The organism is Lentimonas sp. CC4, from assembly GCF_902728235.1.
GTDB lineage: Bacteria > Verrucomicrobiota > Verrucomicrobiia > Opitutales > Coraliomargaritaceae > Lentimonas.
Genome location: NZ_CACVBO010000002.1, coordinates 403700 through 634385, shown reverse-complemented (window position 1 = coordinate 634385; position 230686 = coordinate 403700). Strand labels below are relative to the sequence as shown.

132 protein-coding genes and 3 pseudogenes (2 of these 135 cut by a window edge) are annotated in these 230686 nt (G+C 50.8%); 35 read left to right on the top strand and 100 right to left on the bottom strand.

Annotation, left to right across the window (positions count from 1 at the left end):
* From GZZ87_RS18910 to GZZ87_RS18895, 4 genes are all read right to left on the bottom strand, one after another.
* Positions 1-1281, bottom strand: the 5' portion of a protein-coding gene (locus tag GZZ87_RS18910) for a sulfatase (RefSeq protein WP_162024480.1). Its footprint begins 606 nt before the window's first position; 1281 of the gene's 1887 nt are visible here — the first part of the coding sequence; its start codon is at positions 1279-1281; its stop codon lies beyond the left edge, outside the window.
* Between the two features lie 318 nt (positions 1282-1599).
* On the bottom strand, positions 1600-4002 hold the full coding sequence (locus tag GZZ87_RS18905; RefSeq protein WP_162024481.1) for a hypothetical protein: 2403 nt from the start codon (positions 4000-4002) through the stop codon (positions 1600-1602).
* 179 nt (positions 4003-4181) lie between these two features.
* Entirely contained in the window at positions 4182-4907 is a 726-nt protein-coding gene (locus tag GZZ87_RS18900) for a hypothetical protein (RefSeq protein ID WP_162024482.1), read from the bottom strand.
* A gap of 9 nt (positions 4908-4916) precedes the next feature.
* Positions 4917-8738: a hypothetical protein gene (locus GZZ87_RS18895; protein WP_162024483.1), complete on the bottom strand. Its 3822-nt coding sequence runs from the start codon at positions 8736-8738 to the stop codon at positions 4917-4919.
* A gap of 555 nt (positions 8739-9293) precedes the next feature.
* On the opposite strand from GZZ87_RS18895, the gene GZZ87_RS18890 reads away from it, so the two are divergent.
* Together GZZ87_RS18890 and GZZ87_RS18885 are read left to right on the top strand one after the other, a co-directional pair.
* Positions 9294-10352, top strand: a complete 1059-nt coding sequence (locus GZZ87_RS18890; RefSeq protein WP_162024484.1) for a putative glycoside hydrolase — start codon at positions 9294-9296, stop codon at positions 10350-10352.
* 21 nt (positions 10353-10373) lie between these two features.
* A complete protein-coding gene (locus GZZ87_RS18885) occupies positions 10374-13514 on the top strand; it encodes a LamG domain-containing protein (protein ID WP_162024485.1) in 3141 nt (1046 codons plus the stop codon).
* Between the two features lie 48 nt (positions 13515-13562).
* Here GZZ87_RS18885 and GZZ87_RS18880 read toward each other — a convergent pair.
* Together GZZ87_RS18880 and GZZ87_RS18875 are read right to left on the bottom strand one after the other, a co-directional pair.
* Positions 13563-13836: pseudogene (locus tag GZZ87_RS18880) on the bottom strand (MFS transporter); the annotation flags it as partial.
* 154 nt (positions 13837-13990) lie between these two features.
* Positions 13991-15361 carry a sulfatase gene (locus tag GZZ87_RS18875; protein WP_162024486.1) on the bottom strand — a complete coding sequence of 457 codons (1371 nt, stop codon included), beginning with the start codon at positions 15359-15361 and terminating at the stop codon, positions 13991-13993.
* A 130-nt stretch (positions 15362-15491) separates the two neighbouring features.
* On the opposite strand from GZZ87_RS18875, the gene GZZ87_RS18870 reads away from it, so the two are divergent.
* Entirely contained in the window at positions 15492-15677 is a 186-nt protein-coding gene (locus GZZ87_RS18870) for a hypothetical protein (RefSeq protein WP_162024487.1), read from the top strand.
* Positions 15678-15845: 168 nt separating this feature from the next.
* Here GZZ87_RS18870 and GZZ87_RS18865 read toward each other — a convergent pair whose 3' ends face one another.
* From GZZ87_RS18865 to GZZ87_RS18850, 4 genes are all read right to left on the bottom strand, one after another.
* Complete coding sequence (locus GZZ87_RS18865; RefSeq protein ID WP_178106543.1) at positions 15846-17348, bottom strand: sulfatase; 1503 nt, start codon at positions 17346-17348, stop codon at positions 15846-15848.
* Between the two features lie 87 nt (positions 17349-17435).
* Positions 17436-17603 (bottom strand): hypothetical protein, encoded by a 168-nt coding sequence (locus GZZ87_RS18860; RefSeq protein WP_162024488.1) that lies wholly within the window; start codon positions 17601-17603, stop codon positions 17436-17438.
* A 153-nt stretch (positions 17604-17756) separates the two neighbouring features.
* Positions 17757-18569, bottom strand: coding sequence for a dienelactone hydrolase family protein (locus GZZ87_RS18855; protein ID WP_162071484.1), 813 nt, complete (start codon positions 18567-18569; stop codon positions 17757-17759).
* A gap of 233 nt (positions 18570-18802) precedes the next feature.
* Positions 18803-21076 (bottom strand): glycoside hydrolase, encoded by a 2274-nt coding sequence (locus tag GZZ87_RS18850; protein WP_162027855.1) that lies wholly within the window; start codon positions 21074-21076, stop codon positions 18803-18805.
* Positions 21077-21521: 445 nt separating this feature from the next.
* On the opposite strand from GZZ87_RS18850, the gene GZZ87_RS18845 reads away from it, so the two are divergent.
* Both GZZ87_RS18845 and GZZ87_RS18840 read left to right on the top strand, forming a co-directional pair.
* The gene (locus tag GZZ87_RS18845; protein WP_162027854.1) at positions 21522-22292 is read left to right on the top strand and encodes a prepilin-type N-terminal cleavage/methylation domain-containing protein; all 771 of its coding nucleotides are present in this window, start codon (positions 21522-21524) and stop codon (positions 22290-22292) included.
* Between the two features lie 56 nt (positions 22293-22348).
* A complete protein-coding gene (locus GZZ87_RS18840; RefSeq protein ID WP_162027853.1) occupies positions 22349-25015 on the top strand; it encodes a glycosyl hydrolase 53 family protein in 2667 nt (888 codons plus the stop codon).
* A gap of 1220 nt (positions 25016-26235) precedes the next feature.
* Here the strand turns inward: GZZ87_RS18840 and GZZ87_RS18835 are convergent.
* Positions 26236-28356: a beta-galactosidase gene (locus GZZ87_RS18835; RefSeq protein WP_162028206.1), complete on the bottom strand. Its 2121-nt coding sequence runs from the start codon at positions 28354-28356 to the stop codon at positions 26236-26238.
* A gap of 235 nt (positions 28357-28591) precedes the next feature.
* On the opposite strand from GZZ87_RS18835, the gene GZZ87_RS18830 reads away from it, so the two are divergent.
* From GZZ87_RS18830 to GZZ87_RS18820, 3 genes are all read left to right on the top strand, one after another.
* On the top strand, positions 28592-31468 hold the full coding sequence (locus GZZ87_RS18830) for a glycoside hydrolase family 30 beta sandwich domain-containing protein (RefSeq protein WP_162028205.1): 2877 nt from the start codon (positions 28592-28594) through the stop codon (positions 31466-31468).
* An 86-nt stretch (positions 31469-31554) separates the two neighbouring features.
* On the top strand, positions 31555-33396 hold the full coding sequence (locus GZZ87_RS18825; protein ID WP_162028204.1) for a glycoside hydrolase family 3 N-terminal domain-containing protein: 1842 nt from the start codon (positions 31555-31557) through the stop codon (positions 33394-33396).
* Between the two features lie 74 nt (positions 33397-33470).
* Positions 33471-35513, top strand: coding sequence for a glycoside hydrolase family 30 beta sandwich domain-containing protein (locus GZZ87_RS18820; RefSeq protein ID WP_162028203.1), 2043 nt, complete (start codon positions 33471-33473; stop codon positions 35511-35513).
* A 519-nt stretch (positions 35514-36032) separates the two neighbouring features.
* On the opposite strand, the gene GZZ87_RS18815 is transcribed toward GZZ87_RS18820, so the two are convergent.
* The 6 genes from GZZ87_RS18815 to GZZ87_RS18790 all read right to left on the bottom strand — a co-directional run bounded on the left by GZZ87_RS18815 (position 36033) and on the right by GZZ87_RS18790 (position 46790).
* The gene (locus GZZ87_RS18815; protein WP_162028202.1) at positions 36033-37040 is read right to left on the bottom strand and encodes a LacI family DNA-binding transcriptional regulator; all 1008 of its coding nucleotides are present in this window, start codon (positions 37038-37040) and stop codon (positions 36033-36035) included.
* A gap of 327 nt (positions 37041-37367) precedes the next feature.
* Positions 37368-39851 carry a glycoside hydrolase family 30 beta sandwich domain-containing protein gene (locus GZZ87_RS18810; protein WP_162028201.1) on the bottom strand — a complete coding sequence of 828 codons (2484 nt, stop codon included), beginning with the start codon at positions 39849-39851 and terminating at the stop codon, positions 37368-37370.
* Positions 39848-41278: a glycoside hydrolase family 30 protein gene (locus GZZ87_RS18805; protein WP_244647996.1), complete on the bottom strand. Its 1431-nt coding sequence runs from the start codon at positions 41276-41278 to the stop codon at positions 39848-39850. Before GZZ87_RS18805 ends, GZZ87_RS18810 begins: the two co-directional genes overlap by 4 nt.
* 52 nt (positions 41279-41330) lie before the next feature.
* Positions 41331-42593 carry a cellulase family glycosylhydrolase gene (locus GZZ87_RS18800; RefSeq protein ID WP_162028199.1) on the bottom strand — a complete coding sequence of 421 codons (1263 nt, stop codon included), beginning with the start codon at positions 42591-42593 and terminating at the stop codon, positions 41331-41333.
* A gap of 45 nt (positions 42594-42638) precedes the next feature.
* Positions 42639-43325, bottom strand: coding sequence for a hypothetical protein (locus GZZ87_RS18795; protein ID WP_162028198.1), 687 nt, complete (start codon positions 43323-43325; stop codon positions 42639-42641).
* A gap of 27 nt (positions 43326-43352) precedes the next feature.
* Positions 43353-46790: a hypothetical protein gene (locus tag GZZ87_RS18790; protein WP_162028197.1), complete on the bottom strand. Its 3438-nt coding sequence runs from the start codon at positions 46788-46790 to the stop codon at positions 43353-43355.
* Positions 46791-47930: 1140 nt separating this feature from the next.
* Between GZZ87_RS18790 and GZZ87_RS18785 the strand changes: the two genes are divergently transcribed.
* The 4 genes from GZZ87_RS18785 (at position 47931) to GZZ87_RS18770 (ending at position 52258) form a co-directional block, all read left to right on the top strand.
* Positions 47931-48629 carry a PEP-CTERM sorting domain-containing protein gene (locus tag GZZ87_RS18785; protein ID WP_162028196.1) on the top strand — a complete coding sequence of 233 codons (699 nt, stop codon included), beginning with the start codon at positions 47931-47933 and terminating at the stop codon, positions 48627-48629.
* Positions 48630-49253: 624 nt separating this feature from the next.
* On the top strand, positions 49254-49946 hold the full coding sequence (locus tag GZZ87_RS18780) for a PEP-CTERM sorting domain-containing protein (RefSeq protein ID WP_162028195.1): 693 nt from the start codon (positions 49254-49256) through the stop codon (positions 49944-49946).
* 66 nt (positions 49947-50012) lie between these two features.
* A complete protein-coding gene (locus GZZ87_RS18775; RefSeq protein ID WP_162028194.1) occupies positions 50013-51605 on the top strand; it encodes a metallophosphoesterase family protein in 1593 nt (530 codons plus the stop codon).
* A gap of 35 nt (positions 51606-51640) precedes the next feature.
* The gene (locus tag GZZ87_RS18770; protein WP_162028193.1) at positions 51641-52258 is read left to right on the top strand and encodes a hypothetical protein; all 618 of its coding nucleotides are present in this window, start codon (positions 51641-51643) and stop codon (positions 52256-52258) included.
* Between the two features lie 17 nt (positions 52259-52275).
* Here GZZ87_RS18770 and GZZ87_RS18765 read toward each other — a convergent pair whose 3' ends face one another.
* The 3 genes from GZZ87_RS18765 to GZZ87_RS18755 are packed head-to-tail and all read right to left on the bottom strand — an operon-like array spanning position 52276 to position 56061.
* On the bottom strand, positions 52276-53775 hold the full coding sequence (locus tag GZZ87_RS18765) for a sulfatase (protein WP_244647995.1): 1500 nt from the start codon (positions 53773-53775) through the stop codon (positions 52276-52278).
* Positions 53776-53833: 58 nt separating this feature from the next.
* Positions 53834-55063 carry a hypothetical protein gene (locus GZZ87_RS18760; protein ID WP_162028192.1) on the bottom strand — a complete coding sequence of 410 codons (1230 nt, stop codon included), beginning with the start codon at positions 55061-55063 and terminating at the stop codon, positions 53834-53836.
* 11 nt (positions 55064-55074) lie between these two features.
* Positions 55075-56061, bottom strand: a complete 987-nt coding sequence (locus tag GZZ87_RS18755; RefSeq protein WP_162028191.1) for a hypothetical protein — start codon at positions 56059-56061, stop codon at positions 55075-55077.
* 270 nt (positions 56062-56331) lie between these two features.
* On the opposite strand from GZZ87_RS18755, the gene GZZ87_RS18750 reads away from it, so the two are divergent.
* Entirely contained in the window at positions 56332-57687 is a 1356-nt protein-coding gene (locus GZZ87_RS18750) for a discoidin domain-containing protein (RefSeq protein WP_162028190.1), read from the top strand.
* 289 nt (positions 57688-57976) lie between these two features.
* A complete protein-coding gene (locus GZZ87_RS18745; RefSeq protein ID WP_162028189.1) occupies positions 57977-62647 on the top strand; it encodes a metallophosphoesterase in 4671 nt (1556 codons plus the stop codon).
* A gap of 384 nt (positions 62648-63031) precedes the next feature.
* Here the strand turns inward: GZZ87_RS18745 and GZZ87_RS18740 are convergent, their stop codons facing one another.
* Genes GZZ87_RS18740 through GZZ87_RS18730 form a run of 3 tightly spaced genes read right to left on the bottom strand, consistent with a single transcriptional unit; the run spans position 63032 to position 68745 of the window.
* A complete protein-coding gene (locus tag GZZ87_RS18740; protein WP_162028188.1) occupies positions 63032-64567 on the bottom strand; it encodes an arylsulfatase in 1536 nt (511 codons plus the stop codon).
* A gap of 2 nt (positions 64568-64569) precedes the next feature.
* Positions 64570-67101 (bottom strand): beta-galactosidase GalB, encoded by a 2532-nt coding sequence (galB, locus tag GZZ87_RS18735; protein WP_244647994.1) that lies wholly within the window; start codon positions 67099-67101, stop codon positions 64570-64572.
* 57 nt (positions 67102-67158) lie between these two features.
* The gene (locus GZZ87_RS18730) at positions 67159-68745 is read right to left on the bottom strand and encodes an arylsulfatase (RefSeq protein ID WP_244654009.1); all 1587 of its coding nucleotides are present in this window, start codon (positions 68743-68745) and stop codon (positions 67159-67161) included.
* 139 nt (positions 68746-68884) lie between these two features.
* Here GZZ87_RS18730 and GZZ87_RS18725 point away from each other — a divergent pair, with 139 nt between their 5' ends.
* A complete protein-coding gene (locus GZZ87_RS18725) occupies positions 68885-69949 on the top strand; it encodes a glycosyl hydrolase 53 family protein (protein WP_162028187.1) in 1065 nt (354 codons plus the stop codon).
* On the opposite strand, the gene GZZ87_RS18720 is transcribed toward GZZ87_RS18725, so the two are convergent.
* Complete coding sequence (locus tag GZZ87_RS18720) at positions 69937-71838, bottom strand: sulfatase (protein ID WP_162028186.1); 1902 nt, start codon at positions 71836-71838, stop codon at positions 69937-69939. The two genes, GZZ87_RS18725 and GZZ87_RS18720, sit on opposite strands and share 13 nt — an antisense overlap.
* A 1-nt stretch (position 71839) precedes the next feature.
* Positions 71840-73435 carry an arylsulfatase gene (locus tag GZZ87_RS18715; RefSeq protein ID WP_162028185.1) on the bottom strand — a complete coding sequence of 532 codons (1596 nt, stop codon included), beginning with the start codon at positions 73433-73435 and terminating at the stop codon, positions 71840-71842.
* A 166-nt stretch (positions 73436-73601) separates the two neighbouring features.
* Here GZZ87_RS18715 and GZZ87_RS18710 point away from each other — a divergent pair, with 166 nt between their 5' ends.
* A complete protein-coding gene (locus GZZ87_RS18710) occupies positions 73602-75074 on the top strand; it encodes an MFS transporter (protein WP_162028184.1) in 1473 nt (490 codons plus the stop codon).
* A gap of 79 nt (positions 75075-75153) precedes the next feature.
* Positions 75154-76524: a hypothetical protein gene (locus GZZ87_RS18705; protein ID WP_162071483.1), complete on the top strand. Its 1371-nt coding sequence runs from the start codon at positions 75154-75156 to the stop codon at positions 76522-76524.
* Positions 76525-76587: 63 nt separating this feature from the next.
* Here GZZ87_RS18705 and GZZ87_RS18700 read toward each other — a convergent pair whose 3' ends face one another.
* The 4 genes and pseudogenes from GZZ87_RS18700 to GZZ87_RS19940 form a co-directional block, all read right to left on the bottom strand.
* The gene (locus GZZ87_RS18700) at positions 76588-77304 is read right to left on the bottom strand and encodes a hypothetical protein (RefSeq protein ID WP_162071482.1); all 717 of its coding nucleotides are present in this window, start codon (positions 77302-77304) and stop codon (positions 76588-76590) included.
* A gap of 17 nt (positions 77305-77321) precedes the next feature.
* Positions 77322-78341 carry a hypothetical protein gene (locus GZZ87_RS18695; protein ID WP_162028262.1) on the bottom strand — a complete coding sequence of 340 codons (1020 nt, stop codon included), beginning with the start codon at positions 78339-78341 and terminating at the stop codon, positions 77322-77324.
* Between the two features lie 459 nt (positions 78342-78800).
* Complete coding sequence (locus tag GZZ87_RS18690) at positions 78801-79409, bottom strand: integrase core domain-containing protein (RefSeq protein WP_162028261.1); 609 nt, start codon at positions 79407-79409, stop codon at positions 78801-78803.
* 54 nt (positions 79410-79463) lie between these two features.
* A pseudogene (locus GZZ87_RS19940) lies at positions 79464-79880 on the bottom strand (helix-turn-helix domain-containing protein); the annotation flags it as partial.
* A 361-nt stretch (positions 79881-80241) separates the two neighbouring features.
* Here GZZ87_RS19940 and GZZ87_RS18680 point away from each other — a divergent pair.
* From GZZ87_RS18680 to GZZ87_RS18670, 3 genes are all read left to right on the top strand, one after another.
* Positions 80242-80985, top strand: a complete 744-nt coding sequence (locus tag GZZ87_RS18680; protein WP_162028260.1) for a hypothetical protein — start codon at positions 80242-80244, stop codon at positions 80983-80985.
* Positions 80986-81128: 143 nt separating this feature from the next.
* Entirely contained in the window at positions 81129-81815 is a 687-nt protein-coding gene (locus GZZ87_RS18675) for a hypothetical protein (protein ID WP_162028259.1), read from the top strand.
* Between the two features lie 166 nt (positions 81816-81981).
* A complete protein-coding gene (locus GZZ87_RS18670) occupies positions 81982-84786 on the top strand; it encodes a family 43 glycosylhydrolase (protein ID WP_162028258.1) in 2805 nt (934 codons plus the stop codon).
* A 532-nt stretch (positions 84787-85318) separates the two neighbouring features.
* Here GZZ87_RS18670 and GZZ87_RS18665 read toward each other — a convergent pair.
* The 4 genes from GZZ87_RS18665 to GZZ87_RS18650 form a co-directional block, all read right to left on the bottom strand.
* Positions 85319-89005 (bottom strand): sulfatase-like hydrolase/transferase, encoded by a 3687-nt coding sequence (locus GZZ87_RS18665; RefSeq protein WP_206753330.1) that lies wholly within the window; start codon positions 89003-89005, stop codon positions 85319-85321.
* A 68-nt stretch (positions 89006-89073) separates the two neighbouring features.
* Positions 89074-90489: a hypothetical protein gene (locus GZZ87_RS18660; protein ID WP_162028256.1), complete on the bottom strand. Its 1416-nt coding sequence runs from the start codon at positions 90487-90489 to the stop codon at positions 89074-89076.
* Positions 90490-90536: 47 nt separating this feature from the next.
* A complete protein-coding gene (locus GZZ87_RS18655; RefSeq protein ID WP_162028255.1) occupies positions 90537-92252 on the bottom strand; it encodes a hypothetical protein in 1716 nt (571 codons plus the stop codon).
* 94 nt (positions 92253-92346) lie between these two features.
* Positions 92347-93855: a putative glycoside hydrolase gene (locus tag GZZ87_RS18650; protein ID WP_162028254.1), complete on the bottom strand. Its 1509-nt coding sequence runs from the start codon at positions 93853-93855 to the stop codon at positions 92347-92349.
* A 521-nt stretch (positions 93856-94376) separates the two neighbouring features.
* Between GZZ87_RS18650 and GZZ87_RS18645 the strand changes: the two genes are divergently transcribed.
* Entirely contained in the window at positions 94377-95924 is a 1548-nt protein-coding gene (locus tag GZZ87_RS18645; RefSeq protein ID WP_244648199.1) for an alkaline phosphatase D family protein, read from the top strand.
* A 1004-nt stretch (positions 95925-96928) separates the two neighbouring features.
* Here the strand turns inward: GZZ87_RS18645 and GZZ87_RS18640 are convergent.
* The 4 genes from GZZ87_RS18640 to GZZ87_RS18625 form a co-directional block, all read right to left on the bottom strand.
* A complete protein-coding gene (locus tag GZZ87_RS18640; RefSeq protein ID WP_162025851.1) occupies positions 96929-99202 on the bottom strand; it encodes an FAD-dependent oxidoreductase in 2274 nt (757 codons plus the stop codon).
* A gap of 18 nt (positions 99203-99220) precedes the next feature.
* Positions 99221-100951, bottom strand: a complete 1731-nt coding sequence (locus GZZ87_RS18635; RefSeq protein ID WP_162025852.1) for a sodium:solute symporter family protein — start codon at positions 100949-100951, stop codon at positions 99221-99223.
* A 3-nt stretch (positions 100952-100954) separates the two neighbouring features.
* Positions 100955-103153: a discoidin domain-containing protein gene (locus tag GZZ87_RS18630; protein WP_162025853.1), complete on the bottom strand. Its 2199-nt coding sequence runs from the start codon at positions 103151-103153 to the stop codon at positions 100955-100957.
* A 197-nt stretch (positions 103154-103350) separates the two neighbouring features.
* Positions 103351-103980, bottom strand: a complete 630-nt coding sequence (locus tag GZZ87_RS18625; RefSeq protein ID WP_162025854.1) for a PEP-CTERM sorting domain-containing protein — start codon at positions 103978-103980, stop codon at positions 103351-103353.
* Positions 103981-104098: 118 nt separating this feature from the next.
* Here GZZ87_RS18625 and GZZ87_RS18620 point away from each other — a divergent pair, with 118 nt between their 5' ends.
* The gene (locus tag GZZ87_RS18620) at positions 104099-105139 is read left to right on the top strand and encodes a LacI family DNA-binding transcriptional regulator (RefSeq protein ID WP_162025855.1); all 1041 of its coding nucleotides are present in this window, start codon (positions 104099-104101) and stop codon (positions 105137-105139) included.
* Positions 105140-105405: 266 nt separating this feature from the next.
* Here the strand turns inward: GZZ87_RS18620 and GZZ87_RS18615 are convergent, their stop codons facing one another.
* The 6 genes from GZZ87_RS18615 to GZZ87_RS18590 all read right to left on the bottom strand — a co-directional run bounded on the left by GZZ87_RS18615 (position 105406) and on the right by GZZ87_RS18590 (position 114132).
* Positions 105406-105678 carry a hypothetical protein gene (locus GZZ87_RS18615; RefSeq protein WP_162025856.1) on the bottom strand — a complete coding sequence of 91 codons (273 nt, stop codon included), beginning with the start codon at positions 105676-105678 and terminating at the stop codon, positions 105406-105408.
* A gap of 15 nt (positions 105679-105693) precedes the next feature.
* The gene (locus GZZ87_RS18610) at positions 105694-108651 is read right to left on the bottom strand and encodes a LamG domain-containing protein (protein ID WP_162025857.1); all 2958 of its coding nucleotides are present in this window, start codon (positions 108649-108651) and stop codon (positions 105694-105696) included.
* Between the two features lie 131 nt (positions 108652-108782).
* Entirely contained in the window at positions 108783-109541 is a 759-nt protein-coding gene (locus tag GZZ87_RS18605) for a DUF1559 domain-containing protein (protein ID WP_162025973.1), read from the bottom strand.
* A gap of 41 nt (positions 109542-109582) precedes the next feature.
* Positions 109583-111469 (bottom strand): sulfatase, encoded by a 1887-nt coding sequence (locus tag GZZ87_RS18600; RefSeq protein WP_162025858.1) that lies wholly within the window; start codon positions 111467-111469, stop codon positions 109583-109585.
* Positions 111470-111679: 210 nt separating this feature from the next.
* Positions 111680-112357, bottom strand: coding sequence for a PEP-CTERM sorting domain-containing protein (locus tag GZZ87_RS18595; protein WP_162025859.1), 678 nt, complete (start codon positions 112355-112357; stop codon positions 111680-111682).
* Between the two features lie 296 nt (positions 112358-112653).
* On the bottom strand, positions 112654-114132 hold the full coding sequence (locus GZZ87_RS18590; RefSeq protein WP_162025860.1) for a hypothetical protein: 1479 nt from the start codon (positions 114130-114132) through the stop codon (positions 112654-112656).
* A gap of 224 nt (positions 114133-114356) precedes the next feature.
* Between GZZ87_RS18590 and GZZ87_RS18585 the strand changes: the two genes are divergently transcribed.
* Positions 114357-116345, top strand: coding sequence for a hypothetical protein (locus GZZ87_RS18585; protein ID WP_162025861.1), 1989 nt, complete (start codon positions 114357-114359; stop codon positions 116343-116345).
* Entirely contained in the window at positions 116342-117004 is a 663-nt protein-coding gene (locus tag GZZ87_RS18580; protein WP_162025862.1) for a response regulator transcription factor, read from the top strand. The genes GZZ87_RS18585 and GZZ87_RS18580 overlap by 4 nt, the downstream gene beginning before the upstream one ends.
* A gap of 1307 nt (positions 117005-118311) precedes the next feature.
* Here the strand turns inward: GZZ87_RS18580 and GZZ87_RS18575 are convergent.
* The 17 genes from GZZ87_RS18575 to GZZ87_RS18495 form a co-directional block, all read right to left on the bottom strand.
* Positions 118312-119832 (bottom strand): arylsulfatase, encoded by a 1521-nt coding sequence (locus tag GZZ87_RS18575; protein ID WP_162025863.1) that lies wholly within the window; start codon positions 119830-119832, stop codon positions 118312-118314.
* Positions 119833-120091: 259 nt separating this feature from the next.
* On the bottom strand, positions 120092-121606 hold the full coding sequence (locus GZZ87_RS18570; protein ID WP_162025864.1) for an arylsulfatase: 1515 nt from the start codon (positions 121604-121606) through the stop codon (positions 120092-120094).
* 161 nt (positions 121607-121767) lie between these two features.
* On the bottom strand, positions 121768-122937 hold the full coding sequence (locus tag GZZ87_RS18565; protein WP_162025865.1) for a glycoside hydrolase family 88 protein: 1170 nt from the start codon (positions 122935-122937) through the stop codon (positions 121768-121770).
* Between the two features lie 45 nt (positions 122938-122982).
* Positions 122983-124044 carry a family 43 glycosylhydrolase gene (locus GZZ87_RS18560; RefSeq protein WP_162025866.1) on the bottom strand — a complete coding sequence of 354 codons (1062 nt, stop codon included), beginning with the start codon at positions 124042-124044 and terminating at the stop codon, positions 122983-122985.
* Between the two features lie 101 nt (positions 124045-124145).
* Positions 124146-125351 carry a glycoside hydrolase family 43 protein gene (locus tag GZZ87_RS18555; protein ID WP_162025867.1) on the bottom strand — a complete coding sequence of 402 codons (1206 nt, stop codon included), beginning with the start codon at positions 125349-125351 and terminating at the stop codon, positions 124146-124148.
* Between the two features lie 75 nt (positions 125352-125426).
* Entirely contained in the window at positions 125427-127760 is a 2334-nt protein-coding gene (locus GZZ87_RS18550; RefSeq protein ID WP_244648082.1) for a glycoside hydrolase family 95 protein, read from the bottom strand.
* Positions 127761-127952: 192 nt separating this feature from the next.
* A complete protein-coding gene (locus tag GZZ87_RS18545; RefSeq protein WP_162025869.1) occupies positions 127953-129557 on the bottom strand; it encodes an arylsulfatase in 1605 nt (534 codons plus the stop codon).
* A gap of 136 nt (positions 129558-129693) precedes the next feature.
* Positions 129694-132546 (bottom strand): discoidin domain-containing protein, encoded by a 2853-nt coding sequence (locus GZZ87_RS18540; RefSeq protein WP_162025870.1) that lies wholly within the window; start codon positions 132544-132546, stop codon positions 129694-129696.
* 101 nt (positions 132547-132647) lie between these two features.
* Positions 132648-134207 carry a LamG-like jellyroll fold domain-containing protein gene (locus GZZ87_RS18535; protein WP_162025871.1) on the bottom strand — a complete coding sequence of 520 codons (1560 nt, stop codon included), beginning with the start codon at positions 134205-134207 and terminating at the stop codon, positions 132648-132650.
* A gap of 2 nt (positions 134208-134209) precedes the next feature.
* Positions 134210-134758: a sigma-70 family RNA polymerase sigma factor gene (locus tag GZZ87_RS18530; protein ID WP_162025872.1), complete on the bottom strand. Its 549-nt coding sequence runs from the start codon at positions 134756-134758 to the stop codon at positions 134210-134212.
* A 140-nt stretch (positions 134759-134898) separates the two neighbouring features.
* Positions 134899-136491 carry an arylsulfatase gene (locus GZZ87_RS18525; protein ID WP_244648081.1) on the bottom strand — a complete coding sequence of 531 codons (1593 nt, stop codon included), beginning with the start codon at positions 136489-136491 and terminating at the stop codon, positions 134899-134901.
* Positions 136492-136776: 285 nt separating this feature from the next.
* Positions 136777-138153 (bottom strand): glycoside hydrolase family 28 protein, encoded by a 1377-nt coding sequence (locus tag GZZ87_RS18520; protein WP_244648080.1) that lies wholly within the window; start codon positions 138151-138153, stop codon positions 136777-136779.
* A 4-nt stretch (positions 138154-138157) separates the two neighbouring features.
* Positions 138158-140638, bottom strand: a complete 2481-nt coding sequence (locus tag GZZ87_RS18515) for a glycoside hydrolase N-terminal domain-containing protein (protein ID WP_162051196.1) — start codon at positions 140636-140638, stop codon at positions 138158-138160.
* Between the two features lie 81 nt (positions 140639-140719).
* On the bottom strand, positions 140720-142240 hold the full coding sequence (locus GZZ87_RS18510) for a hypothetical protein (RefSeq protein WP_178106561.1): 1521 nt from the start codon (positions 142238-142240) through the stop codon (positions 140720-140722).
* Between the two features lie 70 nt (positions 142241-142310).
* On the bottom strand, positions 142311-144512 hold the full coding sequence (locus GZZ87_RS18505) for an NPCBM/NEW2 domain-containing protein (protein ID WP_162025874.1): 2202 nt from the start codon (positions 144510-144512) through the stop codon (positions 142311-142313).
* A 59-nt stretch (positions 144513-144571) separates the two neighbouring features.
* Positions 144572-145900: an alpha-L-fucosidase gene (locus GZZ87_RS18500; protein WP_162025875.1), complete on the bottom strand. Its 1329-nt coding sequence runs from the start codon at positions 145898-145900 to the stop codon at positions 144572-144574.
* Between the two features lie 154 nt (positions 145901-146054).
* Positions 146055-147929 (bottom strand): dienelactone hydrolase family protein, encoded by a 1875-nt coding sequence (locus GZZ87_RS18495; protein ID WP_162025876.1) that lies wholly within the window; start codon positions 147927-147929, stop codon positions 146055-146057.
* 105 nt (positions 147930-148034) lie between these two features.
* On the opposite strand from GZZ87_RS18495, the gene GZZ87_RS18490 reads away from it, so the two are divergent.
* The gene (locus GZZ87_RS18490) at positions 148035-148214 is read left to right on the top strand and encodes a LuxR C-terminal-related transcriptional regulator (RefSeq protein ID WP_162025877.1); all 180 of its coding nucleotides are present in this window, start codon (positions 148035-148037) and stop codon (positions 148212-148214) included.
* A gap of 49 nt (positions 148215-148263) precedes the next feature.
* Here the strand turns inward: GZZ87_RS18490 and GZZ87_RS18485 are convergent, their stop codons facing one another.
* The 11 genes from GZZ87_RS18485 to GZZ87_RS18430 all read right to left on the bottom strand — a co-directional run bounded on the left by GZZ87_RS18485 (position 148264) and on the right by GZZ87_RS18430 (position 170591).
* Entirely contained in the window at positions 148264-149841 is a 1578-nt protein-coding gene (locus GZZ87_RS18485) for an arylsulfatase (protein ID WP_162025878.1), read from the bottom strand.
* Positions 149842-150088: 247 nt separating this feature from the next.
* Entirely contained in the window at positions 150089-151621 is a 1533-nt protein-coding gene (locus tag GZZ87_RS18480; RefSeq protein WP_162025879.1) for an arylsulfatase, read from the bottom strand.
* Entirely contained in the window at positions 151618-151836 is a 219-nt protein-coding gene (locus GZZ87_RS18475; protein ID WP_162025880.1) for a hypothetical protein, read from the bottom strand. Before GZZ87_RS18475 ends, GZZ87_RS18480 begins: the two co-directional genes overlap by 4 nt.
* A gap of 12 nt (positions 151837-151848) precedes the next feature.
* The gene (locus GZZ87_RS18470; protein ID WP_162025881.1) at positions 151849-153282 is read right to left on the bottom strand and encodes a sulfatase-like hydrolase/transferase; all 1434 of its coding nucleotides are present in this window, start codon (positions 153280-153282) and stop codon (positions 151849-151851) included.
* 29 nt (positions 153283-153311) lie between these two features.
* Positions 153312-157049: a glycoside hydrolase family 172 protein gene (locus GZZ87_RS19830; protein ID WP_244648079.1), complete on the bottom strand. Its 3738-nt coding sequence runs from the start codon at positions 157047-157049 to the stop codon at positions 153312-153314.
* A gap of 2 nt (positions 157050-157051) precedes the next feature.
* Positions 157052-158587, bottom strand: coding sequence for a sulfatase-like hydrolase/transferase (locus GZZ87_RS18455; RefSeq protein ID WP_162025882.1), 1536 nt, complete (start codon positions 158585-158587; stop codon positions 157052-157054).
* A 157-nt stretch (positions 158588-158744) separates the two neighbouring features.
* Positions 158745-160397 (bottom strand): glycoside hydrolase family 172 protein, encoded by a 1653-nt coding sequence (locus tag GZZ87_RS18450; protein WP_162025883.1) that lies wholly within the window; start codon positions 160395-160397, stop codon positions 158745-158747.
* A 391-nt stretch (positions 160398-160788) separates the two neighbouring features.
* The gene (locus GZZ87_RS18445; protein ID WP_162025884.1) at positions 160789-165702 is read right to left on the bottom strand and encodes a LamG domain-containing protein; all 4914 of its coding nucleotides are present in this window, start codon (positions 165700-165702) and stop codon (positions 160789-160791) included.
* Positions 165703-165888: 186 nt separating this feature from the next.
* On the bottom strand, positions 165889-168816 hold the full coding sequence (locus GZZ87_RS18440; RefSeq protein ID WP_244648078.1) for a DUF2961 domain-containing protein: 2928 nt from the start codon (positions 168814-168816) through the stop codon (positions 165889-165891).
* Positions 168817-168923: 107 nt separating this feature from the next.
* A complete protein-coding gene (locus GZZ87_RS18435; protein ID WP_162025886.1) occupies positions 168924-169682 on the bottom strand; it encodes a PEP-CTERM sorting domain-containing protein in 759 nt (252 codons plus the stop codon).
* A 228-nt stretch (positions 169683-169910) separates the two neighbouring features.
* Complete coding sequence (locus GZZ87_RS18430; RefSeq protein WP_162025887.1) at positions 169911-170591, bottom strand: PEP-CTERM sorting domain-containing protein; 681 nt, start codon at positions 170589-170591, stop codon at positions 169911-169913.
* Between the two features lie 191 nt (positions 170592-170782).
* Between GZZ87_RS18430 and GZZ87_RS18425 the strand changes: the two genes are divergently transcribed.
* Together GZZ87_RS18425 and GZZ87_RS18420 are read left to right on the top strand one after the other, a co-directional pair.
* Positions 170783-172750: a histidine kinase gene (locus GZZ87_RS18425; protein WP_162025888.1), complete on the top strand. Its 1968-nt coding sequence runs from the start codon at positions 170783-170785 to the stop codon at positions 172748-172750.
* Between the two features lie 33 nt (positions 172751-172783).
* Positions 172784-173443, top strand: coding sequence for a response regulator transcription factor (locus tag GZZ87_RS18420; RefSeq protein WP_162025889.1), 660 nt, complete (start codon positions 172784-172786; stop codon positions 173441-173443).
* A 217-nt stretch (positions 173444-173660) separates the two neighbouring features.
* On the opposite strand, the gene GZZ87_RS18415 is transcribed toward GZZ87_RS18420, so the two are convergent.
* The 12 genes and pseudogenes from GZZ87_RS18415 to GZZ87_RS19935 all read right to left on the bottom strand — a co-directional run.
* A complete protein-coding gene (locus GZZ87_RS18415) occupies positions 173661-175124 on the bottom strand; it encodes a sialate O-acetylesterase (protein ID WP_162025890.1) in 1464 nt (487 codons plus the stop codon).
* A gap of 51 nt (positions 175125-175175) precedes the next feature.
* Positions 175176-175916, bottom strand: coding sequence for a hypothetical protein (locus GZZ87_RS18410; RefSeq protein WP_162051269.1), 741 nt, complete (start codon positions 175914-175916; stop codon positions 175176-175178).
* Between the two features lie 312 nt (positions 175917-176228).
* On the bottom strand, positions 176229-177206 hold the full coding sequence (locus tag GZZ87_RS18405; protein ID WP_162025892.1) for a PEP-CTERM sorting domain-containing protein: 978 nt from the start codon (positions 177204-177206) through the stop codon (positions 176229-176231).
* A gap of 788 nt (positions 177207-177994) precedes the next feature.
* Positions 177995-179959, bottom strand: coding sequence for an alpha-L-fucosidase (locus tag GZZ87_RS18400; RefSeq protein ID WP_162025893.1), 1965 nt, complete (start codon positions 179957-179959; stop codon positions 177995-177997).
* 21 nt (positions 179960-179980) lie between these two features.
* Entirely contained in the window at positions 179981-182218 is a 2238-nt protein-coding gene (locus GZZ87_RS18395) for a sulfatase (RefSeq protein WP_162025894.1), read from the bottom strand.
* Between the two features lie 434 nt (positions 182219-182652).
* A complete protein-coding gene (locus GZZ87_RS18390) occupies positions 182653-183423 on the bottom strand; it encodes a PEP-CTERM sorting domain-containing protein (protein ID WP_162025895.1) in 771 nt (256 codons plus the stop codon).
* Positions 183424-183970: 547 nt separating this feature from the next.
* Positions 183971-184747, bottom strand: a complete 777-nt coding sequence (locus GZZ87_RS18385; RefSeq protein WP_162025896.1) for a PEP-CTERM sorting domain-containing protein — start codon at positions 184745-184747, stop codon at positions 183971-183973.
* Positions 184748-184869: 122 nt separating this feature from the next.
* Entirely contained in the window at positions 184870-187278 is a 2409-nt protein-coding gene (locus tag GZZ87_RS18380) for a LamG-like jellyroll fold domain-containing protein (protein ID WP_162025897.1), read from the bottom strand.
* Positions 187268-189574 carry a hypothetical protein gene (locus GZZ87_RS18375; RefSeq protein WP_162025898.1) on the bottom strand — a complete coding sequence of 769 codons (2307 nt, stop codon included), beginning with the start codon at positions 189572-189574 and terminating at the stop codon, positions 187268-187270. Before GZZ87_RS18375 ends, GZZ87_RS18380 begins: the two co-directional genes overlap by 11 nt.
* A 273-nt stretch (positions 189575-189847) precedes the next feature.
* The gene (locus GZZ87_RS18370) at positions 189848-190165 is read right to left on the bottom strand and encodes a hypothetical protein (RefSeq protein ID WP_162025899.1); all 318 of its coding nucleotides are present in this window, start codon (positions 190163-190165) and stop codon (positions 189848-189850) included.
* 143 nt (positions 190166-190308) lie between these two features.
* Complete coding sequence (locus tag GZZ87_RS18365; protein WP_348534093.1) at positions 190309-190539, bottom strand: glycoside hydrolase family 30 beta sandwich domain-containing protein; 231 nt, start codon at positions 190537-190539, stop codon at positions 190309-190311.
* Positions 190528-190623 (bottom strand): annotated as a pseudogene (locus GZZ87_RS19935) (hypothetical protein); the annotation flags it as partial. The gene GZZ87_RS18365 and the pseudogene GZZ87_RS19935, both read right to left, overlap by 12 nt.
* Before the next feature lie 320 nt (positions 190624-190943).
* Here GZZ87_RS19935 and GZZ87_RS19825 point away from each other — a divergent pair.
* Positions 190944-191834, top strand: a complete 891-nt coding sequence (locus tag GZZ87_RS19825; protein ID WP_244648077.1) for a PA14 domain-containing protein — start codon at positions 190944-190946, stop codon at positions 191832-191834.
* A gap of 70 nt (positions 191835-191904) precedes the next feature.
* Here GZZ87_RS19825 and GZZ87_RS18350 read toward each other — a convergent pair whose 3' ends face one another.
* The 4 genes from GZZ87_RS18350 to GZZ87_RS18335 form a co-directional block, all read right to left on the bottom strand.
* Entirely contained in the window at positions 191905-193734 is a 1830-nt protein-coding gene (locus GZZ87_RS18350; protein ID WP_162025902.1) for a sulfatase, read from the bottom strand.
* Between the two features lie 116 nt (positions 193735-193850).
* On the bottom strand, positions 193851-196547 hold the full coding sequence (locus tag GZZ87_RS18345; RefSeq protein ID WP_162025903.1) for a hypothetical protein: 2697 nt from the start codon (positions 196545-196547) through the stop codon (positions 193851-193853).
* Between the two features lie 75 nt (positions 196548-196622).
* A complete protein-coding gene (locus GZZ87_RS18340; protein ID WP_162025904.1) occupies positions 196623-198071 on the bottom strand; it encodes a glycosyl hydrolase family 28 protein in 1449 nt (482 codons plus the stop codon).
* Positions 198072-198151: 80 nt separating this feature from the next.
* Positions 198152-198460 (bottom strand): hypothetical protein, encoded by a 309-nt coding sequence (locus GZZ87_RS18335; protein ID WP_162071480.1) that lies wholly within the window; start codon positions 198458-198460, stop codon positions 198152-198154.
* 1103 nt (positions 198461-199563) lie between these two features.
* Between GZZ87_RS18335 and GZZ87_RS18330 the strand changes: the two genes are divergently transcribed.
* From GZZ87_RS18330 to GZZ87_RS18310, 5 genes are all read left to right on the top strand, one after another.
* Positions 199564-199911: a DUF6869 domain-containing protein gene (locus tag GZZ87_RS18330; RefSeq protein WP_162025905.1), complete on the top strand. Its 348-nt coding sequence runs from the start codon at positions 199564-199566 to the stop codon at positions 199909-199911.
* 72 nt (positions 199912-199983) lie between these two features.
* Positions 199984-200610, top strand: a complete 627-nt coding sequence (locus GZZ87_RS18325; RefSeq protein WP_162025906.1) for a hypothetical protein — start codon at positions 199984-199986, stop codon at positions 200608-200610.
* Positions 200611-200685: 75 nt separating this feature from the next.
* Complete coding sequence (locus GZZ87_RS18320) at positions 200686-201228, top strand: DUF2059 domain-containing protein (protein ID WP_162025907.1); 543 nt, start codon at positions 200686-200688, stop codon at positions 201226-201228.
* 52 nt (positions 201229-201280) lie between these two features.
* A complete protein-coding gene (locus GZZ87_RS18315) occupies positions 201281-201592 on the top strand; it encodes a hypothetical protein (protein ID WP_162025908.1) in 312 nt (103 codons plus the stop codon).
* 29 nt (positions 201593-201621) lie between these two features.
* A complete protein-coding gene (locus GZZ87_RS18310) occupies positions 201622-202623 on the top strand; it encodes a transposase (RefSeq protein ID WP_162025909.1) in 1002 nt (333 codons plus the stop codon).
* A 485-nt stretch (positions 202624-203108) separates the two neighbouring features.
* On the opposite strand, the gene GZZ87_RS18305 is transcribed toward GZZ87_RS18310, so the two are convergent.
* The 11 genes from GZZ87_RS18305 to GZZ87_RS18255 form a co-directional block, all read right to left on the bottom strand.
* Entirely contained in the window at positions 203109-204488 is a 1380-nt protein-coding gene (locus GZZ87_RS18305) for a sulfatase-like hydrolase/transferase (protein WP_162025979.1), read from the bottom strand.
* 22 nt (positions 204489-204510) lie between these two features.
* Positions 204511-206958 (bottom strand): glycoside hydrolase family 95 protein, encoded by a 2448-nt coding sequence (locus GZZ87_RS18300; protein ID WP_162025910.1) that lies wholly within the window; start codon positions 206956-206958, stop codon positions 204511-204513.
* A 77-nt stretch (positions 206959-207035) separates the two neighbouring features.
* Positions 207036-207290 carry a hypothetical protein gene (locus GZZ87_RS18295; RefSeq protein ID WP_162025911.1) on the bottom strand — a complete coding sequence of 85 codons (255 nt, stop codon included), beginning with the start codon at positions 207288-207290 and terminating at the stop codon, positions 207036-207038.
* 25 nt (positions 207291-207315) lie between these two features.
* Positions 207316-208890 carry an arylsulfatase gene (locus GZZ87_RS18290; RefSeq protein WP_244648076.1) on the bottom strand — a complete coding sequence of 525 codons (1575 nt, stop codon included), beginning with the start codon at positions 208888-208890 and terminating at the stop codon, positions 207316-207318.
* A 240-nt stretch (positions 208891-209130) separates the two neighbouring features.
* Positions 209131-210963, bottom strand: a complete 1833-nt coding sequence (locus tag GZZ87_RS18285; RefSeq protein ID WP_162025912.1) for an alpha-L-fucosidase — start codon at positions 210961-210963, stop codon at positions 209131-209133.
* A 28-nt stretch (positions 210964-210991) separates the two neighbouring features.
* Positions 210992-213805 carry a GH116 family glycosyl-hydrolase gene (locus tag GZZ87_RS18280; protein WP_162025913.1) on the bottom strand — a complete coding sequence of 938 codons (2814 nt, stop codon included), beginning with the start codon at positions 213803-213805 and terminating at the stop codon, positions 210992-210994.
* Between the two features lie 351 nt (positions 213806-214156).
* Positions 214157-216949 carry a chitobiase/beta-hexosaminidase C-terminal domain-containing protein gene (locus GZZ87_RS18275; protein ID WP_162025914.1) on the bottom strand — a complete coding sequence of 931 codons (2793 nt, stop codon included), beginning with the start codon at positions 216947-216949 and terminating at the stop codon, positions 214157-214159.
* A 400-nt stretch (positions 216950-217349) separates the two neighbouring features.
* Positions 217350-218066, bottom strand: a complete 717-nt coding sequence (locus GZZ87_RS18270) for a hypothetical protein (RefSeq protein ID WP_162025915.1) — start codon at positions 218064-218066, stop codon at positions 217350-217352.
* Positions 218067-218105: 39 nt separating this feature from the next.
* Positions 218106-221654 (bottom strand): hypothetical protein, encoded by a 3549-nt coding sequence (locus GZZ87_RS18265; RefSeq protein ID WP_162025916.1) that lies wholly within the window; start codon positions 221652-221654, stop codon positions 218106-218108.
* Between the two features lie 217 nt (positions 221655-221871).
* Complete coding sequence (locus GZZ87_RS18260) at positions 221872-222093, bottom strand: hypothetical protein (protein ID WP_162025917.1); 222 nt, start codon at positions 222091-222093, stop codon at positions 221872-221874.
* Positions 222094-222454: 361 nt separating this feature from the next.
* Positions 222455-225091 (bottom strand): glycosyl hydrolase 115 family protein, encoded by a 2637-nt coding sequence (locus tag GZZ87_RS18255; RefSeq protein ID WP_162025918.1) that lies wholly within the window; start codon positions 225089-225091, stop codon positions 222455-222457.
* A 550-nt stretch (positions 225092-225641) separates the two neighbouring features.
* Between GZZ87_RS18255 and GZZ87_RS18250 the strand changes: the two genes are divergently transcribed.
* Positions 225642-227639 carry a histidine kinase gene (locus GZZ87_RS18250; protein WP_162025919.1) on the top strand — a complete coding sequence of 666 codons (1998 nt, stop codon included), beginning with the start codon at positions 225642-225644 and terminating at the stop codon, positions 227637-227639.
* Positions 227636-228289 (top strand): response regulator transcription factor, encoded by a 654-nt coding sequence (locus GZZ87_RS18245; RefSeq protein ID WP_244648075.1) that lies wholly within the window; start codon positions 227636-227638, stop codon positions 228287-228289. The genes GZZ87_RS18250 and GZZ87_RS18245 overlap by 4 nt, the downstream gene beginning before the upstream one ends.
* Positions 228290-228543: 254 nt before the next feature.
* Here GZZ87_RS18245 and GZZ87_RS18240 read toward each other — a convergent pair whose 3' ends face one another.
* Together GZZ87_RS18240 and GZZ87_RS18235 are read right to left on the bottom strand one after the other, a co-directional pair.
* A complete protein-coding gene (locus GZZ87_RS18240) occupies positions 228544-230568 on the bottom strand; it encodes a sulfatase-like hydrolase/transferase (RefSeq protein WP_244648074.1) in 2025 nt (674 codons plus the stop codon).
* Positions 230569-230596: 28 nt separating this feature from the next.
* On the bottom strand, positions 230597-230686 hold the 3' portion of the coding sequence (locus GZZ87_RS18235) for a sulfatase-like hydrolase/transferase (RefSeq protein WP_162025920.1). 2379 nt of this gene lie beyond the right edge of the window; the window shows 90 of its 2469 coding nt (coding positions 2380-2469); its start codon lies off the right edge, out of view; the stop codon is at positions 230597-230599.

The window sequence follows — 230686 nt, the reverse complement described above, 5'->3', positions numbered from 1 at the left end:
ATTGGGGAAGTGCCACATCATGGTGTCGCGGACAGAACCGTCTGCTTCTTTTACGAGTGACGGGTTGGTTGGATCTGTTAAGAGCAAATTACTGATGTCAATGCCATCAAACTGCTTATCCGCAGGTGTCTTTGATCCTGTCAACGCGAGTATCGTCGGAAAAAAATCAAGGCCATTTACCATGACATCAGACTGAACTCCTGCATCAATCCCAGGACCAGTAATAATGAGCGGCACACGTGTGCCACCTTCCATCGCGGAGATTTTGCCGCGAGCAAGCGGCGCATTATCGGTGATGATCTCACCAGGGTGTTGCTCCATACCACCATTGTCAGAGGTGAAGATCAGATAAGTATTCTCAATCAACATATGCCCTGGCCAGCGCGGGTCTTCCGTTGTGTTTAAGTAGTCCAAGAAACGCCCCACGTAATAATCGAGTTCTTCAACCATCGCACAGTAGAACGGATTGGTTTGTCCCTCACCCTTCCACTCTTTTGGGTTTTCTGGTAATTCAACGCCAAGCTTCTTACAATATTTTTGGAGCAACTCCTCGCTGCGAGTATGAATCGGCGTATGCACCAACCATGTCGCATAATAGAGGAAGAAAGGTTGATCCTTATGCTCACGGACAAACTCCATCGCATCCTCGCTGTTCTGATGATAAGGGAACCCATTCTCATCCAGTTGATACGGATCGCCCGCTTCACGCGTCGCAAAATCTGTCAAACGATTCGGCATGCGTTTAGTCGTGCCCAAATTGTGACGTGTCCAGTCAAAGCCCTGATGTTCGGGTTGAGGATACGCGTTGTGATTAATCGCCATGTGCCACTTACCACAATGGCCAGTCGCATAGCCGCTTTGCTGCAATGCCCGAGCAATGGTCATCTCACCTTCTGGCATGCGTCCGCTATACCACGGTGCCATCATTCGATGTGCTGTCTTATTGTAAGCAGTTGGAGGACCGCCGCCCACCACGTGCGTCTTTTGGGCCCGCGCTGGATGGTTGCCACTCATAATCGCGCAACGCGTCGGTGCACAGGTCGGCGCTGGGGAATAGCCCTGCCAAAACATGACCCCCTGCTTCGCGAGCGCATCGATATTAGGCGTCTCCATCGGCGAAGGTTCATCGATGTCGTAGCATTTCACATCTTGCCAGCCAAGATCATCGGTCAGCAGTAGCACAATATTTGGCTGTGCAGGACGTCCGCTCTCCGTAGCAGCAAGTGTGCTCAAAGACAGTGCACTCAGGAGTAGAGTTACGGGTATCAATTTAATCTTCATTTTCTATATTTCTGACTTCGAGCACTTTTCCATTACTTAATGAGCACTTACACAAACACGTGTTAATAGTAACATCAAGCGATTATTTGACCATCTGATAGAATTTCCATAAAGCATCTAGGAACCATATGCCTCCAGAATGCCAAGAGCGAGACCTGAGCGTATCACGTAATCACATGATCCTAGAAAGAGGATTGAGCCACTCAGACACAATCGCTTGTGAAGTTTTTACTGTTCGCCAATTTGGCGGCCGGACTGTTTTAGCATAAGTTGCAGCAAGCCCCCGAAACAGGGTTTCAAGGCGACGAATCAGCTCCACTATTCAAATACAAAGATGCGCTCTGCGCACCCATCGATCTGACTCGGCGAACGCACGCTCAAATAGCAGTCCCAGAAGCCAGTCAGCGGATTCCAAACCCATTGAGGTTCGGCCTCTTCTGAGAAACGCGCCCCGAGCACCTCTAGATTGCCATCCACACGCTCAAACCACTGACCAGAATTTGGATCGGCAAAGCCACGCACCGCTAAACTCGCGAGACCGCTGCCAGACTTTAACGAAAGGCCAGACTGTGCGACTTGGAAGGTAAACTCCTGCACGCCACTGCCCTCAACTGCGGCGCCGGGAACTAACTCCCAAGTCCGCTCCTTCGCGGCCAATTCCCCCTTAAAGTCAGCATTTGGGCCGTAATAATCCTCGGCCTTCGGCGGCAGGATCACCCACTCAAACAACGCCTCGATATAATCGCCTGCTTCGAAGCTAGACACATCCGGTGCCACTGTAATTTCTGCATTAAAGTTCGGCGCATTGTCTTTGACCGCATACGATGCCAACCACGCGTGGTCGACAGGCTTACCCGCGACGCGTCCCTGAAACTCACGCACAATCAAACCACGCTCACCGTAACTATTCCGACTACTTGCCTCCGGCAAATCGCCAAACAAAGCAAACCATGCATTCGATGCCTTCAACTCTTTGCGCACGACCAGCTTCTGATTAGGCTTCTCCTGCTCCAGGCGCACGACCTTCGTATCAGACGCATCAGATCCATAAGCCAGCGAATGCGCGATACCCGTGCTATAATAATCAGTCCCCACCTGCAGCAATGCGAAGCGCTTAAATGGCAACGGCTTACTTACATCAAAACGCACACGCAGTGACGTGCGCACATAATCATTGCTCCGCGGCAAAATGATATTCGTTTTTAAGGTCGCTGCACCCGTGGCCAGCGTTTCTTCAATCAGCACTTCCGCACGATTTGGGCCACCAGCTAGGTATGTCGATTTAGCATCCACCCAGGCTAGATACTTGCCTTCCGTATCCTTAATCAGCCCCACATCGCCGCCACCGACATTACTCGTCCATGCCAGCTCTTTACCTTTCCCTAAGCCACGCTGCAGGGTTGGTCGAATGTCCGTTAACATTGCCCTGCGCAGCACGCGCCCGGGTTGAAAACAGAATGTCTCTCCCCAACTACCTAGCGCCATCTGCGTCCAGAATCCATTACCGCCCCACCCGACGAGACTAAGCTGCCCCACCGACGCAGCAGGCAAGCCCTGCCACTGCGCATGCACGATGGCATATTCCAAATCCAACGTCGTATTTGCAGGAACAGTCACCCGAGCGCTGGTGCGTATCCATTGCCCGTCATAAGGTAAATCCGTCGTGCCACCTAGCTTCTTGTGCCAATTCTTACTTGTCTGAACAGGGATGCCCGTTTGACGGCCTTGATCATCTAGTAGCATCGGCACAAAGCCCGTCACCGGATGACGAGGATGAATAAAACGTAGACGCACGTCTTGTGCCGCATCCGTTGGATTTGAAAGTTGTAGCGGCAAACGAGTGATACGATCCAGATCCGATGCTGGGTAATCTGAGCCGTTGGCATCAGGCCATGCTAATTCGGCCATTTGAATTTCAATGGCACTCGTCATTGAATCTTGCACCACTGCGCCTCCTTGCTGCGGTAGCGTGACTTGCACGGGCGTCGCCCGTTCAACCGCTGGTGTCGGAATGCCATTATCCAAAGTATATGCCATCGACACCGCCCAATTCGTGGCCGCAGTGTCTGCGACCGTGCTCATCAAGGTCGCAGCTTCAGGGATCTTCCAAGTGATTGTGGCCGATTTAATCTCCAGATCCGCCGGAGCATTAAAGTCCCAACTAAAGGTGCCCCGATCCGCCCAAGCGCGCCACTCCAGACTGCCCTCGATTGGCACCACCTGTGTATCGCTCAAACTCCCATCCGCATTCACGGCGCAGAGCTCCAGCCCATAAACGGCAACGTGATGAAACCAATTCCCGCTTTCATTGATCCGAATAGGAAACTCGTAGTTACGCTTCACCGGTTGCGTCAACCGCGCCTGCCACAGAGCACCGTCAGCCAATCGCACCTGAAACAGCATCTGACTCTGTAACGCACGCTCACCGACCGTGACAGTTTCGATGCCCACACTTACCGGATCAAAGCGCAAGCTCCCGGTTCCTGAGGCCAACACTAAATCCGCCTCATTGGGACGAAACCAATAGAGATAAGAATCATCCGGACGCGACGTATTCAAGACCGGCGGGCCATCGACCCAGCTCAAGGTGCTAATGTTCTCAGCGGAAGGCACAGGCGTATCAGCCTGCAGGGAGAACAAACCAAACGCAAAACATAGCAATACCCCAAGCAGTGTTTCGCTAGTCTTGAGTATGAAGGAAAAGTGAGGATTCAGGTTCATGTAATATGGTCTAGGGCGATGGTCTGGGGGATATTTAAACAATAGCATAAACGGGCAATTATGAAATTGAAAATAACCGAGGCTTTTATCCACTAGTTAGAGCTGAAGACTCAAGAGAGTCGAAGCAGAACTGAGTAGCACATGGAAGTATCGATATAATCCATAGAATCAGATCTATGCTACTCTTCAACTGACTGATTCGGAGGAATGATTTGAGGAATAAATTTCAATTCGACTGATCGATCCCTTCTCTCTGATGGCAGAATGAAAACCATGTCTCGTCCTGTAGGCCGACTCATCAATCGAGTTTCATACACACGATCACCTTGCTCATCAGTCACTAAGAAAGGCATGAAGCCTCCCTTCGCCGGAGCATTTGATTTCACGTTCTTCATCGATCGAATCGGTATTAACGTATTCTTATCTCCATAGCTGACTACTAGAGGCTCACTCGACATATTAACAAACCGGGTCGTTCCGGGCGGAAAAGTATTTAGAGAATCATCAATCCCCAATAAACCTAATGGAAGTCCCGAATCCTTCGGTCGTTCAACAATAAAAAAAAGAAGCCGCCTCACGTCAGGAAGCAGAGCCGACTGACCGACTAGCTTATAGGCGGGCTGCCCTGTTTCATCCAACCCTGGAATATACAGCTCGAAAGCTTCCATGCCCGACAAATCATAGAGAGGAGACCGATTATTCGGAGATAACTTCAGCGGTAAATACTCACCATCTTGCCGATAATATAAAGTTTCGTAAGGCAGCTTATTCCAGATGACACATGAAAATTCAACTGATGCCGAAACTTTTGGATTCTGCGCAGTTGCATCTGAAAAGATACTGAGAAAAGCAATGAAGCCGATTGCAAATGCGAACCACCCATCAGTGTATTTTAAATGATACATAATATTTTTTTAAATTTCATCAGAAGAGAGCCAGCGAAACTGAACGATCTTAAACTTACGACCAAAACGTTCATTAATTGAACTTAACGCACTTACACTAGGAGCCAAAGGATCAGTCGCTTCATCCCAAGGGTTATCCGCATCATCAACGAATTCCGGCAAACGTTGCACGACGACCTCACAAACCGCCTTCGCTTGGATCTCATCTCCGTCTGTTGACCGAACTTCACCATACGCACGCACCTTAAAAGTATCCGCCCTAACAGTCATTCGAGGTGCCAGCGGTGTTAACACGTCCGCCTGCGTGACAGATGTGGCAATGCCAGTCGTCGTGGTTCGGGTGCCAACATCTCCTGCTCCCGCATAAAAATCACCTTGAGTATATACTGGCGTCGTCCCGAACGCCGCACCTTTCGCTCCTGTATTAATTAGACCGGCAGCTTCCTGAATATTAATCGCAGCCTGAATTGCCCCCATGTAACTGGTATCATCATTAAGCGGTCCAACACGACGATTCACAAAATCGGAAAGACTCATAAATGGGCCACGCAGTTTCACTTGATCGACTATCGAACCAGCTAAAGCCTCAATTTGATCCTCCGAGAGACGAGCAAAACCCGCCCATTCCGACTCAGTCCCAGATCGTGGCGCAGAGGGAGCTGAACTTTTCGGAAAAGGTGAACCACTGTCACTATTATCCCCCCCATCTGCATAACTTATTTCTAAATCTCGATTACCTCCAAGAAAAGCCTTCCATGCTGCAACGGAAGTGGAATTCACGTTGAATGCGCCTTGAATCAAAGCATATGCGCCGAACTTTTTATATCCGTCGGCCTGCGCCAACTCATCCTCGACCTGACTAGCATCTACACCATCCGGGATATAAGGGCGTAACACTGGATTAGCCATGGCACTCAAATAGTCGCTTCCATAAAACTGACTCAGTGTATCTTCCAACGAAGCAGAAGCGCTATAACCGCTTCCCGTGATTTCATAGTCAGGCGCAAGTCCTGAGAAATAATAACGGTCAAACAAGGCATCGTTAATCAACCAAGAAAAATCCTGCGCGGTTGTCACCCATGTCGGCGTTTGTAATTGTCCATAAGGCGCATCCGGAGCCATTACGGGACTTGCCCACGAATTACCGACGGCATGCAAGGGGTCAGTCGACATGATTGATAAATTCGCTTGAGAAAATTGAGCTATCGACAACAAGGGAGACTCTGGAATATTTGAAACCGTAACGAAAGATGAGCCTGTTCCTGCACCGGTATATTCATAGCTGTAACCAAAAAATGCATTTCGTTCTTCACTGGAAAATCCTATACCGTTACCGGAAAGCAATGTGCTCGCATTACTGGCAGTCACATGATTGTAGACCATGTTCAAATTACAATTACGCCAATAATCCCGCTTCATCAACATAGGCATCGGATTAAACAAGGAAAACGCCTCAATCGGATTGGGCAGTTGCCCTGTAAAAGCAGCGGGCTTCATAAGCAGTGTATGTAATCCAAAGTATGTTTTAACACCGATCAGTGTCGACACGCCGACGGTGGCTATGGGGTCATTCAAAATCCTCGTCTTTTTAACCTGGACCGGGTTTCCGTCAGCATCGACCGTATCGAAATCAAAAGTCTCCTTGTCGGTCACCGCTTCGGGTGTCGTATACTCCGCGATCGACCGGTCGCCCGCCCACATCGGCATATGCCAACTTTGAGTTTCTTCCCCGAAATTTTCCAGATCAGCGTAAAGGTCTGCTGCAGAGATCCCCGCTGCAGGAATGCTGATGTCTACATCATGGCGATCACCACCACCACTATCTAGAAAATTAAAGCCTACCGTGGATGCATTACCCGTATCCGGATCAACTTTAGGCATGGAAATCCGATTCGTGCCACGGAGATTCGACATTAAAATCCCGCTCGTGTCATTGGTTTCATACCCTAACTTCGCTGCGCCGGGCACATCAGAAGGAGACGCGATCACAACCTCACCGGGTTCCAGTGTAATAGACCCGCCCGAAGTATCTTTAATTAAATAAGTAATTACATTGCCGTTTTTATTTGTAACATTATTCTTAAATAAATCATTCAGAGAGGCTCCATAGGGATACTGAACATAACCATCGCTATCAGCAGGCAATGGGTTTGGATCTAACCACAAAGCAACGCTACTAGGGAAAGCCTCACCTAATCGAACACCGATATGATCCACCTTTATTGTTCGATTATATGGATTCCAAAAGTAAAAAAGAGGATCCGCACCGATGACCAGATCAACATTACCTCCGGCATCCTCACCTGATAGACTAATTAGGACAGTCGCTCCCAGATAAACTGGCGCATAATTGGATTGAGCCGGACGATATAAATACTTCTCGTCCCCCTGATCCGGAGCTTGAAGCCTAAAACGCGTCTCCATGTCCCACCCGTCTCCACGTCTAATAATGTCAAACATATCACTATATGTCTCATCTTCAGTGGATCTATTCGGGTAATACGGACGAGCCTGCATCGCATAATTCCCTGACGATCCTGATAGTCGCTTATAAAGATTGGCATAATCACGCAATGCCCACCAATTCGGGCCCCGCATCACAGCTGGCAATGCAGCGTTCGGCGCAACGGTTCCTGTCGGCACTTTGATATGAGAATTAAACGTCGTTCCTGAACCGAGATAATCGCGCCATAAGAAACGCTCCTCAATCGGTAAGCCAACAGGTTTCAACGGAGCGCTTAATCGATCTCCATTTCCGACGAATTCACTAGTAACGGAATCATTGAATTTGGTCGCATTTGCGGCCTCCGCATCCCCATCCATCTCGAAAGCAAGACTGAGGTCGCGGCGTAATCCACCAAATTTCACATCTGCAATCACCCCGCGACTGCCCCAAGTAACATTGCCGCGTTGATCCTTGAGCCAATCATCTGCGCCTCCCCCAGCCATTGAATTCGTAACACCGGCAACATCGCCGATTTTCAAAATACCTTTGGAAATCAAATAGCCACTATCACTGGACAATGGGTAAGAGATAGAGTCAAAAGGACCCGTTGCGCCGGATCCGTTCAAGGCTCCATAATCGGGGCCCGGTGCCGCCGAAAGGCGCGAAGCCTGATAGCGCTCAGCAGTCGTGGACGACTTCGGCAACTCACTCCAAGACAAATCAGCCTTCAAACTCTCATCTTCAATTGCGAACGCAAATGCAATGTCGCTATCAGCAACGGGCACTTTTTCAACTTGCATGTAGGCATCATCATTGGAATCGGTAGCAAGCGTCACGTAACTCGAAGACGTAGAAACATCCACCCCCACCGCATCAAGCTTTTGCGGCAGTTCAAACTCACCCGTGGTGTCATTCACAGAGGAAACCAACCAACCGAGGAACTTTCGTTGATCCGGTGTAGCGGGACTGTAACTCGGTGTGCCAACCGCAACTGTATCGGACTGCCAGACGCCGACCCACGAATCTTGCCCCGACTCCCCTGCCGCTGGAGTGACGCTGGATGCCGTCGTGCTACTGCCGTCGGGGTTTTCGCTGGTATGACCATTATTCGAATCGCCGAAGATGGATGCCGCCGCTGTAATACGCTGATCCGGCCCTGCAGTTTTCTGGAGCTCACCGATCGCTATGTTGAGGCTAAGCAACGCGGCCTGCTCCGCCTCCATTTGGATCTTACTGGTATTGGCGCTACGCGTTTCGACCTGCACCAGCGTTGTGATTGAAAGCAGCAATAACAGGATGAAAGCCATCAAGCTGAGTGCAATCACCAGAGCAAAGCCATCCTGACTGGTGGCACTATTCGATTTTTTTTTGCGAGAGTAATACATGGGGAGGGACTGTAGAGGGAGACAAGGCAATAGCATGTAGGAGAAGCACGCTAATGATTGCCGAACGATCAAGAGATAGGAGGGGACCTTGATGATTTAGGAATGTTAACATTAACACTCCAGAGTCAACCTTATTTACCCTAATCCCGTAAACACGTGATGCTTCATGGTCTCGTTTCCGATAAAATCGATTAAAATATTACGAAGTCTAAATCGAGCCACCCGTTACTACTAACAGAAGTATAATCTAAAACCTCCCAATAATGAAGTCACGCAGAGATACCCCAACGATGCACCACCTTATAGATGAAGGCAAACGTGAGGCACTCACCACATACCCCGAGGCAAAGAGTAAACATCCATTAAAGTGTTATCATGCCTAAATTCCACTACGCATCCCTCTTATCTCTGCTCTTATTAGGCGCTTGCTCTGAAAAACCGGCGATCCCATCGGAATCGCCCGCGGTAAGCAGCGAAAGCATAAAAAGGGACTCACACACTCCAACTGAGGCCGCCCTTCCTTTTTCATGGGAGACCGTGCCACGCTTTGCGCTCATGGCCAAAAGCGAAGGTGCTTTAACGCATACAGAAGCGAGCTATCTGGCCGAGAACTGCCCCATCATCATTTTTGATAAAAGTATGGAGCACGCGCTCCGAGAAGATCAATCGGAAGTTACAGTCGAGCGCGCAGCTAGACAGATCAAGGCAATCAATCCAGGCGCACAGGTTTACGGCTATTGGAATTCGATCATTGCCTACAATCTCTATGCTGCCTTCGACACCTTTGACGCAAACAAAGAGCAATGGGCATTACGCAACGCCGACGGCTCAATCTACATGAAGCGTGGACGCCGCCCCTGCTATGATTTGAGCCAGGAAGCAGTGCGTAATTGGTGGGTGGATTGCGCGGAGCAGATGCTCTCCGAAGATAGCTCCCTCGACGGATTACTCATCGATGCGCTCCCAGCTGCCAGCCACAGCACGCAGAAGCATTTGTGGGGTAGCGAAAAATCTGCTGCGATCGAAGTCGGGCTGACAGAAATGGTTCGCCAGCTAGACGCCCGAGTTAGCGACTCCAAGCAACTCATCTACAATGGTGCCGGTGCTCGCCTCAGCAAGTGGGAGGATCGTGGCCTACGCTTCTTAGAGTCTTTTGATGGCGTGCTGTTTGAGCACTTCTGTGGCTGCAGCACACGCGACCCTAAGACAGGCGACCTTAAAACAGAAAGCTTACTAGATGATCTAGCCACCATGCGCCGCGCCGTAGAAGCAGGTAAGACCGTATTCGTCAAAGCCTGGCCCCGCAGCCTGCCCTGTCTTAATTTAGACATCCCCATCACCAACGAACAAGCCACCGCCGATCTCGAGTTCCCACTGGCCTGCTTCCTACTCGCTGCAGGTGACAATTGCTACTTCCTCTATAATTGGGGCTACCACAACCAGGACGGGCAATACCCAAACTACCCCGAATACCAAAAGCCGCTCGGCCCACCGCAAGGCACCATGGCCGAAATCGAACCCGGGGTATATATCCGCAGTTTTCAACACGCTCAAGTCTACGTAAATTTAAACGAAGAATCCGCCAGTATTGACTGGCATTCGCAGTCACAATAAATGGCTCTTAAAAATATTATCATGCCTAAATTCCACTACGCACTCTTACCTTGCCTGCTACTACTAGCTGCCTGCTCCGAAAAGCCAACCAGCGTCCCTCAGCAGTCTGCTGCGTCTAAGCCTACGGTCATTAGCGAAAGCCCCGCCCCTATCCCCGAAAAGACTCCAGCCCCGCAAGTCGAAGCACGCTCGACGTCACCGAACTTCCCTGTCATTGAAGGCGCTCCACTGCTCAACCCACGCAACTACAGCTTTGGCTATTGGCTCAACGGGTTTCGTAAAAATGCCAACGACACATCCCCTGATCAGCTCGCGATCGAAACCGGCTACTACGGGCTCGTGCTTGATTTAGCCCATCTCGATCAAGCTCGCTTCGGCCGAATCACCGGCACTAAAAACTATGCCTCTGGCCTAGAAACAGGAACCAGCAAATTAGAGCAACTCCAGCCAGCTGAACTCTCGATTCAGCTCGCCAGTTCTGGTAAAGTATTCACTGCCAAGCACTGCGTTACTGGCCCCATAAGTGATGCCCGTCGCCTACAGGACACCCGCCTCTGGGAATCAGCTCGCTACCTTCAGAATTTTGAAATACAGCATATCGTCTTTGAGGATGATGAAGGCAATGAACTCAGTTGCAATGCACGCCTACAAGTCGTCGGCTGGCCGGACTCCCTAACCTTAAGCGCCGAAATAACACCAACACCCCCCTTCATCGACGGAGCCACATTCGGCGTTGTCGGCAACGCGCACGCGGTCGTGCAAGCGCCCCTCACCCTGAACAACGTCAGCAAGCCGAGCGCAGAAACATTTAGTATGGAATGCTGGGTCAACGTTCCACAAAACCCGGCCAAGCAAAACAATGGCCCTCTGGTAAGTAAAAATGGCGGTCAAAACGAGGATGGCCACATCGGCTTCACCATACGCGGCAGTCGCACCGAAGCCTCTATGAACATCGGCGGTGGGCCACGCAATCGTCACATATTGAGAGAACAAAATCACAAGCTTTTCAAATTAGACGACTGGAACCACTTAGTGCTCACTTATGATGGAACAACCATGCGCTATTACGTCAATGGACGGCTCGAAAGCAGTAAGACCATCGACAAAGCACGCACGCCAGTCTCAGGAAGCATTCAGCTCGGGTCGGTTGACGAAAAAAACACCACAACCTACGGCAAGTTCGATCAAGTGCGCCTCTGGAACCGCACCCTTAGCGAGGACGAAATCGAAGCGCACAACGCACACCCTGAAACCCTTGCGAACAAAACCGGACTCCACTACGAAAAGACCTTTGATACTCGATCGGATCCCAAGCCGACTGAATATGTCTGGCGCGATGTCATCACGCGTATCCAGCTAACAACTAGCGATCAAACATGGGAAGAACGTTCACCTGCCATCGAGGCATGGGACATGGGCGACTCCAAAACACTCACACTGAACTGCGACCTGACTCCCGAAACGCCAGCGACTCGCAACAGCACAGTGACGGTGCACACTGCAGATGGCCAAACCATCAAGTCTGTGTTCCAACCCGATCTGGACTGCCAAGTCGCCGAGGTAAAAAAACTCAACCGTGACTGGAAGACGGGCTATACTGACATTCGCAATTACGACGAGTTCACTCTCGAAATCGACAATGCCGATGGTAACGCGCAGGAAGTGCCGTTCATGCTCTACCTTCGCAAAGTGGCCAACATCACCGGCCTCGTGCCGATACTCTGTTACGAAGATGGCACGCCCACTGGCATTCCAGTGCAACTCAGTAAGAACTGGCACTACGGCAAGCTCGGGTCTTACTTGCGCGCTTACGCCCTACTCCCCGCACAGCCCGGCAAGCAAAGCTATAAGCTGCGCATTGCCTATGGATTTTACGGTAACTTACCATCCGCTTCACACGCGCAACTCTCACTTGTCGGCTACGGCGGTAATAGCCGCTGGGATCAACTCGCAATCGGCTGCTGGGGCGAAACCATTTGCTTCGACGTAGATCGTAGCTGCGTGGATGTCGGCATTACCGATGTGCGCATGCTCATGGCTCGCATCGGAGCGGACGGTAAAAAATGGAGCTGGACAAATGCCGGTTGGGGCGGCGACTGGCTACTCGTGAACGACGCCAATGGTAAACGTCACCACCCGAATGAACTGAAGACCGCCTACTTTGCGCATGGCCCCTGTCTCACAGATGTTAAATACAACGGCAACTACGGCAGTCAGCGCGAAGTCTCCTTCGATGCCGAAGTTCAAACCTTACGCACGGATGACTATGCGAGAACCTTCCAGAAATTTAACTACACCTTTGAGAAGGAAGTTTCGGCAGAAGGCGCATGGCTCTTCAAGATGGGGCGCACGAGTGGCTACACCTGCCCCACGCTCGCCTACGGTAACGCAGCAGGACTCATCAAATCAGAAGCGGCAGCAATCACTCTGCAACGCGGCGACTATCTAATTGAGCAGCAGGAGTTGACTGGTGCCGCGCCATGGTGGGTCAGCTTCCCTGGAGCAAGCCAGACCCGCGATGACGGCAAGGGCAACGGCTACCGCGCCTTAGTCATTCGAGGCTATCGTGCGACCTTCGGCGGAAAAACTTATACCCAACCAACCATCAGCGCACCAGTTCACCAAACCAACAAAGACATTAGCCCGAATATTGACTTACTGCTCACCGCACCGAAGGGAGTCACCCGCTTCATGCCCGGCGATACCATAGAGATGGATCTCGAATGGATCACACTGCACCGCGAAGCCGACGACTACTACGGCCCGAACGAAGCCTACCGCGAACATCTGATCGCCAATCCGAACGCATGGCAAACCACTTACCGCGAAGCCATTGGCAACGATCTGAAAGTAGCAGTGATAGGTGGCACACTCACCAACAATTACCCGATCAAGATCCAAGCACAATCCGGTGAGATACAGGTTCAAGTCAAAGGCGGCGTAGGCTATGTGCCGATTCGCTTCGCTGGCCTAGCGACCTCCACCGGCTACACGCTGTATCAAGTCGTCGATGGTAAAGAACAAGCACTCGACCAATCCGTTCACGGCAATGACTTCTGGCAAACCGACTACGACGCACAGACCAATTCCTACAGCCGCGTCTACAATCTCCCTCTCGATGGATTAGAGTCCTCAGCTTGGGTGCTAAAGGCGAAGCCCTAAACCTAAGGAAACCGCTTCGCGGATTTCATCATGCTTCCACTCGGCGCGGTCGCCCATCACTTTCGTCAAGACACTGATGGCTTTTTCGCGTTTACCACGGGCGACTAGATAGTCGTGGACTTTCAGGTATGAACAGTAGCGCAAAGAAAAAGATGACTGCAGGAATCAGCTCGATCCAAAACATCCAGCGCCAAGCTTCGTAGCCCGAGGCAAATCCCTTGAGGGAGCTACCTGCCGCACCAGCAATCAGATAGTTACTTATAAACGCGCAGAACAGACCCGAAATAATTGCTACCTGTTGAATCGAAGACAGTGTGCCACGCTAGAGATCGCAGAGCACGCTGAGAGCTGACGCAGAGCATTTCACGCAGCCCTCCCCATCTCCTCGGCGCACTCAGCGATCTCTGCGGTTAAACCTTTTTACCAGTTTTAGTCGCATGTTGGTATAATATGACGCAGCGGGTGACTTAGGAATCTCATTTCTTTGTCTGATTCAGCTGAGCAGTCACTTCGGTTAAGCGCTTCGCTAACTCCTGAGCTTTCTCAGGATTCTCGCGAACCAAGTTGTGCTGCTCTTCCTTATCGTTCGATAAATTAAACAGCTCAGCCTTGCCCTTCTGCTTGATGTATTTCCAGTCGCCGACACGAATCGCAGGGCCACGATAGAGGAAATAATCCCGCTGGGGAGCTTCGGTAAATTGCCCGGATAACACCGCCTCAATATTAAGACCGTCGATGGGACGATCCGCTGGTGCTTGTGTGCCGGCGATGGCGGCAAAGGTCGGCATTAGGTCGAGCGTGGAAACTTGCTCCTCGCAGAGCACATTGGCAGGCACGCTGCCTGGTTGCCATGCAATGGCGGGCACGCGACAGCCCCCTTCGTAGACGCTAAACTTGCCGTTGCGCAAGGAGCCAGCATTCCCGGCATCTTTCTTCTTCGACAACCATGGCCCGTTGTCCGAGGTGAAGATAACCAGCGTATTTTCAGCGAGACCGTTCTCACGTAGTGTTTGAAGCACCTGCCCCACCGACCAATCGAGCTCTTCGATCACATCACCGAACAGCCCACGCTCGGTCTTTCCTTTGAACGCCTCTGAAGCAAACAATGGGATGTGCGGCATGGCATGCGCGAAATAGAGGAAAAACGGTTGCTCTTTATTCGCGACGATAAACGCCTGCGCTTGCTCAGTATAGCGGCGTATCAAAGTCGACTGATCCACGGGCCATTCTATCACCTCGGTGCCGAGCATCAATGGCACCAAGTTGCGATTCGCATTATTGTTTACGTCGTAATTGAGATAATCCTCACGCGTCTTGCCCGCGGTAAACACGGCATCCTCGGCAAGTGGCGTTTCCGGATCTTGCCACATGTCATTGCTATAAGGGATACCGTAGTAGAAATCGAAGCCTTGATTGGTCGGTAGAAACCGTGGTTGATGGCCGAGATGCCATTTTCCGACAAGTGCTGTTTGGTATCCGGCACCCTTGAGGACTTCCGCGATGGTCACCTCGAATTCTGGCATACCATCCTGACTCGTTGGGAAATACACCCTGCCGTTGTGCCCCCAACGCTGCGCATAGCGCCCAGTCAACAAGCCCGCCCGAGAAGGCGTGCAGATCGAACTCGACGTCGAAAAATCAGTAAAACGCATCCCCTGCTTCGCCATCGCATCGAGCTCTGGCGTCTGATACCCCTCAGCACCATAACAGCTGAGGTCACCATAGCCCAAGTCATCGGCATAGATCAAGATGAAATTTGTCGGTTTCGCGACCAAAGGCGATGCGGGCAGATAACCGACCGTAAGCAAGAGAAATAGAGGGATGAGCTTTGGGGAACGTCCGAACATGAACTTAAAAACAGGGGGAATAATAGAGCGTGGTAACGATATTTGTATATTTAAAATAAATACCAGCAGATGTTTTTATATAAAGTAAGAGCGTATAAACAATCACCAATTTGTCAGTTCAGCAAAACCCATGACACTCTTCCATTTGGCAGATAAGCGACCATCAGAAGGTCCTACCTATAGCGACGAATTAGACCTCCTCTTTTCGTATCGCCGCCGCGACTGCTACAACAGCAGCAGGGACTTGAAGTTTTTTGTATATACGCTCGAGGCATTGAGCGACGGCGAGGAAACGGACTTCCATGCGATCTGCTAACGCCTCGCACGAGCACCCGGTTACGCCAGACAGCCGACTTCGGCTTCCCTATTTAAGATTCGTTTCACTGCTTCTGTGTGGAATGTGGGGCGCGAAAGGAGCCGCTCAAAGACTAGTCAGTAGTCAGGACAGGGAAAAGCTGTCAGCAGGCAAGACTCATCCCTTAAACTATGGCCGCCAAGGCATGGGACCATCTTTACCTTTGGGACGAAGAAACTCTGCATCGTATTTTTCATACCATGCATGGAGTCGCGCACGCATCTCGCTCACGCGTTCGGGCTGCGCAGCGCAGAGATCCTTTGTTTCGCCGATATCCTGCTGCAAATTAAACAGTGCCACGCTGCCATCTTCGAAATCCTCAACCAGTTTGTAGTCTCCCATGCGTATTGCACCACCTGGGATGCCGCCTTGATTACTATAATGTGGGTAGTGCCAGTAAAGTGCGTCACGATCGAGCGCGCCACCGTCTAACACCGGGCGTAAATCCAAACCGTCGATTTCATGCTGCGCCTCATATCCGGCCGCGGCCACCAAGGTGGGAAACAGATCGATCGAGCAGATCTGCGCATCACTGATAGAGCCCTCTTCGGTGACTCCTGGATAGCGTATAATCCATGGTTCGCGAATCCCTCCTTCGAACACCCAGCCCTTACCGCCGTTGAAAGGTAGATTGCTGGTCGGCAATCCCTCCGAGGTGGCGAGCCCGCCATTGTCTGATGTGAACACGATGATGGTATGATCCCAAACGTCTGCGTCCTTTAAAGCTTGGATGACTTCGCCGACTGCTTCGTCCATCGCTTCCACCATCGCGGCATAGACCGCATGTTTTTGCAGGATGCGCCGCTTGCTTTTTTTACCACTCGCAGCAGAAACCTGATCGAACTCTTTACCGGAAATCTGCTTCGCCTTCTCTTTATATTTCGCGACCAAGTCCGGACGCCCCATCAGAGGTGTATGCACCGAATAAAAGGAGAAATAGGCAAAAAAAGGTCGGTCCTTGTTTGATTGGATAAAGCTCACCGTTTCACGTGCCAGACGTGCGGGCATGTGCTCGCCTGCAGGGCTTTCCTCTTCCATTTGAGGATTATTAAAAGGCGCGAAATACTTTTTGCCCGTATAGGGGCCTCCATTGTGATTACCGCCGATATTAATATCGAAACCACGATTGAGTGGAAAAAACGCTTCGCCATGCCCGAGGTGCCACTTGCCAGCAAAAAAGGTCGCATAGCCCTGCGCTCGAAAAGCATCAGCCAGCGTTACCTCGTCTAGAGGCATCTCTTCGGTCAACGGTGCGGGATTGAAAGTGCCGCTGCGTAACTTCGCCCCTTTGGACTTCGGGAAAAAGTTGGTCACGCCAACACGTGTCGGATACCGGCCCGTCATTAAACTATAGCGAGTCGGCGAACACACCGGATTAGCGGCGTAGCCATCAGTAAAACGCATTCCAGCACTCGCCAAGGCCTCGATATTCGGGGTCTCGTAGAAACAGTTCGGGTTATTCGGGCTGACGTCCATATAACCAAGATCATCGACGAGGAAGACGACCACATTTGGCTTTTCTGCCGTTGCACAGCAGACACCAGCAATCAAAGAAAACGCCGCTACAAACAGTGATAAAATATACTGATTGAGACGAGATATGGGTTGAGCCTTAAGCTTTTGGACATTCATAGGGTTCTAAAATAGATTACTTATCGGAAAAAACATGGATCGTGCAAGACAGTGCATTGGCACGATTCTCTAAGAATAAGAACTGCATCAAGATACACCTATTGCGAAAGAGTCAATCGCTCCGAATGAGGAAATTCCCGGCTGGATCGGCCCCATGATCATCGTATGGCCGCCGTAACCCGCTATTTTGGCAGGCATCACATCGCCGCGTTTGACGGTCAGTGTTTTGATTTCATAGGATTCTTGATTCTTCACACCGTGTGAATCCGGCTCATCGGAAGTTTCGAGTTTAAATACAGTGCGACTATCCTGCTGACTGTGAGAGCATTCAAGCCCCCGACTCCGCGAAGAAATCTTAAGCCATCGCGTAAATACCCGATATAAATGAATCGATGGATGCCTTATACTTTAGGCGACTTCCGGTAAGCTTTTGTGGCTTAGGTTCGCAGCACAACTGAAGCGCTTATCGACTGTGGCTAATTTAAGCGACTGGATAAAATTCCAATCCGGTGCATTGAAATCGTTGGTGCAACTGACTGCGAGGACCGGCGCGTGCATCTTCTTGTAGTATGCGTAACCATCGACTGTGGCCTTCACGATTTCCAGATCATCGCCTTTGAAATTCCCCTGATTGCGGACATTTCCGGTAAGATGCGGATGTTCCAAATAGAGTCCGCCGGCACCCCCCATTGAGGGCACTGCCGCTTTAATGCGAGGATCGATACTCACCTGTGTGGCCAATGCTCCACCCGTGGAATGCCCAGTGACGCCAATGGCCTCCGGATTAACCTGTGGTTGCTGGCTGAGAAAGGTAATAATACGCCGCGAGCTGATTTGCCGCGGAAAGTAGAAATTGTTTCGAGGGCTAAACACATCATCAATGGTATTATTGAACTCGGTATCGTTGGTCGGTTTCAGGTTTCCATAGGGCCCAAGCGCGCCCTGGTGTTGGATCGCCCCCCCAATCGGTGCTGGGAAGCCCGACAACAGTTCCCTCGGTGATGGGGCCACCACTATTGTGTGGATTAAAACTGGCGTAGCCGAGCTTAGCCCACTCTTCGGCAACTGGTTCGCCGGCAGGCTGGTGAGCACCTGCACGTCACCATAGCCCATATCATCGGCTAAGATGTAGATAATGTTTGGTCGTTCAGCCGCTACCAGTTGGCTTGCAAGCGATATGAAAAATAGAGCTAGGGATACGTGTAAGTGAATCAGTTTCATCTGAAATAAGGACAGTTATGAAAAGCGGCTTTTGGTCGCTAGAGGCGATTCAACAGCCGCTTTTCAGTTTGAATGCGTTGGAGTCATATAGAACATGACTATATGATGCATACTACCCTATTCTAAAAATCTGCATATAGGTATTTGGACCTATTTGGATTCAACTACCCCTGAAGTTATCAAGCGCATTGGATGAATTCATCCTATAGCTTCACCCAACACCTCACGGTGATTTACTTCAACTCCGACCACTCGTATGTCGCCAGAGAGTATTTTGGAATGATGACGTCGAATGTGAGATTTCGGTATTCGATTGTCAGCTTCGCATTCGACTTCGGGGACTTGTTGATCACAAATAAACCGAGGCTCCCATCCGTCCGCTTAAACGCTAAGGTTCTGAGCTGTGCACTTGGCTTGCCCCCCTCATGCAGAATGCTCTCGATGAGATTTCCGCCACCGCCGATGGCTTTGGAAATGTGACCCATACCGTAGAATTCGCGTTCCATCTTGGACTCCTGATACGTATCCGTGTTGACTGTCACGATACCGTAAGCTTGAGAATCCTTTCTTGGTGTCGGCCCGTAGTTATGGTCGAGCACCAGGTTCCACTGCAGCGCTGCAGTGCCGCCGTATTTGAAAGTGCCATACCAGTTATTATAAAGTCCCCAAAAGAGATCATCATTCCATTTGAATGAGCGATCTCTTTTCCAAGCAGTCGCTTCCGAGGTCACGATGGCAGTGTCTGTAAATTCTTCCCTTAGGGATTGATACACGTTCTGCATATCAGCAAACGATCCTGAATAGCAGTGCCAGGCACTGCCAAGGATATACGGCCCTAGGGCTTTCATCGATTCTAAGCTTTTAACTAAAGTCAGAGGATCGATCTTCTTATCCCCACCGATGACCTTCGTGTCATTCTGGTGCAATATCCAGTTATGGTCATGCAGTAAGACCTTGGTGTCGACACCAGCTTCCTGAGTCGCCTCACCAAACGCTTGGACCAACGCAACATAGTCTTCTTGAGTGACTCGCATGCAGGGGTAGTGCGCTGCATCAAACTGCGGCTCATTTTGCAGAGTGACCGCCTTGATGTGAACACCCTCTTCTGCGTATCCTTGCACAAATTTGGTGAGATATCGGGCGAAGGTTCCAATGTATTCTGGCTTCAAACGATTTTGGGCACCAGCCGCTTTCTCCTCAGCTGAGATCCCATTGATGTCCTCGTTGCGCTTCATCCAACCAGGCGCACTCCAAGGGCTAGCAAAAAAAGTGATATCAGGATTGATCGCAAGCGCGTCTTTAAGCACCGGAATTAAATAGGCTTTGTCCCGATCAATGCTGAACTTCGACAAATCTTCGGACTTTTCGTCACAATAGGTGTAAAAGCTGTCACTGACAGTATAGTCCGACGCCCCGACGACGAGGCGGATCACGTTGAACCCGGCTCCGCCCTCTTCGAGTGAGAACAGCTGCTTCATAGTGTAATCGTAGAGTGGACGATTCTTCTTCTTCAGCTCATTCAGGACATATGCACTGGAGTCAGTCATTGATGCGCCCAGCCCCCATACTGCCTGCTTCACTTCATCGGGGTAGAGAGTCAGTTTAAGCGTGTTCTGCGAATCCTTCGAAGGCGCAGGCAGCTGCCACTGCTTCAATAGCACTCTACCTTGGTCCTGGTTCTGATCATAGAGCTTCTCATCGCCCCATTGCTCACCCAGTGTCTTATCTTTGCCATTTCCATCCCAAATTTTCGTCACATATGCCACGCCCTTCACTCCGGAGATCGCAGGCCCCGCATATTTCGGCAGATCTAACATTGGCAGGATAGGTTCCCCCAAAGCCTCGAAGCTCAGGTTATCCATATAAAAGGTCCACTCGCCCGCTCCAGCAGGCGCATCTTGCTCAGCCAAGATGTTGATATTTTTGAGCTTCGTGACATCAATCAGACTCAGATCGAGGCCCATGTCTTTAAGAGGAATCGAAAACTTGTTCCAATTATCCGGATCGAAGGTGCCATAATCTGACAGTCGAACTTTGAATGAGCCTTGGTCACCTATATCCTTCATCTCGATACGAGCATCCCCTTGCCCCTTGAGATAAAAAGTAAAGTGGCTGTAGGTGGAAATATCTTTTCCAGCGTCGACCTCTTTCCATGAGGTCGCCTCTGTGCCCTTAATTGGATCCCCATTGGTAATCGCAGCGAAGGCCCATTCATCTGGCGTTGATTTAGTCACGTGAAATTGCAGGCTGGCACTGCCCTCAAAGAACTCAGTGCGGCTGATAGTCACACCCCGCAAGCCACCTTTCTTCTGAGGACTTTCGATACTCGCCCCGCTCGAATTTCCCATCCAAGCATGGTCGAGCCTGCCATTCTCTTTCAACTCTTCATGGAACCATTTCAGCGGTTCTGTGACGGCTTCATTGCCCGCATGCAATGCGCCAGTAAGCGCACCGCAACTAACTAATGCAAGGCATAGGATTTCTTTGGGGAGATGGGATCGGTTCATAAGATTCATGGGATCGGTAGAATGGATTAAACGTAACTGCAGGAGAGACTCGCCGCGGAGTTCCGCATAGTGAGAAGAAAGACTGATGCCCCAGAACCGCCCACGTAAGACCGATGACGTGGCGTCATCGAGCTAGTGCGTTGGGTTTTAACAAGGAACAGTGACAGTGAGAAGACAGATTAACATGATGTCAAACAGTTTTACATTGACTCCTCTAAAGAAATAAAAATATTAGTTAGTCATTCGCGCATCACTTCTACGAGTTGACGACGACAGAAATCAAATCAGCATCACATTAAAAAGATAATGAGCTACCTCTTAAATTGTTTCATCAATTACCCCACCTTCTCGAACCAGTAGACAATCATCGGCCAGATCGAGTTGCCGTCCCATCGATTCAACAAAGCGTCAATTACAGCCCATGCGACACACACCATTCAACGATATGCATACATCATCTTCCCCCCACCACTCTAGTAAAGGTTCAATCGACGAGGCATCCTCACTGGCGCGAGACAACGATCAACAAAGATGCGCAATTCGCCGACGTGCTTTCACTCTAATCGAATTGCTAACAGTCATCGCCATCATCGGGATACTAGCCGCCATCCTCATTCCAGCTATAGTTAAAGTGCGCGAAAAGGCTGCCGTAGCGAAAAACACATCCAATCTACGCCAGTTGGGCTCAGCCGTTCAGTTGTATGCAATGGAACACCAGCACTACCCGCCAGCTAGCAGCCCCACTTACGAATCGAAAATGGGGTATGGCGGAAAGCGCTGGCCAGACTTAATCGCCAATCAACTGGCTCAATATCCCAGCGATTTGTTCATGTCGCCAACCTTAGATTCAGAGCTGTTGCCAGATGTGGACTGGCAGCCGACCAACTATGCAGGTAACCCTAGAATCTTTGCGCGAGGCGAAGGCACAAAAATGAACCAGGTGGCTCAGGTGCAACGCAGTAGCGCGATTTTACTCGGTGATGTAACTACCAAGGCTCCTCAGAAAGAGCACAAAAACGGGCACGCGGACTTCAGCTTATCCTTCGATCCAAGCGACCGCAGCACCTGGAGCCAAAACGCCGGCTTCGAGACTTCATCAGGAACAGGCCAACCCGATTTCCGAAACGATGGAAAGGCCGCATTTGTCTTCGTGGACGGTCATGTGGAATTACTTGCGACTGAGGAGTTACTACGCAAGCACTTCGCAATCGATTAGGCAAGACCCCGCCACCTGAGACACACACTTTAGAACGAAACGACAACGAACCTTTTATGAAATCGATTCACACCCTGTTTGACTGCGCATGCATCGTAGCGCTCGGCCTGTTTGGCTCCGCTAATCATTGCATGGCGACTCCCACAGCACCTACCAGCGACACATCTAAATGGATATCAGGAGTGGACCTTTCTGGCCTGCCTGAGATGGAACGTATGGGCGCCGACTACACATTCAAAGGGCAAGCAATGCCCATGCTGCAGATTGTCAAGGCTGCGGAATTTGACATGGTTCGCCTGCGTCTCTTTCTCGATGCAGATGGGCGCTGGGGTGCAGTCAACGACCTACCGCACACGCTGGCACTGGCTAAACGAGTCGATGCGGCAGGCTTTCCGATCCTGCTCTCAGTGCACTACTCCGATACTTGGGCCGACCCGGGCAATCAGCATAAGCCAAAAGCCTGGGAAGGCTTGGACTTTGATAGCTTAAAACTGAAGGTTCGCGAATACACCCGAGATGTGGTGCGGGCATTTCAACACGAAGGAATCGACCTAGCGGTGATTCAACTCGGCAATGAAATCACTCCGGGCTTCATCTGGCCGGAAGGTCAACTGAAACAGGCAGACAAAAAGGCCTCCTGGACACGATTCACAGAAATGCTCCAAGCCGCAAGTATGGGTGTGCGCGATGCCGCTCCGGATGGAGGTCCGCAACGAATGATCCACATCGACCGCGGTGGCAACCTGAGCACAATGAAGTGGTTTTTCGAGGAGTTTAAGAATTACGAAGTCGATTACGAACTCATCGGGCTGAGCCATTATCCTTTTTTGCACAATACGATGGAAGAAGTGCGTGAATCGCTCACCTATCTCAACAACGAAGTCAAAGTCCCGTTCATAATCGTCGAGACCGCCCACCCGCACGGCCCAATTGGCCCCGACGAAGAGAAGCATCCCACCGGCTATAGCTATTCACCAGGTGGACAATACCGCTACCTTCGAGACCTGACCCACCTGTTGTCCGAGTTCCCCCTCGCCCGCGGCCTGTTCTATTGGTATCCTGAAGGCATCCCCACCCAAGAAGTGCCAAAGCCCTGGTATCATGGCAGAAACGCACTCTTTGACAGTCAAGGAGCGGCCTTGCCTGGACTACTCGCAATGAAACACGAGCGAGAGGTGATCGAACATACAGTCAACACGCGCGCTGCGGTAGAGACTGAATCGCCCAAAAATATTCTACTTATTTTCCCTGAAGATCTCGGACTGCAGATCGGCCCTTACGGCGACACACAAATCCCGACACCTGGACTCGATCGTCTCGCAGCCGGCGGGACCGTTTTTGACAATGCCTACGCCACCTCAGCCACCTGCAGCCCCTCACGCGCCAGCCTCTTCTCTGGCCAATACCCTCACCAAAGCGGGCACCTCGGTCTGGCGGACTATGGTTACTCAATACACCCAGGCACTCTGGTCTTCCCTCAACTCCTCAAGGAAGCAGGCTACACGACCGGACTGAGCTACAAAATCCACGTCAATCCAGAATCAATGATACGACGCCACTTTGACAAAATGTATAGTTTCGAACGGATCACTAAAGTGGATCGGACAGACACCAAAGACTGGGAAGCCCATCTACGCTACTTTCGTGAATTCCTTGGCGAACGAGACCCTGCTAAGCCATTCTATTATCAGGCACAGACGCATGACACCCATGAACCGTTCTCACGGGGTCGGTTCAAAAAAGCGCCTGAGGGCCCAAACTATCGAACAGTCGAACCCGGCGAGATTCGCCCACTCGACAGTTTCGGAGCTGATATCCCGCACACTAAATGGCTGAATAGCACACTCGCCGAATATTATAATTCAATTCAGCGCGTCGATGCCCTTGTGGACGGATTAATGACGATTTTGGAAGAAGAGGGCCTCCTGGAAAACACGGTGGTCATTTTCTCAGCAGACCACGGACCATCCTTCGCACGGGGAAAACTATCCGTCAATGAATTAGGCGTTCGCGTGCCACTGATTATACGTTGGCCGGGAGACACCAGCCACACTCAACGACTCGAAGCATTAGTCTCGCTCGTGGATCTAGCACCTACGTTTTGTCAGATTGCGGGAGTTGAGCCGCCCGCACAGTTCGTAGGTCAACCGCTGCAAGAACTGCTCTTTTCAGAATCAAGTGCAGCCACTTGGCGCTCGACGCTCGCCACCGAGTATCACTCGCACACAACAGTCGACTGGTGGCCGATGCGATCAATACGAGATAGCCGCTACAAGCTAATCGAAAACATGCTCTTCGGAACGGAAGCAGCCAATTTCCTCCTCCGTTGGGGACGCGTGCAGACAGAAGGCGAATCGCCGGACAAAACCGCAGGACTGCAGGCACCGGAAGGATCCATCGCCCGAGGCATTTATACACAAACGCAAAGCCCACCCCGCTATGAACTCTACGATCTAGAGAGGGATCCCGGTGAAACACAGAACCTGGCCAACTCACCAGAGATGCAGGCCGTCCTCGAAAGCTTGAAAGGAACGCTGAACGAGTGGCAGGTCGCCACCGATGACCCTTTCCTCGACGCTTCGTTTCTGGCCGACTTCACCGCCGCACAAATCGAAAAACAAAAAGAGATCCGAGCCTATGAAGTCGAGAACGGCACAGGCAGTTTCTGGGGAAAGCCAATTTCCAAAGGGGATTGGTCCGAGTGGCTAAAGAAGATGCGATAGCGACACTAACGCATCTGCGCCTAAGTCTCCGAGCGGGCCTTACGAATCATGGCAAAGATTTCCAACGCGGACCGCTGATCCATCTATATCTCTGCGGTTTGCTATTCTACTAGTGTTCGCCCAAGGTCGGTATTTTATCGATCTTTCAGAGCGAATCGGCGAACAGATCTCTCGGCTCTATTGATATACTGGCGCGCATCAAGATTTGTGATTCTGGACACAATACATTCGGGAGGGACGAGCTCCGCCTCGTCTTGCGGTGTGTGTGCTTTGGTTGAGTGCTGAGGCTCGGCGGACGGCGCGGAGGCTGAGCTTTACCCATAATTTTGTATCTTCTTGTTGTCGCTATGAACGCGGTTCTTTGAGCTCCTCCCCTGCGAAGCATATCCTTATACACATCTTTGAATTATCAAATCTACGTAACCCTGATTCATCAAAGGCATATTAATTGTAGCACCAAAGGTGCGGCCGATGTCAGCCTAGGGCAAAGCCCTAGAGGTGGAATGAACCATCCACCCAAAGCCCTGAAAGGGCGATCTAATCGAGCAAGTGTTTGGCCCATCCAATAGAACGCCCTTTCAGGGCTCGCTGTGTTTTTGGGGTTGAATACCCGGGGCTTTGCCCCGGGCTGACATCGGCCGCACCCTTGGTGCTACAATCATGCGAATACGCTCCACAGACTTGTGTATAAGGATATGCTTCGCAGGGAAGGAGCCTTTTTACCACCAACTTTTCACATTCTAAACTTATGGGTAAAGCTCAGCGCGGAGGCCGTCCCTCCCCAAGAACTCAATCAATTCATCAGCTACGCATGAGCCTCGGCATTTTCACAAATCATGATGCGTGCGAGTATAGCGCCAGTTAATTCAGTGTAATCATTCATGAGTATTGTCTATTTTTTTTAGATTCCATGGCAATCATGACCTCCTATCCTCGCCTGTAGGACCTGCCAGCGAAGCGGTTGTAAATCAATCACACGCAGAAGAACTCATTCGTGGGTAGAGGTGAAAAAAGCAATAATACTGGAGCAATTCTGCACCCCGGCGAAGCTCTTGGCTCAATCAATACCACAATACTTGATACGCGGCAGTAACATCTCATCGCGGTGAGCCAGTCAAACCGCAAGAAGACCCTCCCCTCAACGGATGCAGGAATCAACCACAGATGAACAGCGATGCGGTCCATCTGTGGCTTAAACTCATTCCCTTAGGATCAAACGCTCAAGATAACGACGCTTGGACCTCTGGTTCACAGCATACAGCATCAGACTTCGCTTGTCCAAAAACGCGCACACCGAATGAGGGCAACTCAATCCGCCCAGCAGGCGCGTCTCCTTGCTCCCACCCTTCGGGCAGGTCGAGTGAAACGCTTTCTGAACTATAGTTAATGACAAAGAGATGCCGTCGACTCTCGTCTTCGCGAACGCTTGCGTGAACACCGCGAGGAAGCTCCTCGGCGATGGCTTGCGTTAAATTCAATCGACCCACGACACTGCGAGAAAAGTCCCGGTGAAAATCATCACAAAAGTTAGCCGCCAGAATTATGATCTCACCTCGACCACAGGAACCATGCGAAGCAATCGATCGACCGGCCCAAAGGCCCTCAGTCAGGTCGACGATCGAACTCGCCCCCTTCAGCTGCAACAAGCCAAAGGCCCGAGAGACCTGATAGTCACCGCCGAGGCCATCCAGCAGACCGGTGGGGTGGATCGCACGCATTTCTCCTTGAAATAAAGCATCGACTTCCTCCACCTTGGCTCCAGCCGCCTCGTGAATACCAAGACCTGGCAAACCTCCGAGATGGACACGATTGGACGAGTCAACCACACCACTATGGTGACTGAGGATAAGACATCCGCCATCCTGCGCCCACTCGATCAGCGCCGCAGCCACTTTCGGCTTTAGCATATAGAGAGACGATGCAACCACGACCTTGCGGCCAACCAACTGTTCGCGAAAATCATCCGCATCGGGCCAAATAACGTCCGTCGCGACACTAGACTCCCACCAGCCGCGATGGTGCTGATGCAACATATCATGATAGGCGTCACGTGGCTCGATCCCCGTCACGATAGGTTGGCGTATGCCAAAGCTGCTGTTCAACGCCCATTGACTCTCCCAATCATGCAGGAGCGCTACCTCGGCGCGCGGGCACACTGTGCCCACGACAGATGCCTGATCCTGCAACCATGCGCCCACCTCAGCGACTTCACGGAATATTCGCGTGTCTGTGCCACTGTCATGATCGACAATGGCACCATGAAATTTCTCCATGCCGCCACGCCCTTTTCGAAATTGGAAGTAGTGGACCGCATCCCCACCATGAGCGACGACTTGCGCAGATTCGGCGAGGTGCACACCCGCAGGCTTCAGCTTATTGATCTCTTTCCAATTCACCGACGAAGGCGAACTCTCCATTAAAATCCATGACTTTCCGTCGGCAAGGCCGCGCATCAAATCGTGGATCAGAGAAGTCGCCGCGGCTTGCTGCCACATATCTTCACCCCCATCATAAGATGGATAGGAATCATTCGAGATCAAATCCAACACTTTTGACCAACGCCAGTAATCCAAGTCAGGATGAAAGCGCATATAATTAGTCGTCACCGGAACGTCCGGGGTATGCGTGCGCAGAGGCGCGATCTCATTCTCCAGAAACTCAACGTGGAGCACGTTCATAAAGCGCTTCCAGTCGACCTGCATGCCGTCGATGCTCTCATCGCGTGGGTCGATTTGCTGCCAGTCTGTGAACGTGTGATTCCAAAACCGCGCCCACCACGCATCATGTAGTGCCGACAAAGTCCCATAGCGCTGTTCCAACCACTCCCGAAAACGATTTAAGCAGTGGTCGCAAAAACACTCCCCTTGGAGTTCATTGCCTAGATGCCAGAGGCCCAAGGCAGGATGCCCCTTATAGCGCTCCGCTAAACGACTGTTCAGCGCAGCGACCTTCTCGCGATACAGAGTCGAGCTGGGGCAATGATTATGACGGAAGCCACTACGCTCGCGGAGACCATCACGCGCGACGCGACGAATCTCAGGATAGCGCTCCGACATCCACATCGGCTTACTGGCAGATGGAGTCGCCAAAAAAGCTACAATCCCCTCTGCCGCTAACCGATCCATCAACCGGTCCATCCACTCAAACTCATAGCGCCCTTCTTCCGGCTCATAGAGTGTCCAAGAAAAGATACCGATCGACAGGCTCGTGACCCCCGCCTCACGCATCCGCGCGAAATCCTCTTCGAGGATCGCCTCATCAAATTGCCACTGCTCCGGATTGTAGTCCGCTCCATGAAGTAAACGGGGAGCGCCCCCTGCCAAATGAAAAATATCTTGCATCCTTTTTAGTAAAACAGTTTATCGAAGAATCGGAAGGTTTTTCTTTATATAAATTAGAATTACCCGATAAGCATGAAAATCAGACTTTCGACTACCTCAGATCCAATAGAATCCTTCCCATATCCCCTCCCCCACGCCTGCCTGCCTCCAACCTCGGAGTCGGTGGGCATTCAGCACCTTAGGCTAAAAAAACAGAACCCCTAGCCATTTATAATCAGGAACAATCGCTATGAAAATGAATCCCTTATTCGCAGTAGGCGCCGCATTAGCATCCACTTTCACGGTCAGTGTGTTTGCCGAGCTGGAGACGGTGCTGCTGAATGCACCCTTCTCGGGCTCAACCACCGGCCCGGTTAGCGAAGCTCAGCTAAACGCAAGCACGACCGGCGGCACCTGGTCAGTGGTCACGCCCGCTGAGTCGGAAATTCTGGGTTCGGATTTCGAGGCTCCCGGCCTGCTGGCCGGTTGGGACTTTACCAATGGTGCCAAGCCCTCCCATACCAGCGATGGGCTAAGCGGCAGTTTTGACTTGAGCAACAACACCGATAATGGCTCAAAGGATGGCACCTGGGGATCGCTCTCCACCGCCCCACTGCCGAACACCAGCGGCTTAAACTGTAACAAGATAACCCTGACTGCGAGCATAGATGTCACGCTGACAGTGCCCACCGACTATTTGGTTGAACTCAGCACGCTGAATTTCGACTGGCTCGATGCATACAACTCAAGAAACGGGCTGACGGTCACTTACCTTTCAGGGGATCTCACAGGCGTAACAAACGGAACCGTGTTATACTCCGTCAGTAGTCCTGCCGACAAAGCAAACGATGTAGATGTGGATCTGACCGCGGTGCTATCCGATGTAACACTCGCATCCGATGAGCAAATCACCCTGCGCTTTGCCCTCTCTGGCGGCAGCACCTCGGCTAACTTTCTGGATAACGTGGCAGTGTTTGGCCGCTTCATGGCGCTTAATGACCGCGCTTTGAGTGCCCGAACCGGACCGTTTGATTTACGTCTCAACCTCGATGAACCCTGGATAAATGACGAAAAAACGACCCTAAATCTGAGCGTTAAACTGGCTGCACTGGATCACAACAACGGCGAAATACTCTCCATCAGTGGGCTCGATTCATCCTCTAATACACTCTTCACGGTCACCTATGACAACAGCCGAGCGATGGGCGCACTCGATTCCGAAGGAACCTTTTTTCCCGCAGGGACTGGCTGGAACGATAAGGTAAAGGACGTCGACGCTTTCGATCCCGATGACCTCAGAACCGTGATCGTGGAGCTGAAATCGTCCGGGCTGAATCTGCACGTTGATGGCAGTGCCAATGAACTGAGCGATTTTCCCTATCATATCGCAGATCCTGCTAACCTAGCGACCTTGGTAATTACTGGCGAAAGCAACACCGAAGCGTTTATTGACGATATCCTCTTGGTAAGCGAAATGGCCGTGGCGGAAACCGGCCCACTGTCTGATGTTTCAGGACTTTGGGTAACGGACCCAGACGGCGTGCAGATTGTTGAGCGCAAAGCCGATGTCGCTTTCCAGCAAGGCGCCGGATCCAACAGTCTTTATGTAGATATCGATACAACCGAGCGCTATCAGCCCATCGATGGTTTCGGTGCTTCGATGACGGATGCCTCCGCCATTTTGATTTATAATTCGCCTCACCGCGATGAAATCATGGATCAGCTATTCAATCCCGATACTGGCATCGGTATGGCACTGGTTCGCTTCCCTATGGGCGCATGCGATTTCTCCGACCATGTCTGGTCCTACGAAGATACGCAGGGCTCGTTCAATATCGATTACGACCTCACGATGCGCATCCCACTCCTCAAGCAGGCCTTGGAAATGAATCCTCAGCTCAAATTAATGGGTTCACCTTGGTCAGCCCCAGCCTGGATGAAGAGCAACGGTTCCATGAGACATGGGTCGCTGAAGCCAGAATTCGTGGATGACTACGCCCAATATTTCGTTAATTTTGTTAAGGCTTACGAAGCGCAAGGGCTGCCGATCTGGGCGATTACCGTCCAGAACGAACCCCAGCACGGAAACAACCAATATCCCACCATGAAGATGACGCCTGCCGAGCACATTGCGCTGACCAAGGCGATCGGTGCCGCATTCGCTGCGAACAATATCTCCACAAAAATCATTGTGTTCGACCACAACTACAACATCGGCGAAGACTACGTAAATGAAGTCTATGCTGACCAAGAGGCATATGATTACGCGGCGGGTTCCGCATGGCACCAATACGGTGGAGATGCGAGCTCAATGGGCAACATCAGGCGCGATTACCCCGAAAAAGGCCTCTACTTCACTGAGCGAACCGGCGAGAAAAGGCCGTTCTCGGACAACATGCATTATTTCTTCAACGATATTTTCTTCAATGCGCTGTATAACGGTGCGCGTTGCGTGCTGACATGGAATATCGCCGTCGATGAAAACGGCGGACCAAACCTTCCGAGCGTCACTTGGAATACGGCAGCCGGACTGATCGATTATGACACGACCGATGACTCTTGGACGCTCTATCCGGAATATGCAGCCATCGGACACTACGGGCGCTTTGTCCGTCCTGGAGCCATTCGCATCGATGCGGCACCCTCGAACAAAAACCTGCAGACCCTGGCCTTTAAAAACACAGATGGCACCATCGCAGTGATTGTCTATAACAACACCGGTGATGAAGCGACCTTTGACCTCAAAATTGGGGACAAGCATCTCACCAGCACACTAGCTAGACGCAATGCCGCCACCTTCCTGTTTCATGAACTCGACGACCTCGACGGCAACGGCCTCTCCGACCGCTGGGAGCTGAAGTATTTCAACGACTGGGGCATCGACCCTGAGGCCGACTCCGATGGCGACGGAGCAGATAACGGCTCCGAATATAAAGCCGGAACCGATCCCACCGACCCGAACAACAAATTAAGCATTTCACTCATCGGAACACCGAAAGAAGGAAAAATAAAAGTAACTCCGGCCTCCCGCAGCGACTTCCGCTCTTGGCATCGAAACCAGCACCGACTTGGTCAAATGGACACCTTACGAAGGCTCCGCGGTTTCCAGCACCTCCACCTCCGAGGAGTTTGACCTGCCAGACAGCACCGAGCCTGCCTTGTTTTACCGTGGAAACGTAAAATTCCCATAGACCTGCAAAAATCCTGAAACACACATTTATGATAAATACAAAAATACTTACCCCACTCTTTCTATTGGGAGCCGGATCCGTATTCGGCACATCGATACAAGAAGAACTACTCACAAAAATGACCCTCGACGAAAAGGTCGGGCAGATGGTTCAGGTCGATAGTAACGCGCTACTGGGCCACGAGGAGCACATTGCAAAGTATTTCATTGGCTCTCTTTTAAGCGGAGGTGGTTCAGACCCGTTAGATCCGGCGATTAGCGACCGGACAGCCGCAGCAGAGTTACCTCGCAGTAGTTCACCCGAAGCGTGGACTAAACATGTCGCGGCGTTGAAGCACCACGCCACGACCACACGCTTAGGCATACCGATTATTTTCGGTGTCGATGCAGTGCATGGACACAACAACGTCGATGGCGCCGTCATCTTCCCTCATAACATTGGCCTAGGTGCAACCCGCAACCCGGACCTAGTCGAGCAGGTGGGCCGGGTGACAGCGCTCGAAGTCGCGGCAACAGGAATCGATTGGACTTTTGCACCCTGCGTTGCGGTCGCCCGCAACGAACGATGGGGCCGCACTTACGAGTCCTTCTCGGAATCACCGGATCTGGCTGGAGAACTGGGTGCTGCACTGACCCGAGGCCTGCAAGGTGCAGATCTTTCCTCAAGCACTTCCATACTCGCCTGCGCCAAGCATTATGTGGGCGACGGCGGCACCATGAATGGTATCGACCGAGGCGATGTCGTGTCTGATGAAGCGACACTCAGAGCCCTCCATATCGAGCCCTTCCAAGCGGCTATCGATGCGGGCACCCTGTCGATCATGGCGTCCTACAACAGTTGGAACGGACAGAAATTGCACGGTCATGACTACTTGATTCGCGAGGTGCTCAAAGGTGAAATGAAGTATTCAGGATTCGTGATATCGGATTGGGCGGCGATCGATGAACTGCCTGGCGACTACAAAAGCGATATCGAGACATCTGTAAATGCGGGGATCGATATGTTTATGATCCCGACCGGCCCGAACGCGCAAGGTGAAGGAGAGCATTCCTACATCGAATTCATCACGCTCCTCAAAGAACTTGTCGACGAGGGCAAAGTATCACTCGCACGTATCGATGACGCGGTCTTGCGGATTCTGACTGTAAAGGCAGAGTTAGGCCTGTTTGAGACTCCCAAAGGTGCTCCTGGATTGGAGCAAAAAATTGGCAGCGAAGCACATCGCGCCGTCGCACGCGAATCCGTGCGGCAGTCACTGGTGTTGCTCCAGAACAAATCAAATCGCCTGCCACTCGCGAAGAGCATCAAGCGCATCAGCGTCGCCGGAAGAGGTGCTGACAACCTCGGCATGCAGTGCGGCGGATGGAGCATCGGCTGGCAGGGAGAAATGGGTGAGATCACCTCCGGTGGCACGACTATTTTAGAGGCAATCCGTGCGACCGTTTCCGACGACACCGAGGTCGTGCATTCGGCCGATGGCAGCGATGTGGCCGGTTCCTCCGTAGCCGTGGTCGTTGTTGGTGAAGCGCCGTATGCAGAGGGCAAAGGAGATCGTGAATCACTGGATCTCGATCCCGCAGACCAAGCCGTGATCCAACGCTGCCACGATGCAGGCGTGCCAGTGGTGCTTGTGCTATTGTCTGGCCGCCCGCTCCTGCTAGGCGACGCACTGGAGCAAAGCGACGCCATTGTTGCAGCATGGCTACCGGGAACCGAGGCACGAGGCATTGCAGACGTGCTCTTTGGTGATTTCGCGCCCGTAGGCAAACTGCCTTTCACTTGGGCGAAATCCATGGATCAGGTTCCTATGAATGTAGGCGATCCAGTCTATGACCCGCTGTTCGAATTTGGCTTCGGACTAGAATATTAATGAGAAGGTAACGCAGAGGGATTCACGAGGCCAGATGGCCAGCCCCTCTCAGTAACGTCTAGAGAAAGTAAAGTATGATAACAGCAAAATACAAATGGATTCAAATGGTAGCGGCGGGATTCCTGTCGGCCGTATGCGCATGCGCCGAACCAACCGGGGTGCAGGTATTTTTCTCATCGGAACTGATGCCGAAATCATCGCGTTGGTATTCCGATCCCATTCCAGAGTCAGAATGGCGCTTCACACTGGATCAACAGGCAGACCTGCCCATGACCCGTATCGGCGGGGCGGAACTGCCTGTGATCTCGATCGACCCCGACCAGTCGTTCCAAACGCTGCTTGGTATCGGCACGTCACTGGAGGACACTTCGACCTATGCCATGCAGAAGAACCGCAGCGACGAGGAAATCAAAGCACTGCTGCGCCAACTCGTAGATCCAGTTGAGGGCCTGGGCATGACGATGTATCGCGTCGCACTCGGTGCCAGCGACTTTTCGGACGGCCGATCCGTATCGGATCATCCGCAGGGATTCTACAGCTATCAAGATCAGGAGGATGGCCCGTTTTCCATCGAAAACGATCGAAAGCTCGGCATCATCCGCGTGGTCAAACTACTACAGGAAGTGGCCGAGGACTGCGGACAGGATCTGGTGTTCTTTGGATCGACTTGGAGTCCGCCCGGCTGGATGAAAGACAGCGGAACCCTCATTGGAGGCAAACTTAAGCGCGAGCATTTTGCTGATTTTGCCACTTACCTTCGCAAGTCGGTTCAAGCCTACGCGGATGAAGGCATACCGCTGTATGCAATCACGGTGAATAACGAGCACTATTTCGTGCCGAAGACCTATCCGGGCTGCTACTTCACGTTTTGGGACGAGGCCTTGATCACCCGAGAGATCAATCGTGAGTTCCTAGAGCATGACCTAACAACTCGCGTATGGGTTTGCGACCACAACTACAACCATTCTGGCAACGCCATCAAGACATTGAACGGTTACAAAAAAATGGTGCCAGAAAACAGATTAGTCGATGGCGCCGCATTCCACCACTACGGCGGAAGTGTGGAGGCGCTCTCGAAGGTGCATGAGGCGCATCCGGACATGAATATTGTTTTCACTGAGGGTTCGAAATGGGGCACCGAAGGAATGGATGCGATCGTCCAATTGTTCCGCAACTGGAGCACCAGCTACATGAACTGGGTCACCATGACCACCCGAACTTTGGATGAGCACAATCAGGGTCCCTACAACCATGCCAAGATACTCAGCCCGACAATGCTGGTGCAGGAGGACGGAGACAGCAAGGAGTTCTATAAAACGCCCGAGTTTTATCTCTACGGACAATTTTCAAAATTCATCCGCCCGGGAGCGGTGCGTATCGACAGCAGTGCAGGCACCCCCGAAACCGTTTCGAACGTGGCCTTCCGAAATCCCGACGGAACGATTGTAGTGGTCGTCGTGAACCAGAACCCATGGGTGCAACGCTTCTATCTACGGATGGGAGAGTCCCAAACGGCCAGCTCGATTCCGCCTTCGACCGTGGCGACCTATCTCTTCCCCGCCACCCTACCATCCATGACACTCGATCCCGTTGCCCCGCCGCAGATAATTGGACCGGAAATACCGACCGGGACAGGCAAAATACTGAAGCAATGGTGGCTCAATACACCCGACTTCTATAAGGTCAAGGATGTGTATGCGGACGCTGGCATACCAGCAAACCCAGCAGGATCGGTCTTGCTTTCGGAAATGAATACGAAGGATGAATGGGAAGCGCAGTCCATCAGTTTGCTACGGGGCTATGTCCACCCGAATATGACAGGAGAGTATACCTTCTATGTCCTCGGCAACAGCAAAGCACAGCTCTATTTAAGCAGCGACGCAGATCCCGAAAACACACAAGAAATCGCCGTTTGCTCGAGTTGGGCGCGAAGCTTCGACCAACATCCAGATCAGAAATCGAAGCCGATCCGCCTCGAAGCCGGACGAAAATATTACATAGAAGCGCGCCAGACTGGTAAGAAAAAGAATGGACGTGTCTCCGTCGCCTGGGATCTACCGGGCCTGGAGAATCAGACTGTGATATCCGGTAAATTCATTTCAGAATTCACGGAATAGGCAGCACCCTCAACTTGCAATACAGGCGTTCAAGAATCCGGCCACACAGTAGAGTCTAGAAGATTGTCATATTTTCAATTTGGATGATTACTCGCCCCAAGGGGGCAACCTATATCAGCCCGGGGCAACGCCCCGGGAATTCAAACTCCAGACAGCCAGCCCTGAAAGGGCGTTCTATTCGATAGGCCAAGCCTTTGCGCGCTTAAATACGGCTCATCGTCATTTACTGAGGAAAGGTATGGCAAGGAAGCTGGATTGAAGTTCATAGGGGTGTGCCCATCACACTCCCAATCTCCCCCTCTCTAGCGCAAGCGGTTGTAAAATATTACGTATCCTCAGCCAAAGAAGCTGAGTGCGAAGCCCGCTAAACCAGTGGTTCTATGCATCCACTCTCCGGTAAATGACGATGCACCTTAAATACTGGGGCAAGCGGCTGGAAGCACGCTTCTACTGTGGCTTAAATTAGTGCCATTCGGGTTTGGCGTGTGTCGGAGTGCCCCTGGGGCATTGGTTGATCCCTCAACCGCCAGAAGCACGACGGATCAATTTGACAGGCAGTGTCACTTGAGCTTTAGCTGGCTTATCCCCATCCATTAAAGTTTGCAGCATTTCCACTGCCTTAATTGCCAGGTCACCCAAAGGCTCTTCAATCGTCGTGAGCGGCGGAACCAGTAATGAAGAGAGTCGGTCATTTTCCCCTCCGATCACGGCAATGTCTTTGGGAATCTCCTGCTTCAAAACATAGTGAAGCAAGTGTAGCGCTTCGACCGCCTCCATACTTGAACCGGGCACGTAGACCGCATCGGCCCGCATACGCACGAGACTATTGAGTGCCACATAGAAAGGCTCTCCTTGCGCCACCGTCAGAAACAAATTTTCATCCAGACTTAGGCCTGCCTCTTGGAGTCCCCGCTTAAAGCCCCTCAATCGAGCCCTATTGGGCGCGCCATCGTAGGCAAAAAAGGCTGGGCGCTTACGCCCGCATTCGACGAAGTGCAGTGCTGCAAGATAGCCGGCCTGCTCATGATCCGAATTCACTGTATAGCGATCTTTCGTTTTCTCAAAAAGGTCAATGTGAACGACAGGCAAACGCTTCTCTAATTGCTCGATAGCCGCTTCGACATGAGGCCCATGAGAAACGACAATAATGCCATTAATGTAGGCAGTCTGAAGAGAGTCGAGTGCCGCCTCTGGCAACTGCAGCGCCATCTCCCGGCGAGTTAACTCAAAGGCTAGATGCTGCGTGAGACTAGCAGAATACCCAGCAATACGGTCGCGATAATCTTCCTCAGTAATGACGGCGATCTCACGGCGACGAACCGCAGCCTGCGGAGCGAAACCAAGTTCTCTAGCTGCGGCCAGCACTTTCTCACGCGTCGAGGTCTTCACCCGATCACGGTTGTTAATGACGCGACTGACCGTGCCTGGAGAAACACCGATGTGAGCAGCCACATCATAGATGCTCACTTTTGACCCCGGCTTTTTCGGTTTCGTCGCTTGATTCGTAGATTTTGGAGCGTCTGCCATAAACTCTATTACAAGTGTTAAAGCGCTTACACTGCAAGTCGAATAGATTGACTACCAGTGATATGTTTTAGCGCTTAATCAATTGATAAAACTCTTTAATAATAAAATTAACTATGCAATATGTTTCTTGCCTTGCAGAATGCTATAAGCGAGAAAACAATTATGAATACCTTAGAAGTTAGTCTTTGGTAGTGAGTCGCTCATCGGTGATCTCTGCTGAACAAACAACAGTGCTGATCACAACAAATACGAGAGACGTGGTGAATCTGACTGATTGCTTCATATATATAAATAGCGTTTCTCGAACGAAAAGGACGCGAGCCGCGATCACTCAGCGCTGGGTTCAATGATCCATCGCAGGAACCCAACAGGCTGCTCAGCAGTATCCAAACTGAAGCGCACCGCATCGCCAACAGTGGCTGGATCGACGGGAAACCATTCATCTAGATCCCAACTCCCTTTGGCTCCGTATGCAATGCCGTCCACACGGTCGGTCTGAACGTAAAACTGACTCCCCTCAATGCTACCAACGGGAACCTCGGCAGCGTCGGCAGGATCGCTGGCGTCCAAGCCAAACGCCATCTCTAGGCCGTTGGCCAGACCATCGCCATCGAGGTCTGCATCAAACCCTTTGAGCAGCTCATCCCCAGGCTTATCAGCCATGTATGCCTCATAGGCAGCGTTTGTAGCGACTGAAGCCACATTCATCAAATAAGTGACCGCTTCCCCCTCGCCGATCGAAACAGCGAGATGCTGCTCTGATAGCTCAATATCAAAATCAACAGTATAGCTATTTTTATTATAAGCCACGACAGCGACGCTGCCATCAGTGTTTTTAAAAGCAGTCACATAGAGCTTATCATTGAAGTCGGGATCGACGGTGACCCCAATCCGCACAGCACCAGGCTTTACCGCCTTTGAGTATTGCCCTAGAGCCGCATACTCCGCCCACAATTGATAGCTGTCAGAGTCGCTATCATATTCGATCAAACCGGCCGCCTCATCCCAATTAACATTAGGCAAGCGTGGGCCACCCGTTTCGTCGATCGCGATATTCCAGGTTAGCAAGGTCTGCGAATCGTTGTTCAACGCATTATAAAAAATATCACCCATGAAATAGTTAAAGTTGCTAGACCATTGAAATTTTTGCGTCTTCGTGCGGTCATTGCTGCCGGTGCGCTCAGTAAGGTAGACTCCTTTGCTAGGATACGCCGCAGAGATCGCCCCCATCGACGTGGCATTACCGCCATACTGATGCCAAGCCGACCCGATGACACTGGAAAATGCATCCGAATCCGCATAGACAGCGTCCACGTAGGCTTCGCCGATATCGTAATTGTGATCGAAGCAGATAATTTTGGTATCGATCTCATTGGCTTCGAATGCTGTCACCATCTCAGCGATAATAGCGATTTGCTGAGCCGCAGTCATCCATGTGGTCGGGTATGAAGTGGTCGAATGTTGCGGTTCATTTTGAGGCGCAACTGACCAAATGGGCAGTCCCTCGGCCTCGTATGCTTGAATGAAATCGACAAAATAATTAGCATATTCGTCGTAGTGTTCAGACTGAACCTGCCCACCTTCCATCTTACCTGTCGTCTTCATCCATGCGGGTGCCGACCATGGGACCGCAGTCAATTTGAGATCGGGGTTCAACTGCAAGGCCTGCTTGAGCAATGGGATGGTATACGCAAGGTCTCGGGCAATTGTAAATTCTCCCTGAACATCTTCATAGGACCAAACATCGATCGAAAAATCGCACGCGCCCATCGGGATTCTGACCAAAGAGAGACCGATTCCTGTTTCGGGATCGAACAACTTCTCCATGATTTCATTTCGATCATCTGATTCATAGATAATCTTAGCGGATGCTTCTGTCATCGATGCTCCAAATCCTACGATGGGCTGATGTTCGTCAAAAAAGTCTAGCGAGACTTTAGCGGTCTGGCTTCCCTCTCCTGCTTGCATTGCGCGATCGGCTTGTGCGAGGACAACATCTCCAGAGTAGCCCGTGTAACGAGCCGACATCCAAGACTCGACACTCGCAAATTCAGGAGTCGGATTCGGTGTCGGATCCTCTGTCGTCAGCAACGCTCCCGTCAGACTATTTACCTGAGCGCCGGTAAAGCCGAAGTTACCACCATTCGTCCATTGAAAATATAGATACGCCCCATCCCCGATGAGCGCATCATAGAGGCTTTGATCAATCCCGGTAATCGTGCCAATGCCAGTATTCACTCCAGCCGTCAGATTACTTAAAATGATATCCACAGAGCTACTTTCGGCGTCCGAACTAAGAGCAATCGTGTATTTGAATTCCAATACATCCCCATCAGAGAAGGCTCTAGAGATACTGCTCACTCCAGGGAACGCCGAGTAGCCTTGCCTTAAGCGATAAACGGCACTTCCAGATTCTGTAGCAAATTGAACTTGTGCGCTGGCCCCGGGAGTGCCCAGAGATACATGACTCGACGTATTGTCAGCCTTCAGACCAACCATGAATGTATTCGAGGTCAAATCGGTAGCCTCATAGCTCCCTAGGTATTGAAAATTAATCGCAGCCTCATACCGCTGCCCGACGGCAAGCGCCCGAGGTATGTTTAAGACCGCAATTTTATTGGTGCCCGTCGACTGCACCTTCCCTGCACCAGATGCCTCAGAAATTAGCCACTCCGTATCCGCATTCCATGCGCCACTGGCATTTAATGCGCCATCGCTATAATCAGGGGAAGTGAAAGTGATCGTTTGCGAGCAAAGACTTGCCGTGCACCCGACGAGAACGCCCGCGTAAGCTATTAATTTAAGTTTCATTTTCGATCATCTCCATATAGAATTGTCTGTATCGCGCGCGCAGGAATGGTGATGTCCACCTCGCCCTCGTCGACATGCAGGGAATAGAGAATTTCATTCTCCGTGTGATTCATTACCACGCTGACCATCGATCCATCTGGATTTTGATACGAAGTCGAATAGAGGGCACTACGGCTACTCACTGTGCTCATACGCTGTGCTCCAGGCTTAATGAACTTGGACATGTGCCCGATGTAATAATAGGTCGGCGTAAAGATCAGCTCACCGGTGCGGGTATCGGCATGCACAGGGGCGAAGCAGAAATTACCGACATGGTTCGGCCCGCCCGTATGATCGAGCAGGATGTTCCAATCCGTCCAACCACAAGTGCCACGATTGAAGTCCTTAATCATATTTCTGCCGTAGCGTTCCGCGTTGGCCCAGAACTGATACTTAGCAGGATCAAATGCCTCACAGCAGCCCTCCGTGAACAGCACGTGCTTGTCAGGAAAGTCCTCCCGCACGCGACTGATATTACTGCTCATCTCCAAGCCGCCGGTCCAATTTTCATACCAGTGGTAGCCGATCCCCCACGCATACTTCGAGGCTTCTGGGTCTGAGAAAATCACACTGGCGCGACGGTTGATCAGATCTCGGTTATGATCCCATACGACTATTTTTTTGTCGCCGAAGCCAGCCTCGTCAAATGCGGGTCCAAGGAAATCCTTCAAAAAGTCGCGCTCGTCCTCCGCTGAATAGATACAGCTTTCCCAACGCTGCGTCGCCATCGGTTCGTTCTGAATGGTGACGCCCCAGACTGGAATTCCCTCGGCCTCATAGGCTTCGATGAATTTCACGAAATAGTTCGCCCATGCGCCTCTGTATTCGGGCAGCAATTGCCCGCCCTGCAGCATGTCTTCCCTCCCCTTCATAAACGGAGGCGGGCTCCAAGGGCTGGCATAGAAGACTCCCTTCTCACCAATCGCAGCCATGGCTCGTTTAATAAAAGGGATCCGAAGCTCCCGATCCTTCTCGATCGAGAAAGTCTTCAGCTCTGCGTCGCCCTCTTCGATGTAGGTGAAACTTGAAGAACTGAAATCGCAACTATGGATCGAGGTGCGCACCAGATTGTAGGCGATGCCTTCGTCTTCATCAAAGTAGGCCGTCAACAGTTCCTGCTGTTTGTCGGCTGGTAGTTTCGCAAAGACCTCGGCACTGGCATCCGTAATCGCACCACCGATGCCGAAAAAGCGCTCATACTGTTTGTCCGTATCCACAAAGACGTGCACTTCGTTTTCGGTGGGTTGATCCGCCGGGCGAAATTCCCCGCCCGCCGTCTGCGCGAGACGAAGCTCAGTATCTTTTGCGGTGGTGTAGACGCTGATGCTCGCACAATGGGCGACCGAAGCCGCCAGAAGCGAGGTGAGGTAAATTAGTTTACTTTTCATATTCTTGTGTGTTCTAAAATCCATCGTTCGGGTAACGAATGATCATATCCGGCTATTCCGGATGGCGAATCGAAGGAGCATCGGTCGCTGCGAGAATCGCTTCCATCCATGCAAGGGATATCTCCGAATCCTCACTACTAGTGCGCCAGTTCGACCACTTTGTCCGAATCTCCTCAAACGAATCGCTCGTCACATCGGGAATGTTCGCCTTCCCATTCACTTGTTTCAACATGGAGTTCATCCACGTCTTATAACTCCACCACGAGTAGGAAATCCCAGAAGCGGTCAGCGCCTCTAAGATGCCATCCTTCCCGCCATCTTTAACGTGAAACTCGCCCACATAGACGGGCACTCCAAACGTATCCGTAATTTCTCGCGCCTTGCTGATGATTTTTGCCGAATCGTTGTAAAAGTGCGAAGAATAAACGACATTCGTCAACCCTAGGTCCTGAGGATCTGGAAAGCCATACGCACTGAACGCATACATCATGAAGATGATGTGATCGGGATCCACTTCGCGCACCGTATGATACGCCTGCTCCATGATCGGCCACAAGTGTGGACGGTCTCGCTTGGCATCCGACTTCGGTTCGTTGAGAATATCATAACCCGCGACAGCTGGATTCCCCACAAACTCTTCTGCCAGACCGCGCAGAAATTTGAAATACATCTGCTGGCGACGTTCATCCGTGTAAAGATTGAGCACTCTATTTTTGGTCAAGGTCGGATGTTCCACCCCCTCTGGGACCCAAGTTTGTTGACCGGAATGATCGTTTCCGTTCGGCGTGCCCGGCGGACCGTGGACATCCAGAATGGTATACATTCCGTATTGACGCGCCATCTCCACCGCCCATTTCAAGCGCTCAAATTTCCACGGATACCAGTTACCCTCTCGGTCCATGTGATTCTCGTAGTAAATGACCAGCCGCACCACATTCGAACCGGACCGCCCAATGATCTCAAAATCCGGCTCCGTGATAAACGCATCTTGAAAGGCATTGATCAACTCCCAGCGCTTTACTTCACCGAAACGAGCATCCAATGCACCTCTTAAGCTGACCTCATCAAACACATTTTTATATTTTTCATTCTTATCGGCATACCTGGGATGCAAAGGCGACATGTGCGACTCCATCAACATCCAGCCTCCTAAGTTTGGGCCGACCAATTGAACGACCTCTCCCTGCCCTCCCTGGTTTTTAATCAAAGTGCCACTGGTCTTTAAGAAATCAGCGGGCAAGTCATTCGCGTTGAGTGCCCCTGCGAATAGCACTGCGATGAACAACAGTGGCATAGTGCGGATGTTAATGGACATGGAGTATCTAATCGTTGAGAAGAAGCCTTAATTCAACCCGAAGCACTACTCGGCGCCGGGCACGCGGCGGGGGTTCCTAATTCGCTTAATCGCCACTTGGTTGTTACTCACGCGCGACGGCCGCACGAAATACATACCTTGCTCGCCAAGCGGCATCTTCAGTCTGCCTCGAAAAACGAGCCCGCTTTTGGTCACAATCGCGGCTTCAAACAATCCGCGCTCGTCCACGGGCATGACGATCGCCTCGCTACTAAAATCAGCCAAATCGAATTCGAGCCCGCGCGCATACACCTTCATCGGCTCGTTGGTAGCGTTGAAGAAAAGCGCTAAGTTTTTTTTGCCGGCATTTTCGGTATGATCAAACGAAGAAATCTTGTAAGTCTCCTCAGTCTGCGAGACCAACAGCATATAGTGCCGACCTTCGCGGGCACCGTTGGATCCAGGCCAAACCGCGAAGGGTTCGTAGCCGGGGCCTTCGGCTCTCTGCACTTGCCGATATAGTGCCAATGGTTTTGGCCCATTGTAGCGGTAAAGCTGCGTGAAGTTGTTATTCGTCACGAAAACAGGCTTATAGTCACCGTCACTGAAATAATACGCGTCGCGAATCGAGTCGTTGAGCGAGATAATCTGGAAGTTGAACTGGCGCAAATCTTCCGGATCTGGTGATTGCGCACGCGCTCCATTCAGAAAAAGGGCACCAAGCAGACTGAGGGTGAGGATCAGTGATTTCATTATTTATATGGTTCTCAGCGACTGCGGTTAAATCTCATCGCGACTTAGCCATCTAAAAGAGACGATTTCAAATCGACGGCCAAATCTCTGGTTGAGGGTGATCAGATCTGCTGGTAAATCGATTGAGTCGTTGCCTGATGTTTCATCGGAGTCGATGTATTCAGGCAATCGCTGCACGATCGCTTCACACCAGACTTCGGCATCCACCTCCCCAGTGACGCTGTTGAGCGATTCACCTTTGGCGCGAATGGTAAAGGTATCGCCCCGCACGGAAAGAAAGGGGCCGAGTGGGCCGAGCATATCCGTCTGCTTGAGCCATGCGGGCGAGAAAGGAAAGAGGCCATTATTGATATCAGTCTCGTCGATCGCAGCCTGAAGTGCTCCGCGCTCGCCGTGCGCGCCCGCCTCCAACTGGCGGTTAATGAAGTGTGACAAGCTAATAAAAGGGCCGCGCGCTTTGACCTGCTCGACAACCTTTTGCGCCAGCTCCAAAATATCCGCTTCATCTAAGGTCTGAAAGCCCTTCCATTCATCATCCTCCGCACCCTCGGGCTCCGGCTTATTCAAATAGACATGATCGACTGGAGCTCCATCAATCTCAATCTCCTGCATGCCGCCCAGAAACATTTCCCACGCCTTCACCGATGTGGAATTCACATTGAATGCACCTTCGACATACAGCTTCTTTGCCATGGTGTCGTAAGCCAACACTTCGCCAGTCGCTACGGAACGATTCGGCAGAAAGCGCATACGCGGATTGGCAAAGAACGCATCATCCTCGTCGTAGGTCGAAAGGAAATAGCCATCCCAAAGCGCGCGATTGGTCAGATAAGCCACATCCACCAGCATATCTGACTCTTCACTGGAAACACCACTCGATCCATAGTCCACACCGTCCAAGCTGTTGGGAGTGCTCCAGGAAACGGAGGTTTGCGTAGAAGCAACATTTTCAAAATAGCGCGTATTATCCGACATGCCGTAGGGCTTGAGTGAGTTACCGACCACATAAGCGGGCTCATGCGGTTGAATCGATAAGTTGAGATGCCGAAAATCACCCAGCGAAACGGGCGCCTGCCGTGGGACATGAAACAGAGGCGCCTCCGTTGAATCGACGTTCGAGCTGCCCCAGCTTCCTAAATTAAGAATTTCATCGGCATTTTCCCATACATCATACTGCATGGTCGCCATCGCAAAGGCGGCTGGAGTCGAGCCGACATTACCATTCGCTTGATTCAAAAGCGGTGCCCTCGGATTACAGTTCCCTAGAAAATCTTCGGGATCGTTCGTAAAGATTAAATCGTCTGCTGAAGGGAGACGCAGGTGAAAGGCGGCCAACTCAACCTCGGCACTGATATCCTCACCCGGGATGGAGGTGGACTTCAAAGAGTAAACCAATTGGTTGGCGGCACCCGCCACATAGAAACTGCCCGCCTGTATGGGTTGCATTCGATTCGAACCAGATTCTTTCTTCACGAAGAAGAATCGCGGCCGATTCAGGATTGCGTTGCCGCCACTATCGAGCTCCGTGGGCCCAACGATGACTTCGGTCTGCAATACATCGTAATCGGCCAACTGATAGACAGGATCCTGCGCTGCACTCCCCCCGAGCCAGACACGATCCAAATTATAAACTGACCCGCTACCCAGGTTTTTAGGCCGAACCTGAGCTGCCACATAGTTGGACTTCCAGTCGTCATTCGAGTCGATAAGAAACATCGAGTCGGGACGATTGGTCTTACTCGTATCCAAAACAAGATACCGCACTTCACCGGGTGCCATCGGCTGCACGGCTTTCATTTTAAACTGAATTTTATCAATCGAGGTGGTAGCAACATTACTATACATCATCGATGAAGAGGTGCGGTTAGTTGCGCTGACCTCGTCTGAATAGAGAACCGAGTCCGCACCGATTAGTTCAAAGTTAAACAAGGCATTAATACCGTAAAATAGAATTTCCAAGTCGCCATCAAAGTCGAGTGTCGTATCGTAGGGATTCGTGAATTCCACATAAGGATGCGTGCGAAGCTCGAGCTCCCCATCCGCGCTAAACCCTAGGGTAAAGAATAAGGCAAACTCGGTCAGAATAGGATACATTTGACTGGAGACGGGTGTCTCCTCTTTGGGAATCTGCTTATTATTGGAAAGACTACTGCTCAACAATTGAGATTTGTAATACTGCAAATCCTGGTTCTGGTATTCTTGGAAAGTGCGATACCCACGCTCGAGATAGTGGAAGGCGTCGGCCCCGGTCTTCTGGTAGCTTTCCAGTATCAGGCGAAGCGTCGGAATCTTGTCCTCTCCCCTTACATCGTAGTTATCTTGCAGATTATAAAAGTCTGCGAAGATCTGCCATGCCGGCCCCCTCAGTTGATTCTGCGTCACAGTCCCTCCAGTCCACGGATTCACAACTGACTGATTTTCCAACACGTAAAGGAAGCCAGCCGTATCCGCTAGATCGCCCTCATCGATCTGAAACTCTGATGGCAGCTCGAGACGATTCACCCGCATCCGATCCGGAAGCTGTGTATCAGTCTTATCATCCAATGCAGAAGCAACGTCGAACGCGACACTGAGATCCTTGCGCAACCCGCCGCGCTGGGTATTCGTTAATAGTCGGTCACTCCGAGTGGTTGCGTCATGGAAGAAGTCCTGAGGCGCCTGCGCACCAATGATAGCCGCGTCCGCGAGGCTCAGCACACGCTCCGAACGGTCCATATCATACGCATCACCGAAGGCGAGATTGCCGCCCTGAGACGTTGCTAGGCTCTGCTGAAGCAACAGCTGCTGAGCTGCATCCAACTCCGATGAAAGATCGCCGCCCAGATTGACAGTCGCCTTCTGGCTATTGTCCCCCACCCAATAAGCATAACGAGACTCCACCTGACCACCCGCACCGAGCACCTCGACCAGAGGTGCCTTGACCGTGATCGCCTCAGCCACTCCAGACTCTGATTCAACCGTCTTCTCGCTGACGAGTGTCTCGTAGGTCACATCGGCGTCCTCCGGCGAGACGGTCGCGGGATCTCCGCTGACCAGCCACCCCATAGAACCTGCGAAGCGCTCACTCAGCGTCAGAGCGTCATAGGTAGACTCATCCCCCAACTCCTCATAGCCCTCGACGTTCCAAACACCGAGCCATTGACTTTGCTGAACGTCGACCGGCGCAGCGGCTCCTCCCGAAGCGGTCTCTGTAAATAGGTTCGCATTCGCCGTGATACGCTGATCTGGCCCAGCCAGCTTCTGTAAATTGCCAAGCGCTTGGTAAACGCCCAACAGCGCGTTGTTTTCTGCTTCGAGCCGGGTCAGGCCTTGAGTCGCCACCTTCGTCTCCACTTGAACGAACACGGAGATACTCAACAACAACAGCAACACGAAAGCCATCAGCGACAGCGCGATCACGAGCGCGAACCCGGAATTGCGCTCTCTACCGCGTGATTGAACTAAAATTGGGGCGTAATTATTCATCGGTCGAATGGTTAAATAAATTAAACTGTTTAACAACACCGCAACTGCAAGTAAAATATTATGACAAATATTCGCAAACAACCATCAAAGACACAGAGCTGGGCATACCGCCGACCCTTCGCGCCCTTCTTGAATCCCATCAACGACTTCTGCCGCACATCAAGTTTTACGATTCAGAAAAAATAAAAAGGGAGCAGGATACTCCCACTGCCCGACGAATCGCTATCATGGAGAGCAACGGGAACATCCTGCTCCCATTTGCGAAACCTGTATCATACCACCTCTGAAGTATTTTGCGAATTTTAGCTCTAAAACTAGACCCAGAAGGACCACGCGGAGGCTGATCTTTACCCACATTTTTATGTCTTCTAGTTGTCGCGATGAACGCGGCTCTTTGAGCTCCTCCCCAGCGAAGGGGAGGTGGCCCCGCCTGTGGTTCGACAAGCTCACCACCCTGAGCCCGTCGAAGGGCGGGGTCGGAGGGGTTTCGGCGGGGTAGTTCAACCTAAAAAGATGAGTTTAACCGTTAATAAACGTTAATGCACGTTAATCAGAGGTTCTAAATACATACTGCTTAAATACTTGAGTAACGTCTCTAACTATGAATGGAGTGTTAGCTCATTCGCCATTTTGGCAGTGGGCTGGATTGACGTTAATTAACGTCCATTAACGGTTTAAGAATCAGAGCCCATGCCAACTGCCGTATCTAGGTTCAAAGAATCTACTCATGTTGCGCGAAACCCTTCACTCCTACGCCAAGGCTACGGCGGCGCATGCCGTCTCGGCAGACCGAGACACCTTCCCTTCGCAGGGAAGGAGCTTTTTACCACTCACTCCACACATACTCAACTTATGGGTAAAGCTCAGGCTCCGCCTCGTCCGGGCATCGCCAGCGAATCGACAATGCCATGGGCGCACGATTCATTAGAAATGCTATAACGAGCAAGGAAGATACGCCTCACGATCAGACGACTAAAAAACCCTACAAGCGCAGCCTTGCGGCCTCCACCTCTGGAGCGATGCAAACAAGGATAAGTTTAAATTATTTGAAAAACTGTTTGACAATAAGGGCGAAACTCTCATAAAAGCATCATTCAACAGACCCTGAATCAAAAAAAAACCTCCATCAAAGAAAACATTATGAATCATACCCAAAAATTCCTTGCAGCTGCTGCAATCACTTTCATCGGCGCTTCGGCCGCATCAGCGCAGACCATCGTCGCCGCCTGGGACGGCGGCCAAGGCAACAACGCGGCCGGCGACACAAGCGTTATTACAAGTGCTTTAGTCGATTCCAGCCTCGGAACTAAGGGCGTCTCCTCTCACGCATGGTCGGGCAAATCGTCAACCGATGGCACCTGGGGCACCGTAGGCACCCCCGCAGCGCCAGACAACTCATTAGGCTGGCAGGTCAAAGATGGAGAGTCTCAAACCTTCATCATAGAAAACACCTCTGGGGCCGATCTGACATTAGCTTCCTTCCATTTCGACTACGCAGATGTATTCGATGCAATGACTGTCAGCCTCTACTACGATAGCGGCGACCTTACAGAGTCAGACAACACACTCTTAGGCTCCGTAACGACTTCAACAACCATAGGAAATGGCAATAACGATTGGGAGGATGCAAATATCTCATTCGCAGCGACCTTGACCGACTTCGTTCTAGCTAACGCTGATTCAGCAACATTTCGCATCGACATCTCCGTAGCAGGCACTGGCGCCTCTGGCCTCGACAACATCGCGATCAGCATCGTTCCTGAACCATCGAGCTATGCACTCATCTCCGGCTGCTTCCTCATGGGCTTCGTAGCACTACGCCGCCGCTCACGCAGCTAAGCTCAGCGTTAAACCACAAGGACATTCATTTTTTATATACAATAGGGGTATATATTAGGGTAAAGCCTTGCGCCATCAAACAGCGCAAGGCTGTTATAGGGTAGGTCCTGCGTCGGAAACGGCGCAGGACTTTTTCGTTGGAGCAGTCAATGACTCGGGAAGTCGCATTGAGGATTCGATCGAGCCAGTTGCCTTCCAGACTGACCGCAATTTGGGCGACTGGCATGGATCGTCGGTTATTCGTGCTTATACCATTCCTGAAATAGTGTGCGTATTTTAGATTTGAGACTAGGCCAACGCGGACCACGCGGAGGTGGTCCCTCCCTAATTTTAGAATGCTCCCTCCGGGAGGGACGAGCTCCGCCTCGTCCGAGCATCGTCAGCTCATTACCAATGCAAATAGCGCAATGCTTATCAGAATCGGCATCATGCCCTTGGACGCGAAGCCGGTGCAAACTCCCCCACTGCTGCTGGCGCTCACAAGCGAGCACACCACGAATCGAAGCATCGACGATTTCAGTATCTTTACTACGATTCCGACAAGAAAACTGTTTGACTATAAATGATATAATTAGACATAGTTGCAAGTCTCCCATCGCTGCCAACCCACAACCCAAAAACACCATGGACACTCTCCACAAATTCCTTGCCACTGCTGCGATGCTCTCAATCGCTGCGTCCGCCTCAGCTGCCGAATTGCTCGTCGGATGGGACGGTGGCCAAGGATTCAATGCACCTCCTCCCTCCTTTCAAAATTCCGACTTGGTCGAGGCCACGATCGGCGCTAAAAATGTTTCCTCTTTCAATTGGTCGTCAGCAGCGTCCAACGATGGCACCTATGGAAGCATCGGCACCCCCGCTGCCCCCAACAACTCACTCAGCTGGCAGGTAAAAGACGGAAACTCTCAAACATTCACCATTACCAACATTTCTGGCGCAGATTTGCCACTAGGTTCCATCCATTTCGACTACGGCTGGGTCTTCCAAGAAATGACGATCAAGCTCTACTACGACAGCGGAGATCTGGACGCCAAGAAAAACACATTTCTAAGCAGCGTTACTACAAGCACCGACTACGGCAGCGGCAACAACGACTGGGAAGATGCCGACATACCTATCGGCACCGTATTGACCGACACGATTCTGGCCAACAACGAATCGGCGACCTTTCGCTTCGACTTCATCGCAGCAGGCACCGCCGCCGCGGGAATCGATAACGTGGGGATCACCGTAGATATCCCGGAGCCCGCGAGCGTTTGCCTAGTCACCGGGTTAGTGATGATGGGTGCGATTGCCCGTCGCCGCAAACGTAGCTAAGCGGAACGCTTCCGTTTAAATTGCGGCAGCTCAATTGGCTCCTGATACATTGGCCTCTTAAATTCCATGCAACGACTCCCTCTTCTCCTCCTATCTCTCTTAACCGCTTCGCTCTGGGCGCAACCGCAGCACATTCTCTTCACTTACATGGGGGACCCCTCCACCACGCTGACGGCGAACTGGCAGTCCGCCCCTGGAAAGTCTTCACCTGTGGTTTATTATGATACGGTGTCCAGAGGAGGAAACCACCAGGCTTACAGCTACCAGTCGGAAGGTCAGACCCTCAGTATTCCGGATTTAGAGGACCGCGCGATCTACCGAGTCAACCTTCAGGATCTCGAACCGGCCACGACCTATTTTCTGACCGTCGGCAACGCGGAGTTCGGTTTCTCGCCTGAAATCAAGGTCAAAACGATTCCTCAGGATGACACCGCCCTGCGTTTTGTCACTGGGGGCGACATGGGCACCTCTGAAGATGTTCGCACACTGCTCAGACACTCCGCCACGTTTGACCCTAATTTTGCAGTCATCGGCGGAGATATCGCCTACGCGAACGGCCTGACAGAATCGGTCGACAAATGGGATACTTGGCTAAGCTATTACACCGAAGAAATGATCACCTCCGAGGGCCATACCATCCCGCTGGTGCTAGCAATCGGCAACCACGAGGTCAGAGGCGGCTTCAACAAAACCAAAGCGGAGGTTCCGTTTTATTTCACCCTGTTCGGCCAGGAAGAGGAGCGCAGTTATTTTACCCGCCAATTCGGAAAAAACCTCGTCTTCTTCGTATTGGACACCAGTCATGTGGCCTCACATGAGTCGCAGGTGGAATGGCTTGAAAAAGCATTCACCACCTATCAAGACATTCGCTACACAGCGGCGGTTTATCATGTCCCACTCTACCCCAGCCATCGCGACTTCACGAACCGCTATTCGGAGTTGGGTCGCAAGCACTGGGGACCCATTTTTGACAGACACCAGTTGACAGTCGCCTTCGAAAACCACGACCACACCTATAAACGCAGTCATCTACTGAAACACGATGAAGTGACCGAAGATGGCCAAGGCACCCTGTATCTGGGAGACGGGTGCTGGGGGCGGAACACGCGGGCAGTCAGCTACCACCCTCGCGAGTATTTAAAGCAATCAGGGGCGATTAAGCATTTTTGGGTGGCGGACTGCAGCTCCGAAAAAATGGTTTACCGCGCCGTGGATCTCGACAATCAGGTGTTCGACGTTTACCCGGAAACCGAACCAGAAGCTCAAGTCGCACAAGAGATCTTCGATGCGAAAGAGCAGAACTATATCCTACCCGATGGCGTCGTCAGTTTGCATAAAACACACACCGAAAATGACCGATGGATCGGCGGCGAGGTCACGATCACAGTCAAGAACCCCTTCTCCACACCACTCGACATTCAGCTTAAGGCTAAATTTGCAGACAACAAAATCACTGGCGGCAGCGGTCTGCCGCACAGTTTCAAACAAATCGCCCCTGGCGCGGAGGAGCAACTACTGACCTCTTTCCACTTGCGACCCGAAGCGGACGCCCACACCATAGACATCGTCATCGGCGCAGAAACTCGCGACCCTGAAAGCGATCGCGTCCTACGCTTTTGGAAAACAGATTACCTCTGGCTCACCAAGCCTACTGAATAATACCTATCAAATATTATTTCCTAACATTAAATGCCATGAATGCCTACCGAACGGCCCTGCTAATCACCTCACTCGCATTCGCACACTCGTCAATCACAGCAGAAGCAGCGACGATTTTCGAATCCCCGGTAGAGCCGGCCGAGGAACTTTGGTCTAAATACCACGGATTCAGATGGGCAAGTCAAACCACAAGCGGTTTAGCCCCCTCAGAAGGCGCTTCATACATTTTCGCATCCACTAAGAACCATAACCAACGTGGCTTCTACGCCGAAGGATTTAACGACATCACCTACAAACCGGGCATTTACAGGATTACCTTTATGCTAGCGGTTTCCAACGAATTCAATTTCTCACGCCGCTTGCCAGTGGCGGCAGGGTTCACTGCGAACTTACATGAATGCGAATCCGTGCCCAAAAGTGGAGACCTTTACCTAGCCAAGGTGCTGGACCCCTCTGTTGATCACGCTCATCTCATTCCAGACTTGTTAGAGCCGGGGGTCTGGGAACAAGCAATCTATGAGATTCGTATTCCGGAGAACTCTCCGTTAATCGGTCAGAAGATTGGATTTATGGCTAAGTTTTACACCGGCGAAAAAGGGCATAAAACTGGTTTCGCATTCGACCAATTTAAGTTAGAATTCATACAGGAATAGAATGATCGACGGCTAAGCTATAGGGAAAAGGACTGCTTGGTTTTGAGATGGATCGGATACTGCGCATTCTGGGACTCCAACTGCTGCTTCATTACAGACAGCATCTGGCTCACTTTTTCCGGATACTGCTGACTCAGATCATTTGCTTCACCCACGTCATCCTTGAGGTTAAACAGTTCCGCCTGTGCGGTCTGGTAGCGATACACAAGCTTCCAATCCCCTTCTCGATACACCGTCCCTGCCAGCTGCTTTTTTCGATCGTGGGGAAAATGCACTAACAGCGATTGCCGCCCGCTGCTTTCAGACGGATTGCTCAAAGTGGCGCCAAGGTCATAGCCATCCATGATGACATCTTCCGGTAACGACACGCCCGCACGTGCGAGAATCGTGGGAACAAGATCCACAATATGAACCAGATGATGGTTTACGGAATCTTGAGGAATCGGTAATTGTTGCTGTAGAGGGTTCTGAGGATTGGGCTTCGCCCAAGCCACCATCAGCGGAACGCGGATGCCGCCTTCATACAAGCTGCCTTTACGCTCTCTTAGAGGTGCCTGCCCCATGGGATTCTCTCCACCGTTGTCGGACATGAAGAAAATCAGGGTCTCCTCGGCAATCTCCAAGTCTTCGAGTTTTTGAATGATGTCACCAAGCGATTTATCCATCCCCTCGATCAGAGTGGCGTAGGCACGCGCGCTTCCATTCATCGATGAATCATTCTTGTAGTGGCTTGCGAAACGCGGATCCGAATTCCAAGGACTGTGGAGGGCATAATGCGCCATATATCCATAGAAACGCTTCCCCTGCTGAACACTCTGTTCCAATGCAGCATTGAACTCGAGGGTCAGCGCTTCCGTCAGGAAGGTCTCACTGCCATGATATTTTTCCAGACCAGGCACCGCGCGATCCGTCCCTTTACCATAAGGGTGCTCACCATTTGCGTAATAGGATCCGGGGAGGCCGATTGCTGAACCTCCTATATTGACCTCGAACCCAACGGCTAGAGGATCTGCCGCCCAACTCTTCATACTGCCAAAATGAGCCTTCCCACAAAGGATCGTTCGGTATCCAGCGTCGGAGAGTCGATCGGGCAACGTCTTACCTCTCTCGGCCTCGTCCACACCTTGCCTGCGCCAATGCTCAGGAGACACCGGCCAGCCTGTTTCCTGCCCATTAGGTTTCACCCAATTGGTCACCTCATGCCGCGCCGCCGACTTGCCGGTCAACAAGGTCACTCGACTGGGCGAACAAACGGGTTGCGCATACGCGTCCGTAAATAGCATCCCCTGCGTGGCGAACACTTCCATGTTTGGTGTGCGGTAACGCAGGTTCGCTGGCGTCTTCACCGGCTTGCCCTCTTCATAGAGAAAGGGCAGTGACGTATCCTGCCAGCCCATGTCATCCACGAGAAAAACAATGATGTTCGGCTGTTCCGCCGTCGCGGCTTCGCCAACCGTTGACAAACTAGGAGTCAACATGACCGACAGAACTAATAATAGTGTTTTAGAGTATTTCATATAAAGGTTACTTTTAGCTTAAGAATTACGTATATAATTGATTGCTTCATTCAAAGAGTCACGGCTCCAGCACGGGCACAACAAATCCCTGCGCATCGAGACCGATCGAACCGAGTAATAGCGTGCGAGTCGCGGCTTCCTCCGCAGTTTCCGATAGCACCTGCATGGCGCGATCCGGGTCCACTGAGTATAGCTGCGCGAACGCGGCTTGCAGCGATTCCATCCTGAGTTCCGGATCTTCCACCTGCTGAGAAATGGTAAAAGCAGTTTCCGGCTGGTGCACCAGCAGAATGCTACTAGAGGCAGACCAAGCACGATCCCGCAGGGCGACGGACGGTAACGATGTAATTTCGCGCGCTAATTCAGGAGAAACACGATACGCGCCCGCGGCACTGTTCTGGCTCTCGTTGTAGACCGCTTTGGAGATCATGACCTGAACCAAGCGAGAACGTAATTCTCCCTCCGTCTGTTCCAGAGCAAAGCTGATCGCATCATCGTAAGCGCTTTCCGAAACAACCGAGAGGGCAGCGCTCAGCGCCCGTTGCTTACGCTGGGGATCCTGCAAGGAGTTTGCCCATGCCAAAGCCTCCACTGGGCTTTCCTTGGCCATGTGATAACTAATCGACGCAGACAAAACCGACTTAAACCGACTATCCGAAAGTTCATCATAAATCGCAACTGCTTCGGAAGGAGATTGCTCTGCGTATCGAGTGACGATCGATTCATAAGTCATTTTGACCAGGGGACTATCTGGCAACTGATACACCCACTCGAACGCGGCATAGACATCCTGTTGCGGCCAATAATGCGCTAGAAACATGTAGCCGTCGCTCAAGTGGGAGCCCTCCGGGACTTCGGCCAGAAGCGCGGCCGCTCGTGCAGCATCCTCCTCCGCCATGGGAATAAAGACACCTTCAAAGACCCGCGCAAAGTCGGCACCCTCTTTCTGCTCAACGATATAATCCCAAGCGTCCCAAGGGGACTCCTTGGCCCATTCGTCAATCAGATCAATATCATCTTTCCCCTCCTCATTTAGCTGATCGATCCTTTCTCTAAAACCAAGCACAGCGGCTTCGTCCGTGACGTCGTCATGCATGGAAACTGGTCTCTGCTCGTTTGCAGGTGGAAGCGAAGTGCTCAACTCGGCGTCATCGACGCTTTCCTGCGCGGATGATTTCGGAGCAGGGTTTGCCTCCTTGCGAGGCGCTGCAATACAAAGCCAAATAATGATTAGCAAGCAGAGCACACAGGCAGCGACGAGGATCGCATTCAGGGGTATTTTCTTCATAAGAGTGTGATTCAGGGGCGTTTAGGTATGACCATCTCGACCAGCACTGGCCCACTGGCGGACCTCAGCTGATCTTTCATTGAGTCACTTAACGTTGATTCGTTTAGCATGTGATTCGCGAGGTCGGGGTCGAGTTCACTAAGACTTCGAAAGGCGGTCAATAAGAGACCCTCACGTGAGTCCGACGCTTCTGCGCGTTCTACCAAAGCGAAAGCAACCTGCGGGTGCGTAGCGATCAAAAGCTGTGCAGCCTCGAACCGCGCCCTGCCTCTAAGAGGCGCTTCAGAAATCTGCTCGATCGAGGACTCAGCCAACTGCAGTAAGCGACTACTGGACTGCGTCCTCAGGCGCTGACTTTGAATCTCGTGAGCAAAGACTGTCGATAAGAGATCGAGCCGATCCTGCTCCACACTCAGAGCTAACACATGCCCCATCGCGTCTTCATAAGAGGCCTCGCAAACTGCGAGTAGCACCGAGCGTTGAGCATGGCCGCGCAAAGAAGCATCTTCCAACGCCGAGGCCCAGGCCAATGCTGCATCGGAATCGACCTGCACCCACTGCCTTGATATCGAAGTCACCAGACTGTCCCTTAGAAAACCACTTTGCAGCTCAGGTATCATTTGAGCGGCCTGTAAAGGGCGCTGCCGCACAAGCTCGTGCATGATTATGGGATAGGCAGTCTCAAACACGCTCGCATCCGCATCCTCACTCAGCCAATTCAAGGCTGCCCCAATGTCTTGCTCGGCTCTGATCGCGAGCGCTTTACTTGAGAGTCCGTCGAAACTGACCACATCAGCACGCCCCTCGCCGCCGTCTAAAACCGGCGCCTCCGAGAACTCAGGTAAGGCCGGCAAATGATCCTCCGAGCCTGCAATCGGATCGGCCAGACGATGCAAGCGCGGCAATTCAGCCAGGTCCCGAGTCTCCTTCGACCGAATCCATAGCGCTAGAAAGGCGCAGGAAACGAGGCCTGTAGAGAGTAATAACAACCGAATCATCAAGCATGCCATTCGTTAAAAATTAATAAAGTATCCAACAATATGAAAAACTGTTTGATTTTAAGGATTTAAAGTATCTAACTCGATTTAATGGAATCAAGCTTTAACTCCAGATTCGTGATACCCCGCAATTAGTCACAAATCAGGAACGAAGATTGTCTACTTTACGTCATTTGAGTCAGTCAAATGACGATCACTACAGGATGCTTTTACGAACACACCTCTAATAGTTCAGGTGTAAAATCATCCACACCCCAAACCCCCAATAGTATGATAAAAGGCATAAAACGCTTTTCAATCACGAGGAGCCATAAACTCTTCTGCACCCTAACCCTCACTACCCTACTCAGCTTACCGTGCCATGCCATTGGCCTCGCCTCTGCGAGTAGTTCGAACGGCACTAAAACCCCAGACAAAGCACTGAACGGCCTCACAGGCTGGGGCAACCAATGGCTTTCGGCCGCGATCCCCACCGCAAGCTCGACGGAGTATTGGCAAGTCGATTTAGGAAGTAGCCAGAGCATTGACCAAATTGAATTTGGAACCGTCCATTCGAGGTTACTTTTCTATACCGTCGAAACATCCGATAACGGCACCACATGGACGACGGTCGCGGACCGCACGCTTGCAGGCGTATTGTGCGGATCGACAGATATGTTATCCGAATCGCTTAATACAACGGCTCAATTCATCCGCATCACTTTCGATAGATCTGAGACCTTAGGCGGGGCGGCTGACCGAGCAGATATCGAAGAATTTGCGCTCACAGCAGGAACGGTTGCTGAAGAAAACCTGCCTGCAGTCTCTGCCGATCTAAAGTTCCCGATGTATTTTGGAGGTGAGTTCGAAGGCCTGGCTTCCTTGGCAGGCGAACTGGAACCCCTGTCGAAGTCTGAAATCACCGCCATCCTCGAAGGTATTCGAGACAACTTTGACTGCACGATCGCGCGCGTCTGCATCGTGACCGAACAGTCACCCAACGAAGTCACCTTCAACGATTTTTCCTGCTACTGGAAAGACGGAAGAAAAACAAACTGGATTCGGAACGAGCTGGTGCGCCTCGGCTTCAAATTACATGCAAGCCCACTAGGAACTCCTGGGCCAAGATATCCGGTTTGGTTAACTCCTGGCACCCTATATCAAGACAACTGGGCCGATTGGATCGGCAGCTATGTGACGAAGGCTTGGCCAAAACACGTTAGCCCATTTAACGAGAGCGGCGGAGGAGATGACTTTATGATTAATGTCACAAACGCATTAAGGAATAACTACTCTTCAAATCGTAATTATGTTGGGCCAGACATTAACACGCTGATGGGCACCTACAACAAGATCAGCAAGAACTCTACAGTGGAAGCGGTCTTCGATACCTACGGTGCTCATGACAAGAAGAACACGATCACTTATGCAGCAGAGTGGCAGGCATTTCAGGATCTATCTCCCAAAGAAGTTTGGGCGACTGAGTCCGGCAAAGGCCCAACGACAGGAGCGATCGACTCCATCCAACAAGCGGCCGACGGAAACGCCGATGTCATCACGCTCTATAAGACCTTCCCCGCTTTTATTGATGGCACAGGAGAGCTCACAGATCTCGGCGAAATGGCTTTAGACGCGATGGGATACTAAAATAGTCCACCGACTAAAGAAGCGACGCCCTCATCGCATTAGCAATGACATCATTGTTTCGAAAGACCGGGCTGGCGAAAGAGACATTCGTCAGCCATTGGGCACCTGTGTCATTCGATTGGCCAACGTTGATGCCGATGTTCCGCTCAAAAGTATTAAAGCCCAAACTTTATCTACCCACCCCACTCGAAAAAAACAGAAGACGATGAAAACGAAATCCCCCCAAAAAACCTTACCTCCTATGAAGTCGCCAATATATTGCTCTATAATATTTTTCACTTTAATTAGTGTGCTTTTTGCAAAAGAACGCCCGAAAAACTTTATACTTAAAGGTGAAGGTGGTTGGTCTTACCTCCACATTACAAATGGTGTTGACCCTGGAGAGGCAGACGCGGATTTCCATACAACTTGGTATAAGCCCCTAGAAGGCTCATACAATGGTCCTTCGTTTAATCATAACTACACTTCCCCCTTTCAGTATGGAGACGTAGGTGGGTTTGAAGTGGAATGGAGAACTACCTTAGAGCAGCCTCCTGAAGACGATAGATATACTTCTTATTTCTATAAAGTATTTGAATCAGACGCGGAGTATTCAGAATTCGATTTATCTGTGCTGGTTGACGATGGAGCGTTTGTCTACCTGAATGGTGTTCTGATTGCCAGAGACGGCACCAGTGGTGAGGACACATATTATAAACTCGCAGATACAGCTGGTAGCGAAAACAGTTATGATAAGCTCGAAATTATCGGAAATCCTGTGATTTTAGCTGGCCAAAACGTCCTTGCCGTATCGGTGCACCAAGTAAATGCCGACAATGATGACATCGGATTAGATGTGGCTCTCGCGAGCGTAGTGGAAGAAGAAGAACCTGACACGAATGTCTATACTACATTTACAACAGATGGGGAGTCTGGGTGGTATATGTTAAGCCCGATTCAAAGTGGAGATGGATACGACCCTAAGGACAGTGATCCAGACTTTGATACAACGTGGCATAACCAAAGTATTGGTTCATACTCAGGCGTTGCTTATAATGGACCTAGCTTCTCCTCAGGCCATGCTAGCCCCTTTGCATATGGTGGTCTGGTATTCGATACAGATACTAATACAACCATTCCTGAACCTAGTTCAGAGACAAGGTATTCTGCGTATTTCATTAAAGAAATCGATGGTGGAGCTAATGGGTATGATAGTATTGACCTAATAATGAAGGCTAATGATGCCGCATACATTTACATCAACGGAGAACATGTAACAACGGTGGGGAAACTCCCTGAAGATGCTTCTGAAGACGAGTGGGGGCTGCAAGCGCAGTCTCAAGGAACGCTCAAGAGCTTCACTTATAAAATTTTAAAAGAAGATGGCATACTGAAACCTGGCCCCAATCTCCTAGCGGTTTCCCTACACAACGAAAAGACTAGATCTGATGACTTAGGCTTTAGTCTCACCTTAGTAGAAAGTCCATATAGAGTTCCAGAGGTCACGAGAGGCCCCTATTTACAATCTCCATCACATCAACAAATGATAGTGCAGTGGCGCACAACAGATCCTGGCACCAGCAAAGTGCGCTATGGTTCATCCCCCACTAATCTAAATAAATCCGTCACTATCAATGGCTCAAACTACGATCACATTGTAACAATCACAGGCCTGCAACCTGAGACGAAGTATTATTATAAAGTAGAGAGTGATACTCGTGAGGGAGTGCTGTCTAAAGGAGGTGAAGAGGCTTACTCCTTCACAACATATCCGGCTCCAGGGACTAGGAAGAAGACCCGCTTATGGGTTTTAGGAGACTCTGGAACAGATAATTATGAAAAGCACGCTGTCTATGAAGCCTACCAAAAGCGCTATGGGAATGAGCAAACTGATGGGATTCTTATGTTAGGCGATAATGCGTATAGTTACGGGACGGATGAAGAGTTCCAAGTAGCAGTGTTTGATAGCTACACTGATATCCTTCACGATACGCCTTTATGGTCTTGTTTTGGTAACCATGATAACATTACACAAAATGGTGAACCATATTTCACGATTCACTCCTTTCCAAAGAATGGTGAATGTGGCGGAATTGCATCTGGCTCAGAAAATTACTATTCTTTTGATGTAGGAAATATTCATGTCGTTGCTTTGGACTCACAGAACTACCACGGAGCTGAGCCTGGAGATGGTGGGATGATTGACTGGCTAGAGCTAGACCTCCAAGCCACCGACAAGGATTGGATTATAGCGATGTTTCACCATGGAGCTTACACCAAGGGTTCTCATGATTCCGATTCGGAAGAACGGCACTACAATATGAGAAAATACGCGACTCCTCTCTTAGAACGCTATGGAGTAGACTTGGTTCTCGCTGGCCATAGTCACAACTATGAGCGCTCTATGTTTATTAACGGGCATCACGGTGATATGAGCGATGACAGATCACCCAGTGAGGATTTTAACAATTCACACAAGGTCAACGATGGCAATGGCAGTGATTTAGGTTCTATCAATGCAGATGGAAATTACATTGAAGATGGGGGAGACGGAATCTACACAAAGCCTTTAGCTACTGGTGAGGCTGGCACTGTATACACCATCGTTGGGGCATCAGGGAAAATTGCTGATTGGGATAATGGCTCGGACGCGATGGTTAATCCTGAACCTCACCCTGTCCATATAGTGAACCTTAGACTTCAGGGAGGCTTAGTCATCGAGGTCGAAGATAATACCTTAAAAGCTCAATACTTAGATTATTATAATCAAGTCCGTGATGATTACACGATTCTCAAAGGAAGCATGTTTGAAGTTACAAGCACAGATTCAGAATTTCATGAATATGGCACAGATAACAAAGCGACATTCACTGTCACCAGAACGGGGTTAACCGACGTTGCTGAAGAAGTCGCCATTCAACTGGATGGGTCTGCATCTTTGGGCGCGGATTATAACTCGAACCAGACAGCTACACTATCATTCCCAGAAAACGTTACGCAAAACACATTTCAAGTGACATCTAAAACAGATGACCTTTCAGAGGGCACAGAATTGGTTACAGTTACCCTTCAGCCGAACAAGGTTCAGGTAGATGATGGTTCTGGGATGAGAAATACGTATCTCATTAGTGAGAGTGACTCCGCTACTGCCAGCCTATACGACAAGCCATCTCAAGATTGGTTGTATCGAAACCCTCCTAGTCAGCAAGGCTCTCCTGACGAGGTTTGGACGGCTGACACGGACAATGACGGTCTCACAAGTCTCGAAGAATTTGCGTTTGGAGGAGGTCAAGATACGAATGATCAAAGCATTGTGCCCTATATAACAATGGATTCAGAGAGCATGAAAATCAATTACCAGGTTGATACCACTGCAAGTGATGTAGACGTGGTCGTTCAGCAATCTCCTGACTTGGAAAATTGGTATGAGACTGGGGTCGAGTATTCACAATCTGTCGTGGTGGGCTCTAATGGGCTCGAGTTACGACAAGGTGCGACAAGTGTAGACGAAGACGAAGAAAAAAAATTCTTACGACTCAAAATTGATATAGTAGATGGAACGTCCACCAACTATTCTCCAACATTTTCTCAGCCACTCCTGGTAATTGAAGATGCGGAGGCGTCCAAAGGCTATTCAGGTTCGATCGTCAGCTATGCCGACGACGCGAATAACGATGCCTTGATTTTCACGAAGATTTCTGGCCCAGACTGGTTCGTCGTATCGTCGGATGGCTCCTATTCAGGGACACCGACATCGGCTGATGTTGGTCAGCACAGCGTCGTCATTGAAGTGAGCGACCAACGTGGGGGCACCGACACCATCACATTGGAGATTACGGTCGCTCCTGTGGTTGTGAGTCCTTCGGATAGTGACGTGGTCGCTTATTGGGACGGTGACCAAGGAGGAGCCGCAACAACGCCCGCTTGGCAGGACAGCAGTCTAGTCAGCGCAACACTCGGCACCAAGGGAGTCTCCTCACATAACTGGTCAGGCAAAGGATCGACCGATGCAAGCTTTGGAACCATCGACGCCCCCGCCGCTCCGGATAATGCGAAGGCATGGCAAGTCAAGAACGGCGAGCAACAGACCTTCTCGGTGGAGAATACTTCGGAGAACGATCTACAACTGAACTCCATCCATTTCGACTATGCCAATATCTTTAGCGATCTGACCATCGTGCTGAGCTACGATAGTGGCGATCTTACCGATGCTGACGGCACAATCCTGTCGACGACTGCGATGGGCGCCTCGTTGGGAGACACTAGCGATTGGAATGACGCCGACGTTGCCCTCGCACCACTACTGAGTGACACGGTTCTAGCACCTGGAGAGACTGCCGTCTTCAAGCTTGTTTTCACTGGCAGTGGCAGCAGTGCATCAGGCCTAGACAACTTGGCAGTGACTGCATCGCCAGTCGTCGACCTTGGAAATGTGGTCGCTTATTGGGACGGTGCCCAAGATGACCCCGCAACAACGCCCGCTTGGCAGGACAGCAGTCTAGTCAGCGCAACACTAGGCGCCAAGGGAGTCTCCTCGCATGACTGGTCAGGCAAAGGATCGGCCGATGCAAGCTTTGGAACCATCGACACCCCCGCCGCGCCGAATAATACGATGGCATGGCAAGTCAAGAACGGCCAGCAACAGACCTTCTCGGTGCAGAATACGTCGAGCAGTGATCTACAACTGAACTCCATCCACTTCGACTATGCCAATATCTTTAGCGATCTGACCATCGTGCTGAGCTACGATAGTGGCGACCTCACAGATGCCGACGGCACAATCCTGTCGACGACTGCGATGGGCGAAGACCAATTGGGAGCACTCAGCGATTGGAATGACGCCGACGTTGCCCTCGCACCACTACTGAGTGACACGGTTCTAGCACCTGGAGAAACAGCCGTCTTCAAGCTTGTTTTTACTGGCAGTGGCAGCAGTGCATCAGGCCTAGACAACTTGGCAGTGACTGCATCGCCGCTGTAGTATGACGTCTGAGAGACGGACAATCAGCGTGTTAGAGTCTGAGACTCTAACACGACTGATTCGTCCGGCTTAGACAACATCGCAATTATGGCGGCCCCCTATTGTCGTGGAAATGAATTATACAATAAGGACTGGGCCTTTGGATTTGATCGAAATCATCATGCAAGCAGAGGGTAATATCGATCCTGGAGGTTCACGTTCCAGCGACTTGCCAACTCAACGAGCTTGGCTGGCACCATGTAATTGAGCAAATTGTAACGTGGCGTCGTCGCTTGCGACGGCCAGACGTAAGGATGTCCTCAATTTGGCCTGCGCAAGCGCAGACGCCACAAATCCAGGGGCTTCAAAAACGATTATCACAACTTACACTAAATGATCCTGCATTTAGTTTCTGACGCCACCGGACTTTTTCAATTCAGCCAGCTTTTGAGCCATTGCTGCCGCTCTTTCTGGGTGAGCGGCGATGATATTATTCTGTTCGGACGGATCGGTTTTTAGATCGTATAGCTCAGCCCCATCCTTTTTCGCTCCCCAATCTTTTTTCTGGGGCTCAAGGTATTTCCAATCGCCTTGGCGCAAGGACAAACCAAACGCCTCTTTAATCGTATATTCAAGTCCGACCGGATCGTCACCAAGCAAGGCCGGCAGAATATTCCGGCTGTCACGCGCCTCGTCATCAGGCAGCTGCAACTCCAGTAGTTCGGCAAAGGATGCGAGTAAGTCAATCTGGTTGACCAGTGCCGAAGAAACCCCGGGCTCAATGCGTGCAGGCCAGCGAATGATAAACGGAACGCGGGTGCCACCTTCAAAGATACGATATTTACCGCCACGCCAAATACCTGAACCATCATGACCTCGGTCGACCTCTTTGCGCGAGGTGTGCACGGTGGTGCCATCCTTATACCCATCGTCATAAACGGGACCATTGTCGCTGGAGAAAATTACGATCGTGTTTTCAGTGAGACCGTTGTCTTCCAGTATCTGAAGAATCGCGCCGGTCGCCCAGTCAAACTCCACCATGGAGTCACCACGGTAGCCCAGGCTAGTCACACCTTGAAAGCGTGGATTCGGGGCACGAGGCACATGGATCGCTTGCGAGGAGAAATAGAGAAAGAATGGCTCGTCCTTGTGATCGGCGATAAAGATTTCCGCCTGCTTCACAAATTCGTCCGTCATCGTTTCGTCATCCCACAGCGCTGCCTTTCCTCCCGCCATATAGCCGATGCGACTAATGCCGTTGATGACAGAGTTGTTATGGCCACGCGTGTTGGGGTAGTAAGTCATCGCGGCGCGATTTGTCACACCATCCGGATACGTAGTGCTGCCTGGACGTTCCACCGCCTTCTTAGAGGTGCCGACATAGAGCGGATCTGCCGGATCGAGATTCACGACATGGTGACCTTCCAGATAGACACACGGAACGCGGTCGTTAGTGATGGGCAATAGGAACGAATGATCGAAGCCGATTTCCAGCGGCCCTGGCTTGACCTCGCCGTTCCAGTCAATGTCTACACCTTCGGTGCCCAATCCAAGGTGCCACTTGCCCACCACGCCAGTCGCGTAGCCCGCCTGCTGAAAAAGTTTCGGCAGAGTCAGAATATCGGTGGGTATCGACAGAGGTGCTTTGGGTGAAAGGATACGCACGCCATTGCGGAACCCGTGAATACCGGTGAGTAAAGAAAAGCGCGAGGGCGTGCAGGTCGCCGCCGCACAGTGCCCGTCAGTAAATCGCAATCCTTCCGCAGCCAACTGGTCAATGTGCGGCGTCGGAATCAGTTTGGAACCATAGACTCCCACGTCGCCATAGCCCACGTCGTCGCCGTAAATGATGACTACGTTTGGCTGTTGCGTCGCTGCCCCTAAAACACTGGTCGTCAATGACAGCGCTGCGAGTGCGAAGAATTGTTGATAGTTTCTCATGTTTATTGCTTCTCCGATTTAAGGGTAATCGATGCCGACTTTAAACCGTCAGATTCGACCTTCAAAACGATGTCCCCTGCATGACTCGCATCGGTCTTCACCACCACGAGTGCCAAGCCATTGAATAAGGGATAGTTCAAAGATTGAAAGGACTCCAAGTTTGTCGAATCACCGTTACCAACGGCGATGATCTCTCCCGAGCCTTCAATCGAAAGATCAAAACGGTTTTGCGTGCTAGGCACATAGCGCCCTTGAGCGTCCGCGAGTGAAACGGTGACAAAGGCCAGATCACGGCCATCAGCTCTTAGGATGGAACGATCCGCCTCAAGCTGGACAGCCGCAGGTTCGCCGACAGTTTGCTTAGAAGTCTCAGCCCATTTTTCACCATCTTTGTAGGCGACGACACTCAGTTCACCTGGCTGATAGATCACATCGTCCCAGCGTAGGCGGTATTCATATTCGCCCTTTTTCTTTCGGCCAAGTGATTTCCCATTGAGGAACAACTCTGCCTCATCACCTGAAGTGAACACGTGCACGGGAGTAATCTCCCCTTCCCGTCCTGGCCAAGTCCAATGCGGCAGCACATGCACCATCGGATAGTCCGGGCGCCAATGCGCTTGATAGATGTAATAACGGTTTTTTGGAAATCCGCAGAGATCGATGATTCCAAAATAAGAGCTACGTGACGGCGTCTTGTTACCCAGAGCAGCCATTTTCTGATTAAAGGCCTCACGTTCGGCTTTAGTGTGAAAGTTCAGCAAATTGGTTTTATCCTGATTGAACGGAGTCGGTTCGCCGAGATAATCAAAGCCCGTCCAGACAAACTCGCCCGAAATAGCTGGAAAGCGATCGAGGACTGCAAACTCAACGTCGGGAATGTAACCCCATGGAACGGCAGACAAGACGTAGTCACTGACCTGCAAGTTGGCAATGCCCTCCCCTTTATCATCGGATACTGGGAAGAAATACTGATCGCGTGAGCTGATGGCCGAAGCGGTTTCACTCCCATAGAGAGGAATCTCCGGATTCTTCTCCATAAACTTGATGTAATACTTCGCTTCTTCTTTGGCCTTATAATTGTAGCCAAAGACGCCGACCTCTTTCTGGACTCCATTAAACCCGGCCCACTGGTTATTACAGCCGATGGTGCTGGGACGGGTGGGATCTTCTTCTTTAACGACTTTCGTCATATTCCGCACGAGTGGAACGGCTCTATCCGCATAGCCCTGCTCTTTCACTTCGTTGCCAACACTCCACATAATGACGCTGGGAGCATTGCGATCACGCCGCACAAAATTCCGTAGCAGCTCCTCGTAATATTTGCGGAAATTATCGCCGCCGTAGTCGTTTTTGCCCTTCGGTTCGACCCAGTAGTCAAAGGCCTCATTCACAATCATCACACCCAGGCGATTGCAAATTTCAATCAACTCAGGTGCTGGCGGATTATGACTGGTGCGGATCGCATTGGAGCCCATCTCCTGTAAAATTTCCACCTGCCGTTCGATCGCGCGGTAATTAACCGCCGCTCCGAGTGGCCCGAGATCATGGTGCATACAGACACCCTTGATTTGAACTCTTTCGCCATTCAGGAAAAATCCTTTGTCTGCGATAAACTCAATCGTGCGAATGCCGAAGTCTGTAGTGTATTCATCGACGACATTTTCGCCGATCTTCACCTTGGTGATCACATGATACAGATGCGGATTCTCCAAATCCCAACGAGTTGGGGAATCAATAGTGGTTGCCCCTTCAACATCCAGTATTTCACCCGCTGCGAGTGTTTGTTTTGCGGAAGTCATTTTCGCGACGACCGCTGCGGGACTTTCTTTAGAAACGATTTGATGTTCGACGATGAAGGCCTGTGTGTGATCGCTCTGATTCGTCACTGCGGTTTTGATATTGATAGTCGCCGCCGCATCGCTGACCTCGGGCGTGGTCACAAACACACCATACTGCGCCACATGCAACGGAGCTGTTTTCACCAAATACACATTACGGTAGAGGCCTGCTCCCGGATACCAACGAGCGTCGTCATAGTCATTAAAGAGGCGCACCGCTAGGACGTTTTCACCGCCATAGTTCAACGCATCCGTCAAATCGACGCGGAATGCGAAATAACCGTAATGCTGGCCGCCAACGAGCTGACCATTCAGGTAAACCTTCGACCGGGACATGGCCGCATCAAAATCCAGAAAGATACGTTGCCCCTCGTGAGCCGCGTCGAGGTGAAAATGTTTACGATACCAGCCAACCCCTGCCCAGGGCATCTTGCCGGTGTTGCCCCTGAGATTAATCTCCGCAGGCCCTTCAATGCCATAGTCATGCGGCAAGCTCAGCGAGCGCCAATCAGAATCATTAAAATCAGTGGTCGATGCATCCGGCTCTTCACGATAGGCACCCGCAGGCAACTTACCGAACCGTTCAAACTTCCAGCCGTCGTTAAATTCAGTCCGATTCTTTTCTGCCGCGTTGAGCCCTGAAAGCAGCAGGATTTGAATACCCAGCAGACATCCGATTTTAATTTTTTTCATCATAGATTTCCTTTGCACACTTTTAAATTAAGTTTTGTTCCTCACCAAAAATTCGATCTTTCAATCCAATCCATCTTGATCGGGAAATTGTTTTTTATACTTTCTCACGCGGTCTGACCACCCAGTGGGCTCCAGCGGCAACACATCGCTCTCGCCTGCCCAATGAAGCCACTTGCCCTCTAGGCGCTGCGCCACTTCCGGATGTGATTTTGCGACATCCTTTTGTTCATACGGATCAGCTTGCAGATCAAAAAGCTTCCACGAATGTTCTAAATCAGCGCGCACCAGCTTCCATTTTCCAGAGATAATTGCGCAGCTTCCTTGGTGCTCAAAAAAGAGATCGCGCGGTGGCAGTGATTCCCCAGTTATCGCAGGAAGCAGGCTGACTCCGTCCGGTGGAGTGATTGCCTTCTCATTGAAAGATTCTGGGTAGTCCAGACCCGCAATATCCAGACAGGTGGGCAGGAGGTCGATGATGTGTGCCCTGTCGTGGCGTATCTCACCGTTGAGCTCACCAAACCGGCTAGGGAAATGAACAATCAAGGGCGAGCTGATGCCCCCCTCAAAGGTCTTCGCCTTAAAACCAGAAAAGGGCGTATTACTCAAATACGCACCTAACCAGGAAGCGGATCCGCCCTCCATGGTGGCTCCGTTGTCGCTCAAGAAAAACAGCACCGTATTGTCGTAAATCCCTTTGCGCTTCAACGCATTCACGACCTCACCGATACCGTCATCCATGATTTCAATCATGGCAGCATAGGTCGCCATTTCTGTGATCCACTTCTGTTGCAACTCGGGCTTCAAAGAGTTCCACTCGGGTAGACCTTTATGCTGGATTGATTGATCTAGGTCAGAAGTAAGCAATCCTTGCTCGACCAATCGCTCATAGCGGGATTGTCGCAAAACGTCGTAGCCCACCTGATACCGTTCGATGCATTGGTCGATTCGATCCTGTGGAGCCTGTAGCGGACGATGCGGCGCGTAGTGCGCAAGATACAGGAATAATGGATTTTCGGTGTCATGACGATCGATAAACTCAACTGCAGTCTGTGTGATCGCATCGGTGTAATAATAATCCTCTGGAAATGTGGTGATACGCTCATTATTGCGCACAAGACCTTTCACCTTGTAATAGGATCCGCCGCCGACCAATCCGCCGTAGCTTTCATCAAATCCACGATCAAACGCCCAACTCCCATTGGGGCCCGCGTTCGGGTTCGTTACATTTCCGTCAACCGTCAGATGCCATTTACCGCTGATGTAGGTTCCATAACCATTTTCTTTCAGCACTTCAGCAATGGTCGGAAACTCCGCAGACAACTGACCGCGATAGCCAGGACGATGCTCATCCACTGCGGCCATCCAGCCCATGCCCACTGAATGCTGATTACGACCTGTCATTAGTGCGGCACGACTCGGGCAACAGCGACCCGTATTTTTAAACTGCGTAAAACGAACCCCCTCCTGCGCCAATGCGTCAATATTCGGAGTGTCGATCTCTCCCCCGTAAGATCCCAGATCCGAAAACCCCATGTCATCACACATGATCAGCACAATATTAGGCCGCTCTGAAGCCATCACTGCTGACGCAAGCGTGCATAAGGTCAGTAAAATGAGGAAGGGGAAATGGCGAGACATAGGCGGCATGAGCGTGATCATTTGGAAATGAGGGCGCGGAAGGTTTTGCACTTGCAGATTAGGGACATTACACACAGCTTGAGGGTCAAACTGTTTTATTAAAAGATAAACACTACTCAAGTCAATAAAGCGTTCAACTAAATTATTAATGACTGCAAAATTCATACTTATATGCCTATCTCTGATCGGTGCACACGCCACAGGGCACGCTTCTGCTTCGCATTCACAGGAAGCACATTTAGACATTGCCGGCGTCACACCCTATAGCAATCTCCAGACTTCTTTCTCAGATCCCTCTGGTAAAAAGTATCCTAATTTCATTGCACTGGCGCACGCTGCAGGTGCCAATACGGTAAGGTTGGGCTACACGGTTGGCGAAGACCAAACCGAATTCTACGCCCAAGCTGAGGTGGCCAGAAAGCTCAATATGCAGATTGTCTGCACCATCCACCTCAATGTAGACGAAGAAAAAGACTTTGCCTCTATGCTTACGGCGACGGAGCGCCAGAGTCAGTGGGCTTACGACGATCTGAGGCGCCGGTCAGTGAAGCCGGTATTGTTATTGCTCGGTAATGAGATCAACACGGGACATGGACACATCAATCGATGGGCCAGCTGGAAGACCACAGAAGGCGATTTCATGACCAACCTGGCAGCATCACTCAAAGCGGGTGCCAAAGGTCTGCGCAAAGCGGGCTACAAAGGAGATATCGGCGTCCACTGCGATCGCTCATGGGCGGCAATGTTCACTGGCCTCATCGAAAAGGGTTACACCGACTATCAAGTGGCGGCCATTTCCCTGTATCCCAAGTGGGGCGACATGAAGACCACGGTGGAGCAGAAAGCTGAACTCATGCATGGCCTGGCCACTGAGCAGAAGAAGAAAATCTTAATCATCGAAACCGGCGCGCCTTACATCGGGAAAGGCAAGCATAAGACTCAGGACTTCGACCCAGAGCTCGTTGAGGAGATCAGCCCTCGGGGGCAGGCGCTACATCTGGAGAAAGTCTGTCAGCTGATGCTGGCGATTCCTGAGGGACGCGGGCTCGGTGTGATCACCTGGGGTTCAGACCTCACCACAGGAATCCACAAATGGGATCATGTAACTTGGAACCGGGCACAGGTGACCAAAGAGCGCGTTGCGCTTCCCAGTCTGTATGTGTTTGGCAAATACGCGAAGCCGGTAAACTCAACTAGGTTTCAAGGCAAATAAGGAGACGGATCCCAAGCAGGAATCCAACGAGACTTATCCAAGCGCCAGCCTGCTTGCTTCAAGGCCTTCTCGCCGCCCATGGACTTCGCCTTCGCTTCCCACTCTTTAGTTTGTTGATAATAGTCTTCGGCAAATTCCTTCAAAGTGGCAGGATCGGCCAGCGGATCCATGACGATCTTATTACGCCAGTTTGCCAAGGAAGTCTTGAGCTGCGCCTCGACTTGCTGGTATTCGGGATTACCAGCTAGATTCGAGAGCTCACCCGCATCCTTCTGGAGGTCGAACAACTCGAAAGTTGGCGGTGTGGCCGAGCGTTCAATCAAGTAACGCCCTTCCTTGGATGCTTCCATCATTTTCGTAATCGCAAAGCTGGAATCGTTATCACCGGGGCGAGTGGTTTCACCGTCGCCTAATAAATTATAAATAAGCTTAAATCGCCCATCAGATACGGTGCGAGCTGGCCAAAAGTTTTTCAAGCCAGTCGTGTGCGTGTTGTAGGCAGAAAATAGCAGTTCACGTGCCCCCTCTGGGCGCTCGCCAGTCAGAACCGGAACAATAGAATGCCCGGGCAAGTAGGCTGGCTTGGGCAATTCAGCCACGTCGAGAAAAGTCGGCATGAGATCGACAAACGAAACCAATGCTTCGGATCGAACGCCTGGCTCCACCACGCCCGGCCATTTAACGATGAACGGCACACGAAGTCCATACTCATAGGAAGTGGTCTTCCCTCGATGTAAATCGGACGGACCATGATCCGAAGAGAAGATGACCAAGGTATCCTCGGAGTGCCCATACTTCTCCAGCAGGGCGAGCACCTGTTCGACGTAGTAATCAACGCGCTGGATGGCGCCGTAATAGGTGGCGAGATATTCGCGAGCTTTATCAGTCATCTCGATATCTCCCCAATGCGGCAATGCTTGGACACTTTGTGGATCCACTGGATGCAACCCGAGCTTCGACTCCATGCCACGAATGGGTTCATAGCTGGGCGACCAAGGCGTGTGCGTGTCATTGGTCTGCGCTTGGAAGTAGAAGACCTGTCCCGGCTGCAGCCGGTTTTTCAAAAAATCCTCAAAACCATCGATACAGTTAGACACTCGAAACCTACCGGGATCCTTGCCCAAGGCATTGCTATTATAATTGTATTTGTAATCAAATGGCACAGCACTCTGCGGCGACACACCCGTCTTGTAGGAGATGCCGGTGGCATAACCCGCAGCCTTCAGCATCTGCACAAAGGTCGGCACCCCTTCGCGATATTCAAAACCATGCGTCTGATCAAAAGCCCACATCCCATTTTGGTGCGGATAGAGACCGGTAAAGAGACTGCCACGCGAAGGTGCACACGACGGCGCGGTGACATTCACCCGCTCAAAAACCATGCCTTCATCGGCCAATCGACTCAGCGCTGGAGTCTCCTGTGTGTAATCGCCATAGGGCGCAATCTCACAGCCCATGTCCTCCATGTGAATAAAGAGAATGTTCGTGGTCGAGCTGGTTGCGCTAATCAAAGCTTCAATGCTTGCTGGCAGGGCTGACTCGGCAGCGGCTCCCCGGACGTAGGTCAGTTTCCCAATCCGGATCGTATTGTCGCGAATGCGCTCAATCTTCGCTGGGTGTCCACTCTTCCAGAAAAGGAAATACTCACCGTCGCGTTCTTCCCACCTCAAGCCAGCACCCGAGGGAGTGAGCACTTGATTGCCCGAAGAAAAACTAAAGACTTTATGCGGCCGATCTTCCTGCTGCCAGTCCCCTTCCAATTGGAATTTGCTTGGAAGCGCTCCCTTATCAGAGCTAACCGCTGGTTCGATGGGTGCAGGCTTCCCCGCAGAAGTGTAGGAGACAAAGACCATCGCCGCTACGATGAACAGGTAGATTTCTTTTTTCATATTAAAATTCAGTTGGTGTCGTTCGCCCCTCACCCTCGGTGTTGCGCGCGGTGTAGAAGAGCTTGGTCATGCGCTCGATACGCTCTTGCTGCTCTGGATTATGGATTAGGTTGTGCGCTTCATCCTCCAGAGGGTTGGCCTCCACATCAAAGAGGCCGACTGCACTGATGGTTCCATTCATAAACGACCATTTCTTATGCGCACGGCTTTGATTATCCCAGCGCCCGACGAGCTTCCAACGTCCATCATACACCGAGACCGCATCTTCAATCTTATGCGCCCCAAGCTGCTTGCCTTCGTATAAACGTCCGTTGGTGATAAGCGCGCTTTCGCGGTCAGGCGCATTTTCCTCACCGAGCAGCAGAGGCAAATAGCTAAAGGAATCCCGCGCCTGATCCTCAGGAATCGAGCGCCCCGTCAGGTCATAAAGAGTCGCCATTAAGTCGAGCACCAAGACGCGCTGATCGCTACGGCTGCCCGGCTCAATCTTCCCCGGCCATGTTGCGACAAAGGGCACTCGATGCCCCCCTTCGTAAGCGCTCGATTTCTCCGCACGTAGCCCGTTACTGGAAAGATGGCCATTGATATCCGTCTCTTCCAACGCCAGCCCGCCATTGTCTGAGGTCACGATGAAGAGTGTGTTCTCCCAAAGACCTTCATCTTTCAATTTTTGCACCAGGGCTCCAACCTGCAGATCGAATTCGACGATCATATCGCCATGCTCGGAGTGCGTCTGCCCTTTAACAGGCTCTCCGCGAAAGGTATCGGGCGGTGAATGCGGATGGTGCACGGCTTGCGAACAGAAATACATAAAGAATGGCTTACCTTTTTCGCGATCAATAAAATTAATTGCGCTCTGCACCAGCATCGGCCCAGCAAGGCGTGAGTCATAATTGGTGTCTCCCAACTTGGCACCAGCTCCCTTGGTCCCAAGCTTACTGCCCTTGGGCATCGCTTTCCAATCGAGCGGCTTCATCTCGGAATCAGGCGCCAGTTTCATCCACTGGTCATTCTCAAAAAAGGCAAAAGGAGGTCCCTGAATGCCACCAGGCAAGGTCAGCGAATAGTCAAATCCTAGGCGACCAGGGCCGCCGGAGACAATGCCCCGCGCCGCATCGATCTGATCAGCTTCTTCACCGAAAGCGGGGCCGTCATAGATCGCATCCGTCCCCTGACGATACCATTGACCGCCGAGGTGCCATTTACCAAAGAATGCAGTCCGATAGCCGGCCTCTTGCATAATCATTCCAATCGTCTTCTGCCCCGGCTGAATCGCAGATTTCTCGGCCGAACCCCAAACACCCCACGGCAGGTGACAACGAAAGGTGTAATTACCCGTCATCACCGTGTAGCGAGTCGGTGCACATAAGGCCTCTGCATGCACGGTATCGAAGCGCATCCCCTCTTGATATAAGCGATCCAAATTGGGTGTCGGAATAACTGGCTCAGCACCTGTTCGCTCTCTATGATAAAACCCAACATCACCAATGCCCAAGTCGTCTGCCATCATAAATACGATGTTGGGCGAAGATCCCGCGCATGCGGACACAAACAAAACTAAAAATGGCAGCAGCGTTGAGATCGATAGCGTTTTCATTTAGACAAGTTTAAAGAAGTAGCGCAGGCCAAGAGTAACACTGCTATATTAAAATTTAATTAAATCTACTATTGTCAAACTGTTTTATTTTTATCTTAATTCTTTACCTGCTCTAGCACCTTAGAAATACCCATTACCTATTTTCATTATTACTGACTGATCCATCATGCCCCAAACAACTCCAAATGACCATGTTCCTTTGCGCGAAAAGCTGGCTCTTGGCGCAGGTGCACTAGCAGCCTTCTTTGGCTTCGGAGGCGTCAGCATACTCGCCTACCCCGTCTATAATATGCTGCTCGGCGTGAGCGCCGCATGGGTAGGCATTGCCTTAATGGTGCCACGCCTTTGGGACGCCCTGACCGACCCGATTATGGGGCGCATCTCAGACAACTGTCATTCACGCTTTGGTCGGCGCAAGCCCTTCATCGTCGCAGGCGCCCTATCCATGGGCATTCTCTTTGCCCTGATCTGGCATGTTCCGGAAACTTGGAGCGACCCGCTAAAGATCACATACTTCATCGTCCTGCAGTTGTTGTTTTTCACCAGCTACACGGTTTTTGCGGTGCCCTACAATGCACTGACCTATGAGATGACGCCGGACTACAACGAGCGCACACGAGTCATGGCTTTTTGCGCCTTCTTCCATAAAATGGGTGAATTCGGCGGCGGTTGGATGCTCCCCATCGCGGGTGTGCTGAGCGTGTCGCTCGTCGCGGGCGCCACCGATTTAAACATGACTGGCGTGATCGCGATCGGCTGGTTCATCGGTCTTATTGTGATGGCCGGCGTCGGTATCCTTCCCGGAATCGCAGTGCGTGAACGCTTCAAACGCACCACCCAGTCGCAAGAAAAAGTCGGGATTTGGAGCAGTATCAAAGGTTCTCTTTCAAGTGCCGCCTTCCTCATCCTCATCACGATTATCGTGCTGAATACACTGTCTGGCATCCTCGCGATGGGCATCGACCAATACCTGCTGGTGTATTTTATGAACGATGGCGATAAGACCGCTGGACTCATTCAAAAAGGCATCCTCACCAGCGGCTACGCCGTAGTCGGCTTTGCCTCGATCCCCATCATTACATGGCTGGCGGTTCGCTTAGGCAAAAAAGGCGCACTCTATATGGTCTATGGGCTAATGGTGATCGGCGGCATTGGCAAATGGTTCATTTTCCAACCGGGTCACACCATGATTCATCTAGGGCCTGTCATTATCGATCCCGTTCTGTTAATCGATCCGCTACTCTGTGGCCCCATGTGGGTGGCCGTCAAAATCCTACTCGCATCGATGATGGCCGACATCTGCGATGAGGACGAACTCAAGCACAACCAACGCCGCGAAGGCATGTATGGCGCAGTCTTTTCTTGGCTAGAGAAAATGGTGGTTTCTTTGGCCTACCTAGGCACGGGTCTCGCCTTAGCATTTGCGCAATTCAACCCCGACCTCGGCGGTGCGCAGACTCCAGAGACCTTCACTCGCATGCGACTATTCCTAGCAGGCGCTCCCACATTAACAGCGCTGTTTGCGATCGGCGCACTCTACTTCTACCCGATCACCGCAGAACGCGCGGCCAACACTCGACGCCTCTTGGAAGAACGCCGCGGCACGCCCCTTGATTCAACTGCACCCGAATCTCAATAAGACCGTCCCGTTTTTAGAACTCGACTAATCCTTTGAGCGACAGCCGGCCAATCACTATCGAAAAATTGAACGAATCGTCATGAGTATAACGCTTACAAAGAAGAAAAAATTAAATCCGATGCTATTAAAAGTGCTGCTGATTAGCGGCGGCTTGCATTTTATCGCATTTTTAGTTCTCGGTTCGATCACAATTTACAAGTATATCATCCCTGAGGATGCTCAGTTTGAAGAACCGCCGAAAATCGCCGAAGAAGAACCGCCGAAAGAGGTTAAAGTGCAGATCAAACCACAAGCTGCACCGCAAAATCAACCGTTACAGCAATTGCGGATGAAGCAAGTCGGCAACATCGCCGTGCCAAATGTCGATGTGAACCTACCAAGCATGGGAGACTCCTTTACTGTGAGCGCAGGATTAGGGGGAGTCGGCGGAGGTAGTTTGCTCGGCGGCACCCGAGGCTCTATTGGCATGGGCATGTCCGATATTAACGTTTTCGGATTGAAATCACGCGCAGAGCGCGTGCTTTTTGTGATCGATGCTGGCCGGCACATGCTAGAAGACAGTAAAGGAGGACTCCACAGTTACCGAATCATCAAACAGGAGATTACCAATATGGTGTCTAATCTGTCAGCGGGGACCCTTTTCAACGTCGCCTTCTACGACAATGGACAGCTCTATTTCTTCAAACCGAGACCGATTTCAGCCGGTGCGGAAGTCACGCAAGAATTACAAAAATGGGTCAGCCCGATCAATGCCGACGCTCAAAAACTAGGTCTGCCCAGTCGCGTTCGCCCTAAGATCGAAACGTTACCAGAACATCCAGTGCATCAGGCCATCATGGGCAGCCGACATTACAGCCCCAATGAAAACGCCTACGTCACTCAAATATTCCTAGAACAGTCAATCGATGCCGTCTTTCTGATCACTGGACGTCACGGAGGATTCGACTCTCTACGCCGCCCATGGACACCAAAAGAAGAGGAGGCATGGCGTAAAAAGACATCTGACCCAAAGTATCAAGAAGCCCTCAAATTACACAAAGCCGAAGAGAACGAATTAAAGAAAAAAGCAAAAAATAAGCTAGATGCCCTCAACAAACAGCGTGCTAAGAATGGCCTACCCCCGAAAATCATTGATGGTGGAATGCTAGGCGCAATGGGACTAAAAAACACGATCCCCCACCCAGGATATGCACCACACTACTATATCGAGCAGCGCCAAGTAGAACGCTACTTCAAAGATGTAATCAAGGAACTCTACGAAGATCAAGGCGGTCAAGCGCCCACAATGAACGTCATCCTCTTTCTAGCAGCCGACGCTCAAAAAAACGACAAACAGGAAAAGGAGATCAAGGACTATGTGAGCTTTTTCAAAGGCAGATATAAAGTGATCCGTGGCCTAAATCAAATTAAGGGGGCTAGCTCTATTCCCACCCCGGACGAACCAGAGTAAAGGTAGGTATAGGTTCTTCGACTTTTCCAGCGGCTGCTTGTAAAATCAGCCATTGATCTGATATCAGAAATTCCTGATCGGCGCAGTGTATAACTTTGCGACGCGTGGCTCAGGTAAGGGGAATACAAAAACGACACGTCGCACCTCGGGCTCATGCCGCCAAGACTGACGCAATAACCACTGCCTAGTCTCAATCGTGTCCTTAACTGAATCAAGCTTCACGCGATAGGAGCCTTTTTCCTTAGCAGGTTCCGACAGCAAAACTGTGGTTTGGGGTTTTAGTATTAGTTTCTTGTCTCCAACCATGCCAAATATCGAGGCTTCTGAGTAATTGATAAACAACAACTCGCCCGGACCAAATACAGTATCACTAGCGTCAAGCGCTTGAACGCGGATCGGCATGATTGGATTGTTCGGATCCTCAAATACTAAAATCAACACCTTACTCCAGCTTGCTGGAATCGAAAGACTCGGCGCCGCATCCGGAAATACAGCCCGCTTCGGTAGCCGTTGCGGCAAAAAGCCAAGTCGAATCTCCCCATCAGCGAGGTCAAATGACTTCGAAAAGTTGTGCCTTTCTAATACCACTTCCTGAGGATCGCGGCGGTTGTAATCCTCCCCCTGCGCGGTATAAACAAACGATGTCTTAGGCGCCGACTTCGGGGCACCATAATACAAGATACGTGCAACACGATCGGCATGCGCCGAAACAATGGCGAAGATCGAAAGTGCGCCGAAAAAAGCTACCTTGAGATTGAACCTGGAAGAATTACAAATCATAAAAAAACTATCTGTGTCTAAACTTCGTCAGGCGATAACCATCGGAAAGAAACGATTGAAAAGCGCCTGCCGAAGCGCTTATTGATCTCCGAGGTCAGAGTAGCGTCTCCCGGCAGAACAGTTGCAACATCGATAGGATCCACATAATCCGCACGTCGCTGCACCACTGCCTCGCACCAAGCTCCCGCAACCGTGTCGCCACTAATGAGATCTTTGCTTTCACCATAAGCTCGAATGACAAAGGTATCATCGCGAGCAGAGATAACAGGAGCGATAGGACGTAAAATATCCGCTTGGCGAATCCAACCGGGAAATCCGTAGGCGACATTACCCTCGGCTGCTTCAGGGAAGATGGCAGCTGTGTTCGTAGTTTCACCAAAAATCCCTTGAATCTCGCGATACAGATTTTGTTCTTCGTCTCCCAATTCAGATAAACTTTCAAGTGCCGCTTCAATGGCACCTGACTTTGCCAACTCGGGCTTGTCCGCAACTAATCGGCGATTTATAAATTCAGACAATGAAAGAAAAGGCCCCCTCTGTTTGACCTGTTCGACAATGGCCCCTGCCAGCGCCTCAATTTGCACATCACTCAGTCGCTTATGCGTCGCCAAAATATTTGCATAGTTCCCAGACGCATTGCTCGGCCCCGCTATGGTCGTGCGACTCACAGGCTGCCCATCACCACTCGTAAGATTGATGTCCCAGCTATCTTCGGAAATAGAAAGTTCCGGCACATCCTCGTCATACATATTTCTTAGTAACGCGGTCCATGCACTCACTGAAGTCGAGTTTATGTTGAACATACCCTCTACCTCGATCTCCGAGGCAACATCATGCCACGCATCGGCATTAGGGTCGGAGAAAAGCGAGTCGGATTGAGCAACTGCTTCAACCTCAGTCAATACCACAGCGGGCTTGTAGGCGCGATTAGGCAGCGCTGTCTCACCTGAAATGAATTCCTCATACACGGTCTTAATGTCGCGAGCCTCCGTTTTAGACCAAGCCGCATCTCCGGAGCAATGGATGAGACAAACCAATCGTCGAAGAATAGATGATTTCCGACATAACTATGATCATATACGGTAATTTCCTCATCTGGAACGCTGGCACTGGCACTGTAAACGCCATCACCAGCAATTTGAGAAGATGCGTGACTGTTACCGATTTTAGTCAGCGCGCTAAACCTACATGCATATGATTACTGCGGCGACGCGGTGAAAGAAATCCTGCTGAGCAAGTGCGAGCATAAGGTCAGCCTGGAGATTGATACACTCCTACTCGATAGTTACGGAAAGCCCACCTGAAAACATTCGTCAGTTTTACTTAGACGGGCGTGCCGCCTTCGAAGCTGACAAACAGTGCACCTGGAACAACACAGACATCGGTAACACTTTACACAAGGACATCGGTTACACTTCTGAAGACTATTGAGTGGTTAGTGTTAGAGTCAAGGTTTGTGAAGGACTCAGCAGGGAAGGATCTATGTTTTATGTTTTTCATATCGGCCTTGCTGCTCTTGGTTCTTTGTCAGGCTTGATGACTACAGACTTAGGCCGCCAGCTGTCTTTGTTATTAAACTCCAAATCCCCAAGGTGCAGGTTCGCATAATGCAGCTCAGTGATACCAAATAGGTTCTCAAAAAGTCCGACATTACAGCCTGCATAGATCTCGCTCAGATAAAAATTTGAACCGCAGTGGGATATGTGCCCGGAGTCCCTTACACGCTTAACCTGATAGCCCTGAGGATAGCGCATTTTGTCCTGTTCACCTAAGCGTCTGGAGCTCGGACGGTAAACTTCGGCAGGCCGAAGCATGCCTAAAGACTCACGTGGGCGGTCATGATGATACTCATGACGCCAACGATCAAAACGCTTCTGCTGCGCCTTCATATTGGGAGAGGCTGGGCTGCACACTTCGGCCTTCATATCGCGGTGGGAGCGCTCATGAGAGCCGTTGTCTTGTGGACAGCCGGGGCGAGTCAACTCAACTCGAATCCCTTGCTCAATCCACCATACGCTCAGCGGTAAAAGGCCTCCCCAGGCATTTGAAGCAAAGGGTGTCCCGTGATCCACTCGGATTATCTCAGGCAAACCATAGTGGCGCATGAGCTTCTTACAGCTCCTGAGCGTGAGCTTGAACTGTTGGTTTGGCTGCCCCTTTCAGCCGATGTAATAGTGGCTAAATCGATCACACACAGTCAGTGGCTCACAACGCACATCATTGCCGAGCATGAACCATCCCTTGAAGTCGAACGTCCACACTTCATTGGGGCGCGTCGGCTGTGTCAGATCCTCTGATAGAACTCGATGCACTCCTGCTTTACGCTTACGCTTCTTGGTCAACCCGCGACGACTCAGGATATTATTAATCGTGTTAATATGCGGTCGATCCTCTAAGCCATGAACTTTCAAAAGCCGATCATGGATCTTCTTCGGCCCCCAGGTCGGATGTTGCTTGCGCTCTTTTAAGATTAGCTTCTCGACTGCTGAGCTGGTTGTGCACCGACAATCCTTGGGCCGACGACTATGATCATTTAGACCATGGCGACCATAGGCCTGATAGCGTTTCAGGTATTTATGTCCGTCTTGCGGCTGATTCCAAAATCAGCACACAGGTCGGTGATCGTGAAGCGACCCGTTTGGGACAGCATAATAAAGCGTTCTTTTTTTGAGTCATTACATCGGTTTCTGTCCATGGCATAACTGCCATTTTAGTGTCACCGATGTCCTTGTGTTAACTGTTAGCTATGTCCTTGTGTCATACCATCGCATACAGTCCTCATCGCGTAAACCCGCTATAGGAACGATCAAACAAAACAGATACAATGCGGAGAACATGAGGTGAATTTCAGCACTTTATCAATAGAGTGAAGCGTGAAGCTGAGCATCGTAGCAATTAATCAACTGCCCCCTCCCCCCGACCACACACCTCATCCAAATGAATAAAAATAGCATTAACACAGTCCGTGCAGCGCTCTGTCTACTCAGCCTGACCACAGGAGCCCATGCGGCCACGATCACCTGGGGTCCGGCATTTGATATTGCTGGGGATACCGACATCTCTACGGACGGAAGTAGCGTTGTCGCTGCTAGCTTTGACAGAGCTGCTAAAAATATCTCAGTGAATGGCGTAACATTCAAAGGGGGCGGGTCTACATCAAACATAAGAAACTCCAAAACCTACGAAACGGCATTGAGCTATACAATGGACTCGGACGCCCCTGCCGCATTCAAAGCACCTGGAGGAACATTCGAGACGCTTTCGGCGGACTACCAAAACCTATTGGACAGTGGCGTGTTCGTCACTCCAGGAAGAGTCGAGCTCATCTTAGGCGATTTGAAAGTTGCTGAAAAATATCAAGTGCAACTCTGGGCCAATGACCCGCGCGGCACGGCCACATCAACGATCGAAGTCGGATCCACGACGCTTGAATTTAAAGCGAAAGGACAGACTGGAAATGCAGGGCAATATGTCATCGGCACCTTTATTGCAGATGCCACAGATCAAGTGATCGCCGTCACCTCCAGTGGCGACCCCTTAGCGTGGCAAGTGAATGCCCTGCAAGTGAGATGGATACCCGAATTTTCAAAGTCTGTGCTGTTCGCAGGTTGCTTCGCGCTCTGCGCTGTAATCACGCGACGTCGCAAGTCATCTCTAACGCTAAATCACGTAAATGCGTAGCGATTTTGCTAAATCGCGCAAATGCGCGATATCAATCAAAGAAGCACTTATATAGTATCCTCAATCGATAGAGTTCCCTTTATCACTCTGTGAAGTATATAGCCTAACAGAGATCTCCAAAAATTAACCCCCCTTGATACAAAATGAAAAAAACTAGCATCCAAACAATCAGTGCAGCTTGCTGCTTCCTCGCGCTTACCACGGCAGCTAATGCCGTCGAAGTTACTTGGGGCTCGGCATTCGATCTCGGTGCGACAGTTGATACCAGCGTTATCATCTCAGGCACAGGAACAATCATTTCCAGTTATACTCAATCAAGTAAAATCACATACTTTACAGGCGCGACCGCTGGATCTGATCTCACGGGCGTCACTGTTAGCGGTTCAGCTGCTACAACTTTCACTTCTGCGGATCTTTTGGCAGGGCTCCAGAGCTTTGCTTACAACACGTCTCAATATTCCTACAATAACGGAACCTTGACCTATACCGGCCTGACTCAAGGTGAAACTTACCAGATCCAGCTCTTCATGTCAGATGCTCGCTATCCAGCACCTGGAGGCAGTGATGATGCAAGAACATGGGAATGGACGAACGCTGATAGCGTCACAGCCACTATGTCCTCTCCAGGGCAGTATGTCATTGGCACCTTTGTTGCCGATGCCACTGAGCAGCTGGTATTGACTGGCGGCGGATTTACTGATGGCGGCGGCGTCCTCGGAGGCGACTTATCCATGAGCGTGCTTACGCAAATTCCTGAGCCTTCTGCATATGCGCTGTTGGCTGGTTGCTTAGCACTCACATCTGTAATGGTTCGACGCCGCAAGGCATAAGGCCAATTGGGGCTTCCCCCTCCATTAAAATGTAGCAGGCCTGCAGAGTGTTTAGGAGACTCTGCAGGCCTTTTTTTGATTTCCTCGCCCCTCCATCCGGTCAGTTCCGGGCTTTCGCGTCATGGCGAATGTCCGTGAGTTCTTCCGGCATCGCTTGAAACCTCGCATGAAAAAAAAATCCCCCCATTTTCAAATCCCCTCATTGACTCAAAAATGCACACAATCAGCCCTGCTCTCTATCGGGTTGCTCTTTGGACTCAATGTGCACGCCATCGAAGATGGTAACCCTTTAGTCTCGCACATGTTTACGGCAGACCCGTCGGCACATTCGTATGAGGGACGTATCTATGTTTATCCCTCGCATGATAAGGATGATTCCAGTGGCTACAACATGACGGACTATCATGTTTTATCATCGGAAGATCTGGTGAACTGGACAGACCACGGCAAAGTGCTGGATGTCACTGATGTGCCGTGGGCGAGCAGCAAAATGTGGGCGCCCGACTGCGCCTACAAGGATGGCACCTATTATTTCTATTTCCCCGCAGTCGATTCAAGCGGAGATAAACATATCGGAGTCGCCACCAGCACTTCACCCGCTGGGCCGTTTGTGCCCGAAGATGAAGCGATCGAAAGCAGTTTCGAGATCGACCCGTGCGTATTTACAGATGATGACGGACAGGTATATATGTATTGGGGTGGACATACCTGCAATGTAGCCAAAATGGATTCAACCATGAAGCAGTTCGACGGAGACATTGTGGAATTAGAAGGGACTGATTACTTTTATGAAGCCGCTTGGATGCATAAACTAAACGGGACGTATTATCTAAGCTATTCTACTGGAGGTTACCTTCCTGACACGAATGAGCATTTAATTGCCTATGCGACAGCAACCGATCCGATGGGCCCCTTCACCTACCAAGGGATCGTCAATGGCGATGTATCTGGCGTCACGAATCACCACTCGATCATGGAGCACCAAGGACAATGGTATCTGTTCTATCATAATATCGATTTGCCAGGAGGCACTAATACTAGGCGTAGTGTCGTGGCCGACTATCTCCATTACAATGATGACGGAACTATCAGACAGGTGATTCAAACCACATTAGGCATTGGTCAATACAATGGATTGACCACAATCGAAGCTGAGAATTACACAAAAACGGAGAACGTCGAAAAGCGTGAAAACAGTAATGATGATGGCCTGCATGTCATCTTTGATCCGGGCGATGAGCTGGTATTTACTAATATTGATTTAGGCACTCTGCTAACAGACACCCTTCGAATGAAAGTCGCCGCGACCAGCAGCACGGGAAGCATTGAGATTCGGACAGAAAGTGGCGACCTATTAGGCACTGCGCCCCTCACACAGGCCAGCGGCTCACAGGTCTGGCAAACGATCTCAGTCGAAATTGATCCTCTTGACGGCGTCTTCAATCTTTCACTTACGTATACCGACACTGCTGCAAGCCAATTGGAATTAGATTGGTTCTCATTCTCAGGCGAGACAGTGGATCCTATCAATTTAGCTTTAAGTGGAATCGTGTCGCAGTCGTCAACAAATTATGATGCAGAAGCCGAGCTGGCCATTGACGGCAATACCGATGGTGAATGGCTAAACGGATCTGTGACGCATACGTTAGAGGAGGATCAAGCATGGTGGCGCGTCGACCTGAGAGAGCCATGCAAGATTTCTGAGATTAATATATGGGGACGCACAGATTCTAATTCAGACCGTCTCAGTAATTACGATGTAACGATTCTAGACAGTAGCGAGGAAGTGGTCTGGACATCGTATCAAGCAGATTACCCGGATCCTTCGGTGACGCTGGATGCGAGTTCAGCCATCGGCCAGTATGTCATCATTCAGCTACAGGGCAGCGAGGCATTGAGTCTCGCCGAAGTCGAGGTTTACGGATTCACCGTGGATTTCCCGTTGGGTCTATTGGCTGAGTGGACGATGGATGAATCCAGTGGAACCGATGTGCCTGACTCCTCTGGCCTCGGATATGATGCGACCGTCGAAGATGAGAATTGGGTGGTAGGTTTGGAAGGCCAGGCCTTAGATTTTGATGGCATCAGCTCTAGAATCACCCTTCCAACGAGGCCTTTCGCGTTTATTCAGAATGAGATCACACTCTCGATGTGGGTCTATGGAAGTTCGGAGCAACCGCGCCAAGATACCATATTTAGCGCAGCAGATGCCTCGGGTAATCGAGTGCTCAGCATTCACCTGCCGTGGTCGAATTCAAATGTTTACTGGGATGCGGGTAACAGTGACTCCAGCTTCGATCGTATTTCTAAGACCGCTACGGCAGATCAGTTCAAGGAGGGCTGGAACCACTGGACCTTTACTAAAAACGCGATTAGCGGATCGATGAAGATTTATCACAATGGCATTTTGTGGCATAGTGCTACGGAAGAATATCTGACCATGGATGGCGTGACGCAGGCCTACCTCGGCAGCGCGATCGTCGATGGTTCCTATGACGGGTTGATCGATGAAGTCAGATTGTATAATACAGAGCTGACGGATACTGAAGTGAATGCGCTCTACGACAGCTACGACAGCGTCACTGCGTGGCTCAGTCAGTTCACGTCACTAGAAGATAGCTCGCTTGATGGTGATCCAGACTATGATTCCACACCAACGCTTCTGGAATATGTTCTGAACGGTGATCCATCCGTCTTTGACGATAGCATACTGCCTGAATTTAAAAAGACGGAAGGCGACTATGTATTCAAATTTGTCCGTTGGTCAAAGTCTACGGAGCACACCACGCAGACTTTCCAATATAGTGTCGATCTAGACCGCTGGGATGATCTTTTACTAACGGGAGACACACTAGACCCATCAGTCAGCGTGGGCGAAGAGGTGGATGAGCTTGAAGAAGTCATGATCACCCTCGGAGCTGAGGAAGCTGTGGATGGGAAACTCTTCGGCCGATTGAAGGTGGAAGAATAAAAGTAGATGACTGTCGGTCTTTTGCCATCACATCGAAACTCCTTCTAGGTTGTGCAAGGTAACTTCATTTAGCTCGTATCTTGACGATTGCTTGAAACGCGATGCTTGGCTCCCTTTGGCATCTCTCCTGTAATGAAGGCATGACTGGTCGGGGTAAAGGATTGATTTGATGCTGATCAGGCAGACTCGTAGACCTGCTAAAGCGCAATTTAGATTGTAGTTTTTTATCTGGTATCGTCCTCTCGCATACAGTGATCACGCACCCAGTGATTTCTAATTTGAGCGACTCCTCATAGATCGTTGGCACATCCATGGCGGTCAGTATGCGCAGGGCATTGCGATTGAGGCTTTTAATCCAAAGCTTCTTCGAGCAACCATACTCTTTGAGCCTAAAAAGAGTAGTTAGAAGTAATCCGCGCGGTGGCGCTCAAAACCCTTGGTCAGTCTCAGCGGTTTCCAGTTTGAAGCTCTGTGGCAGGTGCCCTCGAACTGCTCAATGTCGGTGAAGGTCTCGAATTTACGCGACGCCTGCTCACTCAGCCGCAGGCACGTGAACATTGATCTTATAAAATAAGCGTTCAGGTAATGTTACAACAGGCTCCAGTAATATCTTGTCGTATTCGGCGCCAAGTTCACTGGCAGGTGCAGGGTCCGCAATCTGATAATAACGAGTATAATTGAACCATTCCGTCAAATCCTCGGAAACTAGCACCTCGACACCCAAGCCCGCTTGATTATAGCGGTGATAGGCGAACTCAATCTCTTCCGCATTCGTGGTGACCAGCCCAAGAATGGGTTGTGATGCACCTGTGGTGGGATCACTTCCCAGTGCCTGTTCAATCAAAGCACTGACTTCGTCGCGATCTCCGTCATCCGCCCCGTCTAGATTTAAATTTCCAAAAACCTCTAGTTCATACGCATCCAACAAACCATCACTGTCTCCGTCTAAGCTCTGAGCTGGCGGCGTTGTTGTAATGATCAACTGTAATGCTTCGTTCACTCCGATCGTTGCTAGGTCATCGGACTCTGAAAACGCTGCGGCTGCGAATTCCCGCCCCTCCAAGGCAATACGCAAGCCATGGTTTGAGTAAGAACCGTCCAACCAGCCACGCACTATATCAGTCACATCAAACCCGCTATCATCTCCTGACACACCCACTGTTCCGCTGTAAAATCCACTGGCGTCGGCCGCAGTGCCAAAATCGCTATTATTACCAAAAACAAAGGAGTCAGCCACTCCAGTGTCATCAAACTCTGGATACACTCCTGCCGTCGTCCCCCATGCCTCAGTCACGCGAGCCAGGGACAAATCCGAACTATACTCGGTATTCAAGCGGTTCACCTGATGCACCCTTAAGCGTGCCTCCGTAAAGTCATCGAGTGTGATACCGCCTAGATCAAAGGCAATAAACAGGCGGGTGCGCCACTGCTGATTACTGGAGCCCCGCTCACGCGCAAACAGGTTTCCTGCCTCCGCCCATCCACTAGATACCCCGCCCTCGACAGCTGGATCGTCCTCCGTTCCATTCACTCCGACTAGTTGCACATAATTCGGGTCAATCTCCACCACGGAATCCGCTGGAACACTTGCCCTTGATGCGGCATTACGCGGATCGGAAAAGGCGGCGAGTTCATCGTCGTCATCCAACCCGTCCCCATCAGTGTCTGCAACCAGTGGGTCCGTGTTCCAAATTAAGACCTCGTCACCATCCTCAAGTGTGTCCGAGTCTGAATGAGCATTGCCTGCCTGAGTGCCGTATGTATACACCTCAACCGCGTCTTCCAAACGGTCACCATCGCTATCGGCATCCAAGGGATTGGATCCGTATTGAAATTCCTCCAAGTTGGTCAATCCATCTGGCTCGAAGTCTAAAGCGCTGTCCGAAGGATCGTTTCGATCCAGTCCGGCATAGGTGTTCTCGAACGCATTCCCCATACCGTCGAGATCGTTGTCAGGTTCTGGCACATTGCTGTCGCCGTCCGTGCCATAGCTGGTGTCTCCTCTAATCTCATTAAGCAGCGCATACAGCTCCGATTCCTTGTCCAGTGATTCCTGTGTAGGTGAAGCCACAGTTAATAAATTGGTGCGCTCACCGGGATCATCAGCTAGATTAAATAACTGCCGAGGCGTCCCAAACACTGTCCCCCCAATACCACTAACTAGCACATTGTCTGCATCATAAGTGGCGGTGTATCCCCCACTACCAGTGCCATCGAGTAGCTTCCACTCTCCTGTCTTATCCACTATCGCTAATTGCCCGTTCATCGAGTGCTGAATAAAACCTTCACGACGAGTCTCTGGCATGGAATTTCCATACAAAATAGGCAAGAAGCTTTCGGCATCTGGCGCTTCATCTTCTGCAAAATCATAACCCAGATACGCCGCCATCGTGGCGAAGAAATCCCCCTGCCAGCAGGCATGGTCAGTGGTGCTACCAGGTGCCACCACTCCAGGCCATCGGACGATGAAAGGAACTCGCGTTCCGCCCTCCCAATTATCCCGCTTCACACCGCGAAACGGCCCATTCCCATCCAGACCCGCATTTAGACTCGCCGTCTGTGCTGCTTTCTCGGGTCCATTGTCACTGGAAATAAAGACAACCGTGTTGGAGGCCAGACTATCGTCTGTTCCCGGATTACCATCAGGGTCGGCGAGCGCATCCAAAATCACACCCGTATAATGGTCGGTTTGGGCAAGATAATCGCCATATGTGAATGAAGTGCTGCCAGCAAAGTCCGAACTGACCGCCCATGGTTTATGTGGGGCTGGCATGGGAACATAGATAAAAAAGGGCTCCCCATCCAAAGCACGTGCCCTGATAATTTCAGCGACTTTGGCCGCCTGAACCTCCAAGTAATCGGAGATGACAAACGTCGGATCATAGACACCGTTACGAACCCCAGCAACAGTGCCTTCCATCATGACGGCATTTGTCGCAGGAACTGCCTGACTAAAATCAACCATCCCGGTATCACCATCCACAAATCCCCCCTGGTAGAGCACAGTATCGTCCTCAATCCATGTATATGGTGGCATATCAAGCGAAGCTGAGGTTCCGAAATAATAATCAAACCCCTGATGATGCGGCGTATCTGTAAGCTTCTGAGAAAAGTCGATGGTGTCGCCCGACGTTGTGGTATCGTCATCGTCCAGCACATCGGCATTACTGTCCTCATCCACCGGAGTCCCTGATGGACTATAAAATTGCATCCCGATGTGCCATTTACCCACCATTGCTGTGCTATATCCTAAGGACTGGAACATTTTGGCGAAGGTAAAGCGATCCTCCTGAATGATTGGAGCACTATAGCCGCCAATCACGCCTGTTTTTTTCCATGTTCGCCAGCAATAGCGGCCTGTCATCAGCGCATAGCGCGACGGCGTGCACACCCCGTCCGCCGAATGCCCAGCAGTGAACATCATGCCCTCACTTGCAAGTGTATCAAGGTTAGGCGTCAACGATGTGAGTGTTGTATCATATGCACCCATATCGCTGTAGCCCATATCATCGTAATAGATCATGATGACGTTGGGCTGCCCCGAGGGGGAAATCGGCGGAGAAGAAGTGATCTCGGTCGCCGTGCCAAACACATCAAATTCATGATAAGCCACGACTCCATCGTCCTGCGCCTCATCAAAATTGCTAAATGTAATCGACTGCACACCGCTGGCAAGAACCCCCGTATCGTCGTCCGAGATGTAGACTCCAGTCCACGTGCTCGCTGGAATTGTCGTATAAGTCCCGCTGCTGATCAACTGAGAGCCTCCGTTTACAAAGTTAACCGTGACGTCATAGCCCTGATTGGAACGTCCGTCAGATTGAGTATCCCATCCGGAAAAACTGTTGATACCAGTAATATCATAACCCGCAGAGTTCACACTGATATCGAAATTGACCGTGAACGTCGCACCCGTAGCAGGAACAAGAACAACCTGAGTCCCACCATCAGGAGCGGCTCCAGCAACACCATCGTTGAGTCGCTCAATGGGGTGATTATTGCCGACGGCAGCACTCATGCTACTAAACGTAGTTTGACTCGAGTCAGCCAGATCAACCGCACTGGGTGATACGCTAAGATCAAAATCTGCGGTGCCAGTCCCAAGCCCCTTCTCTGTAGTCACTACCAGCTCAGCGTTTGCATACATCGCCGTAAGCAAACACGCATACAATGCACATAACACATTCTTCATATAAGTCCTCTTTCCGTAATTCGACATTCTAAATAAGATGGCGGATTCAATTTTGCACTACTACTTCTCACGTTGGAAACTATCGCCACCAGCTGCTACAGTTTTGCTGGTAGTAGGTAATCGTTTAATTTCAGACTGGAGTAAACTTCATTCAGTAGCGCCTCTTTTTCAGTGGACGACAACGCCGCTGACGCCTGCAGAGCTTGTTCTGCAGCTAGCTGATCTACTGGAACCCAGACGCTCATTACCTGACGAATCTGCTCTTTGCGCAACGATTCGCTAGAGATGGTTTCCGAAAGGGTAAATGCCAGAGGAACATTGCTGTTTTTGTATGTCTCCAGAGCTTTACCCAACGCCGCATCCTGAATTGCTCCAGGTTTGAGCGATTTGAGCCATTCAATGCCGCGATTCGGATCATTCAGGCTATAAGCCGCGGCCAGTTGTTCACCTGCAGTGATCTGCCCCCATTCGTCCATCGTTTCGAATGCACCTGCCAAAGCTTCAGGATCCTTGTGCGCCATGTTCATGGCAACGGTTGTGAACAAACTCTGATAATCCGGTGCTTCCTGATGATTCATAATATAACCTAATGCAGCCGTTGCATTCGTTGAAGACCATCGATCCATAACACCTTGTAACGCATACGTTTTATCTTCGCCATCCAGTGCCTGCACCCATTCCAATGCGTAATCAACATCCCGTTCCGCGATCTTGCAGGCAACCTGAGAGACAAAGTTGCGTTTATTTTCGCAGGGTTCCATATCGGAAATTAAAGCGGCTGCCTGAAAGGGATCCTGTTCAATATAGCTCCCCATCATCTGGTTGTATAAATAAGGAAATTGCGGGGTCATTTCGGCCGTCTCAAGCCAGTCAAATGCCGCATAAACATCCTGCTGTGCCCATTGATTAACGGTGATGGACAACAATTCATCACGCTGGGATCCGATAGGCATCTGTTCTACACGGGCAACAGCGTCAACCGGATCCGCTTGAGCTATGCCCTGAAAAACGGCCATGGTTAAATAACGACTATCTCCATCGACGCTCTTGTTGCGTTCTATCCAGCTGAATGCTTCATCAGGGTTCTGTTGTGCCATCTGATGTAAGCTCTCATAGACTAGGTCGGTGCGATTCACCTCTTGAGCATACATAACAGCGGAAAGTGGGTCTTTTTTCGCCCATTCTGAAATCAGAACACGCAACAATGATTGATTGTCCACGGCACTCGACGATGCCGCTGCCGTGCGGGCCATCCTTTCAAAATCCCCAACAGGAACCGCATCAAACAGTGATGTGCCTAATGCCGTTACACCCACAGGAACCGATGATCGCGGAGAAAGGACGCCTTCAGCTCCATGTGATGTTCCGGTTAGACTTTGCTCCGAGGCTGCAAGGCCTTCATTAGTCGATTCCCTGTCGTCCGAAACTGGCAGCGTAATGCGCCCCACAATGATTCCCGCGGTAAACATGCTTGCTGCAATGGCGATCACCCAACTGTTTTTTGTTTTCATATTTATCTATTAAAGCAGCCGATCAGCTGATCGGCTGCTGGCTGTGTTTAATATTCTCCCCAAGTAAACTTTTCCCATGCACCGATTGAATCTCTGTTCGCACATAATGGACGAGCTGTATCGACGTTGTGATCAGCACTGACATACTTTCCATTCGCACGAGCCTTCAGCGAAAGGGTTCCGTCACTGTTTTCAACCCATGTAAACTTCTCCCAGGGGCCGATCGATGTCGATTGATAACGAGGCTGCAATTGAACATTTGCATCTGTTTTATCAGCCGAAACATACATCCCATTCACGTTGGACTTCAGTGCAACATATCCATTGCCAGCATCTTCCACCGTGAACTTCTCCCAATCGCCATAGGCGGCACGGTCGGCATTCAGCGGTGCATAACTATTAATTGACTGATCCGCGCACACATATTTTCCATTAATTTCTGCTTTCAACCAGATGTTTTTCCCTATCGGCGAGCTAGTAGTGCCATCATCGATCGGCGTGTAATCAATCGGGTTTACCAGATCCTGATAATCCGAAGAGGCAACCACGCCGGCATTATCGAGCACATTCACAAACCAGGCTGTTGTATTTAACGGATAGTTAGCGTTTACCGTGTAAGTTCCATCCCCATTATCAACAGGTATAATGGCTTTCTCAGTCCATGTGCGGTCTCCCGCAAAACCGGTATCGATGGTCGAAACAAGCGAGGCTGAAGCCAGCGATTTCGTGGAAGTAAAGGTCACTGAGACAGCGCGACCAGATGCGGTCAGACTTTCCTGAATACACCAAGGTCTTCCGCTCAGTGCACTATTGGCAAATGCAATGACCTCAGGTGTATCGAACGCTCCCATGCCATGCCCCAGACCAGGGACTGACGAAACCATACGTGTTGCTGGCGAGGCTGCATAGGTCTTGGCCTGTGCGTCCAGCGGGAAAATATTATCGGTCGGCCAAGAGAACCACATGGTTGGCATGGTTGCCTGGTCCATGCGCACCATGGGATCCCACATCGTTATATAGTTCTCATCGTCATAGAGATTTTTCCCATAGTGGTTATCCACATCATAAAGATGCCCGCTTCCATACACTGGGACAGCGAAGGCAAAACGATCATCAATACCAATGACCGTTGAAGTAATAATGCCGCCCCACGACACACCAACTACTCCGACTTGATTTTGATCGACCGATGCGAGTGAACGCATCAGGGAGTTAGCCAGCACTGTGCATGAAGCCGCATGATACATCCACTGATCCGTGATCGGCTCAAGATCCGTGTCTCCGTAAATTCCAGCACGCGCCGGCCCGGCTGCATTGTGTTTATAGTAATCGCCGACATTCTGCCCAGCTGCAATCTGCTCAGCCGTTGCAATCGCGTCAGTCTGACCTTCGGTAGCAATCATAATCGCCGCGTATCCATAGCCGACCCACGTGTCTACATATTCTTGCAATGCGGTTCCTCCGCCACCATGGACCAGCACAACACCTGGAACGGGATTGTTCGCATCCGCTCCTTCAGGAATACCAATGTATGCATAAAAACGGGTGTCGTTTCCCCCATAATCGACCCCATCAATATATACCGATTGAACTTCTCCGGCAGTCATCGTTGCTTTGCCATTACCTGTGTCGGTGGTATACATACTGGGTGCATTAGTTAAGTCACCGATGCCTGCAATCGTTTCGAGATCTGTTGCTGCACTCGCATTGAGAGCTACAACAAGCCCAAGCCCCATCGCACATTTACGTATTCGTTTATCCATCTACTGCTTTCTGTTATATTTTTAAAGTGTATGGCGAAGCTTATAGGGCTGGACAGTCAGATACTATCCAGCCCTGTGATGCTGCTAGCCGTGCCTAATATTCTCCCCAGGTAAACTTCTCCCAGGCACCGATTGCAGTCTTGTTCCCACACAATGGGCGAGCTGCATCAACGTTGCTATCGGCACTGACATAATTCCCATTCCTGCGAACTTTCAGCGAAATGGTTCCGTCGCTGTTTTCAACCCATGTGAATTTCTCCCATGAGCCGATCGAAGTCGCTTGGTAACGAGGTTGCAATTGAACATTTGCGTCTGCTAGATCCGCGGAAACATACATCCCGTTCACGTTAGCTTTCAGTGCGATATACCCATTTCCGGCATTTATCACGGTGAACCTTTCCCAACCACCGTATGCGGCACGGTTGGCATATAGCGGTGCATAGCTATTAATCGATTGATCCGCGCATACGTATTTCCCATTAATTTCTGCTTTCAACCAGATATCTTTACCGATGGGAGGACCGCTGGTGCCATTATTCTGTCCCCAAACGATTGAAGAGGTTTTATTTTCAACATCCAAGGTCACGGTGCAGTGCTCAAACACGCGTGTATACACATAGCCGTCTTTCACAGCCTGGTCTAAGGGTTCGCCCATTTCCTTGTCGAAATCATCATCCCAGCTCATCATTGAATCAGCGCCCCAGTTGCTTCCTTCACCCACCCAGCGGTAATAGGTGTTGTCATTGGCTACGATGAGGTAAGCTGCATGCGTGAACTCGTGAGTTGCAGGCCAGCCACCATAAGCATCTGTATTGCCATCATAAGAGCCCCAGCAGACCATCATATAATCGTTCGGAGCTGTAATCAGGGCGTCGAGCAATACGACTGCAGAATTGGCACTCACGCAGCGTTTACGGAAAAAGTTATCAATGAAGACACCATCTGAAATATCAAACAAATCGGGGTAGTCGCGTATGACCATTCCGCCAGGAGCCATATCGATTCCGTTCAGCAGACGAAAGCTAGTCCCTTCCATCCCTTCCAGCATATATCGAACATTGTCTGGATAAGTTAAATAAGTTCCGCTGAAACCATCCACGAAGATTCCATGGAGGTCACTGTTCTCGCAGTTCCAGTTTACCGTGTCGATATACCAGTCATTCTCATCAGGATTACTAAGGTTCAGACTAATCGTATCGCCGTCGTCATTGTATAGGAAATAGTCAGGATGATCGATCAGTGCCTGAGCTTCGGATTCGAAGAGATCAGGATAGTCACCACCAATACTATAGATCATGAGCGGTTTGCACAGTGGATTGGCCTCGACCATGCGAGCTGCTGCAATGCGACTGGTTAGCTCATGAGATGGATTCCCATAAATTGCACGCATGTGTGTCTTCTCGATGGTGAAGTATTCAAAGTGATCCCGGATCCAATCATACTGCTCATCGGTAAAGTCACCACTGTCATACGCATGGCCATAAAGCCGAGTCCTTTCCCATTCACCCGCATAACCCGGTTCTGCCTGAGCCTGAAACGATGTGGTAGCAATGGCAAGACACGCCGCGGTCATAATTTTTCTACCAATATTTTTAATTTTCATAGTATTCCTTACTTGTTTTGGTTATACAGTCTAACTGCTTGTTGATATTATATCTTGGGTAAACCCACCCAGCCACCGATGACCGAACAACTCGCACATAATGGGCGATCGGCATCAAGGCGTGATCGGCACGAACATAGCATCGGCTTTTATTCCATTCGCCAACGCGTCTAGGCGCGGCATGCACATATTGAGGGAAAGCGGTCGCAATGCGTGCTAGAAAACTGGCCACAATCACTGAGTGAAGTGCCTTGATCATATCTTTTTGGGGGTTGGGGTGAGGGTAATAGAAGTGAGAGCCGTGCGCTGTGATGCCCAATTCTCATTTACCCGAATTTTTCATCGGCAGTTTGGGAGTCAGTAGCACTCGATTTTCTTCTGAGCGCATACTACCTAATTTAAGGTATCTAATACTATCGCGTGTTTACGCGACACCTAGTCGCCCTTCTCATCATTTGTGAAAAGCGTCACGTATTTACTCGATATCAAGCCACACCTAGAGATGCGATACTTCAAAAGTAATGAACACCACATCCATGACGTTAAAACGACCACTCTGCACATTCCTTCTGCCCATCTTAGTATGCTCCTTAAGCCTCAATGCGTATGACTGCTGTGGCGACGCGGTGAAAGAAATCCTACTGCGTCAGTGCGAGCACAAAGTCACTCTAAAGCAGGCACACATGGGCAGCCTTGAGATTGATACACTCCTACTGGATAGCTTTGGTGCTCCACCTGAAAACATTCGTCAGTTTTACCTAGAAAGTCGAGCCGCTCTCGAAGCCGACAAAAACGGCACTTTCACATTGCCCGAGGTGCTCAAGGCTGCTCAGAAAAATGACATCGACCTCATGGGCGGGCCGATCTTAGGAGATATCACAGCTGAAAGCGTCGTCGTATGGCTACGACCAGCGACCAATGGTCCCATTGAAATCGATGTCACTAATCGCAAGAGTAAATACACGCAGCAATTCACTGCCGAATCGGTGCAGGAGGGCGTGGAACTACGCATCACACTCGACGGACTCTTTCCAGACAACTGCTACGATTACGTGGTCAAATCCGATGAAAAAGAGCTCGCAAAAGGTTCCTTTACGACTGCCCTACGAGCCTACGACAAAGGCATCACACGCATCGTCTTCGGATCCGACTTCCATAAAATCGGGGTGCACAATCCACAGCTGCTTCAGCAAATGCTCAAGCGTGAGCCCCTCGCTTTACTCATTATTGGCGACAACACAGTCGACGATCGCAAACGCGATATGAACATGCACCGAGCAGATTATTTACTACGTGACGTCTCGCAGCCATGGAGTGTCTTTGCGGCCAACGTGCCCGTCTATGCCACTTGGGATGACCATGACTATTATAATAATGATGTCAGCGGCATCGTCGGCAATCGATTCACTGAATCCGATCGCAAAGCCGTCCGCAAAGTTTGGCATCAGAACTGGAACAATCCCATACGTGAGGACGGCCCCGATGGTATTTACTTTAACACCCGTATCGGACCCGTTGAAATCTTCATGCTCGACACTCGCTCCTACCGTGAAAACGAACGACGTGGCGAATATACCTCCTACCTAGGTAAGACTCAGCAAGAGTGGTTGAAGCAGCGTCTCAAAGCATCCACAGCCCCCTATAAAATTTTATCCAGCGGGACGATGTGGAGCGATTATGTGACCGATGGCAAAGACTCTTGGGGCACCTGGGACACCGAAGCCCGCGAAGAGATCTTTCAATTCATCGAAGACGAAGCGATCAATGGCGTGTTACTCATCAGTGGTGACCGCCATGGCGCACGTGGGTTTACGATTCCCCGTCCCTCTGGCTTTAAATTCTATGAATTTGAATGCGGCACACTCGGCGGTGTCCCAGGCCCCAGCGGCATCGTCAAAGGCTGCGAGGAACAACTGTTCGGCTACAACGGGCACGATACCGTTGCCTTCGGCGAATTCGTTTTCAACACGGAGCTAGATGAGCCAACCGTCACCTTCCGCCTTATTCGCGAGAGCGGTGAGCTGATGGAAGAACACGTTTTGAACGACTCACAGTTGAGCACGAAGTAGTAACACACCCGTTGTAGCGAACTGGCGAAGCATTTCGACCGCAGTAACCTCAGCCCTACGCACAGAGCCGAAACCGCTTCGCGGGTTCCGCTACACTCAACAGCAATACATCCGTTGTAGCGGACTGGCGAAGCCATTTCGACCACATCAACCTCTACCCTACGCACAGAGCCGAAACCGCTTCGCAGGTTCCGCTACACTCAACAGTAACACACCCATTGTAGCGGACTGGCGAAGCCATTTCGACCACATCAACCTCTACCCTACGCACAGAGCCGAAACCGCTTCGCAGGTTCCGCTACACTCAACAGTAACACACCCATTGTAGCGGACTGGCGAAGCCATTTCGACCGCAGTAACCTCAGCCCTACGCACAGAGCCGAAACCGCTTCGCAGGTTCCGCTACACTCAACAGCAATACACCCGTTGTAGCGGACTGGCGAAGCCATTTCGACCACATCAACCTCGACCCTACGCACAGAGCCGAAACCGCTTCGCGGATTCCGCTACACTCAACAGTAACACACCCATTGTAGCGGACTGGCGAAGCCATTTCGACCACATCAACCTCGACCCTACGCACAGAGCCGAAACCGCTTCGCGGATTCCGCTACACTCAACAGTAACACACCCATTGTAGCGGACTGGCGAAGCCATTTCGACCACATCAACCTCTACCCTACGCACAGATCCGAAACCGCTTCGCGGGTTCCGCTACACTCAACAGCAATACACCCGTTGTAGCGGACTGGCGAAGCCATTTCGACCGCAGTAACCTCAACCCTACGCACAGAGCCGAAACCGCTTCGCAGGTTCCGCTACACTCAACAGTAACACACCCATTGTAGCGGACTGGCGAAGCCATTTCGACCGCAGTAACCTCTGCCCTACGCACAGAGCCGAAACCGCTTCGCGGATTCCGCTACACTCAACAGTAACACACCCGTTGTAGCGGACTGGCGAAGCCATTTCGACCGCAGTTAGAGGACTCCAATGCTCCAGCCTCAAAACACTCGCATTCTAAAGACCGATGCAAGCGCACCGTGTGTGGCATACATTTTCAGACGCAGACCGGAAGTCGTAATCGCTTCACTCAAGCACAAGTCATAACGTGCTCCATGGTGATCGCGCACTTCGGCCAACAACTTTCCGTCGGCATCCAATAGGTCGAAATCTCTGACCGTAAAAGGCACCACTTCTTCGGAGTGCGTCATTAAGACCGACTCCATGGGGTGATCCCAATCCGGATCGAACTCTAGAACCACGCGAGCAACCTGCACAGGCTGCTCCCAGTCGGCGCTCAGCGTCGGCTCGGCATCATCGAAATCAGCCACCCAGGCATTGACCGCATCCGTTGGGCGCGCAAAACCTGACGCGACCTGATAGACATCAAAGCCTTGCAAGGCTGGCTCAACAGTCATAGCTAGATTCCGCCCTTCCGGACGGCGCTGCGGCAACCAGAACTCAAAGCGATCGATCCCAATACCCTCCGGCGGGTTTTGCACACTGGATGTGGCGACTTTGATGTTATACTCCGCCGAAACCGAGAGCACACCCGTCAGACGCTGCTCACTCTCACGCACCGCAACCTTAGCATTCTGCTCTAGTTTAATGAAGTGATAGCCCGCTCGATCGATCGAAACAGGGAAAGTCAGCGAAACTGTCTGCACACCCGCTACAAGCGCTATAGATTGCTCGGCGAGACAGACGTCTGGGGTAAAATGCTTTGCATCAGACGACCGCATCAAAGCAAACTCCAGCGTGGTCGCTTCGCTCGCGTCTACTTCAAAACTGAAATCCGGGCAGTCTCCCGCCGCTAAGGGCAACAGCATCGCAGTCGCAAAATCGAGACACTTCCAACTCTCCCCGCCTTCCAGTCGGCTGAGCTCAAGCGTCGAGCTCGCACTTAAGCTGGCCTGTGCTGCGAGATCTTTTGTATCCGAAATTTCAATACCTGGAAGATATTGCCCAGCACGATCTAGCCGCGTCTGCAACTCACGTAATTCCTCGCCGCAACTGACATCGCGCGGCAAGCAGTCGTGCGCCTGACAAACCGCTGCTGCGGTGCCGACACCCACCCCACCTGCGGCGCAGGTCAACATGACACGCGTCGAACCAAAGGCGACGTGCGTCGCACTGATGATACGTCCCGCGAGAAAGAGGTTATTGATGTTACGGCTATAGTGCGCCCGCAGCGGCAAGCTATAAACACCTTTCGAGTGCCACTGCGTGCAACCAGACTTATCCGAATACACGCCATCGGCTGGATGTAAATCTAACGCCCAACCACCGTGAGAAATACAATCTTCAAAATAAGTCTGCTCAACGACATCCTGCTGCTTGATCATCACATCGCCCTCAAAGCGGCGGCTCTCACGCTTGCCAGGAATATGCCCCACCCACTCGAGGGTCAGGTTTTCGGCTTCCGGAAACTCACCAGAGTTTTTGATGTAATCCCACACACCGTAGACCACCTTCCAGAGCTCCCACTTAATGTCTTCGGTCTGATGCACGGTATCCATACGTCCGCCGTATTCAAACCACCAGAAATTGCAGCCCTGCATATTCGTCTTGATCTGACGGTAACGCGGAATCTCTTTAATCTCACGCAGCGCCCAGCTCGGCGCCTTATATTTCACTGGCTCGCCGACATCTTTAGAGTAGAAGTAAATCGAGTGCCCGAGTAACTCCCCGTAGCTTTCATCGGGCGCAAAGCCCTCGCCGAACTCTTCCTTGGTTTCCGCTCCCATACGGAAAGCCGCACCCGCCATAAAACCGACAATCCCATCGCCGGAGGCATCACAAAACCGCGGTGCTTTCAGAACGTAGCGGGTTGAGTTCTGCGCACAAAAGGCAATCACCGCCGAGATGGTGTCCGGATCACTTTTCTCCACCTCGTAGGCAGCAGTATTGAGCAGCAGCGTGAGGTTTGATGCTTCGTGGCATTTCTCCAGCAGAATGGTGTCAAAGATTAAGGGATTCCCCTGTCGGTTACGATACAGGTTCTCTTCAAGGATCTCGTTGACCAAGCCACCTTCACGCGACCAGCGATTGTTATTACCTAAGTGCGAAGTCGCCCCCAAAGCCCACAGGCGCACTTCGCTCGAAGCATTACCGCCAAGAATCGGTCGATCCTGCACCAGCACGACTTTGAGGCCTTCGCGTGCAGCAGAGATCGCGGCACAAGTGCCCGCCAACCCGCCGCCAACAACGACGAAGTCGACATCATATTGAATTTCTTTCAGCGCGCGGCCTGAACTTGGTTTTTCAATTATCATATGAATTTATCTCTAAAATTACACGGTCTCACGCGCCTTGCGCACAGCGAAGAAAATAGTCCCGGCGATCACGAACAACACCACACCAAACCCAGCAAGGATGCCGTGGTCTTTTTCGTTCACAAAAATGAGTGAAAACATCATCAGCCCGCAGACTACGAGGCACCAAGCCACGACCTTTGCTGCGACCGGATTGGAATGTGCTGCCGCCTCTGGCGACTCGGCTTCATGCGCACATGACAAGTCAGCAACGGCTTGCCACCCCGTATCGACGCCACGACTACACAGTTCAACAATCGCCAGCACACTGACTGGGAAAATCACGCCAACAAAGGTCTTGAGGAAATTGGCATTCGCCGCGACCCAATCATTGAGCGCGGCCATTGCCTCCATACCGCTGAACCAGCCATCGACACCAAAACCGAAACGCACCAACGCCCCGAGTATGAATCCGCTCAAGCCAGTGATCCAAACGGCACGCCCGCCAATTCGCTTGCTAAAGACTCCCCACAAAGATGGCGCGAGCAGCGGCACCACCATCAACTCGGTGATACTTATGATTAAATTCTTAACCTGCCCCAACTTCTCGATCTCCAACGCAATGACGATCAAAACGGCCCCCAGGATGATCGTAAAAATACGCCCGGCATAGAGCAGTGACTTAGGGGTGCATTTCTTCGCCAGCGGCTTGTAGATGTCATTGGTCAAGACACCGGAAAAGACATTGAGCTGCGAGCTGACCATACTGGCAGTCGCCGAGAACATCGCGGCCAACATGAGTCCGACCATGCCAATCGGCAGCACCGACTTACAGGCGAGAATGTAGGCTTGCTCGGCATCCGCGCCCGGATTCGATACACGATAAATCATCGGCGGCAGCAGCCACAAGAGAGGGCTGACCAAATAGAGCACGCCAAAGAGGAAGGTGCTCTTACGGGCATCCTTCTTCGTCGGCACACAGAGGAAACGTTGCACGAAGGCCCACTCCGCACCAATCATGAAGAAGTGAATTGCCGCCCACCCAGCGAGGAAGAACACGGTGTATTTCTCTTCCTTCACTAAATCGAAGAACCCCTCAGGCGCTGCATCAATAAAGCCACCCAAACCACCAACCTGCGACAGTGCTAGTGGCACCACGAATAACACGGCTAGATTGAGGATAATGAACTGCAGCACATCGGTCATCAACACCGCCCAGAGCCCGCCGATCATCGTATACAGAACGACTACGGATCCAAAGATCAGGATGGCCCAACGAAGCGACAAATTGCCTGTTTCCGGATCACACAGCGGGTTGCTCGGATCCAGTGGCATCAAGGCCACTAAGATTTTTGCCAAGGCATAGAGGGCCGCCGCCGTGCCGACGACACGCAGCACCATCATCGCCCATGTGTAGAAATGCAAGGCACCTGCCCCAAAGCGTAAGCGCACGTATTCGGCAGGCGTCCGGATGCCCATCGCCTTCCAACGACCTGCTACAAAAAAACCAACCAGCAAAGCGGCGACGCCATACATGAGGTTAATCATGACCGCGACCATACCGACGTCGAAGGCGATGCTGCCCCAGACCACAAAAGTGTTGGCCGAGAACATCGTCATAAACGCACTCAAGCCACTCGCCCACCAAGGCGACTGCCCACCGGCACTGAACATATCGGACGAATTCTTAACCAGCCGCCCAAGCATCACACCGAGTAATACGGTGCCCAGTAGGTATGCGATTAATACAGTCCAATCAGCAGTCGCCATAATCTATTTCTTGAGAAGTTCAGGAGTGGTCTGTGACGCATCAAAGCGAAGGTAACCCAAACTGATACACCAAGCGGCGCCATAATTCACCCAACCTTCGGGGTGACGATACGCCCCTTTAGGATTGAACGGATACATTTCCGAACCAGGCAGACTGGAGATCGTGCCACGGCAACGCTCTAGACGCGCGCAGCGATTATTTGGGAAAAGCTTCGGCCATCCACGTTCGACTTCAGGGAAGCCCTTCTCGGGATGGGCGGGAGCCGCCGCGATGCGTGGGTTGCGACCAAATATGTTGTCAACCGATGCGGTCGATAACTGCTCAAGGCGAGACTTGAGCTTGGGGTCTTCCACCACCCAAGAAGCAGAGAGAAATATGGCAGGTGAGGCGATCAAGTTACCTAAATCATTCATCGAAGGAATCGTCCAGTGAGCCCCCATGTCATAGCGACGTAAGTCCCAGAGATTATCCGAGCGACTGACAGCAACTTGCGCCCATTCCGTAATTTTTTCCTGCAATCCTGCAGGCGCTTGCTTTGGATATTTCTGGAGCAACCAAACCAGATTCGGGATGGTGCGGTGCTCGCTCATGCGATGCCCCTTGGTCGTGCGTGGATCGTTCCAATCGAGGTTCTCGATGATCCACTCGGCCTGCTTGACGGCGGCGTTTAAATATTTGTCCGCATCGGCTCGCCCCTCACTTTTGGCCACTTCGTGCATGATCAGGTTTGGCACGATGGAATGACCCGGCGCATGACGACCTTTAAACGGGTGGCGCTTATCCGGCCGGGTGGACGGACCCATCACATCTTCCACTGTATTGTAGCTGGCGGGATCCCACCACTCGCTTATCTCCAGCGAACCGTCCCAATTTGCAAAGCAGAAGTCACGGCACTGCTCATAGAACGATTGCGGTAATTCATCTTTTAAGAGCGGCCAAGCCCAGAGCACATAAGCGACCTGCTCCACTGTCTGCGGATGTATCTGCCCCGGCAGTGGATCGCGACTCGGATCCCGCGTTACAGGGTGGTTCAAATAATAGCCCGCTCCCCAGTGAATTAGCTTGGCGACATCCGATGCACCGGCAAGCGGCGGCTCCATCCCGTAGTAGTCTTTGGTCGCCTGCAACGCCCCTCCGTCACTCGGTTCTTTTCGGTCCAGCTTGAAGCCAGACGCAAGCATGCGGGTCTGCTCAGCCTGCCAATCAATCTGATGCGGCATCGCATTCACCAATTCCGGATTCGCGGAGTAAAAAAGTGCCAACGCGGGGATGATCGCATCGTAGTAAACCCCATCGCGCCACGGACAACCGCCATAGGCCGTTGCAGACGTCCCAACTACACTGCGTGAGTCGATGAGGAAATCGACCGCCGACTGCCAGTAGTGCTCTTCGTAAATAGCTTCCCGAATCAAAAACGGATCACTCTCGTGCGCCTTCAATTTGCCGCCTGTTACCGTGACCACATAATGCGTGTCGCTATCCGCTGGACGGAAGTCGCTAAAATCGCCGATATGCGCTTGGATTTTCCCCTCATAGAGCACCTCTGAGCGACCCACTGCAGTGATGCCAAACGCTACACCATCCCCTGAAAGTGGTGCGGTGAAACGTTTACTAGCAGCCGTCTGATACCCGACTTGATTCAACGCGATCTGGTGGATCGTCGAATCCAATGCGATGTCGCCAGTTGTCTTCTGAGCCTGACTCTTCTCGACAAAAGCGCCCTCGGCTTCATTGGAGTCATACACCGCGATTTCACGCACTCGCCCAAAGCCTCCGTCCAGGACTTCCAAGCGAAGCTTCGTTACCGCTTGCCCGGATAGATTCACACGACGCGAGCTCTCTGTATTCTTACGAATCTTGCCCCCCTCGACCGTCACCCACGCTCCATCGATCTCAAGACTGAGATCAAAATCCGCCAGCACCGACTTTCTATCCGACTTCCATCCAGACAACACATCCACTGCTTCGACCGTAACCGGCGCGGGGAAGGTAATTTCAATCCACGGTGTTTTGTCGCCCTTAGCAGCTAACCAACGCGAGGCATCGCTTACAACCTGATCGAGCGCTTTTTCAGCGTGATAGTCTGCTTGATGGCTCGAAGCGATTGCCGTAGCCCCCTTAGCGAGGTTCACATCAGTCGCCAGTGCACTGGAGGTTCCAAGCAACGTAAAGGCTAACATTAAATGGGGTATTTTTTTCATTCGTTTGTAGTCGAGGTTTAGGAGATCAGTCGTTCGATGGATTCTATGGATTCAATACCCCGTGTGGCAATCATAACGGAATGCGAGCGGAACCTTAAGTTCCTTAAAAAACGGGCTGCCTGGTAAAACCAGACAGCCCGTTTACCCTATATTAACCCTAAAAATTCTTCAGAATAAAAGCCCTTGGAGATAAAACTCTAAGCGCGGCGTCGGCGAATCATCACAGACGTCAATGCTAGCATACCTGCAAGCAGTGCGTAGGTGCCCGGCTCGGGGATCGCCTCAATCTTAACGTTATCAATACCGAACCGCGCGTTCGTCGTATTACCACCCGAGAAGCTAAAACTAACTTGGAGGTTTTCGCCGACCGATGAAGCTGTGCCGACGATCGTGGGCACAGTGACGTCTTCAGACCACACGTTCGAATAATCATCACGAATATACTGCGCTGACCCCAATACCACATCTCCAGCACCGGCATTGTAAAAGAGCGACGCTGTAAGGGTTCCAATGAGTGTGTTATTATTTTCCAGTCTGCGAAGGTCAAAACTCAGGTCAAACTGGTCGTCCGACTGAATCACGTAAGTGGTGTCTTTTGAAATGGTGGCAGACACGCCGCTGCCGGACCATGCATAGTTGTCAGGATTTCCAAAACCAGAGGTGGACAAATTCCATGCGCCACCTGTTTCAGTCCAGCCGTTCGCATCCAAGCTTGCATCTGATGCCTCAAAGCCGTCGTTTAAGACAATGGTAGGGGCCGCTTGCGCGAGCGTGCCAGCACCGAGGAAGCTAACTGCAATGAATAATGATTTAGTAAGTGTGCTCATATAATTTCTGTTGGGGTGAATTTAGAAGTTTCTGAAAACAGTTTTTGAGAAACTTCATCGCATAGCCAAACACGCTTTTGACTTTACCTATAAACCAACAGGGCATTCTATCTACACTATGCCCCAGAAACAGATCACTCAAAAAGACATTGCTGAGGCACTCGGCCTGAGCAAGCAGGCGGTATCCCTCGCCCTGCGCGGAAGCCTTAAAGTATCCGAAGCCACACGAGAGAAGGTCAACGCGAAGGCAAAAGCCTTGGGCTATCAGCCTGACCCCAGCTTATCGGCACTGGTCAAACTTCGAACCGGTTCAGGTAAATTTCCCACGCGATGGAATCAAGTCGCCCTCGTCCACAACTGGCCGACTGAGGCGGGCTTACAAGAGTCTTGGTTTTATCGGGAATGGTTAAAATATTTGCAGGATGCAGCGTCAGCTCGTGGCATCGCAGTCAAAGAATACTGGCTTGGCGCTGGCGGTGAACATACCGCGAGTGTTTTACGCAAGCTCCGAGCATGTGGCATCACCGGACTCTTCATCGCTCCCCCTCCACAGATTGAGAACCCCGAAAAAATCGAAATTCCCACCAAACAGTTTCAAGTCGTCACCTTCGGCCCCGAGCACATGTATTCGGAGCTACACACGATCCAATTCGACTACTACGAAAACTTGAGGCTGGCTTGGGCCACACTGAGCCAGCGTGGTCATCAGCGTATCGGACTGGTATCCGCCACCTACCAAAGCCTACGCACGGGTCACGCTTGGCGCGCGGCTTACCATATCGAAAAACTACAATCTGGCTGTGAACCAGGCCAACGCATGCCTCTGGAATTGGAAAACGAAACCGGTCAAAGCAGTTGCAACGCCTACCTTAAGTGGGTTCAAGCAAACGATTGTGATGCCGTCATCAGTAGTGTCTATGACGTCGAAGCATGGAACCGTAAGCTGAAGTTGCCTCCAGAAGTCGCCATCTTCAACGTCCGCAAACCCGAACAACAAGGCATCGACATTAATATGGAGCAGATGGCCGAAACCGCCATCGAGCTACTCCTCTTTGAAATGCAACGCTCTCAGCTCGCCCACACGAAACACCCCTACCGGATACACATTCCCGGAAAATGGATTGATAAACCTAGATGCGGCAGTTCGCATGGGCTCTGATTCTTTAACCGTTAATGGGCGTTCATTAACGTGAATCCGTCCCACATCATAGTGCACTCAAATCGTATGACACCACGGTCTAACTTTACTTCCAGCATACTGGAAATCTCACAAAAATCCTATGATGCCAATTCGGGGGAAATGAACAGACTTCATTGGGAAATTAACAAATGATTTAAAATTAGCGATCTTTACAGTTTGCGTTCGACCCCTCGCCCCCTTTTTCAGTCCCAATTTGGCTCCTACTGGTCTGCGCCACCGCGACATCAGCCAAAGACCTGCTTACGTAGTGCTTGGATGACAGCGATATCCCCCCAATGTGCGCCTCCTCGAAGTGCATCCACCTTCGGTGGGTGCGTTCGCCCCCGCTCTACTTGCCAATTCGCGGCAAAGCCACGCACAAATTCGGCAGACCCCAAAATCACACCGTCGGTAAAATAACGCACCCGGCAGCGTAACATCACCGCCTTCGACAAATCGCCTTGCTCGTGTTCCAGCACCTGCACCGCCTGCTGCGACTGCCGAAACTTGTGCGGCAAAACGCAGGCCGCGCTTTATTGACTCACTTTTAATTTGAGGAACATGCTTTCTGAGGCCATCTCAACGCGGCTTGTCACGGTCTTGATGCCATTCACTACCGGAGAGGGTTCCACGACTTCTATATTATTCGTCTCCCAAAGAGTTCCAGGAACCAATTTGCTAGATGAGACCACCTGGTAAACAAGCGACGGGTCATCCATACGTTCATTATGAACAAAATAGAAATAAGTGGCCCCGTCTTCTTCTACGGAATAATGCTTTGGTGAAATACCCCCTGCATCATGATTCGTAGGATCCCCACCTAACGCATATTCCATCAGATTAATGATCCCATCAGAATCAGAATCCGATTGGGTATCATCTCCGTCCAAGCCATGACTTGCCGCCCAAGCAGTGAAGCCTGTCGTCTCATAGGATTCGAATAATTGCTGAACGGCACTGCTGGTCAATGCGCCATCATACAGACGGACCTCATCCATCATCCCGTGATAATAAAGGTTATTCACCCCACCGATCGATGCGGATGTGACGCCTGCCATCGGCTCCACTTTTCCCGTTCCACTTTGCCAGAGCGCTCCATTCAGGTAGATTGCCATGATTCCGGTGGCGGCATCCTTCGTAAAGACCCAGTGATTCCATTGATCTTTATATTCATTTTCAGACGCTTTTTTAGAAATTCGATCAGCGGTGGTGCCATTATAGCCAGCATCCCAATAGATAATTGAGTTGCCATATGGCAAATGAATATTGACCGCACCTCCGGCACGAAACGCGACATCATTAACAGGCTGATTCGTCGCTCCATACGCCCAGAATGATATCGTTATTGCCTGATTAATCTCTGAAAATGCAGCAGCAGGAATGGTTACATTACCCACGCCTCCCATATCCAAGGCACTCCCTTTCACACCATCCGCAACCCAAGTTGCACCGGAAAGGGTTCCATCATAATTTCCAACACTATCGGTAGCCGTGCTACCGCTTACATCATCAAATTTCCACTCCGCCAGAAGCGTAGGTCCACTATCAGGATCCGCATCGGGGTTCATCAGTTCAATCTGTGACCAACGACCGCGCGACCACGCTGTCCCCGTGCCTTCAGCAATTTCCCCATTCGTGTCGGTATTGGAGTCAATCGCAATAGTATCACTATTCTGCAGCGAAATATTTTCCCACGTATGCAGGTTGGTTTTACGATCCAGAGCCGAGCCAGGACCTATATATGGATTTGTGTAGGTCGCGACCACAGAACCATTCACCAGCAATCGATAAGTCGATTCCCCGTCCTCTTCGGTCAGCGTGGTAATACGAATATCGTAAACCCCGCTAACGCCACCGAATGTGCGGCTTGCTCGTGCAAACAAGGTGCGATTGGCCTCTACGGAAGCATCAATAGCCAAACAGCTATTGGCCGTATCCTCATAATAAGGAACAGCTCCCGCATCGGTCACCGGAAAATCTTCCAAGGCCACATATGTAGTGTCTTCAACCGACGCAGCCCCCACAACTTCTGATTCTGCCAGCGTCGTATCCTCCGCATCGGCTATTGCGACAGATGTTTTTCCGAAAACAATGCGGTCCAACCGGAAATACTGTGAGCGACCAGATACGACCAGTTTATAGGTTTCACCCGCTTTAAAAGTATAAAGGGCTCGAAGCTTCATACCTGCTGCTTCGAGTTTAGCTCCATAAGACCACGTGAACTCGAGCTCATTGGGTGCGTATACAAAAAATTTATTATCCGCCTGCAACACATCCAGCGGCGCGTTGCTCCACTCCACATATTCCGCGTTGGGCCCCGCCTCATAATCTCCCTCGACACGAATATAGCAGTCATTCGCGACATCGGTGCGATCATCAATCGTTTCACGCGCGCCACGAAGATGGATCCAATATGTCCCCGCCGTGTTTATTTTAAAGGTGTATTCCAGCTCCGCAGGTGCTGGCACACTATACGTATTAGGCCCGACAAATTCGAGGTAACCATCTCCCGTATAGTCATTTTCGAGTGCCGTCGTTTTTAATTCCCACTGGCCCAAATTAGACGGCGTATTCTCGACCTCCATGACCACCAATCCGCCACTTTCATTGTAATATGTATCACCGCTTGGGGTGACTCCACCATCGCCATCTGGAACCACATAGCGTGCCCAGAACGCATCGAGATCCATCACATTGGCTTCATCGTAAAATATCCACCAAGTTTCAACCGTATCGGAGAAATCAACGCCTCCGACCTTGATCGAAGGATTATTATAAGAGGAGGCATCAATCAATTGCTCGGCTTCGACCCACATGGCTTTAAAGGATTCATTCGCAGATGCCTTCACATCGGTCAAATAGGACGTCTCTTCCGAGGTAAAGTTTGGCGTCCAATAAACGTTCGTCGTGACCGGATCTTGATTTCCATCATCTAACTTTACATACATCGTCATCGCCTGCACATAGGCTAGGTCTGTTGCATCCGTGTTCCATTGATTCCAATTGCTGTGCTGAACGACCGTCACCTTGCTCTTAATTGTCGCTGCAGGCACTCCATCTGCGATCAGCGCCGCCACCCAATCTGCGGTGATATCGGATTGTCCCGCTTCCTGAACCCACACAGCTCCACCGTTATTTAGCACAGCCTTTGCCTCATCTTTAATCCGAGTAACAGATCCAGCCCAATCTGATTGAGCATCAGTCCACTTCGTATTCTCCGCCCCAAAAGCCATATTAAATAAATCGGTGGAATCAATAAACACATACGTGTCGAGCTGAACTCCGTAGGCCCCCGCAACCCCATAATAATTTACCCCGGAAAAATCAGGATGAGCCAACATGCAGCCCAGTGCCGCCTGCGCGTGAATATCATCGGTATCCGGCTTTGAGTCAAATTGAGCAATTAATATATCTTTGCTCTTGTCAAAATACGTTCTGGCCTGAACCACCGACAGTGCAGTGATCGCACAAAGAATTATTAATAACTTCATCTTCATCTTGTCATTTCTTCTTTGCTAATTTAACTTCAGTGATTTTTGAGGATTTCTCTTCTGATTTATGCTTACTCATTTATTAAAATCAAAAAAAAGCAGTAAAAGCCGTTTACCGGTATCTCTTTAACCTAATTTTCGACGTAAACGTGTTTTTCTTTGATTTCACCAAAGGCAAAGGATTCCACATGCCCATCCACAAATGCCGCATTGCCGCGGCCATTATGTCGAGTGCTGAAACTTGGATTATCCAGGGATGCCCCATAGCTCGTAAAACTTGAAGGAGGCAATGCAGTATCAGCTGTCGCGGGGTTATAGACTCCACTACTCGCAAAGTAGCCAAACCCCCAACCGCTGGGATAGCGTTGACCAGCATCCGCCACTAAAATCGTTTCACTCGGACGCTGCACCTTGATAGTCCGATAGGGACTGGGCTTGGTCCCATCATCCTTAGTTCGCGTGTCCGGTATCAATGTTGGGTTCCAGCCATAAGCGTGCGTCGTCTTCATTTTCCCATCTACCTCTAAATAGTGCTCAGCCGAGGGGCAATTGATCAGCTCAATGGATTGCTTAGAATTCTCATCATCAATATAGGGGCGTAATTGCTCAAACCATGGTATTTGAGAATTGGCCTCAGTTTCAGCATTCAGTCCATGGTAATTCCCAGAATGCCCCGTTGCATACATATTCGCAGCCACGGCCAACTGCCGCAAATTACTCACACACTTTGCCTGATTCGCACTTTCACGAACCTTACCGACTGCGGGTATCAGGATCCCTGCGAGAATGGCGATAATGGCAATCACCACCAGTAATTCGATGAGTGTAAACGCAGCGGCTCTGCGGAGATGTGAGGAACGAGGCGAAGTAAGAGATAGAGTAGTCATCATGTAATTGGGGTTCGAGGGTATTATTTAATTCATAAGCTAAATTAACGCACTGGTATTGCGGTTTCGGAATAGTTCCCGCGCGTTTTATTCTTGGTCAACTTGTCGACCACTTCTGGATAGCTCACGAGGAAGTTATTCTCATCGATGAGATTGATAAAGACATGTGTGGATCCCACTGGAATTTGAGCAGACACCTTGTTTCCGGGCAACAAGGTCGCCGGCGTGCGAAACCATTCCTCATCAGGCGCTCCACCGTTCAGAGTATAAATTAAATTCGCACGCACGACTTTGGCACCATTCTCCTGATAAGTGAACCCGACATAATCACCCTTCTGCTCAGCAGTTAACACAATGCACACCGCTTCTTTGTTAGGCAGTGCATGTTTGAAGTGCGGATTGTAATACGGATAGCTCGCCTTCATCTCTTCGAGAATCACCGTCAATCGTTGATTCATATCCTGTGCTTTTTCGGGCATCGTCTCGGCTAAGTTGTGAGCTTCTTCAATGTCCCCGCGCTGCTGCTTGCCGTCTCGTGTCTCATAGAGACGGAACAACTCAAGCTCGGGCGAATTCGGATTGCCCACATGATCATAGTTACGGATTAGCTTGTAGTCACCAATGCGAAGGGTGCTTTCCAACGCGATACTATTCGGGAAGTGCCACATCATGGTATCACGCACCCGGCCATCTGCTTCGCGCACCAGTGATGCATCTGTTGGATTCTTCAGCAACAAGGGGCTGAGGTCACACCCATCCAGATGCTTATCCGCAGGTTTATTCGAACCAGTGAGCGCGAGAATCGTCGGATAAAAGTCGAGACCGTTCACCATGACATCCGACTGAACGTCTGCTTCAATACCAGGGCCAGTGATAATGAATGGCACACGTGTGCCCCCTTCCATCGCAGAGATCTTGCCTCGATCGAGCGGATAGTTATCCGTAATGATCTCACCGGGATGTTGCTCCATACCACCATTATCGGACGTGAAAATGAGATAAGTGTTCTCGATCAACATGTGTCCCGGCCAACGCGGATCTTCAGTTGTATTCAAATAGTTCAGCAAACGACCGACATAGTAATCGAGCTCTTCGACCATCGCACAATAAAATGGATTCGTCTGTCCCTCGCCCTTCCACTCCTTCGGGTTCTCCGGCAATTCGACACCGAGCTTTTTACAATATTTATCGAGTAGCTCTTGGCTACGCGTGTGAATAGGTGTGTGCACCAACCAAGTCGCATAATAAAGGAAGAACGCTTGATCCTTGTATTCTTTAACGAAGTTGATGGCGTCCTCGCTATTCTGGTGATAGGGATATCCGTTCTCATCCAGCTGATAGGGGTCGCCTGCTTCACGAGTCGCGAAGCCTTCTAAACGATTCGGCATACGCCTCGTCGTGCCTAAATTGTGGCGGGTATAATCGAAGCCCTGATCTTTAGGCTGGGGATATGAGCTGTGGTCGATGGCCATGTGCCACTTGCCGCAATGCCCAGTGACATAGCCGTTTTGTTGCAAGGCTCTAGCGAGTGTCATCTCGCCCTCTGGCATACGTCCACTATACCACGGCGCCATCATTCGATGGGCGGTTTTATTGTAGGCCGTCGGCGGACCTCCACCAACGACATGCGTCTTTTGTGCACGAGCCGGATGATTCCCGCTCATGATCGCACAGCGTGACGGCGCACAGGTCGGCGCGGGTGAATACCCTTGCCAAAACATCACCCCTTTTTGCGCCAAGGCATCGATATTCGGCGTCTCCATCGGCGAGGGCTCATCGATGTCGTAGCACTTCACATCTTGCCAACCTAAATCATCGGTCAGCAACAACACCACATTGGGCTGCGTGGGTCGGGGATGGCTAGCGGCCGCTGCAAGACTCGAAAGCAGCACAAGGCTGCAAAGCGCGAGAGGTAAAATACTTAGTTTCATTTTTAGACAATTTGAATTAATAGAATAGAGCTAAGGGTCTTCACGAATTGAGGCATGGCAGAAAGTCAGCGCGAACATTCCTAAGCAGACCGCCCGTTAATACTATCATTTGTGAGTTAAAAAAAGACCGCGCTCTGCAGCGCGGCCTTTACCCTGAATCATATAACCCTATATATGAAAAACAGCCTATCTGCGGCCCTTCCGACAGGCTCAGGCGCGACGGCGCATCGCTACGGATCCGAGAGCCAACAGACCACCAAGCAGCGCGTAGGCGCCGGGCTCAGGAATCACCGCTAGCGCGGTATTAAAGGCAGTTTCGTTAAACGCTTCATTTGTAATAACGAAACCATCAAATACAAAACCATTTTCGCGGGGAGCCACAGAAAAGGTGTGAGCACCAACTGTTAAAGCCTGAGTTCCCCCAAGCTGTATATAGTTGGCGAGATCAGGAGTCCCTGTGGCAGTAAGTGTGTTAAAGTTCGCATTATCTGTCGATACAGCATCAAAAGCTGTATACTGAAAGCTGTCGTTAGCATCAGCATCCTGTGTCGAACCTGCGAAGTCTTGTAAATCAGGTATGATATATCTTGCCCATAGAACATAATCTCCCGCCTCAGCAATCGTAACGCTAAAATCGGCGCTTCGTGTAGCGTCCACTGCAAACGAGTTACCACCAGTTGCCATGATCGCACTGCCTCCACCCAGAGTTTGCGTATTGAGCGGTGCGTTAGAGCCATCAATGGTTGCTTGGGTTACCGTAAGGAAATCCGAGGCGCTAAACGTTCCTGATTCCGCTTGGACTCCGATAATGTCAGCTTGAGCTGACGAAAACGCTGCAAGCGAGAGGAGCAAGCCTACCAGCTTTTGATTCTTTAATGATACTTTCATAGTTCTTTTGGGTTGGTTGATTTTTATATGTGCTCCTTAAGGAGGTTGAGTTGACGCAGTGATACTACTAACAATTCCACCATCCGTCTGTCCCTCATTAGAGGGACAAATCGCATTTAATTGAGAGCAAGAGAATGAGCGCTAACTATTTTTTCTCTCTTGGGTGTCATGGCTGCCCTCCAGCGAGGCATATTTTGCGCCTCGGAAGGGCTGCGCAGACTTCCGGGCAACGGGGCCGTAGAACTAAATCAATATCACGCTAGGACACGCTGCACTAAACAAAAAATGCGGCTGAATCAGCGAATCGCGACTCGAACGACGGCCGCACTGGCAGGAGGCATTTTGACCTCGAGCTCATCACCCTGGATGACTCCGAATTCGGACAGTGGGGACCATTCCCCATCCCAAGTCCCATCCTCGTTGATCTGCACTCCACCTAAGGTCACATCTGCTGAACCACCTGCAATATCATTGTTGCGTCCTCTCAAAAAGATAATTTCCGCCGTAGCAGCATCCACCGCGGTATCCAGCTTGATCTTTACCAGCTGTTCTTCGGCCTCGTCGCCATGCTCTTTATTGATAAGGGTCACGGCCACGAGATCATCATTCAAAGTTGCGTAAACAGCCAGATCTTTGGCAGAATTTTCGATCGGCAACATCTTTCCATGGCCGCCAATATCAAACATTTTCATTCCGTAAGCCAGCGGACGTGCCTCGTAACCGTTACCACTGGTAACAAAGACCGCGTATTTGCACATGCCAGCTCCGCTGGTTTTATCACCAGTGTGGAAATCAATCCCCTCGGACTCATGCGCAGCCCACCAACAGAGATAGTCTAAGCCCCATAATGCCGAGGCGTAACTGTCACTGACATCTTTTAGTCCACTCATCGAAAAGCTGTTACTCTCGGTTAATCGATACGAGACGTCAGCATCGGAGAGCGCTTGAGCCTGGGTAATTCTCTTATAAACATTTCCGTATTTCGTGTGCAATGAAGAGGATAACATGAGTTCACGCGATTCGACTTCGTTCTTTGGAATGAGCTCTTCCCCTTTGGCTCTGCGGGGATTTTCATACGCGCAGCCGAAAGGATAAAAGTGTCGAGCTATTTTAACCAGTGGACCGGTGCCGTTGCTGAATTCACGGACCATGTTGTTGTCCAACTCTTCGTTGGGATTATGATCTGGGCCGGAAAAGACTGCTTCGGGATATTCCGCAACAATTGCGTCACGAATGGCTTTCCATTTGGCTGAATAGATATCCCAGTCTTTATAATAGTAGGGCTCATTGCCGATCGCAAAACTGTCTAGCACATCAGGGTATTCTGCGCGGATAAACCTGGCTGCCTTAGCGGCATAATCGATGTTAAAATTGGGGGCTTCCGGCTCTCCTTTTTGATTCGTGTCCTTCAGACGAACAGAATAGATGACCTCTGCCCCAGCGGCCTTGGCAAATTCGAAAACGCTGGCAATTTGCTCTTCATTCGCACCAGTCTTCTTGGTGTAATCGAGGGTGTTGCCGCCGAGACGTAGGTTTTTGATACCCAGTGTTTTGAACATGGCAACGAGCGGCTTGTTATCAGGACGAAAATAAGGAAGCTCACCGTTTTCCGGCTCCAGCAGCTCGATTTCATAACTCACACCAATGGAGGTCGGTGAGATGACATGCCCAGGCTGACTGGTGGTGACAGATACTGTCACCGGGGCAGGCGCAGCATTTACAGTTACCGATAATAGAACACTACAGAGGCTAATCACATTTCTTATTTTTTTCATTTTCATTCTTTATGGTTGCTCCTGAAGGGAGGCTGATTCGACGTCATGACATTACTAACAGCGCCACTATCTGTCTGTCCCTCATTGGAGGGACAAACGGTGTTTAATGGGGAACCCGACCTCCCACCTGCCCCCCATTTCCTCTTGCACAGAAACAAAGAACTGCACTGACTCACACAGGTCGACCATCACGGCGACATCGTCCCACTCCCCCGAAATCCTCAATGCACCTCACTGCCCTCCTGTTTATTTACAGCGCGCTCCTGATGACCAGCATCGCATCTGCTACGTCGGTGTCGACGGCAGCGCCGATTAGCGAATGGTCAGTGAATCAGCTAGAACAGAGATTGGAGCATATTGACACCGAACTCGGACAACTGGCACGGTTCAGCCTGCGTGCTGGCATGGGATCCATCGGTTATCGATCCTTCAGGCATCTGACGCCGGAGCAGACCGAGTGGGTGCAAATCGATCTAGAAAGTGAAGCTGCGATTGATCAAATTGTGCTGGTTCCGACGATCTGGCATGACGCAGTCACTGGCCATCGAGCCGACTGCTTCCCACTACAATTCCAAATTCTGGCAGGCACCCACGAAGACAGCACTGGCAGCGTGATCGCATCTTTTGATGCAACGGATCACCTCTTGCCACGTAGCGCACCGCTGATCGTCCCATGCGATGTCAAGGCGACCTGGGTGCGGATCGAGACCTCCCTACTTTCTCCGGCTGCCTTTGATGGTAAATACAAACTGGAACTGTCGGAAGTCATGATTTTTAGCGGCGAGGAGAACGTCGCTTTGCGACAAACCGTTCAAAGCCCATCCAACAGCTTTACCTCTATCTCACGAGCAAGCAACTATCTGGTCGATGGCTTTGTCCCCTATGTCATGCATTCTGGTCGAGGCCTTCATAGCAATGCCTATATCGGCCAAGTCGAACCGGACACCGCCCCAGTCCTCTCGCTTGATTTGGGCGAAACTTACCCACTCAACCGAATTCATCTGCATGCGGTCGACCTGAACGAAAACAGCCCCCAGTCCCATCCTAGCGATTTTGGCATTCCCCGACACATGATTCTTGAAGGAGGTAATCTGCCCGACTATTCGGATGCCTCGCCTCTCGTCGAATATCGAATCAACTCCGCATTTGAGTCCGGCCCCGTAATCATGCGAAATTTCCCCAAGACAGCCTGCCGTTACGTGCGACTGCGAGTGATCACACCTTACCACAACAGTCGGGACAATTCCGACAACGAGCTGGTGGGCTTTGCCGAGATTGAACTCTTTTCGGAGGACCAGAACGTCGCACTCGGCAAACCGATCCAATCCAACTTGAGTGTAAGCAATACTGGCCGATCTCTAGTGAGCTTAACCGACGGCCTCAATACGTATGGATATATCCTGCCGATCCGTGCGTGGATCAACGAACTGGCCCTACGCCATGACTTAGAAGTTGAACGACCGATCATTGCCGATGAGTTAAACCGACGCTATGCGCTTCAAAAAACTCAGCTAAAATGGGTCAGCTGGCTAGCAGCACTACTGGCAGTCGGCATTGGATTTACGATCCTGATCGATCGCATGCTGCAGATCAGGAAAATCATGCAAGTGAAAGAGCGTTTTGCGGCCGATCTACACGATGAACTGGGTGCCAACATTCATACCATCGATATGCTCAATGAAATTTCCAGAGACACCGACTCCCAAGAAGAGCGGGATATGCTCAGCGACCGGATCTCCAAGGTGACTGAGCGCACCGCTACCTCGATACGCTATTTTAGTAACATGCTTGCAGCAGACCAATTCCACGTCGGACTAGTCGACGATATGCGACGAGCGACGGAACGCATCGCAACCAACATTAAATACGACTTAACGGTCGAAGGTGCCGATTCACTCAACCAACTCAAACCGCTCATCCGAGCCGACCTGTTCCTATTCTACAAAGAAAGCCTGATCAACATTATACGCCACTCAGGTGCGACCCAAGTGCGCACTCACTTAGAGGCCACTGCCAGAGAAATCCGCCTCACCATCAGCGATAATGGAATCGGCATCAGCGATTCAATCGGGAACGAGGCTCCAGCAGCACTCAAGCGCCGAGCGCACCTAATCGGCGGGAAAGCCACAGCCCAACGCACGCCTGCTGGCGGCACCACAATCACCTTAATACTACGCCCGCGTCGCCGTCCTTGGAGGAGAACAAAACTATGAAACAGCCGATACAAATCATGCTAGTGGAAGACCACCCAGAATACCGCGAGTCCCTTACGCTCGCTCTGAACCGAGAGACAGATATGCAAGTCGCAGATCAGTTCGGCACCGCAGAACAAGCCCTGCGCCACCTCCAATCACTCCCAAGAGCAGAACAGCCCGACCTCGTGCTGCTGGATTTGAATCTCCCCGGCATGAGCGGTCTAAAAGCCCTACCTTGGCTTCAACAATACGCGCCTGACGTAAAGACAATAATCCTCTCCCAATCCAATCAGGAAGCCGATGTGCTCGCCGCGATCTCTGCTGGAGCGGCAGGCTACTTGCTCAAAGGAGCTAAGCCACAGGTAATCTCAACAGCTGTTCGCGACGTCATGGCTGGCGACGCACCGCTCGACCCAAGCGTCGCGAAGTTCATACTAAATATGATGAAAACAGCGCTGCCAAAAGAACCTGTTAAAATTTCGCTCTCTGATCGAGAGATCAAAACGCTTGTCCTACTAAGCGAAGGTCTCCTCAAAAAAGAAATCGCGAACCGACTCGGAGTGACCCCTCACACCGTTGCCACCTTCATTAAACGTATCTACGAAAAGCTCAACGTAGCCAATGCCCCAGCAGCGGTTAACCGCGCTTACAAAACTGGCATCCTGCCACTGGAGTAATTCTACCGTTTGGATTGCTCCACCCTGAAACACGATCACTGGTGAGCCCACCCCAGACAACAGAAAGCGCTACGTCATCGAAACCTGCATCGATTTGAGCCGAAGCAATGAGATCATAAGGAGCAGCAAGCACAGATGAAGCTGTGCATGCAACGGCGAACAAGGACAAAATTATATTTCTCATCGTATATTTAATTAACTGTTAATAAATTAGTAAGCTTTTAGCATAACCTAATTCAGCTCGCCCACACCAAACACCCCTACCGAGCGCAGCGACACTTTATTATGCCCTTGGGTGCAACCGAAGGACGAAGCCATTTGGCGAGCGTCTAAGACGCCATAAAACACTGATGCTCAGCTTCTAACTCCTTCCTTCTGACTTCTAACTACTCTTTAAAGGATGATATACAAAAAAAGGAACCCTGATTTCCTAACCGCTTATTGTCGCTAATTTACGCTTATCCAGCACGACGTGTCACAGAAATTGAATCTTTAAAATAAGCGTCCATAAGCGACGGAGGTCTGCGACTCGACTGAGCTCGCCGAAGTCCGGAGATGGCGAAGCAAAATAAGCGGTTTGTTCTTCTCTTGCCCAGCGGGCACCCAGTTCATCACCCCTTCGGGGCGGTTCGCCATCTACGCTCTTTCGCGCTCCGTCCAGTCCGCTGGCCTCTGGGAATAATTGAATCGAATGAATCCACATACTAACCACTCTGAACGAATCTAAAAAGTCCCACTAAAATAAACCTCAATCACTCCGTAGCGCCGAACCCGATTGACCAGCCCACAGGTATATCCAGACGGCGCACTCAATAGATTTCGCTTCCGCTCATCTATCGAGTGGCCTCCACGTATATTACAGAGTGCTTTTGTTACGTGTGTAATCTTGGCATATACTGCCGCGCATGATAAATTGTGATTGGTGAAATTGAAGCATCTAGCGTAGGGGTGCTGCTTGCCGTTTCGACAGGATCAAGGCCCAGAGCTTGTCGAAGGGCGGCACCCGCGAAGGCAGCTAAAGTTTTACAACTTCCTATGTGTGTGGCCTTTGCGCGGTCTTCGCCAATTCGACAAGCTCATGGTCTCAGACAAAGGAAAGCCCCTACAGCAAGATAGCGAAATAGCATGAAGGCGCTTTTCACAAATCATGCTGCGCGTGAGTATACCACTAAGTATAACTGACAAAAGGACTAGTCAAAAACTGACCAATCCCACTCATCCATCCAATCGATTGTGCAACTGTTTTCCTTGAATTGGATCGGCAACCAAATGTATTTCCATTTGCACTTCGGTTAATCTTCTAATCGTTAACGTTGACTATCCCTTACGCCATCTGACGCCATCAGCTGTTTCAACTGAGCGTCCATCGTAGCCGCTTTTTCAGGATGCGCAGTAATGAGATTATTCTGCTCCGAAGGATCCTCCGCCAGATTATACAATTTCCTCCGAGACACTTTCCGGTCCGCAATGTATTTCCATTGCCCTACCCGTAAGGCACGGGTTCTACCCGCTTCTTGAATAGCAAACGGAAGGCCCTCAGAATCATTGCCGAGAAATGCGGCCAGACTGTTGCGACTGTCACGCGCCTCGTCGGCAGGAACCTCCAAGTTGAGCAGCGCAGCGAACGATGCAATGAAATCAATCTGATTTACTAACGCATCAGAGGTGCCCGGCATAATTTTCGCAGGCCAGCGCACGATAAACGGCACGCGGGTGCCACCTTCATAAATCTGATATTTCCCGCCGCGATACATCCCCGAACCATCGTGTCCGCCATCCACCTCTTTACCCGATTTTTTCACCGTGGTTCCGTCATCATAGCCATCATCGTAGACTGGTCCGTTATCACTAGAAAAAATCACGATCGTATTATCAGTCAGACCATACGTCTCCAGCGCCTTCAAAATTTCGCCAGTCGACCAATCAAACTGCACCATCGCATCACCACGATAGCCTAGTTCAGTCTTACCCTGAAAACGAGGATGTGGTGCGCGCGGCACGTGAATATCCTGCGATGCAAAATAGAGAAAGAAGGGCTCATCCTTATGGGCTGCGATATACTCCTTAGCTTGCTGCACAAACACATCGGCCATCGTTTCATCGTCCCAAAGCGCCGCCTTACCGCCCGCCATGTAGCCGATACGCCCGATACCGTTAATGACGCTGTGGTTGTGACCGTGCGTGCTTTGATAGTAAGTCATCGCAGCCTTGTTCTTTTTCGCATCTGGATACTGGGTGCTCCCCGGACGATTCACTTCTCCTGGCGACTTTCCGACATAGAGCGGATCGGACGGATCTAAATTGACTACGTAATGCCCATCCAGATACACGCACGGCACACGGTCGTTAGTTGAAGGCAGTAAAAAGGAAGAGTCGAAACCGATTTCCATCGGGCCAGGTTTCACTGCTCCGTTCCAATCCGTCTTCACGCCCTTCTGCCCGATACCAAGGTGCCATTTACCCACGACCCCTGTCGCATACCCCGCCTGCTTAAAGAGCTTCGGCAAGGTTAGGATTTCCGTGGAAATACTCAGTGGAGCATTTGGCGGCAGGATGCTAACATTGTCACGAAAGCCATGAATGCCTGTAAGCATCGAGTAACGCGAGGGCGTGCAGGTGGCCGCAGCGCAGTGTCCGTCCGTAAAAACCAATCCTTCTCCAGCAAGTTGATCGATATTCGGAGTCGGAATCATTTCCGAGCCATACACGCCAACATCACCATAGCCGACATCGTCACCATAAATGATGACAACATTCGGTTGTTCGACGGCCCAGATCGCAGTAACGACAATGGAGAGGCAAGGAGCTAAAAGGTTTTTGATATTCATGTTTATTCTGCTTTAATCATTTATCATGTGCTCTAAAGATCGTTGAAAATTGCGTGCTGACGAATCGTCCGTGATCCACCACTTTCGAATGAGTCACAGCTTTGCAAGGCAAGCGTAGACCAACTATTTACTCATAAAAATAAGTCTCATTGACTTAATAGACTAACAGATCCGATTCTACTTATGATTGCAAATATTCAGCGATTTTGTGTATATTCTAAGCGTGAAAACGAATCCGCCGCACCTAAATCAACCCGACCTACTGAGCTAAATCGGGCCGCTCTGACTCCAGTTCGGTTAGGAGCACCTGCTTAAGCTGTTCAACCCGTTCGGGATAATCCTCTGCAAGATCATGACGCTCCTCATTATCAGTTTTCAGGTTGTAAAGCTGGAAGTGGTTCTTCTCACGTTCCACTTCCACTAGCTTCCAACCGCTTTGTGTCACAAGTGCTGTGCGCCCCATGTTCCTGAAACGATTGTTCACAATGATAGTGTCGTGCAATTCCTTCTGCGGATACGACAAGAGCGTTGGCAAATAGGAGATACTATCTTTCCCATGGGGCAGATCGCCTCCAACTAGGTCAGCCATCGTCGCCATAAAATCATAGTGTGTGCTCAATAAATCGGTTTTAAGACCCGGCGCAATTTGCCCTGGCCAGCGAACGATCATTGGGCATTGGATGCCTCCTTGATACGGAGATCGCTTAGCTCCTGCACGACCACCTCCACCGTCAAACACATCGCCGCCATTCGAGGTGCGCCACTTGCTGTCTGTCAGATTCGCATTTTGCCCATTTGCCAACTTTTTAAATTTATGGCCTTTAGGACCATAATACAGCTCATGCCCGTTATCGGAGGTAAAGAAAACGACCGTATGATCATCGATCCCCTGCGCTTTCAGCGCATCCATGATTAAGCCCACATGGTCGTCGAGCATCTTGACCATCGAAGCATACTTCTTCTCCGCCGGTGAAAGCGTCGGATGGTCTGCGAAATCAGGGTGTAGCTCAGGGATCGCAACGGGGCCATGAGGCAACTGCGTCGGGTGATAGAGAAAGAATGGGCGGTCCTTATTCTCACGGATAAAGTTCAACACCCCATCGATGAATACGTTTTGAGAATAGGTGTCTCCTCCAGCGCCCACCGGCTCATTTCCTTTCTCCGACATTTTTCCACAATCAGGCCGCGTATTCCCAGCTAAAGGCACTTTCTTTCCATTGCGCCAAATGTAAGGTGGATAGAAACCATGGCAGCGGGTGTGGCTAAACATCCCTTCATAATAATCCCAACCGAATCGCTTGACTCGTTCATGATTCGTGAGAAACCCGACATCCAACTTGCCGAACTGAGCGGTTGCGTAACCCGCCTTTTGCGCGACCTGAGCGAGGAAGACTTCATTCTCTGGAATCGGCGTGGCACTTTTTTCGACATAGGCAGCAAAGCGCCGCATATACTCGCTTTCAGGCACCTGTTGCTCATCCATTTCAATTAACAATCCAGCACCATTCTGCCCCCATCCACCTAGCCGCCCATCGTGCAGACCTGTCAGAAGCGCCCAGCGTGCAGGCGCACACAGTAAGCCACCATAATAGTTATTAAACTGCATCCCTTCGTCCGCCAAGCGATCGATGTTTGGTGTTTCAATCAGCTGCTGTCCATAGGCACCCAACAGTCCAATGCCAAGGTCATCCGCATAAATTAGGACGATGTTAGGTCGTTGCTCGGCAGCAAAGGGGATGTTAACAAAAATAAGAAAGATCCAGAGGCATTTCATAAAGATAGTTGGTGCGCTGTTTTTACTGCCAGAGTAGTCTTACCTTACAACTAAGAATAACTGACAAAAGGACTAGTCAAAAACTGACCAAGCCCACTCATCCACCCACTCGGTCGTGTAGCTATTTTCTTCGAGTTGAATCGGCTGCTAGATGAGAAATATTATTGGGAGGGAGCTTGGCCGGCTGCCTTGAGATACTCTGCACCCGCAAGTAAAAAGGGGCCGATCCCGTGTTGGTCATGGATTATTCTTGGACGCTTCAAGTAGTAATTAAGGTCATCACTCATGTCGGTTGCCATACAGACATCGATGATTTCATACTGGTCGTTGACCTTGGTCTGGAGCCCCTTCCATCCCTTTTTACCCGCTTCCAGAAACGACGGATCCAGCCAACCTTCGTTGACACCTTTGAGTATACAGTAGGTAAACATTCCAGAGCACGACGCTTCTGAGTAACTGTCAGGACGATCAATCACTTGATGCCACAGGCCGTCCTTATCCTGATGGGCTATAATGCCTTCGATAAAGCTACGGTAGTCTTTGAGTAATTCTGCCCGCTGGGGATGATCCTCGGGGATAAAAGGAAGCATATCGACTACAGCCATAATATACCAGCCGCTACCCCGCCCCCAAAAGTGCCCATAAGGCTTCTGAGTGTCCTCAAGCCACAGGCAATACATCAACTGGCTCTCCTCATCCCAGAGATAATCGAAGTAGATAAGCGCCTCATCAATCGCGCGGTCGATCCAAGTTGGGTCATTCAGGAGTGCTGCCTTTCGGCACCAGTAAGGGGTGATCATGTAGAGGTCATCGATTTGGAGACCTAAGCCTAACTGACTACGCCGCTTATCTCTTACCAGTGCTCCATTGTCAAATTTTGGGGCCTTTTCTAGGAAGGTATCGAAGGTTTTCATGCCTCGCTCGAACTCCTGAGTGGGGTTTGTTTGATGTCGCTCAGCTAGCGCTGCGATCATCCCACAATGCCACATTTCCTTGGGATTTTTATAGTGTCGATTCATCTTTGAAAACACACTCTTTCTATTTCCCAACTTCATGGATTGGAGCTGCGCGAATACATCGATGCTCTGGTCTTTATAAGCTTTGTAATGTTCGTTATCGAGCACATCGCCAAGTGCTCGCATCCCATCCATGATGATCGCATTCTGATACATCCACGCATTATAGCGTGAGGGTTCAGGCACGTGATCTCCTTCGGGCAATTCAAGCAGTGTGTCTTCAAGAACATTGTCCGCGATCATGGTCAGAGGGTCCGCGTGGCAAAAAGTCGCCACGTAGATGAAAAACAAGCTCAGTCCTAATCTCGTAAGCATATGTTTAAAAACTGTGATTAGTTTGAGGTATTTTTAGCTCACAACCTAATCAAAAAAGGAGAGATCCCATTCATCCATCCACTCGATCTTGTAGCTGTCTCCCTCGAATTGAATCGGCAACCAGATGTAGCCACTATCGTAGGGGTGGTCAGGCTTGTTGATATCGAACATCGCGATATAGGCATCTTGCCTGCCTTCCACTTTGAGAATGAAATTTGATTGCCCACCGAAGGTTAAGTTAGCACCAAGCCCGTTGTTTGGGTTGATGCCTGAAACAGGATTTCCGTGTGCAGTCCAGGGTCCCTGAAGCGACTTGGCTGAAAACGCTCGCGCTGCGTTCGGGTTCCACCCAGTGGAGCCGGATGCCAACATAATATATTCGCCATCGTGTTTGAAGAGAGCTGGGGCTTCGGTGTGTTTGGTCACGCCTTCAACAACGAAGTAATCACTTTCAGGAAGCAAATAATCCTCGCGCATCTTAGAGATCACGAAGGCCTTGTCTGGTTTGCGGACAGTGAGGTGGTAGAGGCTGTCATCCTCATCTTTAAACATAGCGAAGTCACCGGTGCCTTGAGGTGAGTCACCTCCGAGGAACTTGTGACTATAAATGAATGGCCCGGTTGGGCTAGGCGAAGTGGCGACACCGACAAAGCCGCCCCGAGAACCCATGCCACGTAAGTAGAGCTTGAAAAACATCACGAACTCGCGGGTCGTCTCATTGTAAATCACCTTTGGGCGGTCGGAGTTGCACTCATGCGTGAGGTCTTCAGTCTCAGGACGATCGAGACGAATCATCATACCCATATCGTGCCAATCCACGAGATCTGTTGATGCATAACAGTGAACCCCACCATCCGCATGTTGGCGCTCGGAAAGCCCCTTTATCTTGTGCTCGCCATACCAATAGTAGAGACCTTGGTAGAAGATTACGCAGCCGCCGTGGGCGTTGATTCGATTGCCGGCTGCATCCGACCACTCCTGTCCGGGTTTAATTGTTTCCTGTTCTTTAGCTGCGGCTGTCGCAGCGAAACCGATTACACTAATCAAAAGAAGATGCCGTAGATAAACCCACAAACGACTAGAGTAAGTATTCTGAATATTTCTCATTTAGTTTAGGTTAAAGTCATAGTGGAGATTATAAAGATGTTATGCCTGATCTTACTTGAAATTTGTCACTTCAGTTCCTCCTTGTTGGAGCAGTCGTGGCACTAATCAAAAAAGGAGAGGTCCCATTCGTCCATCCATTCGATCTTGTAGCTGTCGCCCTCGAATTCAATCGGCAGCCAGATATATCGCCCATCAATCGGGTTTTTCGGGCGCCAGATATCAAACATGGCAATGAAGGCACCAGGCTTGCCTTGGACAGGCACGATAAACGTGCTCTGAGCGCCAAAGGTTTTCTCGGGGCCGAGATTGTTGTTTGGATTCACGCCGACGGTAGGGTTACGGAGCGGCTCCCATGGACCGAGGATCGTGTCAGCCACCGCTGAGCGCGCCGCATTGGGATCCCAACCGGTGAGACCTGACGCTAGTAGCCAGTAGCGACCATCGTGCTTACAGATAGCAGGCGCTTCATTACTACGACCGGGGAGCGCGCGCACATAGCGATCTGTGAACGAAAGAAAATCCGGACTGAGCTCGGAGATGTGCAAAGTCATATTTTCCTCAGACGAAGCGATATGATAGGCCTTACCATCGTCATCCACATAGAGCGTCATGTCGCGCGCCATTTGGCCGTTTGCAAAGTCACGCTTAAGCGCTCTATCTGCCCGTGGATTTTTCTCGAAATCGTCTTTATTAGAGGGCCAAATGCCCGCGTGGGGGCGCAATGAACGAATAAAAGTAAACGGGCCAGTCGGTGAGTCTCCCACCGCCACCGCGGTGCGTGCAGAACTGTAGCGCTGCCCTTTTAATTCGAGGTGGAACCACATCACAAATTTATCGGTGAGTTCGTTATAAATCACCTTAGGCCGTTCGAGCACACAGCCATAGGCGATGTCTGAATCCGGATCCTCGTAATCGACCGGCATGACGACTCCTTCATTCTTCCAATTCATTAGATCGGTGCTGCTATAACAACTCACACCACCACTCGGTGCTTTAGTGACGTCAAAGCCCGCGCGGTTGATCTCAATCTTACCCGGAATCTTATATTCACCAAACCAGTAGTAGGTGCCCTCATGAAACAAAATGCCACCGCCATGCGCGTTGATGTGATTGCCGTCGGTATCGCTCCACAGCTCATGTGGGACAAATTTTGCGTTTGCACAGGGTGCACTGGAAGTAGTGTTTTCCTTTGGCGAATCTGCATGAGCTGAGGAGATTGAATAAGCACAAGCAGCAATTAATAAGGCGACAACACCTACTCTTATTCTATTTGGCTGGATTAATATATTTTTTTTCAGATTTTTCATATTATACTACGTTTACTTTCTAAATCTTGCTGGAATGCGCCTATATTGTATTTCACTTAGACCTTACCTGCCATATCAATTCTTCCCGAAAAGTCCCAGCAACTCATAGCTCCCTTCCGGCTTAGTTTCCAGTGTTACGGAATGATCACCATAGCGGATGACACCAGTATTTCCGAGCTTTGAGCGCAGTTTAGCCGCCGTCAGCACACCCTTCTCCCACGTCATATCTACTTCAAACCCTCCTCGGGCGCAGAGCCCTGTGACCGAACCATTGGCCCAAGCTTCCGGTAATGCAGGCAGTAGATTGATCGTGTCGGTGTGTGACTGGATCAACATCTCTGCCATGCCGGCAGTGCCGCCGAAATTACCATCAATTTGAAACGGTGGATGCGTATCGAAGAGGTTATTATGGGTCGATTTTTTAAGCAGCATGGCGATATTTTCGTGCGCCTTATCTGCATCCTTAAAGCGGGCCCAGAAGTTAATGATCCATGCCCGACTCCAGCCGGTATGACCGCCGCCTTTCGCCAGACGTGCATCAATGCTCTTACGAGCTGCCGCCATAATTTCGGGTGTGTCCTTCTCATTATATTGGCGCCCTGGATGGAGGCCGAACAGGTGGGAAATATGACGGTGCCCCGGCTGCCGCTCTCTGAATTCTTCCGTCCATTCCATCAAACGACCATCGGAGCCAATTTGCGGCAAAGCTAGCTGATTTAACTTCATTTCCACTTCTTGAGTGAAGGCATCATCGATTCCAAGGACCTCAGCAGATTCTAGGATATTAGTGAAGACATCCCAAATGATTTGCTGATCCATGGCCGGGCCCATCGTCAAATTACTCGGCTTTCTGGTCCCGGGGATGAAGAAGGCATTCTCGGGAGAGGTGCTGGGCCCCGAAACCAGCTTGCCCGTTTTTGGATCTTCAACCAGCCAGTCAAAAAAGAACAATGCCGCCTCCTTCAGGATCGGGTAAGCCCGTTCCTTGAGGAAGGCCTGATCTCCGGTAAAGCGGTAATGCTCCATGAAATGCTGCGTGCACCATGCACCGCCCATGACCCATTGACCATATTGTGCTTTCCCATAGGGCAGCGTATGATGCCAAGCATCGGAAGCGACGCCCGCGACAAAACCACGATTGCCGTAAAATTCGCGCGCCGTCTTTTGTCCGGACGGAACGAGGCGTTCAATGTAATCCATAAATGGAAGGTGAAGCTCAGAGAGATTTGTCACTTCGGCTGGCCAATAATTCATCTGCATATTGATGTTGATGTGATAATCGGCATTCCAAGGAGCCTCCATTTGCTTGCTCCAAATACCCTGCAAGTTTGCCGGCATGGTGCCAGGGCGTGACGATGCGATTAAGAGATAACGACCATACTGAAAATAGAGTGCCTCCAGATCAGGATCGACCTCCCCCTTTCTGTAGCCCTGCAGCCGCGCTAAGGTAGTCCGATTAGAAGGCTCTCCGAGTTTTAGACTCACCCTGCGGAAGAGCGCTTGGTGCGCTTCGCTGTTGCCTGCCTTTAATTGCTTGTAGGTTTTTTGTAGCGCACGCGTAATCATCGACTTACAAGTGGCGACACGGTCATGTGTTAGGGGGGTCCCAACATCATTCCTGTTATAGTCGGTAGAAGCCGCAATATGGATGGTCGCCGCATCCGCACCTTTTACCGAAAGCTTCCCATCTTTAACGGAGCTTTTCCCTCCTTCTGTATTCACCTGAAGAATACTGGCAAACTTCACGCCCAAATGCTTGTCGCCATGCGATGCCTGCCCTGTCGCCAACAGGCAATCATTACCGATGCCTTCGACTGTGAAATCCCCAGGGCGGTCGACACTCGCACTGAAAGTAATCGCACCCGGCTTGTCGGCTTGAAGATGAACCACGATCACATCGTCAGGAGCACTGGAAAACACCTCTCGGGTATAGGTGACTCCGTCCATCAAGTAGCGTGTTGTCGCAACAGCTGTATCCAGATTCAGGCTACGACGATACTGTGTGGCCTCTTGGATGGTGCCAAAATCCAACACCAATGTTCCCATCGGTTGATAGCTGCGGGGGAAGACACGTTCAGGTAGAATCTTTTGTTGCAACGCCTGAGCCTCAGCGTATTTCCCTGCAAAGAGTAATTGGCGAACCTCTTTTATCGTCTCAGCCGCACTCTCTTTCATTTCCGGTATCGGTGGCCCCGCCCAGATCGTATCCTCATTGAGGAAAATGCGCTCTTCCGAGGCCCCACCAAAGACCATGGCTCCGAGACGGCCATTCCCCAAGGGTAACGCCTCTTCCCAATTCTTTGAAGGCGCGTTATACCAAAGCGAAAGCGACTCAGCTGGAGCTTCATCCAAGGGCTGAATCTTGGCATTTTCAGTATAATTGAAGCTCTCGCTAGGTTTCGCGATCACCTCAAGCGAAGCCAAGATACCTAGTGAAGCTAAGAATGATATAGCAGCTATTCGCATACGCTTTTAAGTGCTCTACTCAGAGATTGAATCATTAATGTAGAATATTTCATAAGTTAACTTCGATCAAATAGTTACTGAGGTCATGGTTTCGTGGTGACTGAGTTCCTGATTGGCCTTGGATAAAATACCATACTACCTCTTTCGTGACTTCTCCACAAAGGCACGCTCCGCCCATGCGCGATAAAGTGTGGACATAGCTCCAACTTTCTCCGGCATCTCTGTAGCTAAATTATTCAGTTCGGTGCGATCCGTTTCCATATTATAGAGTTCCCATTTTTTGCCCCGCATTGCGACCAACTTCCACTCGCCCTGACGCACTCCACGGTTGCCAATGTGCTCGAAGAAGATCGGCTCGTCACGTTCAAGGGGCTGCCCCTGAAAAACAGGCACTAAGCTCTCTCCTTCTAAGGGGATAATCGAATGCGCCTTGTATGTCTCTGGATAAGTCGCGCCCGAAATTTCGACAACACTCGCCATGATATCGATCAGGTGACTCGGCTCTCTGGCAATCTGTCCCTTCATTGAAGCATCGATCCCCTTAGGCCAATGCGCGATCAAAGGGCTGGAAATACCACCTTCGTGGATCAAGCCTTTATGCTTACGAAATGGCACATCGGATACATTCGCCCAGCAAGTCCCATAGTAGACTTCTGACTCGGCCGTGCCCGGGACGCCATCTGTCCTATTGCTGCCGAGGTGCGACCTTCCTTTATCACGGTTATCGTAAGCTTGGGCACCATTATCGTGAAGAAAGAATATCAACGTGTTGTCGTAGACATCCATCGCCTTCAATTCTGCGATAATTTTCCCAATGTTTTGGTCGACGCAGTCAATCATCGCCGCGTAGATCGCCATGCGTAGATCCTGAGTGTCTTTCTCTACATCCGTTAAGCTGTCCCAAGCAGGAACATTCGGGGCACGGGGAGAAAGCTTCGTGTGACCATCAATCAGGCTCAGCTCGACGAGGCGCTCATAGCGCTCCTTCCGAATAACATCCCACCCCTTCAAATATCGACCGCGATACTTAGCGATGTCTGCGGGTTTAGCCTGCAGCGGATAGTGCGGTGCATTGTAGGCCAGATACCAGAAAAAAGGCTTCTCCTCTTCGACGGCTTCTTTGACATAAGCGATTCCTTCGTCTGTAAACGCATCCGTGGCATACCAACCCGCGGGGGGATCTTTCTCCTGATCGTATAAGACCTTATCCCCCCTGACAATAGAACGAGTTTGAGTCCAAGAAGACGGGCGAAAGAAGAAACCGCCACCTTGCGGGCAACCATAAAAGCGATCGAATCCACGGGCCAGTGGCCACCATTCTTTCCTATCGCCCAAGTGCCATTTGCCTGTGACAATTGATCGATATCCTTTTGGTGCGAGCACCTCCGCAATGGTGACACAACGCTCCATCAAGCGACCTCTGTATCCAGGATTCTGTTCTCCTTCATCTCTAGTTAAAAGCCCCATGCCTGCTTGATGCGAATACAAACCAGTCATCAGACTAGAGCGTGTTGGACTGCAACGGCTAGTATTGTAAAAGCTGGAAAAGCGAATGCCATCTGCTGCCAACTGATCCAAGTTCGGTGTCTCGATCTCGCTGCCGTAGCACCCGAGATCCGAGTAGCCCATATCGTCAGTCAGAATGACAATGATGTTCGGCTTGGCATGGATGACTGTAATTACTGCGCAAAAGAGCGCCAATATGCAGCTCCACGCTCTAACATTTTTTTTAAAAGGCATAATCAAATTAACATTATATTGTTTTAGGGCAGACACTCACGATAAACAAACGACAGTGAGTTACATCGCCCCAGGATTCAAAGAACTTGTGGAGTTTACCTATAAATCTCCAATTCTGTAACGCGCTGAAAGGACTCTACTCATAAACGAACCAGGCCGTAGCCGTCGCATCGCGATCGCTGATCGCACGCACCCAGTAGGCCGAGAAGCCTTCAGGGAATGTATGCGAGATGGTCTCACCTGTCTTGAGGTCGAAGCTCTGATACGGCACCCAAAGGTTCGTGCCATCAATATCCACTTCAAGGGTGATCTTGCTATCAGCGGTAGCGGAGAGCTCGACGCGCTTCTGGTCGTAAGCCGTCATGAGATATGGGTCAGAAGGAACGCCTGCTTTGACGGCAGAATCCTTCCACGGCCCACCTTGACCGTGCGGCTTGCCAAGCTTCCAGAGATCGTCGACCACGCCCGCCCAGACCGCAGCCTTGCCGTCGGTGCTGCGGAAAATGTGGTCACTGGAGCTGTCTGCATCGATGCCAGTGAAAAATAGCAGTCCAGCATGCGAGCAGTAGTCGAAGATCGCCATGTTGTGAGTCGCAACCGGACGAATCTTTGCCATGCCCTGTGCATTGCGAGCAGGTAGCTCGTAAAAAGTGCCGTGCAAGTTGAACAAGTCGCGTTCCGTTGCCACTTCGCGGCAAACGCGAGGCGCACCCAAGACGCCGTTTTGCCCACCGGAAGATGCATTCATTAACGCCACTTCATAAATGCGCACATGCCCCTTGTCGTTGGAAAGCAGGCGAATGTGTTGAGCTGTCACTGATGTCGGAAGGTTGATAACAAGATCGACAGAATTGTTTTTATTCACCTCGGCACCGGGAATTGTTTTCCAATCACCGTCTTGCTTAGATTGAACTGCCAGATGCTTCACAACATAGGCTGCGTCCTGCTTCCAACCGCTAACAATCTGCACAGTGCGAAATTCCTTAGGCTCACCCAAATCGAGCTCGATCCATTTGTCGCCCTCGTTTGCCGAGACCCAGCGTGAGTCTTCCGAGCGATTGCCATCGACTGCATTTGCAGCAGCAAATTTTGGCTTAAAAATTGAACTGGGAGTGACGCTGGCACCTAGGGCAAGATTCTGAGTTGAGGCTGCCTTACGTTGTTCAGATAGATAGCGATCACTCTTCGGCAAACGGTAACGTTTGCCACCTTCAACAACGATCGTCGACGCGGCATCCACACGATATGCGTTTGCAGGCTGAATGGTGTCCTGTATCAACTGGGCCGCCTTCGCGTCATCGTCGACTGTAACAAACTCCATCTCTGAATTCAGCTCGTAATAGTCACCGTCCGCAGTCGCGAGACCGAGCGTCTTATAGGAGAGACTGCGCATCAGACCAGTTGTAGCGGCAGGCTTCTCTGGCGTCGCAATCCCAGTGAAGAGTGGATCATTGCTCAGGCTGCGTGTATCGCGATCACGGTATTGGAAATGGGCAGTGACGTCAGTGGCATCCACGTCAGTAACTATACGAATCCATACACCCGTTGCGTCTTCGTTAAAAAAGGCGACTTCCCTGCCCTTGGATTCGAGCGTGATATCCATCAGTTCCGTCCATTCACCAGTCCCCTTCTCGTCCACTTCTAGCGTGAAAGTTACAGGTAAATCGGTCGAATGTGTCAGCGTGAGCTGACGATAGTCGTAGCCAGAGAATAGATACGGATCGCTGGCAGTCTTGGCTTGCACATCGTCGCGTAGCCAGACGGAACCGCGTCCAATGACGGGTCCAAATTCATCCAGCTGCTCTGCTTCGATAAACCAGAAATTCGAATTAGACTGTTTGGGAGCCGCGTGTTTCGCCTTGAACGATCGTGTATTTAAAAATTCGTTTTTCGCCGAATCATCACAACCGAGCACGAGCTTATCCTGCCACTTGGCAAAGTCGCCAATCACTTTCAGATAGTTCGAGCGTGGCGCGATGCCGGCACTGTTGGCTTTCGAAAAAGTTGCAGGAAAGCGCCAGAAGGTGCCATGCATCGTCGCGAGAAAATCTGTTTCGCCGATTTCACGAATACGCGGCCACTCGGTATTCCACCCGTGCGCACCGTCATAAGAATGGCTCCCCTTTGGCAATCGGTAGTAGCTCCACTCCCCGTCTTCCAATAAGCCGATCAGCACGGAACGCATATCCCAGCCCATGCCCCAGATCGGATCGGTCTCGGGATTGTTGCTGCCGTAGATGCCATTTGGCCCCGTGAGCTCGGTAAATTGATTACGACGCACGAGTTGCCAATCCCCCTCTCCGAACCATTGAGCGAGCGCGCCTGATGGTGTGGTTGGATCTTTCTTCGCCGCAGCGCTCTTTTGCCCGTTGTTCGAATAGACCACACGCCCCTGCCCTGAATATAGGCCTTTACCATGATAACCAGGCAGCCTTGAAACCACACCCTTTGCTAGGGGTTGCTTCAAGTTCCCGTCCATAATTAATTCCTCGACCTCCAAGGTGTCCACATCGACGGAATAGAGTCCCTCCTCCATCGTGGCGTAGTAAATCTTTCCTGCGGGATCGGTCAGATGTCGGGCGTTTCCAGTATGTCGTCCGGGCATGTCTTTTACGGAAATGACACGCACGTCGCCTTCCACGCTGATGGCATAGGGGCCGATAAAGAGCTGGTTCGACTCCTTGTGAATCATCCGGTTGGCCGGCGTGCCACCGATGCTTTCGGGACGGATGATTTGCTCTAAATCCGGAGTAATTTCATAGAGTTTATCAGTGGAACCAAACGGCCAATGTGGCGCGTAGGTAATCGCCCACAACTTACCTGCCCACGGCACCACGGCTCCGGTGCCACACTCCCCCTGCTGGTTATACATCGCCAAGTGAGGATAGACCCCGGAAATATTAATCGGCTCAGATCCAGCAACAGCGCTGGATACGACTCCCGCGAGGAGCATTGCAGTCAGGGTCGTTTTTATATTTGGTAGTAACATAACAATAACTTGTTCTCTGTTCTAATTCTGACACCGAAAAGTTCGTATAAAATACACGGCGACCTGTCGTATTGGACATCTATGCCTGAGTTTATCCTGCACTAATCCAGACGATTCGCTTGCATCAATCGCTGGATTTTTTCTTGTTCCAGAGCGGTATCGAAGACGAAGACTTCGTCGATCCAGCCTTTGAAAAAACGATCTGGTATGAGACTGCTATCGGTTTTAAAAGCCATATTCCTACCGAACATGAGAGGGCGAGATTTCTGATGACCGACTTCCGTTTCGATTTGCGCGACCGATTTGATGGATGTTTTTTCTAATCGACCGTCCACGTAGAGTAAGACGTGCGTCGAGACATCTGCTTCGTCCCCGCCATACATGACAATCGCAACGTGATGCCAACGGTTATCACGCAAATCAGTCGTGCCCACAACAGGTGCGTCCATCGTGCCAACTCTCAACCTGCCGAGTGGTCCTTCTCTTTCGGTTGGATTCGGGGAAATCTGCCACGCGGAGCGTGACTGCATCAGGCCCCATCCAAGCATGCCATAGCCGTTTCGAATCGAAAAGTCTTTCGGAACCTTAGTCCAAAACGCGATGGTTCGAGGGCTCTTGCCACCAATACCGGGAAACTCAGTTTTGACGTAAGCATCGACGCCGTTGAAGTAAAGGGCTTCACCGAATTGTCCGTTCTGGTATTCCGGCCCTGAACCATCATTGAATGCCTTCAGCTCGCCGGGGTAAAACTTGCCCTCGATGCCGGTGCCACCGCACTCAGCCTGTTGCGAGCCCGCGTCGAAACTCCAATGCAAATACTGCGGCTGCACGGCTGATCGCCCGGGCAAGGCACGGCGGAAGCGCTCTGGATTACTCTGAATCAGCGAAGTCTGCTGGTTCTCATCGATGACCATGCCCTCGTCTTTCAACAAATTCGAAAATGCTTTCTGATTTAATGGGCGCGCCTTCACCTCACCGTCCAAAACATGCACCTCGGACAATCCATTCGAGGCAACCGACATGCCAAATTCGGTGCCCAGATCAACCACTTCTGAGGTCGGCGTGATCACGGTGAAACCGATCGCTTGCTGCGGCACACGCGCGACCAAACGGCCTTCTCGCAAATGGATCAAGTCTTCGGACACCACATCGATCTCTACCGGCGCTTCAAGTAGCAACGTGACACCATTCACCATTGTGATTTCAGAGTATCCCTCCAGCAATGACATCGAACCGGCAGTCAAATGATCCTCTTTGAATGGCGCAGAATCCTCCCACACGGCATCCCTAGCCGCCGTTAAACGGCCCAATTCCGGCGCCGAGCGGAGCCCCTGAAACAACACGAATGCAAACACCACACACGCCGCAGCAGCCAAGGACATCAGCCATGCCAGGCGCTTGCGCTTGCTACTGAGCAAGCGCGCTCCCACTGCTTGGCTAAAGTCGACCTCTCCCTTAGAGCTCAAGCGCTCACGCACCTCCGAGGCAAAGACCGCGCCGTTCTCGTCCAATGCTGCGAGCCAAAGCAAGCGCTCGACTGCGGTCAATTCAGCCAAAGCCTTCAACACCTCAGGATCGTTGCGGCACTCCGCCATCAAGGTTTCGGAGACTTCCTCGCCGTCGAGATAGGCGGCAATCAACTGTTGTTGTTCCTTAGTCATCACTAGGCAGTTTCCGGGTCTTTCGCCATGCACTGCTGCAAGAGTTCACGCATGCGATAGAGCCGCATCGTGACCGTGGAATGATTGACCTTGAGCGACTGCTTAATCTCAGCAATCGGCATCTCTTGATAATAGCGCTGAATCAAAAGCTCACGCATCGGAGTCTCTAATTTGGCAATACAGCGCTTCAAGACATGCAATTGATCTCGCTCGTTTTCGACGGAATATTCCAGGCCAATTTGCTCGTTGAGCAGAATGTCGAGCTCGGCAGCACCGCCGACCAAGGTCGCCTTGTGCTTGCGCCAATAGTTTCGAAGTAAATTAAACGCGATCGAACGAATCCACGGGCCAAATGCTTTATCCACGTCGAACTCATTCAACTTGCGAAACGCAATGATGAATGCCTCCTGCGCAAGGTCTTCGGCTTCATGTTTATTGGTCAACCTGACCGCGAGCGCAGCCCGAACGTTGCCTTGGTAGCGCTTTACCAATTCGGTAAACGCATCCAAGTCTCCCTGCTTCGCCTGTATCAATAGTTCCGTATCTTCCATGATGATCGAGTCGTCGATACTACGATATTGTCATAGAGCACAGGAATGACACCTCAAATTTCTGGGTGCTTCGTCAAAGATAGACAAAAGTCGTTCTATGAAGAAAAACAGAGCCGAAGTGGCAGGTGACCATCATCGGGTCAAAACTCCTCGGGGCTCCACTCAGGGATGTCGCCCTGACTCAGCTGCTCCTTATAGCGCTCGGCTAAAGGATGCTTCTTTTTGGCTCCTGGTGTGCTCAGTCCTTCATTGACCATCAAGGGCACGGTTTTTTTCCACCATGCATCGTAACTCTTGCGGATCTGGTCGATCACTTCAGGATAGTTGGCCGACACATCTGTGGTCTCGCCGGGATCGACAGAAATATCATAGAGCTCTTTATTATTCACGAATCGCCAGCGATCAGTGCGCACCGCGCAATTGATAAATTTTGCGCTCTCTGCGTCTTTGGCGACGCGCTGATTCTCCGACCAACGACCGACATGCACGAAGAGTTCACGGTCGCCCCACTCTGATTCAGGGTTTTCTAACAATGGTAGCAAAGAGCGCCCGTCGAGTTCTTGCATTTGCTCCGGCAGTTGCACACCAGTCAATTCACAGAAGGTTTGATACATATCAATATGAGCGGTGAGGGCATCGATATCGACGCCCTCGCCCAATACGCCCTTCCAATACCAAAACGCGGGGACATGTGTGCCACCCTCATACGGCGTGCATTTCTTACCCTTTAATCCGGCGGTGTAAAACGGAGTGATCTCACCATTTTTCTGGCCCTCCACGTGACTCATGCCGTTGTCCGTCATGAAGATGATAAGCGTATTGTCCAAGGCGCCCCACGCTTCCAGCTTTTCCATCATTCGGCCAAAATTCTCATCGATATTTTCAATCATACCGAAACGCCCAGCGGGGCCGTTTTTAGGATTGAGCTCCCAGCCCATGTCCTCAAAGCGCTTCGTATATTTCTCTGGCGCTATATTTGGCGTGTGCGGCGCGTTTGTTGAGATGTAGGCGAAATAAGGTTGCTCCGCTGTGATCTGCTGCTTGATCCAGCTCAGGCCAGCATCAAAAAACAAATCCGTGCAATACCCCTTAGTTTGGACGATCTCATTATTGTGCAACAGCACGCTGTCATAATAGGTATTTTCTCCATTTGGCGGAAAATCCCCAAACCTCACCTGACCGATACCGCCAGCGCCATGGATCAATGACTCCTGGAATCCACGACTGTGCGGAAGATAAGGTTCCTCATCCCCCAAATGCCATTTGCCGAAAATACCCGTTGCATAGCCCGCTGACTGCAAGGCCTGTGGCAGGGTAAAGAGATCGAGCGCCATGCGCTCGCGCATCAAGATCGTATGCGTGATTCCGACACGAAACTCGTGGCGACCGCTCATAATGGCTGCACGTGTCGGTGCGCAGGCTGGGCTCACCTGAAAGTCGGTGAAGCGCGTGGATTCCTCATAGAATTTGTCAATATTGGGCGTCTCGAGAATTGGATTTCCAAGACACGCCAGGTCACCCATGCCCTGATCATCAGTCATCACCAAAATAATGTTTGGTTTCGACTCTTTCAGGCTCACCACAGGTGGGCGGCTATCGGCTAAGTCTTTTGCGTGTGCGTAACCTGTCAAAAGTGACGAGGCGAGCACAGCAACAAGGGTGCAAAGTTGTGTCTTATTCATCGTAATGTATTTCTCGATTTCAGCAGAGATATTAATGGAAGATTGAGGCACTTGGCATCAATTTTTCCCAAGCTTACAGTTAATTTCCTCAACTGAACATCCCGTGAACACTTTATCTTTTGGTCAAAAAGCGCTGCACGCACCCACATCCGCAAAGATCCGCGCGAGATTCACTACAGTTTTTGCTATAAATAATACGACCCTGTTCATCATCTCGGATGTTGAACAGGGCCCTACTTTGATTCGTTTCATGGCCTTGAGTCTCAAGGCCAGCGTGCTTCAGGCCGGTTCTTAGCCAGCTCAGAGCATCGTGTATTCGAAACCTCAGAAAAATCGCTACTCTTTGAAATCGACCACATCCTCTAACACGAGGCGCTGACGTGCATCTGGAGCACGAGTATACATGTTGACGTTCTTAAACTCGACGTTCTTCGCATGGCGAATGTAAGCGCCCCATGAAGGCAGCACCCCGAAGAAGAACTGCTCCGGGTAGCGGGCGATGTCTTCATCCACGACATTTTTTGCTTCCTCCGCAGTGCCACCGCCGGGATAGGAAATCGTGATATTTTCAAGCAGGACATCCTCAATGTAGTGGTCAGGAACGCCGGTAATCATAATTCCGGAACGCTTGCGATCTTCAGTCACCACTTCCGCGGTAATATTGCGAATCGTGATGCCCTTCATAGAACCGGTCGGCACACCTTCAGGTTTTGCATCCTTACCTTGAATCTGCTCGGTTGGTTTGTCGTATTCACGTCCACGGCTGCCGAGACGCACAAAGAGAGGCCCTTCACTGCCAGTGATCTTAATGTCCTCGATCAGGACATCTTCCATCATGCCGCCATCAACGATCTGTAGCTTAATCGCGCCCATGCCTACGTCGTAAAACTCGCAGTCATACACGTGTAGATTTTTAAACCCGCCACGCGATGAGGTGCCGCACTTGAACGCGGAGGTGTGGCTGGTGATGCGACAATTACGCACCACAATGTTCTCACAAAGTCGCTCCGTTGTGCTCTTTGGGCAAATCGAATCATCTCCTGTGCGAATGTCGCAGTCTTCGATCAATACATTCTTACAACCATCCAAGTCAAAGCCGTCATTATTACGATTCACTTGACTATCAATGGTCACATTGCGAGCCACAACATTATCGCAGTTGACCAGATGTGTGCACCACGACGCAGCATTCATAAAGCTCACATTCTCAAAGGTCACTCCGTCACAATCGACGAACCGAATCAACATCGGGCGGTCGTTATAGGCTTTGCGATCGCCGATAGGAAAGTGCTCCTTCGTGCCGCGTCCATCAATGACGCCCCCACCTGTGATACTGACATTCTTCGCATTTTCAGCGTAGATCAGACATTCGTCGAACGCAGGTGCCTCGATTGCGCCTTGGTTGTCGCGTGAGTAGTCGTCGATATTCGTGCTACCGAGTAGCACTGCACCTTCGGCAAGGCGTAGCTCCATATCGCTTTTTAGCCAGAGCGTGCCTGTTACGTATTGCCCTGCGGGGACTAAGACGACCCCACCCTTCGGGCATGCGTCGATTGCAGCCTGCAAGGCTTTGGTGTTCAGTGTGACGCCATCACCGACGGCGCCCACCTCAGTCACGTCAGTGCTCACGGATCGTGTCGATTGACAAGCAGTGAAGAAGAACATCGCGAACGCAGATAAGAGCGCCGCACAGAATATTGAGTATTTTTTCATCGTATTATTTTAAAACTAACTTGGTCGTAATCACGTCACCTTTGCTTAAGCTGACGCTGCGGTAGCGATTGCCGTATTTTGATTTGGTGAATGCTTTGTTAGCATCACTTTTCAAAGATTTAATTTCCATCGGTAGCTTCAGCTGAAACTCGGTATCTCTTTCGGCTACCAGCTGCAGCGTGACCGTCTTCTTGGACATGTCCCACTGCGCAGAGGTCTTCACACCGACACGCGTTAAGATCTCCTTAAATTCTCCCGTCTCCCACGATGTCGGCAATGCAGGCAGCACACGCAACATATCCGCCGTCGATCCGCATAGCATTTCGGTGATCGCAGCAGGAATACCGAAGTTCGCATCCATCTGGAACGGCGCCGTGCGACCCCAAAAGAACGGCAAGGTCGCGCCCATCGCACGCCAGTCGTTGTGATAGGTGAAGAAATTCTTACCGAGGCAGCTACGCGTTAAAATGTTTAACGCTTCGAGTGCTTTGTCACCATCACCAAGACGGGCATAGACATTCGCCATGTGTGCCAGCGACCAACCGGTCTGTGACTTCAGGCCGATGGTCAGGCGCTTTTCAATTGCGACGCGGGCCGCTTCATACAGCTCAGGCGACGATTCCTCGGTGATTTCGTTCCCGGGGAACAAGGGATAGATGTGCGACTGGTGACGATGCTCGTAGTTATCCTTGAAATCTGGATGCAACCATTCCTTCAGTGCACCGTCTTCGTTTATTTCATAGTCAGGCATATCCGCCAACAGTGCCTTCCAGCGAACGACGCCCTCTTGCTCGATACCAAGCAATTCACAAGATTGGATCAAGTGTGTCAGCACTTCCTTGGAAATCGCCACAGCAATCGTCGAGTTGATCTGCACTTTGATCTTCGTCACACGTCCGGTCTTGGGGTCGAGGATCATCTTATCAGCTGGCTGATTCTCAGGGGACTGTGATGGGAAGAACATGTTCTTGCCGTTGTCATCTTTCACAATGAAACCTTCATAGAACAGCGCGACCTCTTTCATAAAAGGAACCGCGCGCTCCTTCAGGAAGACTTCATCACCAGTGAAGAGATAGTAGTCGTAGTAGAAGGAAGCCAACCAACCTGCGGCATCCGTCCAGTTGATAACGTGCGGCGCGGTTTGACGCATGACTGCCGACTCTGGCGACATGAATGGTGGGATATAAATACCTTCAGTGCCCCAGAGTTGCTTCGCATTATAACGAAAGTCATCCATGTGCGCATCAAAATAGTCATAAAAGGCCATCATCGACTCAGGTAAATTGCCCGGAAGTGCCTGCCAGTAGCTCATTTGCAGATTCTCATTAATACCGTATAGACCGCTCCATGGTGGGCGTGTATCACCGTTCCAAATACCTTGCAGGCCTGCAGGATAACCACCGGCGGTGCTACTGCAGATCAAGAGGTAGCGACCGTAGTCAAAGAGCTTTTCGAGTAGCTCGGGCGATGCGCTATACTCATAAGCATCCAAGAGCAGACGTTCATTTGCGGTGCCACGATCGCCCGACATGTTCAGCGTCATGCCGATCGTATTGAATTTCTTACGATGCAAGTCGGCGTGGCGCTTCAGCAGAGTCGAATAATCAGGATCGATCGCTGCCAAGGCTTTTTTGAGGCGCGGCACTGCCACCTCTGCAGGCTCATTGGCAAACAAGGCTACGAGGAATACGACTTCGTTGGCGCCCTCGAAAGTGAAGCTCTGCCCATCCGACGATTCAGTGATCTCGCCCACATTAGAACCATCAATGGTTACAGCACGCAAGACACCGCCAAATTCACCGCCACCAGAGCCGTCCGCGCGAAATTCAATAAAGCCGTCGCGCGCGAAGGTTTTGTAGGTGAAGCCAGGATCAAACTGCTTGCCGCCTTGATCGACTGAGTCCTTCAAATCATGGATATCGAGGGTCACTGATCCTGTGACAGTCCCCTTCTGATCACTGCGCATCGACATCACCGATATGTCGTCGGGAATCGAAACAAAGAGACTGCGCTGGAAATTTGTTTCGCCATCACGCCATTTTACCACGACCTCCCCCGTCTCAAAATCAACCGTTCTCGAATAGTCTTCGAACATACGATCCGTATGTGTCTGTAACAATAGATCGAATGCCGGGTGATACGCGCCGTTGCGCCCTTTAAACCCAGAACTACGCAGCTTGTTGCTGTAATAGCTGTTCGCCTCCAAATACTTACCATCCAGCATGAGTTGACGCACCACCGGCAACTCTGCCGACAGGTCGGGCACCTCATCCACCACCCCGCCATACCAGAGTTCGTTATGGTTAAACAGCACCCGATCCTCGCTAATGGAGCCATAGACGAGTGCGCCCACCGTGCCATTGCCAGTTGGTAATGCCTCCCGCCAGCTGTCCGCCGGCGTGATCGAAGTCATGCCACGTCGATACGGTGTATCAGCCTGTGCAATCGATAAAAGGCCAATGCTCACGAGGGCACTGCCGAGCATCCTAGTGAATAAAGAGTTCGGTTTAAATTTCTCTAGCATGGTAGTCATCGTAGTTAAAATAATATCATTGATACCGCTCGATCAGGAATCCGAAACGGTGAGCGTCACTGTATTCAAAATTGGTTTAGAAATATTCTCCGTCGTATCGGAGATGCGAATTTCATATTGAAATCCATAGCCGCTGGGTAACCCCGAAAGATCAAGGGCTGCAGGAGTCTTTGAGACTTGTTTAGAAAATCCAGGCACATAATCGTAGGATTCTTTGACGACCTGCCAATCGGTCCACTGGTTGATCGAACCATCTTTGTTCGTATCGACTCCGACACGGACTTCAACCCCGTCCACCCAAGGGCCTGGACTCACGAAGTCCTTGCTCTGCTGCGTCGCCAAGTAAAACTGCCCCTCGGCAAACATGATATCTGGGTCGGGATGCCCTCCTCCGACACTACCGAAAAAGGTAAATTGCTCATCCAAACTCGACGCAGTAAACATCGCGACATCCATTGAGTGACTATCCGCAGGATCATGATCACCAAACAGGTAATACTGGCCGCCGACCGAAATTGCAGCCCAGTCACCATACGCGCTCTGCTTTGGCTCATGTATTTCGTATTCGGCTACACTCGTTTTATAGTTCTCGGGATCTTCGCTCGCCCAGTGCGGGTGATTGTAAGTGCCGATCTTACCGGTTGGTGTCGTGCGCTCATCGACGGCCGGATCAAGCATCTTAAAGTCCTGAATGCCATCCGGGCTGACTGCATGGCTGGCAAGCGGTGAATCCCATGCGTTTTGCTTCGCATTAATTGGATCCCAGTTCTCAAGGATCAGGTGAAACTGCCCATCGAGATCGCGGATGATCGCACAATCGGAACCATGCGACGGATCTTTAAATGCCATGCCCATGTCTTCGCCAGGTTCACCATCGGTCAAATCCGAATCGATGAGTAGGTGCGGATCTTGGTCATTTGGAAAGTCATAGTAGAGATATGCCTTACCATCGACGAACTCACCGGTGGTCATCCATTTCGCCCGTCGATCAGACACTGGTCCGTAATGCACCCAATTGACCATATCCTTCGAATGCCAAGCATGATAGCCGCCAAGGCTCTTCTTCAGCCCGCCAGGCGCATCATATTGATGCTTCCATCGGGTCGTCTTAAGTGGGATATCATAGCCCTCCAATGTCGCATCTTGCGCCTCGAAGTTCAAATACTCGGGTGTAGGCTTCTTACGACTACTCAGCCCACTCCCCCATCGTCCAAACATCCAGTAATTACCTGGGCTCTCACGGAGCATCACGGGCGCATCTTGGAGGTTTGCAGGGCCAATATTCGGTGTTTTGTTCCAGTTGAGCCATTCCGGCGACTGGTCAATTTGCAAAGACTGTGCGGATCGCTTACTGGGAAATACCTTCAACTTACTACGGAACGTTGCTGTTTTCGCGGTCGGGACCGCCATACCCTCTTTAAATTCGAGTGAGGTGTGTGCAGCGGCATTTGTGAGCCAATCCTCCTGAGTATCGACCATCCATGTGTCCTGTGCGATTGCAGTCGTCGCGACTGCCATAGACAGTGTTATAAATGTGCATGCTAGGTGTTTCATCTTCTCAGTATAGCCGAGATAATAAGGCGCGCCTATCGCGCATATTCGTGAGAGGCCCTGAAATTCAAAACTATTTGCAATAAGCACTGCCCCACATCACCGAGTCGCCGCCCCAGCCGTTTCCACCTTCGGCCACAACAAGCTTCAGCATCTGAACCCCGCTCACATCGACTTCGATGTCCTGCGGCGGCGTCTGTCCATGGATGACCTCAGACTCGAACAGCTTTTGACCATCGCCATGCACTTCGAATACGACGGATGCCTGATAACAAGGAATCAACGTCGCCACAAACTTGGAAAATTCCCCTTTGAGAAAATAGGTCACTTCACTCACGCCCTGCGAGTGCACCTGTAAGCCCTGTGAAACGTCGACCCCTTTATTCGATTCGTGAACGCGGAAGGACGAGTTGTCGAGTTCGTGCCGCCCGTCCACCTGATCCGCTAAACCGAAGGTCAACATAACTTTACCGTCCGTTTTCTCGGCCGCACCGAGTTGAAAGGGGCGCTTAGCCATGAACTCAGCCTTCTCAATCGGTTCCCAATAGACCTTATGTAGATCTGGCACACCGTGATTTGTTCCGATGGACAGACTCGGGCGACTCAAGCCCTGCCAGTGAAGCAGCCTAGCCTTGGTGTTTTTATCCACCAAATCGAATGGATACACTGTAATCGTCTCCGTCACACCGCCACCTTGAAGCGGAAAATTACCGGAGTGTGTTTTTCCGAATTTCACATTCAAATTGGTTTTAAATTCACTGGTGAGTTTAATCACTAGCTTCCCATATTCTGGGATCGGCACACGCGGATCATTCACCTTCCATGTCTCAATGGAGCTGCGATTAAATACCCACTCCTTCTCCCAGTCCTTACCAAAGGACTCGATCACGGTCGTGGTTTTGGGATTAATTTTAAGCTGAGCACTCTGGAGGACATCCGGAGTCAACATCGGCATCTGTGTCGTCACGATAAAGGTATCTGCCTTCTGAGTAAGGACATGATCCCGGTCATTTCCTTCGAGCGCATAGTGCACATTGGCAAAGACCCAAAGCGGCTCATCGAGGTCAAACAAGTTTAACTCCGCATCATATAGCGTGCCGCGCTTCGTTGAGGGCACATAGTGCCACAAACGTGTGCGATTGGTCGCATTATTATTCAGCTTCGCATCCCGTGTATAATAAATATCTACCGATGCAATCGGACGCGAATCGTCTGCGGCCACCTGAACCAAAGGCTTGCCATTCTTCCCTTTTAAAGTGACACGAATCTTCGGCTGTTCGGGGTAGTCAAAGTTCCCCTTCAACAATGAATCAAACCATAGCTCCTTCGAAGCGAGCGTCTCACGATCGTGCTTATGATTCAAATGCACTGAACGAGCAATACGGACATGCGAGCTCGGCGCCTGATCGATCACCCATTGCACATCTTCCACCATACCGTGAAAATCATTTGACGGAGCCATGAAGAGTATCGGGCAATTAATTTTCTCGGCGTAAGCCGCAGGATTTGCCGTCCGCGCGAGCAAACTTCCATCGTGGAGTAATGGCGGCGCACACGAAGGAGCCGCCGCTTTCACGCGATCATCCATCGCAGCCGTTTGTAGCGTAATCACTCCGCCCATCGAATGCCCATCTAGGCCTAATTCATTGCCATCGACTTCCGGCTGTTGTTCGAGAAAGGTGAGACCACGGCGCATCGCCAGCGTCCGCAGGAAGTAACCGCTGTTGCGTGCCGACGGCACTGAATCGAAACGTTTATCATTGTTCGGATCGATCCCACGAGACTCGGCAACTTGCCGTCCTTCAACTGCGCCCCAATCCGTCTGCGCGGCTGCAGGCAGATTTTCACGCTCCAAATAGCGATCATCCGCGCGCCAGCTCACCGACAAGGTGGCATAGCCGCGCTTGGCATTATCGATACAAGCGGACTTGCTGGCCATCCCCCCGCCGCCATGAATTTGCACCAGTGCGGGTAGATCTTTACCACCCTCTGGAAACGCATAGAGACCTCCCATCCAAGCCTTCTGCCCTTTAAACACACCGATCCGATAACGCACTGCTCGTAGCACCGTGCCCTCTTCGACCCACTCTTTAATTACTTCGACATCGAGCGGCTCCGCTCGCGGATCGAAATCCCCCCAGGCTTCATCAACCGTTTGTGGCGACACACCACCCTTCAAGGGAGGCAGCGTCTCAGCGTTTACGGTTGCGCTCGCTGAGAGCAAACCAAAGGCAGTCGCCAGTGCGACCGATCGCAGGACATGGGGTAATGCCATAATTATGTATCGATTAAATAAATACGGGAATTGAAAAGACGCAGTCTCCTGCTTCGTGATTATTGATTCACGAACTCAACGTTCTCGAGCTTCACGACGACTGTGTTGGGCCATGCGCCGTTATTGTAGATACGTTGTGCTCTCATGACCGAAATCTCCAAGCCGTCCTCCTTTTGTTCAAAACGCGACTCGACATCAGCGGTCTTCTGATATTCCAGAATTCTGCTGTTCTGACCAAGCACGGAGATCTTCGTAGCCGAGCCGGCCTTGAGCTCCTTTAAGAGAAACTCTTTGCGGTGCCCTTTCTTCCACTTGTTCTTATCGGTGAACTCATTGAGGAAGACATAGACTGACTTCCCGTCCTTCGACTGAGTGTAATAAATATTCTCCTCGCCGGTCACTGGGCAAGGACGGACGTCATGAATCGCTTCGCCGTTGATAAACATCCACAGAGCCAGCTCACGGAAGACGCGCTCCTGCTCAAAAGGAATGATACCACTCGGCTCAGGCCCAACATTTAAAAGCAAGTTGCCTCCCTTGGCGCGTGTCTCGATCAACATTTTGATCAGGCGATCGCCAGTCTTATAGACTTCATTGGTCGGCTTATATTGCCACTGACTACCGAGCGTGAAGCACGACTCCCACGGGCCAGGAATCGGCTCTTTCGGTAGTTTCTGCTCTGGGGTCTCCATCTCACCACGTGTGACAAGGCACTCCGGCTGTAGCGTGTGAATGTATTGAGTGAGCATCTCCTTTTCGCCGCCATCGAAAAACACCACATCGATCGGACCATAGTTACTGAAAAGCTCATCAAGTTGCTTCTTGTTGTAAATCCCAATTGGAGGCTTTTCTTCGGCAGTTCGACCGACGCGGCGCACCTCTAATCCCATCTCGTGCTGAAAGTGGAAGTCTTCAGGCGAGAAATAAAAACCGACCTTGATATCGTGGCGGCGGCAGGCATCGACATACTCTTTCACGATGTCCTTACCGTAAGGTGTATTCATGATGCTAAAGTCCGTGGTCTTCGTGTCCCACATGCAAAAGCCATTGTGATGCTTCGTGGTGAAGACCATGTATTTCACTCCCGAAAGCTTCGCGATCTCCATCCACTCGTCCGGATCATAGCGACGTGGATTAAAGGTCTTCGGTAGCTCATTGATGTAGCGATCCAGATAATCATCAGAAGCGCCCACCATCGAGTGACTGATCACCGAACCAAGTTGCGAATCGTGCGACCAGTGGACGAACATACCCAGCCCCCAGTCGATAAACTCCTGCTCACGAGCGGGATCATTGAGTAATGGCCCTCTAGAAGTCACCTTCGGTGACGCGAATGCTGGTATTGAGAGCAATGAGACCAGTCCAAGTAGGAGGAGTTTTCTTTTCATATATCAAATGTGTCTAGGTGTGCTGATGTTAAAAATAATAATAATCTAAGAGTATAGATCACAGGAGGCATTGCCTATCCAGTGTTTACGCGACATGGCACTCATCTGCGCGTCACGCAGGCGCCTTAACTATCATTCTCAACGCGACGGTGACCTAATCAAGCCAACGGAGATTGCGAAATTCCGGCTTAGCCCCGCTCCATTCGCCTCCGAATGTCTTGCGCACATTCTCGCCAGCCACTTTCTCGCTCAAACGATCACTCGCTTGTAAGCGCAATTCTTTGGCCCCGCTCCAGTCGGACATGGGGACATCAGCCGCGTTCTTAAAGTCAGCCGCTGGCAAAACGAAAGACTGCCACTCCATCCCCGCAGGGACATTCACCACTGCGGCATAGCTATCCAGACTGATGACTAGCTGATTGGCTTCCTCTGCACGCACTTCGATCGCGAGCCTCGCCGACAACGACGGCGCCTGCCATGGTTGATCATAAATCTTATGCGTTTTGCGCCCCCAATCTGCAGGGCTGTAGGTAAACCATTCTTTCTCCCAGCCCGGCTCGAACGCTTCAATCATCGAAGAGGTCTTTAAAGTCGCTTTCACCCCAGCCTGTTGCAACTGCTCCGGAGTTACTAAATCCGTGGGCGACGATAGCTCGAACGTTTCAGTCGTATACACACCATAATAATAGCTAGCTCCCGATTCTGGCTCATCCAGCGCATACGCGACATTCGCGTAAACCCACAATGGCTTCTCGATACTGTAGAGTGGTAACTTTGCGCCCCAGGTCTCTCCTTTGTTGAACACAGCTGCATGCTGCCAAAAACGATTCTTAGTGTTATTGCGGTTATCCTTTAGCCCGTCGATTTGGCCCTGCTGTGTATAATAGACGTCGACCGAAAGCACAGTGCGCGTGCTGTCTGGCTTCACGACAAACGAAGGCACCCCATCCTGCGTCTTAAGATCCAATTTCGTTACCGGGGTTTGCGGCAACGCAAATCCGTCTTTCAGATGTTGATCCATCCAGAGTAGTCCACTGATCATGAACTCGCCAGTATCTTGATGATTTGCATGCGGAGCGCAGACGACACGCCAATCCTTGCTTTTGATTTCCGTGAGCGCGGTTTGCAAATCATCGATACGACCATGGAAGTCATTTGCAGGACTGAGGAACAATATCGGGCAATCAATTTGCTCCAAGCTAACGTCATCAGCAACCGTAGCATTATACAACGCATTATCCGTATTCCGATTACTCACACCGCCGCACGAAGGTGCCGATGCTTTGACCCGACTGTCGGCCGCCGTCGTTAATACGGTCAGCTTGCCTCCCATCGAGTGACCATAAACACCCATACGAGAGCCATCAACTTGCGGCTGCCGCTCCAAGAACGTCAACCCGCGTCGAGCCCCCAGTGTGACCAGAAACCAAGGATTGTTCCGTGGAGAATCCACCGTATCGAGCGTCCAGTCAGTAGCATTGGTATTGGCAAAACCGTTTTTCGGATTGCGACAAGGCGCATGATACGCATCCCACTCACCCCAATCCGTTGTCAGCTGATACTTTGGGTTTTCGGTATCGTTCGCCCAAAAGAGCTTCACAATATCAGAATTCACCTTGTAGTTCGGCGCCGAGATTCGCCCAGCCCACGCAATCGATAGCGTCGCATAGCCACGCTTGGCATTCGTCAGCACCGAACGATAGTCTGCAAATTGACCGCCGCCGTGAATGTTCAACAGTGCGGGCAAGTGCTCACCTCCCTTGGGGTAACCGTAAACACCCGCCATCATGGCTTTCCGCCCTTTGAAAAATCCAATTCGATAACGCACAACCTTCAGCACAACACCGTCTTCTTCCCATTCCTGTAGCACTTCGACATCCAAGGGTTCGGCACGCGGATTAAATCCAGACCAGAGTGCCTCAAATGTCTGCGGTGCGCCATCCGATTCCAGCGGAGCGAGGGTTTCCGGATCAGCCTGAGAGAGCGTGCCGGCTAACAGTAGAAGAAGGATGCTATTGAGGAATTTCATTGTATCAAAAAGCGAAATTATACAGAAAATAAGCCGGTTATTAATCACGCGTTCTCGCGATAGGCATCAATCGTGGAGTCACAGCCGGTGCATCCCCCAACTCGGATGAGTAAAGTCACCAAGGCACGATCGAAGCGAGCATTACAACTCTTGACGCTACTTGGCGAAGGCCATGCTCAAAAAGAGATTTCTAATATTCTGAATGTCTCTAACAACACAGCGGGCACCGATGTCCGCCGATTCTACGAACAGCTCGAAGTGCAGAACGCTCGGGCAGCCCCATAAAAGCGGCCGACTGCCCCATTCACGCATAACTGTTATATACGTAAGCCCTCTATTTCTTTCTAGAATTCTTGCTCGCAGGCCGATACGTATTTAACAGCGCATCCAACTCCTCAACCACTTCGGGATAGTCGTCATACAGGTTGGTCGTCTGCTGCAGGTCGTGTTCGAGATCATAAAGCTGGGCTGGCGGTGCATCTGCTTTGATTCTGCCACCCTCAATATCACTGTTTTGACGACCGATATAGGTGGCAGCCGCGGGTCCTGCAAAGGTATGACTACCGGGCCTTTTCCCTCCAAACCCACCGGCACCTTGCGTCCCGATATACATCCATTTACCTTTGCGAATTGCCAAGTGAGTCGGCTTATACGGCGAGAGCAGCAATTCCTTTCGTAAGGATTCTTGCGGAGAACCTAACAAGGCAGGGAGCATATCCACACTGTCGGCCTGCTGCTTCGGTTCGAGGGTTTGCCCCGTCAATGCAGCAAAGGTAGCCAGCATATCGACGTTGCACAGCAACTGATCAGACTCAGTTCCTGCAGGAATATTTCCAGGCCAGCGTGCGATAAAAGGAACACGATGCCCGCCTTCCCATGCATCAAATTTCGACCCCAGCAGCTTGCCGTTGGGCTCATGCCCCAGCTCCAAGGCTCGAAAGGCACCCTCGTTGAACATGCCTCCATTGTCGCTTGTAAAAATGATGAGGGTGTTATCCGCGACGCCCTGCGCTTCTAGGCATTTGACAATCTCACCCACCATCCAGTCGAGCTCGTGCACGAAGTCGCCATACAGCCCCGCCTGACTGGTGCCTTGAAATTGCGGTGCTGGCGTAAAGGGGTGATGAATATTCGTTGTCGCGAAATAAAGGAAGAAAGGCTGATCCTGGTTCTGCTCAATCCAGCCAACGGCCTTTTCCGTGAGAGTGGTTCCCAGCGTATAATCGTTATAGAGCTTGTGCGCTTCGACCGCCCCAGCGAAGGCATTCTTATTTCGTTGGGCGGCTTCCGGTGGAATCGGGGTAATCGGCGTCGCCCCCTTCGGATTTTTCCGATTTAAAGGGATCAATGGATCGTCAGCATCACCTCCGACAATCTGATCGTTCTCGATATAGACATAAGGCCCATTGCTATTAACGATGGGGATACCAAAATAGTAATCAAAACCTAAGTCCTGAGGCCCTGGCCGTAAGGGCTTCTGCCAGTCGGTGCGTCCTGCACCAAAGCCCAAGTGCCATTTACCAAAAACAGCCGTCGAGTAGCCGTCGTTTTTGAAAACATCTGCAATGGTTAGCTTGTCGGTATCAATAATCAGTTTGGATGTATTCGGAACTGGCCCCCAAACACCTCGTCCGCCGTTCGCACGCAAAGGATACTCACCGGTCAACAAACCATACCGTGAGGGCGTGCAGACGGCCGAGGACGAATGCGCGTCTGTAAACTTACGCCCTTCCGCAGCGAGCTTATCTATATTAGGCGTATGAATTTTCGTAGCGCCATAGCAACTGAGATCGCCATAGCCGAGGTCATCGGCGAATATCAGGACGACATTAGGCTTTTCTGCCTGGATCAGGCTCGGGCTAGTGGCAGCAAGCACTACCAGCAGAGTGATTATTTTTGAACAGTATTTCATAGTATGATGTAAGATCAGTGAACAGCAGCGGCTCCTAGCATTTTAACATAAACAGCGAAGCTGCGCTATCGCATGAAGATGCGACAGCCTAGTCCCCCAAAAACAGCAGAGCCTGATACACCTCTCTGATCGTCGAACATCCTGAGCCTGAGCCCTTTACCCGTGGGTAAAACCGACCGTTTCCTGCGGTCATTTAAGGATGTGGAGCATTCCTGTTCACAAGAGAGCGACTGTGCTAAAAATATTTTTATTTCTTCGCTTTCTTTTTCTTCTTCAGTGCAGGTTGATAGACCTTCAGTAACGCTTCCATTTCTTCGACGACTTCAGGATAGTCGTTATAAAGATTGGTCGTCTGCTGCAGGTCGTTTTCCAAATCGTAAAGCTGTGCGGGGGGCGAACCTGGCTTGACTCTACCCTTTTCAATATCGCTGTTCGTATAGCCTGCATAGGTAATGGCTGGAGGGCCTCCAAAGTTGTGCAGCCCGCGCTTTTTCCCACCAAAACCGCCGCTCCCTTGACCTGCGATATACACCCACTTGCCTTTACGAATCACAAGAAAACCAGGCCTGCTGGCTGCTAGGACTAGATCCTCGCGAATGGCTTCCGAGGTCGCGCCAGTCAGTGCGGGCAGCGCATCTACACTATCAATCGCTTGACCGTTCTGAATCTCCACACCTGTCAGCGCGGACATCGTCGCGACCATATCGACATTACAAATCAACTGCGAGGACACCGAACCGGCCTCGATCTGTTCAGGCCACTTGGCGATGAACGGCACGCGGTGTCCACCTTCCCACCCACCAAATTTAAAGCCGAGTAATTCACCATTCAAGCGATGGCCTGCATCCCAAGCATCCTGCCCCGTTTCATTAAACATGCCACCGTTGTCGCTGGTGAAAATGATCAGCGTATTATCCGCGACACCCTGTGCTTCGAGCGTCTTCACGATCTCGCCTACGATCCAATCAAGTTCGTGAACAAAGTCGCCATACAGGCCGCACTCACTGGTCCCCTGAAAACGGGGAGCCGGTGTGAACGGGTGATGAATGTTGGTGGCCGCAAAATACAAAAAGAAGGGATCCTTCTTTTGTTGCTTGATCCAATCTACAGCTTTTTCGGTGAGATGCGTGCCCACCTGATAGTCGTCGTAAAGTGCATGGGCGGCATCCGCGCCACCGATATCATCGAGCCCCATCTTTTCATGTATCTTTTGCGTCTTCGCCTGCTTACCATAGACGAGCGGATCATCGGGTAAAAGCCCGACTACACGGTGATTTTCGACATAAACGAAGGGTGGATGGCTATTCACCGTCGGCACCCCGTAATAATAATCAAAGCCGACTTCGAGCGGTCCGGGCTTGAGATCTCCATTCCAATCGGGAGTCTTCTCCCCAAAGCCAAGATGCCATTTACCGATACACGCAGTGGCATAGCCGGCGTCTTTCATGACATCCGCTAAGGTCTGTTTGTCTGGATCGATCACCAACCCGCTTTTCAGGAAGACGGGACGAGTCGAACCGATCCGAAGTGGATAGTCGCCTGTCAGTAGCGCATAGCGCGAAGGCGTGCACACTGCAGACGCCGAGTGCGCATCGGTAAAGCGTCGCCCATCTGCGGCCAGCTGATCGATATTCGGGGTCTTTAGCTTCGTCGCTCCATAGCAGCTCAAGTCACCGTAGCCGAGGTCATCAGCGAAAATGAGAACTACGTTCGGCCTGTCAGATGCGAATGCGCTAAGCACGAGGAGTAAACTGGTTGTCAGAATATTACATAGTTTCATTTGGAATCTTTCTTTGTTTTTTTAGTGCCCTTTTCATTTAGGCCACCTTTGAAAGTGTGGTTCAGTGAATTCATCGCTTCGGAAAGCATCTTATAGTCATTCATATGAATTTCGGTGAAATCGCTCTTTGCGACTAGCTTCGGCTCGTAGCGATTCTCAGGTAGATCGAAGAACTGACCCGCTGCATCCAATGAAAATTGATCCGCTCGTTTCATCGCTTTCAGATTCTATTTCGCTTTATAATGCGGGCTGCCAATCAGCCAATCATATTCGGCGTGCTGTATGTTTTCTCCACCTGTCCACAAAGGCGGCATCTTATCTTTATCCCATTCCATCCAGCGGGCTTTCATCGATTGAACTTTCTCAGGATACGCTTTCGCGAGATCCTTGGTCTCGCCGATGTCGTCTTTGAGATTATATAGCTCTACTTTCCTCGGGCCGACGATGAGTTTGAAATCGCCTTCCCGAATCACGCCAGCCAAGGCTTGATCATTACGCGCAGTATTCCAATACAAGACGTCGTGCGGGGCCTGGGTTGACTGCTGCGTCATGTAAGTGCGCATGTCTTTGCCGTCCAACCCCTCTCTCGCGGGATCTCCACCTGCCATGGCAATGGAAGTCGCCGTGATATCTAAAGAGGTCACCGGTGCATCCAACACTTTGCCAACAGGTGTTTTGCCTGGCCATTTAACGAACATCGGCACGCGGATGCCGCCTTCGTAGGAAGCGCCCTTCTTCCCTCTCAAGGGGCGGTTGTCACTCGTCGCCTTCATGCCGCCATTGTCACTGAGAAACCACACCACCGTGTTCTCGCTGAGCCCGAGTTCGTCGACCTTAGCTAGTAACTGCCCGATGCCTTCATCCATTTCATAGACCATGGCTCCGTAGATGGAGCGCACTTTCGGCTTTATGCCGGGAATCACCGTCATCTGGTCCGCCGGAAACTTAGCAATCGTTTCTTCCGGCGCCTCCAAATCCAAGTGCGGTGCATTGTAGGACATAAACAGGAAAAACGGATGCTCTTGATTCTTCTCAAGGAAACGCATGCCCGCATCGGTCAGCTCGCGGGTCAGATACTGATCCCACTCCACGGGCTCACGATTATGAATCACCGGCAGTGTGTGCTGCATATACTTCATGTGCAGCGGTCGCTTAATCGGCGTGAAGCGTCCCTTGTAAGACGGATGGTCGAGTGGAAAATACATCAGACCACCACCGAGGAAGCCAAACCAGTCGTCAAAGCCCATTGAGTTGGGATGCTGATGATCCGCAGTTCCCATGTGCCACTTGCCGACGCCTCCGGTCACATAGCCCTGCTTTTGCAACAAGCTGCCGATGGTCTCCATCTTTGGCAGCCCCTGCCTCGTATCGAAGGGTGCCGACACATTCTTATAGTAGCCAAACTTGGATTGATGTTTCCCCGTTAAAAAACCCGCACGCGACGGCCCACACATGGGCCAGGTCACATAGCCTGAGGTAAAGCGCACCCCCTCATTGGCGAGTTTATCTAAATGCGGCGTTGGGATGTCCTTACAGCCATAGACGCCTAAATCGTTATAGCCCAGATCATCCGCCATAATGACGATGATGTTAGGCTTTTGATCCGCAAGTGCGGTTCCGGCAAGAAGGAGGCAAGTCGCTAGAATAATACTAATTTTCATTTCACTGAACCTCATGCCCTCATGGTTCACTAAACCTCATCAGGATCTTTCTGCCCAGGCTTCTTTTTCTTGGGCAGCGTATTCATATCCGGCAGCGGTGGCACGTTAAGAATTTCAGAAGGTTCCGGCTGGAGATTGGAAGTCGTCTCCGCATCTCCATACCAATAGACCCCAACCTGATAGCCCATGTCGCACTCAGCCCAGGACCACACCTCCATGTCCAGTTGGAGTGACTTGCTAAACGGCATCGTATCCAGTGAACGACTACGGGTCTCGACACTGAAACCGCGGGTGCTTTTAGGAGCCCCCTTTGGTTTTCGGTTGTGCTTGTTGTATTTATGACTGAATGGCTGCGCATGGAATGGATGGTCATAGAAGTCGGTGCTGACTCCGCCCCAAGAATACGCGTAGTAGTCTTCCGTTCCCGTGCCAAAAATTGAGGGAAAGCTCTCCCCGTCTACAAAGATCTTTTCATCTCCCTCGCCCCACCATCTGTCCACCGGATTCATCACGGTCAGGGTATCGCCGACATAGACGCCGCGGCCTTGGGTCGTTATATAATTCCAGTCAGAAAAAGGCCGAGTCGCTACCGGATATTGCCCACGCCAACCGGCATGGAAATACATCGAACGCTCATTCCAAGCATAGGCTCCGGTCTTCACCGTCACTTCAGCGTTCACCTTCTCGGCACCGAGATTCACTAGCGAAACTTTCCCACCATGCTGGAAAGGCATCACCCAACGGCACGTCATGCTGCCATCCTCGGCTACTGTGCGATACCAGCCTTGATACGGATTGAGCCCGACACCTGAACCAAAGAAATCTCCAACCGGACACCAAACGGTTTCCTTCCCGTCGAATTCGATCTTCAGCACAACCAGTCGTGTGATATTCGGATCTGAATAATCCCCGAGTTTGACCGATAGCTCGCGCACCGCGGCAGTGCCTGTGGGTAGATCAATCGACTTTTCTTGGTTAGTGGCTAAAGTCGCCGAAAACGTGAGAAGATTGACAGCGCCTTCAGCTTGAGGATTCAGAAGCTTCTGACCGATCTCATCGACCAAAGGCTTGGCTGCTTCAAAGTCTGTCATCGTTAAGGTTTTTACAGGCGTTCCTTCAGCATATTCCCGGTAGGTAAACTGATAGAAAAACGGCAACTCCGACAGCGTTACCTTGCAACTCTTGGCATACGGAATCGGGTAGAAGGAAACCGCGGAGAGCAGCGAATCGTGAGCGAAGGGATATGGGAACAGTCCCTTACCATTCAGCATGTTGCAGGGATTTCCCTCCAACACTGGCGTGTCAGATCCATCTAGATAAAACCGCATCACCACATTCTCGGGTGGCTTCCGGAACGGTTGCCAGCTGCGCACGATCGCACCAGGCCCCTGATGATCCATCAAGACCCACTCCTTACGGCCACTATTTTCCTCAACGCGAATGAAGACCCCTTCAGTGACCGTCTTACTACCGAAATCCTTATTATTGAACCAACCTTCTGCGTCCTCTGGAGTCTTCGACTTGCGATTGTAACTGCTAGCCTGCTTTAAGCGAAAATCCACAGAGGGAAACTCTGCCACAGCATCGCGATCCGCCATTTCCTTGAGGAGGGATTGAATGGTAACTGTTCCCGCAGGCAGAGCGGCAGCGGGTTGTGCATTACTAAAGGTAATACAATCGAGACCAAATAAGGCTCCTTTGCTCTTCGAGCCAACATCCAGCACTTCAACGCGCAAAATGTAGGCGCCATCAACAGGTGCGAACTCGCCCAGTTCGATGCCTCCAGATGGAACCGGACCTGGTGCATAGAAATCAACTTCCGGACCGGTCAGTTCGCCATTCACATATAAACGCAGCATTCCAAAGTCACGTGATTGTGTAGCATACAGCGTGAGTGTCTGAGCCGCAGTCCCGGTTGCTGGGATTCGAATTTCGACGACGTCGCCAATCTCCGCACCTTTGAACAGTATATGATCCGATTCATTCCATTCACCTTTAAAGCTTCTCAAGTTCTGTGCTTTAGGCTGAATCTTACCTGACTTAGAAATCACCATATTGGGCTCAATTTCGACTGCGTTCTTAAAATCGACTGGAGTTTTGACACCGACGGAAGCGGACTTCTTTTCCTTCTTTTCCGCGACGACGCCCATATCTGGTAACGGAGGCACGTTGAGCACCTCCTCCGGTTCTGGCTTACAATTCGAAGTCGTCTCCGCAAAAGCATACCACATCATGCCGACTTGATAGCCCATATCACAATCGGCTCCAGACCACACTTCCATGTCGAGCTGAAGTGAACTGCTAAATGGCATCGTATCCAAGGCACGACTACGGCTCTCCGTGCTGAAGCCACGTGTATCACGCTCGGCCATCTGCTCCTTGCGGTTCAATTTGTTGTAGCGAAAGCTAAACGGCTGCGCATGAAACGGGTGCTCGTAAAAATCCGTGCTGACTCCGCCCCATGAATAGGCGTAGTAATCTTCTGTGCCGGTGCCAAAGAGCGAAGGGAAGTCTTCTCCGTCCACCCAGATCTTGGCATCGCCCTCCCCCCACCAGCTTGGCTGCGGGTTCATAATGGTCAAGGTATCGGCGACATATACACCACGCCCCTGCGTGGTGATGTAATTCCAGTCTGATTTCGGACGTGTCGGCACTGGATACTGTCCACGCCAGCCTGCATTGAAATACATCGTGCGCTCATCCCATGTCCACTTGCCGGTTTTAACGCTGAGCTCGGCCTCCACTGGTGCACCACTAAGATTCTGCAAAGTAACCTTCCCTCCCTGCTGGTAGGGCATTACCCAGCGGCAGCTCATGGTGCCATCTTCAGCCACCGTTCGATACCAACCTTGCACGGGGTTCAGCCCGACACCTGAACCGAAGAAATCGCCGATGGGGCACCAGACTGTTTCTTTGCCATCAAACTCAATTTTGAGCACCACCTGACGTGTCACATTTGGATTCTCGTAGCTGCCCAGCTTTACCGACAACTCACGCACTGCAGCCTCCCCAGTAGGCAGGTCGAGCGACTTGGTTTCTTGATCGTTCAAAGTGGCACTGAAGCTCAACGGAGCACCGGCACCAGAAGCTGTCGGATTTAAAAGCAATTGTCCCGTCTTCTCGGTCAACGCCTTTGCCGCCTCAAAGTCTTCCATAGTAAAGGTCTTCACTTTGGTGCCTTCTTCGTATTCACGGAAGGTAAAGATAAAGAAATACGGGAGCTCGGACATCGTCACCTTGCAGCTCTTTGCATAAGGAATCGGGAAAAAGTTGACCGCTGACAGCAGCGATGGATGCGCCAAAGGATACGGCACCATCCCCTCTCCATTGAATAAGGTATGTGGGTTGCCCTCAATTGCAGGCACATCCGAGCCATCCAGATAGATCCTCAGAATTCGATTCTTTGGCGTGCCGCGAAACGGCTGCCAACTACGAACAATCGCTCCGGCCCCCTGGTGATCCATCATCACCCATTCCTTGCGTCCATGATTCTCTTCGATGCGGATGAAGTTCTTAGCATTCGGCCCCTTATTAAAGTCACCATTCGCAAACCAGCCTTTTTCATCGTCAGGCGAAACAGATGCTCGATTATAACTGGTGTGCTGCTTTAAACGAAAATTTGTTTCTGGGAAACGAGCGACCGAGTCGCGATCGACCATTTCCTTTAGTAAGGACTGAATGCTAACCGGTTCTTGAGCATGAAGCGAACAGGCACAGAGAGCGGCAAAAGCGCCTAATGAACAGACTATTTTAGTGATTAGTTTCATAATTATAGAGCGTCACTGTCTTGCGAGCTGATCGCGGCATGACGTTCTTGGGTCTCTTTTCTCAGTTTGTTTAAGACTGCAGTATATTCTGGATTAGTCACGAGATTATTCTGCTCGTATGGGTCAGCCTCCATATCATAGAGTTCTTCAATGACAGGAGAATGCTCATAGTAGCTGAAATATTTATAGCGCTCGGTCCGCACACCGTGTGAGCGATACGACTTATTATCAGCGATGACGCGTTCATTGATTTCGGCAATATTTGCAGGCACCTTTTTTGAGTGTAGACTCCCGATGAATAGGCTTTCGATATAAACTGCTTCGCGCCATTGCTCGGGATTTTGAGTTTGCTGAATCACTGGAGTCAGGTCCCGCCCCTGCATACTATCAGGGATGTCGAGCCCAGCATATGAGACGATGGTCGGCGCGACATCGACTGACGACATCAGAGCAGCCTCACGACGCCCCCGATCTGCTCGATCCACTCGACCGTCAAACACGATGAACGGAGCTTTCACGGATTCATCGTAGAGAATCGCTTTGTCATAGAGACCGTGTGAGCCATGGAAACGCCCGTTATCACTGGTGTAGATGATCACTGTATTATCAAGCACACCCATTTTTGCGAGCTGTCGAATCAGTCGACCGACCTGCTGGTCGACACTGTAGCCTTGTGTGGCAAAGCGTCGAACCAACTTCTGATACAGCGCAGGCGTCGATGTGCGTTGTTTGTGCAAAGAAACGCCGCGCCAATTATCCAGCACCTTGGGCAGTTTCGTATTACGACCTTCCACCCAGTTTTCAGGCACGCTGAAATCATACTCACTGAACTCTGCGACATCGGGTGGATACATATCGGTATCTTTATCATTCTTAACCGCAAAGAAGCTAATCGAGAGACAGAATGGCTGATCTTTGGGCTGAGTCTCGAGGAAATGCATCATTGCATCGCCCGTCTTTAGCGTGCGCTCGTTGAGCGGTCGTTGCTTACTGTAGATGGCTTCCATCTGTTTATCTTTAGGCCAGGACATGAACCCACCACGGAAGTGCACACCTGACCCCGCAAAGAAATCAAAGTATGGGGAGAGTTCTTTTTGCAAATTATAGCCCGAAACGATCCCCTTTCGCTCATAGGCTTCATCCGTCACCGGAAAACCAAACTTCCCCACAAATCCAGTGCGATACCCCGCAGCTTTGAGCAGCGCGGGATAGGTGTTGTTGAAATCTGACTTGGAGAACGTGTAATTATGTGGATGCGAGAATCCAACTTTGTGATTCGATAGATAGCGCCCAGACATCATCGTTACGCGACTCGGAAGACAAATCGCGACCGCATAGTAGGCATTATCAAAAATAACGCCCTCCTCTGCCAAACGATCAATGTTCTCCGTTCTGAACTCAGGCCTGCCGTAACAACCGAAATTGTCCCAGCGCTGATCATCCGTCATCAGGAAGACAATATTGGGTCGGCTTGCGGCTGCTAAGGAAGACAGGACAACGCAGCACGTCGCTAGAATCGTTATAAGTGATTGTTTCATCGTTTCGATATTTTTGAGCACGAGCGACAAGCTCACCTCTGGGGATCAACCCACGACATACATATGAGAAGGATTACGCCCAATACGACACAAAGGGTCTTTGGTGCATTCCTTCTCATGCGTATGCCTATTCTATTACAAATTCATTCCTAGTAAACTACTTGCCCTGCATCGCTTCCGGTAGCGGCGCCACGTTGAGCACTTCAACAGGTTCTGGTTGGCGATTGGATGAAGTCTCCGCAAAGCCATACCAATAAACGCCGACCTGGTAGCCCATGTCGCAATCTGTCCCCGACCACACTTCCATGTCCAATTGGAGTGAGCTACCGAAAGGCATGGTGTCGAGCGCGCGACTACGGGTCTCTACACTGAAACCCATCGTATTACGAGAGTCATCAGACTCAGGCTTGCGGTTTAACTTATTATACTGATTGGCAAATGGCTGAGCGTGAAACGGATGTTCGTAGAAGTCCGTGCTGCGACCACCCCAAGAATACGCGTAGTAGTCTTCAGTGCCTGTGCCGAAAATGGAGGGAAAGTCCTCGCCATCGACCCAGATCTTCTCATCGCCTTCGCCCCACCAACTTTCGACTGGATTCATGACGGTCAAAGTATCGCCGACATAGACACCCTTGCCCTTGAGGGTGACATAGTTCCAATCCGAGAAAGGACGTGTGGGGACCGGATACTGTCCGCGCCACCCAGCGTGGAAATACATAGACTCCGCATCCCACTTCCAGTCGCCCGTTTTGACTTGCAGCGCCGCATCCACCGGAGCACCGCTGAGATTGAGCAGCGAAACTCTACCGCCTTCTTGATAAGGCATGACCCACCGACAACTCATGGTGCCGTCTTCAGACACCGTGCGATACCAGCCTTGCACAGGATTCAAACCAATACCTGAGCCAAAGAAATCACCGATTGGACACCAGACGGTCGGCTTGCCATCAAACTCCATCTTCAGCACGACCAAACGTGTGATGTTCGGATTGGAATAATCCCCCAACTTAACCGAGAGCTCGCGCACTGCGGCCACACCCGCTGGCAGTTGCAGCGACTTCTCTGCTTGATCGGCAAGTGTGGTGCTGAACTGAAGTGGATCACCCGCGCCAACGGCAGTAGGATTCAGTAGCTGTTTGCCCGTTGCCTCTGTCAGCCCTTTGGCCGCATCGAAATCGGCCAACGTGAAGGTCTCAATCGGAGTGCCTTCCGCGTATTCACGAAAGGTAAACTGATAGAAAAACGGTTTGCGACTCGTGGTGACCTTACAGCTCTTGGCGTAAGGAATCGGAAAGAAACTGACTGCTGAGCGTAGCGACGGGTGCGCAAAAGGATACGGAATCAATCCGGTGCCATCGAACAGACCCAGCATATTGCCTTCAAACGCGGGCTCCTCGGCGCCATCGAGATAGATGCGCATGGTTATATTTGTGCCAGGCTTCATCTGATTGAGCCAAGGCATCCAAGTCCGGACAATCGCACCAGGGGCCTGATGGTCCATCAATACCCACTCTTTGCGGCCATTGTTCTCTTCGACACGAATGAAGTTCTCGGTCTTCAGTTTCTTAGGATTATAGTCTTGGTTGGCAAACCAGCCCTTCGGTTCATCGGGAGTCTTAGACGCGCGGTTATAGCTACTGTGCTGTTTGAGACGGAAATCCGTTTCAGGGAAACGCGCCACCGCGTCGCGATCGACCATTTCATGGAGTAAAGACTCGATGGTCACAGGCTCCTGAGCAAGAAGTCCTGACACTGAGGAGGCAAGAGTGATGGCAAATAGAGCTACAGATGATTTTCCTATAATTTTCATATATTTAAAAGATGGTGTTCAAAAAAAGACAGGATACCAAATCGATCACAGATCTACTATGACACATATACGTTATATGTGTGTGTTGCTATACTGCCGCGCATGATAAATTGTGATTGGTGAAATCGAAGAATCTAGCGTAGGGGTGCTGCTTGCCGTTTCGACAAGCTCAAGGCCCAGAGCTTGTCGAAGGGCGGCACCCGCGAAGGCAGCTAAAGTTTTACAAGTTCCTATGTGTGTGGCCTTTGCGCGGTCTTCGCAAGTAAAGCCCCTACAGCAAGATAGCGAAATAGCATGAAGGCGCTTTTCACAAATCATGCTGCGCGTGAGTATAGTAAATAGGCACAAAAAAACCCGCACCCTTGAGAGGTGCGGGTTCCAGTTCGAAACTTTAGTTATTCAGATCCGAAAAATCGATGCCCTGAATCCAAGCTGGGAAGTTTTGCCCGGAGTTACCACGACTGATGGTGACTTCATTGTCATTCGTGTAACGGCTCCAGAGCTTCGCACGGGAGACTGAAGTTCCAGTTCCATTACAGCCATTGTAAACCCAACCGAAGCGGGTGCCAGATGCTGCCGAATCAACTGTCACAGCCAGATCCGAACTACCGGAGTCGCCGTCGGCCTTGAAGCGGTGATCCACATTCAAGTCGGGATGGGTCAGTGTGTAGACATCGAACCAATAGGTATCCGTATATTCGGAGCCCACTGCGACCGTGCTCTCGGTCGCATTCTGGTTCACGCCGTCTCCCAGAGTGACAAGGCAGCCTTCTGCGCCATCGCCCACACCGGAGTCCAAGCGAGTGCCCGTTCCCCAGACCCACGTGTTATCGCGAGATACAGGACTAATGGCGACGGTGGTGTATTCACCAGTCGCATTGGCTCCGTTGCCTCCATTGCTTCCGGTCACTTTGCGGCGCTGAATATTCCACTCAGAGCCCCACTCAACGACGAAGGTCGTTGCTGTGACATCGAGCAAAGTTTCACCTGCGCTGTTCCGATTCCAGCTAATCGTGTTACTTCCACTTGGATAGAAGCGAGTATACGCACTCACATTATCGTATCCTGAGCTCGGCGTGCCTGTGTAACTCACACCGCCACCACGATAGCCCCCGAAGAGGACAACTTGGTTAATGTCGCTCCAAGCGATGCTGGCTTCGGATCCGGAGTTGCCTGAAATATCAACCGCAGCGACATCAACCAGGTCAAAGCCAGCAGGGCTGCTCGGGTTGGTGCATTCGACCACGGTCACGACACCTTCCCAGTCATAGGTCGCAACAGAGCGAGTGAGTATGATCCGGTCGCCGCTTCCGCTACCGACCATATCTCCTGCATATCGATTCGCACCCCATGGCACTCCTGTCACACGAGCGAAGTCATTGTCAGGAAGAGAGCCTCCGTCGCCATCACGTGAACCACGCACAAGGATGAAGTAGTCATCAGCCAGATTCTGATCCAGAACCAGTGTCTTGCTAGTCCCGGTAAAGTCGCCGGTAGTCAGGTAGTATTCTGTGACTCTGATACCTGCGCCCGTATTGCTTACAGGATTATCATTCACTGTCGGATCCGTTCCGTCTTGGTATTCCTGCCAGTTTGCAATGCCATCGCCATCCGCGTCTTCCTCGGAACCAGCGTTGGTAGGGTCAAACCCGTAGCTGACCAACCAAGCTCTCGGTGTGCCATTGATGGTCTTATAGCTGTAGGAAAGATCCAAAACTTCGCTGGCACTCAATGCGACGTTGTAAAGCTTCACTTCGTCAATAATTCCAGCGTAAGCATTGTTCTTCAGGTCGTTGCCTAGTAGGGCCGAAGCAATACCAACCATATTCCGTGTCTTGCCTGTGCCACTTAGCCAGAGATAGCCGTTTAAATAGATCGCCATCTCACCGGTCGCAGCATTCTTGGTAAAGACCCAGTGATTCCACTGATCTTTATACTCCGAGGCAGTAGCCACCTTGTTGATACGGTCATAGTTTGAGCCAGTATTCCCGGCATCCCAGTAAACGCTGCCATCACTCCAAGGGAGGTGAATGTTCATCACTCGATTGCCTGAGTCATCTTGAGCATAGAAGAGTGTATCTGCTCTCGCTTGAGTCGTATCCCCGTAGACCCAGAAGGCCATTGTAACCTCATTATTGAGATAATAAAATGGCTCTGTAGGTAGCGTGACACTGGAACTGCTACCATTGAATGCTATGGCTTTCCCCTCGATTCCGGCCACTCTGGTGCCATTGACTGAAGACGCGTCAAAGTTATTGCCAGAATCATCGGCTATGTTCACTCCGGAGTTTTCATCCATCGACCAGTCCGCGATAAGGCCTGATGCGATTTTATCTAACGAGAGATGCTGTATAGATTTCTCACCTCCACTGTCATCCTGAGCGTAGACCGCAACACGATAGCTCTTCGTCAAATCAAAGCCGCCTTCAATGACGCCCGAGGCTTCGGTCACTCCATTGATTGAGTAACTCCAGTGGCCACCAGGAAGGATCTCAATGACCACCTCCGTGGACTCATTCACTGGGAACTGGATGTAATCGCCGGATCGATCTAAAGTGGTTCTCGTCGATCCATCCGTGAAGGTGAGTCCCTGCGCATCATTACCACCATTCTCAGTCAGGTTCACCCCTAAACTGTAAACACTGGTATCCACCTTGAACGGGTTGTAACCTGAATAGGTGGATAGATCCGTGTCGGTGCTAATGATTCCAAAGGATAAATTATGGGCAAGCACATCACCGATCGAAGCGGTTCTATAGTAGGCAGTTAGTCTGAAACCAGTATCCGACTGCTGGGCAGCGCTTGAATACGCGATCGCTCTTTTGTAGAATTGTGAGCCACTATTATTATAGACCAACTCGCCGTCAGCATCTTCTGACCAATACCCGTTCTGGATTGAGTTACTCGTCCACGGCAAAATCTCTTTATTTGCGAGTGGAGTAAATGGCGTATTGAAGGACCAAACGTCTCCAGTGATAACCCTTCTGCTGGGCATAACAGTGTCGACTCGCCAGTAGTAAGTCGTGTTATTGTTCAATGTGGTATGATCCGACAAGGTGACGATATTTTCTGGATCAGTCTTGCTGGTCAGAAGTGACAGTGAATTGGGATTTGTGCCGAAGTAAATATTCGCGCTGACACCATTTAGTCCGATGAGATACATCAGATCGGTATCGAGTGGAACACTCCCTCTTCCGGTGCGAGGAACTGGCATGGAAGCCTGCTCCTCTTGCCTGCCGGGAATCCAGTAGGCACTGTCACCATACTCATAGGCTCCGATATCAGGAGCGGAACCTAGATATCCCTCAGTGACATTTACCTCAACTCCATCGATGGTGCATGTGATGGGGACGCCTTGATCGATCAGTTCGACCGCATCTGCCCGCGGGCGGAAATCCCAGTTGTCAGGATCGCGCAGTAAGTCATGCATGCTGCGAGTATGGTCTGTAAATGAAGGAGAATAATTATAAGAATCGATTCCAGACAGCCCCCAATCGTTCTCTCCGCGTTGGCTATCGTTGAGATCCCAGTCACCACCCGCTGCAAAATAGTCAGGCTCGATAGATTGCTCCACAATAGAGGTCAAGACATCGGCTGCATTGTTTTGTGAAACGGTAGTTGGGTTACCTCCTTTATCTTGGGCTACATTGAAATTCGAGTATTCACCGACCGCGATGTTATGGTAAACCTCATGGCCATCCCCTTTGAGTCGGTAGGCATGATCTCGATGGCTGTATTTGATAGAGTGTGAAACATTACGGTATAAGTTGCCATCGAGAGTGCCGACGACCCCTGCATTAAGCCCATCCCAACGGAAGTCCCGTCTTTGGTTCTCCATAAACCAGTTATAGCGTGAAACTGACTCCTGCACATGTTCCAGAGGTGAATACAAGGTAGAAGCGTCTCCTCCAAGTAGGCAGCATTCGGTATGGAAGTTATATTCTGCAACAAAAGGATGAATCTCATCTGCATTCACATAGCGACGCAGACGCACCGATTGTAGCGCTGAAGAGTATGAAACGGTGTTACGGCGGTAAACAATATCCATCGCGTTATTTGTGTCCACTACATGGAGGGCGCGCCGATTACCGTATTCATCTCGGTCATTGATTTGATAATGAGTGATTTTATGGAACAGACAGTTTTCGATCGTCAGGCCATCAATATAATTTGCGATCAAGCCCGTGTCAGTGGCGTATCTAAACTCACAGTTATATACCCTAATACCTTTGCAGAAATCGGTGGATCCTCCTGTGAAATCTGTCGTTTTAGCTTGGTCCTCGGAGGCTACTGCACGTTCTGTGGATGAGTAGTAATCAAAGTCGCAGTTTTGAATCGTAATGTTATCAGAAAAGTTAAAATCGACAGTAGTCGCAAAGAAATTCAGACCATCAAAATTGACGTGTTGTGTCGTCGCATCTCCTGTAAAGGCATAGATCTGATTCTTTCCGTAAACGTTTAAGTTATTTGGATTGGCGTTATTCTTTGGCCAGAAAGTGAGCTTGTTGGTGGATTCGTCGTAAGCCCATTCCTGCGCTATATCCAACATAATACGTTCGGCGTTATCTAACCCTCCTTCTAAAAAATATGGGGTGGTGCCAGACTCCAAGCGGAGCGGAGCATTGTGCGTAAACTCTGCATCTCCAGTTGCGTGTGCGGTAATAACTCTGGCGGATCCAGATACCATCACACATCCAGTAAAAGAAACGCCAGAATCAGCTACATTATCGGCACCACTTTGTGGCTGGTCGACAGCGGTTCCATGAGTCGGGGCAGACTTGAAAAGATACTTTTCATTCCCCCAGACCTCATCCGAAAAAGCGAGCGCGTTGGGAAAGCGAGCCAGCGTCATCACTTCGTCATCAACGAACAACTGGGTAATGTCTCCGACACTATTGGGAAGTGTGGTCACGTAGACATTGCCGATCCCCGGAATATTTGCGGAGGGCGTATCATTGCCTGCCGGGAGGTTAACGCTATTCCTTGTTTCCAAAGTCCATGCAGTTTCGATTTCTACCCGGCCGTCTAAGACGACCTCCTCGCTCTGGTAATTGGTTATTTTTATTGGGCGCGCGGCGGTGCCAGCGATGCCGGATAAATCTACGGCTTCGTGATAACTACCACCACGAATAAGAACCGAGTCACCAGGAACAGACTGGTTAACTGCGTGCTGGATGGTGGCAAACGGAGCGGCGAGCGTTCCGGGATTCGAGTCGGATCCGCTGGTGGACACGTAAGTATTCGCCTGAGCGTATATACCAACAAATAGAGAGGTGCATAGCATGCACGATCTTATATATTTCATGGACTGGGGTATTGGGGTTGAGGGGCAATGATACCGTTTTCACGGTTTGAAATAGGGTATTATTCGAGATAATATTCCCTAGATATGTTTCGATGAAACAGGGGCTGCAGAAACATACAATAAACACTATACCGGAATTCGCGGCATTTCATATGACACGTTTGTGTCATCGCATAGCGATTTAACTCATTCGATGCGGACACGGTAGAAACGCGCGTCCGGTTGAGCCTCAGTCGACAGATCAATCCAAGTTCCCTTAGTGAGGCTGGTCGCAACGGGCGTCCAACTGTCTTCATTCAGCGAGTCTTTGCGCTCAATCGTATAGGAGTGCTCGTCCGCAGTGAACCATGTCAGCTTCGGCCCCAGAGGAATAATAGAAATCGTGAAAATTTCAAATCGCTCAGTGGCATCGAGCGGATCGCTGCCTGCCTTAAATTCGTTCAGGTCGATTGAGCCGTCTCTATCGCTGTCCCCGTCAATCGTCAGAGTCGTCAAATCGCCAGCCATACGAGATTCCCAATCATCAGACATCCCGTCCGCATCCGAGTCGTCGAAATATACCGTCGCCGCCAGATGGATCTCATCTGCATTATAATTCTCTACCCGATTGACGACAAAGTCGATGTGCTCTCCCTCGGCAACAGTCGTCGCGATACTAAACGCAACAGGCGTCGTATCCACCTCACCAAATATCTCCGTTAGTAACAGACTAGACGATGTGCCGGCCACATCGGTCTTGAAAATGTAGAATTCGCGACCATCCCCACCGCTGACGCTCGTTGCCCCGCGCCCGACCTCTCCGTCAATTCGTAGTTCGCCGGTTTCTCCTGCACCCGCTGTCCAGCGTATGACTGCGCTGGCTTCATCGGCTTGTGAGCCGGGATGAACTGCCAACTTGTTTGCCTCCAACGTGATTGAGTCGTTGAACGCTTTTCCCCCTGCCACAATGGGAGCAAAAGAGCTGTCCTCTGGATCGCGATAGCCGCTGTTCCCCCCATTGCCGACTGTGGAATCAAATTCCAAAAGCTCCAATATCGAGCCATCTGCATAATCATCTGCATCGGTGGCATCACTTTCAAAGTAATTCCAGCGTCCTTCGCCATACATATCTGAAAGACCTTCACCACCGTTGAAATCTGCAGTCGTTTGCTCAGCGGTTGCGGACTGGTAATCAGCCCTCAAGTCAGCGATCGCCACCACAGCAGAGACATAACCACGCCCCGAAACTGGAATCGTTGCTCCGTCTCCGCCAGTCAGCGTGAGTGTGCCACTATCAGTTTCTACAGCAGTAGGACTATAGCTCACAACAATGTCCTGACTCTCTTCAAGAGCCAGTGAGTAACTCCCGCCCGAAACAATCACAAACGGTGCCGAAACACTGGCCGTGCCAGTCAGGGTATCCCCCCCGCGATTCTGCACCGACAAAGTGAGGTTAGCCGAACTTCCCACCGTAACATAATCGAAATCCAACTGCGTGGGTGAGACATCCAGAATCGGATCCACCGCCGTTTCATCCCAAACGATTCGGACGGCCGAATCCGAATCAGGCATACGATTACTCTGGACCGCGGGTTCTGCATACCAATGCGACGCCACTGCATAGTCCATATTACAATCCGTTCCATGCCACACTTCCATGTCCAGTTGTAGCGAGCTGTTAAAAGCGATGCCATCCAGTGCGCGACTACGCGTCTCTACGCTATACCCAAAGGTATCTCTTTCACTGGTCGTCTTTCGGTTCAGCTTATCGTAAACGTTGCAGGCTACCTGAGCATGAAAGGGGTGTTCATAAAAATCAGTGCTGACCCCTCCCCAAGAGTAGCCATAATAATCTTCTGTCCCTGTCCCAAACATCGAAGGAAAACTCTCACCATCCACCCATATTTTATGGTCACCTTCGCCCCACCAAGCTGCCACCGGATTCCAGAGCGTCAAAGTGTCTCCAACATAGACGCCACGCCCACCCGTCAAAGTCACGTAGTTCCAATCAGAGCGCGGGTTCGTCGGCAGCGGATACTGCGCACGCCACGCAGAGAAAAAATACATCGAGCGCTCATCCCAGATCCAAGTGTCGGTAATCGCTGACATCGTGAGTTCGACTGCCTCACCAGAGATATTTTCTAGAGAAATGCTGCCTTCCGCCTGGTAAGGCATCACCCATCGACAGGTGAAAGTTCCGTCCTCTTGAACACTTCGATAAAACCCTTCGTAAGGATGCAAGCCCACGCCCGTCCCAAAGAAATCACTCAGTGGGCACCAAATCGTCGATAGGCCATCAAACTCAGCCTTCACGATGAGTGAGCGGAGAACCTCTTCAGACAGGGTAGATGCGATCTCCACTTCAAACTCATGAACCGCTCGCCCACCTGCAGGCAAAGTCAAAGTCGCTTCCGCACCTGCCGCGATGGTTGTCGTCTGCGACGAACTCGTCCCCACGGGCAAATTCGAGGCGGGGTCCAATAAGAGACTGCCCACAGAGCTGATCAACGAAGCAGACGCCTCGTAGTCAGACATCGTAAAGGACTCGACCTCTGCGTCCTCAGGATATTCACGACAGGTAAAGATGTAAAAGAAAGGACTGGCGCTCACCGTAATCTTACAGCTCTGGGCATAAGTAATCGGAAAGAAAGATACGGCCGAACGAAGCGACGGATGTGCAAGCGGGTAAGGAACCATTCCAGTGCCATCAAATAAATCAAATTGATCGCCTTCAATCGCCGGAGTGTCCGAACCATCCAGATAAACCCGGATAATCACACTGGCACCGACTCTGGTTTGATACCTCCAAGGCATCCAAGAGCGCACGATTGCACCCGGCGACTGATGGTCCAACAACACATACTCATCAGTGCCATCGCCATTAACATCCTCATCATAGAGGTATTTGCCGCTATGATCAACATTCGTAAACCACCCAGTATACTCATCCGGGCTAACGGAGGCACGATTATAGCTACTATAATTAATTAACTTAAATGAGGGATCTGGAAAACGCGCCCTTTCCGAGCGATCGACCATTCCATTCAAGAGCGATTCAATCGTGACGGGTTCGACGGCATGCAAAAATCCGACAACCAGAAACTGGGACAAGAGGAGCAGAATACGTAAATTCATTCGATGGGACATTAGAATATGATGTGGGGCAAAAAAATCCCTGAACGGCAGCACTAATTCTGCGGTCGCCGGGAATTTAACTTAAACGATTATTTGGTTTGGGCTAGTTAAGCCCGGCGGCGACGCGCAAAAACCATCACCATACCGAGGCTGCCCAGTAGCAACGCATAGCTGGACGGCTCGGGAATCGAAACCTTGCCAGATAGTGCGGTTTCGTCACCAGCATAGTGACCATTACGATCGACCACAAAACTGATCGAATCCCCTTCCGCGACTGTCACATCGCCGATATTGAAAGTTCCGTCTGCTTGAAACAAACGTCCCGCCGAGCCTGTTGCTGAAAAAAGCACGGTTGAGTTGTGATACACGCTCGCAATAATAGAAAGCTCAGCGACGCCAGTGGTGCCCCCCCCAAGATCCCTAAAGGCACCCGAAATGTCAGCGGTTGTGCCATACAACATATCTGCCGCGCTGAACGTATAGCGAGCGATGACAAACGACGTAGGAGCGGTATTACCCGGGTGTAGCACCAAATCTGTGCCAACCACTGCTGCATGCCCTTCGAAACCATCAGTAAAAACCTCCAATTCTCCATCTACCGCCGTTATTGCACCTAGAATCGCAGGGGTATTCTGTGTCGAGTCCCCTTCAAAACCAAGGTTACCAGCATTTCCGACAAGGGTATTTGCCGTCAGCTCCACCTCAGTGCCTCCTGTAGCAGCATTGGAGTAGAGGTATGACCATCCGGCAGGCAGGGTCGAAGCGTCGATATAGTCGCCACCGATGTCAGCGACAATCTCCGCATTTGCGCTAGTGAGAGCTGCACATGCAAGTAAGGAGCTAAGGAGTAGTTTTGTATTCTTCATACGTAATCGTAGATATTAATGACCATTAGGAGTAAGACGCTGAGTCGACCATGACCATAGCTACCTATGACATGCATTGTGTCATCACTGATAGTTTTATAAAAACGGAGCAAGGAACTGCCATAAACACATAGCCTATCAGAAAAAATGCCCAGACGACCTCTCAGTTCGCCTGGGCATTAACCCTATGATGAAAAGCCGCGCCCTCGAGAGGCTACGACGATCCCCCTAAATTCGGCGACGCGATGCTACAAACGCCATACCAAAGCAACCCGCAATCAATGCGTAAGCACTCGGCTCAGGAACAGCACGTAGCTGGTAACCTGTAAAGCGAATCCCCGACTGGCTGGACTGTATGATCAAATCTTGCGTCACAGCATCGGCCGTAAATGTGCCGATCGCATATTCTCCAGCTTGGAGAATATTGCTATCCGTGCTCGCAGCGTCACCTATCAATGTCATTGTGCGAGTTTCAGTGTCCGCCATTGCATACCACGCCTGAAAGACGTAGTCTTGACCAATCGTCAAACCGGTGAACGTATCGATGGTGAAAGCAGAACCGCTTCCTTGATTAAGCGAAAAATCGACATAGTCCAAAAATGATTGGTAATCTGCATTCTCCGCTGCAGTGCCACCAGTGACGGCGGGCGCCCATACATCAGTATTATAACTATTGTTAAGAATAGTGCCGATCGAGGTAAACGTCGTGCCAGCAAACGTAAGAGTTGGATTTGTGCCAACCTGCGGGGTTGATGTTAAGTTAACGGCCTCAACTATGGTGCCCGTTGTCAAGACTTCGGATACATTACTGGTAATGTCGTAGTCTTCCCATGTGATTGTAGCTGCATTCGCACTAGAAAAGGCGGCACACGCAACTAAGGAGCTAAGGAGTAGTTTTGTATTCTTCATATGTAATTGTAGGTATTAATGATTTTTAGGAGTAAGGCCTTTAGAATACCAAGGTCATCGCTAGCTGCCCATGACGCGTTTATGTCATGACGGATGGTTTTATAAAAAAACGAGAATAGTTGACGCAGCACATTTTTAGGATCGGAATCGAACTCGACAGCCTCCTCGAACTATTTCGACCTAAGAACTCAATGCCCCCGAAACTCTCTAAAACAATACTCCTAGGGTTCACCACTTTAGTGATGGCAGTGCATACACTGATCGCCGAAAAGCCTCTGCCGCTGGAGACGCTCACTATCCGCGAATTGGAAACACAGATTACTGAGATCGACGCAACCTTGGATACCCTAGCGCACTCAACGCTCCGAAGCGGCGTGGGAAACGTGGGCTGGATCTCACAACCCACGAAAGCACCAAAGCCGTCTGAATGGGTTCAAATTTTCATCGAAGAACCGGCCGTCATTGATCAAATCATTCTCGTGCCTGTCATTTGGCGCGACTCTGATAAAGGATATCAGTCTGATGGTTTCCCATCTGAATTCAAGATCATCGCTGGCACTGATGAGAATAGTGCAGGCGTGACGATTGCAGAAGTCTCCGACACTTCATTGACTCCACGAATTGCTCCATTCGTCCTCTCACTCAGCCCCATAGAGGTGACATGGATACGGATCGAAGCGACACCCGTCAGGTCTCAGGTGTGGAATGATGACTACACATTTCAGTTAGCCGAAGTGTTGATCTTTAGCGGCGAAAAAAACGTAGCACTGAAACAACGAGTCAAGGCGTCCTCAAAAATGGGTATTAACATTTCCCATGCGATCACCTCAAGAGCATTGGTCGATGGATTAGTGCCCTACCTGATGGACGCTGCGACAGGGGAAAAGGGAGAACCCTTCATCACTTTCTATCGAAGTGAATTAGAACATTCCTTCACGATTGACTTGGAGCAACCCCAACCTGTGGATGGGGTCAATTTGCATGCGGTGGATATCCTCGAAAATGTGCCACGCATCCATCATGCGGATTACGGGATGCCAAAGAAGCTCGAAGTCACAGGGGCCAATCAAGCAGATTTTTCGGATCAAAAAACACTCTTGACCTTCGAAAGAGACTCTCTCTATCAAACAGGCTCGATACTCATGCTGCGATTCCCTGAAGCCAAGTATCGTTATATTCGAATTACCGCAATCGAAGGGTATCAAGCACCCGAAGCTAAAAAGGTCATGAGCTGCTTCGGCTTGGCTGAAATTGAGATCATACATAATGAATCAAATATCGCTCAAGGTAAACCTATAGTAGAAAATAGAAGCAACAAGACCTCACAAGGCAGCCTTACAGGGCTCACCGATGGCAGAGATCACTTCGGCGATATTCTACCGTTAAAAAAATGGCTCAATCAATTGGCGCTTCGCCATGACCTAGAGCAAGCCCGCCCAGCAATCGCAGCGGAGTTGCAGCTTCGATATTCTAAGCAAAAAACATATCTACGAATCATGTATTGGGTCGCTGGAGTATTGATAGTCGTCGTATTGCTCGTGATACTCATCGATCGCATCGTCCGCATGCGCCATGTCGCACAACTCAAACAACGCTTCGCCGCCGACCTACATGACGAGCTCGGTGCCAACCTCCACTCGATCGGACTGATCAGCGATCTCGCCAAGGATGCCGACAGCGCAGAGGAATGGCAGACCCTAAGCCAACGCATCCGCGACCTAACAGAGCGCACGGGCACCGCAGTGCGCCACTGCACCAACATGCTCGAAGCCAAGAGCCTCTACATCGGACTGGTAGAAGACATGAAGCGCTCCGCAGAGCGTATTACCACTAACCTCGCGCACAGCATCACAATCGAAGGTGAAGCCTACTTGGAGAAGCTTAAACCCCGTCAACGCGTCGACCTCTTTCTCTTTTACAAAGAAAGCCTGGTCAATATCTGCCGTCATTCAGGCGCGACCGCGGTCGAAACCCACTTAAACGCCGATCCTAAATACGTGACGCTCACGATCCATGACAACGGGGTCGGTCTACCCGCACAAGCGAGCCGCACCGCGCCCAAGTCACTGCAGCGACGCGCAGAACTGCTAAAAGCGCAATTAACCGTAGCGAGTAAAGATAGCGAAGGGACCTCCATTTGCTTGAAACTCCGTATCTAGCCCTCCAGAGTCACTCAACATACACTCCCCCCTATGCAATCCCCGATCAAAGTCATGCTCATCGAAGACCACCCCGAATATCGGGAAAGCATTGAGCTGGTAATCAACAAAGCAGAAGAGATTGAGCTCAGCTATCAATTCGGCACCGCGGAGCAAGCGCTCCATTGCATCCAATACGACAAGACATTTAAGGCACCTGATTTAGTATTACTAGACCTCAACCTACCTGGACTCAGCGGTATCGAAACGATCCCATGGCTCAAACAGTATATGCCTGAGGTCGAGATTGTCATGCTCACACAATCGGATGCAGAAGCGGATGTCGTCGCCGCGATTGGAGCTGGAGCCACTGGATACTTACTCAAATCATCCACAAGGACTGAGATCACTGACGCGATACGACTCGTCTCCAGAGGGGGCGCCCCACTCGACTCAAACATCGCAAAGTTCATACTCCAGAACTTCCATAAAAAGCACCGAGGCAAAGAGGATACAGTTAACCTTTCCGACCGAGAGATTGAGGTGCTCACACTGCTCGGGGAGGGCCTCGTCAAAAAAGAAATCGCGAACGAGTTAGATATCAGCGCCCACACCGTGGGTAATCACATCCGCCACATCTACGAAAAGCTCCAAGTGCAAAACGCACCCGCCGCGATTTCGAAAGCTTACCGCAGTGGCATACTTGATACGTAAACGAACATTCAGTTTTTTGTATTAAAAGATGCATATTTGTCGCCACGAAGGGCATTGCACAATGACGATCGGTATCGTTTTCACCATGCATCAGTAGCATCGGAGGGCTGACTTTTTGCAACCAAGTCGTCGGCCAGAATCACAACCACATGGGACTTTGATCAATCATCATTCACAGCGGCGAAGGGAGCCGCATAGAAACCTCTAATATTTGATCCTATCGCTGCTGTATCGATAGAACAGCATCTGCATAGCGTTCACCTAACTGAATTTGGCTAACTGAATTAAAGTGCCATTTATCCTGTGTAGCCAAGTCTTTAGACGAGACACAAGCCGTATGAGAGACATGCTCTGGCAATGCATCCAGCTGTGTGTTGACAGGATAATCACCAGTAATTTGCCCCACAATAAAAGGAAGTTGAGGCATCTGTAAGTCCGCACGCAAATCAGTAATGAGTTGGCTCAATTTCCCTAAATATGCCGCATCATCGAAATTAGATTCCCCTTGATGCCAAAGAACTGCCTTCAGTTCCCCATATGCTTGCGCAGCCTGCATGCGAGCCAAGGCTTCTTGATACAATCGCTGCCCCTTTTGCCACGATTCAATTTTCGAACCGCCCAAGGCATTCACAACGAGCCCTATCGTCTGCTCTGGATTCATTTCATTGAGCTTCATTGCAAATGAATAGCCTAGCCCGAGTTGCTGCATGCCGATATCTTTCCGCACGGTTGAAAAACGATTTAGTGGATTGGTGGCAGGTTCCCAATCCCCCCGATCATTAAAAAGAAAGCAATTTTTGATCGGCCGGCGCTGCGTATCTAGAACTTTAGCACGGCCAGCCATATTGGACTGACCAATCATCAAATACAGATCCATGCCCTTGGTCGGCGCAGACAGGTTCGACGCAACGCTCTCCGCGATAGCAGTCACTCCCAGCATGCGGCAAACTGCTTCTGCAATCAACGCATTACCAGCACCGTTCATATGCACACCGTCCATCGTCAAAATCCCACGAGGACGATTTTTCGGGTTATTCTCGCTCAGATAGTCGACAAACAGCTGTCTTAGATCGAGTAGAACTGAGTCCGTATCCGCGGCGATCTGGCGAACGATCGCGGCATACTGCTCTAAGCGCTGGAAATCTTCAGACTCAGGATGCAGTTGCTCCGCAATGACCGTCGGCGTGCAGAGCACTACAGTTATCTTCTCTGCCTGTAGCTTGCTGACGATTTCACGCAAGCCCGACTCATACGCCTCAGCGGTCGTGCCCGCTCGCTTCGCCTTTGTCACTGGGTGCGGTTTCGACCAATGCCAGACATCATTAATACCGATATATATAAAAACAAGGTTAGGCTTTTGGCTGAGCACATCGCGATCCATGCGTTTCTGTAGATCCGGAACCTTGTTTCCTCCAACGCCTGCACCAATGACTTCAATGCCCTGTTCGGCATACGCTTGTTCAACAGCTTTCGCAACCAAATCGACGTAGCCTCCGGGAGGCGCACCATGTGCAGTAATCGAATCGCCAAAGAATACGATGCGGTCTTGGGCTTGGATCGCATAGACATTTGGCTGCACCGACGTTTCAGCAGAGAGGTTCACACTGAAAAGTATGCAGAAGATCGCGCCAAAGACGGATCCTCGCTGCCAATATCGTCTCACATATAAATGTATGCTCATTCGATTATCTACGGATACAGTGTCTTTCGGGCCTCTCTCACGACACGCAAGCTATGAGCGACGGCGAGTCATCATCGAACAGATCGCGACGATACCCGCAATCAAAGCAAACGTGTCTGGCTCAGGAATATCATATTTCTCCCCCGTCAATATGACATCGTCTATATTATGGATGCGTTTAGGAGAATTCGATGTATCTGCCAGATAGATGCGAAACTCAATTGAATCCCCATTGGTCAGGCCCTTATATTCCGGCCCCGATAGATTAATACTGGTGGATAAATCCGCCCCGTCACCACCAATCGTAATCCCTCCCAGTTGATCACTCAGGCTGGAAAATCCTGTGGCATCGGAATATACGCCTGAGTCAAATCCTAGAGGTTGAGAGCACTTATATTCGTAAGCGAAAGTCGTTAAGTCTAGCGCCTCTCCTGCTCTTAAGCCGGCGACTGTTACGGTGAATGAATGATAACTCTCAGAAACTGAAGGATCAAGAGCCCTGCTAATTTCATTAGCTACAGCGGTGACGGCTACGCTTCTGAAACTGTGAGCATTTTGAGAATAATCACTACTCGCCCCAGCATGACTGTTATCCCAATCCGATACGATACTGAACATTGAGGAGCCCGTCGAAACGCCATCCCGTCCATCGAAGTTGAACTCTGCGAGCACTTCAGCGTTCGCAGTTTGAGAAATTGTAAATGAGGCCAGTAACGGTAGAATGACTTTAATATATCTGTTTTTCATGAGGGAGTCTTTACCAAGGAGGATCCAATAATCCAAAAGCGTCATACGCTTATACTACAAATTCAGCTGCTCTTAGAATATATGTTTAAGCCACTGATAACATCGCGAATTTACGCCTAAAGCTGCAGTCGATTGCCTGTATTATAGCCTCACTTACATTTCATGTTTGTATGAGATCTTCTCTCGGAAGACTACTTTGAGAACTTGTCTGACGTATCTATAAACCGCTGGCTCCCGGCGATGGATATCCGTCAAACGGGCCACACCACTCGCCTCTTTCCCCCGAAGGGACTATCCACAAAAAAGCCTCCCCGAATGACAGGGAGGCTTTTTGAAAATGTAAACTTGAGTGGACGCTTAGCTGCGGCGGCGAACCATTACGTAGCTAAGACCGAGCAGACCGGCAAGCAGTGCGTAGCTGGAGGGCTCGGGGACCACTGTGATGGTGATGCTGCCAGTAGATGAACCTGCATCCTCAAAAGTTGCCAGATCAATCCCGAAGGTTGCATTCAGCTGACTTGCAGTGTAGGTGCCAGCGGCAATTGGTGTGCCGTTAATCGTAGCACTACCGAATGTCAGAGCTTGGTCGAGCGTCAACATACCACCACCGACAATTGTCAAATCACCGAGAGCATTGGAGAAATCGTAGTCGAGATCCAAATAGCCGTTCGCGGTAACATTAAAGCTGGAAACTCCCAAACCGCCAGCTGTGCTCCCCCAAAGCAGACCTTCTTCGATGTTCCACGTTCCACCAAAGCTGTTCGAGCCATTGGTGAGATTTAGGAATTCGTTCTTAGTGGGTGAACCTACAATTCCCATGTCGACATTGATCTGACTGATGGTCGAATCCGCTGTAATCTGGGAAGAAATAGTGATGTCACGGTTATTTGCGCCAGATAGAATTGTGAACTCCCCAGTCCCTGTAATCGCTAGTCCATTACCACTCAGTGTCTTCGCACCACTAGCGCCGTTTGCAATATTGGAACCCGCCTCGAAGGTCAGATTGTCGACCGTTGATGTCCCCCCAAACTGAAGTTGCAGACGTCTGCCGCTCTTAATTGTTAGCGAATCACCTGCGAACTGGGTTCCCGATGTTCTGAGCGTTCCAGCATCATTCACGTAGTCATTCGTTCCGCCCGGCAGACCCGAAGTCGGAGCGGCAGCACCAGTGGCAGTTCCGTCAGGAGAGAAATTTGCATCATCCCAACTACTGCCCACTCCACCACTACCAATTTGATAAAACGTGGCCGAGAGTCCAATGGAAGGAACTGCGAGGCAGAGCACGGCAAGTGCTATGGTCGCTCTAGTGGGAGACTGTGTTTTATTATTTTTCATAGTAGCAGGGGTTATGGTGGGATATAAACGGTAGAATGTTAATATACCAAATGTCATACAAAAAAGCATATCGCGAATTCACGCGATACCGAGCGAAAGCTCAGGCCGTCGCTGCGGACAAAAAAACTGAGGCAATGAAATTCAAAGTCTGTGACACGTCGTGCTAGATAAGCGTTCATTAGCGAAAATAAGCGGTTAAAAAATCTGGGGCCTTTCTGTCAGTGTATCAGACATGGCACTAGCTTGAATCATGCGGTGATGCCGCTCGCCGGCTGTCCTGCGTCAGCGTATCTGCGGAGTCTACCAGATCAACACGGCCTTTGCTACGCAAAGACCGCGTCCTACACCATGGGCCTTAAACTTGTCCGTGTGATCGCACTGTTATGCAAGATGCAATCAGCTATAAAAAAAGGCTCTCTCCGAGAAGCCCGTGCCACAACGCAGTTGAGCTTCGTTCCATCTCAGTGATTCACTGGCCAACGAGTCCGCTCTCGGTAATCGACGATGAACCAAAAAAAGCCTCCCCGAACTTCGGAGAGGCTTTTGAAAAGTTTATATACTGTCGCGCATTAAGAATTGTGATTTTTGATCAACACATTTGGGAGGGACGAGCTCCGTCTCGTCCGCCGAGCCTCAGTCCAGCACTGGCACACTGCGGACAGCGCGGAGGCTGTCCCTCCCAAATCCCTTAACACTTTCGGTAGCTCCGCATGAGCCTCGGCACTTTTCACAAAACAGGATGCGCATCAGTATAGCTCGGACAAAGTGCCGGTGGCGGAATCGCAACCCTACGGAAGCTGATGCAGCACCAAGGCGTTGAGCTGAATTTGATTGTCCGGCGTTTTGCCATCGTTCGCGGTGCGCTCGAGCTTGAAGGACTGCGTGTCGGCAGTCGCAACAAAGGTGCCGCTCACTAGCAAACCATTGCCGCCGGGGCCATTCGCATAGCGGCCCATATTCTTCCCCTCAACAATCACGTGTTGTCCCTCTTGGTTTGGGCGCTGGTCATAGAACAAGGCTTGCACGCGATACGTGCTGCCGATGTTGAGTCCTCTCAGTTCGGGAATCGCAGTCGCGGGGGCGGGATACATGCCAGAGCTGATGATCTGTTCGCCTTCAGCATATCCGGCATATGCAGGACCAGCCACGCCGAGCACCGTGGTGGAGGCAGTCGTTCCCGCACGGAAATCGATACCGTCAAAGGTCAGTTTCGGACCGCCTGTATTTTCAGCATAAGCGAGCGCACCTGTCTTATCGAACAATCCAGAAGCCAGTTTGCCACCTTTTGTTTTCACAGGGCTGCTGCTCCAGGTAATACCCGACTCCGATGTAAATTCTTTTCCGTCAGTAGCCTCTTCGACTGCCTCCTCTGGCTGAACGAAATCTACATTTTCAAAACGAAGCACGACTGCATTGGGCCAATTACGCCAGTTGTAGAGTCGTTGTTGGCGGATCACATCCATCAGTAGGCCATCTTTAGTGTTCTCGAAGTTGATCGCTAGATCAATACGATCGCTGTATCGCTCGGAGCGATGATCTTGCCCCAAGACCTGCACCGTTGTGTTTTCATTGGCGATCAGCTCAGGCAGCAAAAACTCTTTGCGCGAACCACGCCCCCAGATCCGATTGTTAGGCACTGGATCACGCTCGGTAAACTTGGTTACGATGGCATACGTATATTTGCCATCCTTGGATTGAGTATAGTAAGCGTGCCCCTTATCCCCCGCGACCACACAGGCGCGAACATCATGAATCGCCTCATCATTGACAAACATCCACAATGCGAGTTCGCGGAAGCGTTCTTCCTGCTCGATCGGTATGGAACCATCGGGCTTCGGGCCGACATTGATTAACAGATTGCCGCCCTTCGCACGTGTTTCGACCAGCATGTTGATGAGTGTCGAGCCTGACTTGAAATCATCATTGGTTGGTTTGTATTGCCATTGATTCCCCAGCGTAAAGCACGTCTCCCATGGACCCGGAATCGGATTCTTTGGCAGGCGTTGCTCTGGTGTCACCATCTCACCACGCGTCACAATGACATTGGGATCCACTTCATGGCAGTATTGTGTCAGCACTGCTTTGTGCCCTCCGTCAAGAAACATGACATCGATCGGCCCATAGTTCGTGAGCAATTCCTTGATCTGCACTTTTGTAAAATCAACGAGCTCCGCGTGTTTATCCTTTGGCATTTTACCACCGCGGGCCGGATAGCCTGCCTTGTAATTGAAGGCAAAGTCCTCGGGCGAATAATAGAAGCCAACCTTAATGTCGTGGCGGCGACACGCATCGACAAATTCTTTAACGATGTCTTTTTTATAAGGCGTGTTCGCGATATCGTAATCCGTCACCGCAGAATCCCACAAACAAAAGCCACTGTGGTGCTTGGTAGTCAGCACCATGTATTTAACACCGGCTAACTTCGCGAGCTGCATCCATTCGTCTGGATTGTAGTCCGTCGGGTTGAAGGTCTTCGGCAGTTCATTCACCATACGATCTAGGTGTTTGTCCGAAGCCATATCCATATGGTGACTGATGACCGAACCCAGCTGGGAATCAATTGACCAGTGCACAAACAGCCCCAGTCCCCAATCCATAAATTCTGTTTCGCGCTCTGGAATATTACGCAGTTCACCTGCGAGTTTCGGTTTTGAATCGGTTTGCGCATTGGCGACCGAAGTCGCCGCAATCGTAGCGAGCAGCAGCGTGCTGAGCGTTTTCGCAATGCGATCTTTATGATTAAAGAGTCTCATGTTTTTCTTTAGGTTTTAGGTTTAAAATGCGTCAGTCTGACGGAATAGGTTAATGTAATAGTTGTCTGCTTGGGGCACCACGCCCTTAAGATCGCGGATCGAGTTTCGCAAGCCACGAATGGTGGAGACGTATTGATCGTCGGAGCCCTCACCTGCGGTGTAGAGCGCCTCGGCTTTAGCCAAGGATTTCGAGAGTTGAGTATCGGACTTACTTGCGGCTTTCAAAGCGACTGAGGCATCTTTGCCTAGTTGGATCAACGCATACAGCCCCGGACGGAACGGATACGCATGTTGGACATATGAAGAGTCCGAATTGCTTGAGGACACTTCTTTATAGGACGGTAGCTTTTCGGACATCACGAGGAAGCCTTCGCTATCTGTCATGCAGAAAACGGCATGCGATGTGCCTGGAGGCACGGTGCCTTCGATACGCCCGCCCTTCATCTGGGTCGGCTCCTCAAACCACATTTCACGGCGTCCGCGAGAAATATCAAATTTGCCACCGTTGACGGTGTAGAGCAATTTCGCCTCAACGATCTCCGATTTGTCTGCACCAGTTTCGACTTCGACCCAAATGCGGTCGCCGTCGTCACCACGTGCCACTACGGACGGAATGCGGTCTTGTCCAGGATGGCTCTCAATCGTTGGATTTTTATACGGATAGGACACGTCCGACTCACTCAGGAAAGCATCGAGTTCGCCCAATAGTTGATTGGTCAACTCAGGCATTTGATCCGCGAGGTTATTGCTTTCTCCGACATCCGCCATCGAACCGTCCTCATTGTATAGTCGATACAGGGCCACCAACGGGCTCTTGTTATTACCCGGGCTGAGATTGCGATATACTTTCCACGGGCCTTTGCGCATCGCTGTCGCCGAGGACAACTCGATCGGGAAATAAAAATAAATACTTTCGCGTGGCGTGCCGTCAGCAAAGCGAGCGACGGTGTCCTGCCCTTCCAGCAAAGGACGGATGTTGCAGCCATCCAACTTCTCATTATCCGATGCGGGCAAGCCAGCGAGCTCAACAAAGGTGGGATAGAGATCGATCAACGAAATCGGCGTTTCGCAAACAGAGTCCTTTGGAATATTCGGACCGCGCACGATGAACGGGATACGGACACCACCTTCATGAGGGTCCTGCTTGCCTTCGCGAAGCGGCGAATTATCGGTGACCGTTCCGCCACTTCGACTCACTAGTCCGCCATTGTCCGAACTAACAAAAATGTAGGTATTATCGATCAGCTTATGCCCAGGATTCCGCGGATCATCCGTTGCTTCCAGATAGTTGATCACTTCCCCGATCATCCAATCGAGTTCGTTCACCATCGTCGCATAATATGGATCGGTCTTACCACCGCGGCCGCGGTTGATGGTGCCAGGGTCAGTGGGAAAATCCTCGTAGCCCATTTTTTTGAGATAATATTCAAACCGCGTGCGATCACGCGTTTGGATCGGCCCGTGCACATAGTAGGTGCAGTAGTTCAGGAAGAAAGGCTCGCTGTGATGCTTCTCTAGCCATTTGAGTGCGACATCGAGCGTCTTATCGAAGGGGCGCCCATCTTCTCCGAGTTGGAACGGATCCTCAGGATCATCCGTTGCCCAACCTGTGAGTCGATCCGGCTTCATCGATTTCGCCAAACCGTTGTGCTGGTTACGAAGTTGCTTTCTCGGCCCCCAAATATCGGGATCTGGATAATAGGTGCCGCCTTTACCCAGATCATCGACGTAACCGATATCAAAACCATAATCCCCCGGAAAGGGATAGCCGTTACTACGGCCGCCTAAGTGCCATTTACCGACATGGCCAGTCGTGTAGCCTGCTTTCTTCAGCTCCTTTGGAATCGTCATTTCTGTCAAAGGAAGCCGATAACGGTAAAATGGATTGATATACGAAAAGTGGGGAGAATAGGCGCGCGGCAGCTTGCCACCCATCACGTGGTATATACCTGTGTTGGCCGGATACTGGCCGGACATGTAGGCCGCCCGTGAAGGCGCGCAGGTCGGCGACGGCGAATACGCCTGCATAAACTTACGACCATGCTTAGCCAGCCGATCCAAGTTCGGTGTTTCATACGGCGTGTCGCCATCCACATCCATACAGACAGGATCTTGCCAGCCGAAATCATCGGTTAAGATGTGAACGATGTTTGGTTTCGGCCCTTCGGCTTTGCTCAGGACAGGCAGGCCGAATAGCGTGGTGCCAACGACGGTGACACAGAAAACCAACGAGGTGGATTTACATTTAATAGGGTTCATTTACATTTGGGCGGTTACAAAACAAATATACTAACACAAATAGAGCATCATGTAATCGCGTATATACTCGAAATACGGCTAAAAAATGACTTTTAGGGCATTAAAGTGGTCTGGCATGAACTCAGATTGAGCAGGGTGCCAGATTGAACACTTTGAAGCCTAAATTAGCTGCGTTCTTTAGATGCAGTGCGTCGTGCTGGCTGCGGTGGCGTCTCGTGCTGACTCTGACGTTCGACGCCTAAAGCACCCACGGGCATAGCAAGGTCGCTACGCATGCGATAAGTTGACATCGACCAAAATCACACCCGTTTAAGAACACCGCCTGCAATCAGACTTCCGAATACAAAGAAGCCGTGTCAGTCATACGACTCACACGGCTTCTGAAAATTATGAGAATCGGGGAGAATTCACTTCATACCCGACGCACTCAGAGTCTATGCACGGCGGCGCTTCATCGCGACCGAAGAGAGAGCCAACAAACCACCTAGCAGGGCGAAGGATGAGGGCTCGGGGATAGATGCTGCAACCAACTGAAGAGTGTAAACCTCTTCAATTGCTGCGTCATTGCTACTCGTGAGGGGAGCAATTGATAAGCCCGTAACATCATTGGCTACTCCGAAGTTTGTGGTTAGGCTGATAGTTTCATTACCACCTCCAAAATCGCCAAAGGCGTTGTAGTCGATGACTAGATTGACTTCACCCGTCGCATCGTTCTCTTCAACTTTGAGCAAGTTAAGACTGAGGAACTCGCCGCCGACGTTGAAGGCTCCCGCATTGATAAATACCGTTCCAGTGCGCAAAGTCCCCTGATCATCAATAGTGATCGAACCTGTTGTAAATGTATAACCTACATCAATTGCTGCGAACCCGGAGCCAGGGACAGTGTTCGTCACATTCGCGCTATTTGAGTTGCTTGCCTGACCTGTAATAGCGTCATCGGTCGAATTGAAAACAAATCCGCGTTCAGCATTGGCATTATCGACACCAAGGTTAATCGTGTAGTCACCGTTAGTCGCTTGCGCGGCAGAACTTCCCCCGGTAATGTTTTGACCGGTCGAAGCGTAGTATGTGTCGTCTACTATCGGATTAATGGCCCCTGATTGGTCCACTGGAGTGCTTCCAGAGAAGTCCTGAGAGTAGAAGACGGTTGCTTGGCTGATCGATGCCCAAGCGACAAGAGACACTAGTATTGCTGTTTTTTTCATATGTATTTTTGGGGGAGTTAAATGATTGGTAACTTAACATAGAATACCTGATTCAAGGCATGACCACATCGCGAATTTGCGCGAGGTGTCCCATTTTTTATCCACCCTCAGCTTCTATGGAAACTGATCCACCTTCAAACGCCCGAAGAGCTTACCATCGATCGAGAGGCTCTTGCTAAGAGTAACGATCACAGATTGCAGTCCACAGACCCGAAGCCTAGCTCAGCGGCGTCGGTGGATTCGAGGCTTAGATCCGTCCATCCGATAAGGTCGGAGCAGTATTGAAAAACTTGCGTAGTGAACGAAACGGATTCTGCACCGCGCGTGAAGGTGCGACTGGCACATGTCAGGCTACTTTCGAGACTACGAACGACGTCCGCATGCAGATCAATGATTCATCGATTTGGTATCACACACCAGCCGGATCTCAGCCAAGCCCCCCCTCCCCCCCCAGGCACAAAGAAGCCGCGTCAGTCTTACGACTCACACGGCTTCTGAAAATTAAGAGATTCGAATGAGAGTTACCTCACTCCGGCACACTCAGAGTCTATGCACGACGGCGCTTCATCGCGACAGCAGAGAGCGCAAGCAGACCGCCGAGTAAGGCGAAGGAGGATGGCTCCGGAACTGCGACCAGATCAAAGCCGTTAATGCCGATCCATGTGCCACTATTTTGTGTAAACGTAATATCTAAATTACCCAGTCCGTCACTGGTCACGTCAAAGCTGTAGGCATTTGTAACCCAAGGAGTGGCGAGCGCATCATCGTCGATAGACGGGAAAGCAAATGGCGAAGTAGACGTCTCCGAAGCCGAAGGTGTCTGATCCACTAAGAAAGTGCCAGCCTGGTCTTGGGTATCAGCGTGATAAGAGGTAAACGTGAAGGCTTGATTTGCCTCCAGCCCCGTCAAACTGAGTGTCATTCTATCACCACCGCCGATTCCGCCATTCTCAGTCCGAATATCGATGCCTACCCAAGTCTGCCAGAATACATCATAACCCTGAACGTTAGAGCGACTAAAAGACTGCTTAGTGTCGTTAATATCAACAGTGCCACCACCATCATTTGCATCCGGCCAGCTAAATGCCACACCCACATCGTAGGTGCCTGCCAGTCCGCCTTCGGCAAAAGAAACCGCGTTATAGGTTGTCAGCTGTCCAGAAGTGGGATTTTCGTGCGGTGTGCCATATCCGAGATAATTTGTATCGGCTCCTAGAGGCCCTTCACCTACGGTTGGTGATGGGCTACCAGCATTCACATAAAACGCGGCTTGCGCAATCGATGCGGTCGCGAGGAGGGATAATAGCGTGACTGTTTTTATCATTATGCTTTCTTGTTGGGGTTAATGAAAGTTGAGGTATTTACCTATTAAATTTACCATTTCCATGAAGCCCGCGCATCGCGAATATACGCGATGCGGAGTATTTTATATGCCCCCCCTAGTTTTTATGGAAGCTGATCCACCTTCAAACGGCCGAATAACTTACCATCAACTGCAAGATCCTTACTAAGAGTGACAGTCACCGACTGCAGCCCTTCGACGACTAAGCCAAACACTAATTCGGGCGCGTCCGTAGATTCTAGGCTTAGATCCGTCCATCCGATAAGATCGGAGCCGTATTGAAAGACTTGCGACGTGAATGGAACGGATTCTGCACGGCGTTTGAAGGTGAATACAAAGTGCTCCCCAGCGACATCCAACTCCGGCAGGATCGTATCGCCAACCTGCGCGGGATTCCCATTGAGCACGTATTCGATCCCGTTCTGAATGCCGTCCTGTTCTGAATCTCCCGCAAAGGTGGTATCGCCCAGCTCCGCATAGTTCAGCAGCCAGGCACTGTAATCCTGAGGCAAAATGTAGTTGTCATATAAGAGCCCCACCTCGACCTCGCTCAATTCAATATTGTAGAGAATTACCTCGTCGAGCATGCCATCGTAGCTTCGAACCTCAGGCTCATTCGAACTGCCAAGCCATGCCTCAGTGATTCCGCTAATCAGATTCGTGTATCCGGTGCCACTATGCCAGAGGCTGCCGTTGAGATATATCTTCATGTCCCCCGCAATTGCGTCCTTTGTAAACACCCAGTGATTCCATGTCGCCTGATAATCCACCTCATCCGCCTGTTTGCTGATTCGGTCGAATTTGTTAGAACGTCCTGCATCCCAATAAACCTTACCGTTTCCCCAAGGCAGATGAATATTGAGCACACGATCGCCCGTTTCATTTTCGGCATAGAAGACAGAGTCCTCTGCGGGTTGAGTGGTGCCGCCATATGCCCACAGCGAGATGCTGATCTGACTGTCAATGTCCGAGAATGCCGCAGAGGGAATGAGTGCCGTATCGCCACTGCCACGAAAGCGCAATGCCGAGCCATCGATGCCAACATCCCAAAATCCAGCAGGGACAGTCGCATCATATTCATTGCCACTACTGTCCAGAGCGGTGGTGCCACCTCCCTCGTCTAAGCTCCAATGTGCGACAATCCCTTGAGTCGATCCTCCTAGATGGAAATGAGTCGCGATAATCTCCTCCAGCGCGCTTTCGTTTTCTTGCTCACTCCCATTGGCATACAGCGCAATGCCACCACTGGGCAATCGCCCACGTGTCGAGAGTGCATTCCAATCTACAATCAGCGTGTTATCCACCGTCTCGACTGCGATCTCATCATCCAACGCAACGACGTTAAACGCCGTTAAAAACGGAATCTGTAATTGAAAATTAATCGAATCGTCATTGCGAGGAATTCCCACGCAATCGACAAGGCGCACGACCATATGCTGCCCATACACATCCGTGCGCACGGTAAGTTTGGCATAACCGATGGCCGTATCTGTCAGATCCACCACCATCGCTCGGCTAGTGCCATCATCGCAAGCGCGCTCATCGACCGCATATCCATCAAACACCCGCAATTGCATCCCCGACTCATTGGATGTGTCGAGATGTTCGACGCCTGCTAACACCAAATCGCTAAGGGTGCCATCCGTGTTCCAATTTGCACTATAGAGCGCGCTAGGCGTCAATGGAGTGAGGAGTTCAATACCGTCGACTCGTCCGAGTTCGCCGCCGTCGACCGCACAGAAAATACGAATCACATCGCCTGACTCGAGCGGCACCTGTTTAATTTCGCGGCGGATACGATTGGATGCATCGATTCCGGCGTTCCCTAGGAAACGATCCGCATACCAGGCATCCACGAGGTCATCATTCACAAACACTTTGAAGGCTGAAACGCCATCTGACTCATCCCAATAATCGACTCCCAGATCATAGTTGCCATCTGAAATGCCAGAGACCGTGGTCTCAACCGAACCAATGGCAGCACTGAGTCTGGCCAGACTCCCATTGGAGGCCTCGTCGAAAGATTCCAGCACATAGCCATCCAGCGACATCGATTCGGCTTCGAGATACACACCGTCACGAACGAGTGAAATGGAATCAGCAGATAGATAATCCACATCCAATTCGGCGGTGCCTTCGGAGTCACGCAGCTCAATCGTGTTAGTGCCACTGTTGAGCACGGCACTCACGGTCTGAGCCTCCCACGTGGTCGAGGAGCTGCTCACCACACCGACCTGTGAATCATTGACGAAGACTCCCATCGAACGCGTGCTACTCGGCACCTTAATACGAAACTCCAAAGCTTCGCTGCCGCCTTCGGCATTCACCGTCCAGCTCAGGTTAAAGCCTTCCTTTCCATCCATATAGAACCCGATCGATGCATCGACATCGGCCTTGATATCTGCGCTCGTGATCACGGCATCTTCCGCCTCGATCACCAGCGCTGAAAGTCCACTCACGGCAACCCCAAGAATGCCAAAGGAGCAACAGCATGTTTTCAGATTACAGTGCATTATTTGCCTCCAATACATAATCTGTTCCCTCTACAATAAACTGAGTTTCGAGATCGACTGCAGCACTTGCGCCATCGATAACCTGCACCGAGTTGGTTCCGCTCACGACCGTGAAGTTAGTGACAACCACGGGCAACGTTTCCAGTAGTTTCCAATTCACGTCATAACGCAGTGCCGTAGATCCTCCCTCATACTGAAGATACTCTCCGGCATTCACGGTGCCCGTAACCGCCAGACTGCCGGTGCCTCCGTCAATTTCAATGCTCGGATTCGTCAACACCTGCGTCGCATCCTGATCGACTCGAATGACAAATTGCAATGACTGCGCCGCCTCTGGGTTATCTAACAACAGCGTATCACCTGCGACGATCGCCTGCTTCCGAGTGACCGAGCCCTTCTCTTGGTGAATATACCACGGGTCATCGACTCCAGAGGTTTGCCCCAAGACTAGAGTCGGCGTAAAGACATAATCCCCGTTGGTATTTCGACTAAGCAACAGCACATATTCGCTCTGATAGTGGTTACTGCCTGTAGTTCTCTCCATGAACGTATCGATGTAATCCACATCATCCTCATGCAATACCGGCGCGATCTCTATCCATGCAAGAAACAGCTCCAAGGTATCATTGAATAAGCCATGATCCTCGACCTCTTCTTTGCTGATTGCATAGCCGCTTTGCGGGACTGTGAATTGTGGACGGCGTCCACCGAGCATGACCCCCTCTTGGATATGAAACGACGTGTCTAATAGACTGGTTGCAGGGAGATTGTCTGGCTCATCTAGACGTATCCCAATTTCTAAAGGAAAATAATCGTAAGAGCGATCGTCCCGCACTGCGCTGAAAGCCTGTTCAAAGTGCGCTGCAATACTGCGCCCCACCCGACTGGAGGTGGTCGGGTGATCCACATAGCTATAAATACGATCCAGTAAGTCACGCTCCACCCATGGATGAATTCGATGAATTTCCGGGCCATCAAAATGCAGATGCCCCAGCTGTAGCTCATTGACGAACGTTGCATATTCCAAAGCCAACTCATCCATTAAGCTATCCGGCTGATCTAAATCGTATGCCGGAATATAGTTTCTGCCATACGAACAATACAAGCCGATCATTTCAGCGCTAGCGCTATGATCGGCCGAATCCGTGCCATCCTGACCGCGAATACAATTTTCCAGAATCCAGACATCGTCTTCCGTCTGAATAAATTCCCCTACTTTGACGATTTCCTCGCCAATTTTCAAATACTCATAGTCCAACTGTCTGCCCACATGAGCAATCCCCTGCCCCAGTAAAGGGATCTCAGTATCCTCCGCGGGGCGAAATAGAATACGCCTCTCAGATGAGTCAATGCCCTGCTCTAAGGTTCCACTCCCCCAAGAGGCCAACCGTGGATCCACACCGCCGACAATGTAATCTGGATCATATTCTCCAATGCCGCAGCTCACACTATGTAAGCGCAGATGAATGCCATTGCTCTTGAGATAATTCGCATAAATCAGCAAATCCGCTTTACCCGCGGGAAAGACGTCCGTGTTCACGTGCACCCTCGAATTGTATTTCGGCCAGTATTCGCCGCGCCATGTTTTGGTATGCAGGTAGACTCGCTTCACCCCATGCGCAATCGCCAAGCTATCAGTCAATTCGTAGAGGTCTTCAAGCGACGTTGCTTCCAACATCACCTCATTCATACTGTTGTTTTGTGCCGCGTAATCCGCGACCCAGTTTAAGACATCGTCCTCCGTCCAGGAGCTTTGCCCGGCGGGTCGAGCCAAGTCTTCAGTCACCCACACTTCAGCCAGAGCAGCATCTAAGTTCGATCCAGTCAATGTGCCGTTAAAAATCGCAACGCCACCTAGGTTACCATCTAGCGCCTCACCCCACAGGTATCTCCATTGAATCGAGGCCGCAGATGTATACCTTACGATACTGGAACTCGACACTTCCACAATATCACTGAGTCGTCTCAAGCCAATATTAGCATTCGTATCCAACTCCAAGACTAGCCCATACGCGCGTGAATCACCGATGCCCTCCACTTCGATCAAATGGATCGATACATGCTGATCATACGTATCAATACGCAAGGTAAACTGCGGCAATCCGCCCGATTCAGAAACAGTCAACGTGTCTCCATCAAAGGTCACGTGAGTCAATTGCGTAGCAGTAACGTTCTTGCCATCAAAATGCCGCAGGTAAAAGCCATCGGAGGACGTTTGATTCAGACGGTCCACCCCACCCAAAACCAAGCTCGCGGGCTCAGCCGAGGAGTCGAAGGTAAAGTGGGACGCTCCCATACATTGAAGCACAGGAAACAGTAGGACACAGAAAAGCGACAAGGGAGAATAGCCAAACTTCATATATTCATCTTTGGGGAAGAAGATGTTCAGAACAGCCGAATCCACATAGGTTCGGCCGTCAGCCTAAAATTTATACCTAAATTCACAAACAATTGCATCGCGCATTTACGCGAAAGAAGCACCAACGCTCATGGATGGCCACAGTGGCTAAAAAATGGTTCATCGTTGTGTAGCGGGATGGCTGTTGAGGCGCACTGGGGAATCTCTGATTCAAAATTGCGGGGCATGCGTCTCCTGCTGCTTTGTAACCATGAGCTGGTCGAATGGCAGGTGAGCATGCTCGATAGCGCAAAACAGGCTCTCTCCGAGGAGCCCGTGCCACACCAGTGAACTGGAGAACCATCTCAGAACAAACAATGTCGAATCGACCATGTTACGCGAATCGACGATGAACTTAAAAAATACCCTTAGAAACGAATCAGTCCTCGCAGCCATCTGGGAAGGAACGAGCACCCTCATGCTCGCGCTTACCACGATGTCGTCGTCCAGGTTTTTACGGATGAATTCTGCTTCGGTCTGTATGTTCAATACGCCTTAGCAAATAAGCATATTGCAGATGGCCCCATCCGTAAAATGGTGATGCGGACAGTAGACGTTATTCTATTGTTGAGACAGCCGCTCGAGAGGGTCCTACCCAGAGTCGATCCAGCCATGCACTTACTTAAATTCAGCTAATTCAAATACAGGATCGTCTGCAGACTATCGGCGGATACTTGTGTCGCGACCTGCTGCCCACCGAAGTCAATTTCGATGAATCGCGGCGTGGTATTATCATTGAACACAACCACAGCAAACGAACCATCTGGATTCTGCGCAGCCGTCGCCCACACGCCTTCCGGCAAGGCGGCATCCAACCCGACACGCACCGCACCTGGACGGATATATTTACTAAAGTGTGCCAACAAATAATACAGCGGCGTATAGAGCACCGTATCCTCGACTGGATCAATCAACACCGGCGCACGATTGAAGTTGTTATAGGGTTTTGGCCCGCCTGTGCGACTTCAGATCATGCACCACTCGATATAGCCAATCGATCCATGATTCAGGTCGGTAATCACATCGATCGCGTATTGCTAAAATGGCGTGTAAAGGAACCGCGTTCAAAAACCCTGACGGTAGTATCGCACTCGTGGTCTTCAATCTCCTCGAAGAAGATAAGACAATGAGTCCCATTCAGGACTTACAAAGATGTCATAACATGTTGCAATTAGTAACAAAATAATGACACTCTTAGGCCCCCACCCCACACTCCCTTGTTGCTATGCTACCACCCCCTAGAAAGAATAAAATAAATCCTATGCTGATGAAGGTTATCGTCATCAGCATAGTGTTGCACATTGGTGCGGCCTTCGTTGCTGGAATCATCACCGTGGCCAATATCGTCATCCAAGAAGACGCGCAATTCGAAGAGGTTCCCGCTGTCGAAAACGTTGAACCGCCGAAAGAACAAAAGGTGACGATCCAACCGAAGCCGCCCACATCTCAGCCGATGAACCATCTAAAGATGCGTCCGGTAGCAGACATCTCCGTGGCCAATATCGATGTCGACCTGCCATCAATGGATCAAAGCTTCACTGTGAGTGCAGGACTCGGCGCCACAGGGGGCGGAAGCCTAAGCTTTGGCGCAGGCATCGGCAAAGCCGTCAGCCGCTTTCCCGACATTAAAGGCTTTGGGACGACTAAAAAAATGGCGCACGCGTGGGAAGGCACCGTTTATTTATTCAAGCCTAATACAATTCGAGGGATCTTAGATCAAAAAGATAAGATAGTAGGGCTGAAACCTGGCAGACGCCAGGGCTCCAAAATCTACAATCATGTCCTCAACCTACCGTCTCAGGATTTCAAAGAAGGATTTCCGGGTGTTACGGACCAGTTCGAGTGGTTTGCCGTGGACTTTGAAGTGAAACTGTTCTGGCCAGCGAAACTTGCTGGTGAATACGAATTCCGCCTCGCATCCGATGACGGATCCGTGTTGTTCATCGACCGAAAGCTTGTGGTAAACAACGATGGCACGCATGGTATGTCGGCGAAGTCAGGCACTTACAAACTAGAGCAAGGCTTACGTCGCTTTCAGCTCGTCTACTATCAAGGGCCGGCCACAAGGCTCGGCTTAGTGTTGGACTACCGAAAGGTAGGCTCCGAAGAGTGGAAAATTTTCGACCTCAAAGAATACATACAGTATCAAATCGATTAGGTAAGAAGGCCGGAAAAGATTCAATAGCACGGACTCGAATCCGGTGTCTAGCGCCGAGGAGCCCACCCACTTACTTTACGGATAATGCCTGACTGTTGAAGCCGCCCTTTGGATTGGTAATCTCAGGGTAGCTCACGAGAAAGTCGTTTTCATCCACCAAGTTCAAGTAATAGTGTGTCGTGCCAGCAGGCAGTTCGACCACTGCGGTGCTGTTACTATTCAGCGCAACTGGAGTTCGGAACCATTCTTCATGCTTATCGCCACCGTTCAGCGTATAGAGTAAGTCCGCACGCACCACCTTCGCGCCGTTTTCCTTAAACACGAAACCAACCGTATTGCCCTTCGTTTTATGAGATAGAACGGTGCAGACCTCATCTTGCCCAGGGAGGCCTTTATTTGTCGGGTTGTAGTATGGATAGCTCGCCTGCATCTCCGTCAGCATCTGCGCAAGTTGCTGATCCATCGCTGCTGATTTTTCAGGCATCTGATTGGCGATATTATTCGCTTCTTCAATATCCACTCGCACTTTTTTGCCATTCTCAGTTTTGTAAAGCTGGTATAGCGCGAGTTCGGGTGTTCCGTCATTATTCACGTGATCATAGTGATGAATCAGCTTATAGTCTCCGGCGATCAATGTGCTTTCGAGATCACTACCATGCGGGAAGTGCCACATCATGCTATCGCGCACCGAACCATCTGGAAACTTCACTAGTGTCGGGTCTTGCGAGTCGCCCAAAAGGAGCGGCGCGAGATCACAGCCATCGAGGTTTTTGTCCTTCGGCAGAGTCGCCCCCGTCAACCCCAGAATGGTCGGATAAAAGTCGAGGCCGTTCACTAATACATCCGATTGCACGCCAGCGGAAATACCAGGCCCCGCGATCAGCATTGGCACGCGAGTGCCCCCCTCTTTCGCGGACGATTTACCTTTATCCAAAGGGGTATTGTCGGTGTATCCTTTCACACCGCCGTTATCAGAGGCAAAGATAACATAAGTGTTTTCACTCAGCATGTGCCCCGGCCAGCGTGGGTCTTCCGTCGTTTCTAAATACTTCAAGATCTGCCCTACATAATAATCAAGCGACTCCACCATCGCCCCGTAGAAGGGATTTTTCTGCCCCTGCATGCTCTTGTCATTCTTGAGCGTCGGCTCTACTCCCATACGCTCCGCATACTTCTTCAGCAAAGCCTCGTTACGCGTTACGATCGGTGAGTGCACCAGCCATGTGCAGTAGTAGAGAAAGAAAGGATCCTCCTTATTCTCACGGATAAACGTGAGCGCATCTTCATTATTCTGGTGGTAAGGAAAACCATTCGCGTCCAAGCGATAGGGGTCATTCTCTGCCGTGGTAGCAAACCCTTTCAGTCGATTATCTAGGCCACGCGCGCTGTGCGCACCTCGACTAGAGCGAGTGTAGTCGAAACCAACATCCTTGGGCTGCGGGAAGGCACTGTGATCGATCGCGATGTGCCACTTGCCCGCATGTCCAGTGGTATAACCGTTCGCCTTGAGCGCCCGAGCGAGTGTAAAGGTATCCTCCGGCATACGACCGCTATACCATGGGTCCATCATCCGCGATCGACTACTCCGTGCAGACGGCGGCTTGCCACCGACCACGTGGGTCTTCTGCGCGCGAGCCGGATGATTCCCGCTCATGATCGCGCAGCGCGTAGGCGCACAAGTGGGCGCGGGCGAATACGCCTGCCAAAACATCACACCCTTCTCGGCAAAGGCATCCAGATACGGCGAGTCATATGGCGAAGGCTCATCCACATCATAGCACTTCAGATCTTGCCAGCCTAGGTCGTCGGCTAGAATGATGACTACGTTGGGCTTGGGCGCGGCATACAGCACCGAAGCCGAGAGCACGAGTGCACACAGGCATTGTTTTAGAAGATTCATTGTTTTTTTTGGGGGGGGTGTGCTGCTCTATGATGAATAGCGCAGCGATTTCTCTTTCTTAGATGTTTTAGCCAAGCGAGCGGTCTCTTTCTATAAGTGGGATCTTCAAAATGATGCTACTGCTTAAAGATGATAATCTGATCAATCGCTCCGTATTCCGAACCGTTGGCGATCGAACCAATCTCGATCAACGCTCCCGGTTTCAACGACACGCCTTGAATTTCTCGAATAGCCAGCGAGGCCGCATCGATCCGAGTGGTGCCTTGTAGAGAATTGGCAATCCATGAGTCGTGCGTCTGACCATCCACGCGCAGTGCATACGAACTCTGCCCATCGGACTCATCAAAATAATACACTGCGATGGTGTAAACGCCCGCTTCGCCAGTAAATTCCTGAGACGCAATACCGCTCCCCGTCGTTGCAATACACTGCCCCCCCTCCGCGGACGAGCTCTCACCGACTTGATAACCCTTCAATTGCATCGCTTCGGCCTGATAACTGATGCCCTCCGACCTTCTTGGATTTCCTGTGAGATGTTTGTTCGTCTCTAGAACATACACGGGGCCGCGTGTGATAAACTGGGTTTTGAGATCTGTAGTGGCAGCACCACTACCACCTGATACGGTGACGGTATTGTTCCCCTTTTTGAAAATGAAAGACTGGGCATTTGCTGGTAAGGTGTGCTTCAAGTTCCAGTTGCTATCATAGACCTTCACGCTGTCGCCTCCTTCAAATTTCATGTATTCGCCGGGTTGAACCACCCCAGTGACCGCAAGCCCGCCGCCATCGTTCAAGCGAACCAAGGGATCCTGCAGCGCCTCGGAGCTTTCCTCAATACGGATCACCACTTGCGGTTCCTGTGCGTCATAGGGATTGAGTAGCTCCATGGTCGTGCCCGCTTTAATCTGCTGGTAGCGCGGCACTGACCCCCATTCTTGGTCGATGTGAATGAGCGGATCTTCCCCTGAGGTCCGCCCCATGACTCGGTGAGGCGTATAGATGTAGTCACCCGCAACATTTTGACTAAGCACCAGAGTATCCTCTCCTTCATAGTGACTACTGCCTCGGCGTTTCTTCATTTGAGTCTTAATGTATTCGACATCGGCATCATCATACACCGGTGCCAGCACGACCCAATCTTTGTAGAGCGCAAGCGCCTCATCCATGAAACCATACTCCTCGAGGATATTCATCGTCAGAATGCCGCCACTGCGCCCCCCAGTAAAATTCGGTCTGCGACCGCCAAGCAAAATTCGATCCGCGATATCAAAATGCATATCCAACATATTCGGGGCAAAATTGCGCTGCGCCTTCTCGGCGCCTCTCCCCATGTTGTGAAGGCGAGGTCCGATCCGAATCCCCCAATACCCTGTGGCTTTTCGAGCCTGTTCGGCGATACTGAACTCCCGCTCAAAATTGGCCTTCATGGCTCCGCCGACAACACTTCCTGTGACGGGTTGATCGACTCGACTGTAAAGGTAGTCGGTGTAATTGCGGAGATACCAGGGTGCTTCCTTTTTATGGCCGGTGCCGTCAAAATGCAGATGCCCGACGTTCATTTCATTCAGGAAGTCCCCATAGGGATTGAGTATTTCCTCTGCTAGACTGTTCGGCTGACCAAAGTCGTCCGCATGATGAAAGAAGCTATACGAATCCAGCACGCCCACGATCTCATCACCAGCTTTGTGCGCATGCGGAGACGTTCCAGCATATCCGCGTTCACAGCCTGAAAGCGTCCAGACCCCACTGCTCGCATCAATCGTGATTGTCTCGGTATGGACGATCTCGATCCCAATGCGGACAAACCCCTTTTCCTGTTCCCAAACATAGTCCGGACCCGGTTGAAACAGGATGGTTGTGGCACTGGTATCAATATCCTCGATCAACTTCCCAGAGCCCCAACTCAGGAAGCGAGTCTCACAATGGGACTCCGAAAAGTAGCGCTCGTTATTGCGCCCCAAGTGTGGGACGAGACTTTTCAGTTGTAAGTGCGCACCATGCTTCGCCAGATAATTGGAATACTTCAGCAGAGATGCTTTGCCTTCAGGGAAGGCTTTTCCCTGCACGCTTTCGTTGGTCATGTCGAAAATATGGTATTCGCCGCGCCAATGAGTCGAAAACATATAGACTCGGCTGGCTCCAAGAGGAATGACCAATCGCTCCGTCATCTCATAGAGTTCTTCCTCACTCTCAGGCGCAAGGCAGACATTCACCATCGTCTCAAACTTCTCCACCCAGCGCTGCACCCAAGCCAATACATCTGCCTCAGACCACCGCGGTTGTCCCGCAGGGCGCACCATGTGCCCCGCGTTGCTCTGCACCGACCAGATTTCAGCTAACACCGCATCCCTAGCACTCCCTTCGAGGGTGCCATCGTAGAGAACGACACTGCCATGGGTTCCGTTCGGACGTGGCCACGCCCAGAGGTAGGGCCAGTTTAACTGGGTGTCGTTTCTGCGCCGATCCCCAGCATTGGTCGTCATATAATCATTGAGCGTATACGCAGCGACATCGGTCGTATTGAGCGATAAACTCAAACTGTAATCGTGACCGTTTCCGATGCCCTGAGCGTTTAGCAAATGAATCGCCAAATGATTCGGATAGGGCTCGATTTGAAAGGTAAAACTCGGCGACCCGCTGGGGGCTGAAACCTTGATCGCATTCCCCTTAGTCTCGATCTGACTGAGAGCCACCTCTTTGCCAGCAGCATCACGCAGTGTAAAGGCTCCCGAAGCACCAGGCAACATTACCTCCTGATCGCCTAGCACCAGTTTTTCTGGTCGAGCCGAACGATCGAATTGAAGCTCTGACATAGCGAAGAGCAGCCCTGGTAAAACTAGCAGCAGAAGATAACAAATCGTATTCATTTCAATCGGAGGAAGGTAGCATTAGTCTGTAACAAAGCCATCAACATCGACCGTCACGATTGCTTCACGCGCATCGCCGAAGCGTGTGCTCAGCGTCACGTTGTCAAACTGCACATTTTTAGCATGCCGAATATACGCCCCCCATGCTGGAAGCACCCCGAAGAAAAATTGCTCGGGATAGCGCTCAATGTCTTCGGCCACCACGCCTTTGGCATCGGCAGCAGTGCCATGCCCAGGATAGGAAATTTCAATATTCTCCAACACAACATTTTCGATGTAATGCCCAGGAATGCCTGTAATCATAATTGGCCCGGACTTGGCCTTCTCCTTATCAGTCACACCCGGAGTCGTATCCACTTTAAGCTTCTTGTAGTGCGCAGTGGCAGCTTTTTCGCGATCTTCGATCGTGACTGTCGCCACCACATCACTGATCCGGATGTTTTTGAGTGTCCCGACACTGCCCCTGCGCGGCTTGGCAGCGCCAGGCTGCTTCACCCCAGTAAACGAATTTTTGTCAAAAATACTCCCACGGTTGCCGAGCCGAATAAAGATCGGGCAACCGACCTCCTCCATCACGATGCGTGAGATCGATATATTTTCCAATCGGCCACCGTCAACAGACTGCAGTTTAATGGCTCCCATCGGGCAGTCGTAGAAATAGCAATTACTGATAGCGACATCGATAAAACCACCATAAGAGGACGTGCCAAATTTAACGGCAGCTGTATTACTGCTGACGATACAATCGCGCACCACGATGTTACGGCAGGGATTCAAAGAACTCTTGAGGCAAATCCCGTCATCCCCCGCTTCAATATCGCAGTTCTCAATCAACACATCCTCGCAACCATCGAGATCCATGGCATCATTGTTGTAGTGGTTGTTCCGCATCCGAATCTTCACCCCAGTGAAATGCACGTCCTGGCAATCCACGAGGTGAATGCCCCAAAACGCTGGATTCTTGTATGTGAGCCCCGAGAAAGTCAGCTGCTTGCAGTTTTCGAAACGGATCAAGCGCGGACGGTTGTCTTTGCCACGGGTTTTCGGAAAAAACTCTGGAGTGCCCCGGCCATTAATCACGCCAAGACCTTCAAGCCGTATATTCGTCGCATCCGCCGCATAAAGCAGGCATTGCGATTGCCCCTCACGAGCAGGCCGCATGTGCTCGGTGGGATAGTCCTGCTGCCTTTGGCTACCCCACAGCTCAGCACCATAATCAAGTGACAGCGTGACGTTGCTTTTAAGCTCAATAGTGCCCGTCACATACTGTCCCGCTGGCATCCGAACCATGCCGCCACCTGCTTCAGTGCAAGCGTCAATGGCGCTCTGAAGCGCAACGGTATTCAGCGTCGTGCCATCTCCGACGGCTCCAAACTCTCGAACATCAAATAGTGGGCGAGTCGCCTCAGTAGCGCTCACAGACAACACAGAGAGATAAGTGGCAAGATATAGGGCGATGAGGTATTTCATGGAATCAAAGCAAAACTATACCAAAACTAGCGAATATGCGTAATCACGCATATTCGCTATAACAAAGCATTCAACCCCGCTCACGTCACTGAGCCCCAGCCGTAGCGCGAGTCTTTAGACCGCAGCACAGATCCCAAGCACCGAGCCAAAGTGTAGCGGAGCCAGGAACTGGTTTCGACCACCGCCCCAAGCACCAAAGCCGTAGCGCGAGTCTTTAGACCGCAGCACAGAACCCCAGCACCGAGCCAAAGCGTAGCGGATCCAGGAACTGGTTTCGGCCACCGAGCCAAAGCACCAAAGCCGTAGCGCGAGTCTTTAGACCGCAGCACAGAACCCCAGCGCCGACCCCAAGCGTAGCGGACCCAGGAACTGGTTTCGGCCCGTTGCATCTGCGAAGTCTCACGCCCGCTACGCTCAAGGCACAAAGGCACAAAGCCCAGACAACTGCTTTCAGGATTCCCTTCGTAGGGGCTTTCCTTGGGAAGACCGCACCGTGCAATGGGCTCCAAGAAAACCATAAATAAATAAGTAAAAAGCCCCTCCGAATCCTCTGGCTTTGTGCGCTTCGTGACTCCGTGAGACACCTAATTCGTTTTTCCCAAAGCCGTGACACAGACATTGCTGCCATCGCGTGAGACATCGTCTTTTACGCGACGCCATCTACGGCAGACCTCCGTCCTGTCTGTCCACCGATCCAAAGCCTCCGAGCACAAGCCTCCAAGCCCCAGCCGTAGCGCGAAGATTCATCGAACGTCTCGTTCGCACTAACACTTCCCACTCGCACTTCAAAGCCGCGTGGAGCGTAGACGCGTGAGACGAAGTCTTATACGCGCGCTGACAACAACCCTCTGAGCCCTATTAAAATAGGGGGTTTCAGACAGCCACCCTATTGAAATAAGGGGTTTGAATCCCACGTAAGCGATGCGTAAAACACGTAGCCCCGAAATGAGCATTAGACCCTATCGTCTGTGCCATTTATACCCCCTGCAAAATATCCGTTAGTCAGAGTTTTTAGAATTCAGCTCAAACCTCCTATTTTAAGCTATTCATCCCCCAAAACGTTCAATGCCAAGCGGCAACGCATTCGCCCACCAAAAAGTTCTTAAAATATCTTGCACCAACGAGTTATTCATCATCCTATCCACCGAACAAAACCTGTAGCAAAAGATTAGCTACAAGGACTTATAATACTGATATACAGAAGAAATGAAAAAGTGAAATTTGCCCGCGAAGTGGCGCGAAGAAGACGCGAAGTATGAATCAGAGCCCTTCGCGATTCCTTGGCGAATCTTAGCGGGCAGGAAAAAGGTGATTGAATGAATCCACATTCTAACCACTCTGAACGAATCTAAAAATTCCCACTGAAATGAACCTCAACCACTCCGAAGCGCCGAGCCTGATGGCACCGCCCTCTGGTATATCCAGACGGCGCACTCAATAGATTTCGCTTCCGCTCATCTATCGAGTGGCCTCCACGATCTACGAAAGAAAAATGAATTTACCCCAAGATTGGATCTGCTATCAAAAAACCAACGACGATAAGTATTGGGATGCTGTAGATCACGTGATGGACTTGACCAGTAGTAATCCCGAGGCGCTATGGAATTTCATAAAAGAAACACTAAACTCCCCCGACTGTGATGACACGGTCATTTCAAACTTAGCCGCCGGCCCCCTCGAAGATCTGATGAACAGAAAAGGAAAGCAATTTATTGATCGAGTGGTCGTAGAAGCGAGGCAGTCCGTAAAATTTAATAATCTGCTAGGAGGTGTCTGGGAGAGCGGCATTGATCCAGAGGTCTGGCAGAAAATCGAGAGCATTAGGAGAAAAGTATGGTAGATCCAGTCGGAGTGAGACAATAGATTTCGCTGGCGCTCATCTATGCTCATCCTCTACGTTCAGCAAAATGAAATGAAAATAATAATCCCAATTTTAACCTCACTGATACCGATGTTTACGGCAACAGGTTCGGTTTTTTATGCAGACCTTACAAATATCGCTTATAATGGAACTGCGACAGGGGACATCGTATACGAAGGCTCTCCAGATAGTCTAGTTGAAGGGAATGATGGAGGTGTTAATTGGGGCGGTCTCGGTAATGGTTTCTTTGACCTTACATTCTCACTCTCCGATATAAGTGGGCCAGAGATTTTTGTCTACGAAGCACAATCAGGACTCCCTGAATTGGACTTTCGAGTTCTCGTCGCGGATAACACAAGTGCGTTTAGCAACGAAGATTTTGATGATATTACGTCATCCTTAAGCAGCTCCTATCAAACAGTAAACGATGCAGCTTTTGATTCTAACTATATTTATTCATTCGATATAAGTAGCGTCGGGTATGAGGTTCAAAGAATAAGAATTCTCGGGACTGCTCTAAGCGCTCCCGGAGGAACGATAAGTGAAGGCAATGGGTTCGAGTTAGACGCTATTGCACTCGTGAACGATGCTAGCTCGGTCGTTCCAGAGCCAAGCTATTTCGTTCTATGTATTGGCGTTGGTGCATTTGTCGCTTTATCTAGGAAACGAAAGGGCTGAACCAGTCGATCGTATCAATTCCGTTACGGCTCCGCCTCCACTCCATCGATACATCTCCACGTTAGACGAAATAGAATGAAACTAGTCACCATCATAATTACATCACTCGTATTTTCGCTTAGCTGTTTAGCAGGAACGAAAGAACAACTAGCTGACGAATACATCAGCCTTATCAAAATAAGAGAGATTTACGAAGCGTCTCACAGCAGTTGGCTTTCAACATACAAGCAACAGACTGATACGATGCTAAAACAGGTTAAAGAAAACGTGCCTGACCTACCCAATGAGATTTCAGACAAGATGCTAGCATCTATGAACCGCTTCATGGAGAGAGCATCGAACTCATGGACCGTAGATGGGACGATGAAGGTTTATCAGGCACACTTAGTTGAATACTTTACCGAGAGTGAATTAAAAGAGCTAGTTGATTTCACAAAAAGCGACATCGGAAAGAAAAGCACTAAATCCTCGCAAATTGCCGTTCCATTGATGCAAAAATATATCGGCGAAGCCTCTTCTAGCTCTCTGGAAAAGGAATATAATAACTTCCTCAAAGAAATCAGAGCCATCATGAAGGACTATATCGAAAGCCTAGATAAGTCTAACCAATCGCAGTGAGCAATGTCGCTATCGCGCCATCGCTCATACTCCACGATAGGTAAAAAACATAATGACCATTATTGCAGCATTGATCGCGATTGCGGGAAACCTACTTACTTTGTTCGGCCTGATTGTGCTGCTGATCAAAGTGTTTAAGAAAAGCATCCTTTGGTTGATCGCATGTTTTCTGCTACCACCATTTGGGATTATCGCATTCAGCATATTGAATATTAAAGAAGTGTGGAAGCCTTGGGCTTACATTTTGTTAGGTCTAATCATTACCGCATTGGGACTTCAACTCTCTCCAAAATTAAGAGAGCATTTGGAAGAAAATTACAGTAGAGAAAAAAGGGGTCATGTCATTACCTTTGTGGTTGACTAGATCGATCCCCTCAGCTCAACTGAACAACCATGCCACGTAGCCTTCGAATTGAAAAGGAGAACGGAGTTTACCACATCATTAACCGTGGCAATTACCGGCAGGATTTATTCATCAACGAAGGTGCGCACGCGGCTTTTGAGAAATGCTTATTCGAGGCCTGCGAAAAATGCGAATGGGTGCTTGAAGGCTTTTGCGTGATGACCAATCACTTCCACCTAGTGGTTCGCACGCCCAAGGGGAATTTGATCTATGGGATGAAGTGGTTGCAATCGACCTTTGCCAATCGATACCACAAATACAGGAAGATCCACGGCAAGCGATTTCAAGGGCGCTATAAGAGCTTAATCGTCGAAGAGGACAGCCACTTAGGGGCACTGCTCCACTATGTGCATTTAAACCCAGTGCGAGCGAACATGGTGAGTGTCGATCAACTCAAAGACTACCGATGGTCGAGTGTCTGGTATCTGTTCAACAAACGAAAGCGGCCCAGCTTCCTAGACTGCTCGGGAGCCCTGAAGGCGGCAGGCGCTCTAGCCGACACGCCTAAAGGCAGAAATCAATACCTGAGCTACCTAAAGTGGTTGTCAGAGGAGGATGCCGCCCAAAAGGAAATGGCTTTTGAAAAAATGTGCCGAGGCTGGGCGCTCGGGACTAAGGACTTCAAGAAGGCTCTACTTGAAGAACTCAAGGAGGACGATGAGTCAGTCGATCAGCCCGAGGAAGTCCCCAGATACGATGGTGAGCGCCTACGTAAAGCAAACGAGCTGAGATGGGAGATGCTTCTAGACAAAGGTCTCTCTGCGCTCGGAAAAGATACGACATCAATCGATGGAGATCTCAAATCGGCGGACTGGAAAGTCACTCTGGCATGCCTACTCAAGCTTAAATCAAGCGCGACCAACGTCTGGATCACCCACCAGCTGAACATGGGCACCTCGGACGCAGTCAGTCGATATGTTTCAGAATTCAGGACATCAGGCGGAGACCAGCAAATGTCCTTCAAAGAACTGACCACAAAGGTAATGACATGACCCCTTTTATCATGCTTTATCATGTGACCCCTTTTATCATGTTCGATTATCCGAGAACCACTTGAATGATTGACCCGCTAGGCTCGCATCGACTACTCTTCCCGTTCGTCAAAAATGAAAATTAAAACAACACTTGGAATTTGCTCTATTGCGTCTCGAATCCCCGGGCTACTTTCATGTTACCTAGTCCTCATATTCGGCGTGTCGCTGATTGGCGGGGTCATGGGAAGAGAAGGGCCTTTGAACGTTCTGACTTTCTCGGTTCAAACCAATACGATGATCGGAGTCATTATCAGCTTACTGGGATTAACCACCACTGTATTCCTCTCATGGCTTTTCATGATTCAAATCCCATATTTGTGCATAAAGAAAAGAGGAATCTGAACCAAAACCGATAGGAAATCTGAAACGAACCAGTCACTAGACTCAATGGCGCTATCGCGCCATCGAGTCAGTTCTACGTCCACTCCCCACTGCCCTGCCATTTACAGCGAATCGCGCTCTGCGGAAAAGACATCGCCAACTGGCTCGGCAGGCAGTGTTTGCTGCCAAGCTTCAAGCGTTCCGATCAACTGTGCCACACTTTCTGGTTGCTGGCTGCTGAGGTCCGTTTGTTCATATGGGTCGTTGGCCAGATCATATAACTCGACATAGCTGAGATCTTTATTGGCGACCAATTTCCAGTTTTGATCCACCACCGCATAGGACACCCAATGCTCTGGTTTGTATTCCTTCGCGGGCCAAGGAGAATCATATTTCCAAAAGAGCGGCTTTTCGCGGGTTGGCGATGGTTGTCCCTTCAGCACAGCGACTTGGCTCAGGCCATCGGGTTGGTAATCCGCTGGCAATTCCACCGCTGCAATTTCAAGGAAAGTTGGAAGTAGATCGACAGCAGAAATCAGCGACACATCGTCAATTGCTCCCGCTGCCACCTGCCCCGGCCAACGGACAATGAAAGGCACGTTAATACCACCTTCGAACAGCGAAGCTTTGTAGCCTTTACGTCCATCAGTAATACCTTTGGATCCACCAAGGTCAAACCCAGCACCTGTCGCAGAATCATATATCACTTGCGGATCTTTCTGTGACGAAGCGCGCGCGGGGCCATTGTCGGAGCTAAACACCACGAGTGTGTTATCGCTAATTCCAAGTCGATCCAATGCATCCAGCACCTGTCCAATCCGGTCATCTGCATGCGAGAGTATCGATGCATAGATATTGTCAGCATTCTCCAACTCGGGAAAGCGCCAACGATATTTCGGCACAGTATGATGCGGTGTATGCGGCTCGTGAATCCAAAGATTGATAAAGAACGGCTTATCCTCTGCTTGCGCCTGCTCGATAAAAGCCACAACGCGGTCTGCATCCTTATACCATGGCATCTGTTCGCCAGAGCAATTAAACGCACCATACGCATCGTAACCATACTCCCCAGGCACGGGCGAATCCGGTATCATATTATTTGCCAAGTGCCACTTACCGAAGTGCGCGGTGGTATAGCCGCCCTCTTGAAGCATGCGCGGGAGAAACGGCGCATCCAGCGCGAGCCAATCCGGCATATTACGGCGCTCATTACTCTCGACCGTGGCAAAGTGACCGTCGATATTGTGGCGCGCGGGAAACTGACCAGTCACCACGGCGGCGCGGCTGGGCGAGCAGACGCCACTCGCGACCGTGAAGCGCTGAAAGTCGGTGCCCTCCGCGGCAAGGCGGTCGATATTCGGCGTCTTAACGTAAGGATGCCCATGGCAGCTCAAATCGCCCCAACCCCAGTCGTCGGCGAAGATAAACAAAATATTCGGGCGCTCTGCAGCCTGAACTGCCGCAGCGCATAACAGCGTCATCACTAACATCAATTTTTTCATCATCATTCTATCTCATTCTAATTCATCTGAGTCGAATACTCAGTTGCAATTCATCACCTTTTACCATCGTCACCGCGCGATAGCGGTTGCCATAAGTGGACTTGCTGACCGCCTCAGGCCTGCTTGTGGTCAGGTCGACCAGATCGCTTGGAAACTTAAGCTCAAATGTATTATCGCGCTCTGCTTTCAAGGTTAGTTCAATGGTTTTCGCATCCATATTCCAACGCACAGAGGTGCGTGCGCCGGTGCGGGTGAGCATATAATTGAACTCACCACTCGGCCATGCGGCTGGCAACGCGGGTAAAATGCGCAGCATATCAGATGTGGAGCCGCACAGCATTTCCATCACAGCCGACGGAATACCGAAGTTGGCATCCATCTGAAACGGCGAGGTGCGCCCATAGACATGTGTCGTCGTCACCCCCATCTTACGCCAGTCATTGTGATAGGTGAATAGATTCTGCCCGAGGCAGCAGCGTGACAGAATATTCAACGCTTCCAGTGCGCGCTCACCGTCGCCTAGCCGCGCATAGACATTTGCCATGTGTGCCAGTGACCATCCCGTCTGAGAAGACAGGCCAATGACTAGGCGCTTCTCAATCGCCACTCGGCAGGCTTCATAAATTTCCGGATTCGATTCTGCCGTCACTTCCTGGCCTGGGAAGAGCGGATAGATGTGCGATTGATGGCGATGCTCATAGTTATCTTCGAAGTCGGGATGCATCCATTCACGGATAGCGCCGTCTTCATTGACCTGATACTCGGGCATTGTCGCCAGCAACTGTTTCCAACGCTGCACGCCCGCTTCTTCTATTCCCAACTGCTCACAGGCTTGAATCAAATTGTGAAACACCTGCTTGGACACCGCGATCGCGATGGTCGAATTCATCTGAACCTTAACGCGCTCCTTCATATTGCTCGGCACGTTTTCCGGTGATTGTGATGGGAAGAACATGTTTTTCCCGTCCTCTCCGATCACAATGTAATCCTCATAAAACAAGGCGACCTCTTTCATAAAAGGCACCGCGCGGGTTTCTAGAAATGCCTCATCACCTGTAAAGAGGTAATAGTCATAGTAGAACGAGGCCAGCCAACCTGCAGCATCCGTCCAATGAATCACATGCGGGGACGTATGACGCATCACGCCAGACTCAGGTGACATAAACGGTGGAATAAAAATCCCCCGACAGCCAAACAGCTGTTGAGCGTTATAGCGGAACTCATCCAAATGGCTGTCAAAATAGTCAAAGAACCCCATCATCGATTCCTGTAGGTCTCCCGGCAGCGCCTGCCAGTAGTTCATCTGAAGATTCTCGTTATTACCGAGAAAGCCTGACCACGGTGGCTGATAGTCGCCATTCCAAATCCCCTGTAAATTCGCGGGATTCCCTCCGGCACGCGTGCTGGAAATCAAAAGATAGCGCCCATAATCGACTAAGCGTTGCACGAGCTCCGGAGAAGCGGGGTTCTGATACGCGTCCAATAACAAATACTCGTTCGGCGTATCACTGGTGCCCGTCGGGTTGATATTCACACTCACAGTGTTGAATCTATCGCGATGCAGCGGAGCATGGCGGGCAAACAAGGTAGCGTAATCCCCCTCTAGAGCGGCCAACTGTTTTTTCAAACGCGGAACCGCCGTGGCGGCCGCTTCGCTCGCAAAAAATCCAACCATCAAAAGCACTTCATCCGCGTCCTCAAAACGAATGGTCTCACGGTCAGCGCTTAACACTCCGTTGTGGTTGAGCACTCGAACCACTCCACCGAACTCCCCGCCATCGGAGCCGTCCGCACAAAATTCAATGAAATCTCCATCCACGACGGTTTTATGCGAAAACCCTGCGTCAAAATAACTTCCGTCCTTCTTAATCGAATCCTTCAGGTCGTGAATATCCAGCGTTACACTGCCACTGACTGCTCCCGCTTTGTCAGCGGTGAGCGCCATCACAGACACGTCATCGGGAATCGAAACAAACAGTTTCCTAGAAAAGCGGGTATCACCATCTCGCCATTTGACTACGACTTCACCGGTTTCAAAATCCAAAGTGCGGAGATAGTCCTCAAACATCTGATCGGTATCCGAGGTAACGAGCATATCAAAGGCAGGATGGTAACGTGCATTGGTTCCTTTAAACCCCATCCCTCTCATTTTTTGCGAATAGTGCCCGTTGGCTTCGACATATTTGCCCGCCAGCATCAGCTCACGCACGATCTCGAGGTCACCGGACATATCGGGAACGTCCGCAATGCGTCCGCCATACCAGAGCTCGTTGTGGTTAAACAAGACGCGCTCTGCATTGACCGCCCCATACACCAGCGCTCCCACCTCTCCATTCCCGGAAGGTAGGCCCTCGCGCCACTGCTCAGACGGTTGCATCATGGTCATCCCCCGCCATCCGGCGGACTCAGCTCCCTGTGCCACGAGCGCTGCTCCGCAGGCGACCAGTAATATACATTTCTTAATAATCATTGAGCTCATTGGTGCTTTAACCTATTTTCAGGAGTTAGAAGTTAGGAGAGAGAAGTTAGTCTTTGGTAATAAAATGCTTACAAACGATTGTAGCGCAGCGCATCCATGGCATCGATCACGCAGTCGCGCATCGCGGTATCTCCGCCTTTTTCAACTTTACGATAGCCCACAGAGACAGGACGCTTAAAGAGGACGTTCATCATCTCTTTGCCCGGCGTCGCCATGGCGTTGACCCTGGGACCTGCTGGATCACTTTTCAAAGGCTCCAGAGCATGCGCTGTAGAGCCCACCACTAGCAGTGCAATCAAGGAGGGAATTAGCAGGGCTCTCATCGTTTCTAGGGAATAAGCTAGAGTCTCACTTCCCACTCTTCCAAAGCTTGATCGTGTCGATATCATTCTTAGAGTCCTTACCATCGATACTGGAGCCTATTTCGACATAATCCGTCAACTGGGCTAGCAGGCGCTCGGCAAGTTCGGGGTGCGATTCGTAGAGGTTTATGGTTTCGCCTGGGTCCGATTCGAGATCGTAAAGCTGGGCTTTCGGCAGTCCCTCAGCCTTCGCTTGCTTCTCGTTAGGACCGCTCCACCCCCCCGAACCATAGCCTAGAATCAACTTATACTTCCCTTCGCGGTAGGCGAAGTGACCGCTCACACTGTGTTGAATAATGCCCTTACGTGAGTAGTCGGTAGCCTCTCCCATGAAGACCGGAAGGATACTTTCACTATCTTCAGCGGCATTTTCTGGCAGTTCCTGCCCCATCAGTTCCGCACAGGTTGCCAGTAAATCGATCTGACACGTGATCTCGTCGGACATACTGCCTGCATTAATGACTTTCGGCCATTTAACAAGGAATGGCACACGCAGACCGCCCTCCCAAATGTCCGACTTGGAGCCACGATATTGCGCACTTGCGAAGTGTCCTTGGCTTTCAAGATTCTTAAAGTCAGCGCGCTTTGAGCAGCCGTTGTCACTGGTGACGATGAGGATGGTATTTTCCGAAATGCCACGGTCATTCAATGCTTTGACGACTTGGCCGACCACGTCGTCGGTCTGCATGACGAAGTCGCCGTATCGCCCTAGCCCACTTTTGCCCTGCCATTTTGACGACGGAACGATCGGAGTGTGGGGAGAAGGCAACGGCATATAGATAAAGAAGGGCTTCGTATCTTTATATTCGGTAATGTATTGAACAGCCTCAGCAGTCAGCTTGTCCAACACGTCAATTGCTTCAAAATCTTCACTGGCAGGCCCGTCTCTGTGAAAAGCTTTGGCGTGCGTGCCTTCGGCAATCCAGTTGCGGTCACGGATCCAGACATAAGGAGGAAAGTCAAGGGAGGCAGAGATACCATACCAAGAATCAAACCCCAGATCGACAGGGCCCCCTTCAATCGTGCCCTGCCAATCAATGTTGGATAGTTCAGCCGGAGGAAAGGCGCCCTTGCCCTTCTTCTCTTTTAATCCGCCCTTGGCTTTGGCTTTTTTGCCATCGATGGTGGCGATGCCAAGGCCCAAGTGCCACTTGCCAATCATCGCAGTGGTGTAGCCGTTTGCCTTCAAAAAACTTGGCACCGTCACGCGGTCGATCGGGATCAAGGGCAGACCATAGCCATCGAGCACACCACTTTGACGCGTAGTCCGCCAGTTGTAGCGTCCAGTTAGTATACTGTAGCGCGTTGGCGTGCAAACCGAAGAGCTGGTATGCGCATCCGTAAAAATCATGCCCTGCGCGGCCACTTGATCCATGTGCGGGGTCTTAATCTTGCCGCGCTCGGGATTCAGGCACTGCACATCTCCGTAACCAAGGTCATCGGCAAGGATGTAGATAATATTGGGCTTCGACAAGCTCACCACAGGTGGCTGGTCAGCCGCATTTGCCGCCGAGCATAGCGCGGCAAGGAGAAGCATCGATAGTGTGCGAGATATATTCATATAAGGAAAACTAGGGTTTATCATCATCTGGGAGCACCAATGGAAACTCCATCAATCATCCAACGAATATAGCACGATCGCCGACACCTGCATACCGCGTATAAACGCGATATGCAGGCATATGTTTGCCCTTTAGATGACTAAAGTCGGCGCAGCTTGACAGATGCCTGGGCGAGGTAAATCTCGCTAGGATCCAATCGAAGTGTATGTGAGAAAAACTGCCCCAGATGAGCCAGCCCATCAATTGAATGGAATCAGCCTCACTTCTTTCACTTGCACGGGCTTCCAATCCTTATGGCCAACAGGCTGGATTACCAGCTCCGCTCGTTCGGCGTTCGGGAAGGTAACTTCGCCGACTTTGATTCGTTGAAAGCTCTCCACGTTGCCGGTAACTGGCAGCACAGAATAGAGATGTTTACCCTTACCGAACGTCATGACGACCATGGAATCGATTTCCGTCGCTGAGCCCAGCAACTCGACGGAGTAGCGCCCTGGGCTGTCCAATTCGAGCGGCCAGCGGACTTTGGTTCCCTTGTCACTCCAGTTCACAATCGTGGCCTCCGCACCTTCTCCTTGCACGATTGCGGTGCCATCAATCTTTGCATCGGAAGGATGAAACACCATGGTGCCAGGAATGACCTGCGCCCCTTCTCCCTTTAGAGCGGAACCATACTGAATCCCTGTGACTGGGCTTTCCAGTGTGAGTTTAACGACAGTGACATAAGGGTCGCGATCCTCTTTCGGAATCGTAATCTTAAGGCTTCCTTGCTGCGCGTTCTGTGTAAACGGAATGGCTTTACCCTGAAGCGTTGTCACCGAGACCACGTTCTGCGGGAGGCTATTCAACTCGATACCCCCGTCGTCCACGTCAAAGAGGTGCAGATAGACATGTTCCCCCCGATAAGTGGAACCGCCCCAATCTCCATTGATCCATGGGCCACCTCGTGTGCCATAGAGTGCTTCCTTATTGTTAGCCGTCCATGGGGCGATGCCTTCCAATATCGCCCGTTCCTCAGGTCGTAGTGTTCCATCTGGTAAGGGAGCAATATTGAGCAACATGTTTCCGTCGCCAGTGATACAGGATGAGAGCAATCGGATCGTTTCTTTCAACGAACGAGTCACCCCGTCTGGACGATAGGACCAGCCCCCGTGATCGACCGTCGGCGAGAGGATCATGCAAGACTCCCAGGCACGTCCCGCTTGAAAGGATCCCATGCGATTTTCTGGCGTATCGTAGTCCCCGTCTTTCAGAGCGGTATAGTCTGCCGGAACATTTTTAAGTCCCCGAACCGCGCGATTATTAACCAGAAGGTTAGGATTATGGTGATACATCTTCTGATACAGCTGCTCAATGGTGTATTGATCCCATTGCCCGAATGCATGGTCAAACCAGAGGATATCGACTGGTCCGTAATCTTGAAGCAGTTCTTCCACCTGGTTTTCGTAGTAGGCATTGTAGGCGAGGTTATCGCCTTGCAGGTAATCTGGATGCGTCCAGTCCCGAGTGGAGTAATACCAGCCGACTTTCAGTCCATGTTTCTGTGCGGCATCCCTGACCATTTTGACAATGTCCTGCTGATACGGCGTATCGGAGATGGAATAGTGCTCCGGAAATTCACCTCCTACGGGGAAGTGCTTCTCCTGCGTATCCCACAAGCTGAATCCGTCGTGATGTTTCGTCACAAACACCGAATACGTCATGCCCGCCTGCTCGGCTAAAGCCATGATTTCATCCGCATCAAAATTAACAGGATTAAAATCACGATAGAGATTCATATACTCGTCGCGCGGCACCTTCTGGTGGGCCTTGCCCCCTTCAATGCGATCCTGCATGCCCCAACTGATTTCCTCACCGCTCAGCGAAGCTGGTCCCCAATGAATAAATAAGCCGAACTTCGCATCTCTGAACCATTGAATCCGTGCCTCGCGTTCTGCGGGTGTCTCCGTCAATTGAGGCACCTGAACCTGACTGAGCGCTTGAACTGCAGGCGGCGCCTCTGAACCGCTATTGCCGTAAGTGAACGGCGTAAGTGCCAATGCCGCTGGAATAATAAAGCTGAATAATTTCTTCATGATTGGGTCTTCTAAATAGTTCTGTTGATTAGCTTATCGATATCACCAACTGCTGACCGGACGCCATCCGAAGAGGCACTTGCAGTGTGACCACCAGTCCCTCCCCATCCGTGGCCCAGGTGGCTGCCAAAGATTTGCCGGCGTAGCGGGCATCCGCCTGCTGCACATGGAGCCCATTCGGGGCTAACCTCACCTGATGCACCTGGAGCTCACCGTAGTTTACCTGTAGTTCGGCCTGCATCGTGGATGCATCCATCGTCTGGCTGTAGGTGCCCCAGCCTTCTGCAGCGGTGAACGGTGCCTTAAATTGTTCGGGATGGACTTTCGGTGCGAAACCGATCTCACCCTTCGGCCCGTGGTAGGTGAAGCCGCAGACGGCAAGGAAGATACCGTAGGATGCCATTGAGCGGGCATAGTGATCGGAGCACTCAATCTCGTTGTAAGGATTGCGCTTATGAGCCGCATAGCGATCGTGCACGGCCTTCATGATTGCCAAGCCCTTCTCAACCAATGGGCTATCCGGCGCCCCTTCGGCCACCATGTGCCAAGCGACTTGGTATTCGAAGCCGTTCATGCACTCATTGAAATAGCCGCCCGGACCAGTCCAAATGGTCGGGTTCTCGACGCTGCGCAGCGTATCGCCAGGAATGGCAGCTTTCGCGCCGCCCTTAGGCCAGGTCGTCATCAACAGACCGGCTTCGCCCTCCATCGCATACCAGCGGAAGGCCTCTTCAATTTCGCGATGCTGCAGGGCATAGCCGCCGGCATCGGGTGCGAAGTTGTATTTCCAAAGACTGTTGAGCGCCGAAACCGTTTCTTCTTTCGGAATGATGCGCCCGAGCCCTACTTGATGCATCCAAGCCTGCCCGAGCACCTGATCAATGTGGCAACCCTTATTGGTGTTAAAGCCCTTACCATCGACCCCGTCGGGCTTGTGAATGAAATATTCGCCATCATACAAATCGGTAACGATGCTTTCATAGCCACGGTCGAGGATGCTGCGGCATTGCGCAGCAAACGCGTTGTCTCCAACTTCCGTTGCCATCGCCTCGCCAGCGGCCAGCGCACCGAGATACATGCTACTGACCCAAGCAATCTTACCCGTCCATGCGGCATCCAATGTGTGCGGTTGCGAGCCAGTTAAGAGACCGTCCTCATCGGGATCCTTCGCCATCAAATATTCGATCGACTGTTTCACGCGCGGCCAGAGGCGTTGGAGAAAGGCGTCGTCGGGAGACATCTGATGCTCGCGATACACACGCAGAATCGTGCCCGCTTGACCATCGTCTGCGACCTTCTGCTGATGAATACCGCGGTAGCCGATGCCACCGTCGTCTTCATTAAAAGCTACTCCATAATCGACTTCTTCACGCAGACGACGCTCCAACTCGGGGAAGATGCGACTCATCGCTTGAGCGTAATGAAAGACGTGCGTGCACGTGCCTTCGCAGCAATCCACGCCTTCCCACGCCCAAGGGCGACCGTTGTCGAACCAGTGGAAGGTCTGCGTAGCGATACAATCCAGTGGGATGATGCTGCGATCGAGCAACCAGTGAGGCAATGTGCTATCATACCAAGTCTTATTCCAGAGCAGCGTGCCATCGATTAATGACGCACGATTTTGTGCGACATAGTCGGACACATCACCCGCTGATTCAAACCAAGGCAGATAGTGGCGATGGCCGAATAATTCGCCGACACCGACATTCGCCTTTTGATGGTATGGGAAATACCATGAGATCAGACAAGTGATCACCTTCGATTCACCGGGTTGCAGTTCAATGGAGGCACTCAGCCCACCGACGAGTAATTCGTCTAGTGACTTCGATACGGACGTTGCACCCGCATCATCGAGTTGCTCAAATAGTTGTTCCGGCTGCTCAAAGTGGCTCAATGTAGTGACTCCACCAATACGAACCCCCTCATCCGCCAAGATCGTCAAGGCACTGGATCCATAGCCATGCTCTTTGGTGAGCGCTTCGTCGCCGTTGATGGCGCTGAGGATAGAAGTGCAGCCCTTCCCCTGCTCCAATTGATTGCTGCGTTTGCCGAGCGAAACATCCTCGGTATAAGGACAAACCGCGTTCTGCAACCAGCCACCGAGGTCCACTTGCAATGCAGCGTCCGAACGATTCGTCACGGTGTAGCGCATGACGGTCACCGGCAGCGCAGAGTCTTTTGTGTTGAGAGGGATGAAGGGACTGAACGCCTCTAGCATTACCTTTGCAGGAAACTCGGCATCTTCATAAGTCACACGCCCGAGCGGATATTCACCACGGAAGCTTACGTCTGGAAAACCATTCTGATCGAGCGTGCGCACGAGCGACTTGTCACCTGATGTGGCGCGAACCGCAAAGCCCTGCTCGACCTCCTCACCATTCTGATGGCAATACGCTTCACCGACAGCGACCGGGTGCGCATAGTGCCCACCCATCGTCATCGCTTTCATTTCCATGTCATGCTTTTCACGCGTATAATTCGACTTGAAGATGTCCCAGTGCCAGAGACGCCCATCGCCTGCCAGATACAGCTGCCCGCAGCCGATACCACCGATTGGCATCCCGATATACTTGAGTTCATCCCCAGAAAACACTTCCGGCGCACCACGTTGTGTGAGCGAGTTCAGCCAGGCCGCGCTTAGCTTCTTGTCGGCGGGAATTAAATGATTCGCGATATCCGTTTTTGAAAATGGACCTGCCATGACAGGCAACCTGCCGGATAACAGCAGAGCCGATGTCAGGCTCCCCGCCTTAATGAATGCACGGCGACTGGTTCCAATTGAAATTGCACGCTCGTAACGACCACCAGTCTGTGCCTCTTCTTTTTTTTGTATTCTTTTCATTTTAATATTTCGTGAATTCAACGAACAAGTTCAAGAGGTGGGATTCTATAAAAATTGCGTATCGTTAGTGTTGTTGATGGTTCCAGGGTGTGATGACATCGACTGAACTGACTTTGACGCTTCAATCTAACAAATTTGATACCCCTGGCTATAGTGTGTTTACAGGATACCCGTAAGTTTGTGCACACGGAGCAGACCTTTTAAGATTGGCAATGAGAGCACACGCTTCCTGTTTTTCCTTCCTCTTCTGGTTGAGAGCCCTCTGGCCTGCAGGTAGTTGTGATCATATTTGGTTTCTTTTACGCAAACGCGGCTACGGTCATTAATGGGGCAATTGAATGAATCTTAAAATTACAAATTCAGCGTGAAATCGTAAAGTTGATAGCCGCGAAAAACCGTGACCGTCACGTCACCTTTCGCCTGTTTCAACGCACGCTCTAGATCTTTCAAGGTGCGCACTTCCGTGCGATTGAGTCGGATAATGGTATCGCCCTCTTTCACGCCCGCCTTCAGCGCAGGAGAGTCCTGAGCAAGGCTTTCGATAAATACGCCAGTCGGTTGACCGCCAGTCGCGTCGATGTAATCCGGATAGTCGGCGATACTCACCAACTGCATGCTAGCCCAGTGTAGTGAGCGGGGCTCGCTGAGGACTTCCGTTTTAGATGATTTTTTGGGAACGACATATTCACCCGCCAATACTGAGGCCAACCAGCTTTGATGGGTTAGTTCTTCTACCTTTTCGAAAGCAACGCGATCCTCAAAGCCAACGGCATGTCCTTGTGGGTTAAAGGTGTTCGCCCGAACTGTCGCGTTTTCTTCAATACGGATTGGCTCTTTGTAAAGCGGCGACTGTGCGCTCGGCGCTGAACCATCCAAAGTATAGTGAACTGCCCCACCACGCGCATCGGCACGAATCACCACGTGCACTGACTCTTCGAACTGGTGCATCGAATTCATGATACGCGTCATTTGGTGGCCGAACTGATCCATTGGGAAATTCTTAAAGCCGAGCTTCAGCGCAGGCGACTCCGGCTTCACCTGATAATTCCGATTCGCTGGATCTACGAACAGTGGATCGGCAACGATACTGTGCTTTCCTTGGAATTGCTGCCACGACTCTAGGCTGTCAGCCACCTTACCGGCTGAAAATCCGGGGTAATTCACATTCCACCACAGATTGTGATCAAAGGTTCCCCAGTCGCCAATATTCTTGGGCATACGAACCGGCCCCAGTAGAGCCCGCGTCTTACTATTCCGACCTTCGACGGATCCGGCGACCACAGTGATGTTACGCTCAAATATATCTTCAGAATTATCATCTGGCCAGACATGGAAACCAAGTGGAACGGCACTCACCATGATGTTATTAGTCACCTTACGAAAATATCCATCGCGAAGTTTGAGGGTAGAACCGATCATCAAGTTATCGTATATTTCATAGAGCGAAGAACCGTCATCCAGGTCGATCGTCCAGTTTCCTGCACTGACCGAAGAGCGATAGTTCCCGACTCGGTTGTTGCGGAGAATGTTTGGCTTGAGCGAATCCAGTCTCACCCAGTCTTTATTTAACTTGCTGCTGTTCCAGAAACGCTCGCGTCCCCAAGAGTTAAACGGGCCGTGCTCCCCAGTATCCAAAATAGTGTCATAGATATCGCAGTTCGACATCACGAGCCCACCCCACGTGCCGTCATTGAAGGTAATACCGGCACGCGCAATTCGATACACACTGACATGATCAATCGTAATATCCATGGCCATGGAAACCAAAACTCCGGAGGTCTGCTTACCATAAACTCCCACATCGCGGGTAATTGTATTTTCGACACTGCAATTCCGCGGATAATCCTCCGTTTTCGGACCAGGCTCCAGATCGGTAATTTCCCCGCGTTTGCCCGTGACCCATGTCTGATAGTCACGCACCGCCTTGGGATCCCCGACGAAGCAGACTGCGCTCTCCCCAGTATCCTCAATCAAGCAGCCGGAGATGTGGATTTCCTCGTTAAACCCATCCACAAATATGCCGTTGCCACCAATCGTCTCGATATGAAAATCCTTCACCGAACAGTTTTGGCTATTTTTAAAGTAAACCGCGCCCCCACGATGAATGGCCCAGTCGCCGCGCGCTAGGTCTTCATAAGGCTCCAAAAAGGTCGCACGTGTTTGTGTCAGATGAAACCCTTCAAAGTGAAGATGCTGGGCGCCTTCAACTTCAATCAAGGACTTTACTACCGCTGCTTCAACATTGACTGTGGCCAAGTCGAGTCCCGCAGGTGGCTTGAAATACAAAGTCTCTGTTTCAGAATCGTGATACCACTCAAACTGAGCATCCAGCTCCTCAAATATGTTTTCGATGTAAAACGGCGAGCTATGGCTGCCCTTACCGCCTACCCCACGCTCACGACGCTGAGCCTGCCAGCCCCCATCCCTGAAATGAAAGGTGCGATTCTCAGCATCCACACGACCAATATGAAATTGAAAGTTCCCCCAATTACGCGCATGGAACGCGTGAAGTATGCCTTGCTCAGGATGCGCCCACGCTTGAACACGCTCATCTAAAGGCCCCTCATTCCAAGAGATCTTTTCCATACTCGGGCGACCTTCGCCACCTGCCATCAGATAGCCGTCGCCTGTTCGTAGCGGATTACTGTAATCCCAGTTCGGGAAGCGCGCACGCACCATGCGCTGGTCTGACATGAAGAGTTGGTTCATGGCACGCCCTTCCAGAGCGGTGCCCTTCAGCGACTGCGCATAAATGCCTTCCTTCCACGGTTTCCAGCCATTGGGATTGAGCGGCAAGCTGCCCTTGAGAACAACGGAGTCACCCGGCACCGCACGATAGTGGATCGGGGCGCGCTCGCTGCCCGAATCCGCTTCGCCAAAGCGTAGCGTCTTTTCGGTGGAATAGGTGCCGCCTGCGACCCAAACCGTCACTGGTTGTGTGCCCGCCAATTCGCGGGTGGCGATCAGCTGACGCGCACCTTCCAACGTAGCGAGTGGAGCCGATTGGCTGCCAGTGCTTGTGTCATCTCCATCGGGCGCGACGAAGAGTTGTATCGAGCCTGTTTGAGGGGCCACGCCATAAGCATTGAGCACTGAGAGCAGCGCGATCAGCACAGCATAAATAGGGGCAGTTCGTTTGTTCATGATCAAATCAATAAATTATCACAGACCGATGTGGTCGCACATCGCGTATTTGAGCGATTGCGCAGGTCTACCCACCCTTTGAGCCTGATAAATCAGAGGCAAACCGCTAAGCGGCGTTCATGAACCCCTTAGCGGTTAGAACCCCTCACCGTGAGAATTCATCAACACCGCCTAGCCTCGCCGAGAGGATATGGACCGCAGCACGTTAGGTGCTGTCCTGTTGGTTCCGTATATCCCAATACTTCACGTGCAGAACGCCTAGTTAAAATGATCGATAGTTTCATCCGATGCAACTGCGCGGTGCGTCGAAAAGCACTAAGAAAAATCAATGACTGAGACGTGAGGTAAAGGAATCGCATTCGGTATTGGCGTCGTGCCTAATATAAACAGATCTAGTGCCTCACCGTTTCGACTCCTTTGTAGGCTCAGTTACATATTCAGTAATAATTCGCAGGGCTAATCTCTCCTTTCCTCTGCGATCTTCATAACTTCTCAAAAAAACCAAATCACGAACACCTGGTTCAGTATACCACTTTTTACTATAAAGTAGCTCTCCCGACTCACTCCTAAATACTGCTGACATATACCCTTCTCCTGATTTTTCTGGCTTAATCGTGATACGCTTTCCAGGCTCGATCTTCTGTGGTTTACGATCCTCAATCTGAAAATACAAGGTCTTTTGGGAAAAGCTCACAAGGCGAAATGAGTTCTTCGGAAAACCGTCCAACGAATCTTCCAATGTATAGATACGGTAATCGAAGGCACTCTCCTCTGAAGTCTCTGGAGAAATCACAACCATAACACGCCCACCATTCTGTTTGATCACGGTTTCAGCACAAACTTGAAATTTGAATTCAGCAGGAACCCCTTCTGCGACTGGTATTTTCTTAAATAACTGAAATAGTTTTGCCCCATTGTAAATATACGGCTTGGTGCGACTGAGGTTTCGCATTTCAATGAGTTCATACTCACCTCCGCTTCGATAGTAGACATCGCCCACCCCCTTTTTTGCCCAATCATAGGCAGTAAAAACAACTCGAATTTCATTCTCGACGGACTGGGCGAAAGCACCTGAGAAAGAGAAGAAAAGAACGGCAAAAAGAGATAAATAACGCATTGATATAAATGGGGAGGTAAATAATTCTATAATATCCGATTAGAGCCACTTGAAACTGACAATCTTGAATCGACGCCCGTATCGACTATTCGGGGCATTAAGGTCATCCGGAAGTGTCATCAGATCATCGTCCTGATCTACATACTCAGCCACGCGCTGAACGACAACTTCACAAGTTGCTTTTCCAACTACCGAACCATCTACACTACGACTTTCACCATAAGACCGGATGCGGAAGGTGTCCGACCTTGGCACAATCTTCGGAGCAATGACCTGAAGAATGTCTGCTTGCTCAATGAATCCATTAATACCACCGGAGGTAACACCCGCCCCACCATCTGGATTGTGATAGTATGTCGAATAGTCTGCGGGCACACCCTGATTGCTTTCAACGTCCGCATTGATGCCTGCGGCCTTGATTGCTGCCTGCAAGGCCCCCATCTTACCTGATTCCCCAGTATCGAGTCGCCGGTTCACAAAATCACTTAAACTCATGAAGGGGCCGCGCTCTTGAATCTGGTTCACGATCTCAACAGCAAGGCCGGTATCGTCGGACTCGTCATCTGGAGTGCCGGCATCATTCCAAATCAAGTCGGGGTTCAATCGGGCAAATCCGCTCCATGGATCGGTCGAATCTGCATTGGGCAGCTGCGTCTTTGGGAATGGCACACCGTCCGCGTCATCCGTTCCGTCAGATAGAGTATCTGCTGCGAAATAATCCATCGGGAGATCACGATTTCCGCTTAGAATTGCAGCCCATGCCGCAACCGAAGTCGAATTAATATTAAAGCCGCCCCGCATCACCATGGAAGCTCCAATCTCCTTATAGCCATCACCATCTGAATACTCAGTTGCTAGACTTGAGGCACTTTCCCCTTCCGGTATATTCGGCAAGAGGTTGGCATTCCCATAGCGATCCGAGTCTGCATCGAAGAAGCGAGTGATTGCTTTCTCAAGGTCATCTCCCCCTGAGCTATACTTGCCAGAGCTATAACTATACTTCGGTGCGATACCGGAGAAGAAATACCCATCCCAAAGAGCATCATTAAGAAGCCAGGTTGAATCATAGCGGTCGCCATTAGTTGAATTAGGCCCTAGTATCGGGCCAAAAAGCTGATCTTGAAGCAAGCGCGGGTTCGCATAAGAATTACCAACCGCGCGAGGATTCTCAAAAGTATAAGGCGTCAACATCCCATGCCTCAACTGCGGCAGTGACGTCAAGGGCTCTGAAGGAATCGAAAAGCCTGGAATGTAGTTACTACCCGCTGAACTATACTCATACCCCCAGTAAGCCGCACCATTAAATTCCTCAGGCAGTATGCTATTCAATGATGTCTCCGAAATCAGGTGAAGGAAGCGATTACGTTGTGGGAATACTCGGATATCGCCAAGCGCAGTAATAGAAATCGGGTTAAAAGCCGCCACAATCTCAGTCGGCTCACCCGCACTATCTACATTCGCCGGCTTTTGCATATAATCCACATAACCCAGCCATGACTTTCGATCTGATAAATTGCTACCAGTTACTGTTAGTTCAACCGTATCAACTTTCTCACCAGCTCCCTTCGGAGAGTTCGCTTGAATCGAAAGAAACTGCGTTTTCGGATGAGTCGAGGTTCGGCTGCGTGTGCGGGCATCTGCAAGATCATCGTTATCCACCAGATACGAAGTGGTTTGAAAACGACCATTCTTAAAGTCATCAACGCTAGCTGATTTGTTATGCATTCCCAAATCCACCTTAATCGTAGCGTCATTGAATCCATCTACCAAAATTTCTCCTGCAGTCGGGTGGATCCTCAAAATATTACCGCTCATCGCAGTGATATTAGAGACACCTGGATAACAATCACCCTGCGAATTCACAGCTGAAAACATTCGAACCTCCCCCGGGGCCAACACAACCTCCCCAGACGGGTCTAAAAGGAAGGAATATAAGTCATCGCCAGTCCCACTCCATCCATTCTCTCGCAAATATGTCGATACCTCAACCTCTTCGATCTTTCGCGTCCCTCCCTGATCAGTGATTTCAAATTCAACAACAACCGGAATGTCCTCAAAATATTGAACCTTATAATTCTCGAAACGAATACTTTTATCGTATGGATTCCATAAATAATAAATCGGGTCGTAAGCAAAGGCAATTTTTGCCGTGTCTGTAGCTGCATCATAATCGTAGGATGCGATCGAGAATATCAATCTATACCCGAGCATAACTGGCGTGTAATTACCACGACTCAATTGAAAATGATGGTAGCCGTTCGATTCACGAAATTCATGGATGTAAGGATCTTTATCCTTTGCAAAACGTGCTTCAAGGAATTCATATGTCCCGCTAGTTCTTTCTGGGTTATTCGGGTAGTAAGGCTGCGCATCTAGCGTAAGGCTACTAGAGCTACTATTTAATCGCTTATACAGGTTGTAATAATCCCGGAGTAAATACCATGTGGGGCCACGGACATTGGTATTGCTGGAAACACCCTCAGGAAAATATGTAAATACATAACGGCTAAAGAAATCCTGCCCGGGCGCTTTCGCTAGTGCGCCCGTAAGCGTCTCCGGCTTCGCCAAATCTCGTGAACTGCCATCACCGACAAAGTCTTCGGAATCATTAAAAAATGGGAGGCTATTAGGACCTTTTCGATCATCATCCATCTCGAACGCTAGCGATAGATCTTGCTTAAAACCGCCATTGCGGGCATCCGTCAAGAGGCTCTGAGAGTGAATGGTAAAACCATGCCGATTATCTTCGACCCACTCATCATCTTCAGAGGCGGTCAACGCTAGTTCCTCTTCACTTAGAACCTTCGCCATGTTATCCAGCAACGCTTCATTGGCGCCGAGAGCAATAGGATAATCAATCGCCGATGCCATGCCTCCGCCCATTTGCCCGAAATCGGCTCCTTGGCTCAATCCAAAGACGAGCGGATTCGAATACGGCTCATTCAATGCCGAACTACTTGATGCGACCTCCAATTGCTGGATCGAGGCTTTCACCCCTTCATCCTCTACCCAATAAGCATAGGCCGTATTCGAATCAGTTTCCACTAAGGGGACACGCACGCTTTCGTCTGCATCATCCGAATCAAACACAACAATGCTTTGATCAGTCGTTAGGGCTGTCGCGACTAAATCAAGCTGATCACTAACGCCGATGATATCACCCGAAATAAGCCAGCCTAGAAAACCATCTGGATTGGATCCTGATGGTTCATCACGTGATGCAGTTGGAACCTGATGATCCGTAGTAGAATTATTCCAAACCCCAACCCATTGCTGATTTCCATCGGCAGCCTCGAATCCGACACTACTGGCGGCAGATGATAGGACATCAGCCGTCGCCGTAATCCGTTGATCTGCGCCCGCGGCTTCCTGCAGATGTCCAAACGCAACGTTCAACGCAAGCAGCGCAGCCTGCTCCGCCTCCAATTGATCCATATGTGAAGCCGCGCTGCGACTCTCCACCTGAACGAGCGTTGTAATTGAGAGTAATAGGAGTAGCACGAATGCCATTAAGCTCAAAGCAATGACCAGCGCAAAACCTTGCTGACAGCTGCAGCGCTTCAGAGCATATTTATGAGGTAAATTCATGTGGGGGTAGGTCGAATAAGGGATAAGAAACTGGGGCCAGTCATCAACTTATCCAAACAATCAAATAGCTATAGAACTATGAGGCTGAGTCTTGATAGTCGTAAGTTTAGGCCATGCAATCAATGCATTTTGTATCGCGTGTTTTCGCGATAGCGGAGGTCGCGTATATACGCCGACTAGGGTTCCAAGCTAGATCACTTTGCCATGCCTACTCATTTCATTCGGCCTTAAGCCTCCAGAAAAAGGACTCATAGACTGGCGATGAATGATCAATCGTAATGGTGATCGGCTCCACACCATCCACAGCTGTGCCAATCGATACTCCCGGCGACACGCTACCTGTGAGATTCAGATGAGCCGGGAGTTCGACTACGGGTATACTGCCCGCATAACGAATCAATTCTGCTGAATTATGCTGCGAGTGTGTTTCTGCGCTCAACGCTTCAGGTGACTGTATCGTGACATCAGAAACGAGAAGCTGATTCGAATCGACGCTCCAACCAAAGGATCCTACGTAATAGCCTCATCCACACGTGCCTCTGAAGAGGACTCCGGAATGAAGAGCTCTCGACATAGAACCACGACGACTCCCACGCAAAGCAGTGCGACTAAAAGCCATCGGGATCCGTGGGGGTATTGCATTCGGTCAGCCTAGCCTCATTCAGATTTCACAGGAGAAATGTCGCAACCGCTCAAGCCTACGCCTTGGCTTACCTTCGACCTGCGAGCCGCTTCCTGCCGCACTGATGCGACAAGAAGCCCGCAATAAAAGTAGAGACGCCTGATTCATACAAAAGCTACTATTCCTGAATGATCACGGTATACATCGCAGATACTCCGCTACCGACGATCGATCCAAGCACGACAGTTTCCCCTGCCTTGTAAGATTTCTTATAAAGCACTAAGGCGTTACTGGCATCCACACGCTTGCCCGTATTTGTCCAACCTGACAACCATTCCGGTGGAATGCGCATCTCATCCTTCAGGCCGACATACACGTTGCAATCTTTGTTGAGCGTAATCTGCATGAGATTCGAGGCCTGACTAGCTCGATCCTCCATAGGCACCTGAATTAAGGTCGCGCCCTTCAGCGCATCCGGCACTCCACTCACCTTGTATGGGCGGTCTGTCCAGATCTCTACGCCATTATTAAAGCCATAAGGAAGCACCGAATAGAGTCCCTCGGAGGCGAACTCCGTCTTCTCGACCGGGCCACCCGCCGACAGCACTTTGTCTTTGTAGGCTTCTTTCAGGCTAATTTTTGGCAAGGGCTCACCGCTCTCTAAGACATCCAGTCCAGGACCAGTGTGCTTGTAGAAATATGGATACGTGCCTTCAGCCTGATCCATATAGCTCTGCGCAGAACCCCAGAAGGATCCTCTCAAGTATCCGCGATAGCCATCCGTATATTGTGTGCCTTCGATGCGAGCAATCACTTGCTTGATGAGTAAACGAGTGCGCCATATGTCCATCAAGCGGACGTGCATGAACATCGTATCCCACTTGCCGTATTCAGCTTTATGGGCCTCTGCAATTACCTTCTCCAACTCAGCCAGCGCAGGCTTTAAGTTATGGGCAAATGCCTTCGGATCACCATCTACCAGATACTGTTCAAAAGCCTCCACGACATCGCCCAACATCAGGCAGGAGTATTGATGAACCGCAACTTGATAAATGAAATGTGCTTGGTAGAAGTCTTTACGATCCTGTGGGATACGGGCTTCGAGCGCTTTGGTCTGCTGCCACAGGCCAGGGAAAAACTCGGCGGTCTCCACCAAGGGCGCCTTAGCCTGACGCATGATCTCAGGAAATTGACCCAAATCTGAAATATCATCCCCCTTCTCAATCGACTTACCATACTTCTTCAAAAGCTCCTGAGTCATATGCTGAATCAAGTGCTCGCCACGCGAACCGCGCCAACGATGTGGATTGGGCATCTCATCACGCATGTAAGGAATATGATAGTAATATTCACGGAGATCGGCCAGATCCGAAGCGAGCTCGGGAGAGAACGTCTGAGCATACCAATCTTCGAGGTATTCGCGCTGTGCTGCTTCAGGCGACTGTTCCAAGAACGGTTCTGCATCCCACATGAAATCATTGATCGCTTCGACCGACATCACTGCGGGACGGATGCCGCTCACGTTGATGATCGCATACTTAGTCGCTCCGCGCTCTACGTAGCGGCGCAGCTCCTTATAAATACGACTTGGCGGAACAGCCTCGGTCGTGCGGTTCTGCGTATTCATCTGCATCATTACGTGATAATAGAGCCCATCGCCCGGATCCAAATCGGAGCCATCGCCCTTATCTCGCATGTAGCCACGACCGTCATCGGCAAACATCTTGGTAAGACCTACCGGCACTTCTAGAATACCCGCATTGTAGAATCGTCCTAATTCGTTCCAGAGAGCCGCCACAATGGTGGCATTGGGGTCGATCTCGCGAATAATTTCCACCTGCTTGTGCATCGCCTCAGAAATGACAGCCGCACGCTCCTCATCACTTTCCGGCGCAGCGGGATCACTGTGCCAGAAGGCTCCATCGGACTCCCCACGGAAGCCGACGATCCAAGCAACTTTCTTATCGGCCAACGCGAGTGCGGACTTTCGCCACGCATCTTCGAGAATGTCCTTATGATTGATATACGAAAATGGGACATCTTCTGGCCAATCCATCATGTTCAAGCCCACAGGCAGGATGTGGTGAAAGGTAATGATGACGTCGCGGCGCTTGCACAGCTCATAGACCGTCGCATCAGAGTATGGCGCCGATTCCGGTGCAATCATGTTGCCCTTGGTGCGCAGCAGCGACTCGAGGATCTTATCCATCCACTCCATTGAGATGACGTTACCATTGAGTGGGTCGCGATGCATACCGTCGTGCAGCTCCTCGTCATTGATGAACCAACCACGATTCTCGAAGGTCGGCGTCTTGGAGACATATTCGTCCGCTTCAGTAAAAGTGGTTTCGGTGAGTCGTTCGGGGACATTGTCGGTGAACACATACATCGGGTCGATGCCGAGCACCTCTTCACAGAAAGTATAGATCGCATAGATCGTGCCGCGTGTGTCGTGCCCAATTGCAGCGATCACCGGGTTCTTGCCGGTATCTGCCAAACGGACTGCATGCTGCTCGGGGCCTTCTGGCACCTGAATATCGACCAATTTCTTGGTATTCTCCACCGACCCGACGATCAAGACAGGCCCCTGCCAATGTGAGGGAATACTATTTCTGAAAATCACCGGAGGGAGGCCGAAGACTTTATACCAGTCGCGCTCCGCGTCGCGGATCGCCTCCTGAATTGGAGGCTGTTCAAAGTCCCCTTCCATGACTAACCATGGCGTATCACCATTGATTGTAATAGACGCCTGCGTATGGCTGGCGAGAAGAGTGGTCGCAAATACGAATAGAACTGCGAGTAGCGTGGATTTCATGATTTCGGGGGATTGTTAAAATAGTGAAGTGAATGATAATAGCTGAAACGCTGCCGCCTGCCTATCGCGCGTATTCGCGAGATATCGACACTATCTGACACCTTTCAAGAAACGAAACCGCATTGTGCTGATTGTGTTTTATGTAGTGTGATCCATCGGCTCGGTGCAACTCTGATGTAGGACAGCCAACAAGCGCGTCACCACATGGATCGGCAGTTGCGTGGTGATCGCGCGTGGAAACGATCTCAAAATCACTGTCGCCTAAGAAAGTCAGTGCGATATCTGCCGCGTTCTTAATCTGCCGCTTCATGGTAATCATAATCTAAACTATGAAAGTGAAGGCCTTACGAATCTTATCAGAGGATGAAGATTATGAGTAAGATGAAGACTATGACGTCAACAATCGTTATATCTCTATTGGTGAGACAGTCTCCTTGCGCGTATATTGCGGTGACACAGGAATACGTCTTCGATGATTGTCGCTCGACAATCAAAGGCAGATACCTAGTCCTAATCGGTGCTCACTTCTACGAAGTGATTTTCCACACGAATGCACCAGCAATTCATCCCCCCCTTGAATACTATCAGAATATTTCTAGCCGTTTGTATCTATACATTGAGCCTCCCCCTGCTGAATGCATCGCCAAGCCTGTCCGAATCGGGACTTTCTGACCTCTGGCTACCCGAACTAGAACAACTGAAGGTCGAGATCGAATCCGAGCTTCAAGCACTCGCTCATATCAGTCTAAATAGCGGCATCGGTGCGGTCGGCTATCGCTCGCCCAGCTATGCGGAGGCAGACCACTTAGAGTGGGTTCAAGTCGACTTACAAGCGGACAGTCCAATCGATACGATTTTTATCGTGCCCACGCTGTGGCGCGATACCACAGGCTTTGTGAGCGATGCCTTTCCCGCGCATTTCACCGTATCCATCGGCACCGAAGGGGATGCGGTGGGGAGAGTCGTTTATGAATACAACTCAGACAGTGATGTCTTTACGGGAATTTCACCGCTACAAATCCCTTTGGCCGGCGAGCCCATCTCATGGATTCGAGTGGCAGCCACACGTTTGAGTCCGCGCGCCTTAGACGATCGGTATGTCTTTCAGATCTCAGATATTATGGCATTTGAAGGCGATGTGGATCGTGCCTTACGCAAGCCAGTAACGACATCCAGTAGAGAATATGAAAGCCGTGCACGCAATGCGATGGCCTTAGTGGATGGCATATTGCCTTACCTTATAAATTCGGGTTCCAGCCAACAAAGCAGAGCCTACGTGAGCCCAGTCGCCATCGGCGACAAACCTTCGATCACCATAGATCTACTAGAAGAATATTCCGTATCGGGGGTTCGGTTGCACGGCGCAGATCAAAGCGACACCGTTCCAACCACGCATGCAGGTGAGTTTGGTATGCCAATCCATTTCATTCTCCAGAGCTCAAACAGTGCAGATTTCGCCGACGCGACTCTACTATTGGAAGCGCATCTGAATTCTATTTTCGAAATCGGCCCCTTTGTGTCATGGAATTTCCCTGAGCAGTCAGCGCGTTACATCCGCCTCACAGCACTCGAACCATACATTTACGATGGAAAAGTCCAGGGCACACGCCTTGCTTTTGCAGAAATAGAGGTGCTACAGGACGGTTTGAACATTGCGACAAACAAATCCGTTCTAGCAAATTTCGAACTAAGCAGAAACGGCCATACGGTTTCGGCCCTCACTGATGGTCTAAATATATATGGAGAAATCCTACCTCAACGACAATGGCTCGGCGAGTTGGTGAGGCGCCATGAACTCGAAAGCACACTGCATCAGGTCAAAGCAGAACTCTCGGAGCGATACGCTCGACAAAAAGTCCTACTACGCTGGGCAATTATTGCAGCCGTCTGCCTGCTCTTACTGATCGTCTTCACCATCCCCTATAACCGCATGCTCAGCTATCGCAAAGAAGTCCGCATTCGCGAGCGGATAGCGGCCAACCTACATGACGAGCTGGGAGCCAATCTACACGCGATCGGTATGCTAGGCGATGTCGCCGAACGCTCCATCAATGCGCCTCAGCGATTAATTGAATCGGTGCGCCGCATTCGAAAATTAACAGAACGCACAGGCGCAGCTGCACGTCATTGCACCAATATGCTTGAGGCAGAAAGTATCTGTGAAGACGTAGTCCTTGAAATAGAACAGGACGCACAGCGATTGCTGAGTGATTATGAAGTGCGTCTGCACATCGAAGGCAAGGCTCACCTACATGCATTACCACGACGCAAGCGCCTCGATCTCTATTTATTTTTCAAAGAGTGCCTGACGAATATCAATCGACATGCCATGGCGACTCGCGTTTACATTCGTATCATTGCGAAAAAGGAGTCAGTCATCGTCTCCATTATCGACAACGGATGTGGCCATCTAGAAGACATCCCTAAATCCTTATCACGTAGAGCCCGCTTCATGCGTGCCACGTTGAAACACAAACAGGTCAAACCTAGTGGAACTCACATACAACTTAAACTAGACTTAGCTAAATTTAGACTATTCAAAAGATGAAAAAAATTCAAATCATGTTAATCGAAGACAATCGCGAATTCCGCGAAGTCTTAGAATTCTCTCTGGCCGACGAGCCTGACATGGAGGTCACCAACCAATACAGCTCAGCAGAGTTTGCCCTCCGCGTGCTGCACGATCAGCCAGACATCAATATACCGGACCTGATACTACTCGACCTACAACTGACAGGTATGTCTGGCATAGAAGCGATTCCACGGCTCAAGAAAGCCATGCCAAAGGCTCAAATCATTATTCTAAGTCAATCAGACAACGAAGGAGATGTATTAAAAGCGATCACTGAAGGCGCATCTGGCTATCTACTAAAATCATCCACAGTCACTCAAGTGATTGAGGCCATACGCACAGTCATGGACGGCGGCTCCTCTCTCGACCCCCGAGTCGCGAACTATCTATTGAAGCAACTCCGCACCAATTTAAAGAAAACGGAAGTTCAGAGCCTAGTGACAAACCGTGAAATGGAGATCCTCGGCCTGCTGGCCGAAGGCTTCGTTAAAAAAGAAATTTCCGACAAATTGGATATTTCCTATCGAACAGTCGACACCCATGTCCGGCACATCTACGAAAAGTTAAACGTCAACAACGGCCCCGCTGCCGTCAACGCGGCTCACAAACTCGGGTTGTTTAAATAAGGAACCGACATTCCGTTGATCGTCGGGCCTACGCCCACCTGCTGGATTTCCATCACTCGCAACTGCAAGGAGCTTACCTTGAGCCGCCGCAAGAGAGGCCAAGAGTTGCTCGGCTCCGCCGCAGTTTCTATCCGCCGCACTCGGGGCGAAGAGAATGTCTGCGGCTTGAGCAAAACACCCCATCAACTCTACGATAGGATAAAGTGATTTATTTTAAAACGTTCTCATCATTTTTGGATCAATTTTAAACAATACTATTTAGTGGCAGCACTCATTAGCTCATCGGTCCGCTCCCTCAAATCCGCAAGGACAGATGCAAATTCTGGATTGTTGATGAGGTTATTCTGCTCGTATGGATCTGCCTCCAAATCGTAGAGTTCTTCAATCACAGGAGTGTGCTCGTGGTATTTGAAATATTTAAAGCGCTCCGTGCGCACACCTTGAGTGCGATAGGATCGGTTCCCTGCAATGATCTCATCATTGAGCCCAGGAATATCAGGGTGCTTCTTAACGCCAGCCGAGTGAATTTCCTGAATGAAGAAGTTCTCCATGAGGACACTGTCGCGCCACACAGACATATCCTGAGTGCCATCTAACAGGCCGCTCAAATCGACGCCTTTCATACGACTAGGAACCTTTAGGCCCGCCAAAGATAGAATGGTGGGGGCAACATCGGCCGAGGATACCATCGCATCGACACGAGTGCCGCGCTGACCGTTGGCAGACGCACGACCATCAAATACGATGAGTGGCTCCTTCATCGATTCCTCATAGAGGATCGCTTTATCAAACAGGCCTTGAGAACCGTGAAAGCGGCCATTGTCGCTCGTGTAGATAATGATCGTATTATCCATGACTCCCATCTCCTCTAGTTTGTTCACCAGACGCTCGACTTGCTTATCGACGGTATAGCCCTGCACCGCAAAGCGACGTGCGCGACGTTGATACTCTTCTGGTGTGGATGTGCGTGCGACGTGCAAATACGTGCCGCGGCAATGGTCGAGCAATTTGGGCAAGCGCTCGCTCTTCCCTTCGACCCAATTATCTGGCACCCACATTTCCTGACCTTCAAAGAGCGCCACGTGCGGCGGATACATGTCGGCATCTTTATCATTCTTCACCGCATCGAAACTAATAGAGAGACAGAACGGTTGGCCCTCCGGCTGGGTCTCAAGGAAACGAATCATCGCGTCCCCCTTCTTCAGGGTCCGCTCATTTGCTGGGCGGCCTTTGCGATAGATATGCTTCAAGCCTGGATCATCTTTTGGCACGATGGGGTTGTTGCCGCTAACGAAATAGTCGAAGTAATCAGTGGCCGAACGATTGGAACCTTCCAAGCGAATGCCGAACTTACCGACGAATCCAGTGCGGTAACCCACTCCCTTCAACCTAGCCGGGTAGCTGTCATCAAATTCTTCTCTGGGGATCGTGCGGTTGTATGGATAGGTGAAGCCGGATCGATGATCTGAGAAGTAACGACCAGTAAACATCGTGGCGCGACTTGGCATACAAATGGCCACCGCATAAAACGCGTTATCAAAGGCCACACCTTGCGCTGCCAGCTGATCGATGTTCGGCGTGCGCACGTCGGTGCGTCCATAGCAGCCAAGCGTGTCCCAACGTTGGTCATCCGTCAGCAAAAAGACAATATTCGGGCGCTTGATCGCGGCGAATGCACGCTCCTCTGCGGTAGGCTCTGTTGCGACTGAAAATTCCTGATACGCAGTATTCTCCCCCGCTGCTGACGGAGAGACGGCCCAAACGATCCAGCGAAAATGCCCGAGTGAAGCCCCATCGCTGTCACGCAGCGAGGCGGCAGTAAATGCCGCATCGGGCGCACCCGTATCCACCTTTGCTAGCTCCGTGTAAGCGCTTAAATCCCAACCCGGATTGGTCGTGGCAGCACTGCCGTAAATGGTCAATTTCTGCGCACCACGTCGCCCGACTTGATTATGCGACCAACTCGTAATGGCTGTAACTGGCCGCACTGAGCCAAGGTCCATCTTGTAAGCACCGTCATTGACGCCATTCCCAAAAATCGGCCCAAAGTCCTCGTCCAGTTTGCCGTCGATCAACACACGCAACGGGTCATTGCTGGTCGCATGATTGGTAGTGACCTTACGACCAAGTCCAGACTGCCCATAATGGGCTGTCGGAGGAACTGTCAGTTGCTTAAAGCCACTCGAGGACGAGGCGCTTTCAATCACCACCGATGTTTCTGCCTGCGCAAGGGCGGCACACATCGTGGCAGCCGCAATCATTATGTAGTTTTTCATCATACTATCTTTTTTTATTCAATTAAAACGACTAGCGCACCCGCTGCCACCCGGCAGCATCGAGTTCTGCTGCGGCCCATCCAGACTTCGTTAAGGTAGAGTCATCATATTTGGCGCCGAT

Excerpts from the sequence above, each read along its gene's own strand:
- GZZ87_RS18245 (WP_244648075.1), top strand. The coding sequence starts at position 227,636 with ATGAAAAAAATTCAAATCATGTTAATCGAAGACAATCGCGAATTCCGC.
- GZZ87_RS18300 (WP_162025910.1), bottom strand. The coding sequence starts at position 206,958 with ATGATTATTAAGAAATGTATATTACTGGTCGCCTGCGGAGCAGCGCTC.
- GZZ87_RS18765 (WP_244647995.1), bottom strand. The coding sequence starts at position 53,775 with ATGAAATACTCTAAAACACTATTATTAGTTCTGTCGGTCATGTTGACT.
- GZZ87_RS18705 (WP_162071483.1), top strand. The coding sequence starts at position 75,154 with ATGAGTATAACGCTTACAAAGAAGAAAAAATTAAATCCGATGCTATTA.
- GZZ87_RS18400 (WP_162025893.1), bottom strand. The coding sequence starts at position 179,959 with ATGAGACTCTTTAATCATAAAGATCGCATTGCGAAAACGCTCAGCACG.
- GZZ87_RS18330 (WP_162025905.1), top strand. The coding sequence starts at position 199,564 with ATGAATTTACCCCAAGATTGGATCTGCTATCAAAAAACCAACGACGAT.
- GZZ87_RS18590 (WP_162025860.1), bottom strand. The coding sequence starts at position 114,132 with ATGAAAAAAATAAGAAATGTGATTAGCCTCTGTAGTGTTCTATTATCG.
- GZZ87_RS18380 (WP_162025897.1), bottom strand. The coding sequence starts at position 187,278 with ATGCACTGTAATCTGAAAACATGCTGTTGCTCCTTTGGCATTCTTGGG.
- GZZ87_RS19825 (WP_244648077.1), top strand. The coding sequence starts at position 190,944 with ATGAAGGTTATCGTCATCAGCATAGTGTTGCACATTGGTGCGGCCTTC.
- GZZ87_RS18710 (WP_162028184.1), top strand. The coding sequence starts at position 73,602 with ATGCCCCAAACAACTCCAAATGACCATGTTCCTTTGCGCGAAAAGCTG.
- GZZ87_RS18340 (WP_162025904.1), bottom strand. The coding sequence starts at position 198,071 with ATGAAATACCTCATCGCCCTATATCTTGCCACTTATCTCTCTGTGTTG.
- GZZ87_RS18440 (WP_244648078.1), bottom strand. The coding sequence starts at position 168,816 with ATGAATTTACGTATTCTGCTCCTCTTGTCCCAGTTTCTGGTTGTCGGA.
- GZZ87_RS18445 (WP_162025884.1), bottom strand. The coding sequence starts at position 165,702 with ATGAAATATATAAGATCGTGCATGCTATGCACCTCTCTATTTGTTGGT.
- GZZ87_RS18410 (WP_162051269.1), bottom strand. The coding sequence starts at position 175,916 with ATGACGCTTTTGGATTATTGGATCCTCCTTGGTAAAGACTCCCTCATG.
- GZZ87_RS18265 (WP_162025916.1), bottom strand. The coding sequence starts at position 221,654 with ATGAATTTACCTCATAAATATGCTCTGAAGCGCTGCAGCTGTCAGCAA.
- GZZ87_RS18320 (WP_162025907.1), top strand. The coding sequence starts at position 200,686 with ATGAAACTAGTCACCATCATAATTACATCACTCGTATTTTCGCTTAGC.
- GZZ87_RS18280 (WP_162025913.1), bottom strand. The coding sequence starts at position 213,805 with ATGAAAAGAATACAAAAAAAAGAAGAGGCACAGACTGGTGGTCGTTAC.
- GZZ87_RS18830 (WP_162028205.1), top strand. The coding sequence starts at position 28,592 with ATGAATCCCTTATTCGCAGTAGGCGCCGCATTAGCATCCACTTTCACG.
- galB (WP_244647994.1), bottom strand. The coding sequence starts at position 67,101 with ATGATGAAAAAAATTAAAATCGGATGTCTGCTGGGTATTCAAATCCTG.
- GZZ87_RS18865 (WP_178106543.1), bottom strand. The coding sequence starts at position 17,348 with ATGAATGTCCAAAAGCTTAAGGCTCAACCCATATCTCGTCTCAATCAG.
- GZZ87_RS18835 (WP_162028206.1), bottom strand. The coding sequence starts at position 28,356 with ATGCAAGATATTTTTCATTTGGCAGGGGGCGCTCCCCGTTTACTTCAT.
- GZZ87_RS18535 (WP_162025871.1), bottom strand. The coding sequence starts at position 134,207 with ATGACTAAGGAACAACAACAGTTGATTGCCGCCTATCTCGACGGCGAG.
- GZZ87_RS18490 (WP_162025877.1), top strand. The coding sequence starts at position 148,035 with ATGAGTAAAGTCACCAAGGCACGATCGAAGCGAGCATTACAACTCTTG.
- GZZ87_RS18620 (WP_162025855.1), top strand. The coding sequence starts at position 104,099 with ATGCCCCAGAAACAGATCACTCAAAAAGACATTGCTGAGGCACTCGGC.
- GZZ87_RS18825 (WP_162028204.1), top strand. The coding sequence starts at position 31,555 with ATGATAAATACAAAAATACTTACCCCACTCTTTCTATTGGGAGCCGGA.
- GZZ87_RS18680 (WP_162028260.1), top strand. The coding sequence starts at position 80,242 with ATGAATAAAAATAGCATTAACACAGTCCGTGCAGCGCTCTGTCTACTC.
- GZZ87_RS18740 (WP_162028188.1), bottom strand. The coding sequence starts at position 64,567 with ATGAGAAACTATCAACAATTCTTCGCACTCGCAGCGCTGTCATTGACG.
- GZZ87_RS18295 (WP_162025911.1), bottom strand. The coding sequence starts at position 207,290 with ATGAGAGCCCTGCTAATTCCCTCCTTGATTGCACTGCTAGTGGTGGGC.
- GZZ87_RS18655 (WP_162028255.1), bottom strand. The coding sequence starts at position 92,252 with ATGGATAAACGAATACGTAAATGTGCGATGGGGCTTGGGCTTGTTGTA.
- GZZ87_RS18420 (WP_162025889.1), top strand. The coding sequence starts at position 172,784 with ATGCAATCCCCGATCAAAGTCATGCTCATCGAAGACCACCCCGAATAT.
- GZZ87_RS18730 (WP_244654009.1), bottom strand. The coding sequence starts at position 68,745 with ATGCCGCCTATGTCTCGCCATTTCCCCTTCCTCATTTTACTGACCTTA.
- GZZ87_RS18755 (WP_162028191.1), bottom strand. The coding sequence starts at position 56,061 with ATGATTCGGTTGTTATTACTCTCTACAGGCCTCGTTTCCTGCGCCTTT.
- GZZ87_RS18580 (WP_162025862.1), top strand. The coding sequence starts at position 116,342 with ATGAAACAGCCGATACAAATCATGCTAGTGGAAGACCACCCAGAATAC.
- GZZ87_RS18610 (WP_162025857.1), bottom strand. The coding sequence starts at position 108,651 with ATGAAGTTATTAATAATTCTTTGTGCGATCACTGCACTGTCGGTGGTT.
- GZZ87_RS18250 (WP_162025919.1), top strand. The coding sequence starts at position 225,642 with ATGCACCAGCAATTCATCCCCCCCTTGAATACTATCAGAATATTTCTA.
- GZZ87_RS19830 (WP_244648079.1), bottom strand. The coding sequence starts at position 157,049 with ATGAAACTAATCACTAAAATAGTCTGTTCATTAGGCGCTTTTGCCGCT.
- GZZ87_RS18385 (WP_162025896.1), bottom strand. The coding sequence starts at position 184,747 with ATGATAAAAACAGTCACGCTATTATCCCTCCTCGCGACCGCATCGATT.
- GZZ87_RS18450 (WP_162025883.1), bottom strand. The coding sequence starts at position 160,397 with ATGAAAATTATAGGAAAATCATCTGTAGCTCTATTTGCCATCACTCTT.
- GZZ87_RS18770 (WP_162028193.1), top strand. The coding sequence starts at position 51,641 with ATGAATGCCTACCGAACGGCCCTGCTAATCACCTCACTCGCATTCGCA.
- GZZ87_RS18515 (WP_162051196.1), bottom strand. The coding sequence starts at position 140,638 with ATGCTCGGCAGTGCCCTCGTGAGCATTGGCCTTTTATCGATTGCACAG.
- GZZ87_RS18545 (WP_162025869.1), bottom strand. The coding sequence starts at position 129,557 with ATGCCTTTTAAAAAAAATGTTAGAGCGTGGAGCTGCATATTGGCGCTC.
- GZZ87_RS18750 (WP_162028190.1), top strand. The coding sequence starts at position 56,332 with ATGATAAAAGGCATAAAACGCTTTTCAATCACGAGGAGCCATAAACTC.
- GZZ87_RS18850 (WP_162027855.1), bottom strand. The coding sequence starts at position 21,076 with ATGAACCGATCCCATCTCCCCAAAGAAATCCTATGCCTTGCATTAGTT.
- GZZ87_RS18805 (WP_244647996.1), bottom strand. The coding sequence starts at position 41,278 with ATGAAAAGTAAACTAATTTACCTCACCTCGCTTCTGGCGGCTTCGGTC.
- GZZ87_RS18530 (WP_162025872.1), bottom strand. The coding sequence starts at position 134,758 with ATGGAAGATACGGAACTATTGATACAGGCGAAGCAGGGAGACTTGGAT.
- GZZ87_RS18255 (WP_162025918.1), bottom strand. The coding sequence starts at position 225,091 with ATGAAATCCACGCTACTCGCAGTTCTATTCGTATTTGCGACCACTCTT.
- GZZ87_RS18630 (WP_162025853.1), bottom strand. The coding sequence starts at position 103,153 with ATGAAAAAAATACCCCATTTAATGTTAGCCTTTACGTTGCTTGGAACC.
- GZZ87_RS18425 (WP_162025888.1), top strand. The coding sequence starts at position 170,783 with ATGCCCCCGAAACTCTCTAAAACAATACTCCTAGGGTTCACCACTTTA.
- GZZ87_RS18335 (WP_162071480.1), bottom strand. The coding sequence starts at position 198,460 with ATGCAACGGGCCGAAACCAGTTCCTGGGTCCGCTACGCTTGGGGTCGG.
- GZZ87_RS18405 (WP_162025892.1), bottom strand. The coding sequence starts at position 177,206 with ATGAAAAATAATAAAACACAGTCTCCCACTAGAGCGACCATAGCACTT.
- GZZ87_RS18270 (WP_162025915.1), bottom strand. The coding sequence starts at position 218,066 with ATGCGTTATTTATCTCTTTTTGCCGTTCTTTTCTTCTCTTTCTCAGGT.
- GZZ87_RS18815 (WP_162028202.1), bottom strand. The coding sequence starts at position 37,040 with ATGGCAGACGCTCCAAAATCTACGAATCAAGCGACGAAACCGAAAAAG.
- GZZ87_RS18760 (WP_162028192.1), bottom strand. The coding sequence starts at position 55,063 with ATGAAGAAAATACCCCTGAATGCGATCCTCGTCGCTGCCTGTGTGCTC.
- GZZ87_RS18840 (WP_162027853.1), top strand. The coding sequence starts at position 22,349 with ATGAAATCGATTCACACCCTGTTTGACTGCGCATGCATCGTAGCGCTC.
- GZZ87_RS18885 (WP_162024485.1), top strand. The coding sequence starts at position 10,374 with ATGCCTAAATTCCACTACGCACTCTTACCTTGCCTGCTACTACTAGCT.
- GZZ87_RS18900 (WP_162024482.1), bottom strand. The coding sequence starts at position 4,907 with ATGTATCATTTAAAATACACTGATGGGTGGTTCGCATTTGCAATCGGC.
- GZZ87_RS18470 (WP_162025881.1), bottom strand. The coding sequence starts at position 153,282 with ATGAAAATTAGTATTATTCTAGCGACTTGCCTCCTTCTTGCCGGAACC.
- GZZ87_RS18290 (WP_244648076.1), bottom strand. The coding sequence starts at position 208,890 with ATGAATATATCTCGCACACTATCGATGCTTCTCCTTGCCGCGCTATGC.
- GZZ87_RS18575 (WP_162025863.1), bottom strand. The coding sequence starts at position 119,832 with ATGAATATCAAAAACCTTTTAGCTCCTTGCCTCTCCATTGTCGTTACT.
- GZZ87_RS18785 (WP_162028196.1), top strand. The coding sequence starts at position 47,931 with ATGAATCATACCCAAAAATTCCTTGCAGCTGCTGCAATCACTTTCATC.
- GZZ87_RS18820 (WP_162028203.1), top strand. The coding sequence starts at position 33,471 with ATGATAACAGCAAAATACAAATGGATTCAAATGGTAGCGGCGGGATTC.
- GZZ87_RS18640 (WP_162025851.1), bottom strand. The coding sequence starts at position 99,202 with ATGATAATTGAAAAACCAAGTTCAGGCCGCGCGCTGAAAGAAATTCAA.
- GZZ87_RS18895 (WP_162024483.1), bottom strand. The coding sequence starts at position 8,738 with ATGTATTACTCTCGCAAAAAAAAATCGAATAGTGCCACCAGTCAGGAT.
- GZZ87_RS18715 (WP_162028185.1), bottom strand. The coding sequence starts at position 73,435 with ATGAAAACGCTATCGATCTCAACGCTGCTGCCATTTTTAGTTTTGTTT.
- GZZ87_RS18500 (WP_162025875.1), bottom strand. The coding sequence starts at position 145,900 with ATGAAAAGAAAACTCCTCCTACTTGGACTGGTCTCATTGCTCTCAATA.
- GZZ87_RS18390 (WP_162025895.1), bottom strand. The coding sequence starts at position 183,423 with ATGAAAAAAACAGCAATACTAGTGTCTCTTGTCGCTTGGGCATCGATC.
- GZZ87_RS18475 (WP_162025880.1), bottom strand. The coding sequence starts at position 151,836 with ATGAAACGAGCGGATCAATTTTCATTGGATGCAGCGGGTCAGTTCTTC.
- GZZ87_RS18650 (WP_162028254.1), bottom strand. The coding sequence starts at position 93,855 with ATGAAAATTAAAAATATTGGTAGAAAAATTATGACCGCGGCGTGTCTT.
- GZZ87_RS18455 (WP_162025882.1), bottom strand. The coding sequence starts at position 158,587 with ATGAAACAATCACTTATAACGATTCTAGCGACGTGCTGCGTTGTCCTG.
- GZZ87_RS18795 (WP_162028198.1), bottom strand. The coding sequence starts at position 43,325 with ATGAAATCACTGATCCTCACCCTCAGTCTGCTTGGTGCCCTTTTTCTG.
- GZZ87_RS18350 (WP_162025902.1), bottom strand. The coding sequence starts at position 193,734 with ATGAATCTTCTAAAACAATGCCTGTGTGCACTCGTGCTCTCGGCTTCG.
- GZZ87_RS18345 (WP_162025903.1), bottom strand. The coding sequence starts at position 196,547 with ATGTCAGAGCTTCAATTCGATCGTTCGGCTCGACCAGAAAAACTGGTG.
- GZZ87_RS18845 (WP_162027854.1), top strand. The coding sequence starts at position 21,522 with ATGCATACATCATCTTCCCCCCACCACTCTAGTAAAGGTTCAATCGAC.
- GZZ87_RS18275 (WP_162025914.1), bottom strand. The coding sequence starts at position 216,949 with ATGAACAAACGAACTGCCCCTATTTATGCTGTGCTGATCGCGCTGCTC.
- GZZ87_RS18905 (WP_162024481.1), bottom strand. The coding sequence starts at position 4,002 with ATGAACCTGAATCCTCACTTTTCCTTCATACTCAAGACTAGCGAAACA.
- GZZ87_RS18870 (WP_162024487.1), top strand. The coding sequence starts at position 15,492 with ATGACACTCTTCCATTTGGCAGATAAGCGACCATCAGAAGGTCCTACC.
- GZZ87_RS18690 (WP_162028261.1), bottom strand. The coding sequence starts at position 79,409 with ATGCGCCACTATGGTTTGCCTGAGATAATCCGAGTGGATCACGGGACA.
- GZZ87_RS18310 (WP_162025909.1), top strand. The coding sequence starts at position 201,622 with ATGCCACGTAGCCTTCGAATTGAAAAGGAGAACGGAGTTTACCACATC.
- GZZ87_RS18810 (WP_162028201.1), bottom strand. The coding sequence starts at position 39,851 with ATGAAACTTAAATTAATAGCTTACGCGGGCGTTCTCGTCGGGTGCACG.
- GZZ87_RS18240 (WP_244648074.1), bottom strand. The coding sequence starts at position 230,568 with ATGATGAAAAACTACATAATGATTGCGGCTGCCACGATGTGTGCCGCC.
- GZZ87_RS18495 (WP_162025876.1), bottom strand. The coding sequence starts at position 147,929 with ATGAAATTCCTCAATAGCATCCTTCTTCTACTGTTAGCCGGCACGCTC.
- GZZ87_RS18540 (WP_162025870.1), bottom strand. The coding sequence starts at position 132,546 with ATGTTACTACCAAATATAAAAACGACCCTGACTGCAATGCTCCTCGCG.
- GZZ87_RS18485 (WP_162025878.1), bottom strand. The coding sequence starts at position 149,841 with ATGAAATACTGTTCAAAAATAATCACTCTGCTGGTAGTGCTTGCTGCC.
- GZZ87_RS18875 (WP_162024486.1), bottom strand. The coding sequence starts at position 15,361 with ATGTTCGGACGTTCCCCAAAGCTCATCCCTCTATTTCTCTTGCTTACG.
- GZZ87_RS18635 (WP_162025852.1), bottom strand. The coding sequence starts at position 100,951 with ATGGCGACTGCTGATTGGACTGTATTAATCGCATACCTACTGGGCACC.
- GZZ87_RS18510 (WP_178106561.1), bottom strand. The coding sequence starts at position 142,240 with ATGAAACACCTAGCATGCACATTTATAACACTGTCTATGGCAGTCGCG.
- GZZ87_RS18675 (WP_162028259.1), top strand. The coding sequence starts at position 81,129 with ATGAAAAAAACTAGCATCCAAACAATCAGTGCAGCTTGCTGCTTCCTC.
- GZZ87_RS18720 (WP_162028186.1), bottom strand. The coding sequence starts at position 71,838 with ATGAAAAAAGAAATCTACCTGTTCATCGTAGCGGCGATGGTCTTTGTC.
- GZZ87_RS18505 (WP_162025874.1), bottom strand. The coding sequence starts at position 144,512 with ATGGCATTACCCCATGTCCTGCGATCGGTCGCACTGGCGACTGCCTTT.
- GZZ87_RS18780 (WP_162028195.1), top strand. The coding sequence starts at position 49,254 with ATGGACACTCTCCACAAATTCCTTGCCACTGCTGCGATGCTCTCAATC.
- GZZ87_RS18725 (WP_162028187.1), top strand. The coding sequence starts at position 68,885 with ATGACTGCAAAATTCATACTTATATGCCTATCTCTGATCGGTGCACAC.
- GZZ87_RS18315 (WP_162025908.1), top strand. The coding sequence starts at position 201,281 with ATGACCATTATTGCAGCATTGATCGCGATTGCGGGAAACCTACTTACT.
- GZZ87_RS18790 (WP_162028197.1), bottom strand. The coding sequence starts at position 46,790 with ATGAATAATTACGCCCCAATTTTAGTTCAATCACGCGGTAGAGAGCGC.
- GZZ87_RS18435 (WP_162025886.1), bottom strand. The coding sequence starts at position 169,682 with ATGAAGAATACAAAACTACTCCTTAGCTCCTTACTTGCATGTGCAGCT.
- GZZ87_RS18665 (WP_206753330.1), bottom strand. The coding sequence starts at position 89,005 with ATGTCGAATTACGGAAAGAGGACTTATATGAAGAATGTGTTATGTGCA.
- GZZ87_RS18325 (WP_162025906.1), top strand. The coding sequence starts at position 199,984 with ATGAAAATAATAATCCCAATTTTAACCTCACTGATACCGATGTTTACG.
- GZZ87_RS18585 (WP_162025861.1), top strand. The coding sequence starts at position 114,357 with ATGCACCTCACTGCCCTCCTGTTTATTTACAGCGCGCTCCTGATGACC.
- GZZ87_RS18625 (WP_162025854.1), bottom strand. The coding sequence starts at position 103,980 with ATGAGCACACTTACTAAATCATTATTCATTGCAGTTAGCTTCCTCGGT.
- GZZ87_RS18605 (WP_162025973.1), bottom strand. The coding sequence starts at position 109,541 with ATGATGACTACTCTATCTCTTACTTCGCCTCGTTCCTCACATCTCCGC.
- GZZ87_RS18800 (WP_162028199.1), bottom strand. The coding sequence starts at position 42,593 with ATGTCCATTAACATCCGCACTATGCCACTGTTGTTCATCGCAGTGCTA.
- GZZ87_RS18375 (WP_162025898.1), bottom strand. The coding sequence starts at position 189,574 with ATGGGAGCGTCCCACTTTACCTTCGACTCCTCGGCTGAGCCCGCGAGC.
- GZZ87_RS18600 (WP_162025858.1), bottom strand. The coding sequence starts at position 111,469 with ATGAAACTAAGTATTTTACCTCTCGCGCTTTGCAGCCTTGTGCTGCTT.
- GZZ87_RS18670 (WP_162028258.1), top strand. The coding sequence starts at position 81,982 with ATGAAAAAAAAATCCCCCCATTTTCAAATCCCCTCATTGACTCAAAAA.
- GZZ87_RS18560 (WP_162025866.1), bottom strand. The coding sequence starts at position 124,044 with ATGAGAAATATTCAGAATACTTACTCTAGTCGTTTGTGGGTTTATCTA.
- GZZ87_RS18520 (WP_244648080.1), bottom strand. The coding sequence starts at position 138,153 with ATGAAAAAATACTCAATATTCTGTGCGGCGCTCTTATCTGCGTTCGCG.
- GZZ87_RS18285 (WP_162025912.1), bottom strand. The coding sequence starts at position 210,963 with ATGAAGAAATTATTCAGCTTTATTATTCCAGCGGCATTGGCACTTACG.
- GZZ87_RS18415 (WP_162025890.1), bottom strand. The coding sequence starts at position 175,124 with ATGAGCATACATTTATATGTGAGACGATATTGGCAGCGAGGATCCGTC.
- GZZ87_RS18890 (WP_162024484.1), top strand. The coding sequence starts at position 9,294 with ATGGCCAAAAGCGAAGGTGCTTTAACGCATACAGAAGCGAGCTATCTG.
- GZZ87_RS18430 (WP_162025887.1), bottom strand. The coding sequence starts at position 170,591 with ATGAAGAATACAAAACTACTCCTTAGCTCCTTAGTTGCGTGTGCCGCC.
- GZZ87_RS18700 (WP_162071482.1), bottom strand. The coding sequence starts at position 77,304 with ATGATTTGTAATTCTTCCAGGTTCAATCTCAAGGTAGCTTTTTTCGGC.
- GZZ87_RS18660 (WP_162028256.1), bottom strand. The coding sequence starts at position 90,489 with ATGAAAACAAAAAACAGTTGGGTGATCGCCATTGCAGCAAGCATGTTT.
- GZZ87_RS18395 (WP_162025894.1), bottom strand. The coding sequence starts at position 182,218 with ATGAACCCTATTAAATGTAAATCCACCTCGTTGGTTTTCTGTGTCACC.
- GZZ87_RS18595 (WP_162025859.1), bottom strand. The coding sequence starts at position 112,357 with ATGAAAGTATCATTAAAGAATCAAAAGCTGGTAGGCTTGCTCCTCTCG.
- GZZ87_RS18775 (WP_162028194.1), top strand. The coding sequence starts at position 50,013 with ATGCAACGACTCCCTCTTCTCCTCCTATCTCTCTTAACCGCTTCGCTC.
- GZZ87_RS18480 (WP_162025879.1), bottom strand. The coding sequence starts at position 151,621 with ATGAAACTATGTAATATTCTGACAACCAGTTTACTCCTCGTGCTTAGC.
- GZZ87_RS18570 (WP_162025864.1), bottom strand. The coding sequence starts at position 121,606 with ATGAAATGCCTCTGGATCTTTCTTATTTTTGTTAACATCCCCTTTGCT.
- GZZ87_RS18855 (WP_162071484.1), bottom strand. The coding sequence starts at position 18,569 with ATGAAACTGATTCACTTACACGTATCCCTAGCTCTATTTTTCATATCG.
- GZZ87_RS18305 (WP_162025979.1), bottom strand. The coding sequence starts at position 204,488 with ATGAAAAAATTGATGTTAGTGATGACGCTGTTATGCGCTGCGGCAGTT.
- GZZ87_RS18565 (WP_162025865.1), bottom strand. The coding sequence starts at position 122,937 with ATGCTTACGAGATTAGGACTGAGCTTGTTTTTCATCTACGTGGCGACT.
- GZZ87_RS18555 (WP_162025867.1), bottom strand. The coding sequence starts at position 125,351 with ATGAAAAATCTGAAAAAAAATATATTAATCCAGCCAAATAGAATAAGA.
- GZZ87_RS18645 (WP_244648199.1), top strand. The coding sequence starts at position 94,377 with ATGAACACCACATCCATGACGTTAAAACGACCACTCTGCACATTCCTT.